Raw genomic sequence first — 230,686 nt, 5'->3', positions numbered from 1 at the left:
GGCTGATGGTCTGCCCGCCGCGGCGAAGGAAGCGGGGGAGCGGCTCGGCGTCGATCTGGACCGGTTGCTCGAGGTGCAGCAGGAGGCCGGCTTCAGTGCGTCGGCCGGTTCGACGGTGGCCTACCCGCTGCTGTCCGGCGAGGTCAGCGAGGTGCTGCTGGTCGGCGCCGGTGACGCCGGCTCGACGGACCTGCGGCACGCCGGCGCGGCGATCGCCCGGTTCGGCCGCGGCAAGGACGAGCTCACCACCGTGGTTGCCGAGGGCATCGACGACCAGGCGCTGCAGGCCTTCGCCGAGGGCGTCGTGCTCGGATCGTTCAGCTACACCCTGAAGACGGTCGACAAGGGCAAGCCGGTGGTCGCCCGGGTGACGCTCACCGACGGCTCCGCCGCCGAGCGGCAGGCCGTCATCGACCGCGGCATCGTGATCGGGCGGACGGGCTGGCTGGCCCGGCAGTTCGCGATCACCCCCTCGAACGAGAAGGACCCGGCCTGGCTGGCCGCCCGCGCCACCGAGCTCGGCGCGTCCACCGGCCTCGAGGTGACGGTCTGGGACGAGAAGCAGCTGGCCGCCGACGGGTTCGGCGGCATCCTCGCGGTCGGCCAGGGCTCGACCCGCCCGCCCCGACTCATCCGGATGGACTACGTCCCGGACGGCGCCACCGACAAGACGCCGTACGTCGTACTGGTCGGCAAGGGCATCACCTACGACACCGGCGGCCTGTCGCTGAAGCCGCGCGAGGGCATGGTGTCGATGAAGCGCGACATGACCGGCGGCGGTTCGGTGATCGCGACCCTGTCGGCGCTGCGCGAGCTGGGCGCGAAGGTCCGCGTCACCGGCCTGATCTGCTCGGCCGAGAACATGCCGTCAGGTTCGGCGTACCGGCCCGACGACGTCATCCGTCACTTCGGCGGCCGCACCACCGAGGTGAAGAACACCGACGCCGAGGGCCGCCTGGTGATGGCCGACGGCCTCGCGTACGCCGTCCAGGAGCTGAAGCCGGATGTCGTCGTCGACATCTCGACCCTGACCGGCGCGATCAAGGTCTCGCTCGGCTCCATGCTGTACGGCGGCCTGTTCGCCACCGACGACGCCCTCGCAGACAACCTCACCGACGCCGGCCGTGTCAGCGGCGAAGAGCTCTGGCGGATGCCCCTGGCCGAGCAGTACCAGGACCTCATCTCCACCCCCATCGCCGACGCCGTCAACTCCTCCAAGGGCCCCGGCTCCATCACCGCCGCCCTCTTCCTCAAAGCCTTCACCGGCACCACCCCCTGGGCCCACCTGGACCTCTCCTCCATCGCCGAGTCCCCCGCCGACCGCCACGAATACTCCGCCGGCGCCACCGGCGCCGGCGCCCGCCTCCTCACCACCTGGCTGACCACCCCCACCCCCACCGCCGGCATCGCCTAACCCCACCCCACCCCACTCGCCTTCCCGTACCGCTCCGCCGATCCCCGGCCAATGCAATCTGATGGGTTCCCCCATGAGGTTGCGGGTTCCCGCCCATGCGAGTGCAGAACCCACAAGCGGACGGGTGAACCCATGAGATGACGGTACGGCGATGCGCGGTGGCAGCAGTGGGGCCGCGGGTCAGGGGGTCCAGGCGCGGATGATCTCTGGGTAGGCGGTCATGGCGGTGCCGAAGTGGTTTACGGGGCCCATGGAGTGGACGGTTATGTGGGCGCCTCGGGTGGTTAGGGACGTGGCGCAGGAGGTTGAGTTGGCGGGGACCACGTCGGTGTCCTTGGTGCCGCTGTAGAAGTGCACGGGGACGCGCGGGGTCCAGTTGTGGCAGATCTGGTCTGCTTCCTGGAGAGCTTGGCGGAAGCGGCCGGTGGGGTGCTTGAGGCGCTCGAGGAAGGGCTTGGTGAAGAGCTTCGCCGGGGAGTCGGGGAGGCCGGCGACGATCTCTTCCTCGGTGTGGGTGCCGTCGAGAAGGGACTCGACGGTGTCGGCGTACGGTGCGCGGAAGGCTTCGCGCGGGCTGTTGTAGAGGCCGACGGTGCGGTCCCAGGCGGTGGTGAAGTAGGCGAGGTACATGGTGGCCACGTGGGGCTCGACCTGGCCGGTGAAGACGGCGGGGAGCTCGGTGCCGAGCAGGTCGTAGGGGCCGGCGACGCCGCGGATCTCGCCCAGCCGGAAGGAGCCGGCCTCGCCGCGGCTGAGGGCTCGGCCGACGCCCAGGGTGGCGCGGCCGCCTTGCGAGAAGCCGGTGACCAGTACGTCGGGTTTCAGGGCGACGCCGTGCCGGGCGGCGAAGGTACGGGCCGCGAGCAACAAGTCGATCGACGCGCTGGTCTCGGTCTTGGTGTCGATGTAGGGGTGCTTGCCGGGTCCTAGCCCGAGGCCGAGGTAGTCGGGAGCGACGGCGGCCAGGCCGGAGCCGGCGAACAGGGCGGTGATCACCCGGTCGGTCGACGTGGCGTCCACGGACGCGGCGTAGGACTTGGTCGCGGTCGTCCCGTGGAGATGTTCGGCGACGGTCAGTGCGCCCCTCCGGCCATCGGGCAGGACGACGAGGCCGCTGGCTGTCGTCGGTCGCCCGGTCGGGTCGACAGTGCGGTAGATGAGCCGGTAGACGGTGACGTCGTACCGGGACTGCGGGGCGCCGACGAAGCCGGCGTCAGCGCCGAGCGCGTCGAGGTCGGCGGCTTTGTGTTTGGCGATCTCGACCGCGGAGACGACTGAGCCGCGTGGCGCGTGCACGGTCGCCTGGGCGACAGCGGCCTCGGCCAGCGACGGTTGGTTGATGGCGAAGGCGGACAGCGGCGCGGCAAGCAATGCGCCGATGGCAACGGCGGTGGGGATGATCCGGATCGCTCGTGAAGTCATGCTTCCAGCCAACCCGGGAACACCTGGCCGCCACCATCAGGCAGACCCCCCGAATGGGGGTAGGGATACCCCTACCCCAGCAGGCTGTTGTACAGCTCGACCGTGCGCTCGGCGACCGCGTCCCAACCGAACTCCGTCACCGCACGAGAGCGACCGGCCTTGCCCATCGCCTCGGCCTTGGCCGGGTTGGCGACCAGCTCGTTGATGCCGTCGGCGAGTTCGCGCTCGAACGTGTCGATGTCGTTCTCGTCGTACCGGACGAGGGTCCCGGTGACGCCGTCGTCGACGACCTCGGGGATCCCGCCGACCGCGCTCGCGACCACGGCCGTCTCGCACGCCATGGCTTCGAGGTTGACGATGCCGAGCGGCTCGTAGATCGACGGGCAGCAGAACGCGAGCGCGTGCGTCAGCACCTGCCGCACCTCTTCGCGCGGCAGCATCTCCGACACCACGAACACGCCGTCACGAGCCGCCTTCAGCTCATCGATCAGTACGTCGGTCTCCGCCTTCAGCTCGGCCGTGTCGGCCGCACCGGCCAGCAGCACCAGCTGCACCGACGGGTCCAGCCGCAGTCCGGCGCGGAGCAGGTGCGGGACACCCTTCTGCCGGGTGATGCGGCCGACGAACGTCACATACGGCCGGCTGAGGTCGACACCGAGCCGCTCCAGCACATGAGTCGCCGGGTCCGGGTGGTAGAAGTCGGCGTCGATCCCGTTCGAGATCACGTGCACCTTGGCCGGGTCGATCGACGGGTAGCAGTCCAGTACGTCGTCGCGCATCCCACGGCTGACCGCCACGACCGCGTCAGCTGCCTCGTACGCCGTTTGCTCGGCCCAGCTCGACAGCCGGTAGCCACCGCCGAGCTGCTCGGCCTTCCACGGCCGCCGTGGCTCCAGCGAATGGGCGGTCACCACGTGCGGGACGCCGTACAGGAGCTTGGCCCAGTGGCCGGCCATGTTCGCGTACCAGGTGTGCGAGTGCACGAGCTGCGCTTCGCCGACCGCCGCGGTCATGGTCAGGTCGGTGGACAGGATCCGCAGGGCCGCGTTCGCGTGCGGGATCCGCGGGTCGTCCTCGGAGTGGGCGGTCGCGCCGAGCCGTGGCTCACCCATGCAGTGCACGTCGACGTCGAGCAGCCGGCGCAACTCGCGCACCAGGAAGTCGACATGCACCCCCGCCCCGCCGTACACGTCCGGAGGAAACTCACGCGTCAGAATGGCGACCTTCATAAGCTCCGACGATAAGTCATCAGGACGTATGAGTCGCGACCCAGAACCGAAGCTTCCCGTGTCGCTCGTCCTCCAACTCGCCACCGGCCGCCTGGATCACCTTCCGCGACGCCACGTTCTCCGCGTCGCAGGTGACCAGCGCGGGGTCGATCCCGAGCTCGGCACAGATCGGCAGGGACTGGACGAGCATCTCGGTCGCGTAGCCCCGACGGCGGACGGACGGTCGGACGCAGTAGCCGATGTGGCCACCGATCTCCATCAGCTGCGGGCTCAGCACGTGCCGGATGGACAACCGGCCGAGCCACTCCGCGCCGTCGACGAACCACAGGATCGTGTAGGGCACGATGCCCGGCATCAGGACGGAGTCCGGGTCGGCAGCGCCCCGGATACCGTCGACGAGCCGCTCGAACTCGCCTGGGTCCGCTGCCTGCTCGCGGGTCCAGTTCTCCTCTTCGCCGCCGACGTACGTCTCCGCGCCCATCCAGCGCTCTTCCTCGGGCTGCAGCTCGTCCCAGGCGGCCAGGAACGACCGGTGTACGGCGACAGTGGGTTCGACGAGGGTTGGCATCCTCCCAGTCTTACGCACGGCCGGTAGCCACCCAGTAGCGCAGTTTGCCCTCGTACTCGTCCTGCAGCACGCCCCCAGCCGCCTCGATGGCCTTCCGCGACCCCGCGTTCGCCACCAGGCAGGTGACCCGAGCAGGGTCGATGCCGAGCGCCCCAGAGACCGGCAGGGACTCGCGTAGCATCGCCGTCGCGTACCCACGACGCCGGTACGACGGCCGCACGCCGTACGTGATGTGTCCGGCGACCTCACCGAAGGCCGGGGTGAGCCAGTGCCGGATCGAGAGGCGGCCGAGCCACTCCGCGCCGTCGACGTACCAGAGCACCGTTTGCGGGATCATCTCCGGAGCCAGCGTGGTCCCAGGAGAAGCCTCGCTCGCGATCGCCGCGACCATCCGGGCAAATTCAGCAGGGTCGGCGGCCTGTTCCCGCGTCCACTCCGGTACGCCGGACACGACCGACCGGGCGCCCATCCAGCGACTGTCGGCGCCGAACTCGTCCCAAGCGGTCAGGAACGAGTGGTGAACGGCAACGGTCGGCGGAGTGAGTGTCGGCATGCTTCCAGTCTCGCGACACTCGCAACTGCTTATGCGTCGCGGTTCGCAAGGCTAAGGTGCGGACATGGCAAAGGCGCCCAAAATTCTCGGAATCGTGCTGGCCGGTGGTGAGGGGAAGCGGCTGATGCCGCTGACGGCGGACCGGGCCAAACCGGCTGTGCCCTTCGGCGGCAGCTACCGCTTGATCGACTTCGTGCTGTCCAACCTGGTGAACGCGGGCATCCGCAGCCTGTGTGTGCTGACGCAGTACAAGTCGCACTCGCTGGACCGGCACGTCACGATCACCTGGCGGATGTCCACCTTCCTGGGCAACTACGTCACCTGTGTGCCGGCCCAGCAGCGGCTGGGCCCGCAGTGGTACCAGGGCAGCGCGGATGCGATCTACCAGTCGATGAACCTGATCAACGACGCCAAACCCGACATCATCGTGGTGTTCGGCGCGGACCACGTGTACCGGATGGACGCCTCCCAGATGGTGGCCGACCACATCGCCCGCGGCAACGGAGTCACCGTCGCGGGCATCCGGGTGCCGCGGTCCGAGGCGTCGGAGTTCGGCGTGATCAAGACCGCCGACGACGGTCACACGATCGCGGAGTTCCTGGAGAAGCCAGCGGACCCGCCAGGTCTGCCGGACTCGCCGGACGAGACCTTCGCGTCGATGGGCAACTACGTGTTCAGCGCCGATGTCCTGGTGGAGGCGCTGCGCAAGGACGCCGCCAATCCGGCGTCCCGGCACGACATGGGCGGCGACATCGTCCCGATGCTCGTTGCCGAGGGCAAGGCCGGGGTCTACGACTTCAAGGACAACGACGTGCCCGGTGCGCTCGACCGCGACCGCTCGTACTGGCGTGACGTCGGCTCGCTGGACTCGTACCACGAGGCCCACATGGACCTGGTCTCGATCCAGCCGGTCTTCAACCTGTACAACTCGGACTGGCCGATCTTCACCTCGCACCCGCAGCTGCCCGGCGCGAAGTTCACCGACAACGCGACCGTCAGCGAGTCGATCATCTGCCAGGGCTCGATCGTGTCCGGTGCGACCGTCGACCACTCCGTGCTCGGCTCCAACGTGAAGGTCGGGGCCGGTGCGCAGGTGGAGCGCGCGGTGATCATGGACAACTGCACGATCGGCGCCGGTGCGGTGCTGAAGAACGTCATCCTGGACAAGAACGTGGTGATCCCGCCGGGGGTCGAGATCGGGATCGACCCCGACTACGACCGGCAGCGCGGGTTCACCGTGTCCAAGGGCGGGGTGACGGTGCTCGGCAAGGGGCAGGTGGTCGACCCGCCCGCGGTGAAGGCAGTCGAGGAGCCCGAGGTCGCCGAGGCATGAGCCCGGAGGCGGAGGCACGCGCACTGGACGCCGCCGACCCGGGCTACCGCGAGCTGTTCGACATCCCGACAGCACCCGAGGGTCGCTATCGGGAGGTCGCGTACTTCGCCGGGAACTCGCTCGGACTGCGCCCGAAGGCCACGCGGTCCGAGCTGCTCGAGGACCTCGACTCCTGGGCTGCCCTGGGAGTCGAGGGACATCTCGAGGGCAAGCGGCCCTGGCTGCCCTATCACGAGCTGTTGACCGGACCGGCGGCCCGACTCGTCGGTGCGCTGCCCAGCGAGACCGTGGTGATGAACTCGCTCACGGTCAACCTGCATCTGCTGATGGTGTCGTTCTACCGGCCGACGGCGTCGCGCTACCGCATCCTCATCGAGGACTCGGCCTTCCCGTCGGACAGCTACGCAGTGCAGTCCCAGGCACGCTTCCACGGGTACGACGATGCTGTCGTCCGCCTGAAGCCCAGACCGGGCGAAGACTGCCTCCGTACGGCGGATGTGCTCGAACAGCTCGGTGATGAGGTCGCACTGGTCCTGCTGGGCGGTGTGAACTACCTGACCGGCGAGCTGATGGACATCCCCGCGATCACCAAGGCCGGTCAGGCAGCCGGTGCAGTAGTCGGCTGGGACCTCGCACATGCAGTGGGGAACGTGCCGCTCGAGTTGCACGAGTGGGGCGTGGACTTTGCCGCCTGGTGCTCGTACAAGTACCTCAACTCCGGCCCTGGTTCGTTGGCCGCTGCCTTCGTGCACGAGCGGCACCTGGGCGGTGACCGGCCGCGGTTCGAGGGCTGGTGGAGCACTGAGGCATCCACCCGGTTCGAGATGGCGCCGGAGTCCCGTCCGCCCGCGTCGGCGGATGCATGGCAGATTTCGAACCCGCCGATCTTCTCGATGAGCCCGGTCCGCACGTCGCTGGAGATCTTCGACCGGATAGGCATCAGCACGCTGCGCGAGCGCAGTCTGCGACTCACGGCGTACCTGGAGAAGCTGTTCGCGGAGGTGCCGCTCCAGGTGATCACCCCAACAGATCCGGTACGACGCGGTGCGCAGCTCTCACTGCGGATCGGCGGCCCGCTGACGGCGGGTGAGCTGTCCAAGCGGCTACGGTTCGAGTACGGCGTGATCGCGGACGCACGCGAACCAGATGTACTGCGACTGGCGCCGGTGCCGCTGTATTCGACCTACCACGACTGCTGGCGCGCAGCGGCAGCGCTGGCCGAGGTGATGGCGGGATGAAGGTTGCGATCGTCGGAGCCGGCCTGACCGGCAGTCTGCTCGCGTGCTACCTGGCTCGGCGCGGCCTGACCGTGACCCTGTACGAGCGTCGCGCGGATCCGCGCGTGGTGACGGCGGACCGCGGCCGGTCGATCAACCTGGCCATCTCCGAGCGCGGTCTGGACGCACTGCGGCGGATCGGCCTGGATGCGACGGTGATGGCGGATGCGTTGCCGATGAAGGGCCGGATGATCCATCCGGCCTCCGGAGACCTCGACTTCCACCAGTACTCGGCCAGTGGCGCCCGGGCGATCAACTCGATCAGCCGCGGCACACTGAACAACGCACTGCTGACAGCGGCCTCTGCAGCCAAAGGCGTGTCGGTGGAGTTCGAGCACCGGTTGTGCGAGCTGGACTCGGCCGCCGGCCGGATGGTGTTCCAGACGCCGTCGGGGAAGGTCTCCGCGACAGCTGACGTGATTCTGGGTGCAGATGGCGCCGGGTCCGCCGTACGCGAGCAGTTGCTTGCCGAAGGCATCGTCGCCGAGGACGTCGACTTCCTGGACTACGGCTACAAGGAGCTGTCGATTCCGGCGGCCGACGGTGAGTTCGCGCTCGACCCGGGCGCGCTGCACATCTGGCCGCGGGGGACGTCGATGATGATCGCCCTCCCGAACCCGGACCGCTCGTTCACCTGCACCCTGTTCTGGCCGGCCGGCTCGTTCGACGCACTCACTACGGACGCCGCGATCATCGCGTACTTCGGTGAGCACTACCCGGATGTGTTGCCGCTGGCGCCGGATCTGGTCGACGACTACCTGCACAACCCGGTCGGCGTGCTCGGCACTGTCCACACACTGCCGTGGCAGGCCCACGGCCGGACTGCCCTGATCGGCGACGCAGCGCACGCCATCGTCCCGTTCTACGGCCAGGGCGCGAACTGTGCGTTCGAGGACGTCGTCGAGCTGGACCGCTGCCTCGACGACACAGGTGGTTCGTGGGCCCGCGCACTGCCGCTCTTCGAGGCACGCCGTCGCGAGAACACCGAAGCGATCGCAGACATGGCTCTGACCAACTTCATCGAGATGCGCGACAAGGTCACCTCGCCGGTGTTCCGGTTGACCAAGCGGGTGGAGCACGCCCTCGAGCGACTCCTCCCGGGCCGCTACGTCTCCCGCTACGAGCTGGTGTCCTTCAGCACCACGCCGTACGCCGAGGTCCAGCGCCGGGTGCACCGCCAGCACCAGTACGTCGGTCTGGCGGCCGTCGGCATCGGACTGGTCGCACTGAGGTTGTTGAGGAGACGCCGATGACGCTGTGGACGCCTGAGCTGCTAACTGGTCAGCCCACGAAGGTCGGGCTCCTGCAGCACTACGTCGGCGGCTCCTTCGTCGACTCGCCAGGACGCTTCGCCAAGGTCAGTCCGGTGACGGGCGAACAGATCTTCGAGGTGTGCGAGGCAGACGAGTCCACCGTGGATGCGGCGGTGGAAGCGGCTCGCAACGCTCTCAAAGGCCCCTGGGGCCGGATGGGGGAGCAGGAGCGCGCGAACGTCCTCCGACGCGTAGCGGATGAGCTGGAGCGGCGGTTCGAGGACCTGGTGGCCGCTGAGGTCGGCGACACCGGCAAGTCGATCAGCCAGGCGCGCACGCTCGACATCCCCCGCGGTGCAGCCAACTTCCGCACCTTCGCGGACTTCGCGACCACCATCGCAACCGAGTCCTACACGACCACGCTGGCTGACGGACGCCGCGCGCTCAACTACGCGGTCCGCAAACCGGTCGGTGTCGTAGCGATCGTCGTACCCTGGAATCTCCCGCTCCTCCTGCTGACCTGGAAGGTCGCACCGGCGCTTGCCTGCGGCAACGCAGTGATCGTCAAGCCGTCCGAGGAGACCCCGTCCTCGGCGACCGTGCTCGCCGAGGTGATGGCGGCGGCCGGCGTACCGGATGGCGTCTTCAATCTCGTGCACGGCCTCGGTCCGTCGTCGGCCGGCGAGTTCCTGACCCGGCACCCCGGCATCGACGCGATCACCTTCACCGGCGAGTCCGCGACCGGGACGGCGATCGCCAAGGTGGCCGCGGAGCGGGTCAAGTCGGTCTCGTTCGAGCTCGGCGGCAAGAACGCCGGCGTGATCTTCGCCGACGCCGATCTGGACGCGGCCGTCGAGGGTTCGGTCCGCTCGACCTTCACCAACGGCGGTCAGGTCTGCCTCTGCACCGAACGCCTGTACGTCGAACGTCCCGTGTACGACGAGTTCTGCGCCCGGCTCGCGGCCCGTGCCGACGAACTCGCCTACGGCTGGCCGGCCGACGAGGCCACGGCGAACATGCCGCTGATCTCCAAGCAGCACCGCGACAAAGTCCTCTCGTACTACGATCTCGCGCGCTCCGAAGGTGCCGACGTCCTCGCGGGTGGCGGCGTACCGTCGTTCGGTGACGCGCGCGATGGTGGTTGCTATGTGCAACCGACAGTGGTGACCGGGCTCGCTGCGGATGCCCGGACCAACCGCGAGGAAGTGTTCGGCCCGATCTGCCACATCGCGCCGTTCGACACCGAGGACGAAGCCTTTGCCCTGGCCAACGACAGCGATTACGGGCTGGCGGCAACCGTTTGGACGCGCGACGTCGGCCGAGCCCACCGTGCCGGCGCGGCTCTGGACGTCGGCCTGGTCTGGGTCAACACCTGGTTCGTCCGCGACCTGCGCACGCCGTTCGGCGGCATGAAGCTCTCGGGCGTGGGACGTGAAGGCGGGCGGCATTCCTTCGACTTCTACTCCGAGCCGACCAACGTCTGCGTGGAGCTCACATGACAGTCGTGCCAGGCAAGGCGGTGCCGCGTGGGCGGTTCCCGCATGTGAAGGTGGCGGGCGGTTTCGCGTTCGTGTCCGGTACGTCGAGCCGGCGCCCCGACAACACGATCGCGGGGGCGGCGGTCGACGAGCTGGGGACGACGACGCTCGACATTCGGGAGCAGACGCGCGCCGTACTGGAGAACATCCGGGACATCCTGACGGCGGTCGGCGCCGGACTGGAAGATCTGGTCGGCGTCACGACCTACCTCGTGTCGATGAACGACTTCGGTGGGTACAACGAGGTCTACGGCGAGTACTTCGACGAGAACGGTCCTGCGCGCACAACCGTTGCTGTCCATCAGTTGCCACATCCTCAGCTGTTGATCGAGATTCAAGCCGTAGCGGCGATCCCGCAAAGGAGTGAATGACATGGCGAACCTGGAGTCCACGAACTTTCCGGAGTGGATCGAGGAGAACAAGCATCTGCTGAAGCCGCCGGTCGGCAACAAGCAGATGTTCCCGACCGGGGACGACTTCATCACGATGGTGGTCGGCGGGCCGAACCAGCGCACCGACTTCCACGTCGACCCGTACGAGGAGTTCTTCTACCAGATCAAGGGCGAGCTCCGGGTCAACCTGATGACCGAGGACGGTCCGGCGACCGTCGAGGTCAACGCGGGGGAGATGTGGGTGCTGCCGCGCAACATGCCGCACTCGCCGCAGCGTGGTCCGGACTCGATCGGTTTGGTGATCGAGCGGGTCCGGGAGAAGGGGACGCTGGAGAAGTTCCGCTGGTACTGCGGTGAGTGCAGCGCGGTCGTGCACGAGGTCGAGCTCCAGGTGACCGACATCGTCGCCGACCTGCCCCCGGTCTTCGCCGCCTTCTACGAAAGCACCGAAGCACGCACGTGTCCCGAGTGCGGGACCGTCCACCCAGGCAAGGCCTGAGTTGGCCGTAGACGTCCACACCCACCTGGTTCCCAAGGGCTGGCCGGATCTCGCGGCCGCCTGTGGGGGCGACGGGTGGCCGTGGTTGCGGGTGGACTCCGAGCGGGCCGCGATGATCATGGTCGGCGAGACCGAGTTCCGCCCGGTCGGCCCGCAGGCCTGGGACACCGCCGTACGGCGCGAAGATATGGATGCCGACGGCATCGATCTGCAGGTGGTGTCGCCGACGCCGGTCTTCTTCGGCTACGAACGCCCGGCCGAGCAGGCGGTCAAGCTGGCGGAGATCTTCAACGACCGGATGCTCGAGACGCTGGCCGGTGACGATCGGTTCGTGCCGTTCTGCCAGGTGCCGCTGCAGGATCCGGACGCGGCCTGCGAAGAACTGGACCGCTGCCTCCGCAACGGCCACGTCGGCGTCGAGATCGGTAACCATGTCGGCGACAAGGATCTCGACGACGCCGGGATCGTTGCCTTCCTCAAGCACTGCGCCGAGACCGGTACGCCGGTTCTCGTGCACCCGTGGGACATGCCGGGCGGCCCGCGGCTGGATCGCTGGATGGCGCGCTGGCTGACCGGGATGCCCGCCGAGACCCATCTGTCCATCCTCGCGATGATTCTGGGTGGCGCGTTCGACGCCCTGCCGGAGTCGCTGCGGATCTGTTTCGCCCACGGTGGTGGGAGTTTCGCGTTCTGGCTCGGCCGCCTCGAGAACGCCTGGAACCGGCGCGGCGACATCGTGCGTGGTTGCTCTGAGCATCCACCCACGTACTATCTGGATCGGTTTTTCGTCGACACGGTGGTGTTCGAATCAGAGCCTTTAAGGTTACTTGTCGATACCTTGGGAGAAGACCGGGTACTGGTCGGCAGTGACTATCCCTATCCACTGGGTGAGCGACCGGTCGGGGAGGTGGTGCGGAAAGCCGGCTTCCTGACCGTGGAGCAGCAGCAGAAGCTGTTGTCTACGAATGCTTTGCATTTTCTTGGAAGTCAGCACAGTCTCGGGAGGTCTGAATGAGCGAGGACCGATCGGTCTTGACCCGCTCCGCCCGTGAGCCCGACCAGGAGCTCCGGTACGGCGACCACGCGGATCACGTGATCGACTACTGGCAGGCGAAGAACCCGCGCCCCCTGGTCGTCTACATCCACGGTGGCTTCTGGCGCCCGGAGTACGACCGCATGCACGCCCGCCCTCTCGGCGCCGCACTGGCCGACCTCGGCTGGCCGGTCGCCTCCCTGGAGTACCGCCGGGTCCCCGGTGAGCCGGACACCACCACAACAGACATCCGTACGGCGCTTGACGCGCTCCCGGACCTGGTCGACGTGCAGGGCGGCTACGTGCTGGTCGGTCACTCTGCCGGTGGACAGCTAGCGCTGTGGGCCGCTGCGACGCACAACCCGGTCCGCCTGCGCGGTGTGGTCGCGCTGGCTCCGGTGGCCGACCTCCTGCTCGCCGACCAGCAGATGCTCGACGACGGCGCCGTACAAGCCTTCATCGGCAGCGGTGTCCGCAACGACCTGGACCCGGTCCACCTCCCGGCCCCGATCGCATCTGTGTCGATTCTGCACGGAGTCAACGACACCCGGGTTCCGATCCAGCTCTCTGAGTCCTACTTCACCGCCCACCCGACCGCCCGCCTCACCCGAGTCCCCGACTGCGGCCACTACGAACTCATAGACCCCCTGACCGACCCCTTCAACGACCTGACCACCGAACTCGCCCGCCTGACCACCTAGTTCCACCGGCGGATTCGGTTAGGCCATTTGAGTGGTGTCGAACGGCTGGAGCAACACGGTCACCCTCCGAAGACTGGCCTGACCGCTCCAACAAGGAGGATCCATGCGACGAATCATCGCCACTGCCGCTGGGGCTCTGCTCGCCATCAGCGTTCTCGCGACGGCGCCGGTGTACGCGACGACGACGGCTGTGAAGTGCATTGTGAACAAGGACGGCGCCCGGGTCGGTTGGGCAGGCGGCCAGTTCTGGACCGTCAAGCTCTTGGGTGAGACCTTCTACGTCAATGATCCGGCCGTCCAAGGGTGGACCCAGGGGTCGTCCACCAACCCCGGTGGCGGCACCATCGAGCAAATGCAACGCCAAGACCTCACCTGCCCCGGCGACTGACCTCGAACCACTGAATGCGCCGCCGGTCTCCCGGGCGGCCTCGTGGACGCCGTCGTGCTCGGCGGGTGGCGGCGCGTCGTCCAGCAGGACGACGATGCCGTCCTCGTCGCGCTGATCGAAGACCTCGGGGGCGATCTGGACGCACTGCCCGGAGGCCACGCACTTCGGTACATCTACTTCGACGTGCATCTGCTGTTCCCTTCTACCAGGTGACGGGGAGGAACGACGGCCCGTACGCCGCCGCGTGGGGTTTGTAGATCACTTCCTGGCCGTCCGCGATCCGGAGGCCCGGCAGCCGCCGGAAGACCTCGGGCAGCACGACCTGTAGCTCCATCCGGGCCAGCGACTGACCGAGGCACTGGTGGATGCCGTAGCCGAAGGCCACGTGCTGACGCGCGTTGGAGCGGGTCAGGTCCAGCTCGTCGGCCGTGCCGGCGAACATCGCCTCGTCGCGGTTGGCCGAGTTGAGCATGATGATCAGCCCGTCGCCGGCCCGGATGGTCGTGTCGCCCACAGCGAAGTCCTCGGTCGCCACTCGGGCCAGACCGGTCTGTGCGATGGTCAGATAGCGCAGCAACTCCTCGACTGCGGTCGCCAGCTCGGCCTTTCCGGCGTACAGGCGGGGGAGTTGGTCGGGGTGCTCGAAAAGCGCGAGTACGCCGAGTCCGATCATGTTGGCGGTGGTCTCGTGACCGGCGAACAACAGGAACGCGCCGACGTCTGCCGCGTCTCGGGCCGAGAACGTGCCCGCGTCGACCTGCTCGCCCAGCCGGGTGATGAGGTCGTCCCGCGGTTCCTTGCGGCGCTGCTCGACCAGCGTCTCCAGGTAGTCGCCCAGTGCGCCTTGTGCTGTTGCCTTCTGTGCACCTGTGACAGTGGTGTCGATGAGCACCTTGGAGTGCTCCTGGAAGAAGACATGATCCTCGTACGGCACGCCCAGCAGCTCGCTGATCACCAGCGACGGCAGCGGTAGCGCGATCGCGTCGACGAGGTCCGCCACCGGGCCGTGCGCGATTAGCTCGTCCATCAGCCCGGCGAAGATGCGCGTCGTCGGCTCTCTGAGCGCCTCGATCCGTTTGACCATGAACTCGCGCGTCAACACCTTGCGGAACAGGTCGTGCACCGGATTGTCCTGAAACAGGAAGAACCCGGGCGGCATGGTCATCGGAGTCCGCGTCGGGTAGCCCGGACGGCTCAGATCGGTGCTGGTGCTGGGATTCGCCAGTACGGCGCGCGCATCGTCCCACCGCGTCACCAGCCAGGCCGTGGGTGCACCCGGCCCGAGCGAGACCCGGGTGATCGGCGCCTCCCGCCGGAACCCGCCGTACTGGCGAGGCGGATCCAGTGGCGCGTCCGGCTCCCGCGTCATGGACAGAACCGGTACGTCGGGGCTCACCGCAGTGTCCGCTCGAAATGGTGAGCTGCCGTGTCCGATGCGATCTTCATCGGGGCAGGCTGGTCGTAGAAGTCGAACTGGGTGACGTCGTCGAGCCATAGCTCTTTGACCGGGCCAGCGACCTTGGCGATGAACTCCGGGATGCTCTCCGGGCTGGCAGCACTGGTGCTGTGGACGATCGACAGCGGCTGGGTGAGGCGAGCTGCTGACGCCTGTGCGTCGTACTCGAGCCAGGACAGCCAGGACATGGGGTTGAAGGTGTTGTCCCACTCGGGAATCTGGCCGCGGTCGGGGTTGCCGTAGTAGTCGCCGCCAGGGGGCTCGACGGCCGGGACCAGCTGTTCTCCACCGGCGGCTTCCGCCTCGTGAGCCATCGCCAGCAGTGCGTCGACGCCTGGTTGTCCGCCGAGGGTCGTCATGGTCGTCTCGCGGCTCGGCAGGGCCGGGGCGATGAGTGCGACGGACTTGATCAGGTCCGAGTGTGTCGCAGCGGTGGCCAGGTAGGCGCTTCCGGCGCAGATGCCGAGTCCGCCGATCGCGTCGGGGTCGATGTCGTTGCGGTCGGCAAGGAAGGCGGCGGCCGCGGCGATGTCCGCGGCCTTGGCCAGCGGGTCCTCCATCGATCGGGGGCTGCCGCCGCTCTCGCCCCAGCTGCGAAAGTCGAACGCGAGCGCCGCGAAGCCGCGAGCTGCCATCTCCCGGGCGTAGCCCGTGGCCATCTGCTCCTTCACCGTGCCCCAGGCTCCGGCCACGACGACCGCGGGCAACCGATCGGCGCGTGGTGACGCCGGGAGATGCAGTACGCCGGCCAGAGTCTCGCCGGCGGAGTCGAAGGTGACCTGCTCCGTTGTGAGGTTGTGCATGAGATCTCCAAATAAGAGAATGCTGTTCTGTTAATAAGAGAATAGCACTCTCTTATCGGGTACAGTGGGGGCATGACGAACTTCCAGCGGGCCCGCACCGAGGAACAGCGGACGGCTCGGCAGGCGGAGATCCTGGCGGCGGCCCGGGAGATGCTGACCGAGATGCCGCTCACCGAGATCACGCTCAACGGCCTCGGTCGTCGGGTCGGTCTCGCCACTTCCAACGTGCTGCGGTACTTCGAGTCGCGCGAAGCCGTCCTGCTCGAGCTCGTCCACACGGAGACCGCCGGCTGGCTCGACGAGCTCGATCCGTTGCTGCCGGCACCTGACGGCAGGGCCGGTGTCGATAGGCAGGTCGAGGCTGCCGCTGAGGCCTGGGCCCGCAGCCTGGCTGCGCACCCACTCTTCTGTGAGTTGATCAGTGCGCAGGCCGTGGTGCTCGAGCGGAAGATCAGCGCGGAGACGGCGATGGCGTTCAAGCGCGACTCGTTGACGAATCTCGCCCGGCTCACCGGCCTGCTGACTCGCGCCGTACCGAAGCTCGCGACCAAGGATGAGGTGGTCGTCGCTCAGTTCGCGAGCCGCGCAACCCTGCTGACCGGCGCGCTCTGGGCGCAGACCCGTGCCACCGAATCACTCCTGGCTGACGTCCGGATCCCGCCTGAGCTGACCGCCCTCCAGCAGCCCTTCACTGAGGCCGTTCGTGACGCCTTCCACACGATGCTCCTCGGCACCCTTCAGAGAACGGTCACCCCATGAAGCTCCCCGACCTGACCGGCCGGACCTACGCCGTGACCGGCGGCAATGCCGGAATCGGCTACTTCATCTCCGAGCAGCTCGCCGCCGCGGGCGCCGATGTGGTTCTGCTTGCTCGGAATGCTCAGCGAGCTGCGGCGGCTGCGGCCGCGATCCGCGGTCAGGTCGATCGTGAGGTGGCCGCGATCGTGCCGCTGGATCTCGCTGACCTCGACTCGGTTGCTACTGCGGCAGGCCGGTTGACCGGACTCGACCGGCTCGACGGGCTGATCCACAACGCCGGTATCAACGCCGGCAAGGAACGCCGTAGGACCAGGCATGGCTTTGAAGTTGCCTTCAGCACCAATCATCTCGGGCACTTCGCGCTCACCGTGCTGACGATGCCGATCCTGGCGGCGACGCCCGGGAGCCGGGTGGTTCCGGTGGGCAGCATCATGGCGAAGGCGGTCGGCTTCGATCCGGAGGATCTGCAGCTCGAGCGCGCCGCCTACTCGCAGTCGAAGGCCTACGCCCAGTCCCGGCATGCCGTGCTGCTGTTCGCTGCCGAGCTCGACCGGCGGCTGCGCGCTGCCGGGATGAACGTCCGAGCTGTCGCGGCCCATCCGGGTCTCAGCGTCGACGCCTTCAGTCCGCGCCGGCCGGGAGTCAATCGGCCGGCGCGGATCCGGCTCACCGCACCTGTTCAGGGCAAGGATCGCGGCGCATGGCCCGCCGTTCGGGCCGCGACCGATCCGCAGGCTCGCGGTGGTCAGTACTACGGCCCGAAGTACGGCACGTTCGGGCCTCCGGTCATCGCGGCACCGCCGCGAATCAGCGCCGATCCGGAGCTTGCCGCGAAGCTCTGGGTCGCGTCCGAAGAGCTGACCGGCATTCCCTTCAACCTTCCGGCAGGGCGCAGATGATCACTTCAGCAATCGACCGAATCGCGAAGAGCAGCAACGTCAGCCTGACGACGTTCCGCAAGAACGGCACGCCGGTGGCGACGCCGGTCGGCGGTGTGGTCAGCGATGGAAAGCTCTACATCCTGAGCTACTCGAACACCGGGAAACTCAAGCGCCTCCGTAACGACGCCCGCGTCGTCGTCGCCCCCTGCAACTCCGCCGGAACGATCCCCGCCGACGCGGACAGCCTCGAAGGCACGGCCCGAGTGCTCGACCGGGACGAGGCCAAAGTACGCCTACCGTCTGATGGCTCGCAAAACCCCGCTCGCCCGGCTGGCCCGAGCCTGGTACGTGATCCGCCGCAAGCCCGACCCCTGGGTAGGCATCGAGGTCACCTTCGTGGACCGCGTCTGACCTCCTGCGGTTTCGGCTCTGGGCGAAGCGCTTTTTCGAGACTTGTCGAATCGTTGGAGCGGCACCTGCGGTCTCTCGATGCTGGACGGGTCCGTTTAACTAGGAGGCAGCATGCGACGACTCATTGCCACTGCGGCGGTGGCGCTCTCAGCCACGGCCGTCCTCACCGCAGTCCCGGCCGCGGCCGTGGAGACCGATGCGCACCAGCCCACCCGCTTCACCTGCTACGTGAAGTACAACCGCACCCCGTACTACGTGAACGGCGTTCAGGCGGGTGTTGTGGACGCGGGCCAAGGTATCTGGGTCGACTTCACCGGCGGCGGTTACTACTACGGCCAGCTCTGGGGCGATCCGCCCAGTCGAGTTGCCGGCATCTTCGAACCCCACCTCAGCTGCCCCGTTTAGCAGCAGCGGCGCTGCCGACGCGTCACAGGCTTTCCTGTGGCGCGTTTGTCAGTTTGCGAGGCGTTTGGTGGCGGCGAGGAGGCCGTCGGAGGTGGGGAGGAGGGCGGAGACGAGGTCGTCGTCCTCGCGGACCGCGCGCAGGAGGTCGCGCAGGGCGGTGGTCTCGGGGTCGCGGTGGGCCGGGTCGGGGACGCGGCCGGCGGTGAGCAGGCCGGCGAACACGACGATGCCGCCGGGGCGCAGGAGGCGCAGGGCCTCGTGCAGGTAGGCGGTGTTCTCGCGGCGGTCGGCGTCGCAGAAGACCAGGTCGTAGTGGCCGTCGGTGAGCCGGGTGACGACGTCGAGGGCGGCGCCGGCGATCAGGCGGAACCGGTTCGACGTGATGCCGGCGTCCAGGTAGGTCTTGCGGGCCAGGCGCTGGTTCTCGGCGTCCAGGTCGACCGTGGTCAGGGTGCCGTCGGTGCGCATGCCGCGGAGCAGGGCCAGGCCGGAGACGCCGGTGCCGGTGCCGATCTCGACCACGGCCTTGGCGCCGACGGTGGCGGCCAGCAGGCTGAGCGCGGCGGCCGCGCCGGGCCCGATCGCAGCCACGCCGAAGTCGTCGGCGGTCGCCCGGGCACCGGTGACGACTTCGTCCTCACCGATGTAGTCCTCGGCGTACGCCCAGGAGCTCGGGTCGATGCCGGTGGCGATGATGCCCTCCCGTGGGTCTGCAGGGTTCTCTGCGGCTGCGCTGCTCATGCTGCCGAGAAGCCTAGCGGCACCGGGTCCCGTTTCCCCGCCTCCCGCGCGGAGATTGCGCAAACCTGCTCATTACAACCGGCCTGCAATCAGATATGATCGTAATACGAGGGCAGAGCTCACCCAGGGACGGGAGGTACGGCGAGATGCGACCGAAGCTGCGGCTAGGAGCGGATGACGTCGATGCCGGCTTCCTTGAAGATGGTCAGCTGACCTTCCTCGGCCTGGGCGTCGGTGACGAGGGTGTCGATCTCGCTCAGTTCGCAGATCCGGGCGAAGGCCCGCTGGCCCAGCTTGGAGGAGTCGGCGACCACGACGACCTTGGCGGCCCGGCTGACGATCAGCTGGTTGATGTTCGCCTCGCCCTCGTGGTGGGCGGTGGCGCCGGTCTCGTCGATCCCGTCGACACCGATGAAGGCGATGTCGAGGGACAGATCGGCCAGGATCCGGTGCGACAGCGGCCCGATCATCTCGTAGGACTGCGGCCGGGCCACGCCGCCGGTCAGCACCATCTTCACGTGCGGCCGGACGATCAGCTCGTTGGCGATGTTCAGCGCGTTGGTGACGAGGGTGAAGGCCGGCTCGCCGTGCTCGGCGGACAGCTCCGGCCGGGTCGCCAGCGTGCGGGCCACCTCGGAGATGGTGGTCCCGCCGTTCATCCCGATCACCATGCCGCGGCGCACCAGCGTGGCCGCCGCCTGCGCGATCCGCTGCTTCTCGGACGCGAAACGCGCAGTCTTGTAGCGCAGCGGCAGGTCGTACGACACAGCGTTGGCGACGGCGCCACCCCGGGTCCGGGTGAGGAGCTGCTGCTTGCCCAGGTGGTCCAGGTCACGCCGGATCGTCGCTGCGGAGACGTGCAACTGCTCGGCGAGCTCGTCGACGTCGATGGCGCCCTTCTCGGCGAGCGACTCGAGCAAGGTGTTGAGGCGTTCATAACGCTTCACCCGGGGCTCCTCCACATAAGAAAACACAGAACACAATCGGTCAGCCGGATGGCGGCCGGTTGGCACCATTCGATCATCTTTGAGCAATTTGATCACGTTCGAGCAGTTTCGACCATGAGAAGTGCGGAGACGACATGACCCAGACGCCCGATGAGAGCCCATTCGTGACCGCCGAGATCGCCACCCAGCCGGAGCTGTGGCGTCAGGTCGGCGCCGGTTTCGCGCAGTACGGTGACGGCTTGCCCAAGGCCGGCCAGCGTGTCGCGGCCGTCGGGTGCGGCACCTCCTGGTTCATGGCGATGGCGTACGCCGCCTTGCGCGAAGACCTCGGTCAGGGCGAGACGGACGCGTTCGCCGGCTCGGAGTTCCCCAAGGACCGTGCGTACGACGTCGTCGTCGTGATCAGCCGGTCCGGTACGACGACCGAGGTGCTCGACCTGATCCGGTCGACCGACCTGCCGACCGTCGCGATCACCGCGACCCCGGGGTCGCCGATCGTCGAGCTGGCCGATCACACGATCATGCTCGACTTCGCCGATGAGCAGTCGGTTGTTCAAACCCGCTTCGCGACCACCGTGCTGGCGCTCCTGCGCGCATCCCTCGGCCAGGATCTCGAGCAGGCCGCCGTCGATGCGCAGACCGCTCTGAGCATCGATGTGGACGAGCTGGCCAAGCTCGAGCAGGTCACGTACGTCGGCACCCGCTGGACCGTCGGACTGGCGCACGAGGCGGCGCTGAAGCAGCGCGAGGCCGCGTCGGCGTGGACCGAGGCCTACCCGGCGATGGACTACCGGCACGGCCCGATCGCGATCGCGCAGCCCGGCCGCGGGGTCTGGGTCTTCGGTGAGCCGCCGGTCGGCCTGCTCGACGATGTCGCCGCCACCGGCGCCACGATCGTCCACCACGCCGAGCTGGACCCGCTGGCCTCGCTGGTCGTCGCGCAGCGCGTCGCCGTCGCCAAGGCCCTGGCCCTCGGCCTGAACCCGGACCAGCCGCGCAGCCTGACCCGCTCGGTCATCCTGCCCTGAATCCTGCACGAGAGCGGCCTGCTTCTTGGTCCGACGTTGACGCAGGGTAGTCGGTTGACTACTTTGGCGCCGTGAGCCGCCGGACCACCGAGTAGGCCGGTGGTGGACAGGCGGTTCGCCCCGCCCGTTCCACCGAAGGAGTTGCCGTGCGCGCTTTCGCCCGACGTCCGCTGCAGATCTTCCTCGCAACGCTGTTCGCCGCCGCCGTGCTGACCCCAGCCACCGGCCAGGCCGCCCCGGTGGCCGCCAATCCGTACGAGCGCGGTCCGGCTCCGACGAACGCCAGTATCGAAGCACCGCAAGGCTCCTTCGCCACTGCGACGGTCACCGTCCCACCCTCTGGAGCGCGCGGTTTCGGTGGGGGGACCATCTACTACCCGACCAGTACGAGCGAAGGCACTTTCGGTGCGGTGGCGATCTCGCCCGGTTTCACCGCGACCCAGTCGAGCGTCGCCTGGCTGGGGCCAAGGCTGGCGTCGCAGGGCTTCGTGATCATCACGATCGACACGCTGTCGCGCTACGACTCACCGGCCAGCCGCGGTGACCAACTGCTGGCGGCGCTCGACTACCTCACCACCAGCAGCTCGGTCCGGTCCCGGATCGACGCGAGCCGGCTCGGTGCGATGGGGCACTCGATGGGCGGTGGCGGCTCGCTCGAGGCCGCCAAGGACCGGCCCGCACTCCGGGCGATCGTCCCGCTGGCCGGCTACAACACCACGAAGAACTGGTCGCAGGTCTCCGTGCCGACCCTGGTCGTGGGAGCTGAGAACGACACCGTCGCCCCGGTCAGCAGCCACTCCGAGCCGTTCTACACGAGCCTGCCGGCCGGCCTCGACAAGGCGTACCTCGAGTTGAACAACGCCACCCACTCCGCACCGACCTCACCGAACACGACGGTCGCGAAGTACAGCATTTCCTGGCTGAAGCGCTTCATCGACGACGACACCCGCTACGAGCAGTTCATCTGCCCCGGTCCGGGTGCGAGCACGACTGTCGAGGAGTACCGCTCGACCTGCCCGTTCTGAGCTGATCATTCGCAGTGGACTGCCGTGAACAGACCGATCACGGCAGTCGACGCGTCACCGCCCGGAAGCCGGGTGTAGGCCAGCGTCGAGTGGGTGGAGCCGGAGTGGGTCGAGTACGTCGTGTAGCCGAGGATCTCGCCGCTGTGTCCCTCGACCGTGGTCCCGCAGGGCAGGCGGAACCGCTGCAGGCCGAGCCCGTACTCGAACTGCTTGTCGGCCCGCACGTACTGACGCATCTCGGCGAGCGCGGCTCTGCTGGTGATCCGGGCGGCGAAGAGCGCGTCGAAGAAGCGGTTGAGGTCGGCCGTGGTGGAGATCATCTCGCCGGCCGCCCAGTCCAGCGAGGGGTTCATCAGCGTCGCATCGACCAGCTTGCCGTCGACCAAGGCGTAGCCGGGAGCATGCGGATCCGGCAGACCGGGGCGATCACCGGGCAGGCTCGTGTGGGTCAGGCGGAGCGGTTTGAGGATCCGCCGGTTGATCTCCGCGCCGTACGAGCGGCCGGTGACGCGCTCGATCAGCAGGCCGGCCACGATGTAGTTGGTGTTCGAGTAGTGCCAGTCGGCGCCGGGCGGGAAGTACGGAATGTGGCTGAAAGCAACGGCCAGTAGCTGCTCGGGCTCGTAGTGGCGGAAGCGCTCGTCGCCCCGCCAGCGGTTGGTGGACCATCCGGCGTCGTGGGCGTAGTCGTAGATCCCGCTGGTGTGGTTGAGGACCTGACGGACGGTGATCCGCTCACCGTCCGGCACGACGCCGGGCAGGTAACGCGCGATCGGATCATCCAGCCGGACCCTTCGCTCGTCGACGAGTTGCAGGATCACCGTCGCGACGAAGGTCTTGGTGACACTGCCGATCCGGAAGTAGGCATTCGGAGCGACCGGTCCGGCAGCGCCCGCCTGGGAACCGACCCGCAGCACGGCGGTGGCGGCACCGCCGGAATCGACGATCTGCTGCAGTTGAGCGGCGGGAAAAGTGGGGGAGACGGCCAGGACGGCGCCGGCGAGGAAGGCGGTGAAGTTCATGACCTGAACGCTATGAATTCGGGCGCTCCGGCGATATCCGGCCAACCCCCGAATCCCGGCGGGGGATAACCCCACCCCCGGCGCGGGCGACCGGGGCCTAGGATCGAAACGAACGCGATGCGGCGCCGACTCAACCGAAACGCCTCGCAGCGCGTCATGTTCGGTGAAGGCACTGTCCGGGAACTTCCGGCCGGAGCACCGCGTTGAGCCGTCGTACCAGCATCTCAGGGTCGAACCCGGGTGTTCCCGACGTGCGCAGAGGACGGTGACCGAGGCACCATGGCCTTCACGCTCATTGCCGAGAGGACCCAGGGAGGCGTTGCGGTGAAGCCGCTCGACACCTCGGTGGCGCCTACGCGTCAGCCGGTGCCGGAGACGCTCCCCTCGTGGGACGAGATCGTCCGCACACACTCCGCCCGGGTCTACCGGCTGGCCTACCGCCTGACCGGGAACAAGCACGACGCGGAGGACCTCACCCAGGAGGTCTTCGTCCGGGTCTTCCGGTCGCTGTCGTCCTACACGCCCGGCACCTTCGAGGGCTGGCTGTACCGGATCACCACGAACCTGTTCCTGGACGGCGCCCGCCGCAAGCAGCGGATCCGCTTCGACGGCCTGCCCGACGACGCGCACGACCGGCTGCCTTCCAAGGGCGAGGGCCCGGCCGAGAAGCTGAACTCGGAGCTGTTCGACCACGACGTGCAGGACGCCCTGGACTCGCTGCCGGAGGACTTCCGCGCCGCGGTGGTGCTCTGCGACATCGAGGGCATGACGTACGACGAGATCGCCGACGTGCTGGACGTGAAGCTCGGGACGGTCCGGAGCCGGATCCACCGCGGCCGGTCGATGCTGCGCAAGCACCTGGAGCACCGGGCCCCGCGGCCCGGCCAGACCCGGATCAGCGGTCCGTCGAAGGACGGTCTGCTGGGTGAGAGTTCCGGAGGTGAGTGGCGGTGACCCTTCAGCATCCGATGGACAAGCTCAGTGCCGTCGTCGACGGCCAACTCGACCATGACTCGCGGGACAAGGTCCTGAGTCACCTGGTCGGCTGTGACACCTGCCGCGCCGAGGTGGACGCGCAGCGTCGCCTGAAGGCCCGGATGGCTGCCCTCGAGGCGCCGGATCCCTCCACCGACCTGATGCAGCGCCTGATGGGCGTCTCGTCATTCGCCACCGAGCCGCGTGAAGAAGTCCGTCCGGTGCTCACACCGGCTCCGGGTCTCTTCCCGCAGCGCTCGGCCTTCCCAGCAGCCCGCACCGGCGCCAGTCGCCCGGGAGCACCCCGGACGACGCGCTCGCGCCGCCGTACTGGAGTGCTGGGTGCAGCCGGCTCCGCAGCGGCCGTCGCCTCCCTTTTGGGTACGGCGTTCGTCGTCGGGGATCCGGCTCGCTCGGAGCAGCCGCCCGCGCTGCAGCCGCCGATGACCAGCTTCTCGTCCGACCATGCGAGCACCACGGGCGGGACGCCGTTCGCGGATCCGGTCGCCGTGCTCAACTCGTACAACGGGTCCGGATACCTCGGGTTCAGCTCGACGCTGCAGCCGGTGGCCCTGACCGGGCGCTGACCGGTGAGCCTGAATCGGCTCGCCGTCCTGGTCAGCACCGCCCTGATCGGTATCGGCCTGCCCCTGCCTGCCAGCGCCGTCCCGGCGATCGACCGGGAAGACTCTCCGCAGGCCGTCACCTGGCTCGAACGCGCCGCCGCGGCGCCGAACCAGATCTCGTACCACGGCACCCAGATCATCACCGCCTGGGGACCGCAGGGCGCGAGCTCGGCGATGCTCGACATCGTGCACGCGGCTTCCCAGGGCTCCGAGATCAGCGTGGTCGGTTCCTCGGCCTCTCCGGGCGCCAAGGCGTTCGTGCAGCGCGCTACCAGCACCGACGCCTCGATCGACGGTGGTCCGCTCTCACTGCTGCAAGCGACGTACAAGCTGGTCTACAAGTGCTGCGCGGACCTGATCGGCCGGGAGGCCGTCCTGGTCGACGCGGTGCGCGACGACCAGACGCTCGCCGCGCGCTTCTGGATCGACAAGGCCACCGGACTGCTGCTGCAGCGACAGCTGTTCAGTGTGGACGGCAAGACGATGGTCCGGGCGACCGTGTTCACCGAGCTCGTCATCGAGGACTCGGACTTCATCGGGCACCTGCCGCCGATGACGCCGAACGGCGTGGAGCCGCTCGGCCTCGGCAAGATCGACGACCTGCGCTCCAAGGGCTGGATGTGTGCGCCTGAGCTGCCCGCGCTCCTCAAGCTGTACGACGTCCATCAGGACACCACCAACGGGTCGCTGCAGTTCTCGTATTCGGACGGCCTCTTCACCGCCTCACTGTTCGAGCAGCGCGGTGCCCTCGATCCAGCGGCGGTGGCCGGCTTCGGCCCGACCTCCACACCCGGCGTCTACGTCCGCTACGGCATGCCCTCGTACGTCGTCTGGTCGTCGGGCGGGATCGTCTACACGCTGATCGGTGACCTGCCACCGGACTCCCTCGGGAAGGTGGTCGACTCCTTCCCGCACGAGCAGCCGGTGGAGCTCAGCGCGGTCCAGCGGATCGGCAGCGGACTGGCCCGAATCGCGACCTGGCTCACTCCGATGGGTGCGCTGTCACCAAAGCTGGGATAATCGGAAGCGGATGGAACTCCCGGCTACTCTCGGGAGTGGCACCGGCCGACGTTCCCGACCACGAGTGAGGCGATCACATGAGCACCAACGACGCCGAACCGACATCCCCGGCGACCGGCGGCGCTCCGCTGACCGGGCTGACACCGCCCGCGCCCGGGACCGGGATCACCCCGCTGACCCCGCCGCGCAGCGACTCGGCGTACCGGCAGACGGCCAGCTCACCGCAGCCCGCGCTGCCGCAGCAGCCGCTCCAGCCGCCGACGCCCAACCAGCCGATGCCGAGCCGGCCCCCGCTGAGCCAGTCGCCGCTGAATCAACCGCCCGGTGGTCCGGTGCGGTCGGTGACCCAGCGCAGCTTCGGCGCGCAGGAGCCGACCTTCCGCCCGGTCTATCCGGGCCAGGCCTGGCCGACCGAGCGCCCCGGCTACCAGGGGCCAGTGCCTCCGCCGCCGCTGGACTGGCATCAGCAGCAGGCCCGCGCGTACACGCCGGGTGAGCCGCCCAAGAAGCCTGACAACCGCGTCATCCTGATCGCCGCGATCGTGGCGCTCGTCGTCGGTCTGCTGGCCGGTGGCGGTGCCGCCGTGACCGTGGTCGCGCTGGACGGCAACGGGCCGATCGCCGAGCAGCCGGACGTACCGGTCGGAAACGGTCCTGGTCCGGACCCGAAGTTCCGGGCCGGATCGGTCTCCGCCGTCGCCAGCGCGCTGCTGCCGAGTGTGGTCCAGCTCCGCGTCGACGGTTCGGACAACTCCGAGTCGACCGGTTCCGGGTTCGTCATCGACGGGTCCGGCCACATCCTGACCAACAACCACGTCGTCGCCGGTGCCGCCAAGGGCGGGTCGATCCAGATCATCACGACGAACGGCAAGTCCCAGACCGCTCGCCTGGTCGGCACCTCCCCGGCATACGACCTGGCTGTCGTGCAGGTGGTCGGGCTGAAGGTGCCGGCGGTCCAGTTCGGCCAGTCGGACGCGGCCGTCGTCGGGCAGGACGTGGTGGCGATCGGTTCGCCGCTCGGACTGGCCGGGACGGTCACCTCGGGCATCATCTCGGCGAAGAACCGCCCGGTGACGACCGGCGACGGTGAGGACCAGGCGTCGTACATGAACGCCCTGCAGACCGACGCGGCGATCAACCCGGGCAACTCGGGTGGACCGCTGGTCGACATGAACGCGCGGGTGATCGGGATCAACTCCGCGATCGCCGCCGTCCGCGGTTCGCAGGAAGGCCAGAGCGGCAACATCGGGCTCGGGTTCGCGATCCCGATCGACCAGGCCCGCCGGACGGCGCAGCAGTTGATCGCGAACGGCAAAGCGACGTACCCGGTGATCGGCGCGAGCATCGACCTGCGGTTCGAGGGCGGTGCCCGGGTGAGCGAGGTCAGCGCCGGCTCACCGGCCGCGCGGGCCGGGTTGCGGGTCGGCGATGTGGTCACCGAGATCAACAAGCAGTTGGTGGACACGGCCGAGGGCCTGATCGTGGCGATCCGCACGCATCAGCCCGGCGAAAGCGTCCGTCTGGTCTACGAACGCAGTGGCCGCCCGCGCGAGGCGACCGTGACGCTCGCCCCACAAGAAGGCTGACAACCGCTCGGGTACGCTGTGCCGGGGAACGAGAAGTGAGGTGAACGCATGTTCGGCATCGGGCCGCTCGAGCTGGTCGTGATCGCGATCGTCGCCGTACTTGTCTTCGGTCCGGACCGTCTGCCGGAGTTCGCGCGCACCGCGGGCAACCTGCTGCGCCAGGTCCGCCGGATGGTCAGCAACGCGCAGAACGACCTGCGCAGTGAGCTCGGCCCCGAGTTCGCCGATCTCGACCTGCAGGACCTGAACCCGCGTAACTTCGTCCGCAAGCACCTCCTCGAAGGTGCCGACGACTTCGACGACAAGCCCGTCTCGACGGACTTCTCCGAAGCGCCACAACGCCTGCCCGCAGGCGCCAAGCCGCCCTTCGACCCCGAGTCCACCTGATCGTTCAGGTGGACTCCGGCCGGGGTCAGCGACCGGCGGGGCTGAGGCCCAGCTGGCGGCCGAGGAGGCCTCGGGGCTTGCCGCCCAGCTTGACGGCGATGCCTTCGAGGATCTGGGCCGCGAGGGTGTCGGGGTTGGCGAGGGCCAGGGGGTGGCCGAGGTCGCCGCCGCTACGGAGGCGCTCGTCCAGCGGGATCTCGCCGAGCAGCGGGATCGGGTAGCCGAGGCGTGCGGACAGGGTCTCCGCGACGCGGCTGCCGCCGCCGGAGCCGAAGATCTCGATCCGGTGCTCGGGGCCGCAGTGCGGGCAGGGCAGGTAGGACATGTTCTCGATGACGCCCGCGACGCGCTGGTGCACCATCTGGGCCATCGTGCCGGCCCGCTCGGCCACCTCGGCGGCGGCCTCCTGCGGGGTGGTCACGACGATGACCTCGGCGCTGGTCAGCCGCTGGCCGACCGAGATCGCGATGTCACCGGTGCCCGGCGGCAGGTCGAGGAGCAGGACGTCGAGGTCACCCCAGTACACGTCGGCGAGCATCTGCACGAGGGCGCGGTCCAGGATCGGGCCGCGCCAGGCGACCACCTGGTCGCGCTTCGGCTTCAGCATGCCGATCGAGATCACCTTCACGCCGTGCGCGGGCACCGGCATGATCATGTCGTCGACCGCGGTCGGCCGCTCGTCGGCGACCCCGAACATGGCCGGGATCGAGTGGCCGTAGATGTCCGCGTCCAGGACGCCGACCGACAGCCCTTGGCGGGCCATCGAGACCGCCAGGTTCACCGTCACCGAGGACTTGCCGACGCCACCCTTGCCGGAGGCGATCGCGAACACCTTGGTCAGCGAGTCCGCCCGCGAGAACGGGATCTCCTTCTCGGCGACGCCACCGCGCAGCTGCGTCTGCAACGCGCTGCGCTGCTCGGCCGACATCACTCCGAGGTCGATCTCGACCCCGGTCACACCGTCGAGTTTGCTCACCGCGGCGGTCGTGTCGCGCCGCAACGTGTCCTTCATCGGACAGCCCGCGACGGTCAGCAGAATCCGGACCGCGACCACGCCGTCCTCGCGCACGACGACGGACTCGACCATCCCGAGTTCGGTGATCGGTTTCTTGATCTCGGGGTCGAGCACACCACCGAGAGCTGTGGTCACCTGATCAGCAGTGGGAGCCATACCCCCCAGGCTACGTGCTGACCGGAATCCGCCCGACCACGGTCCATGTGACGTAGCCCCCGCAAGGCGACCCTAAGTCGCGCCCGGTTCGATCCAGGCCGAAAGGCTGGCCGTGCCGATCCGGCCGGGGAACGATTCGGGGCATCCCCTCGAATCAGTCGGCGGGTCGGGAGAGGCGTGCGATGAAACCTTTCAAGCGAGTACGTCGTACGGCGACGACCCTCCTGGCGGTCGTCGCGGCCCTTTCCGGGACCGTCACCACGGTCCACGCGGCGTCGCCGCGGATCGGCACCAACGGCAACGGCAACGCGACCGATGTCGGCACCTGGTTCGTCACCTACAACAACGCGAGCATGTGGGCGGACAACTTCGGCAAGGGATTCCCGATCAAGTACCGCCCGCTCGATCAGAACGGCGGGACGTCGATCCCGGACAGCGGCAACCCGGCCCAGGTCGACTTCTATCTGGCCGAGCTCGCCGAGGCCGGCATCGACTTCGTCCTGCTCGACGAGACGAACGGCGGCTTCCCGGAGACCAACTACGGCACCGGTAACCGCTGGATCGTGGACAACGCCAAGCTCGTCGCCCAGCGAATCAGTGCCTGGAACACCAGCCACTCGTGGAAGCTCAAGTACGCGATGGCTGTCGGCATCCACGCCGCTCCGTGCAAGGACGAGGTAACCGGCCGTCAGGACGCCAAGGGGCTCTGCGCGGAGAACCACGCCCGCTCGGTCTGGAACAACTTCGCCCAGAACGACGACGACTACTACACCGTCGATGGCAAGCCCCTGCTCGTCCTGTACGACTTCGCCAGTGGTGACCCGTTGCAGGCGTGGGCCGGCTACACCGGCGACAAGACCAACGGGAACCACTTCACGGTTCGTGGTGCCGATGCGTCCAGCCCTGGCCAGTACGGCTGGCAGTCACCGAACGGCACCCAGCTCCATCCCGAGGTCGAGGTGGTCAGCCCCGGCTGGAACAACCACAACGGCAACGGCCCCGGTACGACGTACTCCCGGGCGAACGGCAACCGCTACCAGAGCGACTGGGACAAGGTGCTCACCAACCCCCGCCCGCGGATCGTGATGATCCAGGCCTTCAACGACTACAACGAGGACAGCGCGATCTGGACGGCCGACACGTCGGCGGTCGACCCGAACCACACCGAAGCGTGGCGTGGGGACGACGGTGCCCTGCACCCCTCGCAGTACTGGGATGCGACCGTCGCCGCGATCGCATCGCTGCGTGGTCGCGAGACCCCGGACCTGGCCGTCGGCGCGACCGGCCGCGCGAGCTCGCCGTACCAGGATTTCCCGGCCTCCAATCTCACCGACGGCAACCGGGCCAGCGTCTACTCCAGTACGCCGAGCGACACGGACCACACCGAATGGGCCGAAGTAGCCCTTCCGGCCCGGACCCGCTTCAACAAGGTCACCCTGATCAGCCGCGGCGACGGTCCGTACGGTTTCCCGCGCGACTTCCAGATCCAGGTCTGGAACGGCAGCGACTGGGTCACCCGCGTCACCAGAGCCGGCTTCCCGGCGCCTTCGGCCGGTACGGCGGTCTCGTTCACCTGGGATGTCGAGGACAAGACCAACCGGGTCCGCGTGCTCGCGACCGGTCTCGGGGTCGACGACAACAACCACCGGGTGCTCCAGCTCGGCGGCTTCGAGGTCACCCGGTTGCCGGGGGCAACAGCTCGGCCGCAGACCGTCCCGGCGCTGAGGGAGTGGACCGCGGCGGCCGGTGCGTACACCTTCGGCGCAGCCGCCCGGATCGTGCTCGACCCGGCCGCGCCGGCGCTCGCCGACGAGGGCGAGACCTTCGCCGCGGATCTCGCCGCGCTGACCGGCGTCACCGTCCCGGTCGTCCGCGACACCGCCGCCAACCTGCGCGCCGGCGACCTCTTCCTCGGACTCGGCTCCACCGACACGGCACTCGGTGACGAGGGCTACACGATGACGGTCGGCGCCGCCGTACAGATCAGGGCCCGGACCGACGCCGGTGCGTACTACGGAACGCGCAGCATCCTGCAGGTGCTGCGTCAGTCGGGCACCATCCCGGCCGGTACGGCGCGGGACTGGCCGACCAAGTCCGAACGCGGCCTGATGATCGACACCGGTCGCAAGTTCTTCACCGTGGACTGGATCAAGAACCACATCAAGGATCTTGGCTACCTCAAGCTGAACTACTTCCACCTGCACCTGTCGGACACGTTCGGCTTCCGGCTGGAGAGCAGTAGCCACCCCGAGGTTGTCTCGCCCGATCACTACACCAAGGCGCAGCTGGCCGAGCTGATCGCGCTGGGTGCTCGTCACCACGTCACGATCGTCCCGGAGGTCGACATGCCCGGGCACATGAACCAGGTGCTCGCCAATCACCCCGAGCTCCAGCTCGACAAGCCGGACGGCTCCCGCAACCCCTACTACCTGGACCTGTCCGAGCCAGGCGCCTACACGCTGGCGTCCGACCTGATCAACGAGTACCTGCCGCTGTTCCCCGCGAAGTACTGGCATCTCGGTGCGGACGAGTACATCGAGAACTACGGCGACTATCCGCAGCTGCTCGCGTATGCCCGGGCGAAGTACGGCCCGAACGCGACCGCGAAGGACACGTACTACGGCTTCATCAACTGGGCGAACGGCCTGGTCCGCTCCAAGGGCAAGACGATGCGGATGTGGAACGACGGCATCAAGGCGGGGGACGGCACCATCAACCCGGCGAGCGACATCATGGTCGAGTACTGGATCAACGTCGGGCTCACCCCGCAGCAACTGCTCGACCGCGGGCACACCATCTCGAACGAGTCGCTGACTCCGACCTACTACACGCTCGGAGCCTTCAGGCCCGACAGCACCTGGACCTACCAGGACTGGACACCGGACTGGTTCCAGGGCAACAACCTGATCAAGGCGCCGGCCCGCAACCTCGGCAGCAAGATGCACATCTGGGCCGACAACCCCGGCGCCGAGACCGAGGACCAGATCGCCGGCCGCCTCTTCCTGCACCTGCGCGTGCTCGCACAGCAGACCTGGGGCTCGCCGAAACTCACTTCCTCGTACGGCGAGTTCAGTCCGATCGCGGCGGCGATCAATCACGCACCGGGGTGGCCGGTGGTGAGCGATCCGGGCAACCGGGCGCTGCACCGGCCGGTCACCGTCTCCGCCAACGAGACGGCCGACTTCCCGGGCCAGCTGGCGGTGGACGGTGACCCGAACACGCGTTGGTCGGGTGGCCTCACCGATCCGTCCTGGATCCAGGTCGATCTGGGGGAGCGGCTGCCGATCAGCCGGGTGGCGATCAGGTGGGAGCAGGCCTATGCCCGCAAGTACCAGATCCAGGTCTCCGACGACGCGAGCAACTGGACCACCATCTACGCCACCGCGACCGGTGACGGCGCCAAGGACGACCTGACCGGCCTCGCCGGAGCCGGCCGGTACATCCGGCTGAAGGTCGACGAGCGCGCGACCACCTGGCTGTCACTGTGGGAGTTCGAGGTCTACAGCGCCGCACCGCAGGGGCTGTCCGGCACCTACCAACTCACTGCGGCAGGGAAGGCTCTGGACGACCCAGCCAGCTCCCTGGACCCCGGGAAGCCTCTGGAGGTGTGGGCTCCGCACGGTGGCCCGAACCAGCGCTGGACGCTGAGCCGGCGGCCGGACGGTGCCTACACGCTGGTCAACGGAGCCTCGGGTCTCTGTGCCGACGTCACCGGTTCCTCAGGAGCATCTGGTGCCGCAGTCGTGCAGTGGACCTGCACCGGCACCGACAACCAGGCCTGGCTCGTCCAGGCCTCCGGAAACACCTACAAGCTGATAGCGAAACACAGCGGTCTGTCACTGACCGGTGGCGCCACCGATGGCACCGCCGTGACCCAGCAGACCGACACTGCGTCAGCCAGCCAGCGCTGGGCTCTCACACCTGCCTAGAGACCGGGAGCGCCGTAGATCGGGAACCAGCGGGCCAGGTCCTGCTCGAGGCGTAGGTCGTTCGCGAGCAGGGACTTGATCTGGAGCTCGGTGGCGTTGTCGCGGCGGTCGGGGCCGACCGGGGCGAAGGGATACCAGGAGCCGCGTTTGTAGAGGTAGACCAGGCCGAGGGACTTGCTGCCGTTGGTGAAGTTCACTAGGGTGCACAGCAGGGCCGGGCCGAAGCCTGCGTCGACCAGTGAGGTGTTGACGCCGTGCAGGTCGGTGACGAGGCCCTCGACGTTGTCGGGGGTGGTCTCGCGGACCAGCCAGGTGAAGCCGTACGAGTCCGTCGTACTGGTGAACTTGCCGTCGTCGAGGGCGAGCAGCTTGTCGACCTCGGACCGCAAGGCCGAGAACCCGCCGCCCTCAGCGGCCTTGAAACAGACCGATCCGCTGCCGGTCGGGCGGTAGTCGGCCGCAGTCTCCAGCGTGATCGCGGCCGAGGGCAGCGAGAACAACTGGTCGAGGTTCGGCGGGACCGCCTTGCTGCGGCCAAGCAAGATATCGAGGAAACCCATAGGTCAAGGGTAGGTCTCGTGATCCCACGCCTACTGCGCTGCACTCGGCACGGCACCTCGCCGCACTGGTGCAAAGGCCACGATGGAAAAGCATCGAGGCCTTCGCCCCAGCACGCCGAGCTACCGCACCGAGCACATGCTCGCTACGGCGCGGAATCACGAGACCTACCCAGCTTGCTCGCCCAGCTCGCGGGACAGCACACCGAGCCGGTCCAGGCGTGTCTCCAGCGGCGGGTGGGTGGAGAACAGCGACGACAGCGAGACGCCCTTGCCCGAGATGGCCGGGGCGAAGAAGAACGCGTTGAACGCCTCCGCCTGGCGCAGGTCGCGCGAGGGTATTCGCGCGATGTCCCCGCTGATCTTCGTCAACGCCGACGCCAGCGCCGATGGTCGGCCGGTCAGCATCGCGCCGGCGCGGTCCGCGGCCAGCTCCCGGTAGCGCGACAGCGCGCGCGTCAGGAGGAACGAGATCGCGTACACCGCCGCCGACACCGCGACGATGGTCAGCACGATGACGGCCGTGTTCTGGTCACGCCGTCCGCCGAGCCCGCTGTAGAGCCCGAAGCGGGTGATCAAGCCGGCCAGTACGCCGAGGAACGAGGCGATCGTCATCACCGCCACATCGCGGTGCGCGACGTGCGACAGCTCGTGCGAGAGCACGCCCTCGAGCTCGTCGGCGTCCAGTCGTCGCATGATCCCGGTCGTCACGCAGACGACGGCGTTCTTCGGGTTCCGTCCGGTGGCGAACGCGTTCGGCAGGTCGACGTCGGCGATCGCGATCCGCGGCTTCGGCATGTCCGCCAGCGCGCAGAGCCGGTCGATCGCGCCGTGCAGCTGTGGCGCCTCTTCCGGGGTGACGATGCGCCCGCCCATCGCGTAGAGCGCGATCTTGTCGGAGAAGAAGTACTGGACGAACAGCGCCCCGCCGGCGATCACGATCGCGAGCACCGCGCTCTTGGTCACCGCGATCAGCGCCGCGATGAACCCGACGTACAGCAGCCCCAGCAGGAAGCTCGTCACGAGCATCCGCCTGTTCAGTCCCCGATCGGGCGCGAACCTGCTCTTCATCGTGACCTCCTTCCGTTGCTTGTCACCGAGATTAGCGCGGCCCCAAAGGGCTCTCCCGATCCAGCTCGGCCAGCAGCGACTTCAGCTCGGAGCGCAGGAAGTCGCGGGTGGCGACCTCGCCGACGGCCATCCGCAGCGACGCCATCTCGCGGGCCAGGAACTCCATGTCCGCCCGGGTCCGGGTGTCGATGTCGCGGTCCCGCTCGTACTGGACGCGGTCCCGTGCCTCCTGCCGGTTCTGTGCGAGCAGGATCAGCGGAGCGGCGTACGACGCCTGCAGGCTGAGCGCGAGGGTGAGGAAGATGAACGGGTACGTGTCGAACCGGACGCTCTCCGGCGCGAAGATGTTCCAGACCACCCAGAACACGATCGTCGCGGTCATGTAGACCAGGAACTTGCCGGTCCCGAGGAACCGGGCGATCCGCTCCGAGAGCCGCCCGAACGCGTCGGCGTCGTACGCGGACCGGATGGCGATGGTCCGGCGCAGCTCGCGCGGGATGTCCAGGCGGTTGGTGCTGTGTGAGCGCCGGTCGTCGCTACTGCGGTCGTCACGAGCCATCGTGGTCCACCTCCTGCGGTTGGTCGGATTCGCGCCAGTCGGCAGGCAGCAGATGGTCCAGTACGTCGTCCACGGTGACCGCGCCGAGCAACCGGCCCTCGTCGTCGAGCACTGGCGCCGCCACCAGGTTGTAGGTCGCCAGGTACTTGCTGACCGCCGTGAGGCTGTCATCAGGCCGCAGGCCATCCAGGTCGGTGTCCAAGGCGGCAGACACGAGCTCTGACGGCGGTTCGCGGAGCAGGCGCTGGATGTGGCCGACTCCGATGAACCGTCCGGTCGGAGTCTCCAGCGGCGGTCGGCAGACGTAGATCATCGCGGCCAGTGCCGGACTGAGCTCGGCGTTGCGGACATGGGCGAGCGCATCGGCCACGGTCGCGTCCACGGGCAGGATGACCGGCTCGGACGTCATCAGACCACCAGCAGTGCGCTCCTCGTACGTGAGCAGACGGCGCACGTCCTCAGCCTCGTCCGGCTCCATCAGCGTCAGCAGCCGCTCCGCCGTCTCGGTCGGCAGCTCCGCGATCAGGTCGGCCGCATCGTCCGGTGACATCTCTTCCAGTACGTCGGCAGCCCGCTCGGTGTCGAGAGCGGCCAGGATCTCCACCTGGTCGTCTTCCGGCAGTTCCTCGAGCACATCGGCCAGACGCTCGTCGTTCAGCGCCGCAGCGATCTCCTTGCGTCGCTTGGGCGACAGATCGTGCAGTACGGCGGCCAGGTCGGCTGCACGCATCGAGTCGAACGCGGCCAGGATGTGGGTGGCGCCCTGGCCCTCCTCGACCTGGGCGAACCCGCTCACGTCAGCCCAGTCGAGCACATGGGACTGACCGCGGCGCCGGAACCGCTTGCTGCCTTCGCGGACGGCTACCTTCGACAGCACCCAGTCCTTGGTTCGCCACTGCTCCATGGCCATGTCGAAGACCACACCGGTCGTCTCGGTCTCCCGAACGGTGACAGTGCGATCCAGCATCTCGCCCAGCACCAGGATCTCGGTCGTGCGCTGTTCGAAGCGCCGCATGTTCACCAGACCGGTCGTGATGACGTGGCCGACGTCAACCGACGTCACGCGGGTCATCGGCACGAAGATGCGCCGCCGGGCGAACACCTCGACCACCAGCCCGAGCACCCGCGGCGGTTGCGTCCCCTGCCGCAGCATCGCGACCACGTCACGCACCTTGCCGACCTGATCCCCGTTGGGGTCGTAAACAGGCAGACCAGCCAGCCGTGCGACATAAACGCGCGTCGGTCCACTCATGACCGAAGGCTAACCCGCAGGCACTCAGGTCAACTTGCGACGGCGGCGGACGCGCCGGTGCAGCGTGATCGGCTTCCGGCCTCGCGTGGTGGCCGGTGTCCCAGCAGGTGTCTCGTACGGCGATGCGCCGTCGAAGCCGGTGATCTCACCAGTCGGCTCCAGAACCAGGATGTCGGCCTCAGACCGCCACCGGTCGAGCTGAGTGTCCAGTCCGGCCGCGTTGAGCCGCTCCGTCCGCAGCACGAGCGCAGCAGCCGTCCACTCCTCGGTTCCCGGCGCCAACCGCCGTACTGTCGCCTTCCAGCTCGCCAGCCGCGTGGTGGCCGGCTTAGCCGGTACGACGACCTCCGCGGACCCCGCCGTGGCCAGACCGGCCAGCGGCTGCTCCGCACTACCGTCCGCATCCGCCAGTACGACGTACTGGCCGTCGACCGTGGCGAACCAGGCCGGTGCCGGTCGGTGGCCGTCCCACGAGATCCAGACCAGTCCGGCCTTCTTCATCACCCCGGCGATCTCGGCTGCTGCGTCCACGGCCCAAGACTGTCACAACTGGACCCGCAGACGAGTACGTTCCGGTCGTGGACATTCGGGGTGGCAGGCTCGAGGATTTCGACCAGCTGGTGGCTTTGACCACCGCTGTCCGGCCGTACGCGGTCGGTGCGCGCACCGGGGTCCGCGCTGGTCTCGAGGCCGCGACCAACGGCGAGGGCGTCGGCTATGCGGCCGAGGTCGACGGGCACCTGGTCGGCTGGAGCGCGCTACGCCCTGCCGCCTGGCTGAACGCAGACGATGCGTATGCCCTACAGGTGATCGTCCACCCGGACTACCGTCGCCAGGGCATCGGGACGCAGCTGCTGCGTGCCTGCGACGAATGGCTCGGGGCACTGCCCTCTTGGTCCGTGCAGAGCATCGCGGACGAGCACGGCACCGCGTTCGCGCTCCGGGCAGGTTTCACCGTCGGTGCGGAGCTCACCTACGCCGGTGTCGATCTCACTGACGCGGTTCCGACCATGACGGTCCCGGACGGCCTCGCGCTCGTCCCGCTCGCGCAACTGACGCCGCAGGACGTCTTCCCGGCGTACCGCGAGACAGCTGCTGACATCCCGGGTGGTTCAGCCGTCGACGCGGCGTTCGACTGGTTCGAGGCGCACGTGTGGGCCGGGCCTCTGTTCGACAGCGAACTGAGCGTCGCGATCGTCGATCGTGACGTGGTTGTCGCGTTCACCATCGCCTTCCGCGAGGACAACAAGCTGTGGACCGACATGACCGGGACTGTGCGCAGTCATCGGGGCAGGGGGCTTGCCGGTGCCGTGAAGGCGGCCTCACTCGCCGCTGCGAAGGACGCGGGGGTGACGGTGGCCTACACCGTGATGAACCTGGTCAACGAGCCGATGCTGACCGCCAACCGCCGCCTCGGCTACCGTCCGGTCGGTCTGCGCACCCAGCTCACCAAGAGCCACCGGCCGGGCTGATGAGAGTCCGGCCACATCGCACCGCGACGTGAGCCCGGTCACCGGACGCGGACGCGATTTCGCCGTACGCTGCCGGTGACCGGTGAGTAACCGACGCGGAGGTCCCGAAATGTCCGAGCAGGTCTTGCGGAGCAGAAGGTCGTGTCTGGCCACCCCGGGGTCGAACCCGCGGTTCCTGGCCAAGGCGAAGGGACTGGACGCCGACCAGGTGTTCCTCGACCTGGAGGACTCGGTCGCGCCGATCGCCAAGGTGGACGCCCGCAAGAACGTCGTGGCGGCGCTGAACGAGGGCGGCTGGGGCAAGAAGGTCCGCGTGGTCCGGGTGAACGACTGGACCACCGAGTGGACCTACGGCGACGTGATCGAGGTCGTCGGCGGCGCCGGGGCGAACCTGGACTGCATCATGCTGCCGAAGGTGCAGACCGCCGAGCAGGTGGTCGCGCTGGACCTGCTGATCACCCAGATCGAGAAGGTGCACGGCTACGAGCCGGGCCGGATCGGTATCGAGGCGCAGATCGAGAACGCCCTCGGCCTGACGAACGTGAACGCGATCGCGGCCGCCTCGCCGCGGGTCGAGACGATCATCTTCGGCCCCGCCGACTTCATGGCGTCGATCAACATGAAGTCGCTGGTGGTCGGCGAGCAGCCGCCCGGGTACGACGTCGGCGACGCCTACCACTACATCCTGATGCAGATCCTGATGGCGGCCCGCGCCTACGGCAAGCAGGCGATCGATGGCCCGTACCTGCAGATCAAGGACGTCGACGGCTTCCGCCGGGTGGCCGGCCGCTCGGCCGCGCTCGGCTTCGACGGCAAGTGGGTCCTGCACCCGGACCAGATCGCCGCCGCGAACGAGGTCTACTCGCCGCGCCAGGAGGACTACGACCACTCCGAGAACATCCTCGACGCCTACGACCACTTCACCTCGGCCGCCGGCGGCGCCCGCGGCGCGGTGATGCTCGGCGACGAGATGATCGACGAGGCCTCCCGCAAGATGGCCCTCGTCATCTCCGCCAAGGGCCGCGCGGCCGGCATGACCCGCAACGACCCCTGGCAAGCTCCTGCCGACTGACTACGCTGCCGCCATGACGGCGTACGAGGGGCACTGGGACGGCACCGATCCCGAGGAGTACCTGGCAGAACACGGCGACGGGCTCCAGGACGTCGCAGTTCCGGAGCAAGTCTGGGAGGTTCTGGTCGAGCGCAACGACGAGGGTCGGTGGGGACTCTACGTTCCCGATCAGCCGGTTGAGTTCAGCAGCCTTCCGGAGGCACAGGCGGCAGCAGAGGAACTGGCTAGCAGCTTCAGCCCGGACGACCCGTTCAGTCCGCGGTACCGGACCATCTACCGGACCGGGGACGGGCGCTACCTGGTGGCTCTGGAGGGTGCGCGGGAGACGTTCCACTTCACGGTGCAAGTGGCCGAGCGGATGGCCGTCGTGGAGTACTGACCGACGGCCACCGCGCTGCGGATCAGCCCAGCGACAGCACCTTCAGGATGCGGATGGGGCGGACCGGGGGGCCGTCCTGGTCGGGGTCGGCGATGCCGGCCTTGACCATCCGATCGAAGGTGGACATGCCGGCGATCACGTGGCCGAGGACGGTGTAGTTCGGCGGGATGTTGGCGAACGAGTGCACGACGAAGAACTCGCTGCCGTTCGTCCCGGGCCCCTGGTTGCCGTAGGCAACGGTTCCGCGCGGGTAGGTCTCCTTGCCGGTGACCTCGTCCGGGAACTTGTACCCCGGTCCGCCCTCCTCCTGCCGGTAGATGTCACCGCACTGCAGGACGCCGAGCCGGGCCGAGTTCGTCAGCCGGAAGCACTGTGTGGAGTCGTAGAACCGGCTCCGCACCAGGTGCACGAAGTTCGAGACGCCGCAGGGTGCGTTCGCCCGGTCCATCCGGACCACGAACGAGCCATAGTTGGTGAAGAAGACGACGTCGACGGTGCCGTGCGCCTTGGCCGTGGCGGACGGGACCCGGACCGGCTTGGCGGCCGGGTTCTCCGGCGTCGGGGTGAACTCACACCGAACAGTCGGCTTCGGCCGCTGCACCGGTACGGCGGACGCGGTGGCGGTCGTGAACGTCGTGGCGAGCAGGGTGGCCGCGATCACAGCGGCAAACGTTCGCTTCATGGGCACACGGTAATACCACGTGCGCTCCGCGCAGAGGTTTGCAAGGAAATGGCTCCGAACTCGATCTGATCGCCCAGGCCGCCTAAGGTAAGGCGGTCCGCTGCGGAAGGTGTTTGTTTGTGAACGGCGAGGTACTGGCAGGGCGCTACCGATTGCTCACCTTGTTGGGGCGAGGTGGTGCGGGTGAGGTCTGGCAGGCCGAGGACCTGCTGCTCGACCGGCAGGTGGCGGTCAAACTGCTCCGGAGCCTCGACGGCGACCCGATGGACGCGGTCGCCCGGTTCCAGGCCGAGGCACAGGCCGCTGCCCGGTTGATGCATCCGAACGTCGTCGCGACGTACGACGTAGGTGCCGAAGGCGATCGGGTCTTCCTGGTGATGGAGCTGGTCTCCGGACCGGACCTGGCCCAGCTGATGCGTACGGCGGGGCTGCCGAGCGCCAAGCTGGTCGAGGACATCGCCACTCAGGGCGCGCGGGCACTGGACGCGGCTCATGGAGCCGGCATCGTGCACCGCGACGTGAAGCCGGGCAACCTGCTGCTGGCGCCGGACGGCACGCTGAAGATGACCGACTTCGGCATCGCCAAGCGCGCCGGCAACGAGACCACCGCTCTGGGCGTCCTGCTCGGTACGGCGTCCTACGTGTCGCCGGAGCAGGTCCGTGGCGGCGCAGCCACGCCGGCCAGCGACTGGTACTCGCTCGGCTGCGTCCTCTACGAACTGCTCTCCGGTACGCCGCCCTTCACCGGAGCGACCGTGGAAGCGGTCATGCACCAGCATCTGCAGTCTGCGCCGGCCCCGATCATGCGCAACGACGTCACCCCGGCGCTGTCGGCGCTGGTGATGCGGTTGCTCGCCAAGAACCCCGCAGACCGCCCAGCGTCAGCTACTGAGGTCACGGCTCTGCTCAGCTCCACGGCAGACGAGAGCACTCAGGCAATCGCGCTCCCGCCGGTCAGCAACGCCACGCAGGTGCTGCAGATGCCTCCTCGGCAGGAAGAGGAGGCTGTCGCCACCCCGGAGCGCGAGGCACCCCGCCGTACGTTCCCGTTCGCCAAGGTCATTGCCGCCATGGCCGTCGTACTGGCTGCTGCGGTCGGTGTGGCGTTGCTGAAGGAGGGTGTGAAGGGTGACCCGGTCGCACAGGCCGGTGGGACGCCGTCTGCTCCGGTAGCGAAGGTGAAGACGACACCCAAGCCGAAGGCGACGCCGACTCCCACTCCGACGCCGAAGCCCACCAAGACCCCGACGAAGACGCCGACCAAGAAGCCGTCGAAGCCCGCTGATCAGTACCCGCAGGTGGTCGCGCAGCTGAAGGCTCTGGCCGGCAAGGTCCGCGAGAGCGGTCAGAACCAGCAGCAGTGGCCCGGTCAGCCCCAGCAGCGCAGCAACGCGCCGAAGCTGGCGGCCCGCGACCTGGAGCAGGCGGCGGCGCAGCTGGCCAAGGGTGAGACCGGTGAGGCGCGGAAGAACTACAACGAGGCCAAGCAGCGCCTGGTCGACGCCCAGCGTGAGCACCGCTGGCAGCCGACCGCCGAGGTCTACCTGGGGTTCGCCCAGCTCGACCGCTCGATGCCGGCCGGTGACGGCGGCGACAACGGCGACAGCGGGGACGGCGACGGCGACGAGTGAGGTAACCGACCCTCATCGGGTGGCCGGAGTCACAGCGGGTGTCGGCGCTGTCCCGGGATGCTGAAAGCCGCAATACTCACGAGTAGCGAGCTGAACCGCACCCGAGGAGAACCGGCGCAATGAGCAGACTGCAGCAGACCGAGGGGCTGACCGATATTCAGGAGGAGATCCTGAAGACGGTCCGCGCGTTCGTCGAGTCGGAGATCCTCCCGGTCGCCACCGAGCTCGAGCACAAGGACGAGTACCCGACCAAGATCGTCGAGGGGCTCAAGGAGCTCGGCCTGTTCGGGCTGATGATCCCCGAGGAGTACGGCGGTCTGGGCGAATCGCTGCTCACCTACGCGCTCTGCGTCGAGGAGATCGCCCGCGGCTGGATGAGCGTGTCCGGCATCGTCAACACGCACTTCATCGTCGCGTACATGCTGCTCCAGCACGGCACCGACGAGCAGAAGCAGAAGTACCTGCCGCGGATGGCCACCGGTGACGTGCGCGGCGCGTTCTCGATGTCCGAGCCGGGCTGCGGCTCCGATGTGGCCGCGATCAAGACCAAGGCCGTCCGCGACGGAGACCTGTACACGATCAACGGCCAGAAGATGTGGCTGACCAACGGTGGCTCGAGCAACCTCGTCGCCGTCCTGGTGAAGACCGACGAGGGTCAGGAATCGGTCTACAAGAACATGACCACGTTCCTGGTCGAGAAGGAGCCGGGCTTCGGCGAGGTCGACAAGGGCCTGACGGTGCCGGGCAAGATCGAGAAGATGGGCTACAAGGGCGTCGACACGACCGAGCTGATCTTCGACGGCTACTCCATCGGCGCGGACCAGATCCTGGGCGGCGTTCCTGGTAAGGGTTTCTACCAGATGATGGACGGTGTCGAGGTAGGCCGCGTGAACGTCGCCGCGCGTGGCTGTGGCGTGGCCCGGCGGGCGTTCGAGCTCGGCATCTCCTACGCGCAGCAGCGGGAGACATTCGGCAAGAAGATCGCCGACCACCAGGCCGTGCTGTTCCGGCTGGCCGACATGGCGGTCAAGGTCGAGGCTGCGCACGAGCTGATGGTGAAGGCGGCCCGCAAGAAGGACAGTGGGTCCCGCAACGACTTCGAGGCCGGTGTGGCGAAGTATCTGGCCAGTGAGTACTGCTCACAGGTGGTGGAGGACTCCTTCCGCATCCACGGCGGCTATGGCTTCTCCAAGGAGTACGAGATCGAGCGGCTCTACCGGGAGGCGCCGATGCTGCTGATCGGCGAGGGCACGGCCGACATCCAGCGGATGATCATCGGCCGCCGCCTCCTGGAGGACTACAAGCTTTAGTTCAAACGCTCCGGGTCCTGGATGAAGCCGCCGGTGAGGACTGCCTTGCCGAGCAGGGTCAGGTCGTGCTGGACGGCCTGTCCGGCCCGGCGGGTGGTGATCAGGCCGGCGTCGCGCAGGATGGCGGCCTGACGGCTCGCTCCGGCCAGTGAGATCCGGCAGCGCTCGGCCAGCACGGTTGTGGTGCAGCCGCCCGCGACCGCCTCCAGTGCGGCAGCCCGCGTCGTACCGAGTAGGGCTGCCAGCGGTTGGGAGCGGTTCTCTGCGGACATGCGGCGGAGGAGCCCAGGAGCGTGCTGCACCGGGTAGACGAGGACCGGTGGCAGTTCTGGGTCGTGCAGTTTGGTCGGAGTCAGCCAGCAGAAGACCGCAGGTTGCAGCCGCAGGCCGCGGCCGTCCAGATAGACGTCCTTGTCGGAGAAGCCCGGAATCTCCAGCACTGGCGAGTTCCAGCGCACTGACGGGTGCAGACGGCCCAGCAGTTGATCCACACCGGCCCCCGACATCTGACTGGCCTGCCGCTGGTGGTCCGCTCGGACCAGTGCACGGATCGAACTCCAGTACGGCGCGATCGCCTGCTGGTGGTAGGTCCGCAGCGCCTGTCCGAGCCCATGCACGACCTCGGCGCGACCGGATGCCAGGTCCCGAGTCCAGGGCGTCCGGGGCCGGCGTACTGCGAGCAGCTCAAGCTCTTGCTGCAGACGGGCCCGTGAGGTGGACATGACCCGCTCGAGACCGGTGTCGAAGTCGGAGGTCTGTTTGGCCGGGGTCAGGAAGTCGGGGGAGTAGCCGTGCGGAGGCGCCAGTTGAAGCAGCCGGACCGCGGACCGCGGTAGCAGTCTGCGGGCACGCTCCCGCCAGTTGCCGTAGTGGGCCATGCCGTCGCGTCCCTGCAGCTGGTGCAGGCTGAGCAGGACCTCCCACATCGGATCCGGTTCCTCGGCGAGCGTCGTGCGCGCCAGGTCCTGTCCGGTGAAGTGAATGCGCAACAAGGCGATCGCCTCCCCTCTCTACAACGCCTCATGGTGCAGAGAGCCCCCTGTCACGACCCTGTCAGCAGGCGAACTGTCCCCTCCCGGCGGTACGGTTTGACCACCTGGGGGTGGAGGCAGATGACTGAGCGTGCTCGCGTGGAGGTCCGGCTGCTCGGCAGCGTGTCCGTGCGGATCGCCGGTCAGCCTGTAGAGCTGGGCGGTGACCGGGTCCGGGCGCTGCTGGCCGTGCTGGCGCTGGCCCGGGGCGAGGCGGTCACCACGCCGGTTCTGGCCGATCGGATCTGGGGAGACGAGCCGCCGGCCAACATCGGTCCGAGCCTGCACACGCTGATGACCCGGTTGCGTCGTGCGATCGGGGCCGAGCTGGTCTCCACCGGTCCGGCCGGCTACAGCCTGCTGCTGGACGCCGAGCAGGTCGACGTGCACCGATTCACCTGCCTGCTGCACAGAGCGGTCGAGACCGACGACCCCACCGCCGAGTACGACGCTGTTGTGGCCGCGCTCGCGCTTTGGGGCGGCAGACCGTTCGATGGCGCCCGGTCCGGCTGGTTGGAGGTCTCCGAGGCGCCGCGCCTCACCGAGCAGTATCTGAACGCCGTAGAGCGCCGGGTCGACCTACGTGTCGAGGACCGGCACTACGGCGAGGTCCTGGCCCACCTGCGTGAGCTGACGGCGGCCTATCCGCTGCGCGAGTCGCTCTGGACGCGTCTGCTCCGGCTCCTGGCCAGAGCAGGCCGCACAGCCGAGGCCCTTGAGCTCTACGAGTCCGTCCGGGTCAGGATCGCCGACGAGCTCGGTGTGGATCCAGGAGCCGAGCTGCGGGCCCTGTACGCCGACCTCCTCGCCGGAACACCAGGAACGCCCGACGAACCGCCCCGCATCGTGGTGCCGCGCCAACTCCCAGCAGATCTGCCGACCTTCACCGGCAGACGAAGCTCATTGGCCTTCCTGGACGACGTCTTGGCGTCCGGCCGGTCCGAGCAGTCCGCGGTCATCGTCGCGATCGACGGGACCGGAGGCGCGGGAAAGACCGCACTGGCGGTGCATTGGTCCCACCAGGTCCGAACACACTTCCCGGACGGCCAGCTGTACGTGAACCTGCGTGGCTACAGCGCAGGAGGCCTGGTCGAGCCGCTCGACGCACTGCAGTCGCTCCTGCTCGGCCTCGGCGTGCCGAACGACCAGATCCCCGGAGCTCTCGAGGCCCGGTCGGCCATGCTGCGCACGGAGCTCGCCGAGAAGCAGTTGCTGCTCGTTCTCGACAACGCGCGCAACGCAGCTCAGGTCCGTCCATTGCTGCCCGGCGCCGGCGGCTTCGTCATCGTCACCAGCCGCAACCAGCTCCGCGGTCTGGTCGCGCGTGAGGGTGCTCGCCGCCTCAGCCTCGGTCAGATGAGCTCGGCAGAGTCCACCGAGCTCCTGGCCCGCGTCGTCTCCGGTCGCCCGTACGACGTCGCCCAGCTGGCCGGCTTCGCTGAGCTCTGCGGGCGGTTGCCACTGGCGCTGGTGGTCGGCGCGGAGCGGGCGAGCCGTAGCCGGAGCGCTGACATCACCAAGCAGCTGGCCGAGGCCGGTGATCGGTTGAGCGCGCTGGAGATCGGTGACGACGAGCTGAGCAGTGTGCGAGCTGTGCTGTCCTGGTCGTACCAAGCGTTGCCGTCGGACGCGGCTCGGCTGTTCCGCATGCTCGGCGGCTATCCAACAGCCGTTTTCGAGCCACCCGCGGTGGCCGCGCTGGCCGGACTCGACGAGGTGGAGGTCGACCACCTGCTCGACGTACTGGTCGAGGCGAATCTCCTGGAGCAGGCGTCCACTTCGTCGTACCAGCTGCACGACTTGGTCAGGCTGTACGCCGCTGGTCTCGAAGAGCCGGCCGAAAGCCAGCAGGCGCTGGCTCGGCTGCTGGACTGGCTGGCTCAGACCGCGCAGGCCGCCAAGCTGGCGCGGGGCGGCCGGCTGCGATTCCACCTGCTGCGCAAACCGCTGGATGGCGTGCGGCCACTCACGTTCGGCTCGGATGCCGAGGCGTTGGCCTGGTTCCGTCGGCAGTGGGGGACTCTGGTCGCCGGAGTCGTTCAGGGGGCCGAGCGCGGACACCACTGGCTCGCGGCCGTGCTGGCGACCGAGCTGTGGGACTACCTGGAGCAGCAGCGCTCACCAACACCCGCACTGCTGTACGCACACGAGATCGCAGTGCGCTCCGCACGAGCCGTCGGCGAGCCCCTGCTGGAGGCGGTGGTGGGCAACCAGTTGGCGGTCAGCTACGGCCTGCTGGGCCGGATCGACGACTCGTTGGCCCAGTTCCTCCCCGCGCTCGAGCTGATGGAGTCAGTCGGGAACCGGTCCGGGATGAGCATGCTGCACAGCAACATCGGGATGACCTACCGCCGGATGGGTGAGCTGGAGCTGGCGCTGCGGCACCTCGAGCAGGCGCTGGAGTGCAGCGACGAGGACCGTTCGTACGGCGCGGTCCTGAACAACCTGTCCCACACGCTCAGCGACCTCGGGCGGGATGCGGAAGCCATCGAGAGCGCGCTCGCAGCGGTTGAACGGCATCGCAGGGATGGCTACCAGCGCGGTGTCGCCTACGCCCTCGACACAGCCGGGCTCGCGTACCGGCGGGCCGGTGAGTACGAGCAGGCGATCGACTGTCTCGCCGAGGCGGCGCGGCTGTGCCGCGAGCTGGAGCTGGGTGCGGCCGAGGTGCCGACGCTGATCAGCTTGGGGGAGGCCTACCAGGCCGCCGGCCGCGACGAGGAGGCTCGGGAGGCGTGGCAGCTCGCGCTGACTGTGGCGGACCGGCAGGGGCCGTCCCAGCACTACGACCGCACCCGGATCTTCGACCTGCTGGAACCAGTCCAGCAGCCGGCACCCTAGAAAAGCCTGCACCAGCGGCACACGCTGGGTCGACGGGCGGGGCGGTGCCAGTCGGCCCAGCGCGCGGCGCGGGCAGGCGGTGGGTGGCTAGGCGGTCAGCCGGGGCACTGCTTGCGGGTGAGCGTGCCGGGTGTTGCCGGAGCCGTAGCCGGACAGCAGCCAGATCCCCAGCTGGGTGATCTCGTGCCGCACCGATGCACCGGCACGGCGGGTGGTGATCAGGCCTGCCTCACGCAGCACGGTCGCCTGGTGGCTGGCCGCGGCCGGAGAGATCTTGCAGCGCTTGGCCAGCTCGGTCGTCGTGCAGCCCGCCACTGCCGCCTCCAGAGCGGCAGCCCGGGTCGAGCCGAGCAGTGAGCCCAGTGGGTCGCTGGCGGCGTTCTGGTCCAGCGAGCCTTGCCGCAGGATGCCCGGCGCGTGCTGGATCGGATACACCAGGATCGGCTTCAGCTCAGGGTCGCGCAGCTTGGTCGGCACCTGCCAGCAGAACGCCGACGGCTGCAGCTCGATGCCACGGCCGTCCAGGTAGAGGTCGCGGTCGTTCATGTCGAGCACCTGCAGCACCGGCGCGACCCAGCGCACCCGTGGGTGCAGCGAGGAGAGGAGCCGGTCCACCCCGTGCCGGGCCAGTGCCTCACCACGATGCGCGTGGTCGGCCGAGATGTGCGTCCCGATCGACTTCCAGTACGGCGCGATCGCCGCCGCGTGGTAGGTCCGCAGCGCCCGGCCGAGCTTGTGCAGCGACCCACGGTCGCCCTGGGCGAGCTCCCGGGTCCACGGCGAGGCCGGACGGTACTTGGAGAGCAGGTCGAGCTGGCCGCGGATCAGCTGACTCGGAGTCGACAGCGCGATGTCGAGCGCGCCTTCGAAGTCCGGTGCGGACTCGGCCGGGGTGAGGAAGTCAGGTGAGTACCCCTTCGGCGGGGTGAGCTCCAGCAGCAGCCGCATCTGATCCGGTGCGACCGACGTCCGGACGTGCCGGCGCCAGTCCTCGAAGATCAGCCGGCCGTCGGAGTGCTGGAGCATGTGGAGGCTGAGGAGCACCTCCCACAACGGTGCCGGTCGGGTCGCGACCGTGACGCGCGTCAGATCGCGCGGCGTGAAGTGGATTCTGAGCACTGCGACGCCCTCCCAGCGGCAAACCGTCACGACATCCCCCGATGCCGTCGGTCGCAGGCTGTGGCGAACTGGCGACCGAACGCGATGACGGCAGTTAATCAAGACCGCCAATCGCTGCACAACCGTTTGATCCATCCAACCGGCCGTGAATCCCGGCCATGGCAGAAGCCTGCCATCTCTGGCCGGATCCGCCCGGATCGTGGTATTAGGGGTATTTGATCAAAGCCAGTGGTTGCGCTTGAACAATCGGTGAAGACCTACGCACGCCACCAGCATCACGCCGAGCACCACGAAGTAGGCGTACCGGAGGCGCAGCTCCGGCATGTAGTCGAAGTTCATCCCGTAGATCCCGGCGATCATCGTCGGTACGGCGAGGATCGCGACCCAGGACGAGATCCGCCGCATGTCCTCGTTCTCGGCCACCTGCACCTGGGCCAGTCCGGCCTGCAGGATCGAGCTGAGCAGCTCGTCGAAGGAGACCACCTGCTCCTTCACCCGCATCAAGTGGTCGTCGACGTCGCGGAAGTAGTTCCGCGTCTCGTCCGCGATCAACGGATGCCGCAGTGTGGAGAGAGCGCGCATCGGGCCGGTCAGCGGAGCCACAGCCCGCTTCAGCTCCAGCACTTCCCGCTTGAGCTGGTAGACCCGGTCGATGTTGCGCCAGCCGCGCGGTGTGAACATCTCGGACTCGATCAGGTCCATATCGGCCTGTACGGCGTCCGCGACCTCCAGGTAGCGGTCGACCACGTGGTCGGCGATCGCGTGCAGCACGACGCCCGGCCCGACTGCCAGCCGCTCCGGCTGGTCCTCCAGCTCCTGTCGCAGACCAGTCAGCTCACTGTGCTCACCGTGCCGGACGGTGACCACGAAGCCCGGCCCGCAGAACACCATGACCTCACCGGTCGCCACCACTTCACTGGTCGCGGTCAGGTCCTTGTGCGGGACGTAGCTGACTGTCTTGAGCACAGCGAACAGAGTGTCCTCGTACCGCTCGAGCTTCGGCCGCTGGTGTGCCTCCGACGCGTCTTCGAGGGCCAGAGCGTGCAGGCCGAACTCGCGGCCGATGATCGCGAGCTGGTGGTCGGTCGGCTGGAACAGGCCGATCCAGACGAACCCCTGGCCGCGCTTGGCCCGCCCGAGCGCCTCCGTGTAGGAGTTGATCCGCTGGTCGCGCCGACCGTCGCGGTAGAAGGCCCAGTCGACCAGTGCGCCGTCGAGTTTGCCGCTGGCGACCGGGTCCGGACGCATCGGCCCGTCATCCATCGGCCGACGGGCGAACAGCTGTCCCATCCGGCGTGTCGCGCCCAGGTCCCAGCGTCGTCCGGCCATCACCGGCGAGGCTATCAAGACGCGGTAACCAGCCGTCGGCAATGATGGGGGTGGAAGCACGTGGAGAGGAACGACGATGACGCAAGGCATGCCCTTGACGGACCCGCGGCCGAGCGGTCTGACGATCGGGACGTATGACACCTACCGGGAGGCGCAGCGCGCTGTCGACTACCTCTCGGACGAGAAGTTCCCGGTCGAGCACACGACCATCGTCGGCAACAACCTGCGCCAGGTGGAGAAGATCACCGGCCGGTTGACCTGGGGACGGGCGCTGACCGCCGGTCTGGCCAGCGGTGCCTGGTTCGGCCTGTTCGTCGGTGTCCTGCTGGGTGCGGTCACGAATGCGAACTGGCTGGCCGCCCTGCTCACCGGTGTGGTGCTGGGCGCCTTCTTCGGGCTGGTGTTCGGTGGCCTGAGCTACGCCCAGTCGGCCGGCCGCCGCGACTTCACCTCGCGGACCGCGGTGGTGGCGACGACGTACGACGTCCTGTGCGACTTCAAGTTCGCCGAGGAGGCCCGTAACCACCTGGCCAAGCTGGCGCTGAAGGGTGAGGTCAGCCCGCGGCTGCCCGACCACCCCCTGCAGCAGCCGAGCCAGCAGGCCGGCCAGCAGCCGCCGCAGAGCTAGCACTGTCCCGGGCGGAGTGACGCAGGTCTCTCCGCCCGGTGAGAGCCAGACCACGGCCGCCGGTGGTCCGATCCGCCAGCATGGGTTGTCCAACCCCGAGGAGGAGCCGGTATGCAGTTCGGGCGTAGTTACGAGGAGTTCGAGGTCGGTGCGGTCTACAAGCACTGGCCCGGCAAGACGGTGACCGAGTACGACGACCACCTGTTCTGCCTGCTGACCATGAACCACCACCCGCTGCACCTGGACACGCACTACGCCGCGGAGTCCACCCAGTTCGGCCAGAACGTTGTGGTGGGCAACTACATCTACTCGATCCTGCTCGGGATGTCGGTCCCCGACGTCAGCGGCAAGGCGATCGCCAACCTCGAGATCGAGTCCCTGCGGCACGTCGCCCCGACCTTCCACGGCGACACCATCTACGGCGAGACCGTCGTACTGGACAAGTGGGAGTCGAAGTCCAAGGACGACCGCGGCGTCGTCTACGTGGAGACGAAGGGCTACAAGCAGGACGGCACCGTCGTCTGCCTGTTCCGCCGCAAGGTGATGGTCCCGAAGAACTCCTACCTCGAGGCCCGTGGCGGCGAGCAGCCGGGACGCCCGGTTCCCACCTCGTAAATCGATGACCGTAGCGCGCCGGGAAGTAGCCGGTCCCGACTGAGCCGAAGAGCGACAGCATCTGTCCGCACGCTAAGTGAACCCTTTCAAGGGCGGCTGAATAGTGCGCTGGAATGCGTATTCCACTTCGGCTGTGGTCGAATACGTTGTCGCCGATCGATCCCGCCCGGACAGTGATCCCTCCGACTAAGGGGAGGTTCGATGTCCACAGGGGTCATTCGGCGCGCCTGGGCCGTCATACTCGGCGCAGCGCTGATCGCGTGTCTGCATCCGCCGGGTGCGGTCGCGGGACCGGAGCAGCAGGAAAAAGAAGAGCGAACGGTCAAGGGAACCAAGCTGAAGCCGGTTCCCGGCGCCGACTACAAGGTCAAGCCGAGGACGCCGGATCTCGATGTCGACCTCGTGAAGACGCCGGCCGTCCAGTGGCCGACCGCCGGGTCGGCGGCCGTGGCGCTGCCGGCTGTCGGCTGGACCGCGCAGATGTCCGGCGTACTGCCGAAGAAGGCCGCCGGTGTGCTGCCGGTCGCGATCGGACCGGCGGCCGCCGCGGGCACGGCTCCGAGCGACGTCAAGGTCGATCTGCTCGGGAAGCGGGACTCCCGCATCCTGGTCAAGCTCACCGACACCGGCAAGACCAAGTCGAACGGCAAGGTCCGGCTCGAGCTGGACTACCAGGCCTTCCGGTACGCGTACGGCGGTGACTGGGCGACCCGGCTGCGACTGGTGCAGCTGCCCGCGTGTGCGGAGAAGGCGCCACTGTCGGCGACCTGTGCCGGCGTGCCGCTCAAGTCCAGCAACGACGGCGCGGGCAAGGTCAGCGCCGACGTCCCCGCGAACGGCCTGTTCGCGATGGAGGCCGCGGCCGCGGGCAATGCCGGTGACTACGGCAACACCTCGCTGTCCCCGACCGCGTCCTGGTCGGTCGGTGGCTCGTCCGGCGACTTCAACTGGCAGTACCCGTTCCGGGCGCCACCAGGGACCGGTGGGCCGACCCCGAAGATCAGCCTGGGCTACTCGTCCGGCAGCGTCGACGGACGGACCTCAGGCACCAACAACCAGACCTCGTGGGCTGGTGAAGGGTTCGAACTGTCGCCTGGTGGTTCGATCGAACGCCGCTACGCCTCGTGCTCGTCGAAGAACGAGAAGACCGGGAACAACGGCAACCGGCCGGTCGGCGACCTCTGCTTCGCGACCGACAACGCGACCTTCAGCCTGAACGGCTCCGGCGGCGAGCTCGTCCGGGACGACGCCACCGGGCAGTGGCGCCCGAAGGGCGACGACGGAACCAAGGTCGAGCGCCTGTCCGGCGCCGCCAACGGTGACGAGGGCACTCCGGGCAAGCCGCAGGAGCAGGGCGAGTACTGGATCATCACCACCAAGGACGGCACCAAGTACCACTTCGGCCTGAACAAGCTCCCCGGTGCGACCACCGAGACGACCAACTCCGCGCTCACGGTCCCGGTCGCCGGTAACCACGCGGGTGAGCAGTGCAACAAGGCCGCTTTCGCGGACTCGTTCTGTCAGCAGGCCTACCGCTGGCAGCTCGACTACGTCGTCGACCCGCACGGCAACACGATGTCGTTGTTCTACGACGTAGAGAAGAACAACTACGCCTACAACGGCACCGAGACCACGGTGAAGAGTTACGACCGCGCGAGCAACATCAAGCGGATCGACTACGGCCAGACCGACGGCCAGGTCTTCGCCGAGAAGCCGGTGGCGCGCGTCCACTTCGACACGCTCGAGCGCTGCAACGCGGGCATCAACTGTGCCCCGGCCGACTACTTCGACACTCCGCTCGACCAGGAGTGCGGCACAGCGAGCTGCAAGCAGACCGGTCCGAGCTTCTGGACCAAGAAGAAGCTCGGCAAGATCCGCACGGAGGTCTGGCGCGGTACGGCGTTCGACGCCGTCGACACGTGGACCCTGCGGCACTCGTTCCCGAACCCCGGTGACAACACGAGCGCCCGGCTGTGGCTGGAAGCGATCGTGCACACCGGCGAGGCCGGGCCGGGCTCGGTGTCCATCCCCGAGATCAACTTCGACAAGATGCAGCTCGACAACCGGGTCGCCGACGGCAGCGCGAGGCCGTTGCTGCAGTGGTTCCGCATCCGCGGCATCCACTACGGCACCGGTGGCGAGCTGGCGGTCACGTACTCGTCCAAGGACTGCACTCTGCCCGGCAACGTGCCGCCGGTGGACCGCAACGACCGCCGGTGCCACCCGCTGAAGTGGACTCCGCCTGGTGAGGTCAACGAGCGTGAGGACTGGTTCCACAAGTACGTCGTCACGGCCGTCACCGAGTCCGACCGCGTCAGCGGCATGGTCCCGGTGCAGACCACCGTCAGCTACCCGGGCAAGCCGGCCTGGCGGCACGACGACGAGGACGGTCTGGTCGAGATCGGCCGCAAGACCTGGTCCCAGTGGCGCGGTTACGACCGGGTCATTGTCACGAAGGGCCACCCCGACGGTCCGCAGTCGGTGACCGAGAGCCGCTACTTCCAGGGCATGGACGGCGACAAGCTGGCCGACGGCACCGTCAAGGACGTCAAGCTGACCGACTCGACCGGCGCCCAGACCGAGGACGTCAACGCGCTGTCCGGTCAGGTCCGGGAGAGCAGCAAGCTGGTCAACGGTGCGATCGTCGAGCGGACGATCAACGACACCTGGGTTTCGGGTGCCACCTCGACCCGAGTCCGGGACTGGGGCACCACCCAGGCCTTCAAGGTCGAGCAGGGGGCTTCCAAGCAGTGGGAGGCCAAGCAGGGCGGCGGGTTCCGGCAGTCCGGGGCCAGCCACGTCTACTCGCCGACCGGCGTGTTGCTGGCCGCGTCGAACGCCAACGACCTGGCCACGACGGCTGACGACACCTGCGTGCGGTACGAGTACGCGAGCAACCCCGCCAAGGGCATCGTCGAGCTGCCGGTCCGGACGCAGACGGTGGCCAAGGCCTGCGACCAGCCGTGGACGAAGGACGACGTCCTGTCCGACACCAAGCAGTCGTACGCCGGTGGCGCGGCCCCGGTGAACGCCAAGCCGATCTCGGTGCAGCGGCTGAGCGGATTCGACAGTGCCGGTGAGCCGACGTACCAGACCGTCGGGACGACGGCCTACGACGACCACGGCCGGAAGAAGACCGAGACCGACCCGAAGAACAACTCCACCACGTACGGCTACTTCCCGGCGGACGGTCCGGTCACCAAGACGACCGTGTCGTTGTCGAACGGTCACACCACGAGCACCGAGCTCGACCCGGCGTGGGGCCAGACGACCAAGGTCACCGATGTCGGTGGCCGGACGACGACCTCCGAGCGGGACCCGCTCGGTCGCATCAGCAAGGTCTGGCTGCCGGACCGCGCGCAGACCCAGACCGCGAACGTCGAGCATGTCTACACCGCGGGCATCGACCAGCCGGGCGTCGTCCAGACGAAGTCCCTGCAGGCGGACGGGACAGTGGCGACCAGCTACGAGATCCTCGACGGTCTGCAGCGCAAGCGGCAGGTCCAGCGGGCGTCGGCCGACGGCATCGGCCGGGTGATCGAGGACTTCGAGTACGACTCACGGGTCTGCAGATCATCCAGAACAACCCCTACTACAACGACGCTCCGCCCGGACCGCAGGTCTTCGACGCGGTGGAGGAGGAGATCCCGGCCCGGAAGGCGACGGCGTACGACCAGCTCGAGCGTCCGATGACCGAGTCGCTCTGGTCGAAGAACGAGGTGAAGTGGGTCACCACGCACAGCCACCAGCCCGGTGTGCAGACCGTGGACCCGCCGAACGGTGAGCAGGCCTCGACCCGGATCAGCGACGTACAGGGCCGGATGACCGAGCTGCGCACCTACAACACCCCGGGTGTCAGCACGAGCTTCGACAAGACGACCTACACCTACAACAAGGCCGGGCAGATCTCGTCGATGACGGACGCGGCCGGCAACCAGTGGCGTTACGAGTACGACCTGCGGGGCCGGCGGACCAAGGCCGTCGAACCCGATCGCGGGGTGACGACCTACACCCACACCGATCTGGACCAGGTCGCCACGATGACCGACGCGCTCGGCAAGACGCTGTTCTACAGCTACGACACCATCGGCCGGCAGACGTCCGTCCGTGAGGGCGCGGCCGACGGACCGCTGCTCATCGAGCGGACCTACGACAACCTGGTCAACGGATCGCCCAGTACGGCGACCCGCTACGTGAACGGCGAGGCCTACAAGACCGAGGTGACCGGCTACGACTCCACCGGACACGCACTCGGGACCAAGGTCACGCTGCCGGCTTCCGAAGGCGGCCTGGCCAGGACGTACACGACGGAAAGCACCTACACCGCCAGCGGTCAGCTCGCGACCCTCAAGGTCCCGGGCGTCGGCGGACTGCCGGCGGAGACGCTGACCACCACGTACGACAGCAACGACCTGCCGAAGACGATGTCCAGCGACACCTCGACCTACGTCACGGACTCGCAGTTCAACTCCTTCGGTGACCTCACATATCTGGAGGTGAAGCCGACCGGCGGGAAGTACCTGCGGCACAACTACGTGTACGACGATTCGACGCGCCGGTTGACGCGGGCGTTCAGCCAGCGGCAGACGACCGGTCCGCAGCGGGTGCTGGACCAGAGCTACGACTACGACCTCGCCGGGAACGTCACCAAGATCACCGACTCCCCGGCGAGTGGCAGCGCGGATCCGAAGGACGTGCAGTGCTTCGGGTACGACGAATCGCGCCGGCTGACCCAGGCGTGGACCCCAGGGGACGAGAACTGTGCGGCCCAGCCGACCAGTGCGAGTCAGCTGGGCGGACCGGCGCCGTACTGGCACCAGTGGACGTTCGACCAGATCGGCAACCGCAAGACCGAGAAGCGCAACACCGTTGCCGGGGCCACGACGAGCACCTACGAGTACCCGGCTGCGGGTGAGGCCCGGCCGCACGCCGTGCAGAAGATCACCACGACCGGCACCGACGGCACGACGAAGGTCAACGAGTACGGCTACGACGCGGTCGGGAACCAGACGACGCGCAAGGTCGCGGGCGTCGGTGAGACCTTCACCTGGGACACCGAGGGCAAGCTGGCCAAGGTCAAGAAGGGCAACCAGGAGACCGGCTACATCTACGATGCCGACGGCAACCGCTTGCTCCGCAAGGACAACACCGGCACCACGCTGTACCTGGGTGACACCGAGGTGCTGCTGATGCCGGACGGCTCCGAGCTCGGAACGCGGTACTACAAGTTCGGCCAGCAGACCATCGGCGTCCGGGTCGGCACCAAGCTGACCTGGCTCGGCTCGGACCACCACGGTTCGGCGACGCTGACGGTCGACGCGCAGACGCAGGCCTTCCAGCGCAAGCGGATCACGCCGTACGGCGAGGCCCGCGGACCGATCCCGACCGCGTGGCCGGGGCAGAAGGACTTCGTCGGCGGCACCCGGGACGACTCCACCGGGCTGGTGCACCTGGGAGCGCGTGAGTACGACCCGACGACCGGCAGGTTCGTCTCGGTGGACCCGGTCATCGACGGCACGGATCCACAGCAGCTCAACGGGTACGCGTACGCGAACAACAGCCCGGCGAGTTTCGTCGACGCGGACGGCAAGCGCTACCGCGTCCAGACGATCACGATCAGCGAGACGAAGAGGACTGTCCGCGAGCACGTGAGACGGATCAAGGAGATTCAGAAAGAGGTCATCACGATCTACGCGAAGATCGTGATCTTCACCTTCTTCGCGAAGATCGCGACCGCCTTCGGGATGCACGAATTCGCTCGGCAGCTCACCGCCGAGGTGGCCGTACAGGTGATCCACTTCAAGGAAGTGATCAAGACGATCAGGTACCACACGTCGGAAATCATCCGGATCGTCACCACGAAACGCGTCTACATCCCGGAGCTGGAACAGGCGCTGAAGCTGGCCAAACAGACCGACAACAGCGTGTCCACGATGGACAAACAGGTCGACGGGATGGCCGACATCGCGGCCAAGCTCGCGGAGCGCGCGAAGGCGAGTCTGGACGCGATCCAGAAGGCCACCGCCATCGCCGACGAGCAGAAGCGCAAGGATGCCGAGCAGGCGAACCGGAAGGAGTGCGGGGTCTGCGGGAAGGATCCGGACGACGATCCGATCGACAAGATCGCGTGGAACGCCGTCGGTGGAGCCGCGGTCGGAGTCGGGATCTGTGTTCTCGGCGCCATCTTCACCGCCGGTGGCTCGTGTGCTGTCGGTGCCGCGGTCGGCGCGGGCATCGCGGGTGCTGGTGCGACGGCCGCCTACCAGCTGGGCTGGAACTGCTACAACGGGCCGAAGAACTCCTGTCTGAAGCGCGACCCCTACAAGCCGCCGCCAATGACCTACCAGGAGCGCTCGGACCTCTGCCATACGCCGGGCGCCCAGGAGGCGTGCAAGTACGCCACGCCGGGGCGGTGACCGGAGCGATGACGAAACACCGGAGTTCACGGCGGCTGGCTGCTGCCTTGTCGGCAGGGATGCTGGCGTTGCCGTTGACTGCGGTAGCTGGTGCGGGTACGGCGGTTTCCGCCGTACCCGCCCCGGCGGGGCCGCAGCAGCGGGTGGAGCTCGAGCACCTGAAGAACGAGACCACGCAGGTGTTCCGGGAACCCTCGGGCCTGCACACGATGGAACAGTTCGCGTACCCGGTCCGGGCCCGGAAGGGCTCGGGCTGGGCGCCCATCGACACGAAGCTGAGCGTCCGGCCGGACGGTTCGGTCCAGCCGGGGGCGATCGTCACCGACCTCCGGCTGTCCGGCGGTGGCGACGACCAGCTCGTTGCCCTCGGCAAGGACGACAAACAGGTCCGGATGGGGTGGAAGGGGAAGCTGCCGAAGCCGGTGCTGGCCGGCGACACCGCGACCTACCCGGAGGTGCTGCCCGGAGTCGATCTGCGGGTGCGGGTCGAGGCCACCGGGTTCCAGCATCTGCTGGTGGTCAAGGACCGGGCTGCCGCGAGCAACCCGGCGCTCAAGCAGCTCCGGTTCCCGGTCACCGGCACCGGGCTGAAGCTGGCCACCAAGGCCGACGGTACGACGGTCGCGGCCGACGCGACCGGCAAGACGTTGTTCACGGCCGGCAAGGCGGTGATGTGGGACAGTCCGACGACCGCGAAGACCGCAGGCGCCGAGCCGAGGTCACAGCACGCCAGTATCCCGACCACCCGGTCGGGGAGCGAGCTGGTGATCACGCCGGACCAGAAGCTGCTCACGGCGGCCACGACGCGCTACCCGGTGACGATCGACCCGTCCTGGGCGGTCAACAACTACCTGTGGACGCATGTCAGCCTGGAGCATCCGGGGCAGTCCTACTGGGACTACGACCGGGCCGAGGGCGCCAAGGTCGGCAGGTCGTACGACAACGTCATCACCTACCGCTCGTTCTTCCAGTTCGGCACCGGCGACATCCGCGGTGCGAAGGTCACCAGTGCCCGGTTCGAGATCATGCTCGACCACAGCTCGTCCGGCGAGGCGAAGCCGGTCGACCTGTACTGGACGCACCCCATCAACCGGGACCAGGACGTCACCTGGGACAACACCGCCAACCACTGGCGGCAGTACCTGGGGACGGCGTACGGCAATGCCCGGACCAACGGTGGCCAGCCGGACATGCAGATGAACTGGGCGGGTGCCGCCAAGGACGGTGCGGCTCTGGTCACTCCGTTCCAGACCGCGGCGAACAACAACGACGGCACGGTCACCTTCGGGCTGCGGGCGCCGAACGAGTGGGACACCTTGCAGTGGAAGAGGTTCCACGGCGGCTCCGCGAGGATCGTTGTCTCTTACAACAACGCGCCGTACGCACCGGAGCGGGTGAATTTCAGCCGGGAGCGGCCGTGTGGGACGGCGGCGCGGCCGACGGTGGTCAGCTGGCCGTTGTCGGGCTACTCGTTCTCGGCGAAGGCGACCGACAAGGACGGTGACAACCTGGTCACCCGGCTGTCGATCAACCGAGCGTCGGACAACGCCTTGGTGCACCAGGTGGACTCCGCGTCGACGACCTCCGGGTCGGCCTTCGCGTGGCCCGCGATCGACCGGGCGAAGTTCGAGGACGGGCAGACCTACTACTACTCGGCCAAGAGCGATGACGGCGTCACCGATGACGACGTCGCGTACGGCGCGGCCACCCCGCCCTGCTACTTCAAGGTCGACGCGAAGAAGCCGGGGAAGGCGGTGCTGTCGTCGACCGACTTCCCGGACGGTGAAGCCGGCGTCCCGGCGCGGACGGTCGGTACCGTCACGCTGAAGCCGGCCGCGGGTGACACCGACGTGGCCGAGTACCTGTACGGCTTCCAGCCGGAGCGCGTGGTCAGCCGGATCAAGGCCGGGGCCGACGGGTCGGTGCAGATCCCGATGAGCGTGTTCCAGAAGGCTCCCGGCGTGGAGCCGGAGTCGAAGATCCTTTATGTGAAGGCGGTCGACGGCGCGAACAACGTCAGCGACGTCTCGTCGGTCTGGCAGCTCAGTGCCGAGCAACGCGACGAGTTGCCGGCCAAGAGCCGCAACGATGTGAACGGCGACGGCCGGGCCGACCTGTCCACCGTCCTCGACCAGGGCGACGGACGGACCGCGATCTGGAATGTCGTGACCAAACCGGACGGATCGACACACACCGGCCAGATGGCCTGGGACTCCGGTGCCAACGGCGGCTTTGCGATGTACCGGACCCGTCCGGTCCGTGGTGACTTCGACGGTGACGGCCGGACCGACGCCGTACTGTTCCGTGAGGAAGCAGGTCGCCGGATCGGCATGTACCGAGGCCTGTCCGCCGGTGAACGGTACAACTTCGAATCCGCACCGGTCTGGTACAGCGGTGCGAACGGCTGGCCGCTCAGTACGGCCCGGATCGTCTCGGGAGACGTGAACGGCGACGGCAAGAGCGACATCGTCGCCCAGCTGAACGTATCGGGGACAAGTTGGCGCACGCTGACCTTCCTCGGTCCCGCGCTCAGCACTCCGGTCGAGTGGCTGCAGACCGGCAGTCAGTGGTCCGGCAGCGCTCCGCTGCTGGCCGACGTCGACGGGGACAAGAAGGCCGACCTGGTGGACATGCAGAACCTCAACGGTTGCCGCACGGTGACGAGGTACTTCAAGTCCAGCGGTACGGCGTTCAGCGCGACTCCGGTCACCCTGCACGACTCGGGTGCCGGTGGGTACTGCTGGGAGCGCAGCAAGCCGCAGGTCGCGGACGTGAACGGTGACGGCAAGGACGACATCGTCGCGCTGTACGAGAACAGCGGCACGGACGCTTCGTTGAAGGTGTTCCGTTCGACCGGTACGGCGTACGCGCTGGCCGAATGGTGGCGCGATGCCACCGCGTTCGACCCGGCCAAGACCGCGCTGTCCATCGGTGACTTCACCGGTGACGGCAAGGAGGACGTCGGACTGTTCTACTCGACCGAAGGCGGTGGGCGGGAGACCTACACGCTCGCGTCGACCGGTACGTCGTTCGGGCCGGCGGTCGGCCGCTGGAAGGAGCCGCGGGTCGGTGCGAGCACCGGACCGAGCTTCGACATCGAGGAACGCACGTACGAGCTGGTGAACCGCAACAGCAGCCAGTGTCTGGACGTCTGGAACAACAGCCAGGTCGATGCCGAGCGGCTGGTCCAGCACGAGTGTCACGGTGGAATCAACCAGCGGTTCCGGGTGGCCCGGATCGCGGGCACGGACCAGTTCGAGATCCGGACGGCGCACTTCCAGGGCAACGTCAACGACGGACGCCCACGCTGTCTCGACGTCGAGAACATGCTGCAGGACGACGAGCGCAAGGTCCTGCAATGGCCGTGCATGGGAACGTCGAACCAGCAGTTGCTGATCGAGTACCTCGAAGGGAGCAGTTACGACACAGTGGTCCGGCTGAAGTTCGCGCACAGTGCGAAGTGCGCGTCGCCGTCGCAGGGCAGCACGACGCAGGACACCACGATCGTCCAGCGCACGTGTACGGCGGAGGCCAGCCAGCAGTGGATCCTGCGGGCCGGCTTCAACCCGGCACAGCCGACAGGCAAGCACCACATCCAGGCGTCGAACACCGCATTGGTGCTGGACGTCGAGAACTGCCTGCCGGACGCCAGGATGCGGATGTGGAACGTAGTGGCTGCCAGTCCGTGCCAGGGCTGGCAGCTGAAGCCCCTCGGTGACGACGTGTACAAGATCATCGAGCCGAGCACAGGCGAGGCGGTCGATGTGCCGGGCTGTACCGATGCCTTGGCGCAGACAGTCGTGACGATGCCGGAGAGCGACAGTACCTGTCAGCGCTGGCGGATCGAACCGGCCGTCAACGGGACCTGGTCGATCACCAGGGAGGCGAACGGTCTCTCCATGGACGTCGCCGGCTGCAGCACTGCAGCGGACGCCGGCCTGATCACCTGGCGGTACTGGAACGGTCCCTGTCAGCGCTGGAAGCTCAACCCGCTCTGACCCGTCAGGGGGCCGGTACGTCGTACCGGCCCCCTTGGCGTTGTCAGCTTCAGTTGAGGAAGAGCTCGATCACCGGGACGAGAACGTCCGGCTTCTGGGTGGGGAGGTCGAGGGTGAGGACGTCGGAGGCTGTGCCACCCATAGTTGTGTTCTGAGCCTGCTGCGCTGGATCATGGACGATGCGGGGGATTTCCGAGGCGTCGTTGAGCAGCTGGGCGTAATTGACCTTGCCGGACAGGCCGGGGAGGTGCACATGGCCCATCGGCCAGGAGAAGAAGTGCAGGTAGAGGCGGTCGCCGTTCTGCGTGTAGCGGCAGTCCGCCGGAGCCGTGTACTCAGACGGGCGTGCACCGCGGAAGGAGCGCTCGTGCAGCCGGGTCCACTCACCGATGGACGCCAGTGTGGCCAGTGCGCGCGGGTCGAACTCGCCACGAGCGGTGGGGCCGACGTTCAGCAGCAGGTTGCCGTCCTTGGAGACGGAGTCCACCAGCATCTTCACCAGGAGCTCCGGTGACTTCCAGTCCAGGTTGTCGCGGTCGTAGCCCCAGCTGCCGTTCAGAGTCTGACAGGCCTCCCAGAGCACCGGTACGCCGTCGCGCTCCATCGGTCCGTCCGGCTGGTACTGCTCCGGCGTGACGAAGTCACCAGGGATGTCCAGGCGGTCGTTGATCAGGATGCCGGGCTGCAGCTCGCGGACCATTGCCATCAGCTCGACCGAACGCCAGTCGTCGCGCCCCTTGCCGTGACCGTCCCGGCCGTCGTCGTAGTCGCGGCCCGGGTAGGAGAAGTCGAACCACATCAGGTCGATGTCGCCGTAGTTCGTCAGCAGCTCACGGGTCTGCGCGTGCAGGTAGTCGGCGTACACCTGGACGTCGCGGCCGGCCGCCTTCGCGATCGCCTCCTCGTCGTCCCGCTGCGGGTGCATCAGGTCGATCGGGAACTCAGGGTGATGCCAGTCGATCAGCGAGTGGTAGAAACCGACCCCGAGCCCCTCCTCCCGGCAGGCCTCGACGAACTGCTTCACCAGGTCCTTCCCGGCGCCCCAGGCCGTGTGCGCGACCGTGTAGTCCGACACCGCCGAGTCCCACAGGCAGAAGCCCTCATGGTGCTTGGTCGTCAGTACGGCGTACCGCATGCCGGCCTCGCGCGCCGCCCGGGCCCACTTCCGCGGGTCGTACAGGTCGGGCTCGAAGTGGTCGAAGTACGGCTGGTAGTCCTCGTCGGTCAGCCGCTCCCGGTTCTTCACCCACTCGTGGCGGGCGGGCAGGGCGTACAGGCCCCAGTGGACGAACAGGCCGAACCGCCAGGCGCGGAACCTCTCGATCGAGGCTGCGGGTGGACCATCGGGCATGTCAAAGCTCCTCAGGAAGTCGCGGTCATCCGATCTATAGTCGATCGTTTGGCCGCGACCCGCCAGAGTTTGTTATTAATTCACACCATTAAGTCCTAAAGATCCGATCTGTTGGGGTGAGCTCGATCAGCACGGCGTAGGGCATCGGCAGCGTCACCTCGACCGCGGACCCGGTCAGCTCCAGCGGCGTAGTGATCATCCGACTGCGCTCGGCGAGGTCGGTCAGCTGTGCGTCCGTCGGCCACTCGGTGATCCCGAGCTCGGCGGTCGCAGTGGCCAGATCGCCGGCGCCGACACCCAGAGTGGTCGCCGTGACCTGCCAGGACGGATCCACGCCGGGCAGCTCCACGTGGACCGTCCTGGTCAGTTCTGGGGCGCCGTCCGCCTTGGTCTGGTCCAGTGTGAGGTTCCAGAGCAGTACGGCGATCCTGTCGCGGTCCCGCGAGGCCCATGCCTCGATCAGACTGCCTCCGCCATCACCGCGCAGGGTCACGGGGAGTTCGACCGGGCCTAGCCGGCTCAGCAAGCTCAGTGCGTGGTAGCGCGGTTTCGGCAGGCCTCCGACAGTCCGCAGGCCGAATCCGCCGTGCAGGAAGCGCGGTGGTCGGCCCAGCTCCTCGAAATGGTCAGATGCGACCCAGTAGGCCAGTGCATCCACCCGCCCGGCTGCCGACCGCATGCCACGCAGCAAGAACACCCCGGCGAACACCGAGTCGTTGACCGGGTTGAAGTGCCGCGGCGTCACGCCCCACTCGGTCCAGAGGATCCGCGCGTCGCCGTACCCATGCCGTTCGAGTGACGCCCGTACGTCGAGCGGCGGCGAACCGTAGGTGTGCGTCGACACGAAATCGACCGGGGTGCCGTTGGCCCGGGCGTGCGCCAGCAGGTCGTCCACCCAACCAGCGGCCGCCGATGAGGGGCCGCCGACCTGGATCCGGTCGTCGACTGCTTTCACGGCCGCGGCGGTGACGTCGTACAGGTGGAGCCATTCGGCCTTGGTGCCGGACCAGAAGACCTCGAGGTTCGCCTCGTTCCACACCTCGAAGTCCCAGCCGAGTACCTCGTCGAGGCCGTAGCGGTCGACCAGGTGCGCGACGAGAGCGTGGATCAGGTCGTACCAGCGCTCGTACGACGCCGGCGGCGAGATGATCGCGCCGTACTCGAAGACGGTTTTGGTGGGGTCGCTCGCGAGTTCGCGCGGCATGAAGCCGAGCTCGACCACCGGCCGCAGCCCGATCGCGAGCAGCTTGTCGTAGATCGCGTCGACCACGGAGAAGTCGTACGACGCCCCGTCGATCACGTGCGTGTCGTCGTGGAAGATCGCATGGGCGCGGACCGTGCGGACCCCGAGCTCGTCGTGCATCCGGCGCAGCGCGTCCTCGAGCTCGACGCCGATCTCGTGACCGCCGGTGGTGTCGGTGCAGAGCAGCTGGCTGAGCCGCTCGCTGCCGATCATCGGTACCCACGGCCGCTGCAGCTCGATGCCCTCAGCAACCGTATCGACCGTCACCTCGACCCGTGGAACCGTGTCGTCGGCAACCAACGGCACGGCCCCGACGCTGTGACTCGGTCGGCCGTGCACGGTCACCTCCGGCGCGCTCGCAACCGCATAGTGATACGGAGTCCCCGGCGTACAGGTGGTGTCGACGTATGGCGGACCCGGAACCGACAGCACGTCACCACTGTGATGATCCACCGGCTCAGGCGGTCCGTGATCCCCGGTGGAACGGAGGATGAGGTAGCCGACCGCGCCCTCCACGGGCGACCAGTCGATCGTCACCTGGCCCACCCCGCCGGCCGCCGACACCTCCTTCGGCGGATCGAGGTCGGGGAAGGCGAACCCGCGCTCCTCGTCGCTGCGCACCGCGATCCGCGCGTCCCAGTCCGCTCTCACGTCGTCCTGCATCAGCTCTCCCACTCTTCGTAACGTCCGAAGAACCGAAGAGCGTGGTCTCCGGATCTTCGGACGTTAGCGGCTTTCGGATGATTCGAGGCCGGATTCGAAGCGTTCCTGGCCGATGACGGGGCGGATGCCGCGTTCGGCGCGGCGGTCGGCGAAGCTGCGGCGGATCAGGTCGTTGCCGAAGACGTTGCCAATGGCACCCATCACCATCGCCTGGTCCAGGGACAGGTAGCGCTTGGCGATCAGCCCGGACTTGACCGCGACCGCGTCGTAGAAGCCGCCGGCGCCGTACGCGTGTAGCTTCGTCTCGATCTTGTGCAGGTTCTCGATCGCCTGCCGCGGGGCGTACGACATCGCCAGGAAGGCGGCGTGCGGGGTCACGACACCATCGCCGTACGTCGGGGTCGGGTTGGTGCCTTCGCGGCAGCCCTCGAACCCCGCGTCGAAGTTCGTCCCCTCGAGGTCCGACGGGTAGCCGCCGGGATCCATGCCGATCGCCTCGACGCCGTACACGGAGTAGCCGCCCTTGGGGTTCGAGGCGGGGGAGAAGCCCCAGTACCCGTACTTCGCCTCGTCCAGGCCGTGCTCGATGTGCGCGCGGACCGTGAGCGGGTGGTTGATGCCCCAGCTCCGCGGCGCCCAGGTCGACTCCGGCACGAACAGGTCGGGCATCAGCGACTCGAACATGTCGCCGCCCCACGACGGCACGAGCCGCATCCCGCGGTATTCGTAGGTGCCCTCGAAGACGTCGAGGCCGAGATAGGTGCGGTGGACACCCTTCGGCTTCTGCTCGACCCAGGACCAGTCGCACGAGTCCGGGAAGGTCCGGTACGTCGCGAAGTACTGGGTGGCCGGGACCTGGCCGAGCGCGAACCCGACGTACCCGGCGATGCGTGCCTCGGTGTTGCAGGTGTCGTAGTGGAACTTGCGGTAGTACACGTCCGGGCCGCTGCCGGTGTGGTTGCCCTTCTCGGTCTCCTCGTCCGGAGGCGAGGTCTCGAAGAAGCCGCCGCGCATGAGACCGCCGGGGCGGGCTGCCGGGTTGTAGTAATAGGCGAAATTCATCTTGTCCAGCAGTTCGTCGGCAAGCCGCCGGGCGCGCGGCTCGGCGTTCCGGACGACCATCAGCGCACAGGCGAACCAGCCGTTGTCGACACTCGACACGAACGGCGTGATCGGCTTCGTGCCGTCCGGGTCGACGTGAAGGACCTCGCCCGTTGCCTCGTCGTACCAGTTGAAGAACATGCCGCTGGGCTGGTGATGGACGACGTTCTTCATGGTCGTCAGGGTCTGCGTGATCCGGCGCAGCGACTCCTGCGGCGAGATGATCCCGAGGTGCCTGGCAACCACCGTGCTCCACAGGTAGCCGCCGATGTTGGTAGGCGACGTGTACTTGCTCCGCACCGGGCTGGTGATCGACGCCCCGATGTTGTCCGCAGGCAACCCGGTCCGCTCATCCGTCATCGCCACGATGCTGCGCCAAGTATCCCGGGCCCACCGCCCCACAAGCGCCTTGTCAGCCCGGCTCGGACGCCAGCCGCCCCGCAGAAGCTCAGCAGGGGAAGCCCCGTTGGCGCCCACCCCTCCGTAGGCTCGGGCAGTACTCCCGAGCAATGCGGCGGATCCGGCGGCGGTCAGCAACGTGCGACGGTTGATGGTGGCGGTCATCAGCTTGCCTCCTACTTGAGTCCAGTGATGGCGATGCCCTTGGTGACGTGGCGCTGGAAGACCAGGAAGATCACCAGCACCGGTACGACGACCACGACCGCGCCGGCCATCAGCAGGCCGAAGTTCTGCGCGTTCTGGCCGGTCGAGTACAGCGCCAGGGCAACGGGAAGGGTGTACTTGTCCTCGGTCTGCGCGATCACCAGCGGCCAGAGGAAGTTGTTCCAGGAACCGAGGAACGTCAGGATGCCGAGCGTGGCCAGCGCCGGCCGGGTCAGCGGCACCATGATCCGGGTGAAGATCCCCAGCTCACCGGCACCGTCCACGCGCCCGGCATCCATCAGGTCGTCCGGCAGCCCGAGGAAGAACTGCCGCATCAGGAACACGCCGAACGGCGAGACCAGGAACGGCAGGATCAGACCGGGATAGCTGTTGGCCAGCCCGGCGTTGGTGACGAGCACGAACAGCGGCACGAACGTGACCATGCCCGGGACCATCAGCGTCGCCATCACCAGGACGAACAACGCGTTCCGGCCCTTGAAGCGCAGCTTGGCCAGCGCATAGCCGATCATCGAGCAGAACGTCAGGTTGCCGGCCGTCACAACCAGCGCGACCAGGCCCGAGTTCAGGAAGTAGCGCGGGAAGTGCGCCTTGCTGAACAGGGCTTCGTAGTTCTCGGTCGTCGCGTCCGCGGGCAACCAGGTCGGTGGGACGCGGAGCAGTTCACCCTGCGTCTTGAAACTGCCGAGCACCATCCACAGGAACGGCGCCGCGACCGCGATCAGCCCGAGTACGCCGATCAGGTAGATCCACCAGGTACGGCGCATCACTTCTCCCTCAGCAGCCGGAACTGGATGAACGTGACCACCGCGATGACGACGAACAGGAGATACGCCATCGACGTCGCGAGACCGTAGTTGCCGAAGCCGAACTGCTGGTACGTGTACATGGACACCGACATCGTGCTGTTCAGCGGACCACCCTGGGTCATCACGAACGGCTCCTCGAAGAACTGCAGATAGCCGATCCCGGTGGTCACGCTGGTGAACAGGATGGTTGGCCGGAGCAACGGAATGATCAGGTACCGGAACCGTTGCCACGAGCCCGCACCATCGAGCTGACCGGCCTCCTCGACCGACTGCGGAATCCCCTGCAGCCCGGCCAGGAAGATGATCATCGCCGACCCGAAGTTCCGCCAGACCGCCATCGCGATCAGTGACGGCATCGCCCAGGTCTTCGAGCCCAGCCAGTTCGGGCCGTCGATGCCGAACCACCCGAGGACCGTGTTCAGCAAGCCCGCATCCGGCGCCAGGACGAACCGCCAGATGACCGCGATCGCCACGATCGACGTGACCACCGGCAGGTAGTAGCCGACCTTGAACAACGCCTGGAACCGCTTCACCCCACGATCCAGCAGGACGGCGGCGGCCAGCGCGGCGACCAGGGTGAACGGCACCCCGATCACCACGAAGTACGCCGTGTTGAACGCCGCCTTGCGGAACGTCTCGTCCTGCAAGGCCTTCAGGTAGTTGCCGAAGCCAACGCCTTCCACCGCGAACGGCGTACGGAGATCGCGTTGCCGGATGTCGGTGAAGCTCATCCCGAGCGACCCGAGCACCGGTCCTGCCGTGAATGCCAGGAACAGCACCACAAAGGGCAGCACCAGCACCCAGGCGGCTGCGGTTTGCCTGCGCAGCATCAGCTACCGCCGGTGCCGATCTGGCTGGCCTTCGTCTGGATGGCCTTGGCCGTGTCGGCGGGGGACTGGTTGGCCTTCACCATCTTCTCGACCTCGGTGTCGAAGGCGACCGCGACCTGCTCCCAGTTGACGATGGCGGGCGGGGCCTTGGCGTCCTCGAGCTGCTTACCGAAGACGGGGAGCAGCGGGTCGTTCGCGATACTCGGGTCCTGCCAGGCGCTCTTCACGGCCGGCAGATCGGTGGAGATCTTGAACCAGGAGGCCTGCGTCTTCTCCTCGGACAGCCACTTGACCAGCTTCCAGGCGCTGTCCTTGTTCTTCGAGTTCTTGAAGACCACGAAGTTCGACCCACCGACGAACGAGGTGGAGGTCTTGTTCTTCGGTAGCTCGAAGACACCGATGTTGGGCTTGATCGCCGCACCACCGGCCTTCGCCACCGAGCCCGCCATCCACGGTCCGGAGATGAACATCGGCGCCGTACCGTTCACGAACTGCGCCTCGGTCTGGTTCGGCGGCAGGTCGGTGCCGGCGATCTTGTCGGTGAAGAAGCTCTGGAAGTACTGCAGCCCCTCCTGCATGGCGGGTGTGTCCAGCGTGAACGACTTCTGGTCGTCCCCGGTGATCTCGGCCCCGGCCGACCAGGCGAACGGCATCACCGTCTGCCAGGACCCGGTGCCGCCCGGCTGCAGATTGATCCCGTACTTCGCTCCGGCCTTGTCCTGCATGGCCTTCGCCATCGCCTTCAGCCCGGCCCAGTCGGTCGGCGGCGTGGTGATCCCGGCCTTCGCGGCCAGGTCCTTGCGGTAGTAGACCAGCCGCGTCTCGACGTACCAGGGCACGCCGTACTGGACGTTCTTGACCTTGGTGGTGTCGAGCGCACCGTCGAAGAACTTCGAGTTGTCGAAGCCCTGCGGCGTCGGATCGAGCGCGCCGAGATCGGCGAACTCACCCATCCACGTGCTCCCGACCATCGCGGCATCCGGCAGGCTCTGCGCGGTGATCGCGGTGGTGAACTTGTTGTGCGCGGCGTCCCAGGGGATCGGCGTGACCGTCACCTTGGCGCCGGGATTCGCCTGCTGGAACTGCTCCATCAGCTTGGGCAGGTTCTCGCCCTCGGTGCCCATCGCCCAGACGGTCAGGTCTCCGGTGGCGGGTCCGTCGCTCACGGTCGTGGTCGCCTGACCGCCCGCCTCAGGGGTGTCGGCCGACCGCCCGCATGCGGCCAGTGTCAGCGCGAGTGCGCAGCCGATCACCAGTCGGCGGCGAATGCTGTGGGTGAACATGGATTTGTCTCCTCACTCGGTACTACTGAATTGCCCCCGAGGTGCCGCAGCTGTCCCGTAGGACGAGCTCTGTGGCCAGTACGTCGTTCCGTGCGCGGGTCCGCTCCCCGGTCACCCGCTCGTGCAACCGCTGCGCCGCCAACCGCCCGAGCTCGGCCATCGGCTGCCGCACGGTGCTCAACCCCGGCGACACATACCGAGCCGCCATCACGTCGTCCCACCCCGTCACCACAACATCGCCTGGTACGTCGATTCCGGCGGCCCGCAAGGTGGTCAGCACCGCGAGCGCGAGCTCATCGTTCGCGCACACCAGCCCGTCCGGCGGCTGGTTGAGCACTCCCGCGGCGACCTCGCGCCCGGCCTCTTCCGTCAGTGGTACGCGCAACGGCTCCGGCGCCACCTCGCCCCGAACCTCGTGCGCCTTCGCGAATCCGGCGTACCGCTCCGAAACGTCGTACGAGCTGGCCGGATCACCGACGAAGGTGAGGCTTGTGCGACCGTGCTCCAGCAATCTGGTGGTCAGTTTTTGAGCGCTCGACGCACTCTCGGTGCGGACCGAATCGCACCCGGTCACCGGCGGATGCGCGACGAGCACCAGCGGTACGCCGGCCTTGCGCAGCTGCTGGATCGTGGGCAGCTCGAGAGCGTTGCCGTGGACAACGATCCCGTCGACCCGGCCGGCCAGGTCCCGCACTGTCCGGCGCGGATCCGCGTTGCCGTGCGTCACGGTCAGTACGACGCTTTGGCCGTGCTCGCCGGCCCAGCGCTCGTACCCCATCAGCAGATCACCGTAGAATGGACCGCTGAGATCGGGCAGCACCAGCCCGTGTGCCTCATGTCGTTGCACCGCAAGACTTCGCGCGGCCCGGAGCGGCACGTAGTTGAGCTCGGCCGCGGCCCGTCCCACCTGGTCCCGGGCCTTCTCCGAAACCGGTCCGGTCCCTTGCAGCACGCGCGAAACCGTCGCGATCGACAGCTTCGCGAGCGCCGCGACATCGTAGATCGTCGCGGGCCTGCCGGTCGCCATGGAACCTCCAGTGGAAGCGCTTACAGTTTCGATACCCTGCCGTGGATCGTTCAAACGGTCAAGGGCTCAGAGGCGGTCTGGCAGGATGAACACGTGACCACTGCGGAACGTAAGGACCGGCTCTTCCTGGTACGGCACGGAGAGACCGAATGGAGCAAGAACGGCAAGCACACCTCCGTCACCGACCTCCCGCTGACGCCCGAGGGTGAACGGATCGCCACCTCGCTCCGGGACCGGTTGGCCGGAGAGGACTTCGACCTCGTCCTCACCTCACCGCGCCAACGCGCCCGCCGTACCGCCGAACTTGCCGGCTTCCCGCAGGCCGAGGTCGACGAGGACCTCGCCGAGTGGAACTACGGCGACTACGAAGGCGTCACCACCGCGGACATCCGCAAAACTGTCCCTGGCTGGACGGTCTGGGCCAACCCCGTACCCAATGGCGAAACGGCCGCGCAGGTCGCCACCCGTCTGGACCACGTCGTAGCCCGCATCGCCGCCACCGACGGTGACACGCTCGTATTCGGCCACTCCCACGCGCTGCGAGCCCTCACCGCCCGCTGGCTGGAGCTGGACGTCACCGAAGGCCGCCATTTCGTGCTCGACACTGCCACCGTCTCGACCCTCGGCTGGGACCGCGGTTCCCCCGCGATCCTGCACTGGAACAGCTGATCCGGCTCCCCGCTCCGACCCCTTCCCAGCAATATCACTGTGTGTCACTCTGAGCCTGTGGTCACCCGTGATCACTTTCCTGTGGGGGGAACGAGATGGGCCTTTTCACGCGCAAGATCAAGCAGGGCAGCAATCTGACCGGGATGCCGACCGATCGGTTGCTGCGGGAGTACGCCGAGACCGCCGGTGGGACCGCGTTCGTCGCCGAGCAGAACGCCAAGGCGGAGTTCGCGACGCCGGAGAATCCGGTGGTGATGAACGCCGAACACTTCGCCTGGGCGATCAACGCGATGGTCATCCACCAGGAGATCGGCGCGGAGCTGGAGCGACGCGGTCTCAAGCCGCAGTAGCGGCAGCGATGACCGGACACTGGCTCGCCGATCCCGGGTACCAGCCCGAGACGCCGGGTGCGATGAGGTTCTTCCTCCAGCCGCAGGCCGCGCCGGGGGAGTTCGCCCAGGTCGGAGTGCTGCGGCGGCGTGAGCTGGCGGGGTACAGCGAGCTCGAGTACGAGTTCGCTGTCGGCGGCGGTTCCGTGGTCGGCGTCCTGTACTGGATCCCGGAGCACAGCTTGGTCGCGACGAGCTTCGGCACGACTCTGCAACCCGTCCGCCGGCTGATCTTCGGCCCGATGACCGATCGGGGCCGGGAGCAACTTGTCGCCGAGTTCGACCAGTCGCGGCCGACGTTCATGACGGCGATCAGGAACGGGCTGAATCTCGCCTTCCAGCTGGGTGGCTTCTACACCTATGACGACAAGGCCGACGCGTCGCGCAAGGTCCTGCTCGCTTTCCGGCTGCCGGATCCGGAGTCGGCCGAGTTGCTGGCCGGCCGGAATGCCGACGCCTGCGCAGAGCTTCTCGCCGCGAGCCTGCGGATCTGGTTCGAGGTGCAGCAGCCGATCAATTCCGCGGCCTTCGTCCAGAGCGGCCCGGAGTGGGAGTGGGACGAGATCGCGCGCAGCGTCGGCAAGAGTGCCAAGTGGGTCGTCGAGAACGTCGACAACATCAAGACGGTCCTGCAGTTCGTCCGTTCGGTGACCGGCTAGCTGTACTGGCGCTGTCCTAGCCCGTCACCAGGCGGACGAGGTGGGCGATGCGGTCGGAACGCTGCGCCGGCCGCAATCTGCGGTCCTGGTTGAGGGTCGCTTGACCGTGCAGGGCGCTCCAGAAGACCTCGGTCCGCGTCTCCGCGTCGCCGTCCGCGTAGGGCTCCACGGCGGCGCGCAGTTCGCCGAAGGTTGCCTTCAGGATCTCCGGGCTTTCCTCTGAGCCGAAGACGAGGTCGGTCCGGCGTGTGAAGATCGCCGCATAGACGGCCGGGTGGGCTTCGGCGTACCCGAGATAGGCCTCGGCGAGCCCGCGCAATCCGTCCGCCTCCCGGGCTTTTCGCAGTACGGCGGCCAGCTCGGCGATCCCGTCGAGCGCCACGGCCGTGACGATCGCCTGCATGTTCGTGAAGTGGCTGTAGAGCACCGGCTGGCTGTACTCGACCGCTTCGGACAGCCGCCGCGTGGTGACGGCGTCCCAGCCGTCGGCCTCGGCAAGCTCACGCGCGGCGCGCACGATCAGCGCACCCCGCTCCGCACGGGCCCGTTCACGACGATCCTGGGTTGGCATGGGCTCATCGTAGCAATGCTAGACAGTCTAGCGGCGCTAGACAATCTAGCAACCGCAATGTTAGCGTCGCTAGGAAAGTTAGCAACGCTAGAAACTGGAGACCACGATGCGCCGCTTCACCACCGTCCTGACCATCCTGCTCGGCCTCTTCCCGCTCACCTTCGGCACCCGCTTCCTCTTCGACGGCACCGGCGCCGCCGCAGGCTTCGGCATCACCGCGGCCGCCGGCGGCTTCTTTCCGGTCAAAGGCATCCGCGACATCGCCCTGGGCCTCGTGGTCCTGGCCCTCTTCGCCCTAGGCCAGCGCCGCCCGACGGGCATCATCCTGGCCGTCATCGCCATCGTCCCCATCACCGACGCCATCGTCGTAGCCACCCACGGCGGCTCCCTGGCCACCGCCCTCCTGATCCACGCCCTAACCGCCGCCGTAATGCTCTTCGACGCCACCCTCCTCCTCCGCGAACCCCACGCCACCCCCGAAACCGCAGCTTTGCGGGGTTCTGCTGTCTCTCCGTGACCGCAGGTCCCCGCAAAGCTCAGCGGACCGGGCACGAGGGCCCGCAGGGGCGGGCCTTGAGGGTCGGGGTGCGGTGGCGTAGGGACCGGACGACTTGGACGGCGGCCGCGCACGGCCTGCTCGTGATGTCGAACCAGCCGTAGCGCAGCGTCGCTTCGCCCCGCATCGTCGCCCGGTTGTCCCGATCCAGGTCTCGCCACCGCTGCTGCGGCACCAGGTGTAACCGCCCGTCCAGCTCGACGCTCAGCCCGTCATAGAACACATCGGTGTACTCGCCATCCACCGCCCGCTGTCGCACCCCGGTCGGCAGTCGATGCCGTCGTTCGACATTGTTCAGATAGCGCAGTTCCAGTAACGAATGCGTACCCGCCGCCACGTCCGCGATGATCGGCCGCAGTTCCCGCCGATGGCGCAATCGCGGCCGGTCCTCCAGGCCGACCAGTAGATCGGCGGCGGTCACCCGTCCGCTCTGGCACGCCTCGGCGATGATCGCGGCCGCCTGATCCAGCGTTCGGGAGCTGCCCACCACATCGAGCACAGCATGCGCCGCCGTACGTCGAGGTGGGACTGCTCTCGCGAGGCGATCGGCCCAATGCCTGTCCCGGTGGACCACGAGCCCAGGTCGCGACGCGATCTGCTGGCGCTCCGGAACCGTCACATGCACGGGCCGGCCATCAGCCGGCTTGATCAGCCCGAGCTGTTCCGCTGCCGTGTGGTGACTCCATGCAGCAGCCGGCCCCGCGTAAAGCAACGCCGCGAGCAGGAGTCCGTCATGCCCGACGGGACCGGTATGGGCGACGTAGACCGCGGGATGCACGACCTGCCAGCGCCGTGCGCGCAGCGGCTGCCGGATCCGCGCCTCGGACCACCCCGCCGCGAACAGTTGCGCCCGCGACACGATCCGGTCCTGCTCATGGATCAGCACGTCCAGTCCTTCGTCGGCAAGCTGCCGTTCCCACCACCAGTCCACCCATCCAGCCTGACCGATCTCCGCCCACCGCGTCAGAAGCCCTGTGGATAACTGCTTTGCGGGGATCTACTGCCTGTCAGAGGCAGTAGATCCCCGCTGATCGAGCTCGTAGAGGTTGATGGTGCAGTGGGGGCGGAAGCCTAGGGAGGTGTAGACGGAGAGTCCGGCGGGAGAGGAGCCGAGTACGGCGTACTCGGTGTCGGTGCGGGTCAGGGCTTCGTGGGTGAGGGCGGCGCCGATGCCGCGGCGGCGGGCTTCGGGGACGGTCATGACGAAGTAGACGCCGGCTACGGAGGCGGCCAGGAAGACGGTGATCGTGCCTACCGGGGTGCCGTTGAGGGTGGCCAGGTAGTGGCGCCAGGGGTCGGCGTAGCCGAGGGTGCGGTAGACCGAGGCGACCCAGCGGGCCTCCTTCTCGCCTTCGCCGAAGCCTCGACCGAGGGTGTGCTCCCAGACGGCCAGTCCGGCGTCGTCGGTGATCCGCTCGAGCGACAACCCCGGTACGGCGGTTGGCGCGACCAGCTCGGTCCGGGCGACCGCCATACCGGGTTCGCTGCCGCCGTCGGTGAAGCCGGCGGCGAGCAGACGATCGCCGAGGTCAGGGGTTCGCAGGGACGGCCCGACGTGCCAGCAGCCGGGCACGCCGTACCGGCGGAGCTCGGCCACTGATTCAGGGATCGCCCGGTCCAGGTCCCCGGCCGCGACGACCGCGTTGTGGTAGTCGAGCGGCGACCCGCCGATCGTCCACCGGGCCGTCGCGTCGTCGCGCTGCGAACCGCCTCCGGCCGCGCCCATCGTCATCAGCAGTTCGGCGAGGTTCTCCTCGATCGCTCGTACGACGTCCATCGGCCCAGTCTGCTTGATCAGGAGAACAATTCGCGATGGGTTTCCAGCCACCCGCGGAAGCTGCCGGCCGGCCGGCCGAGCACCCGCTCGACATCGGTCGTGAGGGTCCGCTCCCCGCCGGACCGAATCAGCTCCGACCCGTTCACCATCGTGGAGACGATCAGCTCATCGACACCAGCCGCCCGCATCTGCTCCGCGGCAACCTCGATCGGTACGTCGACCACCGCGACCGTCCGCCCGATCACCTCCGACAGCTGTGCCACCTGGTCCGGCACACTCAGGAACTCCGGGCCGGACAAGGTATAGACCTGCCCGTCGTGGTCCGAAGACAGCAACGCCTCGGCCGCGACCGCGGCGACGTCGCGCGGGTCGACGAAGGCATGCCGCCCGGATCCGGTCAGGTTCGGGACCGGCTGACCGGCCTGGATCATGGGCGCCCACCGCAGTGCGTTCGATGCGAACCCGGTCGGCCGCAGCAGCGTCCACGCCACCCCACTCGCGCGAACCGCCGCCTCACCCGCCTGGTGCCACTCGGCGGCCGCACCTCCGACCCCGATCGCCGACAGCTTGACCACCTTCCGTACGCCGTCGATCGCCCGCAGCATGGCCAGATCATGCTCAGGCACCGACCCACCCGGCGCGCTCAGCAGGAAGACGGCATCCACTCCAGCAGTTGCCTTCCGCAACGAGTCGGCATCCTCGAAATCACCTTGTACGACGTCGACTCCGGCGACTGGTTGCATCCGGCCCGGATCCCGGGTCATCGCCCGGACCGGTACGCCCCGAGCAGTCAGTTGCCGGACGAGCTCACTTCCGATGGTGCCGGTGGCACCCGAGATCAGGATCATGCGCTCACCCTGCGCGGTACGCCGTACTCCGGGATAGGAAGTTTCGGTACTACGCCCGCCCGTCATCACCTGGCTACGCTGGACCGGTGCGCACCCTCGAGCCCTGGCTGGACGGCATCAGCCGGCAGCAGACCAACGAACCGGTCACAGTGCTCCCGCCCGATCCGGCGACCACGCTGCTGTGGCGAGTGACGGCAGCCGGGGCGAGCGACGTACTGGTGATCGGTCCGCGGACCAAAGCGTCGTACCCGACGCCCAAGTCCCTCCCGGTCTGCGTGCGGTTGCGGATCCGGCCCGGCCGCGCGACCGCGTTGCTGGGGGTGGCTGCCGATGAGCTGGCTGACCAGGTGATCCCACTGGCCGACCTGATCGGTCCCTCCGCGGATCGGCTCGGCGAGCGGCTCGGGCTGCTGCGGGACGAACCCCAGCGGGGCATCGACGTACTGGGCGACTATCTGCTCGCCAGACTCCCGGAGCGCTTACCGACCAGGTATGAGCTGGTCGGTGCCGCGGTGCAGGAGTTGGCTGGTGGGACCAGCACCGCTGCGACAGCGGATCACCTCGGAGTGAGTGAGCGCTATCTGCGCCGAGTCTTCCGGCAGGCGGTCGGGGTGTCGCCCAAGCACTTCGCCCGGATCAGCCGGGTGCGGGACGTCATCGGGCGGCAGCGGTCGTCCTGGTCCGTCACCGCGGCAGAGACCGGGTACGCCGATCAGTCGCATCTGATCGCGGATTTCCGCTCGCTGATGGGCGTCACGCCCACTGCCTTCGCCGCGGGCCGGGTCCCGGTCACCGCCTGCTGATCAGCTGGGAAGCGCGTTCCACTGGTCCAACGTGGAAATGAGCAGGGTGGTGGTGGGGAGGGCGAGGAGTTCGGAGCGGGTGACGAAGCGCGCGTCGGTGGCGTCGTCGCCGGGGGTGAGGGTGCCGGCGACGGGTGTGGCCTCGTAGTCGCGGATGACGTAGAGACGGCCTTGTGGGGCTGCGCGTTCGACCTCGCCGACCAGCGTGCCGACCTCGACCGTGAGCCCGGTCTCCTCGGCCACCTCGCGAGCCACCGCGGTGGGATCGTCCTCACCCGGTTCGACGCGACCGCCGGGCGGGGCCCACAGGCCGCGGCCGGGTTCGTTGGCGCGGCGGACGACGAGCAGGCGGCGTTGCTCGTCGTACACGAGTGCTCCCACACAGTCGATGCGGTCCGGATCCATGGCAGGCAGAGTAGGCGGTGTTAGCCACAATCGGCAGATCCGGGGGTGATCGGCGGATAGCATCCCTACTGACAGATGTCCATGTCAGGCACGTCGAAGGGATCCCAACCGCTCGTGCGCATCGATCTGCACACCCATTCGAACCGCTCGGACGGTACCGATCCGGTGGACGACCTGATCACCCATGCCCAGCAGGCGGGGCTCGATGTGATCGCGCTCACCGATCACGACACCGCCGACGGCTGGACGGAGGGGCGGCTGGCGGCGGAGCGGCTCGGGGTCGGGTTCGTGCCGGGGATCGAGATCTCCTGCAAGCTCGACGGAATCAGCGTGCATCTGCTCGGCTACCTGCTGGATCCGTCGTCGGAGCAGTTGGCCGCGGAGCTCCGGACGGTCCGCGGCGGCCGGACCGACAGGATCCCGGCGATTGTTGCCCGGCTCAACAGCATCGGTGTCGCGGTGACCGTCGGCGAGGTGCTCGCCCAAGCGACCGGTACGCCGTCGGTCGGGCGGCCGCACGTCGCCGACGCATTGGTTGCCAACGGCACGGTTGCGAACCGGACCGAGGCCTTCGACCGGTTCCTGGCCGACGGCCGGGCCGGTCACGTCTCGCACTACGCGATCGAGCCCGGGCACGCGATCGACCTGGTCCGTGAGGCCGGCGGGGTGCCGGTGATCGCGCATCCGTGGGGCCGGTCCAGCTACAAGGTGATGACCGAGGACATGATCGCGCGGCTGGTCGGCGAGCACGGCCTGGCCGGGATCGAGGTCGAGCACCAGGACCACTCGCCGCAGTCCCGGGCCGCGCTGACCCGGATCGCGGATGACCTCGGCATCATCCGGACCGGTTCGAGCGACCACCACGGCGCCGGGAAGATCGACCACGATCTCGGGGTGAACACGACCGACCCCGAGCAGTTCGAGCGGCTTCTCGAGGTCGCGAAGGCGAATGCGGCCGCCGCGGTCGGCGTACAGGTTCCCGAGGCGTTCCTGCCGTGAGCAGCATCATCAACTTCGGGCTGCTCAGTGAGGTCGTGGTCACGCTCTTCGTGATCATGGACCCGCCGGGTACCGTCCCGGTCTTCATCTCGCTGACCGCCGGGCAGTCCCGTGCGGTGCGCAAACGCGCTGCCTGGCAGGCGGTGCTGGTCGCGTTCGGCGTGATCGTGGTGTTCGCGGCGTTCGGTCAGCAGATCCTGCACCACCTCGGGATCACGCTCCCGGCCCTGCAGTGCGCGGGCGGTCTGCTGCTTCTGCTGATCGCGTTGCAGTTGCTGACCGACACCGCCGAGGACCCGGTCCAGACCAAGAACGTCAACATCGCCTTCGTCCCATTGGGTACGCCGTTGCTGGCCGGCCCGGGTGCGATCGTCGCCACCATGGTGTTCGTGCAGCGCGCCGACGGGGCGCTGCCGGATGTGGTCGCGATCTCGGTCGGCATCATCGCGATCCACCTGATCATGTGGCTGACGCTCCGGTTCTCCGGGCTGATCATGCGCCTGCTCGGTGAGAACGGCGTCCTGCTGGTGACGCGGATCGCCGGTCTGCTGCTGAGTGCGATCGCGGTCCAGTTGGTCGCGGACGCGGTGAGCGACTTCATCAAGGCCGGGTGACGTGCTTCCGGACATGCCGACGCGGTTGTTCACCGCGACACCGACCAAGCTGATGACGTTCGCGGACTGCAAACGCAAATACCGCTACACGTATCTCGAGCGGCCGCGCCCGCCGAAGGGTCCGCCCTGGGCGCACAACACGGTCGGCGGCATCGTTCACGAGGTGCTCGCGGACTTCTTCGGCCGCTGGCCGGCTGCCCGCCGTACGCCGGACGAGGTCGTCACCCGCATCCGGGAAGGCTGGCGGAACGAGGGTTTCCGGGACGAGGCCCAGTCGCTGGAGTGGCGTGATCGCGCGACCGAGATGGTGCTCGGCTACCTGCGGGACTCCGACCCGTACTACGAACCACGCGGCGTGGAACGCACAGTCGCCTTCACCACCTCGCGGGCCTCCCTGCGCGGCCGGATCGACCGCATCGACGAACGCCCGGCCCGTTCCGGCGACGGGACTGAGCTGGCCATCGTCGACTACAAGACCGGCCGCCGCCCCCTCACCTCGACCGACGCCCGCTCGTCCCTCGCCATGGCGCTCTACGTCCTCGGCGCCCGCCGCGTCCTGCACCGCCCCTGCACCCGCGTCGAGCTGCACCACCTCCCCACCAACACCATCGTCGCCGCCGACCACGACGAAGACTCCCTCGCCCGCCACCAACGCCGCGCCGAGTCCATCGTCGATGACGCCTCCGCCGCCGAATCCCGCTGGGCCGAGGGCCTCACCCCCGCCGAAGCCGACGAAGCCTTCCCACCCGAACCCTCTCCCCTCTGCGGCTGGTGCGACTTCGCCCGCATCTGCCCCCAAGGCCGCCGAGTAGCCCCACCCCGAGACCCCTGGTCCGCCCTGGAAGACCTCTCACCCACCGAAGACCCCGACTAACCCCGCCGTACCAGCCCTCCGCCCTCCCCGCCCTTTCGCAACGTCCGAAGATCCGGAGACGGAGCCTTCCGATCGTTCGGACGTTAACCGCGGGTCTTCGTAACGTCCGAAGATCCGGAGACGGGGCTTGCCGATCGTTCGGACGTTGTGGGATTGGGGCGTGCCAGCGGGGTGTGCGTGGCGTGCCAGCGGGTGGGGGGAGGGTGGGGGCAACGAGCGGAGAGGGGTTGGGTGCGATGGGTACCAAGACGGTGAACAAGCTGGCTGTGCCGGGCGCGACGCTGCACTACGAGGTGACTGGTTCGGGGCCGGTGCTGTTGCTGATCGCCGGTGGTGGGACGGACGCCGGGATCTTCGACGGGATCGTCGGCCGGCTCGCCGCGGACTACACGGTCGTCGCGTACGACCCGCGGGGTTGCTCGCGCAGTTTGTACGACGGCGGCGCGGCCGACGAGCGAGTTGACCAGTCAGCCGAGGACGCGCTGGCCCTGATCGATGCAGTCGGCGGGACCGAACCGGCGTACGTGTTCGGGAGTAGTTCGGGTGCGATCACCGGCCTCGAACTGATCACCCGGCACCCCGACCGGGTGCGGCTGCTGATCGCGCACGAACCCCCGGCCGTCGAGGTGCTGCCCGACGCGGCCGACCACCGGGCGTTCTTCGAGCAGGTCCACGACACCTACCGGACCGACGGCGTCCAGGCCGCCGACGTCCTGTTCAGCCGCGGCATCGGCACCGACGAGGACGAGCCGCCGAAACCGGAGGACCTGTTCCCGGAGGTGCTGGAGATGTTCCTGCGCTTCCAGGCCAACGCGGCCAACTTCTACGAGCACAAACTGCTCCCGTTCACCCGCTACCGGCCCGACCTGGTCGCGCTCAAGGCGGTTGCCGCCCGCATCGTCCCCGCCGCCGGCGCCGAGTCGATCGAGCACCTCCCGGCCCGCCCGATCCAGCAGATCGCCGAGGACCTCGGCTGGCCCGTCGTCACCTTCCCCGGCCACCACGCCGGATATATCGAGCACCCCGAGCAGTTCGCCACCCTCCTCGCCCGCGTCCTCGAGTCCGACTGATCCCCCGGCCGGCCGGAGTCTGAGGGGTCTCCGGCCGGCCCGGTTCGTCGGTAAGAACACGTACTACTGCCTCGATCCGCCGTGCCGGGACGACCGGAAACGATTCCGGCCGGACCACTCCGTGTCGTTCCCGACGCAAACCCAGTTGACGCCCACGCCGCGGCCGTCGTACGGTCGGCATCTTTCCTTGACAAAATGGCGTGGGATCACCCACGCCTGCCACAGTGGTGTCCGAACCCCCGGGTCCTGACGGATCCGGGGTAGTTCTGCGTGCTGCTGTGACATTCAGGGGCTGTCGGACACCGCTCTTGAGGTTTTGAGAGGAGGTTGCCGTGGGCGTCTATTGGGCGATCGCCATCCGGTCGTTCCGACGCTTCTCGACGTACCGGATCGCGACTGTGTCCGGCGCGTTCACCAATTCCGTGTTCGGATTCATCCTCTGCGGGGTGTATCTGACGTTGTGGCACGAACGACCCGGACTCGGCGGGTACGACGTCAATGACGCGCTGACGTTCGTGTGGCTCCAGCAGGGTTTGCTGCTGCCGATCGGGATCTTCGGCGCGAGTACGACGATCGAGCTCGGGGAACGGGTCCGGAGCGGCGAGATCGCGGTCGATCTGTACCGGCCGACCCATCTGCTGGTGTGGTGGTTGTCGATGGACCTCGGCCGGGCGATGTTCCAGCTGATCGTGCGGGGCGGGCTCCCGTTGCTGGTCGGGGCCCTGGTCTTCGATCTGCGCTTTCCGTCCGGCGTGGTGGCGTGGCTGGCCGTTGCCGTCGGCCTCGTGTTCGCGATCCTGGTCAGCTTCGGGATCCGCTACCTGGTCGCGTTGTCGGCGTTCTGGATCACCGACTCCCGCGGGATGGAGGCGGCCGCGATGATGGTGTCGCTGTTCTTCTCCGGCACGATCCTGCCGCTGGTCGTGTTCCCGGGCTGGTTCGGAGAGCTGGCGCGGGCGACGCCGTGGGCCGGCACGCTGCAGGTGCCGATCGACATCTGGCTCGGCCGGAACCCGAACGGTATCGGCGGCGCGCTGCTCTTCCAGCTCGGCTGGATCCTGGTGCTGTTCCTGGCCGGCCAGTTGCTCACCCAGTTGGCGATGCGCAAGGTGGTGGTCCAGGGTGGTTGAGCGAATCATGCAGGCTCCGGGACAGTTCTGGATGCTCGCGGTGATGTGGATCCGGTCGACGCTCGCCTATCCGGCGTCGTTCGCGCTGATGATGGTCACCGGGATCCTGATCACGATCACGGACTTCGTCGCGGTGCTGCTGATGTTCAGTCATATCAACGCCTTCGGCGGCTTCTCGCTGGCGGAGATGGCGTTGCTCTACGCAACTTCCTCGCTGACGATGGGGATCGCCGACCTGGTCGTCGGGAAGACCGAGCAGGTCGGGCGGCGGATCCGCAGCGGTTCGCTGGACTCCTACCTGGTGCGCCCGGTGCCGGCGATCATCCAGACGGCGGCCGACGAGTTCCGGCTGGACAAGATCGGGCGGGTGCTGCAGGCACTGGTCGTGCTGGTGATCGCGCTGGCTCACATCGACGTCGACTGGAATGTTGCCAAAGGCATCATGCTGGTCGTGGGCACGCTCTCCGGCGCGCTGATCTTCGGCTCGTTCTTCGTGCTCGGCGCGGCCTTCCAGTTCATCGCGATCGACTCCGCCGAGCTGGCCAACTCGTTCACGTACGGCGGGCGGACGCTGACGCAGTACCCGTTGACCGCCTTCGGGAAGGACATCGTCCGGGCCGTCACGTTCGTCGTACCTCTTGCCTTCGTCAACTTCTATCCGGTCCTCTATGTGCTGGGCAAACAGGCCCCGCTGGGTCTGCCCTCGTGGATCGGTCTGCTGTCCCCGCTCGCCGCTGTGGTGATGGTCGCGTTCGCGGCCCTCGGCTGGCGCGGCGGTCTTCGTCGCTATCGCAGTACAGGGAGCTGAATCGTGCCAGTCATCGAACTAGAAGACGTGTCGCGGGCCTTCACCGTCACGTCCCGGAACGGATTGCGCCGGACCAAGCGCGAGGTGCGCGCGGTCGACGGTCTGTCGTTCAGCGTCGAGCCGGGCGAGGTCGTCGGCTACATCGGCCCGAACGGCGCCGGGAAGTCCACCACGATCAAGATGCTCACCGGCATCCTGGTCCCGAGCAGCGGCGCGATCCGGGTCGCCGGCGTCGACCCGTCCAAGCATCGGCTCAAGCTGGCCAAGCGGATCGGCGTCGTCTTCGGCCAGCGCACCACATTGTGGTGGGACCTCCCGCTGAAGGACTCCTTCGCGGTCCTGCAGAAGATGTACGGCGTCCCGATCGCCCGGCACCGCGAGAACCTGGCCACCTTCGTGGAACTGCTCGACCTCGGCGACCTGCTCGACGTACCGGTCCGTCAGCTCTCACTGGGCCAGCGCATGCGCGGCGACATCGCGGCAGCGCTCCTGCACGACCCCGAGATCGTCTATCTCGACGAGCCCACCATCGGGCTGGATGTCATCAGCAAGGCTCGTCTGCGCGAGTTCCTTGCCGAGGTCAACGCGGAACGCAAGATCACCGTCATCCTCACCACTCACGACCTGGATGACATCGAGGCCCTCTGCACCCGCGTCATGGTCATCGACCACGGCCGCCAGATCTTCGACGGAACCCTCCCGACCCTCCGAGCCAGCCAGTCCGCCCCCAGAACCCTGGTCGTGGACCTGGCCACCTCTCTCCCACCCATCGAGGTCCCCGGCGCGACCGTCACCAAGGTCGACGGCCCCCGCCAGCACCTGACCTTCCCCCCGACAACCAGCGCGGCTCCGTTGGTGGCTCACCTGGCCGCCAACTACCCCCTGGCCGACCTGACCATCGCCGAACCCACGATCGAATCCATCATCACCCAGCTCTACACCCCGACCTCCTGACCTCAGGCGAGGTCGGCCACCAGCGAGGCGAACACCACCTCGGGGTGCATCGCGCTCTCGTCCGCGCGCCAGCGCGCGAGCGAGTCCGCGAGCTCGACCTCGTCCACCTGCCCCACCCCGCTCCGGATCGCCCGCTCCGCCTCCGCGATCCCGATGTCGACGTACTGCAGCTCGTTCAGGAAGAAGTAGTCGTGCCGGGCCCCGTCGTTGCGATGAAACTTCCCCGTGTTCCCGACATAGGTCCAGACATCCTCATCCACCAACGCGCCCACCCACAGCACGTCCGCCCCGTCCTTGATGAAGAACAAGCGAGTCATCGGGTGATCCCTTCCTGTCGCTGCAGGCTCGGCTGCCGCGGCCGTGGTGCGTCGCTGGTCGGCGTGCGCTCGCCGCACGCGGCCCGGGCGGCTTGCCCACCGTAACCAAGGGCGCGGACCGGGACTCCGCCCAGCTCGCTGAGATCGCCGATCCCGGTGGGCTGGGTCATCGCGCTGGACAGCTCGATGCATTCGCGCCGGGCGGCGGCGCGGACCTCGGGAGGTTGGCTGGTGTCCCGCTCGATCTCGTACAGCGAGGTGGTCTGCTCCTTGATGTCGATCGACTCGGCCGAATGCATCTGCAGCTCATAGCGCTGGTCATAGCTCTGCAGGAAGGCGTGCAGACCCTTGTAGCGGCTCCCATCGACGTACGAGTGCCGGGCGCCGGCTACCTCGGCCTGCTGAGCCTTCAGCCGGTCGATGGTCCGGACGGCCGCGGCCGTGAGCTGATCGGGTCGGGCGACGGCAGCTGTGTAGCGAAGGACGTCCTCAGGAGACCTGCCGGTCCGCTGGTAGAGGTCGTGGTACCTGACGAGCTTGCGGGCCAGCGACTGCGGCGACTTCAGCCGGTTCTTCAGCTGGTACGGCGTTGCCTCGGTCCCGATCGCGGTGAGCACGGCGCGGGTGATCCGTGGTTCGGCCTCAGCCGCCTTGGCGAGCAGCCGCAGACTCTCCGCCGCGGCTCCTTCGCCGTACTGTGCTGCGAGCTCGGCCTTGCTCGGCATCCGGTCGCCCCAGTCGAGTCGGCCATGGGCCGCGCTGACCCAGGCATGCAGGTCGGCCGGCTCCGGCAAATCCCTCACCCCGGACATCGTTTCCCTTCGGCTCGAACGGTTCGTCCTTCGACGGTAGGGAGTTCGGCGGGGGCTGTGGGGTGGGATTCGGGATCTGTGGATAACTCGGGGTGGTTACGAAGGGTCGGGTGCGGGTGACTTGGGGGTGACGGTGTCGTTGAAATGTGGGTTGGGACCCAACCGAAGTGGGATTCGAGGGGTAGAACAGGTATGCCGACGTTGACGGGTGAAGCCTTGGTGGCCGCGGGGCCGCCGGGGGATGGGCCCGGCTTTGTCGAGTGGGTGCGGCCGCATGTGGGGGCGATGGCTCGGTTGGCGGGCCGGTTGGGCCTGGGCGCCGACCGGGACGACATCGTGCAGGAGGCCTTGGCGCGAGCCTGGGCCAAGCGCGGCCAGTACGACGGGAGCCGGGGGACCGCCTCGGCGTGGTTGCTGGCGATCACGGCTGACCAGGCGCGGAAGGCCGCGAAGCGCGTGCGGCCGGCCGGGGTGCTCGAGGAGTACGACGGGCCGGGGGTGCGGCCTGATGTCGAGGGGCGGATCGATGTCGGTCAGGCGCTGGCGGAGTTGCCGGCGCGGCAGCGGCTGGCGGTCGACTGTTTCTACTTCGCGGATCTGTCGGTCGCCGACACGGCCGCGGTCATGGGGTGTTCCGAGGGCACCGTGAAGTCCACGTTGTCCGATGCGCGGGCCCGCCTGCGCACATTGCTGGAGGTCAGCGAATGAATCCGATCGACGAGGTCGACGACCTGCTGGTGCGGTCCGGGGCGCAGTGGCGTTCCGAGCAGCCGTCGGCACCCGAGCCGGATCTGGAGCGGATCACCGGCGCGCGGCCGCGGCGCTGGGTGCCGGCGCTGGCCGCGGCCAGCATCGTCGCGGTGGCGGCGGTCACGCTGACCGTGCTCCCGGGCAAAGGCAACGCACCGGCCGCCGCTCCGCAACCCGGCCCGGCGACGCTTCCGGCAGCCGCAGCGACCCCCGAGATCGCCCAGTCGTTTGCCGACGGCAACCAACGCACCGGTTCGGGCGACGACCTGCTGGTCCGCGACGGCAGCAAGGTGCGGGTGAGCGGCGAGGTGATCGCGGCGCCCAACACCGCGCCGGTCTTCTGCCCGTCACGCCCGGTCCCGATGATCGGCTACCGGCCAGGCAAGGCCCCGGCCCCCACTTGTCCGGAGGGACTCAAAGTCACGCTGAAGGGCGTGGACGTGAGCCGCCTGACCGACCTCGTGACCATCCACGGCGTCCAGACCGGCCGCGCCGCGCTCACCGGCATCTGGACCGGCCGGACGATCGCCGTTCAGGTGCAGACCGCGCCGATCCCGGACCGCGACCTCGTGACCCCGCCGCTCCCGTGCCCGCCGCCGAAGGGCGGTTGGCCGGCGAAGCCGAGCAATGTGCAGGACCCCAAGGTCGCGCAGTTCCTCGACAAGCACCGTGACCAGGCCTTCGGTCCCGCCGTCTACCACCCGTACGGCGAGGGCCGGACCAAGCCGGTCGTCGTCTTCGTGGGAGTCGCGCACGGCGACCGCGCGGCGTTCCGGACGGCGTTCGAGCAGGTCTACGACGGCAACCTCTGCGTGGCCCCGGTCCGGTTGAGCCAAGGGGACGCCGACCGGCTCTCCACCAAGGTGGCCGGCCTGATGAACCGCAACGACCTCGGCATCACCGCGTCGTACACGCAGATGGACGGTGCCAGCGAGAACGTCCGGCTACTGGTCTACACGGATTCGGTGAAGTCGGCGCTGGCCCCGGTCGGCCTGGAGAACCTGCGGATCGAGCCCGCCGTGCAGCCCGTCCCCTGACGGCCTGCTGAAAGTGGTCTTCGAGCAGGATCGAAACACCGGACGGGCCCGTCCTCGCCGTGTCATCGTGTGCGCATCGACACGATGGGTGAGGTTGGTGACGCATGGCCAGAGTGCTGTCCGGGCTCGTAGTAGGGGCATCGCTGGTGCTCTCGGCGTTCTTGCCGATCACCAGCGACGCGGCTCCGGCGCCGACGCCACAGTCGCGGGCCCAGGCGCCGGCCGACGTCCTGCCGGCCCGCCCGAACACGGTCCGCAATCCGATCCGGGAGAACGCCGCCGACCCCTGGATGGTCTTTGCCGAGGGCAACTACCACCTGCTCTACACGCACGGCGACAAGCTGGTCGGCGTTTCGGCCCCGTCGGTCGCGGGTCTTGCGACCGCCGCCCAGCAGACCCTCTGGCAGCCGCCGCCGCGGCCTGATCAGGCCTGCTGCAACCTGTGGGCGCCGGAGATCCATCAGCTCGACGGCAAGTGGTACCTCTACTACACCGCCGACAACGGCACCGACTCCCAGCACCGGATGTTCGTCCTCGAGGCCGATCATCCGATGGGACCGTACACGTTCAAGGCCAAGCTGGACACCGGCGACTTCCACTCGATCGACGGCAGCGTCATGAAGCTGCCCGACGGCCGCCTGTTCCATCTCTGGTCGAGCGGCCGCGCCAACGGCCAGAACCTCTACATCGCCCCGATGAGCAACCCGTGGACCATCAGCGGCCCGCCGGCGTTGCTCACGACCCCGGACCAGTCCTGGGAGCAGAACGGCCGCAAGGTCACCGAGGGCCCGGTCTCGCTGATCCACAACGGCAAGGTCTACATCTACTACTCCGCGAGCGCCTGCGAGTCGCCCGACTACTCGCTCGGCGCCCTGGAGCTGACCGGCTCCGATGTCCTCAGTCAGTCCTCGTGGACCAAGTCGACCGGCCCGGTCTTCAAGCGCAACGACGCCGGTTGGGTCTTCGGCACCGGTCACCACGGCTTCTTCACCTCGCCTGATGGCAAGGAGACCTGGATCGTCTACCACGGCGTCACCAGCTCGAACGGTTCGCCGGTCGGCAGTTGCAGCGCGGGTCGCGCCGTACGGATCGGCAAGGTCTCGTACGACGCCGCCGGGCGACCGCAGCTCGGCGTACCGAAGGCTGCGTGGGAGTCGGTCACCCTGCCGAGCGGCGACCCGGGGGCCGACATCCTTGCCGATGGCACCTACAAGCTGTCGCCGAAGAACAACCCGCAGAACCTGCTCGAGGTCGCTTCCTGCTCGACGGCCGACGCGGCGAACGTGCAGGTCTGGACCGCCGGCGGCGCCGCCTGCCAGCAATGGAAGATCAGCTACAACGGCGACGGGTCGTACAAGGTGCTCGCCAATCACAGCGGGAAGGCGCTCGACGTCGCCGGGTGCTCGGCCGCCAACCACGCCGACGTGATCCAGTGGCCGTACTGGGGTGGTGACTGTCAGGAGTGGTACTTCGATGCTCTCGGCAACGGGTACTACAAGGTGACCTCGAAGATCGGCGGCAAGACGCTGGAGGTGGATGCCTGCTCGACCGCGGCCGGGGCTGACGTCCGGGTTTGGCCGTACTGGCAAGGCGCCTGCCAGCAGTGGAAGCTGGAGAAGGTCGGGTGAAGCGCTGGGTGGCGCTGATCGCGGCGGTCGCGCTCGCAGTCGGTGGGCAGCAGGCCATGGCTAAGCCGGGGTTGCAGCTCCCGGATGTGAAGACCCGGACGAAGGGCATCATCCCGCCCGGCGGCGTACTGACCTCGAAGACCGGTGGGAACACCGTCGACGCGGAGACTCGCGAGACCAAGCCGCGCGCCGACGGCCGGTACCACTACGACTCGCCCAAGCTGATCCAGCGACTGCAGGCGATGAACGTGAACACGTACCTGTTCGGGATCTGGGAGTCGCCGACGGACTGGGACGACCTGCGCAGCGAGTTCGCGCCGCTCGCCCGGGCGGCCGGGATCGACGTCTGGGTGGACCTGGTTCCGCCGTCGGAGTGCCAGGCGGACCGCGCCGAGGGTCCGTATCTGGAGGGCTATTGCTCGCGTCCTTTCAAGCTCGACTTCATCGCTTGGGCGCGCAACATCGCGACGCTCTCGCTGCAGTACCCGAACATCAAGGCCTGGCAGATCGACGACTTCCTGGTCGGTGACAACAGCAAGCTGTTCACGACCGCGTACCTCGGGCAGATCAAGGCGACCCAGGACGCGATCAACCCGAACCTGGGCTTCCTGACCACGATGTACCGATGGGACTACACCGACGAGCACCTGGACAAACTCGCGCCGTACATCGACGGGGTCCTGTTCCCGTATCTCGGTGGTGCCCAGAGCACCACGGATCCGCGCTTCGTCGCCACCCAGATGGACGAACTGATCGCGAAGCTGAACCCGCGGCACCTCGACCTGATCCTGCTGCTCTACACCGACCGCTTCCTGGATGCGGCGCTACCACCGAGCCCCGAGTACGTCGCGGAGTCGCTCAAGCAGGCGATGCCGTATGCCGCGGACGGGCGGATCGGCGGGATCGTTGCCTATGGCGCCCCGGTCAACCACGACCGCCGGCAGACCGTTGCCTCGAACAACCTCGCCCAGACGGGTGACGGGCGGTTGAGCTTTGCCCAGGGCAACTACACGACCGCGGATCCTGGTGGGTTCAGTGAGGCGTACCAGCAGGTCACCGTCGATCCGTCGGCGACGAGCTATAGCTTGCGCTTTGCGACCTACGACCAGATCAGCCGGACGCCGGCGAAGTCGGGCAAGCTCTACAAGGAAGTGCTGATCGACGACCAGGTGGTCTGGCGATCGGATGTCGCCGACGAGTTCAGGTTCACCTGGGCGCCCGCCTCGGTCGACCTGACCGCCGCCTTGCGCGGCAAGACCAGCGCGAAGCTGAGCCTGAAGCTCTACGTCCAGAATGCGGCCAACTTCCCGATCGACGTCGGCTTCGACAGTCTCGTCCCGACCGGCTTCACAGTGCCGAACTTCGGTTTCGAGGACGTGAACCCGGCCACCCGCGGCTGGCAGTTCAAGCAGCAGAGCCCGGTCATCTACGGCGCGATCGAGAAGGTCACACCGCAGCAAGCCAAGGACGTGTACGACGTGATCGCGGCCGCGTTCGGTGGCCAGCAGCGGCCTGCGGTGCCGACCACCCCGTCCACGCCGATCCCGGGTGACCTGCCGACGACAGGTACGGCGTACCAGCCTGGTGGTGTGGGGACGATCCGCAACAGCGCGATGTACGGCAAGGGCCGGCTCAGCCTGTTCGTGCCGGAGCGGACGGCGACCGGGACGGGCGCCTGTATCTGGGCCGAGCAGCGGATGGCCGTCGACCCGAACGCGCCGCGGTACGAGATCTCCTGGTGGGACTACGACGGACTGTCGGCGGACCTCAAGGGCTACCACCTGAAGCAGGTGACGATCGTGACGTCGAAGGGCAAGAAGCTGCTCAGCAATCTCGACGCGGCCGAGGCGCCGAAGCTGTGGATGAACGGCCAGGGCAACTGGGGCGCGATCGACGTCAGCGAGTTCGCCCGCGGGGAGTCGTCCGTGGTGCTGCAGTTCGCGTTGTGCGAGCAGCAGGGCGTCGGCGACTACCTGATCGACGTCGGGTACGACGAGATCGAGGCCGTCGGGCTCACCGTCACCAACGGCGGGTTCGAGCAAGGAACTACCGGGTGGACCATCGTCAGCCCGCATCCGGGCATGAAAGCCCAAGTTCTCACCGCCAACTGAGAGGACCACCAGTGATTGCGAAGCTCGCCGCGGCAGCATTAGCCCTGTCCGCACTGACCGTCCCGGCCCACGCCGCGACCACAGGCTGCACGCTGAACGTCTTGCAGCCTGCTCCGGAGACACCGGCCAACGGAACCGCCTGGGTGACCGCAGGCGACGACACCGGGCGCTATCTGCTCGGTGAAAGCACGCTCAAGGACCACTCCGCGATGCGGCCGGTCCTGTGGGATGACGGCGTGCCGAAGTGGCTCGACAAGCAGCCCGAGTTCCACAGCCAGGCGGTGGACGTCAACAACGACGGCATGGTGGTCGGGTACACCGGGGACGCGACCGGTGGCAGTCACCCCTGGACGTGGTCCGGCGGCTCCTACAAGGACCTTGCTGGACCGGCCGGTGTGGAGGACCTGACTGTCAGCGCGATCAACAACCGAGGCGACATCGCCGGGTACGGCTGGGACCCGGTGACGTTCAGCTTCGTCGGAGTGGTCTGGCCGAAGGGTGCTGATCCTGTCCGCCTGGATTCCAAGTGGTCGACCGTCGTGACCGACATCAGCGAGAAGGGCGTAGTGGTCGGCAACGTGCAGACGCCGACCGGGAACGCCGGTTGGGTCTGGAAGGACTGGCGGCTGTCCGGAAGCGAATTGCCGGTCAAGCAAGGCGAGTCGACCCGGGTGCAGGAGGTTCGCGGTGACTGGATCGGGGGCAAGGAGCAGCTCGCCGACGGCAGCTGGACCGGGCTGGTGTGGAATCTCGCCACGCTGGCCGTCGAGACGCGTGAGCGGCCGGTGAACTCGATCAACGCGAACGGCGACGTCGCGATCGAGCCGTCGCTGAACGAGGGATCCGTGATCATCAAGGCGGACGGCACGCGCATCGAGCTGCCGGAGTGGAGCAACATCAGCCACCTGCTCGACCGCGGCCGGATGGTGTCGGCGGGCGGGTACGACGGGCTCGGGCCGAGTCCGCGGGCAATCTCCTGGAGCGGCTGCTTCCCGCCCGACCACACCTGATTCCGGGCGTGCCCATTCGACCGACGTCGTCGCGCCGGCCGCCGCGGCGCGCCCTCTTGCTGCGGCGGCCGCTGTGGGGAAGGGCGCGGTTGGGTGGGACACGCTCCGGCAGCTCGACCGGCTGCCGTATCTCCGGGTAGGAGGTCTACGGAGTTCTGCTGCCGCTGGGAGCCTGTTGCGATTTGGCCGGCGGCGTCCTCCCCAAACTGGTTTGGGGAGGATTTGGGACCGATTCGGGGGGTGGATGCTCCCCGGTCCGCTCTCCGGGAGGAGGAGACTCTCCCCGAACCGATTTGGGGAGCGGGATCGCGACGGGTGATCGGTCGCTGTAGCTGAGGGCTTTGTCTGGCCAGGAACCCCGCCGTCCCGGATGTGCTCGTCCCGTCCCGCCGCTCGGATTCGGCCGGCGGCGTTCGCGGTGGCTGGTCGCCGCTGCGGCCGGATTTACTGAGACGGGTGGCTTGGGCTGGTCTGTGGCTGGGCCGGATGGTGCGGCCGGTGACCGAGGTTCCCCGTCGCCTGTGGCTGACGGGTTGTGGTTGCTCCCGACGATCAGGAGGCTTGCTAGCTGACCCGTCGGGGTGGTTGCTCCCGACGATGAGGAGGCCTGTCAGCTGACTCGCCGCCGCGGTTGACCACTGCGGTTCGGGTCACCTGCCTCGCCTGCCTGGCCTGCCTGGCCTGCGGAAATTTGGCTGGATATCTGTTCAAGTTGGCCCTTCTCTGCTCAAAATTTGAGGGGAGAACCAGCAACTTGCGGGGAGATCCCCTCGTTTTTCGGACCGCAACCGAAGCCCGGAAGCTCAAGCAGCGGGCGCGCGGTCACCGGCCTCGCCGTCCCCCTCAGCCACAGACCACGCCCGCTTAGCGCTTCAGTAAATCCGGCCGCGGCGGCGGCCAGCCACCGTGTGCGTGTCCGGCCTGTCCGGTACGGCGCGAATCGGGGCACTCCAACCCCGCAAAGGCGCGATGTGGGGCGCGTCCGCAGGTCCACGGAGTTCTACTGTCACGGAGCGGCAGTGATCATCCGTGAATCGTGCATCGCAGTGGCGAGTGCCTGGCGCCCAGCCGAGGCGGCGAGATGGGCGGCGCGTTCCCGCCCGATCCCTCGCTCCGGGGCACGCCCGCTCCTGCGTCGCGTGCTCCGCCCGCCCCTTTGTTGAGCAGCACTGCGGCGCAGGGGGCGCGGGTTTAGACCATGTTGGTGAACTGGGCTTGGTCGTGGAAGAAGTCGACCAGGAGGCGGGCGGTGGTGGCTGGTTGTTCGATGGCGGGGGAGTGGCCGGCGTCAGGGACCATTTGGGGCTGGATGCCTAGGCGTTCGGCTACGTCGTTCTGGACGGGGAGCGGCCAGCCGTCGTCGGTTTCGCCGTAGACGAGTTGGGTGCGGACGCCGGACTTCGCGAGTTGGTCGGTTTTGTCCACTGCTGTGGTCAGGTGGCGGGTGATCGCGGCCAGGCCGGCGGGGGTGTTGCTGATGAACCGTTTGCGGACGAACGCCGCGATCTCTTCCGGCGGGTCGACGTACCCGGGGTTCTTCGCGTCGTGCTCGAGCTTCAGGTCGTAGACCTGCTCGATCGGCAGGTTGTCCAGGCCGAACGCGAGCATCTGGAGCCCCTGCACGGTTTCCTCGTTGGTGAAACCGGCCGGTCCGGTGCAGAGCAGCGTGAGGGTGGAGAACACCGACGGATCGATGAGCACCGCCTCCCGTGCGACCAGTCCGCCGAACGAGTGCCCCACCAGTTGGCTGTAGCCGCCGAGGGCCTCGCTCATGGCTACTACGTCCGCGCCGAACTCCTCAAGCGTGTACGCCGAGGCCTCGCTCGGACCGGGAGTCTCGAACTGACCGCGCTGGTCAACAGCCACCGCAATCCAGCCATAGCGCGCCAGGTGGTCGAGCAGTGGAGTGAAGTCCTCCTTGCTGCCGGTCCACCCGGGGACGAGCAGTACGGTGCCGAGCGGCGTACCGATCTCGGGCTCTGCTCGCAGCGTCGCGAAGGAGCCACGGGCGGTCTCCAGAGTGGCTGGATGAACCCCGTCCGGCAGCGTCATGGTGCGTGGCGTACTCACAAGTCAAGAGAGTAGCCGTTCAACGTCGCAGTATTCGTCCGGACAGACACGGGCAAATGCACCGGGCGTTCCGTGGTGCGGCACAATGGCCGGGTGCCTCCTCGCACTCTCGCGGTTGCCAACCAGAAAGGCGGCGTGGCCAAGACGACCACCGTCGCCACGCTCGGTGCTGCCCTGACCGAGCTCGGGCAGCGGGTGCTGCTGGTGGACCTCGATCCGCAGGCGTGCCTGACGTTCTCGATCGGCATCGACCCCGAGGACCTGGACAAGTCGATCCACCACGTGCTGCTCGGCGGCGTGCAGGCGCGCGATGTGCTGATCGAGTTCGAGGAAGGGCCGGACTTGTTGCCGGCGACGATCGAGCTTGCTGCCGCCGAGGTGCAGCTGGCCCGCGAGAGCGGCCCGGAGCAGGTGCTGCGGACGGCCTTGCGATCGATGCGTTCGTCGTACGACTGGATCATCGTGGACTGCCCGCCGACCCTCGGCCTGCTGACGGTGAACGGGCTGTCCGCGGCGACCGAGGTGCTGATTCCCTTGCAGTGCGAGACATTGGCGCATCGTGGCGTCGGCCAGCTGCTCGACACCATCCACGATGTCCAGCAGTTGACCAACCCAGGACTCCAGGTGCTCGGCGTGCTTCCGACGCTGTACGACGGCCGCACGACCCATGCCCGCGCGGTCCTCGACACGATCGCCGAGACCTACTCGCTCGACGTGCTCGCCCCGGCGATCCCGAAGTCGATCCGGTTCGCCGAGGCGCCCGCGGTCGGCGAGACCATCCTCACCACCGCGCCGACCTCCCCCGGCGCCAAGGCCTACCGAGCCCTCGCCGCCTCCCTGCTCTAACCGGGGCTAGGCGGGGTTGGGGTCGGCCGGGGGCGGGGTGGTGGGAGCTGCCGGGCGGCGGAGGCGGCGACGGAACCACAGGATCGGTACGCCGATCAGCGCGAGCAGGATGGCGAACGGGAGAACGGCGCCCAGCGCGGTCGCCAGCGCGGAGAACGTGGCGGTGAACGCGTGCCACCCGCCCTTGAGACCGCCGAGGAAACCGCGATCCGGGTTGGTCACGACCGGTGGGGTGTCTTTGCTGGTCAGCGTCAGATTCAGAGTGGCCAGCTCGGTCTGGAGCGCGAGGTTCTTCTGCTTCGCGAGCAGTGCTTCGAGGTCTGCCTCGCGGCGCGTCAGCTCGGACTCCACCGAGACGATCTCGCCGATGGTGTTCGCCTTGGCGAGCAGTGCGCGCATCCGGTCCAGGCTCGCGCGCTGGGTACGGATCCGGCTGTCCACGTCGACGACCTGCTCGGTGACGTCGGTGGACTCCTGGTGGATCTGCAGCCGCTTCCCGAGGCCGGAAAGGCGCTCAACAGCGGTGTCGTACGACGTACTCGGCACCTTCAGCACGAGATTCGCCGTACTGACCCGGCCGCTCGGGTCGTCGCCGGTGTTCTCCGAGGCGATCTGGCCCTTGAGGCCGGTGATCACCGTGATGGCTTCCTGGCGACGCTTGTTGACGTCGTCGGCCTCGACAGTCAGTGAACCGGTCCTGATGATCGCGCGTGTCACGGTCGGCTGATCCGCGACCGGAGCCTTCGGCTGCGCCTGACCGCCTACTGCTTTGCCGCCGCTGTTGCCGACGGCACTCTCCGGCTGCTGCGCCGTGTCACCCCTGCTGCCACTGCCGTCACTCGCACTGTCACTGCCGCTCGCGCCGCAACCGGCCAGCAGCACCAGTCCAACGGCGGCCAGCACAGCTATCCCACCCTTGCGCCTCATCACCCAGCCCCTCTCGTGTGGTTACGTCCAAGGACGCACCACGAGGGGCTGGGTGTTGCAGCGCGAAGTCACCATTCGGCCACGCTTACGCGACGGTCAGGTCACTCCACCAGCTGAGGACTACCTCGCCGCCCGCTTGGCCGGCGTCTTCTTGGCCGCAACCTTGGCGGGTGCCTTCTTGGCGACCACCTTGGCGGGTGCCTTCTTGGCGACAGCCTTGGCGGGTGCCTTCTTCGCACCGACCTTGGCGGGTGCCTTCTTGGCAACAGCCTTGGCAGGTGCCTTCTTGGCCACGGCCTTCGCCGGTGCCTTCTTCGCAACCGCCTTGGCCGGAGCCTTCTTCGCCACCGTCTTCGCCGGCGCCGCCTTCTTGGTCGGTGCAGCCTTCTTCGCAACGGCCTTGGCGGGCGCGGCCTTCTTGGCGACAGCCTTCTTAGCCGGAGCTGCAGTCTTGCCAGCAGCAACCTTCTTGGCCGGTGCTGCCTTCTTGGCAACGGCCTTGGCGGGCGCTGCCTTCTTGGCAACGGCCTTCACGGGCGCGGCCTTCTTGGCGACAGCCTTCTTAGCCGGAGCCGCGGTCTTGCTCGCAGCAACCTTCTTGGCCGGTGCAGCCTTCTTGGCAACGGCCTTCACAGGCGCGGCCTTCTTGGCGACAGCCTTCTTAGCCGGAGCTGCAGTCTTGCCAGCAGCAACCTTCTTGGCCGGTGCAGCCTTCTTCGCAACAGCCTTGACCGGAGCGACCTTCTTGGCCGGAGCGGCAGCCTTGACCGGTGCGGCCTTCTTGACCGGAGCCTTCTTGGCCGGCGTCGCAACCACCGCGGTCTTCTTGGCGGTGGCCTTCTTCACCGGAGCCGGCGCAGCAGTGGCCTTCTTGGCAGCAGCCTTGACCGGAGCAGCCGTCTTCTTGGCAGCAGCGGTCTTGGCCGGAGCCGGAGCGACCGCGGTCTTCTTGGCGGCAGCCTTCTTGGCCGGTGCCGGAGCAGCCGCGACCTTCTTGGCCGGAGCCTCGACCGCAGCCTTCTTCGCGGGTGCCTTGGTGGTCGCCGCAGGCGCCTGGAACAGCGGAGCCTTCTTGGCCGGCGCCTTCTGCACAGGTGCCTTCTCAGCAGGTGCCTTCTGGGCCGGTGCCTTCTCGGCAACAGCAGGCGCCTTCTCCGCAACGGCCGGAGCCTTGGCAGCCTCAGGCGCCGCAGCCGCAGCAACCTCGGCTACCGGTGCTCCACCAGACGACCGACGCGAACGCTTCCGCCGCGACGGCCGCTCAGCACCATCCGCCACCGAAGCAGCAGAGCCCGAAGCAGCATTGCCACCCGAAGCAGCAGCCGGGGCAGTCGCCTGCACCGACTCAGCAGCTGCCGGAGCAGCGTCCTGGACCGGAGCAGCCGCCGTACCAGCTGAAGTTGCGTCGGTGGCTACTGTGCCCTCGACCGGACGATCCGTGCGGCGCTTGCGGTTGCGATTGCGCTTCCGCTTACGCTCACGCGGCACCTCGGTCGAGGTCGAGCCCGAGCCCGAAGTCGAGGTCGAGGTCGCCGTCACTGCCGCGGCCGCGGCCGGAGCCTCGCCGGCCTCGACGGCCGCCGGGACGTGGGTCTTGGTGGTGACGTCGGCGCTCTCCTCGACCGGCTGACCCTGACGGGTCCGCTTGCGCGTCCGGTTCCGCTTGCGGTCCCGGTCCTTGTCGCGGTCCCGCCCGTGCCCGTGGCCGTGACCGGACTCGGCCCCGTCCTCGGTACGGCGGTGCTTGTCGCGCGCCGGGCGCTCCGCACGGGGCTCGCGCTCCTCGCGGTCGGCGGCGGGCTTGATCCGGCCCTTCGCCTCGGTCGGGATGCCGAGGTCGTGGAAGAGCTCGGGCGACGTCGAGTAGATCTCCTGCGGGTCCTCGTACGGCAGGTCGAGGGCCTTGTTGATCGTCTTCCAGCGCACGATGTCCGCCCAGTCGACGAACGTCACCGCGATCCCGCTCGCACCGGCGCGGCCGGTCCGGCCGATCCGGTGGATGTAGGCCTTCTCGTCCTCGGGGCAGGTGTTGTTGATGACGTGCGTGACGCCCTCGACGTCGATCCCGCGGGCGGCGACGTCGGTGCAGATCAGCACGTCGATCTTGTCGCCGCGGAACCGGGTCAGCGCCCGCTCGCGGGCCTGCTGGTTCAGGTCGCCGTGGATCGCGGCGGCCTTGAAGCCGCGGTCGATCAGGTCGTCGGTCAGCCGGCCGGCCTCGCGCTTGGTCCGGCAGAAGATCATCACCCGGCCGCGGTCGTCGGCCTGCAGGATCCGGGCCACCACCTCGGGCTTGTCCAGATCGTGCGCCCGGTAGACGAACTGCGCCGTCGTCGGGACCATCTGGGTGTCCTCGTGGGACTCGGCCCGGATGTTCAGCGGGTGCCGCATGTGGGTGCGGGCCAGGCCGATCACGGCCGACGGCATCGTTGCCGAGAACAACATTGTCTGCCGCAGCTCGGGCGTCTTGCGCAGAATGCGTTCCACGTCGGGCAGGAAGCCGAGGTCGAGCATCTCGTCGGCCTCGTCGAGCACCAGGACCTTGATGTGGCTGAGGTCCAGGACACCGCGGTTGGCCAGGTCCAGCAGGCGTCCCGGCGTACCGACGACGACGTCGACGCCGGTCTTCAGCGCGTCGAGCTGGGGCTCGTAGGCCACCCCGCCGTAGATGGTCAGGATCCGCACCGTGCGGACGGTGGACGCGGTGACCAGGTCCTTGGCGACCTGGATGGTCAGCTCACGCGTCGGTGTGACGACCAGGGCCTGCGGCTTGCCCGGGGCGGCGAGCTCGGTGTAGTCGGCCTCGCCGGGGGAGATCGTGCGCTGGAGCAACGGAATACCGAAGCCGAGCGTCTTGCCGGTCCCGGTGCGGGCCTGGCCGATCAGGTCGGTGCCCATCAGGGCTACGGGGAGCGTCATTTCCTGGATCGGGAACGGCTCCACGATGTTGACGCGGTCGAGCGCGTCGCAGATCTCGGGCAGCACGCCGAGCTCTCGGAAGGTGGTCAGGCTGATCGCCTCTCACATGCTTGAACGGACAGTGGCCGGGCGCCAGAGGCGTGTGAAGCCTCGTCAGAAGAGGCGCGGGGACACTGTGCAAGCACCTCGCACCAGCGTGCCCATGTGGGCGCGTCACCGGCGAATCGCTCACCAGTGTAACCGCAACTTGCGTCATCGCCGTTCCGTGTGGTTTGTGCCACGGCACGCATCGGACCCCGGCAGCCGTTCTGGCGGCCCGCGAACACAGATAAGGTGCCGGGCATGGAACAGACGGCCTTCGACGATCCCGCCTACCGGGCCGCGGCGGTGGACCTGCTGGGAGTTCTCGCGTACGGCGAGCTGACCGCCTTCGAGCGGATGGCCGAGGACGCCAAGCTGGCCCCGACCCTCAACGACAAGGCGGAGCTCGCCGCACTGGCGACCACCGAGTTCGGGCATTTCCAGCAGCTGCGCGACCGCCTCGTGATCCTCGAGGTGGATCCGATGGCGGCGATGCAGCCGTTCGTCACGCCGCTGGACGCCTTCCACGACCACACCGCCCCGTCGGACTGGCTCGAAGGTCTGGTCAAGGCGTACGTCGGGGACGGCCTGGCCAACGACTTCTACCGCGAGATCGCGTCGTTCGTGGACGCGGAGACCCGGGCCCTGGTGCTCGAGGTGTTCGCCGACTCCGGGCAGGCCGAGTTCATCGTGGACCGGGTCCGGGCCGCGATCGAGGTCGACCCGAAGCTCGGCGGCCGGCTGGCTCTCTGGGGCCGCCGGCTGGTCGGTGAGGCGCTCAGCCAGGCACAGCGGATCGCCGCCGACCGGGACTCACTGGCGGCGTTGCTGGCCGGCAGCGTCGACCGCCCCGGGCTCGATTTGGCTGCCATTGGCCGGATGTTCACCCGACTGACCGAGGCGCACACGGCAAGGATGACTGCGCTCGGCCTGCAAGCCTGATTGGATGGCTGGCGTTCGTTGTTGACGGGGGTCGACGCCGGAGAGCCTGCCTGCATGACACTGTCCTACCGCCCGGTCCGCCTGGGCATCTACTCCGACACCCTGGTTCCGCGGGCCGACGGCGTGGCCGTCTCGCTGGAGGCCGCCGGCCGAGCCCTGTGTGAGCTCGGCGTCCAGCTCGAGGTGGTCGCGCCGTACGGCGCGAAGAGCCACCAGAGCAGGCTGCCGATCCGGTCAGTGCCGGGCACCGAGACCTGGGGCCGGGACTACCGCCTGGGCATGCTCCGGCCGACCCGGAACAAGCCGGAGTACGACGTGGTCCACGTGCACACGCTCGGGCCGATCGGCGTGTCGGGCCTGTACTCCGCGTGGCGCCGGCAGCTCCCGGTCGTTCTGACCTGGCACACGGACCTCGAGATCTACCGTGAGCACTACGCGGAGATCCGGCTGGCGATGTGGCTCGCGGGCAAGGCGTGGCGGGTCGGTCTCGGCGCACCGCGCGGCTACCAGCGCGAATGCACCGAGGTGCAGAACCTGCTGCGGGCCGTCGACCTGGTCGTCGCGCCGACAGCCAAGGTGCAGCAGCAGCTGGACGACCTCGGCTGTGAGGCGCCGACAGTGGTGCTGCCGAGCCCGACGCTCCCGATGCCCGCACCGACGCTGTCCGCCGCGGAGATCCGGCAGCAGCTCGACCTCGGTGCACAGGACCCGATCGTGCTGTCGGTCGGCCGGTTGAGCGGTGAGAAGAACGACGAGCTGCTGCTGCGGTCGTTCGCCGAGCTCCTGCGGATCCGGCCGGACGCCTGCCTGGTCATGGTCGGCGGGTACGCCGATCGGCGCCGGGTCACCGAGCTGGTGGACGGGCTCGGTATCGGCCCGCGGGTGCGGATGGCCGGCGTACTGCCACGGGCCGAGCTCGCCGGCTACTACCTAGCTGCGGACGCCGTGGTGATCGCCTCGGTTTCCGAGACCCAGTCCCTGGTCGCGCACGAGGCCGAGGCGGCCGGTTGCCCGCTGGTGGTAGTGGATCCGTGGCTGTTCCGCGGCCACGAGCGGACCCGGACGTTCGCCCCGGCTGAGCCGGCTGCGTTGGCCGCGGTGGTCGGCCAGGTCCTGCGCGCCCCGGACGCCACCCGTCCCTGGGCGCCGCGGTACCGGCCGGCGCCGCGTGAGCACGCCGAGAAGCTGCTGGCGCTCTACGAAGGCCTGGCATCACAACGGCCGCCTGCCCCGGGTGGGGTGGCGGCCGTCGGGTGATGCTGCTGAGGTCAGATTGTCAGGCTGACTTCGGTTTGCGGGCTGCGATGATGTAGATGACGATCGCGGCACAGACGATCTGGATCACGTACTGGAGAATGTCCGGTCCGTCGGTGTCCTTGATGTCGAGGAAGTAGGCGATCAGACCACCGATGAAGGCGCCGATACCGCCGCCGAGGATGGTCCAGCCGAGGCTGATGTTCTGCTTGCCCGGAAGCACGAGCCGCGCCAGCGGGCCGAAGATGACGCCTGCGAGCAGGCTGACGATGATCATCCAGATCCAGTAACCCACGGTTCCTCCTAGTGAGGGGTGACGGACCTGCGTCTGGGCGGCGCCCCGTAGCTACCAGACCACTACGACGCAGGTCTCACCGCACATGGTGCCCACCGAACCGGAATCCGGAACCCGGACACGCAGAGACGTGTCCGGAACGGGATCAGATCGCGCCGAAACCGACCTTACGGATCGAGACCTCACCGATCTCGACGTACGCCAGCCGGTCGGCCGGGATCAGGATCCGCCGGCCCTTGTCGTCGGTCAGCTCCAGCAGGTTGCTCTTGCCGCTGAGCGCGTTCGACACCTGCTCCTGTACCTCGTCCGGGCTCTGCTCACTCTCGAGCACCAACTCGCGATTGACGTGTTGCACGCCGATCTTGACCTCCACGAAACCCTCCGGGCACGCTCCGACCGGCGGCTCTCGCCGGTGACACTTCGAGCCTATCCGCTGCCGACCCCGAGCTCTCACCCGTCCGCCCAGAGCAGAACCTCGAGCCGGTACGGCGTGGGCGCGGATTCAGCCGTCAGTTCTGGGGAAACCGCGGATGCCGCGCCAGGCGAGTGAGGCAACCATGTCGGCGGCCTGCTCCTGCCCGAGCAACGTCTGGTCGGCCGAGGCCAGCCAGTAGCGCGCACTGACCTGGGCCATGCCGACCATGCTGACGGCCAGCACCATGGACTGCTCACGGTTCAGACCGGCGTCCGCACTGATCACCTCGGACACCGCCTCGGCGCAGGCGTGCGTGACGCGGTCGACCCGCTCGCGCACGGCAGGCTCGTTGGTCAGGTCCGACTCGAAGACGAGCCGGAAGGCGCCCTGCGCGTTGGCCACGTAGTCGTAGAACGCATGCACGGTCGCCGCGACCCGGAGCTTGTTGTCGTCCGTCGACTTCAGTGCGTCGTGCACCGAGGCCACGATCGCTTCGCAGGAGGTATCCAGCAGCGCCAGATACAGCTCCAGCTTGCCGGGGAAGTGCTGGTACAGGACCGGCTTGGAGACACCGGCGCGCTCGGCGATGTCGTCCATCGCGGCGGCGTGGTACCCGTTCGCGACGAAGACCTCCTGGGCCGCCTCGAGCAGTTGCGCGCGGCGCGCGAGCCGGGGCAGGCGGCTGCCGCGTTTCGGTGCGGTCTCCGGTGTCGTCGACACGTCGGCTCCTTCGGTGGTGCGGCACCGGCGGCAGGTCGCGCCGCCGGGTCGTAGCCGAATCCTACCCACCGGTGCTCCCAGCCAGTAGCTTCCCTGCCCGATGGCACCCTTCAGGACGGCAGCGGGCGCGGGTCGTCGTACAGCTCGGCCAGGACGTCGCCGTACTCCTCGATCCGGGCCAGGACCTCGTGCGGGAGGAACTTGAGCTCCTCCGGTCTGGTGGTCGAGGCCACCTCGTCCCAGTCGATCGGAGTGGAGACCCGGGGCTCGTCGGAGCCGCGCAGCGAGTACGGCGCCAGCGTGGTCTTCGCGCTGGCGTTCTGGCTCCAGTCGATGAAGACCTTGTTCGGCCGGAGCGCCTTGGTCATGTTCGCCGTCACGTCCTCCGGCAGAGCCTCCGCCAGCTGCTCGGCCAGCTGCTTCGCGAACGCACTTGTACGTCGCGACGACGCCGGCTCGATCGGCACATACAGGTGCATGCCCTTGTTGCCTGAGGTCTTCGGCCAGCCCTCGAGCCCGTAGTGGCCGAGCAGCTCCCGCAGCGCCAGTGCGACATCGCAGCACTCCACGATGGTCGCCCCGGGGCCAGGGTCGAGGTCGAACACGATCAGATCGGCCTGTGGGTCGCTGCCGTGCTCCGACAGCCCGATGCGCCACTGCGGCACGTGCAGCTCGAGCGCGGCGAGGTTCGCGAGCCACACCACGGTCTGGACGTCGTCTGCGACCACGAAGTCCGCCTCGTCCCGTCCGGTCGAGCTCCCGGGGGTCGGTAGCGTCTCGGTCCGCACCCAGGACGGCGTACCGCGTGGTGCGTTCTTTTCGAAGAAGTACGACGCGTCTGTCCCGTCCGGCCACCGCTTCCGGGTCAGTGGGCGGTCGGACAGGTGCGGCAGCAGGAGAGAGGCCACCTGGTGGTAGTAGTCGATCACCTCGGCCTTGGTGAAGCCGGTCTGCGGATACAGCACCTTGCCGAGGTTCGTGAGCTTCAAAGTCTGCCCGTCGACCTCGGTGGTCACCTGCTGCGACGCTGCTGCCATAACTCCCAGTGTCCACCCAGCCGGCGCCTATTCAGGGGCGGTACTCGCACTGGACGCCCAGACCGCGGCCCGGGAGGGAGTCCTCGCTCTTGGCCAGGTGGCCGTCCACCCAGATCTCACACCGGACGTCGCCGAGGTCGTCGTCCAGGGGGAAGCCATGGACCGACAGCTCCTGGTCTTTGCCGGTGGTGGTGAGATGCGGGCTCGCCCATGGCTGCGGGGAGCCCCACAGAAGCTCGAAGCCCTTGTGACCGTCCTGGTTGTAGCCGATGTTGATCTGCTTCGCCGTGCCGCTGAGCTTGTAGACGACCTCGTGGGTGTTCAGGTAGGCGCCGAACCTGCGCAGGAGGTCGATGCCGACGGCCCCGTAGCCGATCAGCATCACCGCGAGCACCAGAACCAGCGGCTTGGGCAGTTTCACGAGGCGAATTGCGAGCAGTGCGCGCCGAAGCCGGCGAAGAGGGACTCCTTGCTTTCGATGAGCTTGCCGTCCACCCAGATCTCACACCGCACCGAGCCCTTGTCGTCGACCTGCGGGTCCGTGCTGACCGACAGCAGCTGGTTCCTGCCCTTGATCTTGAGCGTTCCGCTGTCCCAGGGCACCGAGGCGTGCTTCAGCTCCACGGGGTCCTTGTCGCCGCCGTTGTAGCTGATCGACGGCAGGTCCGCCGTACCGGTGACCTTGTAGACGACCTCATGGGTCTCCTGGCTTGCGATCAGCATCCGGATGCCGGTGTAGCCGAAGAGGAACACCTGGAAGGCCGGGTAGGCGAGGACCACCACGAGGAGGACGATCAGTAGCGGTTTGGGGACTCTGCGCTTCATAAGTCGCAAGTGTTCCGGCCGACAGGGTCCTACCATGGGAATCGTGGAGAGTTACGGGGCAGTAACCGGCACTGATGTGCCGCTGGCGACACAGGAATGGCCGGCCCGACAGGTGCCGGTCGCAGGCGTGGACCTGCTGGTCAGAGACGTGCCGGACGCGGCGGCGGAGCTTCCGCCCGCGCTCTACGTGCACGGCCTGGGCGGCTCGTCGTTGAACTGGACCGCGCTCGGACTGCTGCTGAACGACACCGTGCGCGGGATCGCACCGGACCTACCCGGCTTCGGCCGTACGCCGTTGTCCGGTCCGGCCGGCATCTCCGAGCAGGCGGACGTGCTGGTGACACTGCTGGAGGGTGCGTACGACCAGCCGGCGCATGTCTTCGGCAACTCGATGGGCGGGGCTGCTGCCGTGGCTCTGGCGGCCCAGCGGCCGGATCTGGTGGCGTCACTCACGCTGGTGTCCCCGGCACTGCCGCATCCGAGAGTGTCGGCCAGTGCACTGTGGTTCGCGGCGCTGGCGACGCCAAGACTCGGACCGGTCGTTCTGCAGCGCACTCAGCGGCTCCCGTTCGATCGCCGCTTCCAGGCGTCGCTGGCGATGGTCTTCGGAGACCCACGCGCACTGTCGGCCGAGGTGCGCGCCAACTACGAGGCGGAGCTGCACCGGCGGGACACCGACCCGTGGAACATGCAGGCGACCACAGATGCCGCCAAGAGCATCCTGCGCTCGTCACTGACACCGCCGCGCCGGTCGCTGTGGGCAGACGCCGCGAGCGTGCAATGCCCTGTCCTGCTGGTGTACGGCGGCCGCGACCGGCTGGTCGACGCTCGGATCCGGACCAAGGCGCAGCGTACGTTCCCGGATGCGCGGCTGCTGTACCTGCCGAAGTCCGGTCATGTGGCCCAGATGGAGCACCCGGAGCAGGTGGCGGCGGCCTTCCGCGACCTGATCAGCTGAGCGTGCTGAAACTGCAGCACGGTTGAAATCGAACCGAATGCGCCAGATCAGTCAACCTTTCGTCCGCACGGGCTATCTCATGGAGAGCTGGTTCGTCGACGAGAGGAAGACCGTGCGCGTTCTGGGCACAATCACCCTGGGCATGGCAGCGTTGCTGGCAGTCGCTCCACTGACCGCACAGGCGGCGATCCCTGAGGCCCCGTCCGTTGCGAAGGGCAAACAGTGGGACGTCCGCGCGGTGCCTACCGGCTACCGCGTCACGCTGCGGCTGGACGCGCCGGTGCCGGTACGCGCGTCAATGCCCCTGCTGGCCGTGAACGGGACGCCGATGGGCGTGGCCAAGCAGTCGGCGGACGGGCGGACGCTGACCCTGATCACCACCGACAAGGCTGCTGCCGACGCGCACGACGTACAGCTCGTCTGGCCAGGTGACCTCGGTAACGCGAGTGCTCGCGCAACGGCCGTCGGACCGACCGATGCCTATTGGCTGGACGCCCGGAAGGGCCCACTGCTCAAGGACGACCCCGGCAAGGCCGGCAAGTACAAGGTCGAGACAGCGGAGTACAACCTCGGTGACGAAGCGGTCCTGCTGCCCGGACTCGGACAGAAGTCAGAGCTGCTCGGCAAGGTCTACGCACCGGTCGGAGCGGTCGGTAAGCGTCCGCTGGTGGTCTTCCTGCACGGCCGGCACGAGTCCTGCTACGGCGACGGTGTCGGCGACAAGCCGTGGCCCTGCCCGAAGGGAGCCAAGTCGGTCCCGAGCTACCGCGGGTACGACGGCCCGGCCAAGGCGCTCGCGAGCAGTGGCTACCAAGTGGTGTCGATCAGCTCCAACGCGATCAACGCCTACGACTTCGACGCGTACGACGGCGGTGCGCAGGCGCGGGCCGAGCTGGTTCTCGACCACCTCGCCCTGTGGAAGAAGTGGTCGACCGTCGGCGGTGGACCGTTCGGAGCCAAGTACGTCGGCAAGGTCGACCTACAGAACGTCGGTCTGATGGGGCACTCCCGTGGCGGTGAGGGAGTGACGCGGGCAGCCGTCGTGAACGCCGACCGCGGTGGCCAGTACGGCATCCGCGCCGTACTGCCGCTCGCTCCGGTCGACTTCACCCGCAATGCGGTCCCAGGTGTGGCGATGAGCGTCCTGCTCCCGTACTGCGACGGTGACGTCTCCGACCTGCAGGGCCAGAAGTACTACGACGACACCAGAAACTCCATCACTGGTGACGGCGCTGCTCGCTCCACGGTCACGGTGCTCGGCGCGAACCACAACTTCTTCAACACCGAGTGGACCCCCGGGCTGTCAGTGGCGCCGTCCAGTGACGACTGGGGTGGCGAGGGCAACGGTGCGCCTTGCGACGCCAAGTACGCCGGCCGGTTGAAGGCGAAGGAGCAGCAGGCGGTCGGTACGGCGTACGTGGCCGGGTTCTTCCGGTTGCAGCTGGGACACGAGAAGCAGTTCCTGCCGCTGTTCGATGGTTCGGACGCGCGTGCTGCCACTGCTGGCAAGGCTGTCGTGCGAGTGGTCGCCCAGGCGCCCCTGGCATCGCGGCGTGACGTGGCTGCCTTCGACAAGGCCCTGCCGAAGGGTGCGGTGACCGGCAAGGCCACCGCAGCAGTCTGTGTCGGTGAGACGGGCAAGGGTGCGTGTCTGACCACCGATGGCATGGGGGACGCACCGCACTGGGACCCAGCTGCGTTCGCCTCGCATGCACCGACCCTTGCGGTCACCAAGCTGTCCTGGACCGACAAGACCGGAGTGCTGCGGCTCAACCTCCCGACTGTGCAGCGTGACGTGCACAAGTACGCCGCACTGTCCTTCCGGGCCGCTCCGAACCCCGCCAGTACGCCGACCACCGACCTGACCGTTCGCGTCGTCGACGGTCGGGGCCGGGCGGCCGCCGTACCGGTGTCGACTGTGAGCGACGCGCTGGTGCGGATGCCGGGCAACAAGTCGTCCGGACTGCCGAAGAACCTGCTGCGTACTGTGCGGATCCCACTGTCGTCTCTCAAGGGCGTCGACCTGCGGGACGTGCGGGCGATCGAGCTGCGGACGGATCGGGTCGCCAAGGGTTCGGCGTACCTCAGTGACCTGTCCTTCTCGTCACCTGGTCTCGGAGTCTCGGCTCCGGTGGTGGCCGCGCCGAAGGTGTCGGTGACGGACGTCACTACCAAGGAAGGCGACAAGGGGACGACGTACGCGAACTTCGTGGTGCGGCTGTCCCGGCCGACCATCCGGACGGTCGTCGTGTACGCCGAGACCAGCCTGCCGTTCGCAGAGGTGATGCCGGTGGGTGATGTGGCGCAGGCGGTGGTCTTCAAGCCCGGACAGGTCCGGCAGACGGTCCGAGTGCCGATCAAGGCGAACACCCGCGACAGCTACGACATCAAGTTCGACGTGGAGTTGGCCGCGCCGCGCGAGGCGTTGCTGACCAAGTCGTTCGGGCACGGTGTGGTCCTCGACGACGACCCGTCACCGAAGTTCACGGTCGGCAATCTGACCACCGCCGAGGGCAAGGGTGAGGTCACGTTCCCGGTGAGACTGTCGGCCCTCAGTGACAAACACATCGGTTTCGGCGGCCTCTGGAAGGACGGCACGGCCGTCCTCGGCAAGGACTACCACGGTCAGTACGACCCGCCGGAGCACACCCTCACCGGTGGTATCGAGGTCGCGAAGCTCGACGGCGAACTGACCGTCACGGTGACCGACGACAAGGTCAAGGAACCGACCGAGACCTTCACCGCGTACATCGACACGGTGGACGGGATCGACGGGATCAAGCTGCCGATCACCGCGACCGGGACGATCCTCGACAACGACTGAGGCAACGACTGAGTCGAAGCTGTCGCAGGACTGAGATGTGATCGAGCGGCTGGTCGGGTCAACTTTCCTGGCGCCCACGAAGTCATTCGTTGTGGTCTGTTTCGTCGATTCGAGAGGACAACTGTGCGAGAGATCGGCAGATTGAGGCACCTGTCGCTGGGGATGGTCGCACTACTGGGGTTGGGGTTGACGACGGCGCCGTTCGCGTCCGCCGCGCCACCGGCGCCGCCGGAGCCAACCATTGCTCAAGGCAACAATTGGGACGTGCGTGCGGTGGCCGGCGGCTACCAGGTCACGCTCCGGCTGGGAGCGCCGGCGCCGATGCGTTCGGCACTGCCGCTGCTGGCCGTCGACGGCGAGCCGGTCGGGGTGGCCAAGCAGTCACCTGACCAGCGCACGCTGACCATGGTCACCACCGACCCGTCCGTTCTGAAGGCCAAGGACGTCAAGCTGGTCTGGTCCGGCGACGTCGACCAGGACGGCAAGAAGGCCGAGGCCCGTGGCAAGGCCGTGGGCGGCCCGAACGACGCCTACTGGCTGAAGCCGCGGTTGGGCGCGCTGCTCAAGGACGACCCGGCCAAGGCGGGCAAGTTCAAGGTCGAGACGTCGGAGTACAACCTCGGTGACGAGGCGGTCTTCCTGCCCGGACTGGGGCAGAAGTCCGAGGTCGTCGGCAAGGTCTACACACCGGTCGGTGCGAAGGGGAAGCGGCCGTTCGTGCTCTTCCTGCACGGCCGCCATCAGTACTGCTACGGCGACGCGACGACGCCGCAGGAGAAGCCCTGGCCGTGCGCCAAGGGCGAGAAGCCGGTGCCGAGCTACCGCGGGTACGACGGCGCGGCGCAGGCGCTGGCGAGCAACGGCTACCAGGTCGTCTCGATCAGCTCGAACGCGGTCAACGCGTACGACGGCGACGCGTACGACGCCGGTGCGCAGGCGCGGGCCGAGCTGGTCCTGCACCACCTGGAGCTGTGGAAGAAGTGGTCGACGACCGGCGGCGAGCCGTTCGGCACCAAGTACGTCGGCAAGGTCGACCTGCAGAACGTGGGCCTGATGGGCCACTCGCGCGGCGGTGAGGGTGTCGCCCGCGCAGCCATTGTGAACGCCGACCGTGGCGGCCAGTTCGGGATCCGTGCGGTGCTGCCGCTGGCTCCCGTGGACTTCGCTCGTTCGACGGTGCCGGGAGTCGCGATGAGCGTCATCCTGCCGACCTGTGACGGCGATGTGTCCGACCTGCAGGGGCAGAAGTTCTACGACGACACCCGCTACTCGGTCACCGGGGACGCAGCCACGCGGTCGACGGTGACGGTGCTCGGCGCGAACCACAACTTCTTCAACACCGAGTGGACCCCGGGCCAGTCCGAGGCGCCGTCCAACGACGACTGGGGCGGCGACGCGAAGGCCTCCCCGTGCGGTGAGAAGTACGCCGGGCGGCTGAAGGCCAAGGAGCAGCAGGCCGTCGGGACGGCGTACCTGTCCGGCTTCTTCCGGCTGCACCTGGGCAACGAGAAGCAGTTCCTGCCGATGTTCGACGGTTCTGACGCCCGTGCGGCGTCGGCCGGCCGGGCTGTGGTGCGGGTCGTCGCGCAGGCGCCGCTGGCATCGCGCCGCGACGTGAACCGTTTCGACCAGGCGCTGCCCGAGGGCGCAGTGTCCGGCAAGGCGTCCAGTGTGGTCTGCGCTGGTGCGCGTCGGCAGCCGTCCGGCCGGGCTGCCGGGTTTGTGCCGTGTCTGACGACCGATGGTTCTGGTGACGCACCTCACTGGGATCCTGCGGCCTTCGCCGCCCGTACGCCGACTCTGTCGGCAACGCGGTTCTCGTGGCGGGACAAGACCGGCGTACTGCACCTGAACCTGCCGGCTGCACAGCGCGACGTCAGCAAGTACGCCGTGCTGGGCTTCCGGACTGCTCCGGACCCGGCTGGTACGCCGACGACCGATCTGAGCGTCCGGGTCATCGACGGCAAGGGCCATACGGTCTCCGTGGCGGTGTCGAAGGTCAGTGACGCACTGATGCGGATGCCTGGCCCGAAGGAGTCCGGTCTGCCGAAGAACCTGCTGCGCAGCGTCCAGATCCCGCTGTCGTCGCTGAAGGGGCTCAACCTCAAGGACGTCCGTGCGATCGAGCTGCGGAGCGACAAGGTCGCCAAGGGCACGGTCTACCTGAGCGACCTGGCCTTCTCGTCGCCTGGCGTCGGAGTCTCCGCCCCGGCGGTGAAACTGGTGCGGGTGTCGGCGTCGGACATCAAGGTCAAGGAAGGCGACAAGGGGACGCAGAACCTCAACTTCGTCGTCCGGTTGAACCGGGCGAGCGCCCGGCCGGTCAAGGTGTATGCCGAGACCAGTGGTGAACATGGGGCCACTGTGGGTGACGTGGCAACGACGGTCGTCTTCAAGCCCGGACAGGTCAGGCGGACAGTCAGTGTGCCGGTGGAGGCGAACACTCGGGACAGCTACGACCTGAAGCTCGACCTGGTGCTGTCGGTGCCGCAGGACGCGCTGCTGGACAAGTCCTTCGGCCACGGTGAGGTCGTCGACGACGACCCGACACCGACGCTGACGGTGGGCAACCTGACCACCGCCGAGAAGAACGGCGAGGCGGGCTTCCCACTGAAGCTGTCGGCGCCCAGCGACAAGTACGTCAGTGTGACCGGTTCGCTGAAGGACGGCACCGCGGTGCTGAAGCAGGACTTCGTGAGCACCTACGAGGAGTGGGAGCCCGGCTCGCGGACGATCGACGGCTCCGTCGAGCCGGGCCAGACCACCGGGACGGCGATCGTGAACATCGTCGACGACAAGGTGAAGGAGCCGACCGAGACCTTCTCGGCGGTCTTCGACCAGGTCGACGGCGGTGAGATCAAGCTGCCGGTCACAGTGACCGGGACGATCACCGACAACGACTGATTGCTCCACCAGGTGAGACCCCAGTCCCGGGATTCGGACCAGGACTGGGGTCTCCGGCATTGTGCGGGAACATGGAGAGCAGGCTGATGGTTGAAATGCTGACAGCCTGATTGGATCCCCACACCCCAGGAGCCGACACGTGTCACTGCCACCGCTGGTCGAACCGGCCGCCGAGCTGACCATCGACGAGGTCCGCCGGTACTCGCGGCACCTGATCATTCCCGAGGTCGGGATGGCCGGCCAGAAGCGGCTGAAGAACGCCAAGGTCCTGGTCATCGGGGCCGGCGGTCTGGGCAGCCCGGCGCTGCTCTACCTGGCCGCGGCCGGCGTCGGCACGCTCGGCATCGTCGAGTTCGACACCGTCGACGAGTCGAACCTGCAGCGCCAGATCATCCACGGCCAGTCCGACGTCGGTAAGTCCAAGGCGCAGTCGGCCAAGGAGTCGATCCTCGAGACCAACCCGAACACCAACGTCGTGCTGCACGAGGTGCGTCTCGACAACGACAACGTGTTCGAGATCTTCGAGCAGTACGACCTGATCGTCGACGGCACCGACAACTTCGCCACCCGGTACCTGGTGAACGACGCCGCGGTGCTGCTCGGCAAGCCGTACGTCTGGGGCTCGATCTTCCGCTTCGACGGTCAGATCAGCGTCTTCTGGGCCGAGCACGGCCCCTGCTACCGCTGCCTCTACCCGGAGCCGCCGCCTCCCGGCATGGTCCCGTCCTGCGCCGAGGGCGGCGTACTGGGAGTGCTCTGCGCATCCGTCGGCGCGGCCCAGGTCACCGAGGCGATCAAGCTGCTCACCGGGATCGGCGACCCGTCGCTCGGCCGGCTGAACATCTACGAGGCCCTCGACCTGAACTGGCGCGCCCTGAAGGTCCGCAAGGACCCGAACTGCGCCATCTGCGGCGAGAACCCGACGGTCACCGAGCTGATCGACTACGAGAACTTCTGCGGCGCGATCACCGAAGAGGCTGCGGATGCAGCCGTCGGTTCGACCATCTCGGTCAAGCAGCTCAGCGAGTGGATCAAGCTCAAGGACAACGGCGAGAAGGACTTCGTCCTGATCGACGTCCGCGAACCGAACGAGTACGAGATCAACCGGATCCCGGGCTCGGTGCTGATCCCGAAGGCCGACTTCCAGACCGGTGTCGCCCTCGAGAAGCTTCCGCAGGACAAGCAGCTGGTCTTCCACTGCAAGTCCGGCGTCCGCTCCGCCGAGGTGCTGGCCATCGTGAAGGGCGCCGGCTTCTCCGACGCCGTCCACGTGGGCGGCGGCGTGGTGGCCTGGGTCGACCAGATCGACCCGAGCCAGCCTGCCTACTAAAAGGGCATACGGCACCCGGCGGCTGCTTCCACAGCCGCCGGGTCGCCGGACACCACCGGCGCGTCGTCGCGGCCGGACAGTGTGCGCATGTAGCTGACGGCGTCGACGGCGGCGTGACCGACCGGCTCGCCCCTCCCCAGTCGGTAGGTCCCACCTCCCTGGCCGGTGAGTTCCAGGTCGACCGCCGGACGATCGCCCCAGAACGGTCCGTCGATCAGATCGCGCATCACCTGCGCGATCAGCTCCGCGCCGTACGGGCCGGGGTCGAACGGCCGGCCGAGGGCCTGGCAGATGTCGTCGCGGTGCATCCAGAGGTCGCGCGGGAGCAGGATGTCCTGGATGTAGCCGAGGTTCAGCGAGAAGTCCGGGAACTCGTCCGTCGCCATGCTGATCCGGCGGATCAGTGCCGGGTTGCGAGAGATCGTGCGGGTGGCCTTGCCCCACACCCGATCGAAGGTGCTGCGCAGTAGGTCGGGTGGCGTGCCGCGGTGTTCGTCGGCCTGCACCATCATGTGTGCGTCGAACTTCGGGGCGGTCGGGTAGACCCGCTTGCCCTTGCGGAAACGCCGCGGGAACGACAGCGGCCGGATGACGTCCTCGGCCTGGCCGATCAGGTGCCCGGCGATATCGGCGACATCCCACGCGTCGCAGACGGTACGGCGCTGCCAGTCGCTCCCGTCGATCGACGCCAGCAGGTCGTGCCAGGCCTGGAGCTCGGAGTCCCGGTGCTGTGCACATCGGCTCCGGTCGGCCCGGCCGATATCTGTTGCTAGTACTGCAGTCATGGCTACCCCCTGGGTGGTGCGTAGTACTGGTAGAACATGTCGAGCACTGTGGGCAGCAGACGCACGTAGCGGCCGTCCTCGAAGGAGGCATCCGGCTCGTTGGCCATCTGCTGCGAGACCAGACCGGCCGTGATCGACGTGTAGAGGGCGAGGCCCTCCTCGGTCGCGGCCTCTGGCCGTAGCTGTCCCCGGTCGACGCCGTTCTGCAGGTGCTGCCGCAGGTCGTCGAGCGCATCCTGTGCCGGGGCGAACGCTTCCGGGCTCGGCTCGAACCCCGGGACGGTCCGCCAGAACAGCAACTGCGAGTAGACCGGGTTTTCCAGGCACCAGCGGCTGAACGCCTTCACCGCGATCAGGTCGAGCTCGCGGATGTCGTCGGTGTCCGCGGCCGCGCACGCCTCCAGGCGGGAGTTTCGGAAGAACTCCGCCCCGCGGTGGAAGAGTGCGTCGTAGATCGCCATCTTGGATGGGAAGTACTGGTAGATCGACGGTGGCTGGATGCCGAGCTTCCGCGCCACCGCGGACAGACTGAGGGAGGCGACGCCCTCGGCCTCCATCAGCTCGATGGCGGCCGTGAGAATCTCTTCGATCGTCTCCTGCCGGCGACGTGCCCGGCGGTCCAGTCCCGTGGTGCTCATGGTTTGAGGAAACCCGAATACCATTAGGGAAGTCAATACCCCGTAGTTTTTCTGCCTGATTGTCCCCGGCGCGACGTAGTGTCGGAGCATGTGCCGAAATATCACAGTGCTCCGGGGACTGGAGCCCGCCGCGACCTCTGAGGAGATCTACGCGGCCGCGCTGCAATACGTACGCAAGGTGACCGGCGTCGGTTCGCTCAGTGCGACCACGCGGGGGCCCATCGAGCGCGCGGCCACCGAGGTCGCCCGCATCACCGAAGAGCTGCTGGCGGAGATGCCCGACCGCCGCGTCCCGCCGCAGACGGTGCCGCCGCTACGTCGGCCCGAGGTGCGCGCACGCCTCGGACTCGACTAAGGGCTACTACTTCGGACCGGCCACCGGTCGGGATGCTGAAGGAACTGCTCGAACGCGTTGCTCACCGCGGTCCCGTCCGACCCGGCGACTTCGAGCGTTCCCGTGGCGGATCCCCAGCACCCCGACCCCTCTTCGTTGCCGTTCCTGTACTCAGTGTCGCGAGACCTGGAACGCGTCGCCTCCGCTGGTCGGCGCGGCGGAGTAATGTCCCTGCCGGAAGGCGCATACCGCGAAGAAAGGTCACTCATGCGATTCGCTGTCAAGACCAGGCCGGAACACACCACGTGGCAGCAGATGCGTGATGTGTGGGTCGCCGCGGACCAGTTGGAGATCTTCGAGTCCGCGTGGCACTGGGACCACTTCTACCCGCTCAGCGGCGACATGGCCGGGCCGAACCTCGAGGCCTGGACGACGCTGGCCGCGCTGGCGCAGGCAACGTCGCGGATCCGGGTCGGCTGCCAGGTCACCGGCATGATCTACCGGCACCCGGCAGTGCTGGCCAACATGGCGGCCACGACCGACATCATCTCCGGCGGCCGGCTCGAGCTCGGCATCGGCGCGGGCTGGAACGAGATGGAGACCGCCGCCTACGGCATCGAGCTGTATCCGTTGAAGGAACGGTTCGACCGCTTCGACGAGGGCGTGCAGGCGATCATCGCGCTGCTCACCGAGAAGTCGGCGAACTTCGACGGGCAGTACATCAAGCTCACCGACGCGTACTGCGAGCCGAAGGCCGTGCAGACGCCGCACCCGCCGATCGCCATCGGCGGCAAGGGCCCGAAGCGCACCCTGCGAGCCGTGGCGAAGTGGGCCCAGCACTGGAACGTCATCGTCGCGGATCCGGAGGAGTGGAAGCCGCTCAAGGAGATCCTCGTGCAGCGCTGCGAGGAGGTCGGCCGGGACGTCAACGAGATCACCTGCTCGGTCAACGTGCGGATCGATCCCGACCAGCCACTCGACGTCGCGGTCGCCGCAGCGGCGGCGTACGCCGAAGCAGGTGTCGACCTCGCGGTGATGAACCTGCCGCTCGACGCCTCGCCTTCCGTCCTCGAGCCGCTCGCGAAGGCCCTGGCCCCGCTGGCTTAGGTTGACGCCTGTGGACAGAGAGGAATACGTCGAGGCGGTGCTGCGGGCGGTGGAGTCGATTCCGCCGGGCAGCGTCGCGACGTACGGAGACATCGCCGAGTACGTCGGCCAGGGTGGACCGCGTCAGGTCGGAGCGATCATGCGCGAGTACGGCGGCGGTGTGCCGTGGTGGCGGGTGATCCGAGCCTCCGGCGTACCGGCTGATGAGGTGGGTGACGAGCAGTTGCACAACCTGCGGTCCGATGGCGTGCGTGTGACGAACGGGCGAGTGAATCTGCGCGACGTCCGCTGGCAGCCGAAGCTGTGACACCGGCGGCGCGCAGCTCCGCCCCGAGCGCGCGCCGCCGGTGCCGGGCGGCCGGACCAGTCGTTGGGGTGACCAGCCCGGCCGCGTCCGGAAACCGTTGTTCACAACGATGATGCGACCGTAACCCGGAAAGTTGTGGTGTCCGCTTTTCGGGGAACGAACGGCGGATCGGGGTGCCCGAACGGGAACTGTCGGTGGGGTCTGGTGGGATGGGGCGATGGTCAGCAGACAGGGTTCCCGGTATCGGCTCGTTCGGGCCGAGGGACGCGCTGCGCAGGCGCCGGTCCTGGACGCCGACCAGCAGGCCGTGGTCGATCATCCGGGTGGGCCGCTGCTGGTGCTCGCCGGGCCGGGCACCGGGAAGACGACCACCTTGGTGGAGGCCGTCGTCGACCGGGTGCGGAACCGTGGACTGAGTCCGGACGAGGTGCTCGTGCTGACCTTCGGGCGGAAGGCGGCCACTGAGCTCCGGGACCGGATCACCGGGCGGCTCGGCAAGACCACTCGGGTGATGCCGTCGATGACGTTCCATTCCTTCTGTTATGCGTTACTGCGCCGGTTCACGCCGGCCGACGCGTTCGACGTGCCGCTGCGGTTGCCGTCAGGTCCGGAGCAGTCGCTTCGGTTGAGCGAGGCGTTGTCCGGGAGCCGTGAGGTCGGCGCGGTGCACTGGCCGCGCAGTCTGCATCCGGCGCTGAAGACGCGTGGGTTCACCGACGAGGTGCAGGCCGTGATCGGCAAGGCGCGGCAGCTCGGGCTCGACCCGGAGGACCTGACCGCGATCGGGCGGGCGGCCGAGCGGTCCGAGTGGGTCGCGGTCGGAGACTTCTTCGAGGAGTATCTGCAGATCCTCGACCACGAGCAGGTGCTCGACTACTCCGAGCTGATCCATCGTGCGGTGATTCTGGCGCAGCAGCCGGCGGTCCAGGACAAGCTGCGTGCGGAGTTCAAAGCGGTCTTCGTCGATGAGTATCAGGACACCGATCCCGGCCAGACGATGTTGTTGCAGGCGATCGCCGGCGGCGGACGCGACCTGGTCGTGGTGGGAGATCCCGATCAGTCGATCTACACCTTCCGCGGTGCCGAGGTGCGGGGCTTGCTGCGGTTCACCGAGGAGTTCCCGACGGCATCGGGTGCGGAGGCGGCGCAGATCGCGCTCGCGACCACCCGCCGTTTCGGTACGACGCTGCAGCGGGTGTCGCGCAATGTCGTGAACCGGCTCGGTGTGCCGGGGACACTGGACCGCGAGACGTTCGACCGGTTCCGCAATCCAGACGCTTCATCGTGTGTCTACGGCGCAGGGAAGGTCGAGGCGAATCTCTACTCGACCAGTGGTGCCGAGCTGGAGCACATCGCCGATCTGCTCCGTCGGGCGCATGTGCAGGACGGTGTCGGGTGGCATGAGATGGCGGTGCTGGTCCGGTCCGGCAGCCGGTCGATCCCACCGCTGCGACGGGCATTGGCCGCTGCCGGGATCCCGGTTGATGTGGCTGGTGACGAGCTTCCGCTCTCGCGTGAGCCTGCTGTTCGGCCGATGCTGCTGGCGCTGCGCGCAGTTGCCGACCCCGTCACGCTGACGGTCGACGTCGTGCGGGCGCTGGCGTTGTCGCCGTTGGGTGCGATGGATGCGGGGCAGCTGCGACGACTGGCGCGGGTGCTGCGGAAGCGCGATCGCGAGGCGGCGGATGGTCAGCGGTTGCCGCGATCGTCGGACGAGCTGCTGCGGGACGCATTGCTGAATCCGTTGCTGCTCGACGAGCAGGCGTCTCCGGCCGAGGCGCGGTTCGCGGCGCTGGGCGAGAGGTTGCTCAAGGCAAGAAATATTGTGAACGCCGGGGCGGCGCCGGACGAGGTGATGTGGTCGCTGTGGTCGGAGTCGCCGTGGCTGCGACGGCTGCGCGGCCAGGCGCACTCCGGTGGCGAGACCGCCCGGGCGGCGAACCGGGATCTGGATTCGTTGTGCGCGCTGTTCGACGCGGCCGGGCGGGCCGAGGAGCAGATCGGGTTCAAGGGCGTCTCGGCGTTCCTGAGTGAGCTCGAGTCGCTGGACATCGCGGGGGACAACCGGTTCGACGGGACGTATCGCGAGGCCGGCGTGCAGCTGATGACCGCGCACCGGTCGAAGGGGCTGCAGTGGCGGCTTGTCGTGGTGGCGGGTGTGCAGGAGGGGCAGTGGCCGGATCTGCGTCGCCGCGGCTCGTTGCTGCAGCCGGATCGGCTCGGGCGGGACGGGCTGGTGGAGCCGCTGTCTGCCGGCGCGTTGCTGGCTGAGGAACGCAGGCTGTTCTACGTCGCGATCACGCGAGCGCGGGAGCGGTTGATCGTGACCGCTGTGCAGGCGCCGGAGGCAGACGGGGATCAACCGTCGCGGTTCCTGGCCGAGCTGGACATTCCTTTGAAGCTGGTGGCGGGGCGGCCGCGGCGGCCGTTGTCGCTGCCTGGTCTGGTCGCGGATCTGCGTTGTGTGCTGGCTGATCCGGCATCGTCCCCTGCGTTGAAGCGGGTGGCGGCGGATCGGCTCGCGCAGTTGGCCGACGCGGTCGACGACCGTGAGTATGCGTTGGTGCCGACGGCTGATCCGGGGCGCTGGTGGGGTGTGCGCGAGCGGACCAAGTCGGAGCGCCCGATCGCCGACCCGGAGCTGCCGGTGCCGTTGTCGGGCAGCGCGCTGACCACGATCGTGGACTGTCCGCTGCGCTGGTTCCTGACCCGGCGCGCCGGTGGTGAAACACCGAGTACGTCGGCGATCGGGTTCGGTCAGGTATTGCACACACTGGCCGATGCGGTCGCGACCGGGACGCTGCCGCCGTCGATCGACGAGCTGAACGGCTGGCTCGACAAGGTCTGGACGCAGCTCGACTTCGAGTCGGCCTGGATCTCCGATCGGGAGCGCGTCGAGGCCGAGCAGGCCCTGCGCCGGTTCGTCGCCTGGCATCAAGGTCGCCCGGAGCGGACGCTCGTCGGCACGGAGGTCGAGTTCGATGTCCTGCTGCCGGATCCGGAGCAACCCGCCGTACGGGTCAAAGGCCGGATGGACCGCGTGGAGAAGGACGGCGAAGGGACCATCCGGGTCGTCGACCTCAAGACCGGGCGCAACCTTCCCACCAAACCTGCGCTGGCCCGCCACGTTCAGCTGGCCATCTACCAACGTGCCATTGCCTCCCGTCAGGTCGCCGCGGCCGGCGACGATGCGGTTGCCGGTGGTGCCGAGCTCGTCCAGCTTCGCCACGACGACAGCGGCTTTCCCAAGGTCCAGCACCAAGGTCCGCTCGAGCCTGGCGACGACGGCAAGACCTGGCTCGACGAAGCCGTCGAGGATGCCGAGACCATGGTCCGCACCGAAGACTTCACCGCTCAGCGCAACGACGGCTGCGGCCGCTGCGAAGCCCGCGCGCTCTGCCCCATCCAGCCCGAAGGCCGAGAGATCGTCTGATGACCGCCGTGAAACTGCAGACGACTGCTGAGCTCTGCGATCTGCTCGGGATCCCGTTCAGCGACCAGCAACTGGCGGCGATCACCGCGCCTCTTGCTCCCGGCGTGATTGTGGCGGGCGCCGGGTCGGGGAAGACGACGGCGATGGCGGCCCGGGTGGTCTGGCTGATCTGCACGGGGCAGGTGAAGCCGGAGGAAGTGCTGGGGCTGACGTTCACGAAGAAGGCCGCCAACGAGCTCGATGTGCGGATCCGCGACGACCTGACCAAGGCCGGCGTGCTCGGGTCGACGCTGCCGCCGGATCAGCATCCGATTCTGGCCGCGCACCTGCGCAGCAACGTGCCGAACTGGGAGCCCGAGGAGCCGGGCGAGCCGGTGGTGTCGACGTACCACGCGTTCGCGGGCACGTTGATCGCTGAGCATGGGCTACGGCTTGGGCTGGAGCCGGATGCCCGGGTGCTCGCCGACGCGACCAGGTTCCAGCTTGCGGGCCGGGTTGTCCGGCGGTCCGCCGGGCCGATCCGGTTCGCCTCGCATCACGTGCCGACGCTGGTCAACAGCCTGCTCTCGCTCGACGGTGAGCTGGCCGATCACCTGCTGCGCGCGGACGTCGTACGGGATCATGACGAGGCTGTTCGGCAGGAGGTTGCGGCTGCGCGCAAGCAGACGGTCGAGGTGAAGAAGCTTGCCGAGACCGCGTTGAAGCGTGGCGAGATCCTGCAGCTGGTCGAGGAGTACCAGGCCTACAAGGGCGAACGTGGAGTGGTCGACTTCGCCGATCAGATGGCGCTGGGTGCACGACTGGCCGAGGAGTGCCCGGAGGTCGCCGTCGCCGAACGCGCGCGGTACAAGGTCGTCCTGCTCGACGAGTATCAGGACACCTCGGTGTCGCAGCGCCGGATGCTCACCGCGCTGTTCGCCGGTCCGGGCGGCCGCGGTCACCCTGTCACCGCGGTCGGCGATCCCTGCCAGGCGATCTATGGGTGGCGTGGTGCCTCGGTTGCGAACCTGGACGAGTTCCCCGAACACTTCCCGAACGGCGACGGCACGCCGGCCCACCGGTATGTGCTGAGTGTGAACCGCCGCTGCGGCAGCCGCATCCTCGCCGCGGCCAACCAGCATGCCGCCGAGCTGTATGAGCAGCACCCTGGTGTCATCCCGCTCGAGGCCCCGGCCGATGCGCCCGAGGGTGCGATCACCGTTGGTCTGTTCGAGACTCGCTCGCAGGAGATCGAGTGGGTCGCCGATGCGATCGTCGCCGCGCACCGGACGCCGAACCGGCGCTGGAAAGACATCGGCATCCTGATGCGGACGAACGTCGACCTGAGCGCCGTTCACGAGGCTTTGATCTCGCGCAAGGTCCCGGTCGAGGTGGTCGGCCTTGGCGGTCTGCTGGCGCTGCCCGAGGTCGTTGACGTGGTTGCCACCCTGCAGGCCGTCAACGACCTCACGGCGAACGCCGCCATGCTCCGCATCCTCACCGGACCGCGGTATCGGATCGGGCACCGCGACCTTGCCCTGCTCGCGAATCGGTCCCGCTCGCTCGCCGACACCGGTGCGCGCCCGGCCGCCGACGACCTGGTCGCCGCGCTCGACGCGGCGGTCGCCGGGATGGATTCGACCGAGGTCATCTCGCTCGCCGAAGCGGTCGACGATCCTGGGACGGAGGCGTGGGGGTATTCGGCCGAGGCGCTGGTCCGGTTCAAGGAGCTGTCGACCGAGCTGCGTGAGCTCCGGGCCCACGGGGCAGAGCCGTTGCTCGACCTGGTCCGCCGGGTGATCGCCACCATCGGCCTGGACGTCGAGCTGACCGCGACCCCGGATCACGTCGACTCCGGTCGCCGCGACCACCTGGCCGCGTTCCTCGATGCCGTCGGCAACTTTGTCTCGACCGAGTCGGACGGTTCGCTCGACGGTCTGCTCGCCTACCTCGCCGCCGAGGAGGAGTACGCCGCCGGCCTGGACCTCGCCGTACCGAGCGAAGCGGACTCGGTGAAGCTGCTCACGACGCACCGGTCCAAGGGTCTGGAGTGGCCGATCGTCTTCGTGCCGGCGCTGGTGCAGAAGGTGTTCCCCTCCGATCGCGGTCGCGACAAATGGACGACGAACGCGAAGGTCCTCCCGTGGCCGTTGCGCGGTGACGCCGACACCCTGCCCACTTTCCACGACCTCTCGAACGCCGGGCTGAAGGCGTTCGCGGACGAGTGCAAGCAGGTGAACTCGCTGGAGGAGCGCCGGCTCGGATACGTCGCGTTCACCCGGGCGAAGGAGATCCTGGTCGCCACCGGGCACTGGTGGGGTCCCACGCAGAAACGCCCGCGCGGCCCCTCGTCGTACCTGGAGACCTTGAAGAAGCACGCCGGCGAACGCGTGGTCGCCTGGGCCGAGCAGCCGGACCTCGAGGAAGAGAACCCCGAGCTCGCCGAGGCGACGACAGCTGCCTGGCCGGCGGCGTACGACGCCGAGGCCTATCGGCTGCGGCTGGAGGCGGCCGGGCTGGTGCAACTGTCGCGGGCCGAGGGACCGTCGCAGGACGCTGAGGATTCGCTGCTGCTCGACGAGCAGGCGCTGGTCGCGCGCTGGGATTCCGAGATCGAGAGATTGTTGTCAGAGGCAAGGGAAAGCCGGAGCCGCAAGGCGTACGACGTGACGCTGCCGACCGCGCTGTCCGCGACGCAGGTGATGCGCCTGGCCAAGGACCCCGACGGTCTCGCCTCCGAGCTCGCCCGCCCGATGCCACGCAAACCCAACCGCGCCGCCCGCTTCGGCACCCGCTTCCACGCCTGGGTCGAGTCCTACTTCGGCCAGCAACTCCTGATCGACCCCGACGACCTCCCCGGCGCGGCCGACGAGGACATCGTCGACGACACCGACCTCACCGACCTGATGGAAGCCTTCCGCACCGGCCCCTACGGCGAAACCTCCCCCTACGAGATCGAAGCCCCCTTCGCCCTCGCCCTGGGCGGCCGCACCATCCGCGGCCGCATCGACGCCGTCTACCAGGTGGTCCGCCCCGACGGCTCCCGCGGCTACGACGTGGTCGACTGGAAGACCAGCCGCTCCGAATCCGCCGACCCCCTCCAGCTAGCCATCTACCGAGTCGCCTGGTCAGAGCTGATGAACATCCCCCTGGCCGCAGTAGGAGCAGCCTTCTACTACGTCCGAACCGCCGACATCATCCGCCCCGAATCCCTCCCCGACAAACAAGAACTCATCGACCTACTGAACGGCTGACTCCCGCACATCTGTTCGGGGCGTGAACAGGAAACCGTGGCCTTGAACAAGGCATAACTTGTTCAAGGCCCCCACAAGGAGTGCCAACCCCCGACACCTGCCGATCGGGGTGCGGTCATCGGCGCCGGCCGACGCCGTGCGGTGGTTGATGGCGCTGTAAACCGTTCGGTGTCACCCGCGAACCACGGTTCCCGCGCGCTGCGCTGCGGCCGGTGAGGTCGGCGGCTGGTCGCTGCTGCGGCCGATGAACTGAAGGATGAGTGGCTGGGGTTGCTTGTGGTTGGGCGGGATGGTGCGGTCGGTGACCGAGGTTCCACGTTGTCTGGGGCTGACGGGCTATGGCTGAGGTGGATGGAATGCCGTCGGCGACCGAGGTGCAGGTTGCGTGTGGTTCCGCGCTGTTGCTCAGGTCAGTGGACTCGGATCGTCCGGCAGGCGGCTGGGTTCTCGCGCCACCACTGGTGTGGCGTGAGACACCTTGTGGCGGCTGGAGACCTGTTGCCATAGGTCTCCGGCCCCGGCTTGTTGTCTCCGGCCGCCACTGGTGGCGCGGGCCAGCCGGGGAATCGCACTGCATCGTGGCCGCGGTCGCCTCGCGGATGCGCAGAGCGAGATCATGGGGATGCTCAGCGAGGACGGTGCCGAGCAGATGCGGGACGGCTCGATCGAGCACACCCTCGACCCGTCCAAGCCGTACCGCTACACCGCCGAGGTCACTGACCTCTGGGGTGAGACCGTCCTGATCATCCGGATCATCCCCGTAGCGTCCGAAGAATCGCCGACGAGCGCCCGCTGTTGAGTCTCGTCAGATAGTTCATGGGTGTGTCGCGGGACATCGGTGACACTTTGGTCGGCTCGCAGGCTTGAGTTTTGGTTCATGGCCAGGGGTCGCGGCTGCGGCCGATTTGCTGCACGGGAAGGTTGAGGGGATCTCCGCTCAAGTTGCTGGTTCTCCCCTCGTTTTTTGACCAGAGAAGGGTCAACTTGAACGGATAGCCCACCAAAATTTGCTGAGGTCCAGGCAACGGGAAGCTCGGCCGCCAACGGGCACCGACCCCGTCGGCGCGCCTTTGCGTGGTTCTGCTGCCTCTCAGAGGCAGCAGAACCACGCTGATCGACAACTCCCGCAGATCCGGGGCCGGCGCCCGCATTCCGCAACAGGCTCACAACCGCCAGCCCAACACCGCCAGCCCAACACCGCCAGGCCGGCTCGACCGCAGCCATAACTGCCATCTATGTCCGGAGACAGCAATTGGTACCGACGTCCCGAGACATGACAGCCGACGAGCGCCCGCGAGTCTTCGGACGTTGCGGGGGCCTCGCCGGACTTCCTGACCGAGGTCGCCGCCGCGCTGGGGGAGCCGGTGGTGGTCAACGGACACCACTACTGAAGGTGGACCTGGCGGGTAGTCCGCGTGGCGGATGTGGGCCAACCAACCGGTTGCTTACGTTAAGAGCATGCTGATTGCCGAAGACCTGCTGCTGCTGATGTACGACGACGAGACCGGTAAGCCGATCGTCGGGTCGCCGAAACTGGACTACGCGCTCGGTGGCGCGCTCCTGATCGAGCTGACCACGCTCGGGAAGGTGGACATCACCACCGGCGGTGACGGTGAGAAGGCCGGGCGGCTGAAGGTGCTGGACACCTCGTCGACCGGGGACCCGATCCTGGACGACCGCCTCGCGTACGTTGTCGGCAAGGCCGGGAAGAAGCCGAAGGACGTCCTGAGCGGCCTCTCGAAGAAGGTGCGCGACCAGCTGCTGGTCCGGCTGGCCGAGCGCGGCGTCCTCGAGGCGGACCAGGGCAAGGTGCTCGGCCTGTTCCCGGTCACCCGGTGGCCGGCGAAGGACGCGCAGCACGAGGGTGAGGTGCGGGCCGCGCTGGAGAGCGTGTTGAAGGTCGGCACCACGCCGGACCAGCGGACCGGTGCCCTGATCGCCCTGCTGAGCGCGCTGGACGTCGTACCGAAGGTGATCACCGATGCGGTCGACAAGCGGCAGCTACGGGCTCGTGCGAAGGTCATCGCGGACTCCGACTGGGCAGCGGCCGCGGTGAAGAAGGCCGTCGCTGAGATGCAGGCCGCCATCACCGCAGCCATCGTGGTGTCGGCGACCGCTGGTGGCGCGTCCAGCAGCTGACTAGTGGAGGCGGGCCTTGATGTCCGGCTTCAGGACCTTGCCGACCTTCGAGCGCGGCAGGTCCGCCCAGATCAGTACTTCCTTGGGTGCTTTGACACTGCCGATCCGTGCCTTCGCGAACGCGATCAGCTCGGCCGGATCGGCGGTCGCACCTGCCTGGAGCTGGACGACGGCGACAACGCGTTCGCCCCACTTCTCGTCCGGGCGGCCGATCACCGCGCAGTCCTGGACCGCGTCGTGCGCCATCAGCGCCTGCTCGACCTCCGTCGAGTACACGTTGAAGCCGCCGGTGATGATCATGTCCTTGGCCCGGTCGACGATGTACAGGTAGTTGTCCGCGTCGAGGTACCCGATGTCGCCGGTGTGGTGCCACCCGTACGCCGATGCTGTCGCCGTCGCCTCGGCATCGCGGTAGTAGCCGCGCATCACCAGCGAGCCCCGGACCACGATCTCGCCGCGCTCGCCGACCGGAAGCAACTGCCCGTCCGGCGCCATGATCGCCGTGGTGACCAGCGCGGACGGCCGCCCGGCCGATGCCAGCCGCTCGTGCGCGATGTTGCCGGAGGCATCGAAATGGTCGGCCGGTGGCAGGATCGAGATCATCATCGGCGCCTCGGTCTGACCGAACAGCTGCGCCATCACGGGACCGATCCGCCGCAGCGCCTCTTCGAGCCGGGATACCGACATCGGTGCGGCGCCGTACCAGAAGCACTGCAGTGAGGAGAGGTCCGTGCTGTCGAGCTCCTCGGCCGCGAGCACCATGTAGATCAGTGTCGGCGGCAGGAACGTGTGGGTCACCCCGTGCTGTGGGATGAGCTTGAGAAACGCATGTACGTCGGGGGCGCGCATGATGACGATTTCGCCACCGGACGCGAGCACCGGGAAGCAGAGCACACCTGCGGCGTGGGTGAGCGGTGCGAGCGCCAGATAGACCGGTCGGACGCCAAAGGGGTAGCCCATCAGCGTGAGGGCCGTCATGGTCTCCAGATTGGTGTCGGTGAGCATGACCCCCTTGGGCTGACCAGTAGTGCCACCCGTGCCGACGATCAGCGCCAGCTCTTCTGGGTCAGCGAAGTCAGGGGCCGGCTGGGACACGCCCCCGCAGAACGTGTCCCAGCCGACGGTCCGGTCACCGTGGGGGCCGGTGCCGGAGGATTGACCGGAATCCAGGCACACGAAGGTGTGGACCTTCGGTAGCGCATCCCGGATCCGGTCCACCAGTGGCGCGAACGCCGACTGGTAGATCAGTACTTCACAGTCGAACCGGTCGAGCAGCTCCCGGTTCTCGGCTGCCTCGTTGCGCGGATTGATCGGGCACCAGACCGCACCGGCCCGGCTGATCCCGAACACGCAACTGAACGCGATCGGGTCGTTGGCGGACAGGATCGCCACCTTGCCGCCGGGCCGTACGCCGGTTGCCACCAAGCCGCTCGCGATCCGGTACGACAGGTCCTGGACATCGGCATACGTCAGCGTCTCGCCGTCAGTGGTCAGGCAGGGCCCGTCCGGTCCGAGTGAGGCGCCTTTGTCCAGGTAGTCGACCAGTCGCATCGGGCTGCTCCTCTCAATGCACCACGGTCAGCTGTGGCTCGGCGACCAGGCCGAAGCTGCGCAGTACGCCGAGCAGCTCCCGGTGACCGAAGGCCTGACAAGCACTGGCGAACCCGACTCGCTTCGGTGGCGTCTGCAGCAGTGAGTACGCCGCATAGGCCTGCAGAAGACCGGTCTGCTGGTAGTTGCTGTTGCCGTGGATCACACAATGCGCCCGGCCGAGCGGACCGGAGGCGTGCACCGAGTCGAGGGACTTGTTGACGCGCGGGTTCTCCCGCGGCGGCATCGAGTCCATCACCTGCCGTGCGGTCGCAGTGAGCGCAGCATCGCGGTCGTCCGGAGCCATGTCCTTCGTGGCCTCCAGTGCGGCCGCGACAATCTGCGGTACGCCGTTCATCAGCGCTGCGTTGAAGACGCCACCCTGCGCCTTGACGTTGGCAACCCGTGGGTCACGCTTGAACCAGACCGGGTGTGACGTGCCACCCCACGGCAGTGACAGCGCCAGCTCGTGCTGCCCCGGTACGACGAGTGAAACCAGCCCCTGCTCGGGGAACTCGACGTACTGGTTCTGCTCCAGGAAGTGTGCCTTCGACGTCGCAGCGTTCACCAGAATCGTGCGTGTCGAGGCGATGGTCGGGCTGCCGCCCCAGAACACCGCGATGTCCAAGGTGTCGAGCCCTGGCTGCTCCAAACAGAGCTGTGCGGCGATCTCACCGGTCGTGTACATCTGCGCGATGCCAGGGGCCAGCAGCAGACCGGCCTCGGCGAACTGAGCGCCGTACTTCTCGTCGCAGGTGATCAGCCAGTCCTGCTCACCGGTGGTGTCGGTGTAGTGCGCACCTGCCGCGAGAGCCGCCTCTACGGCCGCAGGCCCGAGCTCACTGAACGGTCCGACGGTGTTGAGCACCACGGACGCGCCTTTGAACAGATCGGTCAGTGCGGCCACGTCATGGTCGACAGTGGCGATCTCGTAGTCGGCTGTCTCGATGCCGGCCACGTTCGAGCTCATCGATGCCTTGAGCTTGTCCTCGCTGCGGCCTGCGGCCACGAACGGGACGTTGTACTGGCGCAGGTACTCACAGACCAGCCGGCCGGTGTAGCCGGAAGCGCCGTAGACGACGACAGGTTTCGCAGTCATGGGTCACATCCCCATTCCGCCGTCGACCGGCAGACCGATGCCGGTGATGAAGCGGGCCTCGTTCGACGCCAGGAAGACGACCGCATCGGCCATGTCGGTGACCTCACCGAGCCGTCCGGCCGGGGTGAGCCCGATGACCGCGCCGACCGCCTCTTCCGGGGAGCCGAACAGTCCGAGCTCGGCGACGTCGTTCGCCAGGCCGGCGCCCATCGCGGTGGGGACGAGTCCGGGGTAGATGCAGTTCACGCGGACGCCGTACCCGAGCTTGCCGGACTCCATCGCGGCGACCCGGGTGAGCCGGTCGACCGCGGACTTGGTGGCCGAGTAGATCGCGATCCCGGGGAAGGCGATGGTTGCGGCGACCGAGGAGATGTTGATGATCGCGCCGCCCTGCCCGGCCAGGCCGTCGGGGCGCATCGTGCGCAGGCCGTACTTGATGCCCAGCGCGGTGCCGAGGATGTTCACGTCGAGCATCTTGCGGATCTGGTCCGCGGTGACCTCGGTGAGCAGGCTGGTGATCTCGATCCCGGCGTTGTTCACCAGGATGTCCAGGCCGCCGAGAACGTCGTTGGCCGCGACGACGGCGTTCTCCCAGCTGCCTTCGTCGGTGACGTCGTGGGCGACGAACCCGTTGCCGGCGCCGAACTCGGCGTCGAGCGCGTCGGCGACCGCGGCGCCGGCGTCCTTCTGCAGGTCGGCGACGACGACCTTCGCGCCGGCCGCGGCGAGTGCCTTGGCCATTCCTTCGCCCAGTCCCTGGGCCCCGCCGGTGACAAGGGCCTTACGCCCGGAGAGATCGAGTCCGCCCATCGGGGAGCTCCTTTGCTCGAGTGGCTGCGGAGGGTGATTGGGGCACAACTCTGGCCCGTTCTTTGACACTCGTCAAGACTTTGCTGGACACTTGTCAAGAAGTCTCCCCGCCGCGGGTCGCGCCTGGTCCGCGGCGGGTAGGCTGACGCATCACCATCGGCGACGACAGGAGTGGCGATGAGCTCGGCAACAGACGTCACGCCCTCGGACCGGCCCGCCCGGGTCTCCGGGATCGACAAGATCGAGCGCCGCCGGATCGCGCTGGCCGAGTCCGCGCTGAAGACGCTCGGTGAGCTCGGCTACGCCCGCACCAGCCTGCGCGAGATCGCGAACAACTCCGAGTTCACGCACGGCGTCGTGCACTACTACTTCCGCGACAAGATCGACCTGATCAGCTACTGCGTGCGCTACTACAAGACCAAGTGCGCCCAGCGGTACGACGAGGTCGTGGAGACCGCGACCACCGCCGACGAGCTCGGTGTGGGCTTCCTGGCGAAGATGACGCAGACCCTGGTCGAAGAGACCCCGATGCACCGCCTCTGGTACGACCTGCGCGCCCAGAGCATGTTCGAGGAGCAACTGCGCCCGGACGTGGTGGCGATCGACCAGCTGCTGGAAGCGATGATCTGGCGGATCCTGACCCGGTACGCCGAGCTGGTCGGAGGCGAAGTCTCAGTCGACCCGCCGACGGCGTACGCGCTGGTCGACGGTCTCTTCGAGCAGGCCGTGGTGGCCTACGCCGACGACCCCGACGGTGTGCCGGAGCGCTTGGCAGGACGCGTTCAGAGCGTCCTGCCGAAGCTCATCCAGTAGTGACTACTCCGCCTGACAGGCGGTCTTGCAGAGCTTGTCGGTGACGGTCAGGTGCACACCTGGCTCCTCGGTGTCCGACTCGGCCGCGTAGTTCACCAGCCAGTCGCCTGCGGTCATGTCGGCCGCCGGCTTGCCCTTCTGTGCGTCGAACCAGGAGGCGATGTCCTGCGGCTGGCTGATGTGGGCGACCTCGAGCACCTTGGGCAGGACCTTGGCGATCGCGGCAGCCGCGGTGTCGGCCGGGCCGCTGGCGTTCACCGACACCACCGGTGGCCGGGGGTGGTCGCCGTTCAGGATCGACACCGACGCGGCACCCGACGTACAGAGGGCGTAGGCCTCGTCCGTGCCGCACTTGAAGCCGGCCTGGGTCAGTCCGGCGACCAGTGCGGTCGCTGTGACCGGAGTCAACGCTTCTGGAGCCGATGAAGAGGTGCTTGAGGACGGCGGGTTGCCCGGGCTCTTGGCGGGCTCGTTCGAGGAGCAGGCGGTGAGCAGCAGGAGAGCGGCCATGGCGGTGGCGGCGCTCCTGATCCGGCTCAGACCGGCACCTCGATCGCAGCATCGAGGGCGATCGTGATCATCTCGGAGAACGTCGTCTGGCGCTCCTCGGCCGACGTGACCTCCTTGGTGATCAGGTGGTCCGACACCGTCATGATGCCGAGCGCGCGGCGACCGAACTTGGCGGCCAGCGTGTAGAGGGCCGAGGCCTCCATCTCGATCCCCAGGACGCCGTACTCCGCGGTCCGCGAGACCAGGTCCGCACGGTCGTTGTAGAACAGGTCACCGGAGAACACCTGGCCGACGTGCACGTTCAGCCCGGCCGCCTCGGCGGCGTCCACCGCGGCGCGCAGCAGCTTGTAGTCGGCGGTCGGCGCGTAGTCGATGCCGTGGAAGCGCAGGCGGTTCATCTGCGAGTCGGTGCTGGCGGACATCGCGATGATCACGTCCCGGACCCGCACGTCCTCGGTCAGCGCACCGCACGTCCCGACCCGGATCAGGGTCTGTACTTCGTACTCCGCGAACAGCTCGTTCGCGTAGATGGAGGCGGACGCCTGGCCCATGCCGGAGCCCTGGACGGAGATCCGCTCACCCTTGTAGGTGCCGGTGAACCCGAACATGTTCCGGACCTCGGTGTAGCAGGTCACGTCGGACAGGTAGGTCTCCGCGATCCACTTGGCCCGGAGCGGATCACCGGGGAACAGCACCCGTGGTGCGATCTGCCCGGGTTCGGCGGCGATGTGAATACTCATGCCGGGATGCTCTCATGCGACCGGGATATGTTGAGTTACGTGGCCTACTCGATAGCTCCTGGTTCGCTGACCCTGTCCCGCTCCGTTCTCGACCGCGCTGCCGACCGGCGGCGCGATGACGACTGGCTGGAGAAGGCGTGGGCCGCTCCGGACACGCAAGTGGCCGTAGCGGTCGGCGACAAGCTGCAGGCGACCGCTGATCGGAGCGGACTGCAGCTGGTGACCCCGGCCGAGGCCCCGGAGGGCATCCGGGTCTTCATGGGGATCGACCGCGAGTCAGGAGCCGGTCAGACCGCCGACGGCCGCGCAGTGTTCGCCGTGCTGGTCGCAGGGGAGGCAGACGAGTCGTATGCCGGCCTGCGGGAGCTGGGCCTCGTCCTGGGCGACCGTGAGGCCGGTATCGCCGTCCATGCGATCGGACTGGCGCATTGGCACGCCGTGAACACACACTGCGCGAACTGTGGTGAGCACACGGTGGTGGTGGAGGCCGGACACGTCCGCGACTGCCCCAACTGCGGCATGCACCACTTCCCGCGGACCGATGCCGCCATCATCGTTCTGGTCACCGACGACGAGGACCGGGCCCTGCTCGGCCGCAACGGCGCCTGGCCCGAGGGCCGGTACTCGACACTGGCCGGGTTCGTCGAGCCAGGCGAGTCGCTGGAGGCCGCCGTACGGCGTGAGGTCTTCGAAGAGTCCGGTGTGGTCGTCGGGTCCGAGGTCCTGTACGCCGGGAGCCAGCCATGGCCGTTCCCGTCGAGCCTGATGCTCGGCTTCTACGCCAAGGCGATCGGCACCGAGATCGAGGTGGACGGCGACGAGATCTCGGATGCCAAGTGGTTCACCCGGGAGGACCTCCGTGCGCTGGTCGAAGCCGGCACGATGGCCCTCCCTGGCAACATCTCGATCTCCCGTCGCCTGATCGAGGGCTGGTACGGCGAGGAGCTCAGCGGAAGCTGGTGAGCCTCACCGGCCGCCCACCTTGGAGACTGCGGCGGCGACCCGGATCAGGACGCCTTCCCAGTACTCCACCTGGCCGGAGCGCTCGAGTGTCCGGAGCTTCCGGTCCACTGCGAGCACGTAGGCCGCGTGGTTCGGCCACTCTGCCTTGGCACTCGGCAGTACGTCGGTGAGTGTGCAGCCGTACTCCAGATTGCGGTTCACCACGTGGCTGTTGACGTTGCCGGTCCACACGTTGGCGCGGAGGTCCGACTTGGGACATGCGTCGGCCGGCGGCTTGTACGACGCCAGGTTGGTCGGAATGGTCCAGCCGTCCAGGCGCAGCAGCGAGTAGTACGTGCCGTCCGGTCCTTGCGTGAGCCGGTTGAGGCCGTGGTCGCGGAGGATGGTCGACGTCCCGCTCAGACTGTCCAGGACGAACAGTCGGCCGCCGGAGACGCCGTACAGGTAGCCGTCGCGCCAGGAGAGCGCTCCGTCGTGTCCGGTGATGCGTCCGGGGAAGACAGGGTAGGTGCGAAGGATCGCACCGGTGGTCTTGTTGGCCACGAACACGTTGCCGTCGGCCAGACCCCAGATGTTGCCGTCCGGTCCGATGGTCAGCTCGTTGATGCTGGCCGCGCCTGGCACCGGTACGACGTCCGCTGTGACAGTTCCCGTGGCTGGGTCGACCTTGACCAGGTGCGCTTCAGTCGCTCGGGGCTCGGTGCCCTGACCGCCTTCGATGGCCGATCCGGCCCACACACTGCCGCCGATCGGTAGCAGGGATGCGATCGACTGGTCGGTCACCAGGTTCCGGTAGACCTTGAACGTGTTGGACGGTACGTCGTACACGGTGATCGCACCGCCGTATTCGCCGTACCCGGGAGTCGTGCCGACGTACACGCTGTTGCCTGATGGCACGACGTCGAACGGGCGGTTCTGCAGGTCGCTGTCGACCAGACTGAACAGGATCTTCGGATTGGTCGGGCTCTCCGCCAGAGCGGTGTCCCAGAGCTGTAGACGGCCGTAGGGGTAGATGCCGACCCACATCTTGCTGCCGGTGCCCCATGCCCAGCCCTCGACCTGGCCCTGGCGTGCGGTGACCGTGTACTTGCCGGTGGCGGGGTCGTAGTACGACGTGGAGCCGTTGAGGTAGGCGTTGATATACACCCGGCCGGTGGCTGGGTCAGCGATCGCGTGTTGCAGCGCTACGGGGACGGGCTTGAACGGCGAGGTCCACTGCGCGAGGGTTCGGGCCACTGGGTCGTAGCGGAACGTTCCACCGGAGTAGTTGCCAGTGAGGCCGTAGAGGATCTGCTGGCCGTTCTCAGTCACCCAGCCGTAGCCGATCGCGGCACCACGAGTCATCCGGGTCGGCGGGGTTGTCACGGTGCTGACGGTGTTGGCGTCGAGGTCGTAGCGCATCAGATTGAGCGTGGTCGTCGTGGTGAAGTACACGCCACCTGGACCAGCTCCGGAGACCCCACGGGCGGCGAGTGGATAGGTCAGCACGAGACTGCCGGTCGCGGTGTCAGTGAACTTGACCTGCTCGAAAGTGACCGCGTCGACGACGGCCAGCTTGCTGCTGGCGTTGGCGAACACCCGTCCGCCCGCATAGTCGAGGTCGATGATCTCCGTCGCGACCAGACTCGGCGGAGTGACGTTCCGGACCGCTCCGGTAGCCAGGTCGATGCGGAGCAGCTTGCCGGCCGGTGTGGAGATGCCGACGAACAGTGCGTTGTGGTCGGGGTCGTAGACAGTCGACCGCGCGTACTGCTCCACCGGGTCGAGCGAGCCGTAGTCGGTGACCTTCCCGCTGCCCGCGTCGTACTTGAAGGCGTGGGTGTTCGGATAGGTACCGCCGTAGACGTTGCCGTTGCGGTCCGCGGTGAGGCCGTAGATGAACGACTCACCGGCGATGGGCCGGCCGAGGTCGGTGACCACAGCCGTCACCGGGTCGAAGCGATAGAGGTGTGCGTTCGGGTAGGTGCCGACGTACAGGCGGCCGTCGCTCGCGACGACGATGCCCCACGCTCCCGCCGCGCCCGGTAGCGGGACTGCGTTCAGCAGCTGGCGGCTGTGCACGTCGACGACGTTCAGGTTGGCGTTCTCGCCGGCCGGTACGGCGTACACGACGTCGCGACCGTCGGGAGTGCGGCCGACCGTGCCCTCCATGACGGTGAGCGAGCTGATCGGAGCGCCGAGGTCGGTGACCGGATCCGGTGTGAGGGTGCGGCCGATGACATCAGGGCGTTCCGGTCCTACCTCGGACGGGAACGGATCCGGTCTCCCGGTGGGTAGTGGTGGAGCGGCGGTGGCCGTGGCTGTGAACAAACAGCTGATTACGGCCAGGACCGCTAAAACGAGGGCAAGGCGGAAGGAACGACGCGGAATCATGGCGGATCTCCCTGCGGCGTGGTTCCCTCGAAGGTAAAACGGCCATGACCGTAAGTCCATGGCTCGAGAACATCCGGCCCGCAGGGGCCGACAACAGACCGCGGCGCCTACCCCAAAGGGCAGGCGCCGCGGGTGCGGGCTACGGCCAGGTCAGACGATGAGCTTCTCCGCGACCTGGGCCACCGACGGGTTGGTCAGCGCGGTGCCGTCGGCGAAGACCACCGTCGGGACCGTCTGGTTCCCCTTGTTGATCTTCTCGACCAACTTCGCGGCCTCCGGGACCTGCTCGATGTCGACCTCGGTGAACTCGATCCCGGCCCGCTTCAGCTGGCCCTTGAGGCGATGGCAGTAGCCACACCAGGGTGTCGAGTACATCGTCACTGCCGCCATCGGCCGTCTCCTTCTAGATCTGTCCGGAGAGCCGTCTAGGGTGGCTCTCGAACTGTCCCAACCACGCCGTAGGCGGTGCTGTTCCCGACATGACCCAGTCCGTGAGTGACCTCACACGCTCCGGCCCGCCTGTCCGGGGCGGCGGGGCGGGGAAAGTATTAAACGCAGACGACCTGCTGGCGGCGCTCGATCCGGAGCAGCGCGCGGTCGCGTCCACCCTGCACGGGCCGGTCGTGGTGCTGGCCGGGGCGGGGACCGGGAAGACGCGGGCGGTCACCCACCGGATCGCGTACGGAGTGCGGACGGGGACGTTCGACCCGGTCCGGGTGCTCGCGGTGACCTTCACCCAGCGGGCGGCCGGCGAGATGCGGGGCCGGCTCGCGCAGCTCGGGGTCGAGGGTGTGCAGGCGCGGACGTTCCACTCCGCGGCGCTGCGCCAGGCCCGCTGGTTCTGGCCCAAGGTGTACGGCGGTGAGCTGCCTCCGATCGCGGACCGGAAGTTCCCGCTGCTGACCGAGGCCGCCTCGCGCTGCCGGATCCGGGTCGACACCCCGGCCCTGCGCGACCTGGCCGGTGAGGTCGAGTGGGCCAAGGTCAGCAACGTGCGGCCCGACGACTACGCGCGGCTGGCGCCGAAGTCCGGCCGGGCGCTGGCTGCCTTCGACCCGGCCACGATCGGCAAGATCTTCGCGTCGTACGAGGATGTGAAGCTGGAGCGCGGGCGGATCGACCTGGAGGACGTGCTGCTCTGCGCGGTCGCCCTGCTCGCCGAGGACGAGCGGGTCGCGGCCGAGATCCGCCGGCAGTACCGGACCTTCGTGGTCGACGAGTATCAGGACGTCAGCCCGCTGCAGCAGAGCCTGCTCGACCTGTGGCTCGGTGGCCGCGAGGACGTCTGCGTGGTCGGCGACCCGGCCCAGACCATCTACTCGTGGGCCGGCGCCGAGCCGGAGAACCTCGTTCGCTTCGCCTCGCGGCATCCGAACGCGACGGTGATCAAGCTGGTCCGCGACTATCGGTCCACCCCGCAGATCGTCGACGTGGCGAACAAGATCCTCGACGCGGCCGGTCCGGCCGGGCTGCCCGGGCGGGTGACCCTGCGGTCCCAGCTCGAGCCTGGTCCGGCGCCGGTCTACCGCGAGTACTCCGACGAGGTGGCCGAGGCGGATGCGGTCGCGCGGGCGGTGACGCGGCTGAAGGACGAGGGCGTGCAGCTGCGGGACATCGCCGTACTGTTCCGGACCAACGCCCAGTCGGAGAACTTCGAGCAGGCGCTCGCGGAGCGGAAGATCCCGACCGTGCTGAAGGGTGCGGAGCGGTTCTTCGAGCGACCGGAGATTCGGAAGGCAGCCGTGCTGCTGCGTGGTCAGGCCAAGGCCGGTGACCTGTCCGACGACCTGCTCGAGACGGTGACCGGCGTGCTGGGCGGAGCTGGGTGGACGCCCGAGGCGCCAAGTGGAGTGGGCGCGGTTCGGGATCGCTGGGAGTCACTGAGCGCGCTGGTCACGATGGCGTCCGACTTCGCCGCGGCGAATCCGGAGGCCGGGCTGAACGAGCTGATGGGCGAGCTGGACCGGCGAGCTGCCATCCAGCACGCGCCCGTCGCCGAGGGCGTCACGCTGGCGACCTTGCATGCCGCCAAGGGCCTGGAGTGGGAGTGCGTCTTCATCGTCGGCGCCCACGAGGGGACGCTGCCGATCACCTACGCCCAGACGCCGAAGCAGATCGAGGAAGAGCGCCGGCTGTTCTACGTCGGGGTGACGCGGGCCAAGCAGCAGCTGTTCGTCAGCTGGTCGACCTCGCGGTCGCCCGGTGGCCGGGGGACCCGTGGTCCGACCCGGTTCCTGGATGCGATCGGCGTGCGGACGGCTCGGCAGCCCGCCTGGGAGCCGACGACCGACCGGGCCGAGCGTGCTGAGCGGGCCGCCCGGGCCGGACGCCCGATCCCGAAGTGCCGGGTCTGCGGCCGCGGTCTGATCGACCCGGGCGCGCGCAAGCTCGGTCGCTGCGAGACCTGCCCGTCCAACATCGACCAGGACCTGTACGACGCGCTGTTCGCCTGGCGCACGGAGCAGGCCGAGTCCGAGAAGATGCCGGCCTTCGTCATCCTCACCGACGCGACCCTGACCGCGATCGCCGAGACCCGTCCCTCCGACGAGCTGGCCCTCCGCAAGATCCCCGGCATCGGCCACACCAAACTCACCAAGTACGGCGAGCAGATCCTGGTCATCTGCACCCGCACCTAGTGTCCTGACTCAGGACACTAGGCCAGTACGGCGTCCTGGCTGGGCGGAACGCCGTACTGGCGCCGGTACTCGCGGCTGAACTGGGAGGCGCTGTCGTAGCCGACGCGATGGGCGACGGTCGCGATGTCGCGCGGATGTGATGCGAGCAGCAGCCGCGCCTCCTGCAGGCGGACCTGCTTCTGGAACTGGATCGGGCTCAGCGCCGTGACGGTCTGGAAGTGCCGGTAGAAACCGGACGGGCTCATCCCGCTGAGCTTGGCCAGGTCCTCGACCCGGAACTGCTCGGAGTAGTTGTCTCGGATCCACCGCGCGGCCCGGGTGATGTGGTTCATGCTGCTGTCGGCCAGGCCGAGCTGCCGGACAGCCGGTCCCTGGTCGCCAGTGATGAGGTGCCAGTGGATCTCGCGCTTGAGCATCGGCGCCAGCACCGCCTGGTCCCGGGGTCGCTCGATCAGGCGGACGATCCGGATCAGGCTGTCCAGCAGTTCGTCAGTGAGCTTGCCGACGGCGATACCCGGCACCGGTCCGGTCTGCGGGCGGGGGAGATCGCCCGGACCGGCGTGCAGGAGCAGCTCGGCGATCAGCGCCGGGTCGAGAACGAGCGCCATCCCGAGCGCCGGCTCCTGGATGGTCGCGTCGACGAAGTGGCCGCTGACCGGCAGATCGACCGAAGCCACCAGATAGTCGCCCGGTCGGTACAGATGCACGCGTTCGCCGACCGTGAGCCGTTTGGCGCCCTCGACCAGCACGGCCAGCACCACTCCGGACATCGACGGGGACGGCGGTCCCGAGCGCTCGATCTTCGCGATGTGCAGACCGTCGATCGCGGTCGTCTCGTCCGGCCGGACATGGCGGCGGAGCAGTGCCCGGAGCTCATCCATGCATCGATTCCACCTCAGTTTGGAGGATCGTGCAAGGAATGTGCAGATTCTCCCTAGGGATGTCGAGGTTTCGACGATCGAATAAGAGCATGACATCAATCGCGAACTACGGCTTCACCTCCACCGTCACGGCCAGGCCCGGACTGGGCGACGAGCTCGTCAAGGTGCTGCTGGGTGCCCTCGAGGAGGGCTACCCCGCCTCGACCGAGTACTGCGTGACCTTCCTGATCTCGCAGTCGGCGGCGAACCCCGATCTGATCCACGTCGCCGAGGGCTGGACCTCCGAAGAGGACCATCACCGGGTCTTCGCCGGACCCGCGGCCCAGGCGATCGTTGCCCGGACGCAGGCGCTGGCCGCGGACGCGACGCCGTACACCGACTTCGTCCCGCGCGGCGGCAAAGCCGACCTCACGCACTGAAAGGTGACTCCGATGCTCGATCCCGAACTGCAAGAACTCCTCAGTGCCTTCCCGCTTGTCACCGAGGTCACGGCGGAGATGCTCCCGATCATGCGGGAGCAGTCGGCGATGCCGGTCGAGCCGCTGCTGGCCGGCCGCGCGATCTCCCGGCGTGAGGTGACGGCTACCGCGTCCGACGGGACCGAGATCCCGCTGACTGTCCTCAGTCCGGCGGATCCGGTGCCTGGCGCCGCGTGCGTCTACTGGCTGCACGGCGGCGGGATGATCCTCGGCGACCGCTTCTCCCAGCTCGACATTCCGCTGGAGTGGGTGGAGAGCCTCGGGGTTGTCGTGGTCACCGCCGACTACCGCCTCGCGCCCGAGGTGAGCGGCACGACTCCGGTTGACGATGCCTACCAGGGGCTGCTCTGGGTCGCCGAGCACGCCGCCGAGCTCGGCATCGATTCCGGCCGGCTCGTCGTGGCCGGAATCTCCGCCGGGGGTGGCCTCGCGGCCGGCGTGACACTGATGGCCCGCGACCTCGGCGGGCCCGCGATCGCCGCCCAGTTGCTGATCTGCCCGATGCTCGACCATCGCAACGACACGGCCTCGAGCCTCCAGTACGCCGGTCAGCCCGGCATCTGGACGCATGAGACCAATCGGTTCGCGTGGAACGCCGTACTGGGGGATCTGCCCGCTGAACTCGTCCCGGCGTACGTGTCCCCGGCGTTGGCCGCGGACCTTACTGGTCTACCGACGACGTACGTCGATGCCGGGAGTGCCGAGGTGTTCCGGGACGAGGACGTCGCCTACGCGAGCCGGATCTGGGCGGCCGGCGGCCAGGCCGAACTGCGCGTGTGGGCTGGTGGATTCCACGGATTCGACGCGGTCTTCCCGACGGCGGCGCTCGCCGTCGCGGCGCGGTCGGCCCGGACCCGCTGGCTGGGCGGGGTCCTCGGCAGCTGATTGCCTGTTCGTGCAATCTGCCGGAATTGTGTTGCCACGCTGGTCCGCCGGGGCGCATGGTTGAGCTTGTATGTCGCGGTCTGCTGCTGGCAGCCGAGGCATATAGGTGACAGAGGCAACGATCTCGGAGCGTGCATTCGGCGCCCCGGAGCGTGGAGGAAGCCTGTCGCGGGAGCCGGATCCGGCCGCCGCAACGGCAACTTCCGGCCAACTTCGCGAACATGCCAATAAATAGTTTGCGGGCTCCGAGGACGACAGCGTACTGTTCTTTCTGCGGTCGAAGTCTGGCCGAAAACTTCAAACAACCATAGCGATCGAGCCAACCGCCCGCTTCGCGCAACGAGAGGAGGTGTCTGGGAAATGTCGAACATCAACAAGAAGCCGTTCAGCAACGCTGCCGCGCTGCCGTGCGCCCTGATCCCGGGCGCCTCGCCGCGCATGCACGGCCTCTCCGTTGTGCTGATGGCTGTCAGCGATGTCCAGATCACGGGCGGAGCTGTCGGTGATGTGAAGTACGGCGAGTCGGGTTCTCGAGCATGGAGTCCACCGGTCTGACAGACGAGTCAGACCCGGCACCTCCAGGCCGCGGAACCCACCAAAGGGTCCCGCGGCCCTTTTGTTTGTCCAGGAGCGTCATTGAGAAACCAAGTTTGGCGGCCAGCACCCGCTGACCGTCTCCGACGACAAAAGATCAGCACCGAAAGTCACTGGGAGGTGACCGGAATGAGCGTGAGCTTCCTCGACGTGTTCAACGAGGTGGCATCGTCGCAGGACCTGCCCTGTCGGTCCTACGCGCCAGAACTCTTCTTCGCCGAATCGCCGGCGGATGTCGAGTACGCGAAGTCGCTGTGTTCCACCTGCCCGCTCCAGGCCGAGTGCCTGGCCGGAGCGCTCGAGCGCTCCGAGCCTTGGGGTGTGTGGGGTGGCCAGCTCTTCGTCCAGGGTGTGGTGGTTGCCCGCAAGCGGCCCCGTGGACGTCCCCGCAAGAGCGACACCACGACCGCCGCCTGACAACCCGATCCAGATCCGAATCGAGACAACCAGACCATGAAGAACCAGATTTCGCACAGGAGCCTTGAAATGCATTTACTTCACGAAGATCTCGCGCGTGCTCATCAACAGTCGACGCTGCACGACGCGGAGCAGAACCGGCGCTTCCGCCTGGCTCAGAAGATCGAGCGGGCGCAGAAGACTGCCGAGCGGGCCAGCCTGCGAGCTGAGAGGGCCAGCGCACGCGCGCGCCTCGCACTCGCTCGCCTCGTCTGAAACACAACCACTGAAAGCCGGCCCGGCCGGTCCGTAGGGAGGACCGGCTCGGCAGGCAGCACCACAGCCTGACCAGCTGAACGATCGGAGGGCGGCAACCCCGGACGGGGGGCCGCCCTCCGGCACGTCTAGGCGTGGTTCAGGCGCTGCAGCAGGGCCTGCTGCAGGCCGACCAGGCTGATCCCGCTGACGATCTCGCCGTTCGCGATCATCGCCGGTACGTCGGCCAGCGGGATCCACTCGATCCGGTCCGACTCGTTGCGCTCGGTCGGCTCGCCGATCCGGGTGGCCGTGGTCGCGCGGAAGACGTGGTGGACGGCGTCCATGATCCCGGCGCCCGGCTGGGAGCGGATCAGGTCGGTGAGCGGTCCGGGGCACCAGCCGGTCTCCTCCTCGACCTCGCGGGCCGCGGCGTCGATCGGCGCCTCACCGGCCTCGACGATGCCCATCGGGAGTTCCCAGGCCCAGGTGTCGGTGAGGAAGCGGTGCCGCCACATCAGCAGCACCCGGTCCTCGGCGTCCGTGACCACCGCCGCAGCGACGTCTGCGAGCCGGACGGCGTGGTAGTCGACCCGGCGTCCGTCGGGCTGCTCCACATCGAGTCGCCGCACGCTCAGCCAGGGATTGGCCCAGACTTCTTGTTCCTCGTGGATCCGCCAGCGCACGGGGTGCACACTACTGCCATGGCTAGTGCTACCTGTGCGCTCTGCGGCCGGCAGGCCGACTCCGAAGACGTCCCGCTGACCTGGGCCACCTCGATGGAGAACGGCCGCCAACTCCTGTACTGCGAGGTCTGCGCCCGCGAGAACGTCCGCGGCATCGAGGGGAAGCTCGACTCCGTCTACTGGTGATCCGTGAAGCCTGGCAGCAGTTCCTCGAGGACCGAACGGAACGGTGCCTCCGCCTCCAGCTGGGACAGCACCGCCATGCCGCCGATCCAGACCCGGTGGATCAGTAGGTACGACGGCGGCAGGTTGAGCTTGAAGGCCAGCGTCGCGTTGGGGGAGCGGAAGTCGCTGGTCCGGTTCGCCTGCGCGCGCATCCAGGCCCGGTTGAACTGGAAGCTGTCCTCTCGGGCCGGCTCCGCGAACGGCGCCAGGTAGTCCATCAGCTGCTCGGGATCGATCTCCATCCGCGGCTTGATGAAGCCCTCGGCGACGAGCCCGTCATGGATCGCCGGCCCGTCGCCGGTCAGCGAGATCCGCAGCAACCGCCCGATCGCCGGGGGCAGTCCCTCGGGCAGGCGGGCACACAGCCCGAAGTCGACCACGCCGAGCCGTCCGTCGGCCAGCACCCGGAAGTTGCCGGGATGCGGGTCCGAGTGCAGCAGACCGGCGTACTTGGGGCCGCTGAACAGGAAGCGTGCGTACTTCAGCCCGATCTCGTCGCGCTCCTGCTTGGTGCCGTCGGCGATGAACGACGACAGCGGCCGGCCCTCGATCCACTCCGACACGATGACGGTCGGGGAGTGCTTGATGACCCGCGGTACGACGAACTCGGCGTGGTCCTTGAAGGCATCGGCGTACTGCTGCTGGGCCTGGGACTCGCGGTCGTAGTCGAGCTCCTCGCCGATCCGCTCCTGCAGCTCCGCGACCAACGGCTTCATGTCCATGCCGGGGACCAGCGTGCCGAAGGTGCGGGCGAAGCGGCCGAGCTGCTTCAGGTCGGCGCGCAGCGCCTCGGCGGCGCCCGGATACTGCAGCTTGATCGCGACCTCGCGGCCGTCCTTCAGCGTGCCCCGGTGCACCTGGCCGATCGACGCGGCGGCGGCCGGTTTGTCGTTGAACTCCGTGAACCGATCGCGCCAGCGTTTGCCGAGCTCGCGGGACAGGATCGTGTCCACGGTCGACATCGGCATCGGGGGAGCGGAGTCCTGCAGCTTGGTCAACGTCGCCCGGTACGGCGCCGCGAGCTCCTCGGGCATGGCCGCTTCCATCAGGCTCAGCATCTGCCCGAACTTCATCGCGCCGCCCTTGAGCTCACCCAGGACGGAGAACAGTTGCTCGGCGGTCCGGCGCTGGAACTCGGCGAGCACGGCCTCGGCCGGCGCACCGCCGATCCGCTTGCCCAGGCCGACCGTGGCCCGGCCCGCGGCGCCCAGCGGAAGGCTGGCGAGTTTCGCGGTCCGGCTCAGCGCTTTGCGGGGGAGGTCCGACACACCCCCATTCTGTCGGGTCGCCCAAGTCGCGGGTCCCCCGGGGCCGCTCGGGACGATTGCAGGTCGTCATCGAACGGCGTCGGGGCGGTGACGGACCGTGTCCGGCCAGTCACCGCCCCGCAGGTGGTACGTCAGGCCTTGCCGAGGATCCGGTTCAGGTTCGTACCGCACTCGGGGCACTTGGCCTTCGCCATGCGCGTGCCCTTGTCGTTGACCTTGACCTCGCCGTCGGCGGTGCGCTTGGCCTTGCACTTGACGCAGTAGAACTCGCCGCTCCAGGTCTCTGCCATGAGGGCCCTCTCCTTGGTTCTGAAATCAGCCCGGGGTTGTCACCGAGCCGGTCGTGGATGCTAACGGCAGACCTTCCTGCCGTAGGCCGTTCGGCCCAATCGGGATTCACCATACGGCCTTCTGAGCCGTGCTCAAGCCCACTTCGCCGCCGGAGCCCCGCTCAGGGCCGCCTGGGAAACCCCTTTCCGGGATTCTCGGGGATACGGAACAGGCCCCCGGGAGTCCTCCTCCGAAACCGCTCGGCTTCCCCTCCGGGCGGCTCCGGAGGAGGTCCGGGAGCCTGTTGAGGACGACGCTAGGAGATGCCCGCCGTCAGGACAAGCCCGCGTTGTCCACCCCTGTGGATAACTCTGTGAGCAAGCTGTGGGACGCGCCGTCCGATGCTGTGGACGGGTGGGGGAACAAGGTGTGAACAACCGACATCGGTGGTCCCCACAACAGGCGTCTGACCTGCGAAAACGTCTGTGCACAGGATGTGGACCGAAGAAAGTTGTCGGAATCTGCGGGTAGCTTTTGACCTATGGCCGACTCCCCGCCGCGTCCGATCCCGCCGTTCGTGGACATCCGCCGCAGCAAGCGACGCAAACGGACCGTCAGTGCCTACCGGGACGGCGAGCGGGTGATCGTGCTGATGCCGGACCGGCTCTCCGCCGTCGAGGAGGCGCGCTGGGTGGAGACCATGCTCGCGCGGCTCGACAAGCAGCGCAGCCGGTCCCGCGTGTCGGACGAAAAATTGTTGGCCAGAGCACACGAACTCGCGTGTCGCCACCTCCCCGAAGTGCCCGAACCTGCGTCCGTGAGGTGGGTTTCGAACCAAAACAGACGATGGGGATCGTGCACGCCGGCCGACCTATCGATCCGGTTGTCGACCCGTTTGCAGTCGATGCCGGCCTGGGTGGTCGACTACGTGCTGGTCCACGAGCTGGCCCATCTGATCGAGCCGTCGCACGATGCCGCCTTCTGGAAGCTGGTGCACCGCTACCCCAAGGCCGAGCGTGCCGAGGGCTATCTCGAAGGCGTCTCCGCTGCCTCGTCGCTCGACCTCGAGGACTTCTGAGCGGCGTCACCGGCGAGCTGTTTGCTGTAATCGTCCAATCACTCTCTGTAGTCAAATCCGTCTCTTCGGGTTAGCCCCAGGGGGCGAGGTGGGGTTTTCCTCAGGGTCGGTTCGGTGGCTACCTGCATATCGCCGAGGCTCCCCAGCGACCAGGCTTTAGCCCGTAGCCGGCGCCCGTCAGGTGCGCTGCGTGGGGGCGCCTGAGGGGCGCGGAGGGTGAGGACGGTATGGCCAGGGGACAGATCACGGTGCGGGCCGCGCGGTGGAGCGCGACCCACCCGTGGCGGGCGATCGCGATGTGGGTGGCGGTGGTGATCGCCTGTTTCGCGATCGGTTCGGTGACCGGCACCAAGAAGGCCGAGGGGAACGGCGACATCGGTGAGGTGAGCCGGTCCGAGCAGATCGTCAAGGACGGCAACTTCGCCGATCCGGACGTGGAGAGCGTGCTGATCACGGCACCCTCGGGAACACTCGACCAGGCCGAGGCGGCGAAGGCGGCCGGCGTGGTGGCCCAGCGGATGCGCGCCCTCGGTGGGGTCGCGGACGTCTCGCAGCCGATGCCCTCGCCGAACAAGGACGCGCTGATCGTCCGGGTGACGCTCAAGGACGGCGACGACGACACGCGGGTCAAACCGTTGCTCGACACCACGGCGCAGATCCAGCAGCAGTATCCACAGCTCCGGATCGAGGAGGTCGGCGGTCTGTCCATCGGGCAGGCGTTGCAGGAGACCCTCGGCAAGGACTTCAAGCGCGCCGAGATCTTCAGTCTGCCGGTGACACTGGCGATCCTGCTGGTCGCCTTCGGCGCCCTGATCGCCGCGTCGGTGCCGCTCGTGCTGGCGCTGTCGGCGGTGATCGCAGCGATCGGGCTCTCCGCGGCGGCCTCGCAACTGGTGCCTGCGGTCGAGGCGGCCAACAGCGTGATCCTGCTGATCGGGATGGCGGTCGGCGTCGACTACTCGTTGTTCTACCTACGCCGCGAGCGTGAGGAGCGGGCGAAGGGCCGCGGTCACGTCGACGCGGTCGAGATCGCCGCCGCGACGTCGGGGCACGCAGTCGTCGTCTCCGGTACGGCGGTGATCATCTCGATGGCCGGGTTGTTCCTGGCGCGGGACGCGGTGTTCTCGTCGTTCGCGGTCGGCTCGATCCTGGTAGTGGCGGTTGCCGTCATCGGTTCGCTCACCGTGCTGCCCGCCGTGCTGGCGAAGCTCGGCCGTTGGGTGGACAAGCCGCGGATCCCGCTGCTGTGGCGGTTGACGGCTAACAAGGCCCAGCCGCGGTTCTGGCCGACCGTGCTCAAGCCGGCGCTGAAGCACCCGGTGGCCACACTGCTCGTCGCGGTGACCGCGCTGCTCGCCGTGGCGTCGCCGGCGCTGGGGATGACGCTGAAGTTCCCCGGCACCGAGGACCTGCCGCGGACGACTCCGGTGATGAAGGCGTACGACCGGCTGACGGCCGCGTTCCCGAGCACGGGGACCAGCCATGAGGTCGCGATCAAGGCACCGGCCAACCAGGCACCCGCGGTCAAGGCCGCGCTGGCCGATCTGGTGCAGCGCACGAAGAGCGACCGGCTGTTCGCGCAGGACGGCCTGGAGGAGCCGCGAGTCTCCAAGGACGGCACGGTCACGGTGCTCGAGGTCGCCGCACCGTTCGAGGGTGGCAGTCAGCAGGCGCGTGACTCCTTGACCAAGCTGCGTCAGGAGCTGATGCCGCAGACGGTCGGCAAGGTGCCAGGGGTGGAGTATGCGGTTGGTGGTTTCGTGGCCGCCGATGTCGACTATGCCGCGCACACCAAGGCGAAACTGCCGCTGGTGATCGGGTTCGTGCTGCTGCTGACGATGATCGTGATGATGGTGACGTTCCGGTCGGTGGTGGTCGCGGTGACCGCCATCGGACTGAACCTGCTGAGCGCGGGCGCGGCGTACGGGGTGGTCACCGCGGTCTTCCAGAACACCTGGGCAGAAGGGATTCTCGCCTTCCGGTCGAACGGCGCGGTGGTGTCGTGGCTGCCACTGTTCCTCTTCGTGGTGCTGTTCGGGCTGTCGATGGACTACCACGTGTTCGTGGTCAGCCGGATCCGCGAAGCGGTCCTGCGCGGGGTGCCGACCAAACAGGCCGTTGCCGAAGGCATCACCGGTTCGGCCGGTGTGGTCACCAGTGCCGCAGCCGTGATGATCGGGGTCTTCGCAGTCTTCGCAACGCTCAGCACCCTGGACATGAAGCAGCTCGGCGTCGGCCTCGCGGTGGCGATCCTGATCGACGCGACGATCATCCGCGCGGTCGTCCTGCCGAGCATCATGATCCTGCTCGGCGACGCCAACTGGTGGGCCCCGCGCTGGCTCCGCCCCCGCGCCAAACACGCCGCTCCGCCTGCCTCGGAGCCCGAGCGCGAACTAACCCCCGTCGGCTGATCCCTGGTTGTCCAAGGGCCAGACCGCGTACAGGACGTGGGAGCTGGGACGCCTGGTCAGGTGTTCCAGCTCCCCAGCAGCTGTCCGCAGCCGATAGGACTCCACCCACCTCAAGCCATATCCCGTCCGCCCTCAGGCAAGGTGCACCTCGGTCGCCGACCGCACCATGCCGCCCAGCCACAAGCAATCCCAGCCACCCTGCGTTCAGTAAATCCGGCCGCAGCGGCGAGTGCCCGTGCCGAGTCAGCCAGCCGGCCGCATCGCAGCGCGCGGAAGCTCGCCTTTGTGGAGTGCTACTGCCACCCAGCGGCAGTAGGACTCCACAAAGATGCAACGAGGCGGCTGGTCGCGGTTAGTGCGTGTTCGCGGGGTGTTGGTGTGCCCCCGATTCGCGCCGCACCGGACAGGCCGGACACGTAGCCGGTGGTTGGTCGCCGCGGCGGCCGATCTACTGAAGCGCTAGGTGGGCGTGGTCTGTGGCTGAGGGGGATGGCGAGGCCGGTGACCGCCTGCCCGTCGCCTGAGCTTCCGGGCTTCGGTTGCGGTCCCGGAAAACGCGGGGATCTCCCCGCAAGTTGACGGTTCTCCCCTCAATATTTGAGCAGAGAAGGGCCAACTTGAACGGATATCCAGCCAAATTTCCGCACGCCAGGCAGGCGAGGCAGACGACCCCAACCGCAGTGGCCAACCACGGCGGCGAGTCAGCTGACAGGCCTCCTGATCGTCGGGAGCAACCACCGCGACGGGGCAGCTAGCAGGCCTCCTCACCGTCGGGAGCAACCACCGCGACGGGGCAGCTACCAGGCCTCCTGATCGTCGGGAGCAACCACGGCGGCGGGCCAGCTACCAGGCCTCCTGATCGTCGGGAGCAACCACAGCCCGTCAGCCACAGGCGACGGGGAACCTCGGTCACCGGCCTCGCCATCCGGCCCAGCCACAGACCCGCCCAGCCACCCGTCTCAGTCAATCCGGCCGCAGCGGCGACCAGCCACCGTGTACGCCGCCGGCCGAATCCGAGCGGCCGGACGGGACGAGCACATTCAGGAAGGCGGGGTTCCTGGCCAGCCAAAGCCCTCAGCTACAGCGACCGATCACCCGTCGCGATCCCGCTCCCCAAATCGGTCCGCCGAGAGTCTCCTCCCCCCGGAGGGCGGACCGGGGAGCATTCACCCCCCGAATCGGTCCCAAATCCTCCCCAAACCAGTTTGGGGAGGACGCCGCCCGCCAGATCGCAACAGGTTCCCAGCGGCAGCAGATCCCCGCAGAGGCGCACGAACGGCGCGGGCAGGAGATTCACGGACTTTCTACTGTCACGGAGCGGCAGTCATCTTCCGTGGATCGGCCGTTGAGAGCTCCCGGCGCTTAACGTCCGAAAACACGCCGACCAGGCCCTTCGGATCCTCGGACGTTAACTGGCGCCGGCAACAGCGCTTGCTGGGCGGCACACTGGTGGGGTGGCGTCCAGTGAGCTTCTGTCCGAACTTGCCGACCTTGTCCTCGCTGTCGAGCGGCCGCATCCGGTGCGGGTGGTGATCGACGGTCCGTCTGCGGCCGGCAAGACCACGCTGGCCGACGAGCTGGCCGTCGTACTGGGGGAGCGGACCGATCGGGAGGTGATCCGGGTCGGCCTCGACTACTTCAAGAAGGATCCGGCGCTGCGGACCGCGTACCCGATCGAGTCGCCGGAGAGTTACTACTACGACACGTGGGACCTCGACGCGATTCTCTCGAAGCTGCTGCTGCCGCTCGGGCCAGGTGGCGATCGCCGATTTGTCTCGGGCATGCGGCCGACGCATGCGCGGACGGCACTCGCAGCTGCCATCGAGACAGCAGCCGTCGATGCGGTGCTTGTCGTTGACGGCTGCTTCTCGATGCGACCGGAGCTCGTTGACCATTGGGACCTGCGCATCTACCTGCACGTCGACTTCGACGTCGTACTGCGCCGGGGGACCGAGCGGGACCAGGCCTGGATGGAGTCCGCCGCTGCAGCGGCGGAGCGCTACCGCACCAGGTACATCCCCGGTGAACGCCTGTACGTCGATCAGGTGGTGCCGCAGTCGCTCGCGGACGTGGTGGTGGACCACACGGACTTCGACCACCCGGTACTGCGTCAGGGCAGGTCGTAGTGCATGTCGTAGTTCGGGATGATCACGCCGCTGCGGGTCTGGTTGGTGGGGTTCTCGCGGTCGACGACGAATCCGAATGACTCGAAGGCTGGGCGGGCGGTGCGGCTCGCATGCGTGATCAGCCGGGTCAGACCGCGCTTGCCTGCTTCGTCCTGCACCTTCTCGACCAGCAGCCGGGCGATGCCTCGGCCTGAGTGATCCGGGTGCACGAAGAGCATGTCCAGCAGCCCGTCGTCGGTGAAGTCACTGAAGCCGACGACGACGTCGTCGACGCAGACCACGTAGGTGTGCGCGGCCGCCCGGCGATCCGCCCAGGCCTGGGCATCCACCTCTGATTCGTCCGGAGCCCAGGCGCGCACCTGCTCCTCGGTGTAGTCGCGAATGGCCGTCCGCCGGACTGCGGCGTAGTAGACCCGCCAGGTCGGGACGGCATCGGCCGGAACGTAGGCGCGCAGTGTGGTCGGCATGACTCAGAACTTAGGCGGCGATCAGGTCGCCTGCCGGGCTCGGTGGGCCGCGGCCTTCACCCGGCTCTGGCATTGGGGCGAGCAGAAGCGTCGCTGACCGTTCTTCGAGGTGTCGACGAAGACCCGGTCGCACTGCGGTGCGGCGCAGACGCCGAGGCGACCGGCCAGATCACTGCCGACCGCGAGCGCGAGACCGGCCGCGCAGCCGGCGGCCCAGCCGTTGACGAGGGTGTCGTCGGGGCCGTGGAAATGCAGGCCCCAGCCCTTCTCACGGCGGTCGAGCTTCGGGCGCGCGTTCGTGTCGACCAGTAGCGCGTTGATCTCGTCCGCCGCCCGGTCGAGGTCGCCGGTGTGCGCCGCCTCGAAGACGATGCGCATCCGTCGGGCCAGCTCGGTCAGGCGCCGCGCATCCTCCGGGCGCACATGCGGCTGCGGGTAGCCGATCGCCACCAGCGAATCCGCGACCGCCTGTGCCTGGTCGACAGGACCGGCGTACGGCGAACCACCGGAGAAGCCAGGGGTCAGCCGGTTCACGTACTCGACCGATGCCGCCAGCACGCTCCGGGCATGACTATCAAAAGACACTTGACCAGTCACGACTCTCCTCCGTACGCTCGACCATGCGTGACCGATCATAACCACTTAGACAGTCATGGAGGCGGTAATGAGTGCTGTCGGGACCCTGATCGCTCCGTGGCGCGGCCTGCCCACCACGGTCTGGGTGCTCGTTGCTGCCCGCGCCGTCAACCGGATCGGTGCGTTCTCGCTGTCGTTCCTGGCGATCGTGCTGACCGTCGAGTTCGGCGCGTCGCTGAGCCGGACCGGCCTCGTGGTCGCGCTCTTCGGACTCGCCACGATCCCGTCCCGCCTGCTCGGGGGTCTGCTGGCCGACCGGATCGGCCGTCGGCGCACGATTGTCCTCGGCCTGATCGGTTGCGCCGGGGCACAGCTGTGGATCGCCGCGAGTACGACGCTCGGGTCCGCGATGGTGGCGGCCGTCGTACTCGGCCTGGCGTTCGAGATCTACGAACCGCCCAGCCAGGCGACCATTGCTGACGTCACCGAGCCTGCCGACCGCCCAGCGGCGTACGGGCTGCATGGCTCGGCAATGGCAGTCGCCGGTGTCCTGGCCGGACTACTGGCCGCGGCGGTCAGTCACTGGGACCTGCGCTGGCTCTTCGTCGCCGACGCGATCACCTGTGTGGCCTGCGCGGTTCTGGTTGGTCTCGCGCTCCCTCGTGACGTACGGCGGGAACGGGTGCGAGCTGGTGGAGTCTCGGCGTGGCGCGATCACCGGTTGCTGCTGTTGCTCGCCAGTGGCACCGTGTTCGCGACGATCTACATGCAGCTGATCGTCGGCGTACCGCTCACTCTGCTTGAGCAGGGCCTGCCGGCCTCGCACGTCGGCATCATCCTGGCGGTCTCCGCGGTGACGATGATCCTCGCGCAGCGGCTCCTGCGGGTGCAGCTCGACGACTTCCAAGCGATGCGCGCCGGCTACGTGTTGCTGGCCGCCGGTCTGGTCGTCTGTGCGTTCGCCAGCAGCCTGCCGGCCTTCTTGCTCGCCACCGCGTTCTGGAGTGTCGGGGTGGCGTTCCTGCAGACCCGCTACCTGACGCAAGCCGCAGGTCTCGCGCCAGACGACGGACGCGCTCGCTACCTCGCTGTTTTCGGCCTCTGCTGGGGTGTGGCCACCACCGTCGCGCCACTGATCGTGACGCACCTCCTGGAGACCGCAGGTCCCGAAGGACTGTGGTTGGTCAACGCTGCGGCGGCCATGGCGCTGGCCGCCGCGCAGCCGTTGCTCAGGAGGCGGCTGGCTCGAGCCTGACCGTCAGGCCCTTCGCCACCGGTGTGTTGCTGCCCTTGGCCAGGTCGTCGGCCGACATCAGCACATTCGTCTCCGGGTAGTACGCCGCGACGCAGCCGCGGGCGGTCGGGTACGAGACCAGGCGGAAGCCGGACGCACGCCGTTCGACCCCTTGGAACTCGCTGACGATGTCGACGTACGCGCCGTCGGTCAGCCCGAGCTCGGTGAGGTCCTCCGGGTTCACGAAGATCACCTCGCGGCCGCCGTGGATGCCGCGGTAGCGGTCCTCGAGGCCGTAGATGGTGGTGTTGAACTGGTCGTGGCTGCGCAAGGTCTGCAGCAGCAGCTTGCCCGGTGCCGTCGGCAACCAACTCAGGTCGTTCGCGGTGAACTGTGCCTTCGCGTCCGACGTCTTGAACTCGCGCTTGTCCCGTGCCGCATGGGCCAGCAGGAAGCCGCCCTCGTTCGCCCGGAGCCGGTCCTCGAAGTCCTCGTACCCGTCGGCGACCCGGCCGATCCGCTGCCGGATCAGGCTGTAGTCGTCGGCGAAGTCCGCCCACGGGATCTGCCCGACATCCGCCACGACGGCTTGCGCGATCCCGGCGACGATCCCGATCTCGGACTTCATCTCGGGCCCGGGCGGAGTCAGGTTGCCGGTGGAGAGGTGTACGGCGCCCTGTGAGTCCTCGACGGTCACCGACTGCGGACCGTTCGCGGTCCGATCGTGGTCGGTCCGGCCGAGCGTCGGCAGGATCAGCGCCTCGCGGCCGGTGACCGTGTGGGAGCGGTTCAGCTTGGTGGAGACGTGCACGGTCAGGTCGCACTCGCGCAGCCCGCGGTGCACGACCTCGGTGTCGGGCGTCGCCGAGGCGAAGTTGCCGCCCATGGCGAAGAAGACCCGGACGGATCCGTCGCGCAGCCGCTTCACTGTGTCCGCCGCGTCGATGCCGTGCGCACGCGGCGACGTGAACGCGAACTCGGCATCCAGCTTGTCCAGGAACGCGTCCGGCATCTTCTCCCAGATGCCCATGCTGCGGTCGCCCTGGACGTTGGAGTGCCCGCGGACCGGGCACGGGCCGGCGCCCGGCTTGCCGATGTTGCCCTGCAGGAGCAGCACGTTGACGATCTCGCTGATCGTCGCGACCGCCTCGCGGTGCTGGGTCAGACCCATCGCCCAGCAGATCACAGTCGCCTTGGACTTGAGGAACCGCTGGGCGAGCTCCTCGATCTCGGCCCGGTGCAGGCCGGTGGCGAGCTCGACGGCGTCCCAGTCCAGCTCCGCGTTGTGCTTGGAGTAGAGCTCGAAGCCGCTGGTGTAGGTCTCGACGAAGGACTTGTCCAGCACGGTGCCTGGGTTGTCCGCCTCGGCCTGGAGCAAGAGGTGGCCGATGGCAAGGAACAGTGCCTGGTCGCCGCCGATCCGGATCTGCAGGTGCTGGTCGGCGAGCGCCGTCCCCTTGCCGATCCAGCCGCTCACCTTCTGCGGGTTCTTGAAGTTCATCAGGCCGGGCTCGGGCAGCGGGTTCACCGAGACGATGTCGCCGCCGTTGCGCTTGGCGATCTCGAGGTGGCTGAGCATCCGGGGCGCGTTGGTGCCCGGGTTCTGGCCGACGACCACGATCAGCTCGGCCTCCTCGAGCATCTCCAGCGTGACCGCGCCCTTGCCGCTGCCGATCACCCGGTTGAGCGCCGTACCGGACGACTCGTGGCACATGTTCGAGCAGTCGGGCAGGTTGTTGGTGCCGTAGGCGCGGACGAACAACTGGTAGAGGAACGCGGCCTCGTTGCTGGTCCGGCCGGAGGTGTAGAAGACGGCGTCGTCGGGGTCGGGCAGCGCCTTCAGGTGCCGGGCGACGACCTGGAACGCCTCGTCCCAGCCGACCGGCTCGTAGTGCGTGGCGCCGGACCGGAGCAGCATCGGCTCGGTGATCCGGCCGAGCTTGCCCAGGTCGAACTCCGAGATCTCGTGGATCTGCTCGACCGAGTTCTCCGCGAAGAAGGCCCGCGGCACCCGTTTGCGGGTCGCCTCCCAGGCCACCGCCTTGGCGCCGTTCTCGCAGAACTCGGCCGCGTGCTTACGTTTGTGGTCGGGATCCGGCCAGGCGCAGGACGGGCAGTCGAAGCCGCCGTCCTGGTTCATCTTCAAGAACACCTTGCCGGTCCGGGCCGGGCCCATCTCACGGAAGCCGAACTTGAACGACGACAGCACCGCGGGGACTCCCGCGGCCTTTTTCTTCGGCTGCTCGATATCGACCATGTCTCCACGATAGATCCACCTATCAGCGCAGGCAGGATTGATAGCCGAACTCGTACCCAAGTGGCGCCGGAAACCATGCTCCGAGCCTCGGCTGTGTGCTCGCATCCCATAGTGCGGAACGGCTGGGATTCCTACAGTCGTCCGCCATGGAGACCCGCCGCGCCCTCGTCACCGGAGCTGCCTCCGGCATCGGTGCCGCCTGTGTCGAACGTCTCGTCGCGGACGGCGTCCAGGTGGTGGCGGTCGACCGTGTCTCGGTCCCCGCCTCCGCGGGCGTGGAGTCGCTAGTAGCGGACCTGTCCGACCTGGACAGCCTGGCTGCGTTGCCTACCGACGTGGACATCCTGGTGAACAACGCCGGGGTCCAGCACGTCGCACCGATCGAGGAGTTCCCGCCCGAGCGGTTCAGCTATCTGCTGCGGCTCATGGTCGAGGCACCGTTCCGCCTGATCCGTCAGACCCTTCCGCACATGTATGCCGCGGGCTGGGGACGCGTGGTGAACATCAGCTCGGTCCACGGGCTCCGGGCCAGTGCCTACAAGTCGGCGTACGTCGCTGCGAAGCACGGTCTCGAAGGACTCAGCAAAGTCGTCGCACTGGAAGGCGCGGCGCGCGGTGTGACCAGCAACTGCGTCAACCCTGCCTACGTCCGTACGCCGCTCGTCACGGCTCAGCTCGCGGACCAGGCGAGGGCACACGGGCTGACCGAGCCTGAGGTGCTCAACAACGTCATGCTCGAACCAGTCGCGGTGAAACGACTGATCGAGCCGGCTGAGGTCGCGGAGTTGGTCGCACTGCTGTGCGGACCGGCCTCCGCCTCCATCACGGGGAGCTCATTCGTACTCGACGGCGGCTGGACCGCCCACTAGGTCTTGGAGGGCCCCATGACAGCAGCAGACCCGGTCCGTACTCGTCCATCCATCGTCCGCGTCGTCGGTGCGAGCCTCGTCGGTACGACGGTGGAGTGGTACGACTTCTTCCTGTACGGCGTCGCCGCGTCGGTGGTGTTCGGCGATCTGTTCTTTCCCAAGGGTGAACAGCTGACCGGGACCCTGCTGAGCTTCGCCACCTTCGCAGTGGGCTTCTTCGCGCGTCCGATCGGCGGAGTGGTCTTCGGGCACTTCGGCGACCGGTTGGGACGCAAGAACCTGCTGGTGCTGTCCCTGCTGATGATGGGGGTCGCCACCTTCGCCATCGGCCTGCTGCCGACGTACGCACAGGTGGGAGCCCTCGCACCGATCCTGCTGACCGTGCTGCGGCTCATCCAGGGCTTCGCGCTCGGCGGTGAGTGGGGCGGCGCCGTACTGATCGTGTCGGAGCATGGTGATCCGGCACGGCGTGGTTTCTGGGCGTCCTGGCCGCAGGCGGGTGCTCCTGCTGGACAGCTGATCGCCAACGGCGTATTGGCCGGGCTGGCGGCTTTTCAGTCGGAGTCCGCGTTCAACTCGTGGGGCTGGCGGATTCCGTTCCTGCTCTCCGCAGTGCTCGTTCTGGTTGGGCTCTGGGTGCGGCTGAAGATCGAGGAGTCTCCGGTGTTCGTCTCCGCACGTGCACGGCACGAACCGGCGGACCGGATGCCGCTGGTCGAGGTGCTGACCCAGTACCCGCGTGAGGTGCTCACAGCGATGGGTGCACGGATGGCGGAGAACGTCAGCTACTACATCTTCACCATCGTCATCGCGACCTATGCGAAGGAGCATCTCGGTCTGGGCAAGTCCTTCGCGCTGAACGCCGTTCTGATCGCCGCAGCCATCCACTTCTGTGCCATCCCGCTCTGGGGCGCGCTGTCGGACCGCATCGGTCGCAAACCCGTCTATCTGATCGGTGCGGTCGGAGTGGGCGTCTGGGGCTTCGTTTTCATCGCACTGGTGGACACGAAGAACTTCGGCCTGGCCACGCTCGCTGTGACGATCGGACTGGTGCTGCACGGTGCCATGTACGGACCACAGGCGTCGTTCTTCACCGAACTCTTCGGGACCCGCGTGCGCTACTCAGGTGTGTCCGTCGGCTACCAGTTGGCGTCGATCATCGCCGGCGGTCTGGCGCCGTTCATCGCGATCGCACTCCTGAAGACCTATGACTCCGGCTACGCGATCTCGGTGTACGTCGCGGTCTGTGCGGTGATCTCGATCCTGGCGGTCACCTTGTACTCCGAAACCCGTGAGCGGGACCTTACAGCTCTGTAGGTGGCATCATCGCGAGGATGAGGGAGCTTCTGCGGCTACTGGCCGAGGATGCGTCCGGTAGCGAGCTGGCCCGGGTGGCAGGTGAGGATGCGGTCGCCCGGGACCTCGCTCTGCGCATCCGGGCCGGTATCGACGCCAGCAAGAAGCGCGAGACTGAGCTGACCGCGCTGGTCGAGGTGGCTCGCGAGCTGGCCTCTGCGAGCGACCCGAGCGGCGTACTGGACACCATCGTGCACAGGGCCCGCACGCTGGTCGGTGCGGACGTCTCCTACCTGACCTTGTACGACGAGGCTCGTGGTGACACGTACATGCGAGCAACCGACGGATCGCTGTCGGCTGCGTTTCAACAGCTCAGAGTGCCGCTGGGCGCCGGGCTGGGCGGACTGGTCGCGTCAACCCGCAGGCCGTACTGGACGACCGACTATCCGTCCGATCAGCGCTTCCATCACACCGGTCCGATTGACCATGCCGTCGGTGACGAGGGGCTGGTCGCCATCTGCGGTACGCCGCTGATCGTGGACGAGGCCTTTGTCGGAGTGCTGTTCGCGTCGAACCGGACCGCGCGCCCGTTCAGCCGGGAGGAGGTGCTGCTGCTCGGCTCCTTGGCAGCGCTGGCGGCCGTCACGATCGTGCAGGTCCGTGCGGCTGCCGAGACCGCAGCGGCGCTCGATGCGGTCTCGCTGGCCCATGCGGGGGTTGAGCACGCTGCAGCTGCCCATGATCGGTTCGCCGACATCGTGCTCTCGGGTGGCGATGTGGACGCGGTCGCTGCCGCGCTGGCCGAGCTGCTCGGCGTCTGGGTCGTTCTGGTCGATGCCGTCGGCAACGAACTCGCCGTAGCCGGTTGTCACGCCGGTACGGCGGTGCCGTGGCGGGAGTCGTTGTCCGGCCGGCTGGCCCGAGCTGGTGATTGCTGGGTCGTCGCGGTAACAGCCAAGGGCGAACGGCTTGGAGCGTTGGTCATTGGCGGTGTCGACGACCTGTCCGCTGCAGACCAGCGGATCGTCGAGCGTGCGGCTGTTGTCACCGCACTTGTCCTGCTGTTCCGCCGTCAGGCCGCAGAGCAGTCGCAACGGGCACAGGCTGATCTGCTGACCGATGTGCTTAGTGGGAGCGGTGACGTACCTGCCCTGACCGAGCGGCTCCGGTTGCTGGCACCTGGCCGAGTCCACGACCACTTCGTGGTGGCCGTCTGCCGCGGCGACCACAGCGCCGTACGGGCTCGGCTGTCAGCCCCGGTCGCGGACAAGCTGGTGCTGTCCGGTTCGTACGCCGGTGATCTGGTGCTGCTGCTCGCTCGGACCGACGCGGTTGCGGCGGCTCGGGACCTGGTCGAGGTAGCCAAGCGTGCCGCGGTCACCATCGCGGTGGTGGGTCCCGCTCGGTGGGGCGAGGCGCTCGTGGATGCACACCGGCAAGCGACTCGGCTGGTGACGACGATGGTGCGCCTCGGCCGGTGCAACGAATCCGCGACGCCGGACGACCTGGGTGTAGCGGGGCTGGTCGGTGCGTCGGAGATCGACGTACAGGCTCATGTTCAGCACGTTCTCGGGGCAGTGATCGAGTACGACGCGCAGCGGGGCACCGATCTGGTCGGAACACTGCACGCCTACTTCGCAGCCGGCCAGAGTCCGACCAGAGCAGCCACCGAGCTCCACATCCATCCCAACACCGTGCAGCAGCGGCTGGAGCGAGTCGGAGCCCTGCTTGGCGCTGAGTGGCAGTCGCCGGAGCGCAGCCTGAACCTCCAGGTCGCACTCCAGCTCCACCAGGCCGTCAGGGGATGAGCACCAGCCGCCCGCGCACGCCGCCCTTCGCAAGCCGCTTGTACGCCGTCGCTGCGTCCGCCAGCGGATAGGTGCCGGCCACCCGGGTCGAGATCACCCCTGCCGCAGCCAGCTCGGCCAACCGCGCGAGCTCGGCTCCATCGGCCTGGATGAGGATCTGGTGCATCGTGATCCCGCGCATCGGCGGTGGTGTCGGACCGGAGTGGAAATGCGCGTGCTGACCGCCACTGCGGACGGCCTCCTGTGCTGCTATCTCCAGGTCGGCCGCATCCACTAGAGCGTCCACTCCGGCCGGAGCGATCGCATGGACAGCGGTAATCAGGTCCTCTGCTCGAGAGACGAAGTGGTCGGCGCCGAGACTCCGGACGTACTCCTCGTCCTGCTCACCGGCGGTGGCGATCACCGTCAGGCCGGAGTGCTTCGCCAGCTCAACCGCGTAGCCGCCCACGCCACCGGCCGCGCCAGTGACCAGCACTGTTCCAGCAGACAGCTGGAACAGCGTGATCGCTCGCAGCGCGGTCAGGGCGTTCAGGGGGATGGTTGCCGCGTGCACGAGCTCCATGTCCTTCGGTGCGGGCGTCACCGCGGTCACATCCAGTACGACGTACTCCGCGTGTGTCTTGAGCGGTCTGCCCAGTCGATCGGCCAGTCCGATCACCGCCGTACCCACTGCGAGGTCAGCGCCTGGTCCGCTCGCGTCGACGACGCCAGCGACGTCCCAGCCGATGCCGAACTGCTCCCGCGGTGCAGTCAGACCGACCTGCACCGCCACACCCGTGGCGACGATCAGGTCGATCGGATTGATCGCGGCTCCGGCCACCTTGATCCGAACCTGGCCATGGCCAGGTTCGGGCAGCGGAGCCTCGATCAGCTCCAGTGAGTCCGGTCCCTCGAGCCGCCGGGCCACCAGTGCGCGCATGTTCATGTTCTCCCTCGTCCAGAGTCTGTTGGTAGCTCCACTTTCGGAGAGTTACTCTCTCTTGGTAAGTACGTACTTCGGAGTGCGTACCGCACGACGAGGAGAGCCATGCCGACGCGTACTGCCGCTCAACTTCGGGAGGCGGCTGCTCGCGACTACGACGCCTTCATGGCGGAGTGCCCGGCCCGGCATCTGTTGGACCGGATCGGGAACAAGTGGGTGTCGCTCATCCTGCTCGGCCTCGCTGGTGGACCGCAGCGGTACTCCGATCTGTCCCGCCGGATCGCAGGGGTCAGTCAGAAGATGCTGACCCAGACGCTGCGCAGTCTGGAGCGTGACGGCCTGATTACTCGCACCGTCACGCCCTCGGTGCCGGTGCGAGTCGACTACGAGCTCACTCCGCTCGGTGCGAGCCTGCTCCCGCTCGTGGAGGCGATCCAGGACTGGGCGTCGGCCAACATGCCCAAGGTCGAGGCCGCCCGGGACCGGTACGACGCGATCTGAGCAGCCGTTACGCTCTACCTCCATGGCGTCTGGCCGCTCCACCTCGTCCAACGACCGCCGCGTCGTCGTACTGGTGGTTCCCGCCACTCCCACCTGGGCACCGCCCGGCCGCACGCTCACTGCGTGGCACCACGCCCTCACCGAAGACACCTACGAACTCCTGGCCGATCTGGCCCAGGTAGACGTCGCTGTTGGGGTGGCGGGCGCTGACGAGTCTTCGCTGGCTGCGATCCGCGACCTGACCTGGCCCGGTACGCCGGTCTATCCGGTCTCGGCGGCGAATCCCGTGCTCGAGGCGATCGAGCTCGCCGGCCCCGCAGCGGCAGTTGTGGCCGTGAGCCACGACGTACCGGACCTTCCGGGGTTGCTGATCGGCAAGCTGTTCCGCGCTCTCGGCTCGGCCGACATCGCGGTCACGCCGGCGACCGATGGTTCGCTGGCTGCGATCGGCGTGAATCTCCCGATCGCTTCCTGGGTTCGGGACACCGCCCCGACCTTCGACACCAGCCTCGCCGAACTCGAAGCAGTGAAGCCTCGCCGCCATGCTGTTGCGGTCGGCCCCGGTTGGCACCGGCTGCGATCGGCTGCTGACCTAGCGCAACTGGATCCCGGCCTCGAGGGCTGGGATGCGACAAGATCTCTACTTCGTCGTCCCTGACCCGTCACCTTCGCCGTGGTGGCTCGTTCACCATGCAGCGGGAGCTTCGGGGGAAGCTTGCACCGACCGCCGATGCCGTTCAGGGGCGGAGATCGGCAACTGGTGCAGCCCGCCGCGACAGGCCCGCTCGGGGGAGCGGGCCCGCACCTGAGGCCAGCCCTGGATCGGCCGACGGCGCACCGGACACGGGGAATCACGGGGGAACAACCGGGGGGATCCACGGGGGATCGCAGTACACGGGGAAATCGCAGTACGCACGGGGAACGCAGTACAGCGGGGGAAACGCAGTACGGCGGGGATCGCGGTACCAGTGGGGGAACGCGGTACAGCGGGGATGCACGGGGGAAGCGGGGGGAACGCAGTACAGGGGGGACAGGGGGATTGTGGGGCAGTAGTGAGGCACCACAGACGCAACGCCGGGGTGAACACATCAGGTAGGTGTTCACCCCGGCGCCGCCGAAGCCCAGTCAGGTAAGGGGTTCGCCGTCCCGGAAGAAGGCGCCGGACGGACCGCCGGCCGGCAAGGTCGCGGCCCAGACGACGCCTCGCGCACTTTCGGCGGCGGAGCGGTCGTCAGCATCGTCACCGCGTTCGGGGTGCGTGGCTGTCTCGCCGGGATCGACGGCGTTCACGAGGATCGGCGTGTCCGCCAGCGCATGCGCGAGGACCTCGGTCAGGACGTTCAGAACGTCCTTGGCGAACGAGTAGGCCGGCGCGCGCAGACTGGCCTTCAGATCGAGGCCGGTAGCGATCTGCAGCGCCGAACGGCTGGAGACGTTGACGATCCGAGCCGCGGGAGCCGCCAGCAGCAGCGGCAACATCGTCTGCACCAACTGCCACGGCCCGAGTACGTCGATATCCAGCGCCGACCGGACAGCGCCGATATCCGCCTCGAGTGCGGAGAGCACGGTGAAGTCGACAGGTGCGCTCGCATTGTTGATCAGTACGTCGAGTTGTCCGAACGACTGCTTGAGGTGCTCGGCGGCAGCGGCCATGTCGGCCGGTGTGGTCAGATCCAGCCGGAGTGCCGTCGCCGCGTAGCCGGCGTCGCGGAGCTGTGCGGCGAGCGGTTCGGCCTGCGTGACATCGCGGGCCGTGAGGACAACGTGATAGCCCTGCTCGGCCAGTAGCTGGGCGACCGCGAACCCGAGTCCGCGCGGGCGACTGGTTCCGGTGATCAGGGCGGTCTTCGTCATCGCGGTATCTGCTTTCGATCGGTCGTAGTAGCGGTTCAGTGGCCGGCTTGCTGGGACTGCTTGGGCAGCAGCCAGACGAGCGCCAGCGCGAGAAGGTAGAGCGCGGCGCAGATGGCCATCACTAGTTGGGCGGCGGCGAAGTAGGAGTGCGTGGAGGGCTGGCCGACTCGGCTGAAGAACACCGTGCCGAGGGCCGCGACACCGATAGCTCCGGCGAACTGCTGGGCAGCGTTGAGCACACCGGCGCCGGAACCGACCTCGGCCGGAGTGGCATCGCCGAGGATGAAGTCGAACAGCGGGATGAACAGCAGACCCGCGCCGACGCCGGTCAGGAACAGCGCCGGGGTCAACTTCCAGATGGTGATCGAGTCACCGAGGTGGGCGGTGGTCCACCAGAGGCCGAGCAGGCCGACCACGGCGATGGCCAGTCCGAGCTGGAGGTTGGCGCGGCCGAGCTTCTCGGCCAGCACCGCACCCGAGACCAAGGTGGCGATCGCCGTACCGGCTGCCCAGGGAATCAAGGCGAAACCGGTCTGCAGCGGCGTCCAGCCTATGCCGGACTGCAGCAGCAGGTTGACGATCAGCACGAAGGCGCTGAGTGAGGCGTAGAAACCACCGGTGATCAGCAGGCCGACGACGAAGCTGCGCTTGCCGAACAGCGACGGCGTGATGACCGGATGGCGGCTGCGACGCTCGGAGCCGACGAACAGCGCGAAGGCGACGACGGCACCGGCGAGCATCGCGTAGGTCCACGCGGGCCAGCCGAGGTCGCGGCCCTGGATGAGCGGCACGATCAGCAACGCCGAAGCGGCGGTCAGCAGACCCACGCCGACGAGGTCGAGCCGGGTGCTGCGGTCCTCGCCGCTGTAGCGCGGCAGCACGCGCCAGCCGATCGCCAGCGACAGGATGCCGAACGGGATGTTGATCAGGAAGATCGAGCGCCACTGGCTGCCGAACAGGTCGAGGTGCAGCAGCCAGCCGGCCAGGATCGGGCCGGCGACGGTCGCCAGGCCCATGATCGGACCCATCGGCATCAGCGCCTTACGCAGGTGCTGGGGCGGGAAGACGATCTTGATCAGGGCGATGCCCTGCGGGATCATCACCGATCCGAACAGGCCCTGGAAGACCCGGGCGACGATGAGGAACGCGGGGCTGGGCGCGAGGCCGCAGGCCAGTGACGCGAGCGTGAAGCCGATCATGCCGAGCAGGAACAGCCGGCGGCGGCCGAGCAGGTCACCGAGCCGGCCGGAGGTGATCAGGCCGAGCGCGAAGGCGGCGGTGTAGGCCGACAGGACCCACTGCAGGGTCATCGGGCCACCGCCGAGGTCGGCGCGGATCGACGGGCCGGCGAGGTTGGCGACGCTGGTGTCGATGAGGTCCATCAGTTCGGCGATGACCACGACGACGAGGACGAGCCACGCCTGGCGAAGGGGGAGTGGCGCCACCGTTGCGGGCGGCGTCTCGGTCTGGTTTGACGAACTTTGTTCGGTGCTCACGAACAATGTTCTACTCTTCGAACTAAGTTCGTGTCAAGCTATAGTCATGACCATGCCCGCCGACCCCAGACAGCGCCGCGCCGCCCGCCACGCGCCGCCCGCCACGGACACAGCACCGGCCAAGCCGCGGAAGGCACCGATCACCGCGGAGCGGATCACGGATGCCGCCTTGCAGGTGATCGCCACCGAGGGCTACGACGCCCTGACCGTCCGCCGGGTCTCCGCGGTGCTCGGCACCGGCCCGTCCTCGCTGTACGCGCACATCGTGAACAAGGAAGACCTCGACGACCTGCTGATCGCCCGCCTGTACGCCGCGATCGTGCTGCCCGAACCCGATCCGGACGCATGGCGTCAGCAGCTGATCGAGGTGTACTCGCAGCTGCGCGACGAGTACCTGAAGTACCCCGGACTGTCCCGGGCCGCGCTGGCCACGGTCTCTACGCACCTCGAGGCGCTACGAGTGGGCGAGGGGATTCTGTCGATCCTGCTCGCCGGTGGGATCGATGCGAAGACGGCTGCCTGGGTCCGCGATGCACTGACCCTCTACGTGAACGCCTATGCGCTCGAACGCGCTCTTGTGCAGCAGCGCCAGCAGAACCAGTCCGACGAATGGGTGCTCAGCCGCGAGGAGATCATCGGCCGGTTCAGCGCGCTCCCCGAGGACCAGTTCCCCAACACCCGGCGCTACGCGGCCGAGCTGACCTCCGGCTCGGGCCACGACCGGTTCGACTTCACCATCAACCTCATGCTGGACAACCTCAGCGCACGCCGCTAGCGACCAGCTGCCGGACCGAGTCGTCCAGACCCGCCGGCAGCTCGTCCACCGGGAACCACGCGAGGTCGTGCGACTCCTCGCTCACCACGTACGCCGTACTCGCGGCCGCCGTCACCAGGAACTGAACGTCCAGGTGGTACACGCCGGCACACCCACCCGCCAGGATCTCGTGCCGCGAAAGCCGCACCGGCATCGGCGCGATCGAGAGCCCGGTCAACCCGGACTCCTCACTCGCCTCCCGAAGCGCAGCCCCTGCCAGCGTGGTGTCGTCCGGCTCGCAATGCCCGCCCAGCTGCAACCAAAGCCCGATCGTCCGATGCAACGTCAGCAGAACCCGCTCACCCGCCCCGTCCACCACCAACGCACTAGCCGTCACATGCGCCGACCGGCAACTCCGCCACATCCCATCCGCATGTGCTCCCAGATGCCGCAAATACGCCTGCCGCAACTCCTCCTGCTCCCCATCCGGCGCATCCCACCCCGTCAAAACCCGCACCGCATCCTCAAGAAGCACCCACCCAGTCTCCCAACCCACCCCGCCAACCGCCGAATCCCCGTCCCCCAGCCCCCAAAGATCCCCACCCAACGCAAGCCCCGGCGCCGCGGAGCGCCGCAGCTAACGTCCGATGATCCGGAGACGAGGTGTGCGGTTCTTTCGGACGTTGTGTGAGTGGGGCAGTTAACGTCCGATGATCCGGAGACCAGGTGTGCGGTTCTTTCGGACGTTGACGCGGTTGCTGCTGGGGCTAGCGCTCGAGGAGTTCGGAGGGCGCGATCCGCACCGGAAACGGGCGTGGGCAGTGGGGCGCTCGGCGGGTTGGGGGCGGAGTCTGCTTGCCCGCGCCCCATGCCCGCGCCCCGTGCCTGTGCCCCGTGCCCGCGCCCCATGCCTGTGCCCCGTGCCCGCGCCCCATGCCTGTGCCCCATGCCTGTGCCCCGTGCCTGTGCCCCGTGCCCGCGTCCCGTGCCCGCGCCTGTGCCCCGTGCCCGCGTCCCGTGCCCGCGCCTGAGCCCCGTGCCCCGTCTCCGTGCCCGCGCCTGAGCGGTGTGCGGATCGGGGTGGGATGTTGCTTATTTGGGGTTGGGGGTGTCTTCGTCGTTGGGGGGTGGGTTGTCCAGGAAGTCGGTGATGTCGATGTCGGAGAGTTCGCCGGCGTGCTGGGCGAAGCCGATGGGGTCGTCCAGGTCGGCGGTGCTGGGGAGGAGGTCGGGGTGCGACCAGAGGTTGTCGCGGCCGTCGACGCCGCGAGCGTCGCGGACGGCGGCCCAGAGGTTCGCGGCGTCGCGGAGGCGGCGGGGGCGCAGTTGCAGGCCGACCAGCGTGGCGAACGTCTGCTCCGCGGGACCACCGGCGGCGCGACGTCGGCGTACCGTCTCGGCTAGCTGGATGGCGGCCGGCATCCGGTCCTTGGTCGCTTGCCGGACGACGTCGTCCACCCAGCCTTCGACGAGGGCGAGCGCGGTCTCGAGCCGGGCGAGTGCCACCTTCTGCTGCTCGGAGTCCTCGGGCTCGAACAGCCCGCCGGCGAGCGCCTCTTGCATGGCTTCCGGGTTCTGCGGGTCGATGTCGGCCATCGCACGCTCGATCTTGCCCCGGTCGACCTCGATCCCGGCCGCATAGTCCGCCACCGCGGCGAACAGGTGCTGCCGCAACCACGGCACACCTGCGAACAGCCGCTGGTGCGCGACCTCGCGCAGCGCGAGGTACAGCCGGACGTCCTCGTCCGCGAGCTCGAGCCCCTCGGAGAACTTCACGATGTTGTCCGGCAGCAGAACCGCCTGACCCGTCGGGCCGAGCGGCAGCCCGATGTCGGACGAGCTCACCACTTCACCCGCCAGCTCGCCGAGCGCCTGACCGACCTGAGCACCGAAGATCGAACCACCGAGCTGACGCAGCATCCCCGCCATCGGCCCCGCGAGCTGCTGGGCCTCGGCCGGCAGTGCGCCACCCATCGCCCCGGCGACGTGCTCGGCGACCGGGTCGACGACCGTCTGCCACACGGGCAGGGTGTTCTCGACCCACTCGGCGCGGCTCCAGGCCGCGGATGTCGTGGAGACCTCGGGGAGCGTGGTCGCCTCGTCCAGCCAGTGCTCGGCCAGCCGGACCGCGTCGGCGACCCGGTCGCTGTCGGTCGAGGTGATCGACCGGTCACCGGCGGCCGAGACAGTCTTGCGGGCGATGTCCTTGGCCAGGTCCCAGTTCACCGGCCTGCCGTCGGTCGAACCGCTCAGCAACTGCTGGACCTGCGCGAAGATCGCGTTCAGGTCCGGCGTGCCGCCCGCGCCGGCCGCACCGGAGAACTGCTGGAACATGGCCTCGAACGGAGTTCCCTTGAACGGGTTGTCCGGTTCGTCGCTCATCGGAGTGGCCTTCCTGTGCGGGTACGGCGTACAACTCCAACGTACTGGTTCCACCGGTCGGTTCCGCCCCCGGCGAACGGGGTGTGGTGAAGAGGTGTGGTGAACCAAGGGAGAATAGGGACATGAGCGACCCGATCAGGCTCCTGGACATCCGCGCGGAAGCGCTGTCCAGCGACGAGGTACTGGCCGCTGTGTCCGACCCCACAGCGGGCGGAACGGCGCTCTTCATCGGGACTGTGCGCAACCACGACCAGTCCAAGCCCGTGGATCGGCTCAGCTACGAGGCCCACCCGGACGCGCTGAAGCAGCTGCGACTGGTGGCCGAGCGGATCTGTGCGGACCCGGCGGTGACAGCTCTGGCCGCCGTTCATCGGATCGGCGACCTGCAGATCGGGGACGCCGCGGTTGTCGTGGCGGTCGCCGCCGCGCACCGGGACGTCGCGTTCGCCGCATGCCGGCAGCTGATCGACGAGCTCAAGGCCGAGGTCCCGATTTGGAAACACCAGCACTTCGCCGACGGTGCCAGCGAGTGGGTCGGCGCACACTGACCCGTACGCTGGGCGCATGAAGGTGGCCGGATGAAGGTTTTGGCGTGGCTGGCGTTCCCGCTGGCCGCCACAGTCCTGGCCATGGGCTGGGCCGCGTGGCGTGGGCGCAGCCGTGGTCCGCGCCGCTCCGGCGGGGCCTTCGCCTCGGTCGAGGACTTCCGCCGCTTCAGTGACGCCCTGGCCGCTCCCGGCCCGCAGGCCACTCCGCGCCGCCGCTCCTTCGCGGCCCGGCTGCTGGGCCGCGACGCGCGAGGCAACGCTTCGGACACGGCGGGGACGGTTGGTCCGGCACGGTCGTTGAGCTCGGCAGAGGGGCACGTCGGCAAGAAGCTCGGTTCGGCCGAGACGTTGGATTCCACCAAGACCGCAGGGCAGGGTTCGTGACACGTCGTACCGCAACGCTGGTCACCTCGATCGTCGTGCTCGTCATCTCGCTCGGACTGCTGACCGCCTTCCCCGTGCCGTTCGTGTCCTTCAGCCCGGGCCCGGTCAAGGACACCCTGGGGACGGCGAAGAACAAGCCTGTCGTCGAGGTCACCGGCTACGAGACGTTCCCGACCACCGGCCAGCTCGACCTGACCACGGTCTCGGTCACCTCGCCGAACCGGGAGCTCACGCTGCCGCAGGCGATGCGGAACTGGCTCGACCCGCACAACGACCTGTTCCCGCGCGACATCATCTATCCGCCGGACCAGAGCGCCGACGAGGTCGAGGAACAGAACACCGCCGAGATGACCGGCTCGCAGGACAGCGCGGTCGCCGCGGCGTTGCAGGCCGCGAAGGTGCCGTTCCACACGAAGGTCGCGACGGTCTCCAAGGGATCGCCGGCCGACGGCAAGCTGAAGCCCGGCGACGTCGTGCTGCAGGTCGACGGGCAGCCGATGACCCAGATCCCGCAGGTCGGCGACGCCGTCCGCAAGCACAAGGTCGGCGAGACCGTCACCTTCCTGATCCGCCGGGACAAGAAGGAACAGACCGTCCAGCTGAAGACCGCGGCCACCCCGGGCGAAGAGACCCGGCCGATGGTGGGCATCAGCATCGGCGTCGACTCCCAGGTCAAGGTGACCGTCAACCTCGGGCAGGACATCGGCGGCCCCAGCGCGGGGACGGCCTTCGCTCTGGCCATCTACGACAAGCTGACCCCCGGTCCGCTGCTGGCGGGCAAGCACGTCGCCGGCACCGGCACCATCGACGCGGTCGGTCAGGTCGGCGCGATCGGCGGCATCCAGCAGAAGATCGCCGGAGCCAAGGAGGACGGCGCCACGATCTTCCTGGTGCCCGCGCCGAACTGTGCGGCCGCGCTGCATGCCGATGTGAAGGGCATCCAGCTGGTCAAGATCAGCACGCTGGACGACGCGATCGCCGCCCTGACGGCGGTCAGCAGCGGGAAGGGCAATGCTCCCGGATGCACGTCCTGAGTGATCGAGAAGAATCTGCCGGCCGAAGGAGAGATCTGGCGGTATGGAATCCGTAGGCATGCTGCCCTCTGACGCGCTCAGCCGAGCGGTGATCGAGATCGAGAAGCACGTGAGCGGCGCGGGCTGGGACCAGCCCGCGCAGCTGTTCGCGCTGGTCCCCACCGAGGAGCTGCTCCGGGCCGAGCCCCAGCTGGCCGCCGAGCTGGGGGCCGACGACATGTCGCAGCCGCTGACTCCGGTGGCCCAGGGCGAGCTGCCCGGTGCACTCGAGGACGAGCATCTGGCCGACGCGCTGGCCCGGATCGAGTGGCCCGACGGCGTCAGCGGTTGTGCGCTCGCGATCGAGCGCATCGTTCTCCCGGCGGCCGCCGAGGCCGGACTGTCGAGCGCCGATGCCGACGCCGAGCTCGCCCGGATGGCAGGCAGTGATCCACGCCGCCACGAGGTCCGGATGGTCGCGGCCGTCCTGCGCGAAGGCGACCGCTTCGGCGCGGTCCGGCTGCGCTCCCACGACGAGGACAGCGCCGTACTGACCGGCACCGACTTGGTCCCCACGCTGTGCGAAGTACTGTCATTGACATTCGAACCCTCTCCCGGTGGTTTCGCGGGCGCGGGTCCTGGGGTCGGCGGCAGCAGTGACGACGAGGAGAATCGACCATGAGCGACGGCGTCTACGACATGCCGGACGAGCCGCGCCGGGCGCGAACACCGGGGCGGCGCCCCCGGGCGTTGCTCCCGACGATCGCGACCCTGATCGTGCTGCTGATCCTGTTCAGCGTCTTCACCGACGTCTGGACCACCCGCCTGTGGTATCGCTCGGTGGATCTCGGTTCGGTGTTCAGCACCGTCCTGGGCACCCGTGTGCTGCTGTTCGTCGCGGTCGGTGTGCTGATGGCGGCCGCGGTCGTCGCGAACGTGGTGGTCGCGTTCCGGACCCGGCCGCGGGTCGCGCTCGCACCGTCGCCGAGCCCCGGCTTCGAGCGCTACGGCGACCTGCTCCAGCAGCGCGGCAAGATCGCGATCGGAGTGGTCGCGGCGCTGATGCTGGTCTTCGGCGGTTCGGCCGCCTCGGGTGAGTGGAAAATCTTCCTGGCCTGGCGGAACCGGACCCCGTTCGGTGTCACCGACCAGCACTTCAACAAGGACATCGCGTTCTTCGTCTTCGACTACCCGTGGCTGCGCGTCCTGCTCGGCTTCGGCTACTCGATCGTGCTGCTCTCGCTGGTCGCCGCCATCATCACCCACTACCTGTACGGCGGCTTCCGCCCGTCCGCGAAGGGCCAGAAGGCCTCGGGTGCGGCGCAGGTGCAGTTCTCGGTTTTGCTGGGTCTGCTGGTCCTGCTGAAGGCCTTCAGCTACTGGCTCGACCGCTACGGCCTGACCACCGGCAAGACCCGGCTGTTCACCGGTATCTCCTACACCGGCGACAACGCAGTCCTGCCCAGTAAGGAGATCCTGGCCGTCATAGCGGTGCTGTGCGCCGGCCTGTTCTTCGCGAACGTCGTCCGCAAGACGTGGCTGCTGCCCGGGGTGGGCACGGTCGTGCTGATCCTGTCGGCGATCCTTCTCGGTGCACTCTGGCCGGCCGCGCTGCAGCAGTTGCGCGTCCGCCCGAGCGAGCCGGTCAAGGAAGCGCAGTACATCGACAAGAACATCGCCGCGACCCGGCAGGCCTACGGCCTCGAGGGCACCGAGGTGACCAACTACGAGGCGAAGACGACGGCGACGCCGTCGGAGCTGACTCAGGACGCCGAGGTGCTGCCCGGTATCCGTCTGATCGACCCGAGTGTTGTCGGCCCGACCTTCGAGCAGTTGCAGCAGGTGCGTGGTTTCTACTCGTTCCCGACCGATCTGGACGTCGACCGCTACAAGATCGGCAACAAGACCGCCGACACCGTGATCGCGGTCCGCGAGGTGCAGATCGACCGGCTGCCCGCCGGTCAGCGCAACTGGAACAACGACCACACCGTCTACACCCACGGCTACGGCGTGGTGGCTGCCAACGGCAACCAGCGCGCCGCCGACGGAACGCCGGTCTGGTCGGAGAAGGACCTGCCGCCGGTCGGTCAGCTCGGTGACTACGAGCCGCGGATCTACTTCGGCGAGCAGTCGCCGGACTACTCGATCGTCGGTGGCCCGAAGGGCGGTCAGGCGGTCGAGCTGGACACGCCGGAAGGCAAGGTCGGCGGCGACCCGACGCTGAACACGTATGAGGGCAAGGGCGGCGTCAGCATCGGCAGCTTCGGCAACCGGTTGCTCTACGCCACCAAGTTCCGCGACGCGAACCTGTTGCTGTCCAGCCGGGTGAACCCCGACTCGAAGATCCTCTACGACCGCACGCCGCGTCAGCGCGTCGAGAAGGCTGCCCCGTGGCTGACGCCGGACGGTGACCCGTACCCGGCGATCGTCGACGGTCAGGTCGTCTGGATCGTCGACGGCTACACCACCTCGGCGAACTATCCCTACGCGCAGAAGGTGGCGCTCGACGCCAGCACCCGGGACACCACCACCGGCCGGGGCACGATCGCGCAGCAGCCGAGCGAGGACATCAACTACATCCGGAACTCGGTCAAGGCGGTCGTCAACGCCTACGACGGCTCGGTCGAGCTGTATGCCTGGGACGAGAGCGACCCGGTGCTGAAGACCTGGATGAAGGCCTTCCCGAACACCGTCAAGCCACGCTCCGACATCTCGCCGGACCTGATGTCCCACCTGCGCTACCCGGAGGACATGTTCAAGGTCCAGCGCGACCTGCTGGCCAAGTACCACGTGACGGACTCGACCACCTGGTACCAGAACAGCGACCTGTGGCGCGTCCCGGCGGACCCGACGGCGGTCTCGACGAGCAGTGACTCGAGTGTTCAAAGCAACCAGCCTCCGTTCTATCTGTCGCTGCGGATGCCCGACCAGCCGGAACCGAAGTTCTCGCTGACATCGGTGTACGTGCCGAACGCGGAGCGGGAGAACCTCACCGCGTTCATGGCGGTCGATGCCGAGGCGACCTCGAAGGACTACGGAAAGTTCCGGATCCTCCGATTGCCCGGCAACGTGCAGATCCCCGGTCCTGGACAGGTCTTCAACAAGTTCCAGACCGACGAGGGGATCAGAACGGCGCTGCTCCCGCTCAACCAGCCGAACAGTGGTGCGCGAGCACAGTTCGGAAACCTGCTCACGCTGCCGCTCGGTGGTGGTCTGCTCTACGTGCAGCCCGTCTACTCGGTGCGGACCAGCGGTCCGGGTAGCTATCCGGTACTGCGCTACGTCCTGGTCTCCTTCGGTGATCGGGTCGCCTACGGATCGACTCTGCAAGAGGCGCTGACCAAGGTGTTCAACACCACCGTCGACACCGGTGAGGACCCGGGCGGCAAGCCGCCCACGAACCAGCCGCCGGCCAACCAGACGATCAAGCAGGCACTGGCCGAGGCCCAGGCGGCGTACACCGCCGCACAGGCCGCGCTGAAGGCCGGTGATCTGGCCGGCTACGCGCGGGAGATCGACAAGATGAAGGCAGCGGTCGACCGGGCCGCGGCCGCCGGTTCTGCCCCGACGCCGACACCGACGCCGACACCCTCGGCAACGCCGTCGAGCACACCGACCAGTCCGCCGACGTCACCCACAGGCTGACCTTCGCGCGGTAAGGCTCACGAGGGCGGTGACACCGGCTACGGCCGGGGTCGCCGCCCTTTTAGTTGCCTACGACACCGATCCGTCGTTGCCCAAGGCGCCGGATCAGCTCTCCGGGTGGAAGCCCGTGGCCGTCCCGATCAGGTCGTCCTCGGTGAACCGGGCGCGGTCGAGCGAGACCTCCGCGGCCAGCCCGGGGGAGACGAAGTAGAACACCTCGTCCGCCGCGGCGAGGCCGTCGTACTCGCCGATCTTGACCGGCCGCAGCTCCCAGGCGACTGGATCCTTCTCCTCGTACTCGACGAGGAAGGTCTTCAGCGCCTCGAGATCGGTGAGCTTCGCACCGCGCAGGGTCTTGACGGTCAGGTCGACCTTGAACGCGCCCTCGGGATCCGGTCCGGTCTCCCAGACCCGGCTGTGGAAGACCACGTCCTCCCACTCGTACTCGAAGTCGCTCGGCGTCCCGATGCCGCCGGGGAGATGCTCGATCACGAAGCCGTCCACGGTGCGTGCCCTTTGCTCGATCGATGGTGGGGCCGCGGTGTGCGGCGCCGAGGATCCGACGGCCGCCGCGGTGGCGGTCGTCCAGACACCCAAGGATGCGAGGACCACCGCAGTCCCGCTCACAATACGGCTCAGCTGTGGCACGACTCGGGAACGAACCGACGATCGCAACATGATTGCCTCCTGGGTCACCTCGGCGCCGCACTCCTTCGCGTGGCGCCTCTTGCCCAAGAAGATGCACTGCTCGCGGTCCATCGCGACCGCCGATTCCAGATCTGTGGACAACTCGGCGGGATCAGTACCCGATCAGGCGGTGCAAACGGTGGAAGGTCCGCTCGAAGCCGAGCGCCGGCCAGGCCCGCGACGACAGCAGGTTCGTCACCCGCCAGTCGGTCACGACCGACACGTAGCCGACCTCGGCCGACCAGTTCAGCACAGCTTCGCCCAAGGCCCGCCCGGCGCCCAGGCCGCGGGCCTCGGGAAACACCGAGGCGAACGAGAGGAAGCCTGCGTTGTCCGGCTGCGACAGACCGCTGTGCGTGCTGCCCTTCTCGATCGACGTACCCACCGACGATCCGATCACCTGACCGTTGCTCTCGGCCACAAAAGTGACGTAGTCCGGATCGTCGAAGTCCTCTTCCCACTCGTCCAGAGCCTCCTGCAGTGTCGGGAGCGTGCCGGCGGAGAACACCGGCGACAGACCTTGATGCTGCGGCAACGCGAGCTCCAGCCGCGCGAGAGCGGGGAGATCATCACGAACAGCACGCCGTACGGTCAACCCGGAAGGCGCCGGAATCGGTGTCTCGGGAACGGGCCGGATCGCGTGTGCCTGCTGCGACCCGAAGGCGAGCCGGAACCACGCGTCGAGCAGTTCGGCGTCGTCCGGAACGAGCGTGTAGTGCGCGATCCGTCCGTCCTCGACCCACTTGGTCGCGGCCGCGCCGTACAGGTCTCTGATGTGCTCAGCCTGCCGCACCGCATGCCCGGCCGCCTCCACCCAGATGTTCGGCCCCCACACCGGTGACTTCTTCGGGGCCCCGAGCAGGTAGCCGGTCACCTCGGCGCCGTCACGCAGCACAGCGCCCGATGCGCCGTCGGATTCCCAGATGGCCGTCACCTCGGCGAGCGCGCGCTGCGGATCCTCGTAGCGCGCCGACAGCAAGGGCTGCCGCTTGCGATGATCTCGATGCCGCTCCGCCAAGAGGCCTGCCGCTGCCTGCAGATCCGTTGCTTCGAACGGTCGGATGTCGAGTCGGTACATGCCTGGACGGTACGCCGAGCAGCCGCCCGCGCGACACGGCTTTTCGGGCAACCAATAACTGATTTGGTTGCGCACCGGCCTTCCCCTAGACTTCTACTTGTAAGGAAGCGGCGCGGGGTGGAGCAGCTCGGTAGCTCGCTGGGCTCATAACCCAGAGGTCGCAGGTTCAAATCCTGCCCCCGCTACTTTCACGAAGGCCCTCTCATCAGGAAGTGCTGATGAGAGGGCCTTCTGCTTTCCCGAGGTTCAGTTCGGGAGGTCGCTGCGAAGAATGCTGTACGAGACCATGTCGTGGTAAGTGCCGCTGCGGAACTGGGCGCCTCTGAGGATTCCTTCACGGACGAACCCGGCTTTCTCCAGGGCGCGCTGCTCGGCGATGTTCAGGATGTTGGTCTGAGCATCGATCCGATGCACCTCGGTATGGTCGAACAGGTACTCGACCAGGAGTCGCTGGGCGCGGGTGCCGATCCCCATGCCCTGTACTTCGGGCGCCAGGCCGATGCCGATGTTCCAGCCGCGGTTCAGCGGGCCGAAGGGTGTCGAGCGCCAGCTGACAAATCCTACGGACTCCTCGCCCCGTAGGACCATCAGCCTGCCCGAATCCGCGCTGAGCAGTCCGTCCTGTGCCCACTGGCGCTGGGTCCGGGCGGGATCGGTGAACCCGAACCATTCGAAGGCGGAGCCGGTCGCGGGCCAGGTGTTGTGCAGACGCGCAAGGAGCGCGAGGTCGGCTGCTGTTACCGGATGCAGCCGAATGTCGTTCTGCCTACCAGGCGCCTCAGCAGGTTGTGCGTCCGTCACTGCGTCCTCAGCTCATTCCGAATTGTCGTGAATCGGGCCCAGCCGCGATCTTACGGACGTAAGGCTATTTGCTGGTGCAAGCCCGGTTCAGTTCAGCTTGTCGATCAGCAGGGTGAGCCCGACGACCAGGCCGAAGTACGCGAGGACGGCGAGGAGGTTGACGACAAGCATCAACCAGCCGGTGACGAGCCCGGCCAAGGCCATCCACCGGCCCCGGCCGTCGAGGCGTTGAGCCCGGCGGCGGCCGAGGTGGCCGGCGACGATGGCCACCAGGGCGCAGCAGGCGCTCAGCAACCCGGCGGCGGGTAGATAGAGGTAGTTGACAACCGTCACCACACCGAAGAACGCGGCAAACCCACTCACCTCCGATGGGCGGTTCCGTCGACCTTCGGTAGCGGCCAACGGAGTCATCTGCTCGCTCACGTGCACTCCAGACAGTTCGGCGACCAGCAAGGATCCCATGAGGTCTCGACAGGGGCCGAGATGGTTGCGCACCGGCCTTCCCCTAGACTTCTACTTGTAAGGAAGCGGCGCGGGGTGGAGCAGCTCGGTAGCTCGCTGGGCTCATAACCCAGAGGTCGCAGGTTCAAATCCTGCCCCCGCTACTAGAAGGAGCCCCCGATCAGATGAAGATCTGGTCGGGGGCTTCGTCATGCGTGGCGGCTCGAGCCGGTGGCTTGAGCTTGTCGGGACACGGGATACTCAAGGCCACGGCGGGGGAGGGCTTCGCCAGGTCAGGAGAACCGATGGGCGAGCTGCCGCCGTACACCTCGCTCGTCGGCGTGACGCCGGCAACGCTCTTCGGGCTGCTCGCCTCCGGCGCCGATGAGGCGCTGAATGCCACCTACGAGTTCGCCTGGCAGAAGGACCATGCGCTGCTCGACGTGATCGACCGGGCGCTGGCGGCGGTCGCCGCCGGTAGCAGCGCCGCCGGCGCTTCGAAGCCGCGGTGGCTGGATGGGCTGGTCACCCGAGAGTTGCGCGAGGCATCCACAACGTCCTGGTCACGCGAGCGCTTCCTGCGAGTTCGTCTGCTGGAGCGGCTCGGGCTGGTCCAACCCGATGTGGACGAGACCTATGTGCTGGCCATGGTCAGCGGGCTCGGCTCAGACAAGCCCGACAAGCTGCGCGCCGACCCTGACCTGGTCGAGCGCGCCCTGTGGCGGGTTTTCGAGGTCGAAGGCGGCGGGGAAGTCAGCCTGACCAACGTCGATCGCTTCGGCAGAGACGACTGGCGTAAGACCTTTCTGGAGCTGACCTCGGACCGAACTCTCGACCGTGCCCAAGTCATCGCCGCCTGTCTACATGCCCTGGGCAGGGACTTCGCCATCTACCGGGCGAGTTGGTATTCGGCCACTTACCTGGCGTTGGAGCCCACCGCCGAGGAGACTGCCGGCTCGCAGACGGATCTGCGTCGATTGCTCAGCTCCGCTGCTCCATCCACAGTCGCGTTCGCCCTCAAGCAACTGGCCCGAGTCCAGAAGGCGGGCCTTCTCGACATCGAGGCAACCCTCGAGGCTCTACCGCCCGTCACTCTTGTGAAGGCCAAGGGGACAGCGGTTGCTGCCCTCGCACTGGCCCGCGTCGGACGAGCCGAATTCTCCGGCTCGGTTGGCGTGGTGGCGCGCGCTGCGCTTGGACACCCGCATTCTGACGTCCAGCGAGCAGCCGCCAAGCTCCTCGCCGACCTCGGCGAAGCCGACGGGGTACTGGCTGCCGTGGAAGATCTCACCCCAAGTGTGCGGCACGAGCTCGGACTGCAGGCCGAGGCCGGACAGGAGAACGAGGTTCCACATGCTCAGAGCCTGGCGCCAGTACCGGCGCCCGTCTCGACAACCGACTTGGCCGAGCGTGCGGCTGCACTGCTGGAGGATGCGTCGGACGCAGGTGAACTCGAAGCGGTCCTGGCCTGCCTAGCCACAGGCGGAGCCGAGGACGTACTCGAACCTTTGAGAAAGCGGGCCAAGGCCGTCGTCGCGCGAGGCCCACGAACAGACCTCGGCGACTCGTGGTTGCCCGGCCAAGTGGCACGACTCGTCCTGGACGTCCTTGGCGACCCGGCCCCGCCCGCGGTCCCGGACCACCCGGCCCAGCGATTCGTCGCGCGACGGATATCCGAAGTCCGCACCTCCGGCGCCCCGTTGCTGGCTACCCCCGACCTTCCGGGTGGCTGGGTCAGGCCCATGGCTTTCGTCGAACGCCTGACTCAGAACCCCAACCCGCGGCACCATGACCTCATCGCAGGGCTGCTCCGCCTCGCCCTCGACGGACGCGAAGCGGCCGCTCGCGCCGCCGGCAGTCTGCCGGCCGCGGTCCGCTTCGCACTGGATGGTGTGGAACCGACCCGGCGGGAGGGACCCGCAGCATGGTGGATCGCCGCCGAACGCTCTCGGATGCCCTACCGCGCCGATGCTCCGCAACTGAGTGGTGAGATCAAAACGCACACCTGGCAGGAGAACGGACGCGACCGCCGGTCTTGGTACGCCAGGTTCGCCATCACCACCGCAAACACCGACCGGCCCACCGACGACCAGCCGACCGAGCTGAAGGCCCAACCCTCCGACCGGAGGGGCGGCGCCGCCGGCCGGTTTCTCGGCGACTGGATCCCGACCCTGGCGGCCATCTGGCCTCACGACGCCGAACACTTTCTGTCCCTTACCTGCCTGCCCGTCCTGGAGTCCCCGAATTGGACCGAGACCACCCACGACGTGCCACGAACCCTCGATGCCCTGGCACGACACTCCGGCCGCATGGGAGAGCTGGCAGCAGCCACACTCGCGGCCGGCATCTCGGCAACACAGCGAGACCACCGGCTCCACGCCGTCGACGCCTTCCTCGACCTGGTGGTGTCCGGTCGCATCCCAGTTGATGAGGTGGCCTCGGTCATGGCGCGCTACGCCGAGGCATGGCCGGCCAACCGATGGGTGGAGTCTCTGGCATCTGTGGCCCGGGCGCCCGGAGGCGCTGCCGTGACGGTGGACCTGCTGACCCATCTCCTGCCGCATCTGTCCGCCGACCATCACGGCCTCAACAAGCTTCTCGACCTGCTCCGGGACGAACTGATCCGTCTGGACCGTCGGGTTACCGATCCGGCGTTGGCGCAGTGGCTCGGCGGTTTCGCGGGGAGTTCGGCTGCAGCCAAGACCGCGCGGCTCCTGCTCGGATAGGTTTCGACCATGGCCGCAACCACCGAGGAGCAGACGTACAGCTATGTCCGCCCTTCGACGCTGACCTTCGGTGACGGACGGGCCGACATGATGCTCGCCACCAGCGGGGGCCGCACCGCAACCGGCCACGCCGCGCACCCTGTCTTCTTCGATGGCTTCCTCGGACACCCCGAGCAATCCGCAGCCGCGTTGCTCGCGGTGGCCAAGGTCGCTCGCACCCGCTTCTACACGCCACCCGGGATGGTCGCCGCGATCCTGCGAGCGGCTGACCCGGTCGTCACCAGCAACGGCGATCGGCTCCGGTTCGAGAGCTTCTCGGCGTGTTGTGGTGTCTACGCCCGGTACGACGCGCTGCCAGGAAGCCTCGACGGCGCGCTGCTCGACACCGGGACGACCAACGTCGACTTCAACCCGCCGATGCGCGACGCACTCGCCCGCGTCGGTGACCTCGAACCGCTCCACCTCCAAGTCGGTGAGGACGTCATCGTCCGCACCCTCGACGCAGAGGTCGTGGAGAAGAGGGTCCCGCTTCCCGAGCGCTGGCTCAAGGGCTTCGCCGAGGTTCAGCTCGCCGTCGCCACGGTCACCCCGGCCTTCGACGTCGCTGCCTCCGAAGCCAGACGATTCATCCGAAGCCTGCCGAGTGCCGGCAGCCGCAAGGCGGTCTGGGTGGTCCCGGCGGGCCGCGGCCTGCGCATCACCACGCGCCCGGCACCCGACGCCGTATCACTGTCAGGGCCCGAGCGTCTCAAGCCACTCGAACCGCTGCTCAGGTTCGCCCGATCCCTCCGTGCGTACGCCGCTCCACACGACCCGCAAGGCGCGACCGGAGTCTGGGAACTCCAGCTCGACGACGCTCGACTCGTGCTCGCCCTCAGCCCCGAATCCAGCAGAGGCTTCTCCGGCGAAGGGGGAGTGCTCTGGGACCTGGCCGACGAGCAATCGGCCGACGATGCGGACCTCGTCTCGGCCATGCTGGCTTTCGAACCACGGATCGACATTCCACGACTCTCCGCCGAATCGGGCCTCGCGGCGGAGCGCGTCACGCGCGCGCTCGGACGCCTCGGCGCAGCCGGCAGAGTCGGGTACGACGCGGCCGAGGGCGCCTACTTCCACCGCGAACTGCCCTATGACGCGGAGCGCCTTGCCACCATGCACCCCCGCCTGCGCGATGCGACCGCCTTGGTCGACGCGGGCGCCGTACGCCTCGAAGGCGACACCGCCTACGTTCGCAGCGGCGACACCGAGCACGTCGTGCGCCGCACGGCCGACGGCGACCGGTGCACCTGCCCCTGGTACGGCAAACACAAGGGCAGTCGAGGTCCTTGCAAACATGTCCTCGCAGCCGACCTGATGAGGCGCGGTTCATGACGGGCTTCGTCGTTCGGATCGCCGTCAGGACCGGATTTGGTTGCGCACCGGGCATCGCCTAGACTTACGAACGTAAGGAAGCGGCGCGGGGTGGAGCAGCTCGGTAGCTCGCTGGGCTCATAACCCAGAGGTCGCAGGTTCAAATCCTGCCCCCGCTACTTTCACGAAAGCCCGGACCATCAGGTCCGGGCTTTCGTCTTTTCCCCGTGGCGGCAGTGGGCCAGAACACGTCCTCCAATTTAGGCAAGGCTAAGCTAAGGGTCGCCGGTTGGGTGTTGGAGGGGGATGTGGACATGCGCGGTCCGGACGTTGTGGTGGTGGGCGGCGGGAACGCTGGTTACTGCGCGGCCCATGCGGCGGCCGAGCGTGGGCGGCGCGTTGTGTTGCTGGAGAAGGCGCCGCGGGCGCACGCCGGTGGGAACAGCTATTACACGCTGGGTTCGACTCGGATGGTGCACGACGGGCTCGATGACCTGATCGAGGTGCTCGAGCCTGATGAGCGGCACGCGCGGACCGAGGTCCCGCCGTACTCGGCGGTCGAGTTCCTGGCTGATCTGGAGCGGGTCACCGAAGGGCGCGGTGACAAGGAGCTTGCCGAGGCTGTCGTCGAAGGCTCTCGTGACGCTGTCCGTTGGCTGCATGCCTTGGGACTGCGATTCCAGTTGATGTACGAGCGGCAAGCTCACGAGGGACCCGATGGGACCTTCTTGTTCTGGGGTGGATCGCATGTGAGCAACGTCGATGGCGGGCCCGGGCTGATGTCGGTCCATGAGCAGGTCGCGGCACGACTCGGAGTCGAGGTGCGTTACGACTGCTCGGTCACTGGGCTGATGACTGAAGGTGGTTCGGTCGTTGGCGTTCGAATAGGTAACGAGGATCTGCCGGCGGAGTCGGTGGTGATCGCCAGTGGCGGGTTCGAGGCGAATGCGGAATGGCGTCAGCGTTACCTGGGAGACGGTTGGCAGCACGCGAAGGTGCGTGGCACGCCGTACAACACTGGTGACCTGATCAGTGCGGCGCTGGAGATCGGTGCGGATCGTGGCGGCGACTGGTCGACCTGCCACAGTGTTCCGTGGGACGGGTCGTTTCCCGAGAACGAGAGCAATCGTGCCTTGACGAACCGGCTCAGCCGGTACGGGTATCCGCTCGGCATCGTGGTCAATCGCCGGGGGGAACGCTTCCTCGACGAAGGTGCGGACTTTCGCAACTACACGTACGCGAAGTACGGCAAGGTGATCCTCGAACAGCCGGGTTCGGTGGCGTTCCAGGTCTTCGATGCGAAGTCGCGCTCGATGCTGGGGGCGTACGAGTACGAGATGCCCGGGATCATCCCGCTGGTCGCCGACAGTCTCGAAGAGCTTGCCGCGGCCATGGGCGTCGACGTCGATGGATTCGTGCAGACGGTCCGGGAGTTCAACTCCTCGATCGACACCAGTCGTCCGCTCGATCCGACGATCAAGGACGGCCGCAGCGCGTCGGTGGATCCCGTCAAGAGCAACTGGGCCTCGGCGATCGAGGGGCCGCCGTACTACGCGTATCCGGTGACCTGTGGCATCAGCTTCACCTTCGGTGGTCTTCGCGGTGACGTTGACGGCCGGGTGCTTGATCGGTCGGGGGAGCTCATCCCTGGGCTTTTTGCGTGCGGTGAAACGCTCGGCGGGCTCTTCAGCGGGAACTACCCGACAGGTGCCGGCCTGACCGCGGGCATGGTGATCGGGCGGCGCGCGGGCTCGCTCGCCTGAGTGGCGATCGGCCCGCCGAGACTTAAGTGAGGCTTGCCTAAGTTGGTGCTATCGTCCCTGCTGTCCGCGCCGCGGGGATCCAGGAACAGCGAGGAGCAGTACTGATGGCCCAGAACCCGTTCGACGACGACAACGGTTCGTTCTACGCGCTGGTCAATGGCGAGGAGCAGCACTCGTTGTGGCCGACGTTCAAGCCGGTCCCGGCCGGTTGGAGCATCGCGTACGGCGAATCCGGCGGCAGGCCGCGCCAGGAAGTGCTCGACTGGATCGACCGGCACTGGACCGATATCCGGCCGAAGTCACTCCGCGATCACATCGCGCGGTACGAGACGCACAACTGAATCCCGCAGCACCCACGCCATCCAACATCTAAGGAGCCGGACATGCTTCGCGAGGTCCTGGGCGGAAAGATCCACCGCGCCACTGTCACCCAGGCGGACCTGCACTACGTGGGTTCGCTGACGCTCGATGTAGATCTCGCGCGGGCCGCGGGCCTGATCGAGGGCGAGAAGGTGCAGGTTGTCGACATCACCAACGGGGCCCGTCTCGAGACCTACATCATCAACGGGCCCGCCGGCGGCGGTGAGATCTGCATCAACGGTGCGGCGGCCCATCTGATCCACCCCGGCGACCTGGTGATCATCATGTCGTTCCTGCTGGCCGAGGACGCCGAACTGGTCGGCTACGAGCCCAAGGTCGTCCACGTCGACGGCCGCAACCGCATTATTGCCTTGGGCAACGACCTCGCCGAGCCGGTGCCCGGGGCGGACGATCAGCTGTCTTCGCGCCTGGCCTGAGCCGGCCTGGTGAGATCCAGGACACTGGAACCGGGCGACGAAGTTAGGTTAGGCTATCCATATGAGTCGAATTGCTGTGGTGGGGGCGCGCGGGCGCATGGGTGTGGCGTCGGTCCGCGCGATCGAGGCCAGCTCCGATCTGACCGTGGTCGCCGAGATCGACATCGACGACGACGTGCAGGACATCGTCGACCAGAACGCCGATGTCGTGCTCGTGTTCTCGCCGCCGGATGTCGCCCACGAGCAGGTCCAGTGGTGCATCAAGCAAGGGCTTCACGTGGTGGTGGGGACGTCCGGCTTCGACGAGCGGGCGGTGGATCAGATCCGCGACGCGCTGGTCGACCATGACGACGTCAGCGTGTTCGTCGTGCCGAACTTCTCGGTCAGTGCGGTGCTGATGACCAAGTTCGCCACCCAGGCCGCCCCGTTCTTCGAGTCCGTCGAGATCATCGAGATGCACCACCCCGGCAAGGTGGACGCGCCCTCGGGAACGGCGCAGCACACGGCCGAGCTGATCGGTCGCGCTCGCGCCGAAGCGGGCTGCGCCCCGTCACCCGATGCCACCTACCTCGACCCGCATGGGGTGCGCGGCGGGCGGATCGAGGGAGTCAGTGTGCACGCGGTCCGGGTCCGCGGGTTCATGTCGTCGCAAGAGGTGCTGTTCGGTGTCGACGGCGAAATCCTCAGGCTGCGCTACGACTCGGTCACCCGCGAGTCCCTGATGCCGGGTGTGCTCACCTCGCTTCGCGCCGTACCGACTCTCACCGGAGTGACGGTCGGCCTCGAAGCCGTACTGAACCTGGGCTGACCCGAAGCAACGACAGGCATCAGCCTGCTGTGAAGAGAGAGTGCTGATGCCTGTACTCGCGGTCGGCGACCTGGATCTGCGGTACGACGTGGTCGGCGTCGGCGAGCTCGTCGTACTCGTGATGGGCACCGGCGCGAAGGGCAACGTGTGGACCTTGCGCCAGGTCCCGGCGCTGGTCGCCGCCGGATACCGGGTGGTGACCTTCGACGCCCGCGGGATCAGCCCGCTGCCTCGGCAGGCGGGCACTGACTTTCCTCAGCTGACGATGGACGAGCTGGTCGACGACGTCGCGCAACTGATCGAGCACCTCGGTGGACCCGCGCACGTCGTCGGAACGTCATTGGGCGCACGCGTCGTACAGGAGTTGGCGCTGAGTCGCCCGGAGCTCGTGCGGCGAGTAGTGGCGATGGCGGGGCACGGGCGCCTCGACGAGGTGACCCGGCGCCTGACCGCCGGCAAGCGACAGCTGTTCGACGCATCCGTGGCGTTGCCGGCCGAGTACAAGGCCGCGATCGACGCGATCGTGAACCTGTCGCCCGCGACCTTGAGCGATACCGCCAAGGCGCGGGACTGGCTCGACGTACTGGCCTACTCGGCGGGACCGATGGATCCCGGTGAGCGCGGTCAGCTCGAGGTGTCCGCCCAGCTCGAGAACCGGCTCGCGGCGTACGGCGCGATCGCGAGGCCACTGCTCGTTGTGGGCTTCGCCGACGACCGGGTGGTCCCGGCCTACCTGTGCCGTGAGGTTGCCGATGCGGTGCCGGGCGCGCAGTACGTCGAGATTCCCGACGCCGGCCACTTCGGCTACCTCGAGCAGCCGGAGAAGGTCAACCAGTTGATCCTCGACTTCCTCGCCGAGCGGTCCGCACGCACTCACCCCTCGAAAGGGAAACAAATGAGCATCGAACCGCTGGCTCTTGACGGGGTCGTCCCGTTTCCGCCGGAGACGGTAGCCAAGTACCTCGCCGAGGGACACTGGCGCGATCAGACGCTTCCCGAGCTGCTGTTCGCCACCGCGGAGCGCTTTCCCGACAAGCTCGCTGTCATCGACCGCAAGGCCGAGTTGAGCTATGCGCAGCTCACGGACGAGGTCCTGCGCCTCGCGGCCGGCCTGCAGGACCTCGGGCTGAATCGTGGCGACCGGGTGGTCGTCCATCTGCCCAACATCTACGAGTACATCGTCTTCGTCTTCGCCTTGTGGGAGCTCGGGGCGGTTCCCGTCGTCGCTCCCATCGCGCACCGCCGTGCCGAGATCGAGCACTTCATCGAGATCGCCGAGGCGCGGGCCTACATCACGGTCGCGTCGGACAGTGGCACCGATCTCGCGGCGATGGCTGCCGAGCTGAAGCAGCGCTGGCCTCAGCTGGAGCACACCGTCGTACTCGAACGTGACGGCGGCGGTGCTGAGTACGAGGCGTTGCAGTCGAAGGGATCGCTCGAGCACGCGCGCCGGTGCAGCCCGCAGGACGTCGCGTTGTTGCAGATGTCAGGCGGTACGACGGGTGTTCCGAAGCTGATGCCGCATACGCATCAGACGTACGGCTACGCGCTGCGGAGAAGCGTGGGGGAACGAGGCATCACCGAGCGCACCGTGCATCTGCTGGTGATCCCGATCTGCCACAGCATGTCGACGCGTTCGCCCGGATTCCTCGGTGCGTTCAGCGTGGGCGCCACCATCGTGATCGCACCGAACGGCAGCCCCGATACGGCGTTCCCGCTGATCGAGAAGCACGGGGTCACCCGCGTTTCGCTGGTCCCGCCGATCCTGCTGGCCTGGCTGAACTCTTCGCTCCGCAAGTCCTATGACCTGTCCAGCCTGAAGGTCCTCATGTGCGGCGGCGCGAAATTGGTGGAAGCAGTGGCGAGCCGGGTCGAACCGGAGTTCGGCGTGCAGTTGTCGCAGAGCTTCGGGATGGGTGAGGGCCTGGTCGTCAGCAATCCTGCGGACGTCGATCGGGCCACCAGCGTGCGGTACCAGGGCCGGCCGGCCTCGGCGGCCGACGAGTGCCAGGTCATCGATGACGAGGGGAACGACGTGCCACCCGGCGCACCCGGTCACCTGCTGACGCGCGGACCGTCGGTGATTCGCGGCTACTACCGCAACCCTGAGCAGAACGCGCTGGCGTTCACCAGCGACGGTTTCTACCGCACCGGTGACATCGTCGAGCGGGACGAGCGCGGGTTCATGCGAGTCGTCGGCCGGTCGAAGGACCAGATCAACCGCGGCGGCGAGAAGATCGCGCCCGAGGAGCTGGAGAACGCGCTGCTCACGCATGCCGGCGTCCACAACGTCTCCGTCGTCGGCATCGATGACGACGTTCTCGGCGAACGGGTCAAGGCGTACCTGATTCCCCGGACGCCGGAGAGCGCGACCGAGCTGACCTTGGGCAAGCTGCGCCAGTTCCTGCGCGACAAGGGCCTCGCCACGTTCAAACTCCCCGATGTCGTGGAGGTCGTCGACGAGTTCCCGTACACCGCGGTCGGCAAGGTCAGCAAGCGCCTGCAGCGCGAGCTGAGCTAGGCGCATGTCGACCGAGGACACCCGGGTTGTCATCGTGGGCGCCGGCCCCGTCGGAATGGTCTGCGCGCTGGCGCTGAACCGGCAAGGTGTTCCGGTGACCGTTCTCGAGTCGGAGCCGGCACCGGTGCGGGATCAGCGCGCGGCGACCATCCATCCGAGCACGCTCGAGATGCTCGACGAGCTGGGCATCACCGAGAAGATCCGGCCGCACAGCCTGCCCTCGAGCACCTACCGCTTCCACGACCGGCCGACCGGAGAGGTGGTGGCGGAGTTCGATCTCGGTCGGCTCGAGGACGAAATCCGGTTCCCGTACGTCCTGCAGTACGAGCAGTACAAGCTGACTGCTGCCATCGCTGCGGAGTACGCGAACGAGTCCGACTTCGACGTACGGTTCTCGCACACGCTGACCGGTCTGACCGAAACCGCGAGTGGCATCGAGGTGGAGTACACGTCACCGGGCGGCACCGAACGCCTGTCGGCGGCCTATGTCGTCGGCTGTGACGGCGGCCGATCGACGGTGCGCAAGTTCGCCGGGATCGAGTTCGAGGGATTCACCTATCAGGAGCGGTTCATCAAGATCGCTACCAGCTTCGACCTCAGGACCATCAAGCCGGAGCTGTCGTTCCGCAACTACTTCTCGGATCCCAATGAGTGGGCGAACGTCTTCAAGGTGCGCGGAGAATCGCCCGAGGGGCTCTGGCGGGTGATCCTGCCGATCGGCCACGACGAGGACGACACCACCGCGTTGTCGCCGGCGCGGGTCGAGCAGCGGCTGCAGAAGTTCCTCCCGAAGACCGGGCCGTACCACGTCGAATACATCAACGTGTACGGCGTCAATCAGCGGGTGGCCGCGACCTTCCGGAAGGGCCGTATCCTGCTCGCCGGCGACAGCGCGCACGTCAACAACCCGATCGGCGGCATGGGGATGAACGGCGGCATCCACGACGCCATCAACCTGACGGAGAAGCTCACGAAGGTGATCGCCGGTACCGCAGGCGACGACCTGCTCGACCTCTACAGCCGCCAGCGTCGCCATGCCGCCGTGAACTATGTGCAGGCCCAGACGATCGCCAACAAACGGCTGCTGGAGGAACGCGACCCCGAGGTACGGCGCCAGAACTTCGATGCCTTGCGCCGCACCGCCGAGAATCTCGACACGGCCCGCGCCTACATGCGCCGCGCGGCCCTGTTCGACAGCCTCCAAGACGCCGCCGCCATCACCTGAGGACGCCTGTGGGCCCTCTCCACGCCAAAAGGTGAGCCGCCGACGCCTTGTGCACGCGCCGCATCTTTGTGCACCCACCAACCGTTTCGGAGGGGTCCCAGTGGTTGGTGGGTGCACAAAGTCGCGGCCGGTGCTCAAAGTCGTGGTTAGTGCCCAAAGGTGGGTTGGCGTGTCTTTGGGCGCGTAGGACGTCTTTGGGTAGCCACCGACTGTTTCGGAGGGGTCCGAGTGGTTGGTGGGTGCACAAAGACGTGGCTGATGCGCAAGGACACGGCTGCCCCGCCCGATTGGGAGCCGGACGCGCCAGGTCGCGTCGGGGGCCCACCCGAAGGATGGCCAACAGGCCCAGCGAACGGGGAGCAGACCGGCATCGCGGCCATGCCGTGCCACCCATGGACAGGTCAGAAGAGCCAGAAACCTCGCTACTCCTCAGCGGCAGCTGATTCCTTGGCCAACAGGTTCGTCAGTCGCGGGCCCCATTTCGAGAGACCGGAACGGGGCTTGACGATGGAGTGATGGTCTTCGTCTTCGGCAACAAGGTACGAAGTGCTGGTCAGGCAGCTGTCCCATCCCAGTGCGTCCTCACGGCCCAGCCTCGCCACTCGGGCCTCATGAGTTGCGCCCGACGCGATCACGAGCGCCTTGAGGTCGAGACTGCCTCGCGTCAGCGCGGACATCATGACATCACAACGAAGTCCAGCCGTCTCGACAGCCTTCAGTTGCTTGCCGTCAGCAACCAACTCGTTGAACGCCTCCGCGCCGAAGGCTTTCAGCATGTCTTCGCGGATCGACTCGTCCGAGGTCTGCCGTTCGTTCTCCGTGACAGGCATCGCATCCACGAAGACAAGGGTTTCGACGCGCTCCCCGCGCGCGACGAGCCGGCGCGCCACGGCGAACATGATGTGTGCGCCGTACGACCAGCCCAGCAGTTCGTACGGTCCGGTCGGCTGCAGCCCCTGGATGACGTCGGCGTAGGTCGAGGAGAGGTCCTCCAGGTCCTTGAACTCGGTGTCCAGGCCGACGACCGCCGGATCGTCGATTCCGACCAGCCCGACACCGTGCGGGAGGTACTTCGACAGTTCCGAGTACACGGATGAGACGCCGAACTGCGCGTGCGCGCAGAACAGATTGCGGCCGTTCAGGGACTGCACGAATCGGTGCGCGATCGCGGCGATGCCGAGGTCCGGATCTGCGTCCTGCTGCGTCTTCTGATCGACCACCGAGCTCAGTTCACCGATCGTCGAAGCGGTGATCACGTCCCGCATCGCGATGTTCACGGGGAACGCGCGGTTCATCTTCGAGGCAAGGCGCATGGCCGCGAGCGAATGCCCGCCCAGCCGGAAGAAGTCGTTCCCGGCACCCAGCTCCAGTTCCTCGCCGAGGTCGAGCACCTCACGGAAGATCGCGGCCAACGCCAACTCCGTGGCCGACTCGAGGGCCCGGCCCGTGGCGGCTCCGGACGCGGCGACGTCGGCCGCCGGCAACGCTCGGCGATCCAGCTTTCCGGTCGGGGTGAGGGGGAAGGAATCCACCACGACCAGGGCTGCCGGGACCATGTAGTCAGGCAGATACTTGGCCAGATGGTTGCGCAACGACTCACTGATGTCGTGGTCCGCGGTGGTGCTGTAGTAGGCAGCCAGTTGCAGCCCCGTGGAATGCTCGAAGGCGACCACTTCGGCGCGCGTCACCTCGGCGAACTCCTGGACGACGTCCCGGATCTCGTCCGGTTCGATGCGATAGCCGCGAATCTTGATCTGCTCGTCGGCCCGACCGAGGAAGCCGATCATCCCGTCGTCGTTCCACCGGGCGAGATCGCCGGTGCGATACATGCGTTCGGCCGGCTCCCACGGGCAGGCGACGAAACGTTCGGCGGTCAGCGCGGACTGGCCCCAGTACCCGCGCGCGGTTCCTTCACCGGCGAGGTAGAGCTCGCCCGCGACACCGGGAAGGGCAGGTTGCAGGTTCTCGTCGAGGATGTAGGCCCGCGTGTTGAAGATCGGCGTACCGACACTCGAGGTGGTGCTGTCGGCCAGATCGGCACCGAGGGCGTTGATCGTGTACTCGGTCGGTCCGTAGAGGTTGTACGACTCAACTCCGGGTGCGTCGCGCAACTGTTGCCACAACCGGTCCGGGACGGCCTCGCCGCCGAGGGAGACGAAGACGACCCCGGCCGCATCGGATGCCACGGACCGACCTGCTGGCCGGTCCCGCTCCAGAAGCCCTTCTTCGACCAGCAGTTGCCCGTACGACGGGGTCACGTCGAACCCGTCCATACACATCTCGTCGTAGTGAGCCAGCAGCCGCTGATGGTCGCGGCGCATCTCCTCGTCGATGACGTGGACCTCGTGCCCGTTCAGTAGCCAGAACAGCTGCTCCCAGGAGGCATCGAAGGAGAAGGACGTCGTGTGGGCGATCTTCATCCGGCGCCCGCGCTGGTGATCCACCACCCGATCGAAGATCTTCTCGACGTGGTTGACGTACATGTTCGTCAGTCCGCGGTAGCCGACGGCGACTCCCTTGGGCCGTCCGGTGGTTCCCGAGGTGAAGATGATGTAGGCGAGGTTGTCGAGCGAGATCTGCCCGCCTCGTTCCGCCGCCGTGATCGGATCCGTGGCAAGCTGCGCGAGGCGGTCCACCGTCGTTGCGGAGTCCAGGTTGATCACCTGGCCGATGGCGCCGGTGAGCCGATCCACGTCGCGGTCGGTCGACAGTGTGACGGTCGGTTCGGCGATCTCGACCATGTAGTTGATGCGTTCGTCCGGCAACTCACTGTCCACCGGGACGTAGGCAGCTCCGATGGCGAACACGGCGAACATCGCGATGACCGTGCGCTCGTCGCGCGGCAGCAGCAGCGCGACCCGATGCTCCGGGCGCACGCCCGCTTCCAGGAGCAGGCGGGCGTACCGATTCACTTCGGCAAAGAACTCCGCGAAGGTGAACTGCCGGTCGCCGGCGACCAGTGCCGTCTCCGATCCGGACAGCAGCACCTGCCGGTGCAGCAACTCGGCGACCGTGACCGGCTCGATCTCGCGGACGAGATCAGCGGCGATCCCCGTGTGCGGTGTGGTCTCGTCCGGCAACAGAGCGGACAGCAGACCAACGGGCTCGTCAAGCCGGCGGGTGAGAGCAACGAGCACCTGGACGTAGCGCTTGAGCAACAGCTCCGCGGCCGGGGCGTCGAAAACGTCCTGACGGTAGGATAGGCGCACGTGCACGGTCGCCGCTCCGTCGCGTTCTTCGGGGTCGATCGCGAACGTCACCGGGTAGTGCGTCGCGTCATCGACCTTGGCACCCACGACCTGCAACCCGGTGGTGTCAGGCCCGTCCGCCTTGCCGAGTGGCACGTTCTGCACCACGAACAACGTGTCGAACAGAACCGGTACGCCGGCATTGGTCTGGATCTGCGTCAGCGTGGCTTGCGGATGATCGATGACGAGCAGCTGGTCGGCCTGAACCCTGGCCAGGAGCTGCCGATTCGTTGCGAACGGGGGCAGTTGCACCCGCATCGGCACGGTGTTGAACAGCAGCCCGATGATTCGGTCGGCGTCGGGCAACAACGGCGGCCGGCCGGAAACGGTGTTGCCGAAGACCACGTCGTTGCTGCCGGTGAGCCGGCTGAGCGCGATTCCCCAGGCGGCCTGCAGCAAGGTGCCCACGGTGACCTTGGCATCGCGTGCGGTGCCGAACACCATCGCTGCCTCTGCCGGGCTGAGGTCGAGGTGAAGTTCACCGGTCTTGCCCTGTGCGTCCCCGGCGTCGACGAAGTCCGGGCACAGCAACGTCGGACCGGTCAGTTCCGCGAGGTAGCCGTCCCAGGCGCGATAAGCGGCGTCGGGATCCTGGTCGTCGACCCAGTCCAGGTAGGAGCGGAACGACGCCGGCCGCACCCGATCGACGTACCCGTCATCGGCGTAGATGCTGAGGATCTCCGCGAGGATCGCGTTGATGGACCAGCCGTCCAGCAGGATGTGCTCGAAACTCATGACCAACGTCCACGCCCGGTGGTCGTGTTCGAGCAGTGTGAATCGGATCAGCGGCGGGGTCTGGAAGTCGAAGGGCTCACCTCGCTCGGCCGCCAGGAACTGCTCCACATCGATCCCGCGGCCGTCCCACTCGTCCAATCGGATGACCCGCACCGGGACTTCGACGCCGGACGGAATCACCTGTACGTCGCCGGGCGGGATGAAGGCCGCTGTGAGGTTGGGGTGCCGCTCCATCGCACTGGCGATCGAAGCCGTCATCCGCTCGGGATCGAGATCTCCCGCGATCTGCCGGGTGATCTGCGAGACGTAGGTGTTGTGGTCGTCGGATTCCTGGGACCGCAGCAGGTGATAGAACAATCCGCGTTGCAGCGGGGCCAGCGGAAGGATCTGGGCGTCGTGCCCGTAGCGGGCCCGGATGGATTCTTCTTCAGCGGCCGTCAAGGTGACCCGGTCGGCGCGACGCAGGGTGAAGGCCTCTCGACGCTCGTGGCCGGGGGCCGGGATTCCAGCTCCACCGATCTCTTCGGTGATGGCGTCGGCCAGCGCCTTCGGGTCGATCTCAACAGTCGGCGCCGACTCCACCCGGACACGGACTGCGCTACCCGCGACGAGGACATGGATGTCCAGTCCGTCTGTTGGCGGCTCGGTGATCAACTCCGCTTGGCTGCGGAACACGCCGACGCGGATCGTCGGAATGGGAACATCATCGAAGAAGCGGCTGAAGCGGGGGTGTCCGGCCAGCGCGGCATACTCGGCCGCCCGCTCCTGGCTCAGTCCGGTGCCAGGAAGCAACACCGGGAACTTACGCGTCAACAGGGGACCGTCGGACTCGTGGAGCTCCACAAGCAGGTCGACCTCACCCAAGGCTTTGGCCACGGCCGTCAGCACAACGGACCGCAGGGAGGTTTCGTCTGCAGCGGAAGCCGCTTCTCCGGCCGTGACACCAGCGAGCTGATCGACCCAGTCCTCCCAGAACGAGTCGTCAAGGACAGCCGTCAATTCGTCGTCACTGTATTCAGCCGTGGCCTGAGCGGACGGTACGACGACCATCGGAATGTTCGCCTGATAGGCGGTGACGAGTTCGGTGAGCTTGTCCCGGACCGCATCCAGCAGCTCAGGGTTGTTGGTCTCGGCAACCAGTTCACCGGCGCCGTCGTCGCGGATCGCCAAGCCCAGGGCGAGGCCTACATGGTCGATCGCCGCTCGCCAGAGCGGAGCCGCACCGATGTCGAAACCCTCGAGCGGCAAACGGAAGCGGCGAGTGTCGGGGACGTTGACGGCCCCGTCGCCGGCCCGGACCATCTGGACGAGTTGCTTGACCGTGAGATCCTGGTGCCGCGCACCGAGCACCAGGAAGCGCGCTGTGTTCCGCAACAAGCGCGAAGTGGTCTCCGCCGAGAACGACTCGCGGGCCGCGTTCAGATTCATTCCGAACGCCCCGCTGTCGAGTCTTTCGATACTCGACACGAGATCGAACAGCGCAGGCTGAGCTGCCAGCGGGCCATCCGCAGTCGTCGAGGTGTAGTTGGTGAGCGGCGGCGGCGCCGTACCCGCATCTCCACCGCGATCGACGTAGGCGGCCATCACCTGGAACAGCGGACTGATCCCGACCCGCCGCGGCGGGTTCACCGCCTCGACGACCTGCTCGAACGGAACGAGCTTGTGGTCGGCAGCTTCGAGCATGCGATTGCGGCAACGCAGCAGCGTCTGCGCGAACCCGGCCTCGGCGTCGATGTCGGCGCGCACCACGACGGTGTTCACGAAGTAGCCGATCAGGTCCTGCAACTCGGGCTGGTCGCGCAAACTCGCCGGCGTGCCGATGGGGACAGTGCCACCGGCCCCTTCATCCCAGAGCGCCAAGGAGAATGCCGCAATCAGCGCCTGCAGCGGTGTGGCCTTGTGCACGACCAGGAGCTCGTCGATCTCGGCCGTCTCAGCACTGGTGAGGGCTGTGGTGGCAGGCCGGATGGTTCGTTCGTCGGATCCGTCGCGTGGCTGGTCGAGGGGGAGGACGGTTTCCGTCGGGAGATCCGACAGCACGTCCTGCCAGTACTGCAGATCCGATTGGTAGCGGGACCCTGGATCTTTCCGGCTGCCCAGCATCTGCCGCTGCCAGACCGCGAAGTCGGCGTACTGCGTCGGCAGGGGAGCGACCGCAGCGGCAGTGCCAGTGGCTGCTTCGAGATAGAACTCGTTCAGCTCACGAATAAGGGTCCCGAAGGAATCCGCATCGGTCACTATGTGATGCCCGTACGCCACCAGCACATCGCCATCGAAATGGCGCAACAGGTGAAACTTCAGCCCGAACTCGACAGTGAAGTCGAGGGGTAGTGCGGCAACCTCGGCGATCTTGTCCTCGAGTGAGCCCGCACCGACGTGTTCGACCGTCAGCACCTTGGCGTCCTGGTCGGGTTCCGGACAGATGACCTGGCGCAGCGATGAGGTCTCCTCGTCCGGCACGAGGATCGTCCGCAAGATCTCATGGCGAGCGACGACCCGGCGTACCGCCGTTGCCAACGCATCCAGATCGAGCCGCGCCTCTGCTTGCAGCACGACTTCGGTCCGATAGATCTGACGCCCGGCGATCTGCTCGGTGAACCAGAGTGCCTGTTGTCCATAGGAGACGGGGAGTACGGCGGGGCGTGGCAGCTCGCCGATTCGGGTCGCGGGTGACGCCGGCGTGCTGCTTGCGGTGTTGTCGGCGACGTGGGCGAGTTCGCTGATGCGGGGATGGTCGAAGACATCGCGCAGTGTCAGCGCGGTGCCGAGTTGTGCATTGGCTCGTGCGGCCACTCGTGCGGCGAGTAGTGAGTGCCCACCGAGACGGAAGAAGTCGCTGTCGACGCCGAGGTCGCTGTCGAGGTTCAGTACGTCGCGGAAGATGGCGGCGAGGGCGATTTCGCTGTCGGTTTCTGGTGAACGGCCATCGGTTGTGTCTGCGGCCAGGTCCAGTTGCGGCAGCGCGCGGCGGTCGAGTTTCCCGTTGGCTGTAACAGGGAATCGGTCCAGACGTGTGAACGTCGTGGGGACCATGTAGTCCGGCAAAGCCTGGGCGAGGTGATCGCGCAGTACGTCGAACAACGCGGCGTCCTCGGCGTCCGTGGTGATGTAGGCGGCGAGGTATTTTCCACCGGCTGGGTGATCGAAGGCGGCGATGGCTGCACCCGTGACCCGCGGGTGTTGTTCGAGAACTGCGCGGACTTCGGCGGGCTCGATCCGGTATCCGCGGATTTTCATCTGGTCGTCGCTGCGGCCGAGGTAGTCCAGCTGGCCTTGGGCGTTCCACCGCACGACATCGCCGGTGCGGTAGAGCCGTACGCCATCGTCGCTGAACGGGTCGGCGACGAAGCGGTCGGCAGTCAGACCCGCGCGAGCGACGTACCCGTCCGCGAGTTGCGCCCCGCCGAGGTAGAGCTCACCTGCGACACCGACCGGCACCGGACGCAACCAGGCATCGAGAACACGCGCGGTCGTATTCGCTACCGGGACACCGATCGGGGTGTTCTTGGTGTCGGTGATGGTAGCTGTCGTGCCGTCGCCGGTGACTTCGGTGGAGCCGTAGAAGTTGTGCAGTTCTGCTTGTGGTGCAGCGGTTTGCATGGTGTTCGCAGTGCTCTGACTGAGTGCTTCACCGGAAGAGATCCAGTACCGGACCGAGGCCAGCGCTGCGACTGCGTCGTCGTGGCGGACGAGAACGTCGGCCAGGCTGGGCACGGTCAGCAAGTGGGTGACGCGGTAGCGGGCGATGGTGTCGAGCAGAGCGGCCGGGTCTTGCGCGGTCGCTGCGGGCACGACCACGGTCCGGGCTCCGGCGATCATCGGCCCGAACAGCTCGGTCGCAGCATCGACAAAGCCCACGCCGCTCTTCGACAACGCGACGCTGTCCGGTCGGTAGTCCAGGACGCGTTGGCCCCAGGCGAGGCGGTTCACCAGCGCGCGATGCGAAAGTACGACGCCCTTCGGGTGACCTGTCGTTCCCGACGTGAAGATCACTACGGCAGCGTCGAGGTCGTTCAACGGCCGCGCCAGAACCGGTGCGGTTTTTGCACCCTTCAGTTGCTGCACCTCGGTGATCACCACGGTGGGTGCGGCGTTGTCGAGGATGTGTTTGATGCGTTCTGCGGGGTAGGCCGGATCGATGGGCACGTAGGCCGCGCCTGCCCGCAGGACTCCGGCAAGTGCCACTACCAGGTCGACCGAGCGTGTCATGGTGACGGCGACCCGATCCCCAACCTTCACGCCCTGGTCGATGAGGTGGTGGGCGAAGGCGTTGACTCGGGCATCGAACTGGTCGTAGGTGAGTTCAGTTCCGTCAGTGGAGACGAGTGCGATCGTGTCGGCGGTCTGCCGGCGTAATAGCTGGTCAATAGTCGCGCTGGGGACATCGAGCGTCTCACCTTGCAGCGACGAGGCCTCGGGGGTGAATCCGGCACTCAGTTCGTGCAGGGTCTGCCCGTCCAGTGCAGCGGTGAGGAAGCGGCTGAACTGTTCGGCGTGCAGGTGCGGATCTTTGCTGGTGGAGCCTGCGGAGAGCTCGAGCCGGAGCCCGGATTCTGGGCTGCGGTAGACGGCGAGGTCGAGCGCTCCGACCGGGCCGGTGCTGATCGTTTCCAGCTCGCCCAGGCGCGGCGTTGATTCGAAGAGCCTGATGTTGATCGTCGGGAGTGTCAGGTACGACGCTTGGCCGCTCGGCCAGGAACGAGCGATCTGGTGGTCCTCGACGGTGGTGTGGCGTCGCGAGGTCTTCAACTGGTCCGCGACGACCGCAAGGACATGCGCGAAGGTTTGGTACGGGCTGATCTCGGTGACAACCGGGATTGCTCGCGAGAGCGCGCTGGGTGTTGTGAGCGATTCGCGGTCGTCCCGCAGCATCAAGGGGACCCGGACCGCTACGTAGTCGCGACTGTCGATCAGAGCGGTGTAGACGCCCCACAAGGCGATCAGAGAGTCGGTCCAGGAAACCCTTGTGGTGCGGGCGAACTGCTGAACCTTCGAGTACGTGTCGTCGGGTATCGGCACCACGACTGGTCGGCTTGAGGAGACGAAGACTTCGGAGAGGTCTTCGACCTTCTCGTGGCCGGCGCTTTCGATCCCGAGGATGCCGCTCCAGTAGGTGTCGTCTTCTTCGGCGTTGGTGCCCAGGATGTTTTGGAGGCTCCCGAACCAACGCTCCGGGACCGGATCGCCTGTCTGGGTTGCCGTGTAGAGCTCGGCGACGCGGCGAATGAACAGGGAGATGCTGTAGCCGTCGACCAGGAGAATGTTGGTGACGAGGATCCAGGCCCAGGATCCGTCCTCGCGACGGACCAGGGTTGACGATGTGGTCGGTTCTGCGGCCGGGGTGAGTTGTTCGCGGGCGATGCCGCGGATCTGATCGTCGCCGTGGCCCGCATCGACGATCTCGGTCGACAGCGTGATCGCGGTGTCGACGTACTGGAAAGGGACACCGTCGTTGTCGCCGAAACGGACCTGTAGGGCATCGGTTTCGGAGAAGGCGGCACTGACTGAGGATGCGAAGGCGGCTGGGTCGATCGGGCCGTCCAGCCAGATCAGTTGGCCCGCGCAGAACACCGAGGACTCGGGGGCAAGGCTCCGTGCCACCCAGTTGCCCCGCTGGCTCGCAGTCAACTCCACATGATCAAAAGCCGTCAACGGAGGCACACCCACTTCTCTTGAGACCAGTCGAGCCACACTAATGAAGGTTAGGCTAACCTTGCAACGTGCCGCCGCCCATCTCACCCAACCGCCTGGACTCCGACCCACCCGACGTCCAGCCGTTCGAGGCCGGCGCGGGGACTACGGCCGGTCGATTTCTGCTGCGCGTGATCTTCTCCGTACGCCGGATCACCGTTCCTGCGGCGCTGGCAGCGACCGTCTGGCAGGTGGGCGAGGCGGCGGTTCCAGTGGTGATGGGTCTCGCGATCGACCGGGCGTTGGCAACCGGGGATGCGGGGCAGTTGGTGCTGTGGATCGGCGCACTAGTGGCCTTGTACGTCGGGTTGACCGTGGCAGCGAAGTTTGCCACCCAACTGACCGCGTATGCGGTGCAACTGCTGCAGCACCGCATCCGGAGCACCCTCTCGACCGTCGTACTGCATCCGGTCGGCGGCGGCGCCCACGCGCCGGACGGTGGCGTCGTCTCGGTGATGACCAACGACGTCGGCCGCCTGGCCAACGGGGTTCAGCTCGTGATCATGCCGATCGCGCGGATCGTCACCATCAGCTTCATCGCCGTATCCCTGCTGACGACGCACTGGCTGCTCGGGCTTGCGGTGTTGGTGGGGGCACCGTTGGCGGTGTGGTTGATGGGCCTGCTCAGCGAGCGGCTGTCTCGGGACACCCGCAAGTACCAGGGGCTTCTGGCCACCACCGTCGGACTGGCCACGGATGTCGTGGCCGGATACCGGGTGGTCAAGGGGATCCGCGCTGAGACCGAGGCGACCAGAAGATACCGGCAGGCAAGCCAAGAGACGCTGGTCGGTGCCAAGCGTAATGCGGGATTGCTGGGAAGGTTTCTGATGGGCTCCGGTGTGGTCACCGGCATCTTCGTTGCCGCGGTGATGGGACTGGCGGGCTGGTTCGCCGTTGACGGGCAGCTGAGCATCGGCGAGCTGATTGCCGCCGTCGGTCTCGCTCAGGCGCTGCTGCCGCAGATCCAGTCGATCGCGAACGATTCCATCCCCAACCTCGCCGGAGCTCGCGCCTCGTCCGCGCGCGTCCTCGACGTACTGAAGACCGACAACGCCGGGGCGCCCGAGCCTGACGAAGCGACCCGGCCGGAGATTCCGCAGCTACCGGTGCTGGAGGTGTCCACGCCCAGCGCGACGATCCGGGTGGAGCCCGGTGAGCTCGTGGGAGTGCGCGCCGACGACCTGACTGCTGCCCGCCTCGCGGACGCGCTGCTGGATCCGAGCGGGCCTGGCGGCGAGGTCGCAGTGCGACTGAACGGGATCGCTGCCGGGGAGTTGACTGCCCAGGAGTACCGCTCCCGGGTCACCTTCACGCCGCACCGGGTCATGCTGTTCAGCGGAACGATCCGCGACAATCTCATCGCCACCGGCGGCTCACCCGAGCTGGTGACAGCTGCGGTGCGAGCTGCGGCATGCGGCGATTTCGCCGCCGATCTCGACCTCCCGGTCGGCGAGGACGGCAATCGCCTCTCCGGCGGCCAGCTCCAGCGACTTGCGCTTGCCCGCGCCCTGGCGAGCAACGCGCCGGTGCTCGTATTGCACGACCCGACCACGGCGGTCGACTCGGTCACCGAGCACACGATCGCGGAGCGGTTGCGCGATATCCGCACGGGCCGTTCGACGTTGCTGATCACGTCGTCTCCCGCGTTGCTGGCCAGCTGCGACCGCGTAGTCGACTTGGTCGAGCACGCACTGGCGCCCGCAAGGACAACGCGGTGAGCGGGACAACACTGCCGGTCGCGGGCGGCAGGGAGACGGCCAGAGAGGTATGGCGCTTCAGTCGCGGGCATCGGCTCCGGCTCGCCCTGGTCGGAGCACTGGGAATCGTCAGCACCGGCGCCAATGTGATCCCGCCGCTGATCGTCGGATTCCTCGTCGACCGGGTGCGGGCAGGCACCGCCGACCTCGGCACCGTCCTGACGGTCACGGGCGTCATGGCGCTCTCGGCAGCTCTCGGCGCGGCCGGCACCGCGGTGACGATCGTGCTTGCCACTCGCGTCTACCACACCATCCTCGCCGCGTTGCGCGAACAGCTCGTGGGTCGTGCCATGACGCTTCCGCAGCATCTCGTCGAACGCGCCGGGACCGGCGACCTGATCTCCCGGACCAGCGACGACGTCACTGCGGTCGCTGATGCCGCCCCTGCGGTGATACCTGCGCTCACCGTCACCGGGTTCACCATCGTCGTGTCGCTGGGCGGGCTTGCTGCGCTGGAATGGCCGTACGCCGCCGCGTTCGCCGTCGTACTGCCGGTCTACGTACTCGTCATGCGCTGGTACCTCCGGATCGGCCCGCGGGTGTACGGCGCCGAACGCGCGGCGATGAGTGCCCGGGCGCAGCAGATCCTCGAGTCCCAGCGCGGCTACGCCACCGTCCTCGGGCTCGGACTCACCGAGCAGCGGCATCGCACCGTGATGGCTGCGTCCTGGGGCGTCGCGGTGTGGACGCTTCGCGCGCGGGCCGTGCAGGTCTTGCTCAGCATCCGCCTGAACCTCGGCGAATGTCTGAGCCTGGCCACCGTCCTCGTCGTCGGCTTCTTCCTGATCGAGGCGGACGCATCCACTGTCGGCGGTGCCACCGCCGCGATGCTGCTTGTCCTGCGTCTGCTCGGCCCGATCAACCAGCTGGTGTTCGTCGTCGACGACCTGCAGTCGGCCCTGGCCTCGCTCAGCCGCATGATCGGGGTCGCCACCATCCCGGAGGAAGCGGGCGAGCCGGCAGCGACCGCGGGCACGGACACCGCCGTACGGCTGCACGAGGTCGGATTCAGCTACGGCGACGGCCCTCGCCTGTTCGACAACCTCACTCTCGACATTCCCATCGGTCAGCGCATCGCTGTGGTCGGTGCGTCCGGGGCCGGAAAGACGACGCTGGCCGCCGTTATCGCCGGCATCCATCTACCCGACGCCGGGACGGTGGCACAGCCCGGCCGGACGACGTTGATCACCCAAGAGACGCACGTGTTCGCCGGCACCCTGCGGGACAACCTCACGCTTGCGGCCCCCAGCGCCACCGACGACGACATCCACGCGGCGCTGGACGCCACCGGGGCAGCCGGTCTGCTCGACCTGCTGCCGGACGGTCTCAACACGATGATCGGCACCGGCGGACATTCGCTCACCGACGCACAGGCTCAACAGCTCGCCCTCGCCCGGCTACTGCTCGCCGACCCGGAACTGGCGATCCTCGACGAGGCGACCGCCGAGGCGGGCTCCACCCATGCGGGGTTGCTGGACAGCGCCGCCGAGGCTGCTTTGCGTGGGCGCACCGGGTTGGTGATCGCGCATCGCCTCTCCCAAGCCGCGACCTGCGACCGGGTCGTCGTCATGGAGCACGGCCGGATCATCGAGAGCGGAACACATGACGAACTGGTCGCCGCCGGCGGCGTGTACGGCGGGCTGTGGCGAGCGTGGGAGGCCGGACGGAGCATGAACAACAAGCTAGGAAGGACTGGCTCATGACGGGAACGCCGGACAACACGGCGGTACGGACCGCATTGTGGCGCGCCTTGCACACACAGGTGGACGAGCCGCCGTACGTCCTCGAGGACGAGGTGGGTGCTCGGCTGGCGGGCGAGGACGGCTGGCGCGAGCGCGGAGACATGGTGCCGGACGCCTCCCGCGGAAAGCGGGCCACGGTTGTCGGGCGGGCGCGGTTGACCGAGGACCTGGTGGCCGAGGCCGCGAGCCGCGGCGTGGATCAGTACGTGATTCTGGGCGCGGGCTTGGACTCGTACGCTCAGCGTCATTGCGATGCGGGCTCCACCGTGACCGTTTTCGAGATCGACCAGCCGGAGACGCAGGCCTGGAAGCGGAGCCGGTTGCTCGAGCTCGGCCTCGACATCCCGGAGCGGTTGCGCTTGGTACCGGTCGATTTCGAAGCGAGTGACGACTGGTGGGAGCGACTGCAGGCAGCGGGATTCGATACCTCGCGCCCCGCGGTGGTGTCCTGGCTGGGCGTCACCATGTACCTGACCGAAGAGGCCACGGCGGCGACCCTCAAGCAGGTGGCGAGTCTGCCGGCCGGCTCCTCGCTGATTCTCACGTTCTTCCGTCACCTCGAGGATCTGTTGCCCGAGGACGTACAGATTCGGCGAGCCTCACGAGAGGGTGCCCGGCGGGCCGGTACGCCGTTCATCAGCTTCTACACCCCGGAACAGATCAGCGAACTGGTGCGGCAAGCAGGCTTCGCTGACGCCGAGTACGTCTCGGCAGCAGGCCTGGCCGATCGCTACTTCGCGGACCGGACCGACGGCCTACGGCCGTACAGCGGCGAAGAAGTGCTGATCGCAGGCGTCTGACAGCGAACTGGAACTATCAACAAGCAATGAACGAGGAGTTCTGATGAGTCTCACCACCGAGCAGTTGATCGCCGATGTCGCCGATGTGCTGTACATCCAGCCCACGGAGATCGACTACGAACTGAGCCTTCGCGACCAAGGGATGGACTCGGTGCGGCTGATGGATCTGGTGGAGCGGTGGCGTACCGCGGGAGTGGACCGGATCGACTTCATCACCCTGGCCGAGGACTCGAGACTCGGGCATTGGGTCGAGGTCATCGAGAAGCTGCAAGCCGGTGAAGAAGTGGCTTCCTGACACTGCGGTAGGTGTGTGGTGCGGTCGAAGACCGCACCACACACCAGCGTCGTCAGGTCAGGGGTGCCAGTACTCGCAACGTATTGCCCCACCCCACGAGTGACTTCGCGATCACGATCAATCCAGCGCCGGCAATGACTGCCTGGAGTTCGTCCTCGGTGCGGTACCCAGATCCATGAAGCGCCAACTGCAGGATGTCGCGCTCTGCGTCGTGTTCGTCCAGCTCGGCGGGATCGAAGGTGTCCTCCACCAACAGCACCCGGCCACCGGGGCTCAGGCTCGCTGCGGCCCGCTGAAGAATGAGCCTCGCCTCCGCGTCCCGATGCTGCCCGAGCGTGTCGAGGATCAGTACGGCGTCCGCAGGCTCGGTCTTCTCGAACACCGACTGCTCGACGATCCGGATCCGGCCACGTCTCGTCGCATCCGCGATGCTGAGCGGAAGGTCCCGGCGGAACCAGTCCGCCGCGGTCGGGAGCGCCACGATGGTCACCCGCGCTTCCGGATGCGCCGCAGTGAGGTAGTCGGCGTGGACCCCGGCACCAGGTGCGTGGAGGACTACCGAGCCGACGCCCTCGAGCACGGGTGCCTTCGCGAGCGGGTCGGCGAGGACCTGCGCGAACCGGGACTTGTTCTCCAAACGCTTGTGCTCAAAGGTCGCATCGCCGCGGAGGGCGTCCCAATCTGTGCCGGTCACCGACTCCAGCACCGGACGATCGTCGCGGACCGCCGCTTCAACGCCGTAGAAGGCCTGTGTCATGCGGAAGTCGACCCCGCTGGAGACCAGATGATCGAGCACGGACTCGTCGGTCAGAAACTCGCCGGTCTCGCTGAGCTTGTATTCGTCGCCAACCTGTTCCAGGAGTGCGAGCGCCTGGAGGTATCGCAAGAACTTCGCCAGCGAGCGTTCGTTCGCGCCGGTGTGCTGGGCGAGCGCGGGGAGGGTGCGCGCTCCGCGGCTGATGCAGTCGGCGATCCCGAGATTCGCGGCCGCCCGAATGGCGAGCGGCGGAAGCAACTCGGACATCTCGTGGAATTTCTCGAAGGCCTCGCCGTTGCGCTCGAGGTCCGGCATGGCGGGGTCGTCGTCCGACGCCACCACCTCTGCACGCCGCCAGTAGCCGGTGAAGTCGATGTCGGACTTGTCGACACCGCGCTCTTCAATGAGGTGCCGCCGCAGATCACGGACGACGGCCTGTTCCCCGGCGAGCCAGGCGAACATCGAGCCCTCGGGCCGGCCGGCCTCGCGGACTGCCTGCAGCAGCAACGGCGTCGTACCGGGTGCTTGTCCCTGCCGCACGACCCAGGTCACCTCGACACCGGGGCGTTCCGGGAGCTCGATCCGGTGCGACTCCTCAGCCACCTCGATGTAGATCTCGGCCTGTGCTTCGGCAGGCAGCTCCTCGAGCAACCGGTCGATCGCCGGGATGGCCGTGTCGTCACCGGCAATGAGATACCGGTCGTACCCCTCAGGCCACCCGGTCGAGACCGACGGTCCCCCGACGTGGAGGCGATCGCCGGGATTCGTCCGGTACGCCCACGTGGTCGCGACGCCCACACCATGCTTCACGAAGTCGATGTCGAGCTCGCGAGCCTGCGCGTCGTACCGTCGCACCGTGTAGACCCGCCACAGCGCCGGCGGGTCGGACGGCCACCTGTACTTGCCGTCCTTGTAGACCGGGAGCACGGGTTCGCTCTCGCCGGGGTGCGGGAAGATCAACCGGACACTGTCGTCGAAACCGCGGCTGACGAACGCGGGGAACGCAGTACCGTCGCTGTCGGTGAACGATCCCAGCTGATCACCGGTCAGCGTCACCCGGCGCAACCCGGGAGTGACATCGACAACCCGCGCCACCTCCAGCTCCCGCAGGACAATGCTGTGTACGACGGTGGGGCGGGCGCGGCGCGGCATGTCAAAACCTTAGCATTGCCTAACCTAACGAAGCTCGGCTGTCAGAGCCTCTCGGAGCTCGGTCACCACGTTGTCCGCGAAGCCGAGGAACGTGATGGTCGTCGTGTCCGGGGCAAGGTGATATCGGATCACCGCGCGATACAGCTGCTCGGTGCCTTCTGGGGCTGACGACCCGCCGTCCGGCCCATAGATCCGCGTGAGGATCACCGCGGGGGAGGGCGCCCGCCGCAAGGCCCTGCGTCCGGCCTTGTTGTGATAGCGCAGCAGCGCCAGCTCGGCGGTTCTGGCCGGCTCAGCTTCGTCGAGAGCGATGGCGGATGTTGCGGTCAACGGGCCGACTGCCATCGTGTCGGCAGTCAGCGGGACCTCCTCGTCGAGCACGCCGCCGATCAGTCGTGCGATTCCGGTTGAGCGGAGCGCGCTGCGGATGGCCTTGCTGACGACGTCCTCGGTCAGGGAGCTCTCCCAGCGGAACCTGGAGACGTTGCCAGAGGCAAAGGTCGGTTCGTCGGTCGTCTGCGCTTGGGCGAGCAGGTTCTTCCAGCGATCGAGGCTGTCCGTGGCGACCGAGTCGCCGGCTGCTTCGATGGCTTCGAGCGCAGGGACGAGCGGTAGGCGGGACACCTCTACTCCGCCGGACAGCGCCTCGGCCAGACGATGCAGCGAGGCGCGGTCGACGGTTCCCGCGTGGACGGCGAGCACTGCAGCCGTCTGTGTATAGGCGAGAGCAGCCGGGCGGCCGGCCGAGATGTCAATGAGGTCAACGGCGGCCGACCTGAGGTTGGTCTCGGCCGTCAACTCCACAGTCTGGGGCTGGACTGTCTCTGCCGGCAGGAGATAGGTAAACCAGAGCCGTCGGCTGGTGGCGTCAACTGATAGGCGAAGCGCGTCCGTGGTGGCGACGAGTGAGCGGAAGGACGAGACGACCGATTCGCTCGTCGACTGCGCGGGCAAGCTGATGAGCTCAGTAAAGACGTACTCGTCGGGTGCGGTGTCCGCCTCGCGTAAGCGCTCGAGGGCAGCAGAGGTCGGAACAAGAACCGGCTCGGCCGAACTGGCGCCGGGCGTCGACGGCGCAAGCAGCGCAGCGAGGGCGCCGATAGTGCGCTGCACGAACACATCAGGCAGTCTGAACGTCAGGTCGTGCTCACGGCCGTAGGCAACGAGTCGTGCCGCGGAAATGCTGTCGCCACCGATGCGGAAGAAGTCGCTGTCCACGCCGAGGTCGGTGTCGCCGCCGAGCTGAAGGACGTCGCGGAAGATGCCGGCGAGGGCGATCTCGGTGTCGGTTTCCGGTGGCCGGCCGTCGGCCGCAGCTGCCGCCAGGTCCGGTTGCGGCAACGCGCGGCGATCCAGCTTCCCGTTAGCCGTAACGGGGAATCGGTCCAGACGGATGAACGTGGCGGGCACCATGTAGTCCGGCAGCGACTGTGCGAGGTGCTCGCGTAGTGCGTCGAAGAGCACTGCGTCCCCGGCGTCCGCGGTGCTGGTGACGTAGGCCGCGAGGTACTGTCCGCCGGCCGAGTGGTCCAAGGTGACGACCGCCGCACCCGAGACGTCTGGATGCTGCTCGAGGACCGCGCGGATTTCGCCGAGCTCGATCCGGTAGCCGCGGATCTTCACCTGATCGTCGCTACGGCCGAGGTACTCCAACTGTCCCTGGGCGTTCCACTGCACCACATCACCCGTGCGATACAACCGTGCGCCGGCGGCACTGAACGGATCGGCCACAAAGCGGCTAGCGGTCAGGCCCGCGCGAGCTACATATCCATCTGCGAGTTGCACGCCGCCCAGATAGAGCTCACCTGCCACGCCGACCGGCACCGGACGCAACCAGGCATCAAGAACACGCGTCGTCGTATTCGCCACCGGCACTCCGATCGGCACTCCCGCCGCATCGACAAGCTCGGCCTGAACCACCGGGTGAGCGGTCACATCCACGGCCGCTTCCGTCGGCCCATAGAGGTTGTGCAGCTCGGCGTTCCCGAACAGCGCAACGGCACCGGCCGCCGGTGCCACGGGCAATGCCTCGCCGGAGCAGAACACACGCCGTACCGAAGCCACCGACGTCCGGTCGGGGTTCGAGGTGAGGAAGGCCTGCAGCATCGACGGCACGAAGTGGGTGATCGTCACCGCGCGACGGTCAATCACCTCGAGCAGATATTGGGGATCCTTGTGGCCGCCGTCCTGCGCCACGACCACCGCTGCGCCGGTCACCAGCGGCAAGAAGAACTCCCACACCGACACGTCGAACGTGAACGGGGTCTTCAACAGCACCCGATCCGCTGCACCGATCCGGTAGTCGTCACGCATCCACCACAGGCGATTGACGATCGCCTGGTGGTTGATCTGCACGCCTTTGGGACGTCCGGTGGTGCCGGAGGTGAAGATCACGTACGCCGCGTCCGTCGGAAGCAGCGGACGGGAGTACTGCGGTGGCTCGATCACGCCGGCATCGAGGCGTTGCTGCACGAATTCGTCGTCGATGAGCAGGATGCGTACCGGATGCTCGGTGAGCACGTGCACCTCGGCGGTACGCCGGTCTGCGATCACCGCACGTGGTTCGGCGTCCGCGAGGATGTGCTTGACGCGTTCAGCGGGATAGTCGGGGTCGATCGGCACATACGCCGCCCCGGCACGGATCACCGCGGCCAAGGCGACCACCAAGTCGGCCGAGCGAGGCAGTGCGACCGCGACCCGATCTCCGACCTGCACGCCCTCCGCAACGAGGAGGTGGGCGAGGGCGTTGACCCGCGCGTCGAAGCCGCCGTAGGTCAGTTCACTGCCGTCATCAGCGATGACGGCGACCACGTCCGGGCTCGCCGCCGCCTGCCGGCGTACGAGTTCATCAAGCGTCGTCTCGGGAACATCAAGCGTCTCACCACAAGACCACGCATCGAGTTGCTGCAACTCCGGTGCGAGCAACAGGTCCAGATCACCGACCCGCGCCTCCGGACCAGCAGCGATTGCCTCCAGCACCGACTTGAAGACGGCAATAAACCGCTCAGCCGTAACGCTTTCGAACAGGTCGGTCGCGTAAGCGAGTTTCCCGCTCAGCTCGGTGAGCGAATCGAAGATGTCGAGGTCGAGATCGGTCTTGACCGCGCCGACCGCCGCGGGAGTCACCGTCGTCTCGACATTCCCGATCTGCAGGCCTCCGCGGCGGCTGTCGATGACGCGGTGGGTGAGCATCAGCTGGAAGAGGGGGTTACGGCCGACGGATCGCTCGGTGCCCAGCGCACGGGTGATCTCTTCGAAGGGCGCGGCCTGATGCTCGAACCCGCCGAGGATCGTTCGTTTGGTGTTCTGCAGTACGTCGGCGATCGAGTCACTGGCGTGGAACCGATGGCGGATCGGCAGTGTGTTCACGAAGTATCCGACCAGGTCTTCCAGGCCGTCCTCGGTCCGTCCGCCGACCGGTGAACCGATCACCACGTCCGCGCCGGCGCCCAGCGCCGAGACGGTCAACGCGGTAGCGGCCTGAAGCGTCATGAACATGGACACGCCCTGCTCATCGGCTGCCTGTCGCAGGCCGGTCGCCACCTGTGGATCGATGGTGAACCGTAGATCCGCACCGCGGTGGGTCGGCGCCACCGGTCGGGCCCGGTCCGGAGTGATCGTGGACTCCGCGGGCGCATCCGCGAGGACGTCACGCCAATAGGCCAGATGCTGGGAAAGCAGTGACTCCGGATCCGACGCCGTACCCAGGACGTCGCGTTGCCAGATCGCGTAGTCCGCATACTGCGCCCGCAACGGCTGCCAGCCAGGCTCCTGCCCCGCGGCTCGCGCCTGATATGCGGTCGACAGGTCGCCCAGCAGCGACGGGAACGACCATTCATCCACTGCGTGGTGATGTACCGCGACAACGAGCACCCAGTCGTCAGCGCGGAGCAGCGCGACCCGGATCGGGAGATCGACGGCGAGATCGAACCCGGCCTGCACCACCGCGCGCACCCGCGCATCCACGCCGGCCGCATCCACCTCCTCAACGAGAAGCGAGAGCCGGTCGGCCGCTTCCTTGGCCTGTACGACGACCTGGCGGAGCGTGCCGTCTTTCTCCACCAAGAGGGTGCGCAGTGCCTCGTGACGCGAAACGACATCCCGGACCGCCATGAGCAGAGCGTCGGGATCGAGCTCCCCGGACAAACGCAGTACGACCGGCACCACATACCGGCCACCGGGCCCACCCAACTGATCGATCAGCCAGAGTGCTTGTTGTCCGTAGGAGACGGGGAGTACGTCGGGGCGCGGTAGGTCGCCGACCCGGGTCCCGGTGGTTGCGGTGGTGTTGTCGGCGAGGTGAGCCAGTTGATGGATGCGGGGGTGGTCGAAGACATCGCGCAGTGTCAATACGGTGCCGACTTGTGCGTTGGCGCGTGCGACGACTCGTGTTGCCAGTAAGGAGTGTCCGCCGAGGTGGAAGAAGTCGCTGTCGACGCCGAGGTCGCTGTCGAGGTTCAGTACGTCGCGGAAGATGGCGGCGAGGGCGATCTCGGTGGCGGTTTCGGGGGGTCGGCCATCGGTTGCGCCTGCGGTCAGGTCTGGTTGCGGCAGAGCGCGGCGGTCGAGTTTCCCGTTGGCTGTCACGGGGAATCGGTCCAGCTGGGTGAATGTCGTGGGGACCATATAGTCCGGCAGCGACTTGACGAGGTGCTCGCGCAGTACGTCGAACAGCGTCGGATCCTCGGTGCTGGTCGTGGTGACGTAGGCCGCGAGGTATTTGCCGCCGGCCGGGTGGTCCAGAGCGGCGATTGCCGCACCCGATACCGCTGGATGCTGCTCGAGGACTGCGCGGATTTCGCCGGGTTCGATCCGGTAGCCGCGGATTTTGACTTGGTCGTCGCTGCGGCCGAGGTACTCCAATTGCCCTTGGGCGTTCTGCCGCACCACGTCGCCGGTGCGATACAGCCGTGCGCCGTCGTCGCCGAACGGGTCGGCGACGAAGCGGTCGGCGGTCAGGCCGGGGCGTGCGACGTACCCGTCGGCGAGTTGTACTCCGCCGAGGTAGAGCTCTCCTGTCGCTCCGGCCGGCACTGGGCGCAGCCACGCGTCAAGAACGCGCGCAGTCGTATTCGCCACCGGTGCACCGATCGGGGTGTTCTTGGTGTCGGTGATGCTGGCCGCGGTTGCGTCGCCGGTGACCTCGGTAGAGCCGTAGAAGTTGAGCAGTTCTGCTTGTGGTGCGGCGATTCGCATCGTGTTCGCCGTGCTCTGGGTTAGCGGTTCACCAGAAGAGATCCAGTACCGGACCGAGGCCAGCGTTGCTGCGGCGTCGTCGTGCCGAACGAGGACGTCGGCCAGGCTGGGGACAGTCAGTAGATGGGTGACGCGATGTCGGGCGATCGTGTCGAGCAGGCCGGTCGGGTCTTGTGCGGTTTCCGTGGGCACGACCACGATGCGGGTGCCGGCGATCATCGGCCCGAACAGTTCGGTCATGGCGTCGACGAAGCCGATGCCGCTTTTCGACAGCGCTACATCGCCTGGTTTGTAGTCCAGTACTCGTTGTCCCCAGGCGAGGCGGTTCGCGACTGCGCGGTGGGTGAGGACGACGCCCTTCGGGTTTCCCGTCGTACCGGATGTGAAGATCACGACGGCAGCGTCGAGGTCGTTCAACTGCCGCGCTAGAACGGGGGCTGTTTTCTCCCCGGTGGCAAGGCGTTCCTGTACTTCGGTGATGTATCGGTCCGTGATGACCACGCTGGGTGTGGCGTCGCCGAGGATGTGGTTGATGCGTTCGGTGGGGTAGGCCGGATCGATTGGTACGTAGGCCGCGCCGGACCGCAGTACTGCGGCAAGTGCTACCACCAGGTCGATCGAGCGTGTCATGGCGACTGCGACTCGGTCGCCGACCTGCACGCCCTGTTCGATGAGGAGGTGGGCGAGGGCGTTGACTCGTGCGTCGAACTGGCCGTAGGTGAGTTCGGTGCCGTCGTCGGCGGCGACCGCGGCTACATCCGGGCTGGCTGCCACCTGCCGACGTACTAGCTCATCAACAGTCGCGCCGGGAACATCAAGCGTCTCGCCTTGCAGCCATGACGGATCGGGCGTGAATCCCGTACTCAACTCGTGCAGGGTCTGGGCGGGGGACCCGTCAAGGACGGTGTTGAGGAAGTGGCTGAACTGCTGGGCGTGCAGGTTCGGGTCGTTGGTGGTGGAGCCTGCGGAGAGCTCTAGGCGGAGTCCGGTTTCCGGGCTGCGGTAGATGGCGAGGTCGAGTGATCCGACGGGGCCGGTGCTGATCGTTTCGCTGTTGCCGAGGAGCGGCGTTGATTCGAAGAGCCTGATGTTGATGGTGGGGAGTGCGAGGTACGACGCTTGGCCGCTCGGCCAGGAACGCGCGATCTGGTGGTCTTCGACGGTGGTGTGACGTCGCGAAGTCTTCAGCTGGTCCGCGACGACCTTAATGACATCCACGAGGGTCTGGTAAGGGCTGATCTCGGTGGCGACCGGGAGCGCTCTTGAGAGCGCGCTGGGTGTTTTCAGTGCTTCGCGGTCGTCGCGCAGCATGAGGGGGACGCGGATTGCCAGGTAGTCGCGGCGGTCGACCAGAGCGGTGTAGACGCCCCAGAGGGCGATCAGGGAGTCGGTCCAGGAAACCCTTGCGGTGCGTGCGAACTGCTGAACCTTGGAATAGGTGTCGTCAGGTGTCGGAACAACGACTGGTTGGCTTGAGGAGACGAAGACCTCGGAAAGGTTCTCCGCGTGGCCGGCGGTCTCGATTCCGAGGATGCCGCTCCAGTATGAGTCGTCGTTTTCTTCGGTGTTGGTGCTCAGGAGGTTTTGCAGGTTGCCGAACCAGCGGTCCGGGACTGGATCGCCGGAGTAGAGCTCGGCGACGCGGCGGATGAAGAGAGAGATGCTGTAGCCGTCGACGAGGAGGATGTTAGTGACGAGGATCCAGGCCCAGGTACCGTCCTCGCGACGGACCAGGGTTGACGATGTGGTCGGTTCCGCGGCTGCGACGAGTTGTTCGCGGGCGACGCCGCGGATCTGATCGTCGCCGTGGCCCGCATCGACGATCTGGGTCGACAGTGTGGTGGCATTGTCGACGTACTGGAAAGGGATGCTGTCGTTGTCGCCGAAGCGGACCCGCAGTGCATCGGTTTCCGAGAAGGCAGTACTGACTGAGGATGCGAATGCGGCCGGGTCGATCTGTCCGTCCAGCCAGATCAGTTGGCCTGCGCTGAAGACCGAGGACTCGGGTGCAAGGCTCCGTGCCACCCAGTTGCCTCGCTGGCTCGCCGTCAACTCCACGCGCACACTCACTTCTCTCGAGTTATTTCGGGTCGGTGGTGGGCGCCGCCCGTGGGCGTTCGCGGCCCAGAGGCACGACAGACGGCGTACCGGCGACCGGATCGGGCACGACGAGGCAGCGGAGTCCGAAGACCTCGTGCACGAGGTCGGCGGTCACGATCTCGGCCGGCGGGCCTTCGGCGACGACATGGCCGTCTTTCATGGCGATCAGGTGGGTGCCGTAGCGGGCGGCATGGTTCAGATCGTGCAGCACGGCGACCAGAGTGTGGCCGACGTGGTGCAGGTCGGTGAACAGCTCCATCAGCTCGATCTGATGAGTGATGTCGAGGAAGGTGGTCGGTTCGTCGAGCAGCATGATGTCGGTGTGCTGCGCGAGCGCCATGGCCACCCACACCCGCTGGCGCTGACCACCCGACAGCTCGTCCACCAGCCGGCCGGACAGGTCGGTGACCGTCGTTTGGTCCATCGCCCGCAGTACGGCCTGCTCGTCGGCCTCGGTCCACTGCCGGGCGAACCCTTGATGCGGATACCGGCCCCGGGCCACCAGGTCGGCCACGGTGATGCCGTCGGGGGCGATGGAGCTCTGCGGTAGCAGTCCGACCCGCCGGGCCACCTCCTTGGTCTTGAAGGAGTTGATGTCGGCGCCATCGAGAACGACCTGCCCGGCCGACGGCTTCAACAGCCGGGACAGCCCGCGCAGCAGGGTGGACTTGCCGCACGCGTTCGGACCCACGATCACTGTGAACGACTGGTCGGGGATCGCCACCGACAGTTCCCGGGAGATGACGCGCTTGTCGTAGCCGATCGTCGCCGACTCCACATGGAGTCGGGAGCCGCTGGGGGAGGGTGCGTCTCCCGTTGCCGTCAGACCGTTGGTGCTGGTGTGGATGGTCACAGGCGTCTCCTGGCTTCGGTGATCAGCAGCCAGCCGAGGTAGCCACCGCCGAGCATGACGGTGATGATGCCGACCGGCAACGGGGTTGGTGCGACGTGCTGGGCGAGGTAGTCCGCTGCCAGACAGAGCAGCGCGCCGACCAGGGCGGCGGGAGCGAGGGTGATCCCTGCGCTCCGGGTGAGCCGGCGTCCGATCTGCGGCGCGACCAGGGAGATGAACGCGATCGGGCCCGACGCGGCGGTGACCGTCGCCGTCAACGCGACCCCCAGCACGATCAGGGCGAGACGAACCGCTGAGACCCGCACTCCGTGGGCGGCGGCCGCATCGTCACCCAGCTCCAGCTGCCGCATCGGCCGGCTCGACATCGCCGCCAGCAGCAGGAGTACGGCGATGCAGGCGCCACCGACGGCGACCTGGGGCCAGGCGACGCCGTTGAGCGTTCCGGCACCCCACGTCGCGGCGGCCATCGCCTGGTCCAGGTCGGCCTTGAGGATCAGCCAGGTGTTGATCGAGCCGAGCATCGCGGAGATGCCGATGCCGACGATGATCAGGCGGAACCCTTGCACGCCTCGCCGGTAGGCGAGCAGGTACACGGCGATAGCTGTGGCGATTCCGCCGACCAGCGCTCCGCCGACCAGCTGCCAGTAGGTGCCGTTCACGACGAGGATCACGATCAGGGCCCCGGTGTAGGAGCCCTGGGAGAAGCCGATGATGCCGGGGTCCGCGAGCGGGTTGCGCAGCGTCGACTGAAAGATCGCCCCGCTCACTCCCAGCGCGGCGCCGAACACCAGCGCCGCTGCCACGCGCGGCAGCCGCCACTCGACCACGATGTTGTGGACAAGCCCGGTCGTCCCACCAGTCAGTGAGGAGACCACCTGTCCTGGACTGAGTTGGTACGAGCCGGTCATCAGAGCGAGCACAGCCATGCAGGCGATCGCCAGGGTGAGGACCGAGCAGATGATGACCGAGCGCCACTCGAGCCGTACGGCGATTCTCCGACGCCGCAGCACCAGCACCCGCCGCCCGAAGTGCACGCGACGTGTCCCCGGCGACCAGGCGGTCCGGGAGGAATCAGTGTGCGGATCGAGTCCGCTGGGCGCGCTCATAGCCCGCTCGCTTTCTTCTGCCGCACCAGCGCGATGAGCACGGGGGCGCCGACGAAGGCGGTGACGATGCCGACGGGGATCTCGCCGGGCCGCATCACGACCCGCCCGAGAATGTCGGAGGCCAGCAGCAGACTCGGGGCCAGCACCACGCTGTAGGCGAAGATCCAGCGCTGGTGCGGGCCGACGATCCAGCGCGCGACGTGCGGGACCATCAGCCCGACGAAGCCGATCGGCCCGGCGATCGCCGTACCGCCGCCGGCGAGCAGGGTCAGCGCGATGATCGCGAGGATCCTGGTGCGTACCAGCCGGACGCCTTGGGCGACGGCCAGCTCGTCACCCAGCGCCATGGCGTTGAGCGGGCCGGACACCGCGAAGGCCAGGACGAGCGCGATCGCGAAGAACGGCAGGAGCGGCCACACCAGGTCGAGCGGGCGGCTCACGATCGAACCGGCGTTCCAGGATCGCATCGCGTCGAACGCGTCCGGGTTGGTCAGCTCGAGTGCCGAGCCGGCACCACCGAGCACCGCGCCGACGCAGACCCCGGCGAGAACCATCATCACCGGCGATTGGCCGCGCCGGGTCGATCCGAGGGCGAGCACCATCAGGGTGACGATCAGCGCGCCGCCGAAGGCGAACCACATGTAGCCCTGAATGTTGCGGACTCCGAGCAGCCCGACGGCGACTGTCACCGCGAAGGAGGCACCGGCGTTTACTCCGAGGATGCCCGGATCGGCCAGCGGATTGCGGGTCAGCGCCTGGATCAACGCGCCGCCGACCCCCAGCGCCGTACCGACGACCAGTCCGACGACGGTGCGCGGCAGCCGGAAGTCCCGGATCGCGAACTGATCGATGTCGTTCGACGGATGGAACAGGGCCTTCCACACCACGGCGGGCGAGATGGCGGTCGACCCGATCAGCACGCTCGCCACCAGTAACACCAGGAGCACCACGAGCGCGATGACCAGGCCGATCGGACGACGCCGCGATCCGGACCCCTTTACGGTGCCCGGATCGGCGGGTCGTCGCAGGTCGAGAGCTGTCACTTCTTGGGTGGCAGGGTCGCCAGCGCCTTGTCGAGCGAGCCCAGGTACCGCAGGACGGCGCCGTACGAGTTGTTGCCGGGGCAGAAGACGCCGAGCGCACGACCCGACGTCACGGTCGGCAGCGCCTTCCAGGTGTTGGTCTCGACCACCGGCGCGAAGAGCTCGGTCGGCTGGCCCTTGTCGTCGGCGGGGTAGGTGATCACGTCGTACGTGGACAGCTTGGAGAGCTGCTCGAAAGGCAGGTTCTCGTAGGCCAAGGGGTCCTTGCCGGCGGCCGCCTTGGGGAAGTTCAGGCCGACGTCGTCCTGGGCGATCTCGACGCACCCGATGTCCCCGATGACGTACGTCCCGGGATCGGAGCTCGCGTAGCGGTCCAGATTGACGAACTTGGTGGTCTTGATGAGGTCCGCGTACGTCTGCTTCAGCTTGGCGACGCTGCCCTCGAAGTCCGCCTTCTGCCGGGTGAGCGAATCCTTCACGTTGCCGGCCTCGGCGAGCCCCTCGGCGAGTGCCTTCCACTCGGTGTCGAGCCCCCAGAAGGCGGTCGGGGCGATCGTCGCGAGCTGCTTCTCCATCTTCTTGAACTCGGCATCGGGAATCTGGACCAGGATCAGGTCCGGCTTGAGGCCGGCGACCTTCTCGAGGTCCACCTCGTCACCGAGGTTCGTGGCGTTCTTGAACGTGGCGCGCTGGTCCTCCGGCAGCAGGTTGAGCTCGGAGTCGGCCACCCCGGTGACGCCCACCGGCTTGCCACCCATGTCGATGAACGGCAGGTCCGTGTTGCCGATCGTGACGACCCGCTGCGGGTTGGTGGGGACCGCGATGTCGCCGTTGCCGGCCTTGACGGTGCGGGTCGCGGCGGCTTTGTCGCCGGTCGTGCCGCCGGCCTTGTCATCGCCGCCGCCGCAGGCCGTGAGGACGAGCGCGAGGCTCAGGACCGCGGCGGTCAGGGCTGCGCCGCGCCGGCTCAGGGGTGTCGTGCTCATGGGTGTGCTTTCCGATCTTCTGCAGGGGTGATCAGGCCGCGCTCCGTCGAGGCAGGGACCTTCGCGCAATATTAGGTAACCCTTACCTTAAAAGCCAGCTCTAGTGACGTAGCCCCGAGACGTCAGAAGGCCCGGACCATCAGGGTCCGGGCCTTCGTCGTACCTCAGGTCACTTGGCGGCGAGGCGCAGCCCCAGGGTGAAGTAGAGGCCGTTCGGCGTACCGAGGCCGGTCATCGTGTCGTAGCCCTTCGCGGTGACCAGATTCGTGCCAGGTCCCTGGTAGTCGAAGAACTCCAGGCTCGGGGTGTAGTCACTGGTGGCCGGTGTGTAGGCGACCCGGTTCTGCTGCGGTGTCTTGGCTGTCTGCGGAAGGACGTCGCGGATCGCCGGAGTCCCGTGCAGGCGATAGAGGACGGGGTTGATGAAGCCGAAGGGCACTCGCCGCCCCTGCTGCGCGCCGGCGATGAGACCTGCGATCAGCGGAGTGGCCAGGCTGGTGCCCGCGGACGACTGGGTCTGGTAGCGGCCGTTGTCGTCCAGATGGCCGACCAGCATGCCGGTGCTGGGGTCGGCGAGGGCCGAGATGTCGGGCGCTGCGCGGTTGACCAGCGTCTTGCCGTGGACCCGGACGTGCGACATCGAGGCCGGTACGACGCCCTTCTGGTAAGCAGGCTGTGCGAAGTCGAGACTGGTCCCACCGCCGGCCGCGCTGCCGGCACCCAGGTCGTTCCACTTGCCGTCGTCGAGCGAGATGGTGTTGTTCGACCAGCCGGTTTCGAACACCCGCTCGTTGCGCGCGCCGAGGCCGAGGGTCGTGCCGCCGACGGCCGTTGCGAACGGCTGCTCCCCAACCGCGTCCAGAGTGGCTGCGTCGCCGGATGCGAAGTACAGGCCGACCCCTTCGGCTGCGGCTCGAAGCGTGAGCGCGTGCAGAGTCTTCCCCGTGTCACCGTCGCCCGGGATCCCCCACGAGTTGGAGACGATCGTGGCGCTCGGCCGGTGGCCGTCGCCCATCAGTACGCCGTGCACGGCGTTCAGCAGTCTTTCGTCCTCACCGCAACCGTTGCCGACGACCACCAACTGCTTCGCGTCCGGCGCCATCGCGTAGACGGCCTGCGAGTCCATCTCGGCCTCGTCGTCGTACCGATTCGCGCTGCGGGTGCTCGCGGTGGGGCACGGGCGCCCCGCCGTCTGCTCCCGGTACTGGCCGGGCTTCAGCGGTGGCAGGTCGTTCCGCTTCGCCCACTCCTGCATGGCCTTCTGCATCGAGGTTCCGAAACCGAGCTCGGTCAGGGCCACGGTCTGCCCCTTGCCGCTGAAGGCTCGCGAAGCGCCGTACGCGGTGCGCAGCTGCTTGGCGGAGTAGCCGCAGATCGGCAGCGGCGCCTTGGTCAGTCCCCGGTACGACGGCTTGAAGGTCTGCAGGTGCTCTGCCCAGTAGTGCGAACACGTCGGTGCTTTTGCCTTCGACGTCGAAGCGGCGATCACGCGCGAGGTGCTGCCCAATCCGGTCACCGCGAGAACGTCCGACCCGCGTTCGCTGAGCACAGACTGCAGTTTCGCCACCGGAGCGGTTGCCGACACGTGGTCCCGGCCATTACTGATCTGTACGTCGCTCAGCCCGCTCCTGCTCAGGTTGTCAGCGACTGCCTTGGCCGACGCAGCGGACGGTCCGAACCGAGCCGTGTACTCGTTCGGACTCAAGTAGCGATGGAACTGTGGACTCCCCGGAGTGGACACCGCCAAGGCGAACCGCGCGGCGCCCGCCAGATCCGGCTTCAGCCACACCTGGACGGTCCGCGTCTCCTCAGTACGCACCTCACTCCGCGCGGGCACACCCAGCGTCGCTCCGGCAACCACAACCGCCGAGCAACTCGCAAGGGTGACAGCAGTCCTGAGCACATTCCCTCCACTCTCCATGATCGACCAGCTACCGATCTATCACCCTAGGCTGCCACTCCCGCCTTCACGTCTTCTGCAGATAAAGGTCCCGAAGCAGACAGATCTCAGCCCCGTGGTGAATCACCTCGACGTTGATGTAGAGCATCAGCTTCGCGACCGGCGCCTCCGCGAACGCAGGCGGCGCACCCTGCGGCTCGGAGAGCCCCGCCATCCCCAACCCACGCACACCGGCAATCCACAGCGCGTACTCGTCGTCCAACTGCCGCAGCGCTTCCTGGGCACTACCTGCATACGGGTACGTCGGCGTCGTGGTTGCCGCACGCCCGAAATGCATGCTGCTGGTCGAGGCGAGCACATCGCACACATGCGCGAGCCGCCACGCAATGGTGGTCACCGGCTCCGGGGCCGGCTGCCAGAAGTACTCGTCATCGGTGAGTCCGTCCAACCGAGGCCGGAGCTGGTCCCGCCAGTGCGCCTCAAGCTGATCGACTACCTCGGCACCCCAGTCAACATCCATCCCGCGACCGTAGCTCTAGAGCGTGACGCGCGCCTGCAGGCCTAAGTGGTCGGTCAGGTAGTCGGGGCCGCCTGGCATGGGGAGTTGGGCGGTGAAGGTCAGTTGGGCGGAGTTGACGGTGATTGCGGGGGTGGAGAGGAGCATGAAGTCGATGCAGTGGGCTGTCTGGTTGGAATGGAGATACAACGCGTGAAAGGTGGGCGGGCAGTCGTTGCCGAAGGCGTCGCGCAGGCCCGTGTCGCGGAGGAAGTTCCGGTAGAGGCGGCTGTCGCGGGCGATGTTGAAGTCGCCGGAGATGACGGCAGGCTCGGTGACGGCTGCTACAACGCGACCGAGCGTCGACAGCTGTTCGTGCTGGAGCCGGTAGTAGCGGTTGGTCTCGGACCAGTCGCCGTCGAAGTTGGCCAGCAGGTGGGTGTTGACCACCGCGACGCCTGAGAGGCTCGTGACCAGCACACCCTTCAGCCGCGCCTTTCGCCGTGACAGCCGCGGCAATCCGACCGCACTCGCCACGGCCGGTAGTGGGAAACGCGCGTAGTCGGTGCGGGCGATCGCCGTACGGGACAGGGTCAGCAGTCCGCCCGCCGGCCCGGCCAGTGACCTGCGGAAGCTGACGAACCGGTATGACGGCATCGCGCGCAGTAGCTGCCGGAGGTGGTAGTAGGTGAGCACCTCCTGGAAGTTCACGACGTCCACCTCCGACGCCTCGAACACCCCGCCGATCGCGGCGTACCGCTCACCAAGCCGCGAACCGCGCAGCGGCATCCCGCGCGTGTTGAGCGAGGCGACAGTCAGCTGAACCACTGGTTACCTCCACCGTGTCTAACGTGTGTGCATGACTGATCCGAAGGCGATGCTGCAGGAGTACCTTCGTGAAGCGCGTGGTGCGTTGGTGTGGAAGCTCGACGGGCTCACGGAGTACCAGATCCGCCGGCCGCTGACGCCCACTGGCACCAATCTGCTGGGGCTGATCAAGCACCTCTCGATCGTCGAGGCCCGCTACTTCGGTGACACCTTCGGCCGGCCGTTCCCGGAGCACCTGCCGTGGTGGGACGACGAGGCCGAGCCCAACGACGACAGTTGGGCCACCGAACACGAGTCCCGTGCGGAGGTCGTGGATCGCTACCACCGCGTCTGCGCCCACGCTGACGCGACCATAGCCGCGCTACGCCTCGACGCGCCCGGGCACGTGTCCTGGTGGGGCAGCCCCGATGTGACTCTCCACTCGATCCTCGTCCACGTCCTTGCCGAGACCAGCCGCCATGCAGGCCACGCCGACATCCTTCGGGAAGGCTTGGACGGGGCCACCGGCATGCTGCCGGGGAACTCGAACCTGCCCGACCACGACGCGGCCTGGTGGGAGGCCAACTACGCGCGTATCGAGGACGCCGCGGCTAAGGCCGGCGCGTAGCGACGATCGTGGACAGGTCCGGCGCGACGCGGATCTCAGTTGCGAGTAAGCCCGGGTGGGTCAGCCAGGCGAGCCGTTCGGCGTCGACGGCACCGTCGTGGACCGGCGGCCACTGGGTGATCGGAGTGAAGTCGTCGTTCACCACGGTGCCTCCGGGGTGCACCAGGAGGGACGGATCGATGCCGGAGTCGTCCGTCAGGCTTCCGCCGCCGTCCAGCACCAGCAGGTCGTACGGCGCTTGCTCGGTGACCAGGGTCCAGTCGCCAGTCAGCACCTCGACATCGGGTATGTCTGCGAACAACCGCCGTACCCGGTCCGCCCGTTCTGCGTCGCGTTCGATGCTGACGATGCGCACACCGGGGCGTCGACCGCACACCAGCCACGCAAGGCCGACTCCGCACCCAGTGCCGGTCTCACCGATCACATTGGTCGCTCCGGACGCCAGCGCGGTCAGCAGTCGCCCCTGCTCAAGGCGGCAGGACGAAGTGAACCCGAGCTCGACCGCGAGGTTCACTGCAGCGGTGACGAGCTCGGGGACGTCGGCTCCTGCGTAGCTCTGGGTGCCTGAGATCGACACGAGCTACTTGACGGCGAGTTCGCCGAGCTCGGACCAGTCGTCCTGCGGCACCTTGAAGTTGACGATGCGCGGAGTCTCGACCAGGTGCGGCGGCAGGTCGCGCTGTGCGGCCTTGAAGTGGTCCGAGGTGACGTGGGCCGTGGCGGCCTCGTCGTCGGCGAAGGCCTCGACCAGGACGTACTCGTTCGAGTCGTCCAGCGAGCGGGACCAGTCGTACCAGAGGCAGCCGGGCTCGGCGCGGGTGGCGGCGGTGAACTCGGCGGCGATGGACGGCCAGTCCTCGGCGAACTCGGGCTTCACACGGAACTTCGCGGTGATGAAGATCATGGGACTGACGTTAGCGCAGCGTGAAGCCCGTGCCGAGGGGGTCGTGCGGGTCGAGCGTGAAGGTCGCGGTACCGGTGCGGTACGCCAGACCGGAGACCTCGGTCAGGATCCCCGCGGGACCGTCGGACACGATGCGGCCGCGGAACGTCGTACCGACGATCGACTCGTGGAGTAGCGACTCGCCTGGCGACACGCGGCCGTCCGCGTGCAGGAGAGCGAGCCGGGCGGACGTGCCGGAGCCGCAGGGGGAGCGGTCGACCTGGCCGTCGGCGAAGACGGCAACGTTCCGCTGGTGCAGTGCGCCGAGGTCGTCGTACAGGATGGTGCCGTAGATGCCGTTCAATCGCGGATCGGTCGGATGGACGGCGACGTCGTTCAGGGCCCACTTGATCTGGCGGCCGATCGCGATCAGCTCGGCGTAGTGCTCCGGTGTGACGGTCAGACCGACGGATGCTGCCGGCAGTGAGGCATAGAAGGCGCCGCCGAAGCTGATGTCCGCGACGACACCCGCTACCGGCACAGAGCGAGCCAGCACGAACGACGGCACGTTCTGGAACGCCACGTCGACGACCCTGCCGCCGGTGCACGTCACGCGCGCCACCACTCGCCCGGACGGTACGTCGATGACCACATCGGTCTCGCCATCCGGCGCTGCGGGGACTAGGCCGCTCTCAACTGCCCACGCGCCCAGTGCGATCGTTCCGTGGCCACAGGCGGTCGAGTAGCCGTCCTTGTGCCAGAACAGCACTCCGAAATGCGCACCCGCGTCATCAGGCGGTACGACGAAGCACCCGTACATGTCTGCATGCCCACGCGGCTCATTCACCAGCAACTGCCGTACGGCGTCGATCGCGGGCGTGGACTGTGCTGTCAGTCGTCGCTCGGCCACAGTGGCGCCCGGAACAGTCGGACCGCCGTCAGTGACGATGCGGAAAGGCTCTCCCGCGGTTTGATAGTCGACAACACTCACAGGCTCCACATGGGCAGCCTAAGCTGCGCGCCGCGCCGCCAGCAGTGCGCACCGGAGCTTGGACTTGTCCGGGTAGCCGGCTGCGCAGCCGATCTCGTAGACGTCGTGACTGCGCATGTTCACCATCGCTGCGACGAACCAGACCGGGTTTCCCTCGGCCAGCATGGTGATGATCATGGTGGTGGTGGCGTTCATCCTGACCCTCTCCTCTGGTTGCTCTTACTGATACGTCGGATCAGGAACGCCGAATTCGACATTGCGCCAGCATGCAATTCCTCCCCGCCGCACCGGGCGGTCGGTAGCTTGGGGACGGTGACGATCGACACCTCCGACCCGTACGCCGCCTACGCCGCACTCCGCACCGCCGGACCGGTACACCGCATTGAGGGACCGGACGGAAGCCCGTCCTGGCTCGTCACCCGGTACGACGACGTTCGCCGCGCGCTCGCGGACCCGCGGCTGTCCGTGGACAAGCGCAACGCTCTCCCCGGCAACTACCGCGGTCTGAGCCTCCCGCCGGCGCTAGACGCAAACCTGCTCAACATGGATCCGCCCGACCACACCCGGATCCGGACTCTGGTCGCCAAGGCGTTCACAGCGGGCCGGGTCGACGCGCTGCGCGATCCCATTCGCCGTACGGCGGATGCGCTGCTGGAACCGATCACTGCGCACGGTGCGGCCGACCTGATCCCCGAGTACGCCGCACCGCTGCCGATCACGGTCATCTGCGACCTGCTCGGCGTACCGGTCGATGTGCGGCCCGACTTCCGGTCCTGGACCGACACCATGCTGGCACCGCCCGGACCGGACGAAGCGCGAGCCGCTATCGGCGCCATGCTGCGGTTCTTCGCCGGACTGCTCGAAGCGAAGCGCTCCGCGCCCGGTGACGACCTCACCAGCGATCTGATCGCCGCACGCGACCAGGAGGACCGACTGAGCGACGACGAGCTGACGTCGTTGATCTTCCTGATCCTGTTCGCGGGCTACGAGAACGTGGTGCATCTGATCGGCAACACCACGCTGACGCTGCTGGACGACCGCAGTCGCTGGGAGCAGGTCCGTGCGGACCGCTCACTCATCCCGGCCGCGATCGACGAGGTGATGCGGTACGACGGCCCGGTGCCGCTTGCCATTCGTCGCTTCCCGCTCGAGGACTTCGACATCGGCGGCGTGGTCATCCCGGCCGGGGAGACTGTGCTGCTCGGTCTCGCCTCGGCCAACCGCGACGCTGAGCGCTTCCCGGACGCGGACCGGTTCGACCTCGACCGGGCGGCCGGTGGACAGCTCGGACTCGGTCACGGCATCCACTACTGTCTCGGCGCACCACTCGCTCGGTTGGAGGTAGCCATCGCGCTGGATGCACTCCTCGACCACGCCCCGGACCTGACACTCGCCGTACCGCGGTCAGAGCTGCGCTGGCGCGACACCATCCGGACTCGTGGGCTGACAGGCCTCCCGGTGAAGACCGGCTGACGACTGTGCCGGTTGGCTGAAGACTGTGAAGGTTGGGTAAAACGAAGCGCCCCGGTCAATGACCGGGGCGCTTGTCCGTGTGGGTCCCGGGGGGAGTGGGACCTCCACACGTTGGGGGGACTTGGACATTAACAATCTCGCGGGGTCATGTCCGAACTATTTCGCTTCCCGCCGAAAGACTGTCCGCTGAGCGGTGCGTTTCGTGCGCTCAACGGCGGGTCCGCTTCCGGTACAGCGAAGTGGCCAGCAGCACCGAGAACACGAGGAGACCACAGCACCATTCGAGTGCGCGGATGCCGTTGTTTCCAACCGGTGCGCCGGTCAGAAACCCACGTACCGTTTCGATCACCGGAGTGATCGGCTGGTGCTTGCTGATCGGCTGCAACCACGTCGGCATCGTCTCCGCCGGCACGAACGCACTACTGAGGTAGGGCAGGAACAGCATGAAGAAACTCATCGTGCTGGCGGACTCCACCGACCGCGCGATCACTCCGAGTCCAGCGGCCAGCCATGACAGCGCAACGACGTACAGAAGCAGTAGTCCGATCGCAGCGAGCCACTCACCGACGTTGGCGTTCGGCCGGAAGCCCATGGCGAGTGCGGCCAGTACGACGATCGCTGTCGACAACGCGTTGCGCGCGACGCTCGCTGCGACGTGGCCGGTGAGCACGGAGATGCTGCGGATCGGCAGTGAGCGCAAGCGATCGATCATGCCGCTGTTCATGTCATCCGCGACCGCCATCGCGGTCGACGCGGCGCCGTACCCGGTGGTGAGGAGGAGGATGCCCGGTACGACGTAGTTCACGTACTGCGTGCCGGTGCTGATCGCACCGCCGAACACGTACACGAACAACGCCATCATCAGCAGCGGGAGCAGGATCGCAGCGAACAGTGTGTCCAGGTTGCGGCGTGCCAGCCGCACACTGCGGTCGATCATCGTCGCCGTGTCCGACAGTGCGGCGGCGACACCTTGGTGTGACATGTGAACTCCTAGGCGGTCAGTGCGAGGAAGACGTCGTCGAGTGTCGGGCGGTGTGCAGAGACGCGCTCCGGAGAGAGGCCGTTGTCGCGCAGCAGGTCCAGCAGTTGATGCAGGTGCGTCGCACTGCCGTCTGACGGAACGCTCAGCACCGCACCGGCGTGCACTGCGCTCAGTACGGCGGACGCCTTCAGTAGCTCCGGCTCAGTGGCGAACCGCAGCTCGATCCGCTCACCTCCCACCCGTGCCTTCAGCGAATCGGCCGTACCCGCGGCGACAATCCGGCCGTGGTCGAGCAGCACGATCCGGTCGGCCAGACGGTCGGCCTCTTCGAGGTACTGCGTGGTGAGCAGGATCGTGGTCCCGTCCCGGACCAGCTCTCCGATCGCGTCCCACATCGTCGAGCGGCTGCCCGGGTCGAGTCCGGTGGTCGGCTCGTCGAGGAAGATCACCCGCGGCCGCGCGACCAGACTCATCGCGAGGTCGAGTCGCCGGCGCATGCCACCGGAGTACGTCTTCACGCGCCGGTCCATCGCGTCCGTGAGCCCGAACTGCTCCAGTAGTTCGCTGGTACGGCGATGTGCTCCGCTCCGGCCGAGGTGCATCAGCCGGCCGACCATGGCCAGGTTCTCCCGGCCGGTCTGGTTCTCGTCGACTGCGGCGTACTGACCGGTCAGGCTGATCACGCCGCGAACCGCGCTCGCCTGCCGGACGACGTCGTACCCGGCGACGGTCGCGCTGCCCGCGTCGGGGCGGATCAGCGTGCTCAGGATCCGCACGATGGTGGTCTTGCCGGCGCCGTTCGGGCCGAGCAGGGCGAGCACGGAGCCCTCCGGCACGCCCAGGTCGATCCCGTTCAGTACCTCGGTCGTGCCGTACGACTTCCGTACCGCGGTGGCCTCGATGATCATGATCTCCTCCTTACTGCGTATTGAATACGCTAATTAGCGTAGCAGATACGCAGTAGTGGTGGGTAAGCCCTAGACTGAGGTGGTGGACGAACTGCCGGCCGACGTGGCCCTGATGTGGAGACTGCGGGAGACCCCGCGGCGCGGGCCGAAGCCGACGCTGACCCTCGACGACATCGTCCGGGCCGCGATCGAGATCGCCGACGAGGAGAACGACCTGGCCGCGGTCTCGATGGCGCGGGTCGCCGAGCGGCTGGGCAACTCGACGATGGCGCTCTACCGGCACGTGAAGAGCAAGGACGAGCTCCTCGTGCTGATGTCGGACGCGGCGCTCGAGCGGCCCGAACCGCTACCGGCCGACGTCGACTGGCGGACCGGGCTGACGCTCTGGGCCGCCGCCGTGATGACCGCCGTCCGCAAACACCCCTGGTACGCGCGGCTCCCGATCTCCGGACCGCCCGCCGGGCCGAACAATCTCGCCTGGCTGGACTCCGGTCTCGGTGCGATGTCGGGCACCGGTCTCAGGGAGGAGGTGAAGGTCGGGATCGTGATGGGCCTGATGACGTACGTCCAGGGCGAGATCCGGATGTCGCTGGAGCTCGCCGCGGGGTTCGCCAACGACCCGGATGCCTTCCGCCAGTACGGCGCGACGCTGGCGCGGGTGATCGACCCGCGGCAACTGCCGGCGCTGGCGCGGGTGCTGGACGCGGGGGTCTTCGACCACGTCGGCGACTTCGAGCAGAGCAGCGAGCAGGACTTCGACTTCGGTCTGCAGCTCTACCTCGACGGCGTCGCCGCCTTCATCAAGCGAGTCAGCTGAGCTCGACGATCGCGTCGGCGGCTTTGGCGGTCGCGGCGATCAGTTGCGCGTTCCGTTCGTCGCTGCCGAAGGTGCGCTCGTGCGCCTCCTCCTGGCTGCGGCCGAACTGTATGTGCCGCGCCTCGAGCCGCCGATGCCGCAGCTCCTCGGACACCTCGACGTACCAGCACTGATCGAGCACGGTCCGGACTGTTGCCCACGGCATCTCATCGAGCAGCAGATAGTTGCCCTCGGTCACGACCAAGCTGACCTCCGGCGCGACTCCGATGCTCGCGGCAATCGAATCCTCCAGCCCGCGGTCGAAACGCGGCGCCCAGATCTGCTCGGTAGGGGCCTCCTTCAACCTCTTGAGCAAGGCAACGAACCCAAGACCGTCGAACGTGTGCGGCGCACCCTTCACCGACGCCAGCCCCAGCTCCTCCAGCACGGACTGCGCCAGGTGGTACCCGTCCATCGGCACCAACGCCACCTGGTGCCCCGCCTTGGTCAGCCGCTCCGCGAGCTGCTCCGCGAACGTCGACTTACCGGCCGCCGGCGCTCCACAGATCCCGAGGATCCGCCGTTCACCGCTGGTCGCCAGCTCAACCGCCAGCTCGAACGCGGCATCCGAATCAAGTGTGCGCACCCGCCGATCCTAGAACGCCCTGGCTCGCAGCCGCCCGCTTTGCGCATGGAGCGGACCGCCAACACTGACCAACCTGCTCGGCCGGGCGATTCCCAGGCTCAGCTGAGCCTGGCGTAGAGGTATCTGACAGGGTTAGTGAGTGGCTGGGGTCCGCCCGAGGTCGCTCTCGTGCTGCTGATCGACCAGTCGGCGCGCGATGGACCCGCACTCCTCCAGTTGCAGGGTGTGCGGTGCTTCAGGGAGGCGATGGCCGAGGGCGGTCACGGTGTCGACGCAGCGGTTCTGCCCGAGGATCGCCCAGCCGGTGCGGTTCTCCGGGCTGAGGTCGAGGTCCTCGGCCAGCAACAGCTCCGCCCCGATCCACGCGCGGGTCTGCGTACGCAACGTGCCGCCGACCTCGCCGTACCGGCCGAGGACGAGCGACTCGCGGATCTCGGCCGTGCACCCCGACTCCAGGCGCACGGTCGTCGAGCGGGTGACATCCGCGTCCGCGGCGACCACGAACGGTTCGCCGTACCACTGCAGGCTCGCGCCACCGGTCAGCTCGATCGCCACGTCCCACCGCGCCGACCCGCCGCGCATGGCGTACGCGACCGTCCCCGCCGTCTCGACGATCTCAAGGCGGATCGGGCCGGACACCACAACCTCGATCCGCACCTGATCCCCGGCCAGCAGCAATGCACCGGCCGCCACCAGGGCAACCCGTACGACGCCTGCCGACCCGGGGAGCCGACGTGGCGACAAGTGGTCGGTGATCAGCACACAGCGGTCGCGAACCGGGTCGGCGACGACCTCAATGCGAGTGGGCATGGGTGTGCGAAATCATGACGCCGTTCTCGTCGAGGTGCGAATGCGGTGCCATCGGGCCGGGGTCGACCGGGGTGTGGTTGCCGTCCCGGACGATCTTGGTCATCGCCAGCACCCAGTCCTTGAGCGCGGCCACCGACTCCGGGTCGTGCCGCGAGAGCGCGAGCACCGGCTTACCGTTGCGCGCCGCCTCGGCATCCTTGACCATCTGCGGTACGTCGACGCCGACGTACTGGGCGAGGTCGGTCTTGTTGACGACGAGCAGGTCCGCGCGGGCGATGCCGGGCCCGCCCTTGCGAGCGACGTCGCCACCGCCGGCCACATCGAGGACGAAGATCTGTGCGTCGACCAGCGCGGGGGAGAACGTCGCGGTCAGGTTGTCGCCGCCGGACTCGACCAGTACGACGTCGAGCGGGGCGAAGTCGCGTTCGAGATCCTCGACGGCGATCAGGTTCGGGGTGACGTCGTCGCGGATCGCGGTGTGCGGGCAGGCCCCGGTCTCGACGGCGCGGATCCGCTCCGGGTCGAGGACGCCGGCCGAACGCAACAGGCGGGCGTCCTCGTCGGTGTAGATGTCGTTGGTGATCACGCCGAGCCGGAGTTCGGCGGCGAGCTCGCGGCAGACCGTCGCGATCAGCGAACTCTTCCCCGTACCGACCGGTCCGGCGACGCCGAGCCGGAACGACCGTGTCGTGGTGTCAGGCTGTGTCGTTTCAGGCATGGAACAACCTCATTCTCTCGATGGCGTGCTGCTCGGCGAACTGGTCGATCAGTGGTGCGCCGCCGGCGGGAATCTTCTCGAGGTCGGTCAGCGGCGCGACGTCGTTGACGAGCCGTTCGATGTCGTCGTGCGACGCCGCCAGCCACGTGACCGCTTCCGCCGGATCGACCGGCAGCAACTTCAGCGAAGCGGCGACCACCGTCTGCGCATCGTCGTACGCGACCAATCGCGCAACCTGTGCCGCGGACAGGCCGGTTACCGCGCCGATCACCCCGATCACGACCGGGCGCGCGATCTCGCCATCCCTTGGCAGGTGCTGCAGTACGCCGGGCCAAACCCGCTCGGCCAACCGCAGATACGCCCGCCCCTGGCGTCGTGACGCGGTCCGCAACGCCCGGCTCGGCGTGCGCGCGGCCCACGCCGCCTCGAGTTGTACGAACCTGGGGGCCATCACAATTGCCTTCGGCCCGTTGTCCGCCGACTGCCGCGACTCTGCATCGTCAGATGTGATGGCCTGGCGATCCGGGTGCGCGTAGTGACGAGCGAGTACGGCGACCGCCGCCTCGATCCGGGTCACCGTCCGCAGCCGATCACGCGCATACGCGCCGACCTCCGCCAACTGCTTGCCCTCGGCCCCCAACCCGGCCCGTACGGCGGGCTCCAGCCCTGCCGACTGCGTATGCCCGCCAGTCGGCAACCGCCCATCCGCCAACATCAACGCAACAACCTCAGCCGAACTCACCCAACCACCCCGCGGAGTGCACGGCCGGCATTCGGCCGGTTCACGCGCTGCTGCATCCCACCGGACGCGCCGCCAGCGCCTGACCGCCCCACGCGCGCCTCCGTTGTGCGGATGCTTCCGCTCGGACCGGGACAGAACTCGCCGACCCGAGCGCCGCGCCGACCGTGATCTGCGGCCGGTCCACACGACGCGCGCCCGCGCAGGCGAGTCGGCCGACCGATCCCGCCGTACCAGCGTCTCTTCTCGCGCAGGATCCCCAATCGGCGGCTGGTTGCCACCCATTCGAGGGATCGCTCGTCAGCCGGTGATTTTTCGTCGGATAGCACCCAAAAAACACCGGCTGACGCGAGCACGTGAAGCGTGTACATCAGAACATCGCGTAGAGCTGGGCGAGGGGGAGGACGGTGGCGGGGGAGGGCTCGATGGGTTCGCCGTTGACGGCGATGGCGAACGTCTCGGGGTCGATGTCGATCGTCGGAAGGGCCGAGTTGTTCTTCATGTCGGCCTTCCCGATCGCTCGCGTCGGCCGGACGCCAAGCAGCCGCCGCCGCAACCCGAGCCGTCCGGCCAATCCGTCGTCCAACGCGGCCGGCGACACGAACGTCACGGACAGGTCCGCACCGATCGCATCCCCGAACGACGGCCGCATCAGCACCGGCTGCGGAGTCGGAATCGACGCGTTCGGATCGCCCAGCGCCGCCCACGCGATCGCGCCGCCCTTGATCACCAGGCGCGGCCGGACCCCGAAGTACTGGGGATCCCACAGCACCAGATCCGCCAGCTTCCCCACCTCCACCGAACCGATCTCGTGATCGATGCCGTGGGCAATCGCCGGGTTGATCGTGTACTTCGCGATGTACCGCCGAGCCCGTTCGTTGTCGGCCGGCAAGCCTCCGTCGAGCGCACCCCGCCGGTGCTTCATCACGTGCGCGACCTGCCAGGTCCGCGCGATCACCTCGCCGATCCGGCCCATCGCCTGCGCGTCCGACGACGTGACCGACAGTGCGCCCAGGTCGTGCAGGATGTCCTCGGCCGCGATCGTGGTCGCCCGGATCCGCGACTCGGCGAACGCGAGATCCTCCGGTACGTCGGGACTCAGGTGATGGCAGACCATCAGCATGTCGAGGTGTTCGGCGACCGTGTTCACCGTGTGCGGGAGCGTCGGGTTGGTCGAACCCGGGATGACATGCGGGTACGACGCGATCGACAGAATGTCCGGCGCGTGTCCACCGCCCGCGCCCTCGACGTGGAACGCGTGGATCGACCGGCCCGCGATCGCGCCGAGCGTCGACTCGACGAACCCGGCCTCGTTCAAACTGTCCGCGTGCAGGGCAACCTGCAACCCCCAGTCGTCGGCCGCCCGCAACGCGGTGTCGATCGCGGCCGGTGTCGAACCCCAGTCCTCATGAACCTTGAACCCGGCCGCGCCCGCCAACGCCTGCTCGGCCAACGCCTCCGCGCTGACCGTGTTCCCCTTGCCCAGCAGGAGAATGTTGAGTGGGAACGCATCCAGACTCCGATGCATCTTCTCGAGATGCCACGCGCCCGGCGTCACGGTCGTCGCCTTCGAACCCTCGCTGGGCCCGGTCCCACCGCCCGCCACGGTCGTGATCCCGGTCGCGAGAGCCTCGTGCAGTTGCGAGGGCGACAACAGGTGCACGTGGGAGTCGATCGCGCCGGCGGTCAGGATCCGCCCCTCGCCAGCGATCACATCCGTCGACGGCCCGATCCGCAGCGCCGGGTGCACCCCATCCGCGATATCCGGATTCCCCGCCCGACCCAACGCGACGATCCGCCCGTCCCGAATCCCCACATCGGCCCGAACGATCCCCCACCAGTCCAGCACCACCACGTTGGTGATCACCGTGTCCGGCGCCCCATCCGCCCGAGTAGCCGTCCCCTGAGCCATCGACTCACGGATCGACTTCCCGCCCCCGAACACAGCCTCCTCACCCCCAACAGTCCGGTCCTCCTCCACCTCGATCCAGAGATCGGTGTCAGCCAACCGAACCTGATCCCCCACCGTAGGCCCGTACAAAGCCGCATAAGCCGCCCGAGAAATCTCAACCATGGCGCTTCACCTGGATGCCTGGTACGAGGCGGTTGCCTTTGAGGGCTACGAGGTTTACCTCTCGGGAGGCTCCGGGTTCGAAGCGTTGCGACGTACCGGAGGGGATGTCGAGGCGGAAGCCGGCGGCTGCCTCGCGGTCGAAGGCTAGGGCGGTGTTGGCGTCGGGGAGGTGCAGGTGCGAGCCGATCTGGACCGGGCGGTCGCCGGTGTTCACGATCACCAGTCGCAAACGCTCCTCGGGGGTGCGATCGGCGTTGAGCACGATCGTGCCCGGCTGGGTGCGGATCGCCCCTGGTGCAGCGGCATCGCCGGGGGCGGCGGCTGCTGTGTGCGTCCCCTGCTCTTCCTGACCAAGTCTACTCGGCTCTGCCATCGGGGCCGCCTTAAATGATGGGGTTGTGGATAGTGACGAGTTTGCGGCCGTCGGGGAAGGTCGCTTCGATCTGGACGTCGTGGAGTAGCTCGGCGACGCCGGGCATGACCTGGTCGCGGGTGAGCACCTCGCGGCCGGAATGCATGAGGTCGGCGACGAGTGCGCCTTCGCGGGCTCGTTCGATGACCCAGGTACTCAGGAGCGCCACCGCTTCGGGGTGGTTGAGCAGCACTCCCCGGGCCAGCCGGTCGCGAGCGACCATGCCGGCCACGGAGAGCAGCAGCTTCTCTACATCGGAGGGACTGAAGTTCACGAATGCACCGTAGCTGGCAGGACGTGGTCGGCGACCTTGTCCGTGCTCAAACACAGCGAGCAGACTGCCGCGTCGTGGGTCTGGCAGGCGGCCATGTCGGGGCGCTCGTAGTCCTGGCGACACACGTGACACGTCAGTACGTCGCCTGACGGGTTGCCGTGCTCGTCGTACATCGGCAGGTCAAGCCCGTCGTCGGTACGGCGCAGGTAGTACTTCCCGCGGGTCACGACAGCAAGCACCGGCGGCAGAACGAGCGCGAGCCCGATCGCGACCAGTGGCGAGTACGGCCGGATCCCCTCACCGAGTCCGCCGAAGAACACCAGGATCGACACCCCGGCCGCGACCCCCATCGACACGAAGCCGACCGGGTTGACGGCGTACAGCATGCCGCGGCGGAACTCGGGGTGCAGCGGCGACAGCTTCAGCAGGTACTTGTTGAAGACGATGTCAGAGGCAACGACCACGATCCACGCCATCCCGCAGTTCGCGTAGAACCCGAGGATGGTGTTGAGGAAGTCGAACATGTTCGCCTCCATCAGCACCAGCGCGATCAACAGGTTGACCGCCAGGAACACCAGCCGCCCGGGGTAGTGCCGGGTCAGCCGCGTGTACGAGTTCGTCCAGGCCAGCGAACCCGAGTACGCGTTCGTCACGTTGATCTTCACCTGGCTGATCACGACCAGTACGACGGCCAGCGTCATCGCGAGCCACCCCGGCAGGAACCCGCGGTAGATCTCCAGGAACTGGTGCACCGGCTGGTTCGCGATCGCGGCCCCATCGTCGACCTGCGCGATGACGTAGACCGCCAAGAACAGACCGACGACCTGCTTCAGCGCACCGAAGATCACCCAGCCCGGACCAGCGAGCAGCATGGCGGTCCACCAGCGACGTGAGTTCTCGGGCGTCTTCGGCGGCATGAAGCGCAGGTAGTCGATCTGCTCAGCGATCTGGGCGATCAGCGACAGGCAGACCCCGGCCGCGAGGAGCATCGAACCGAAGTTCGCGTCCGGACCGTAGTCGAGGAACGTCGAGACCGAATCCGGGTGTGAGACCACCAGATAGACGAACGGCAGCACCATCAGGATCAGCCAGAGCGGTGTGGTCCAGACCTGCAGCGTGGACAGCACCTTCATCCCGTAGATCACCAGCGGGAAGATCACCAGCGTGGACACGGCATACCCGAGCCACAGTGGAACCCCCAGCCCGAGCTGCAACCCCTGCGCCATGATCGAGCCTTCGAGCGCGAAGAAGATGAACGTGAACGACGCGAAGATCACGTTCGTGACGACCGACCCGTAGTACCCGAAGCCGCTGCCGCGGGTGATCAGGTCGAGGTCGATGTTGTACCGGGCGGCGTAGTACGCGAGCGGCAGGCCGGACGCGAAGATCACCACCGCGAAGATGCCGATCCCCCACAACGCGTTGGTGGTCCCGTAGGCGATGCCGATGTTCGCGCCGATCGCGAAATCGGCCAGGTAGGCGATCCCGCCGAGCGCCGAGACGGCGACGACGCCGGTCGACCAGCGGCGGTAGCTGCGCGGCGCGAACCGGAGCGTGTAGTCCTCGAGGGTCTCGCGGGTGGCGGCGGACTGCGCCGGTTCCGCGGTGCTGCGATGGTCGAGCGAGGGTTCAACAGACATGGCGGAACTCCTGGCGGCACCTTCGGGCGAGTGGTGCTCCGGCGGGCCGGCGACGCTGCCGGCGGGCGATGCACCCGAATGGAAGGAACCTAGGAAGCGCGTGTTACCGCCGTGTTGCCGATCCGCTACGTTCGTGTATTTCCATCTGGAAGTAATCCGCCAGGTCGGCCTCGAGCTCCCGCTGGACGGCGCTCACCCGCGTCGCGACCGTGGATCCGACCGGTGACAGCGCCGCCACGATCCGCCGTTTGTCGGCCGGATGCACCCGGCGCAGGATCATTCCGCGCTCCACGAGCTTGTCCACGTGCCGCGTCAGACTGGCAGCCGGCAGTACGGCGGCCTCGGCCAGCACGGACATCGGCTGGCCCGGCTCTTCGTGCAGCGCGGCCATGATCCGCCACTGCTCGATGGTCAGCTCGAACTCGTCGAGCAGCTCCTGCAGACCGAGCTCGATCCGGCGCTCGGCGCGCTTGAGCTGCAGCAACAGACTGGTCGGCACGGCACCCCCTCGGTCTACCTGGTGGGAAATATAGCCTCCTCCTCGAAGATCCGCCTCCGATTCGGCGACACTGGTCGGACCCGGCCGGAGGAGGCGACTGTGCGACGTACCGACGTCGTCTCGATCGCCTTCGTCGTGCCGCAGCAAGGACCGACCGGCCTCTACGGACCCTCGTGCCTCGCCTGCGGCCAGCTCGCCGTCGAGCAACTCAACGCGGCCAACGGCATCGCCGGACGACGGATCGAGCTCGTGTACGTCGATGCCGGCCGACCCGCTGAGGTGGTTGCGGACGAGGTCGGTCGGCTGGTGGACGGCGGTCGGGTCGACGCGGTCGCGGGCTGGCACATCTCGGCGGTCCGGGTCGCGCTCGCGCGGCGGATCGGTGGGCGGGTCGTCTATGCGTTCGCTGCGATGCACGAAGGCGGTGACGATACGCCGGGAGTGTTCCTGCTGGGGGAGCGCCCGGTGAACCAGTTGCTCCCGGCAGCAGCCTGGTTGCGCGAGCATCACGGCGCACGCCGCTGGGTTGTCGTGGGCAACGATTATGTCTATCCCCGCGTGACCGGTGCGGTGGCCCAGGAAGCCTTACGGGACAAGGGTTCCGAGATCATTCACTCGGCCTACGTCCCACTCGGCACGTCGGACTTCCGCGACGTACTGGATGAGCTGCGAACGACGCCGGCCGACGGCGTGATCATGCTGTTGATGGGGCAGGACGCGGTCCACTTCAACCGGCAGTTCGCGCGGGCCGGTTTGAGCGAGCGGATGCTCCGGCTCAGCCCGGCGATCGAGGAGAACACGCTCCTCGGTGCCGGGGCTGGTGCCAATGACGGTTTGTTCGCGGCGGCGGCGTACTTCGACGGGCCGCACACGGTCGAGAGCGGTGAGTTCGCGCGGACCTACTACGGCCGGTTCGGACCGTTCGCGCCGGCGCTGAACGCGGTGGGCGAATCCTGCTACGAGGCAATTCGCTTCCTGGCTCGCCTCGGGGAGGTCGCGGGCTCGATCGACATCGGATCGGTCTCCGCGCTCCCCAGCGGTCATTTCTACGACAGTCCCCGCGGCCTGATGCGGCTCGACGGCAACCTCGTCGACCAGGACGTCTACCTCGCCGCCGCCGACGGCCTCCAGTTCACCATCCAGGAGCAGATCGCCCACATCGGCTGACGCTAACGACATGTAGTAGATGCCTGCGTACATAGGTCAGCGGGCGTGGGGTGGTCGGATCTCGGCCGATCTGGCGGACCACCTCATGTCCTTAGCGACGCGATCAGGCGAGGTAGCCGTCGGGGCGGATGAGGATTTCGTCGCCGTCGGTTGCGTGGTAGGCGGCGAAGGCGCTGGGGGAGGTGCCGGGGCTCAGATCCACGGTGTGGGGGTGGGTGGACGGGGTGGTGGGGGAGAAGCGGAGGAGGGTCTCGTGGGGGCCGCGGAAGAGGTCGAACAGGCGCAGGTGGTTGCCGTCAGCATCGATCAGGACGGCGTCGGGGGCGCGGTCGCCGGAGGTGATCGGACGGGTGTCGGCGCGGTCGCGGTAGGAGATGTCGAGCTGCCGGGTGTTCTCGCCGCGGTCGAGCGCGGACTCGTCGCCGTCGAGGTGCTTCTGCATCAGGTCTCCGCTGATGCCGAGCACGCGGGCCGCGTTGGTCCGGCGTTCGGTCTCGTAGGTGGCCAGGATCTCCTCGCGGCCGTCGGCGAGTTTCCAGCCGAGGTTGTAGGCGTCCTGGATCCCGGTGTTCAGGCCCTGACCACCGGTCGGCGGGTGTACGTGGGCGGCGTCGCCGGCGATGAACACGCGGCCGACGCGGAAGCGTTCGGCGAGCCGGACGTTCGGGCGCCAGACGGTGACCCAGGTCAGGTCGCGGAGCTTGGCGACACCAGGACCGGCGTACTGGTCCATCAGGTCCTGGAGCACCTCGAGAGTCGGCTCCCGGTGCTCCTCCACGATCGGTGAAGCGAGCTGGAACTGGTCGCCGCCGGACAGTGGTGTCAGCACGATCCCAGTCATCGGGTTCTCCGGAGTGGCGAACCAGTAGCCCTTCTCGTGGTCGAGACCGTCGGCCGCGACATCGCCGATCAGCACCTTGATGGTGTCGTCGGTGGTCCCCTCGAACGCGATCCCGAGGTGCTTGCGGACGAAGCTCGCGCCGCCGTCCGCGCCGACCAGGTACGCCGCGTGGACGGTCTCGCCGGTGGAGAGTTCGGCGATGACGCCGGTCTCGTCCTGGGTGAACCCGACGATCGCGGTGTCCAGTTCGACGCTGACGCCGTACTCGGCGAGCTTGTCGCGGAGGATGCCCTCGGTGCGGGACTGGCCGAGCATCCTGCCGTTCGGGTACGGGACGGCGGGGGTCGGCTCCTCGATCTCGGCCATCCGGCGTTCGCCGACCTTGGTGCCGCCGAGGTAGATGTCCATGGTCACGAAGGCGAGGCTCTGGCGCAGGACCTCGTCGATGACACCGAGGTCGTCGAACACCTCGAGGGTGCGCGGCTGCAGGCCGTCGCCGCGGGATCCCTCGAAGAACACGGTCGCCTTGTCGATGATGCGGACGGCGAGGCCGCGGCGGGCGAGGTCGATCGCCAGGGTCAGTCCGGTCGGGCCGGCGCCTGCGATGAGTACGGTCATACTGGTCTCCTTGGGTGAATTGTGATTCACTGAATCTGGATTCACTATGAACCTGGTTAGGGTTCGGTGTCAAGGAGCGGGTGTCGAGGAGGTGGGTGTGACGGAGACCGCGAGCCGCCGGGAACGCGCGGCGGGGACCGAGGCGGCGCTGAAGCAGGCCGCCCGGGAGGTGTTCGCCGCGCGCGGATACCTGAACACGAAGATCACCGACATCACCGCGGCGGCCGGCCGGGCGACGGGGTCGTTCTACAACCACTTCGCCGGTAAGGAAGAGCTGCTCGAGGCGCTCCTGAGGGACATGCTCGCGGCTGCTGATCAGCAGGTGCTGGATCTCTCCGGGCACGACGAGGACTTCAGCAAACGGTCAGCGATCCGCTGGCACGTCGCGATGTACTGGCAGTTCTACCAGGACCATCTGCCGGAGATGGTCGCGGTGAAACAGGCGGCCATGCTCGACCCGGACCTCGGCCGCCGCCTGCAGGCGATCATGACCGACGACGACGCCCACATGATCATCCACCTGGCCCACCTGCCGAACCCGCCGGCCGACCCAGCCGCCGCGATCACCGCGATGAACGCCCTGCTCGAGGGCTTCGCCTACACCTGGCTCGTCGTCAACCCGGCCAACGGCCAAACCATCGACCCGGAGGTCGCCATCGACCTCCTCACCGACCTCCTCCACCACGGCTTCGCGGGTTAGTCGCCGCGGCCGGAGTGGTGGCCGGAGTGGTGGCCGGAGACAGGCAACAGTTGCCGGAGACCCCGCACCACAGGTCTCCGGCCCTGAGAACCTGTCTCCGCCGCCAGCCGTCGGGGGCGTCGACACCGCAGGGTGGGCTTGAACAAGTTATGACCT

197 protein-coding genes, 3 tRNA genes and 2 pseudogenes (1 of these 202 only partly in view) are annotated in these 230,686 nt (G+C 67.7%); 108 read left to right on the top strand and 94 right to left on the bottom strand.

What is annotated here, in order from left to right:
- A protein-coding gene (locus tag OG474_RS06845) for a leucyl aminopeptidase family protein (RefSeq protein WP_405061354.1) crosses the window boundary here: on the top strand, window positions 1-1,414 show its 3' portion. The gene continues 104 nt to the left of window position 1, outside the view; only the last 1,414 of its 1,518 coding nucleotides appear in the window; its start codon lies beyond the left edge, outside the window; the stop codon is at window positions 1,412-1,414.
- Between the two features lie 180 nt (window positions 1,415-1,594).
- Here the strand turns inward: OG474_RS06845 and OG474_RS06840 are convergent, their stop codons facing one another.
- The 4 genes from OG474_RS06840 to OG474_RS06825 all read right to left on the bottom strand — a co-directional run bounded on the left by OG474_RS06840 (window position 1,595) and on the right by OG474_RS06825 (window position 5,186).
- Window positions 1,595-2,836: a hypothetical protein gene (locus tag OG474_RS06840; protein ID WP_405061353.1), complete on the bottom strand. Its 1,242-nt coding sequence runs from the start codon at window positions 2,834-2,836 to the stop codon at window positions 1,595-1,597.
- Between the two features lie 71 nt (window positions 2,837-2,907).
- Window positions 2,908-4,065, bottom strand: a complete 1,158-nt coding sequence (gene glgA, locus OG474_RS06835) for a glycogen synthase (protein WP_405061352.1) — start codon at window positions 4,063-4,065, stop codon at window positions 2,908-2,910.
- 19 nt (window positions 4,066-4,084) lie between these two features.
- Window positions 4,085-4,633 carry a GNAT family N-acetyltransferase gene (locus OG474_RS06830; RefSeq protein WP_405061351.1) on the bottom strand — a complete coding sequence of 183 codons (549 nt, stop codon included), beginning with the start codon at window positions 4,631-4,633 and terminating at the stop codon, window positions 4,085-4,087.
- Between the two features lie 10 nt (window positions 4,634-4,643).
- The gene (locus OG474_RS06825) at window positions 4,644-5,186 is read right to left on the bottom strand and encodes a GNAT family N-acetyltransferase (protein ID WP_405061350.1); all 543 of its coding nucleotides are present in this window, start codon (window positions 5,184-5,186) and stop codon (window positions 4,644-4,646) included.
- Between the two features lie 64 nt (window positions 5,187-5,250).
- On the opposite strand from OG474_RS06825, the gene glgC reads away from it, so the two are divergent.
- The 9 genes from glgC to OG474_RS06780 all read left to right on the top strand — a co-directional run bounded on the left by glgC (window position 5,251) and on the right by OG474_RS06780 (window position 13,600).
- On the top strand, window positions 5,251-6,519 hold the full coding sequence (gene glgC, locus OG474_RS06820) for a glucose-1-phosphate adenylyltransferase (protein WP_405061349.1): 1,269 nt from the start codon (window positions 5,251-5,253) through the stop codon (window positions 6,517-6,519).
- Entirely contained in the window at window positions 6,516-7,757 is a 1,242-nt protein-coding gene (gene kynU / locus OG474_RS06815; protein ID WP_405061348.1) for a kynureninase, read from the top strand. Before glgC ends, kynU begins: the two co-directional genes overlap by 4 nt.
- On the top strand, window positions 7,754-9,049 hold the full coding sequence (locus OG474_RS06810) for an FAD-dependent oxidoreductase (protein WP_405061347.1): 1,296 nt from the start codon (window positions 7,754-7,756) through the stop codon (window positions 9,047-9,049). The genes kynU and OG474_RS06810 overlap by 4 nt, the downstream gene beginning before the upstream one ends.
- Window positions 9,046-10,548: a 2-hydroxymuconic semialdehyde dehydrogenase gene (locus tag OG474_RS06805; RefSeq protein WP_405061346.1), complete on the top strand. Its 1,503-nt coding sequence runs from the start codon at window positions 9,046-9,048 to the stop codon at window positions 10,546-10,548. The genes OG474_RS06810 and OG474_RS06805 overlap by 4 nt, the downstream gene beginning before the upstream one ends.
- Window positions 10,545-10,958: a RidA family protein gene (locus OG474_RS06800; RefSeq protein WP_405061345.1), complete on the top strand. Its 414-nt coding sequence runs from the start codon at window positions 10,545-10,547 to the stop codon at window positions 10,956-10,958. Before OG474_RS06805 ends, OG474_RS06800 begins: the two co-directional genes overlap by 4 nt.
- A 1-nt stretch (window position 10,959) precedes the next feature.
- A complete protein-coding gene (locus OG474_RS06795; protein WP_405061344.1) occupies window positions 10,960-11,478 on the top strand; it encodes a 3-hydroxyanthranilate 3,4-dioxygenase in 519 nt (172 codons plus the stop codon).
- A 1-nt stretch (window position 11,479) separates the two neighbouring features.
- Entirely contained in the window at window positions 11,480-12,493 is a 1,014-nt protein-coding gene (locus OG474_RS06790; protein WP_405061343.1) for an amidohydrolase family protein, read from the top strand.
- The gene (locus OG474_RS06785; RefSeq protein ID WP_405061342.1) at window positions 12,490-13,212 is read left to right on the top strand and encodes an alpha/beta hydrolase family protein; all 723 of its coding nucleotides are present in this window, start codon (window positions 12,490-12,492) and stop codon (window positions 13,210-13,212) included. Before OG474_RS06790 ends, OG474_RS06785 begins: the two co-directional genes overlap by 4 nt.
- 103 nt (window positions 13,213-13,315) lie before the next feature.
- Entirely contained in the window at window positions 13,316-13,600 is a 285-nt protein-coding gene (locus OG474_RS06780; RefSeq protein WP_405064694.1) for a hypothetical protein, read from the top strand.
- Between the two features lie 93 nt (window positions 13,601-13,693).
- Here OG474_RS06780 and OG474_RS06775 read toward each other — a convergent pair.
- The 3 genes and pseudogenes from OG474_RS06775 to OG474_RS06765 all read right to left on the bottom strand — a co-directional run.
- Window positions 13,694-13,789: pseudogene (locus OG474_RS06775) on the bottom strand (ferredoxin); the annotation flags it as partial.
- A 13-nt stretch (window positions 13,790-13,802) separates the two neighbouring features.
- Window positions 13,803-14,969 (bottom strand): cytochrome P450, encoded by a 1,167-nt coding sequence (locus OG474_RS06770; RefSeq protein WP_405061341.1) that lies wholly within the window; start codon window positions 14,967-14,969, stop codon window positions 13,803-13,805.
- Between the two features lie 23 nt (window positions 14,970-14,992).
- Window positions 14,993-15,859, bottom strand: coding sequence for an alpha/beta hydrolase (locus OG474_RS06765; RefSeq protein ID WP_405061340.1), 867 nt, complete (start codon window positions 15,857-15,859; stop codon window positions 14,993-14,995).
- A gap of 72 nt (window positions 15,860-15,931) precedes the next feature.
- On the opposite strand from OG474_RS06765, the gene OG474_RS06760 reads away from it, so the two are divergent.
- The 4 genes and pseudogenes from OG474_RS06760 to OG474_RS06745 all read left to right on the top strand — a co-directional run bounded on the left by OG474_RS06760 (window position 15,932) and on the right by OG474_RS06745 (window position 18,315).
- A complete protein-coding gene (locus OG474_RS06760; protein WP_405061339.1) occupies window positions 15,932-16,618 on the top strand; it encodes a TetR/AcrR family transcriptional regulator in 687 nt (228 codons plus the stop codon).
- Entirely contained in the window at window positions 16,615-17,517 is a 903-nt protein-coding gene (locus OG474_RS06755; RefSeq protein ID WP_405061338.1) for an SDR family NAD(P)-dependent oxidoreductase, read from the top strand. Before OG474_RS06760 ends, OG474_RS06755 begins: the two co-directional genes overlap by 4 nt.
- Window positions 17,514-17,768: pseudogene (locus OG474_RS06750) on the top strand (pyridoxamine 5'-phosphate oxidase family protein); the annotation flags it as partial. The gene OG474_RS06755 and the pseudogene OG474_RS06750, both read left to right, overlap by 4 nt.
- A gap of 253 nt (window positions 17,769-18,021) precedes the next feature.
- The gene (locus tag OG474_RS06745) at window positions 18,022-18,315 is read left to right on the top strand and encodes a hypothetical protein (protein ID WP_405061337.1); all 294 of its coding nucleotides are present in this window, start codon (window positions 18,022-18,024) and stop codon (window positions 18,313-18,315) included.
- A gap of 48 nt (window positions 18,316-18,363) precedes the next feature.
- Here OG474_RS06745 and OG474_RS06740 read toward each other — a convergent pair whose 3' ends face one another.
- Window positions 18,364-19,056 carry an O-methyltransferase gene (locus tag OG474_RS06740; RefSeq protein WP_405061336.1) on the bottom strand — a complete coding sequence of 231 codons (693 nt, stop codon included), beginning with the start codon at window positions 19,054-19,056 and terminating at the stop codon, window positions 18,364-18,366.
- Between the two features lie 164 nt (window positions 19,057-19,220).
- A complete protein-coding gene (locus tag OG474_RS06735; protein ID WP_405061335.1) occupies window positions 19,221-20,003 on the bottom strand; it encodes a DeoR/GlpR family DNA-binding transcription regulator in 783 nt (260 codons plus the stop codon).
- A gap of 134 nt (window positions 20,004-20,137) precedes the next feature.
- On the opposite strand from OG474_RS06735, the gene OG474_RS06730 reads away from it, so the two are divergent.
- A complete protein-coding gene (locus tag OG474_RS06730) occupies window positions 20,138-21,031 on the top strand; it encodes an SIS domain-containing protein (RefSeq protein WP_405061334.1) in 894 nt (297 codons plus the stop codon).
- 146 nt (window positions 21,032-21,177) lie between these two features.
- Window positions 21,178-22,056 carry an alpha/beta hydrolase gene (locus OG474_RS06725; protein ID WP_405061333.1) on the top strand — a complete coding sequence of 293 codons (879 nt, stop codon included), beginning with the start codon at window positions 21,178-21,180 and terminating at the stop codon, window positions 22,054-22,056.
- Between the two features lie 5 nt (window positions 22,057-22,061).
- Here OG474_RS06725 and OG474_RS06720 read toward each other — a convergent pair whose 3' ends face one another.
- Complete coding sequence (locus tag OG474_RS06720) at window positions 22,062-23,078, bottom strand: serine hydrolase domain-containing protein (RefSeq protein ID WP_405061332.1); 1,017 nt, start codon at window positions 23,076-23,078, stop codon at window positions 22,062-22,064.
- Between the two features lie 279 nt (window positions 23,079-23,357).
- Between OG474_RS06720 and sigE the strand changes: the two genes are divergently transcribed.
- The 5 genes from sigE to OG474_RS06695 all read left to right on the top strand — a co-directional run bounded on the left by sigE (window position 23,358) and on the right by OG474_RS06695 (window position 27,672).
- A complete protein-coding gene (gene sigE / locus OG474_RS06715; RefSeq protein WP_405061331.1) occupies window positions 23,358-24,032 on the top strand; it encodes an RNA polymerase sigma factor SigE in 675 nt (224 codons plus the stop codon).
- Window positions 24,029-24,640, top strand: coding sequence for an anti-sigma factor family protein (locus OG474_RS06710; RefSeq protein ID WP_405061330.1), 612 nt, complete (start codon window positions 24,029-24,031; stop codon window positions 24,638-24,640). The genes sigE and OG474_RS06710 overlap by 4 nt, the downstream gene beginning before the upstream one ends.
- A gap of 3 nt (window positions 24,641-24,643) precedes the next feature.
- A complete protein-coding gene (locus OG474_RS06705; RefSeq protein ID WP_405061329.1) occupies window positions 24,644-25,699 on the top strand; it encodes a transcriptional regulator in 1,056 nt (351 codons plus the stop codon).
- Between the two features lie 77 nt (window positions 25,700-25,776).
- Window positions 25,777-27,285, top strand: a complete 1,509-nt coding sequence (locus OG474_RS06700; RefSeq protein WP_405061328.1) for a trypsin-like peptidase domain-containing protein — start codon at window positions 25,777-25,779, stop codon at window positions 27,283-27,285.
- Window positions 27,286-27,333: 48 nt separating this feature from the next.
- Window positions 27,334-27,672 (top strand): sec-independent translocase, encoded by a 339-nt coding sequence (locus tag OG474_RS06695; protein WP_405061327.1) that lies wholly within the window; start codon window positions 27,334-27,336, stop codon window positions 27,670-27,672.
- Window positions 27,673-27,697: 25 nt separating this feature from the next.
- Here OG474_RS06695 and OG474_RS06690 read toward each other — a convergent pair whose 3' ends face one another.
- The gene (locus OG474_RS06690) at window positions 27,698-28,843 is read right to left on the bottom strand and encodes an Mrp/NBP35 family ATP-binding protein (protein WP_405061326.1); all 1,146 of its coding nucleotides are present in this window, start codon (window positions 28,841-28,843) and stop codon (window positions 27,698-27,700) included.
- A 182-nt stretch (window positions 28,844-29,025) separates the two neighbouring features.
- Here OG474_RS06690 and OG474_RS06685 point away from each other — a divergent pair, with 182 nt between their 5' ends.
- The gene (locus tag OG474_RS06685) at window positions 29,026-32,772 is read left to right on the top strand and encodes a family 20 glycosylhydrolase (protein WP_405061325.1); all 3,747 of its coding nucleotides are present in this window, start codon (window positions 29,026-29,028) and stop codon (window positions 32,770-32,772) included.
- Here OG474_RS06685 and OG474_RS06680 read toward each other — a convergent pair.
- From OG474_RS06680 to OG474_RS06660, 5 genes are all read right to left on the bottom strand, one after another.
- On the bottom strand, window positions 32,769-33,332 hold the full coding sequence (locus tag OG474_RS06680) for a hypothetical protein (RefSeq protein ID WP_405061324.1): 564 nt from the start codon (window positions 33,330-33,332) through the stop codon (window positions 32,769-32,771). The genes OG474_RS06685 and OG474_RS06680 overlap by 4 nt on opposite strands.
- Before the next feature lie 165 nt (window positions 33,333-33,497).
- Window positions 33,498-34,400: a zinc metalloprotease HtpX gene (gene htpX, locus OG474_RS06675; RefSeq protein ID WP_405061323.1), complete on the bottom strand. Its 903-nt coding sequence runs from the start codon at window positions 34,398-34,400 to the stop codon at window positions 33,498-33,500.
- Between the two features lie 31 nt (window positions 34,401-34,431).
- Complete coding sequence (locus OG474_RS06670; protein WP_405061322.1) at window positions 34,432-34,959, bottom strand: DUF1003 domain-containing protein; 528 nt, start codon at window positions 34,957-34,959, stop codon at window positions 34,432-34,434.
- On the bottom strand, window positions 34,949-36,211 hold the full coding sequence (locus OG474_RS06665; protein ID WP_405061321.1) for a magnesium transporter MgtE N-terminal domain-containing protein: 1,263 nt from the start codon (window positions 36,209-36,211) through the stop codon (window positions 34,949-34,951). Before OG474_RS06665 ends, OG474_RS06670 begins: the two co-directional genes overlap by 11 nt.
- 24 nt (window positions 36,212-36,235) lie before the next feature.
- On the bottom strand, window positions 36,236-36,742 hold the full coding sequence (locus OG474_RS06660) for a hypothetical protein (protein ID WP_405061320.1): 507 nt from the start codon (window positions 36,740-36,742) through the stop codon (window positions 36,236-36,238).
- 47 nt (window positions 36,743-36,789) lie between these two features.
- On the opposite strand from OG474_RS06660, the gene OG474_RS06655 reads away from it, so the two are divergent.
- The 3 genes from OG474_RS06655 to OG474_RS06645 all read left to right on the top strand — a co-directional run bounded on the left by OG474_RS06655 (window position 36,790) and on the right by OG474_RS06645 (window position 39,134).
- Complete coding sequence (locus tag OG474_RS06655; protein ID WP_405061319.1) at window positions 36,790-37,683, top strand: GNAT family N-acetyltransferase; 894 nt, start codon at window positions 36,790-36,792, stop codon at window positions 37,681-37,683.
- Between the two features lie 109 nt (window positions 37,684-37,792).
- Complete coding sequence (locus OG474_RS06650; protein WP_405061318.1) at window positions 37,793-38,755, top strand: HpcH/HpaI aldolase/citrate lyase family protein; 963 nt, start codon at window positions 37,793-37,795, stop codon at window positions 38,753-38,755.
- Between the two features lie 13 nt (window positions 38,756-38,768).
- Window positions 38,769-39,134 carry a hypothetical protein gene (locus OG474_RS06645; protein WP_405061317.1) on the top strand — a complete coding sequence of 122 codons (366 nt, stop codon included), beginning with the start codon at window positions 38,769-38,771 and terminating at the stop codon, window positions 39,132-39,134.
- Window positions 39,135-39,156: 22 nt separating this feature from the next.
- On the opposite strand, the gene OG474_RS06640 is transcribed toward OG474_RS06645, so the two are convergent.
- Window positions 39,157-39,816 (bottom strand): peptidylprolyl isomerase, encoded by a 660-nt coding sequence (locus OG474_RS06640; RefSeq protein ID WP_405061316.1) that lies wholly within the window; start codon window positions 39,814-39,816, stop codon window positions 39,157-39,159.
- A gap of 119 nt (window positions 39,817-39,935) precedes the next feature.
- Between OG474_RS06640 and OG474_RS06635 the strand changes: the two genes are divergently transcribed.
- Both OG474_RS06635 and OG474_RS06630 read left to right on the top strand, forming a co-directional pair.
- On the top strand, window positions 39,936-41,447 hold the full coding sequence (locus OG474_RS06635; RefSeq protein WP_405061315.1) for a serine/threonine-protein kinase: 1,512 nt from the start codon (window positions 39,936-39,938) through the stop codon (window positions 41,445-41,447).
- Between the two features lie 119 nt (window positions 41,448-41,566).
- A complete protein-coding gene (locus OG474_RS06630) occupies window positions 41,567-42,757 on the top strand; it encodes an acyl-CoA dehydrogenase family protein (RefSeq protein WP_405061314.1) in 1,191 nt (396 codons plus the stop codon).
- Here OG474_RS06630 and OG474_RS06625 read toward each other — a convergent pair.
- Window positions 42,754-43,749 (bottom strand): ArsR/SmtB family transcription factor, encoded by a 996-nt coding sequence (locus tag OG474_RS06625; protein ID WP_405061313.1) that lies wholly within the window; start codon window positions 43,747-43,749, stop codon window positions 42,754-42,756. The two genes, OG474_RS06630 and OG474_RS06625, sit on opposite strands and share 4 nt — an antisense overlap.
- A gap of 120 nt (window positions 43,750-43,869) precedes the next feature.
- On the opposite strand from OG474_RS06625, the gene OG474_RS06620 reads away from it, so the two are divergent.
- Window positions 43,870-46,629 (top strand): BTAD domain-containing putative transcriptional regulator, encoded by a 2,760-nt coding sequence (locus OG474_RS06620; protein WP_405061312.1) that lies wholly within the window; start codon window positions 43,870-43,872, stop codon window positions 46,627-46,629.
- An 87-nt stretch (window positions 46,630-46,716) separates the two neighbouring features.
- Here OG474_RS06620 and OG474_RS06615 read toward each other — a convergent pair whose 3' ends face one another.
- Window positions 46,717-47,748: a winged helix-turn-helix domain-containing protein gene (locus tag OG474_RS06615; protein WP_405061311.1), complete on the bottom strand. Its 1,032-nt coding sequence runs from the start codon at window positions 47,746-47,748 to the stop codon at window positions 46,717-46,719.
- Window positions 47,749-47,967: 219 nt separating this feature from the next.
- Window positions 47,968-49,077 carry a magnesium and cobalt transport protein CorA gene (locus OG474_RS06610; protein ID WP_405061310.1) on the bottom strand — a complete coding sequence of 370 codons (1,110 nt, stop codon included), beginning with the start codon at window positions 49,075-49,077 and terminating at the stop codon, window positions 47,968-47,970.
- A gap of 76 nt (window positions 49,078-49,153) precedes the next feature.
- On the opposite strand from OG474_RS06610, the gene OG474_RS06605 reads away from it, so the two are divergent.
- The 5 genes from OG474_RS06605 to OG474_RS06585 all read left to right on the top strand — a co-directional run bounded on the left by OG474_RS06605 (window position 49,154) and on the right by OG474_RS06585 (window position 60,734).
- Entirely contained in the window at window positions 49,154-49,705 is a 552-nt protein-coding gene (locus tag OG474_RS06605) for a general stress protein (protein ID WP_405061309.1), read from the top strand.
- A gap of 111 nt (window positions 49,706-49,816) precedes the next feature.
- Window positions 49,817-50,320, top strand: coding sequence for a MaoC family dehydratase (locus tag OG474_RS06600; RefSeq protein ID WP_405061308.1), 504 nt, complete (start codon window positions 49,817-49,819; stop codon window positions 50,318-50,320).
- A 201-nt stretch (window positions 50,321-50,521) separates the two neighbouring features.
- On the top strand, window positions 50,522-54,013 hold the full coding sequence (locus OG474_RS06595; protein WP_405061307.1) for a hypothetical protein: 3,492 nt from the start codon (window positions 50,522-50,524) through the stop codon (window positions 54,011-54,013).
- Window positions 53,953-56,736 carry an RHS repeat domain-containing protein gene (locus OG474_RS06590; protein WP_405061306.1) on the top strand — a complete coding sequence of 928 codons (2,784 nt, stop codon included), beginning with the start codon at window positions 53,953-53,955 and terminating at the stop codon, window positions 56,734-56,736. The genes OG474_RS06595 and OG474_RS06590 overlap by 61 nt, the downstream gene beginning before the upstream one ends.
- Window positions 56,737-56,744: 8 nt before the next feature.
- Entirely contained in the window at window positions 56,745-60,734 is a 3,990-nt protein-coding gene (locus OG474_RS06585; protein ID WP_405061305.1) for an RICIN domain-containing protein, read from the top strand.
- A 49-nt stretch (window positions 60,735-60,783) separates the two neighbouring features.
- On the opposite strand, the gene OG474_RS06580 is transcribed toward OG474_RS06585, so the two are convergent.
- The 7 genes from OG474_RS06580 to OG474_RS06550 all read right to left on the bottom strand — a co-directional run bounded on the left by OG474_RS06580 (window position 60,784) and on the right by OG474_RS06550 (window position 69,662).
- Window positions 60,784-62,085 carry an alpha-L-fucosidase gene (locus OG474_RS06580; protein WP_405061304.1) on the bottom strand — a complete coding sequence of 434 codons (1,302 nt, stop codon included), beginning with the start codon at window positions 62,083-62,085 and terminating at the stop codon, window positions 60,784-60,786.
- An 88-nt stretch (window positions 62,086-62,173) separates the two neighbouring features.
- Window positions 62,174-63,991 (bottom strand): GH39 family glycosyl hydrolase, encoded by a 1,818-nt coding sequence (locus OG474_RS06575; protein WP_405061303.1) that lies wholly within the window; start codon window positions 63,989-63,991, stop codon window positions 62,174-62,176.
- A gap of 63 nt (window positions 63,992-64,054) precedes the next feature.
- Window positions 64,055-65,656 (bottom strand): glucoamylase family protein, encoded by a 1,602-nt coding sequence (locus tag OG474_RS06570; RefSeq protein WP_405061302.1) that lies wholly within the window; start codon window positions 65,654-65,656, stop codon window positions 64,055-64,057.
- 11 nt (window positions 65,657-65,667) lie between these two features.
- Window positions 65,668-66,480, bottom strand: a complete 813-nt coding sequence (locus tag OG474_RS06565) for a carbohydrate ABC transporter permease (protein ID WP_405061301.1) — start codon at window positions 66,478-66,480, stop codon at window positions 65,668-65,670.
- Window positions 66,480-67,352 carry a carbohydrate ABC transporter permease gene (locus OG474_RS06560; protein WP_405061300.1) on the bottom strand — a complete coding sequence of 291 codons (873 nt, stop codon included), beginning with the start codon at window positions 67,350-67,352 and terminating at the stop codon, window positions 66,480-66,482. The genes OG474_RS06565 and OG474_RS06560 overlap by 1 nt, the downstream gene beginning before the upstream one ends.
- Window positions 67,352-68,635 carry a sugar ABC transporter substrate-binding protein gene (locus tag OG474_RS06555; protein ID WP_405061299.1) on the bottom strand — a complete coding sequence of 428 codons (1,284 nt, stop codon included), beginning with the start codon at window positions 68,633-68,635 and terminating at the stop codon, window positions 67,352-67,354. Before OG474_RS06555 ends, OG474_RS06560 begins: the two co-directional genes overlap by 1 nt.
- Window positions 68,636-68,657: 22 nt before the next feature.
- Entirely contained in the window at window positions 68,658-69,662 is a 1,005-nt protein-coding gene (locus OG474_RS06550) for a LacI family DNA-binding transcriptional regulator (RefSeq protein ID WP_405061298.1), read from the bottom strand.
- 93 nt (window positions 69,663-69,755) lie between these two features.
- On the opposite strand from OG474_RS06550, the gene OG474_RS06545 reads away from it, so the two are divergent.
- The 3 genes from OG474_RS06545 to OG474_RS06535 all read left to right on the top strand — a co-directional run bounded on the left by OG474_RS06545 (window position 69,756) and on the right by OG474_RS06535 (window position 71,379).
- Entirely contained in the window at window positions 69,756-70,331 is a 576-nt protein-coding gene (locus OG474_RS06545) for a histidine phosphatase family protein (protein WP_405061297.1), read from the top strand.
- 95 nt (window positions 70,332-70,426) lie between these two features.
- A complete protein-coding gene (locus tag OG474_RS06540; protein ID WP_405061296.1) occupies window positions 70,427-70,681 on the top strand; it encodes a hypothetical protein in 255 nt (84 codons plus the stop codon).
- 8 nt (window positions 70,682-70,689) lie between these two features.
- Entirely contained in the window at window positions 70,690-71,379 is a 690-nt protein-coding gene (locus OG474_RS06535) for a hypothetical protein (RefSeq protein ID WP_405061295.1), read from the top strand.
- Window positions 71,380-71,395: 16 nt separating this feature from the next.
- Here the strand turns inward: OG474_RS06535 and OG474_RS06530 are convergent, their stop codons facing one another.
- Window positions 71,396-71,950, bottom strand: a complete 555-nt coding sequence (locus tag OG474_RS06530; RefSeq protein WP_405061294.1) for a TetR/AcrR family transcriptional regulator — start codon at window positions 71,948-71,950, stop codon at window positions 71,396-71,398.
- Window positions 71,951-72,056: 106 nt separating this feature from the next.
- Between OG474_RS06530 and OG474_RS06525 the strand changes: the two genes are divergently transcribed.
- On the top strand, window positions 72,057-72,467 hold the full coding sequence (locus OG474_RS06525) for a DUF4267 domain-containing protein (protein ID WP_405061293.1): 411 nt from the start codon (window positions 72,057-72,059) through the stop codon (window positions 72,465-72,467).
- Between the two features lie 19 nt (window positions 72,468-72,486).
- Here OG474_RS06525 and OG474_RS06520 read toward each other — a convergent pair whose 3' ends face one another.
- The 3 genes from OG474_RS06520 to OG474_RS06510 form a co-directional block, all read right to left on the bottom strand.
- The gene (locus tag OG474_RS06520) at window positions 72,487-73,437 is read right to left on the bottom strand and encodes a hypothetical protein (protein ID WP_405061292.1); all 951 of its coding nucleotides are present in this window, start codon (window positions 73,435-73,437) and stop codon (window positions 72,487-72,489) included.
- 66 nt (window positions 73,438-73,503) lie between these two features.
- The gene (locus tag OG474_RS06515) at window positions 73,504-74,283 is read right to left on the bottom strand and encodes a GNAT family N-acetyltransferase (RefSeq protein WP_405061291.1); all 780 of its coding nucleotides are present in this window, start codon (window positions 74,281-74,283) and stop codon (window positions 73,504-73,506) included.
- Window positions 74,284-74,300: 17 nt separating this feature from the next.
- Window positions 74,301-75,131, bottom strand: a complete 831-nt coding sequence (locus OG474_RS06510) for an NAD(P)H-binding protein (protein ID WP_405061290.1) — start codon at window positions 75,129-75,131, stop codon at window positions 74,301-74,303.
- An 86-nt stretch (window positions 75,132-75,217) separates the two neighbouring features.
- Here OG474_RS06510 and OG474_RS06505 point away from each other — a divergent pair, with 86 nt between their 5' ends.
- Window positions 75,218-75,934, top strand: coding sequence for a helix-turn-helix domain-containing protein (locus OG474_RS06505; RefSeq protein WP_405061289.1), 717 nt, complete (start codon window positions 75,218-75,220; stop codon window positions 75,932-75,934).
- Here the strand turns inward: OG474_RS06505 and OG474_RS06500 are convergent, their stop codons facing one another.
- On the bottom strand, window positions 75,935-76,339 hold the full coding sequence (locus OG474_RS06500; RefSeq protein WP_405061288.1) for an NUDIX domain-containing protein: 405 nt from the start codon (window positions 76,337-76,339) through the stop codon (window positions 75,935-75,937).
- 114 nt (window positions 76,340-76,453) lie between these two features.
- On the opposite strand from OG474_RS06500, the gene OG474_RS06495 reads away from it, so the two are divergent.
- From OG474_RS06495 to OG474_RS06465, 7 genes are all read left to right on the top strand, one after another.
- Window positions 76,454-77,338 carry a PHP domain-containing protein gene (locus tag OG474_RS06495; RefSeq protein ID WP_405061287.1) on the top strand — a complete coding sequence of 295 codons (885 nt, stop codon included), beginning with the start codon at window positions 76,454-76,456 and terminating at the stop codon, window positions 77,336-77,338.
- 5 nt (window positions 77,339-77,343) lie between these two features.
- On the top strand, window positions 77,344-77,952 hold the full coding sequence (locus OG474_RS06490; RefSeq protein ID WP_405064547.1) for a MarC family protein: 609 nt from the start codon (window positions 77,344-77,346) through the stop codon (window positions 77,950-77,952).
- 13 nt (window positions 77,953-77,965) lie between these two features.
- A complete protein-coding gene (locus tag OG474_RS06485; protein ID WP_405061286.1) occupies window positions 77,966-78,826 on the top strand; it encodes a RecB family exonuclease in 861 nt (286 codons plus the stop codon).
- Between the two features lie 236 nt (window positions 78,827-79,062).
- On the top strand, window positions 79,063-79,896 hold the full coding sequence (locus OG474_RS06480) for an alpha/beta fold hydrolase (RefSeq protein WP_405061285.1): 834 nt from the start codon (window positions 79,063-79,065) through the stop codon (window positions 79,894-79,896).
- A 332-nt stretch (window positions 79,897-80,228) separates the two neighbouring features.
- Window positions 80,229-81,026 (top strand): ABC transporter permease, encoded by a 798-nt coding sequence (locus OG474_RS06475; protein ID WP_405061284.1) that lies wholly within the window; start codon window positions 80,229-80,231, stop codon window positions 81,024-81,026.
- Window positions 81,019-81,834, top strand: a complete 816-nt coding sequence (locus OG474_RS06470) for an ABC transporter permease (RefSeq protein ID WP_405061283.1) — start codon at window positions 81,019-81,021, stop codon at window positions 81,832-81,834. Before OG474_RS06475 ends, OG474_RS06470 begins: the two co-directional genes overlap by 8 nt.
- Before the next feature lie 3 nt (window positions 81,835-81,837).
- Window positions 81,838-82,788, top strand: a complete 951-nt coding sequence (locus OG474_RS06465) for an ATP-binding cassette domain-containing protein (protein ID WP_405061282.1) — start codon at window positions 81,838-81,840, stop codon at window positions 82,786-82,788.
- Window positions 82,789-82,790: 2 nt separating this feature from the next.
- On the opposite strand, the gene OG474_RS06460 is transcribed toward OG474_RS06465, so the two are convergent.
- Both OG474_RS06460 and OG474_RS06455 read right to left on the bottom strand, forming a co-directional pair.
- Complete coding sequence (locus OG474_RS06460) at window positions 82,791-83,105, bottom strand: hypothetical protein (protein WP_405061281.1); 315 nt, start codon at window positions 83,103-83,105, stop codon at window positions 82,791-82,793.
- Window positions 83,102-83,908, bottom strand: a complete 807-nt coding sequence (locus OG474_RS06455; protein ID WP_405061280.1) for a hypothetical protein — start codon at window positions 83,906-83,908, stop codon at window positions 83,102-83,104. Before OG474_RS06455 ends, OG474_RS06460 begins: the two co-directional genes overlap by 4 nt.
- Before the next feature lie 201 nt (window positions 83,909-84,109).
- On the opposite strand from OG474_RS06455, the gene OG474_RS06450 reads away from it, so the two are divergent.
- The 5 genes from OG474_RS06450 (at window position 84,110) to OG474_RS06430 (ending at window position 90,453) form a co-directional block, all read left to right on the top strand.
- Window positions 84,110-84,625 (top strand): RNA polymerase sigma factor, encoded by a 516-nt coding sequence (locus OG474_RS06450; RefSeq protein WP_405061279.1) that lies wholly within the window; start codon window positions 84,110-84,112, stop codon window positions 84,623-84,625.
- Entirely contained in the window at window positions 84,622-85,704 is a 1,083-nt protein-coding gene (locus OG474_RS06445) for a hypothetical protein (RefSeq protein ID WP_405061278.1), read from the top strand. The genes OG474_RS06450 and OG474_RS06445 overlap by 4 nt, the downstream gene beginning before the upstream one ends.
- A 104-nt stretch (window positions 85,705-85,808) precedes the next feature.
- Window positions 85,809-87,332, top strand: a complete 1,524-nt coding sequence (locus OG474_RS06440; protein WP_405061277.1) for a family 43 glycosylhydrolase — start codon at window positions 85,809-85,811, stop codon at window positions 87,330-87,332.
- Complete coding sequence (locus OG474_RS06435) at window positions 87,329-89,443, top strand: hypothetical protein (protein WP_405061276.1); 2,115 nt, start codon at window positions 87,329-87,331, stop codon at window positions 89,441-89,443. The genes OG474_RS06440 and OG474_RS06435 overlap by 4 nt, the downstream gene beginning before the upstream one ends.
- Before the next feature lie 11 nt (window positions 89,444-89,454).
- Window positions 89,455-90,453, top strand: a complete 999-nt coding sequence (locus tag OG474_RS06430; RefSeq protein ID WP_405061275.1) for a hypothetical protein — start codon at window positions 89,455-89,457, stop codon at window positions 90,451-90,453.
- Window positions 90,454-91,644: 1,191 nt separating this feature from the next.
- On the opposite strand, the gene OG474_RS06425 is transcribed toward OG474_RS06430, so the two are convergent.
- Window positions 91,645-92,523 carry an alpha/beta fold hydrolase gene (locus OG474_RS06425; protein WP_405061274.1) on the bottom strand — a complete coding sequence of 293 codons (879 nt, stop codon included), beginning with the start codon at window positions 92,521-92,523 and terminating at the stop codon, window positions 91,645-91,647.
- A gap of 93 nt (window positions 92,524-92,616) precedes the next feature.
- Between OG474_RS06425 and OG474_RS06420 the strand changes: the two genes are divergently transcribed.
- Entirely contained in the window at window positions 92,617-93,369 is a 753-nt protein-coding gene (locus tag OG474_RS06420; protein ID WP_405061273.1) for a ParA family protein, read from the top strand.
- 6 nt (window positions 93,370-93,375) lie between these two features.
- Here the strand turns inward: OG474_RS06420 and OG474_RS06415 are convergent, their stop codons facing one another.
- Both OG474_RS06415 and OG474_RS06410 read right to left on the bottom strand, forming a co-directional pair.
- On the bottom strand, window positions 93,376-94,296 hold the full coding sequence (locus OG474_RS06415) for a DUF4349 domain-containing protein (protein ID WP_405061272.1): 921 nt from the start codon (window positions 94,294-94,296) through the stop codon (window positions 93,376-93,378).
- A 120-nt stretch (window positions 94,297-94,416) separates the two neighbouring features.
- Window positions 94,417-97,281, bottom strand: coding sequence for a DEAD/DEAH box helicase (locus OG474_RS06410; RefSeq protein WP_405061271.1), 2,865 nt, complete (start codon window positions 97,279-97,281; stop codon window positions 94,417-94,419).
- 276 nt (window positions 97,282-97,557) lie between these two features.
- Here OG474_RS06410 and OG474_RS06405 point away from each other — a divergent pair, with 276 nt between their 5' ends.
- Both OG474_RS06405 and OG474_RS06400 read left to right on the top strand, forming a co-directional pair.
- Window positions 97,558-98,238 (top strand): ferritin-like fold-containing protein, encoded by a 681-nt coding sequence (locus OG474_RS06405; protein WP_405061270.1) that lies wholly within the window; start codon window positions 97,558-97,560, stop codon window positions 98,236-98,238.
- A gap of 54 nt (window positions 98,239-98,292) precedes the next feature.
- Window positions 98,293-99,495, top strand: a complete 1,203-nt coding sequence (locus tag OG474_RS06400) for a glycosyltransferase (protein WP_405061269.1) — start codon at window positions 98,293-98,295, stop codon at window positions 99,493-99,495.
- Window positions 99,496-99,514: 19 nt separating this feature from the next.
- On the opposite strand, the gene OG474_RS06395 is transcribed toward OG474_RS06400, so the two are convergent.
- The 6 genes from OG474_RS06395 to OG474_RS06370 all read right to left on the bottom strand — a co-directional run bounded on the left by OG474_RS06395 (window position 99,515) and on the right by OG474_RS06370 (window position 102,784).
- Window positions 99,515-99,787 carry a GlsB/YeaQ/YmgE family stress response membrane protein gene (locus tag OG474_RS06395; RefSeq protein WP_405061268.1) on the bottom strand — a complete coding sequence of 91 codons (273 nt, stop codon included), beginning with the start codon at window positions 99,785-99,787 and terminating at the stop codon, window positions 99,515-99,517.
- A gap of 145 nt (window positions 99,788-99,932) precedes the next feature.
- Window positions 99,933-100,160 carry a DUF3107 domain-containing protein gene (locus tag OG474_RS06390; RefSeq protein WP_405061267.1) on the bottom strand — a complete coding sequence of 76 codons (228 nt, stop codon included), beginning with the start codon at window positions 100,158-100,160 and terminating at the stop codon, window positions 99,933-99,935.
- 129 nt (window positions 100,161-100,289) lie between these two features.
- Complete coding sequence (locus OG474_RS06385; protein WP_405061266.1) at window positions 100,290-100,922, bottom strand: TetR/AcrR family transcriptional regulator; 633 nt, start codon at window positions 100,920-100,922, stop codon at window positions 100,290-100,292.
- Between the two features lie 110 nt (window positions 100,923-101,032).
- Window positions 101,033-101,959 (bottom strand): non-homologous end-joining DNA ligase, encoded by a 927-nt coding sequence (gene ligD, locus OG474_RS06380; RefSeq protein WP_405061265.1) that lies wholly within the window; start codon window positions 101,957-101,959, stop codon window positions 101,033-101,035.
- 31 nt (window positions 101,960-101,990) lie between these two features.
- Window positions 101,991-102,380 (bottom strand): hypothetical protein, encoded by a 390-nt coding sequence (locus OG474_RS06375; RefSeq protein ID WP_405061264.1) that lies wholly within the window; start codon window positions 102,378-102,380, stop codon window positions 101,991-101,993.
- Window positions 102,377-102,784, bottom strand: coding sequence for an MmpS family transport accessory protein (locus OG474_RS06370; RefSeq protein ID WP_405061263.1), 408 nt, complete (start codon window positions 102,782-102,784; stop codon window positions 102,377-102,379). The genes OG474_RS06375 and OG474_RS06370 overlap by 4 nt, the downstream gene beginning before the upstream one ends.
- 43 nt (window positions 102,785-102,827) lie before the next feature.
- Between OG474_RS06370 and OG474_RS06365 the strand changes: the two genes are divergently transcribed.
- The 4 genes from OG474_RS06365 to moeZ all read left to right on the top strand — a co-directional run bounded on the left by OG474_RS06365 (window position 102,828) and on the right by moeZ (window position 110,800).
- On the top strand, window positions 102,828-103,742 hold the full coding sequence (locus OG474_RS06365) for an alpha/beta fold hydrolase (RefSeq protein WP_405061262.1): 915 nt from the start codon (window positions 102,828-102,830) through the stop codon (window positions 103,740-103,742).
- 79 nt (window positions 103,743-103,821) lie between these two features.
- Window positions 103,822-106,566, top strand: a complete 2,745-nt coding sequence (locus OG474_RS06360; RefSeq protein WP_405061261.1) for a Calx-beta domain-containing protein — start codon at window positions 103,822-103,824, stop codon at window positions 106,564-106,566.
- Window positions 106,567-106,707: 141 nt separating this feature from the next.
- Window positions 106,708-109,470 carry a hypothetical protein gene (locus OG474_RS06355; protein WP_405061260.1) on the top strand — a complete coding sequence of 921 codons (2,763 nt, stop codon included), beginning with the start codon at window positions 106,708-106,710 and terminating at the stop codon, window positions 109,468-109,470.
- A gap of 139 nt (window positions 109,471-109,609) precedes the next feature.
- Entirely contained in the window at window positions 109,610-110,800 is a 1,191-nt protein-coding gene (gene moeZ, locus OG474_RS06350) for an adenylyltransferase/sulfurtransferase MoeZ (RefSeq protein WP_405061259.1), read from the top strand.
- On the opposite strand, the gene OG474_RS06345 is transcribed toward moeZ, so the two are convergent.
- On the bottom strand, window positions 110,797-111,585 hold the full coding sequence (locus tag OG474_RS06345; protein ID WP_405061258.1) for a maleylpyruvate isomerase family mycothiol-dependent enzyme: 789 nt from the start codon (window positions 111,583-111,585) through the stop codon (window positions 110,797-110,799). The two genes, moeZ and OG474_RS06345, sit on opposite strands and share 4 nt — an antisense overlap.
- Window positions 111,586-111,587: 2 nt before the next feature.
- Window positions 111,588-112,223, bottom strand: a complete 636-nt coding sequence (locus OG474_RS06340; protein ID WP_405061257.1) for a TetR/AcrR family transcriptional regulator — start codon at window positions 112,221-112,223, stop codon at window positions 111,588-111,590.
- A gap of 88 nt (window positions 112,224-112,311) precedes the next feature.
- Between OG474_RS06340 and OG474_RS06335 the strand changes: the two genes are divergently transcribed.
- The 7 genes from OG474_RS06335 (at window position 112,312) to OG474_RS06305 (ending at window position 122,776) form a co-directional block, all read left to right on the top strand.
- Entirely contained in the window at window positions 112,312-112,578 is a 267-nt protein-coding gene (locus OG474_RS06335; RefSeq protein WP_355457548.1) for a DUF2277 domain-containing protein, read from the top strand.
- A 246-nt stretch (window positions 112,579-112,824) separates the two neighbouring features.
- Window positions 112,825-113,664, top strand: a complete 840-nt coding sequence (locus tag OG474_RS06330) for a TIGR03560 family F420-dependent LLM class oxidoreductase (protein WP_405061256.1) — start codon at window positions 112,825-112,827, stop codon at window positions 113,662-113,664.
- A gap of 10 nt (window positions 113,665-113,674) precedes the next feature.
- Entirely contained in the window at window positions 113,675-113,971 is a 297-nt protein-coding gene (locus tag OG474_RS06325) for an MGMT family protein (RefSeq protein WP_405061255.1), read from the top strand.
- 217 nt (window positions 113,972-114,188) lie between these two features.
- Window positions 114,189-117,404, top strand: a complete 3,216-nt coding sequence (locus OG474_RS06320; RefSeq protein ID WP_405061254.1) for an ATP-dependent helicase — start codon at window positions 114,189-114,191, stop codon at window positions 117,402-117,404.
- On the top strand, window positions 117,404-120,637 hold the full coding sequence (locus OG474_RS06315) for a UvrD-helicase domain-containing protein (RefSeq protein WP_405061253.1): 3,234 nt from the start codon (window positions 117,404-117,406) through the stop codon (window positions 120,635-120,637). The genes OG474_RS06320 and OG474_RS06315 overlap by 1 nt, the downstream gene beginning before the upstream one ends.
- A gap of 544 nt (window positions 120,638-121,181) precedes the next feature.
- Window positions 121,182-121,436, top strand: a complete 255-nt coding sequence (locus OG474_RS06310) for a hypothetical protein (protein WP_405061252.1) — start codon at window positions 121,182-121,184, stop codon at window positions 121,434-121,436.
- Between the two features lie 659 nt (window positions 121,437-122,095).
- Window positions 122,096-122,776, top strand: a complete 681-nt coding sequence (locus OG474_RS06305) for a GPP34 family phosphoprotein (RefSeq protein ID WP_405061251.1) — start codon at window positions 122,096-122,098, stop codon at window positions 122,774-122,776.
- On the opposite strand, the gene OG474_RS06300 is transcribed toward OG474_RS06305, so the two are convergent.
- The 3 genes from OG474_RS06300 to OG474_RS06290 are packed head-to-tail and all read right to left on the bottom strand — an operon-like array spanning window position 122,777 to window position 126,275.
- Window positions 122,777-124,327: an AMP-binding protein gene (locus OG474_RS06300; RefSeq protein ID WP_405061250.1), complete on the bottom strand. Its 1,551-nt coding sequence runs from the start codon at window positions 124,325-124,327 to the stop codon at window positions 122,777-122,779.
- Window positions 124,328-124,340: 13 nt separating this feature from the next.
- Window positions 124,341-125,465 (bottom strand): DUF5938 domain-containing protein, encoded by a 1,125-nt coding sequence (locus OG474_RS06295; RefSeq protein WP_405061249.1) that lies wholly within the window; start codon window positions 125,463-125,465, stop codon window positions 124,341-124,343.
- Window positions 125,466-125,468: 3 nt separating this feature from the next.
- Window positions 125,469-126,275: an SDR family NAD(P)-dependent oxidoreductase gene (locus tag OG474_RS06290; protein ID WP_405061248.1), complete on the bottom strand. Its 807-nt coding sequence runs from the start codon at window positions 126,273-126,275 to the stop codon at window positions 125,469-125,471.
- A 177-nt stretch (window positions 126,276-126,452) separates the two neighbouring features.
- On the opposite strand from OG474_RS06290, the gene OG474_RS06285 reads away from it, so the two are divergent.
- Entirely contained in the window at window positions 126,453-127,088 is a 636-nt protein-coding gene (locus OG474_RS06285) for a TetR/AcrR family transcriptional regulator (protein WP_405061247.1), read from the top strand.
- 3 nt (window positions 127,089-127,091) lie between these two features.
- Here OG474_RS06285 and OG474_RS06280 read toward each other — a convergent pair whose 3' ends face one another.
- The gene (locus OG474_RS06280) at window positions 127,092-127,598 is read right to left on the bottom strand and encodes a hypothetical protein (RefSeq protein WP_405061246.1); all 507 of its coding nucleotides are present in this window, start codon (window positions 127,596-127,598) and stop codon (window positions 127,092-127,094) included.
- A 26-nt stretch (window positions 127,599-127,624) separates the two neighbouring features.
- Entirely contained in the window at window positions 127,625-128,338 is a 714-nt protein-coding gene (gene deoD / locus OG474_RS06275) for a purine-nucleoside phosphorylase (RefSeq protein WP_405061245.1), read from the bottom strand.
- 39 nt (window positions 128,339-128,377) lie between these two features.
- Between deoD and nudC the strand changes: the two genes are divergently transcribed.
- Window positions 128,378-129,301 (top strand): NAD(+) diphosphatase, encoded by a 924-nt coding sequence (gene nudC, locus OG474_RS06270; RefSeq protein ID WP_405061244.1) that lies wholly within the window; start codon window positions 128,378-128,380, stop codon window positions 129,299-129,301.
- A gap of 3 nt (window positions 129,302-129,304) precedes the next feature.
- Here nudC and OG474_RS06265 read toward each other — a convergent pair whose 3' ends face one another.
- Both OG474_RS06265 and OG474_RS06260 read right to left on the bottom strand, forming a co-directional pair.
- Window positions 129,305-131,674, bottom strand: a complete 2,370-nt coding sequence (locus OG474_RS06265; protein ID WP_405061243.1) for a hypothetical protein — start codon at window positions 131,672-131,674, stop codon at window positions 129,305-129,307.
- A 150-nt stretch (window positions 131,675-131,824) separates the two neighbouring features.
- Window positions 131,825-132,064, bottom strand: a complete 240-nt coding sequence (locus OG474_RS06260; protein ID WP_391547608.1) for a mycoredoxin — start codon at window positions 132,062-132,064, stop codon at window positions 131,825-131,827.
- Between the two features lie 89 nt (window positions 132,065-132,153).
- Here OG474_RS06260 and OG474_RS06255 point away from each other — a divergent pair, with 89 nt between their 5' ends.
- The gene (locus OG474_RS06255) at window positions 132,154-134,310 is read left to right on the top strand and encodes an ATP-dependent DNA helicase UvrD2 (protein ID WP_405061242.1); all 2,157 of its coding nucleotides are present in this window, start codon (window positions 132,154-132,156) and stop codon (window positions 134,308-134,310) included.
- Window positions 134,311-134,327: 17 nt separating this feature from the next.
- Here OG474_RS06255 and OG474_RS06250 read toward each other — a convergent pair whose 3' ends face one another.
- Window positions 134,328-135,191, bottom strand: a complete 864-nt coding sequence (locus OG474_RS06250; protein ID WP_405061241.1) for an AraC family transcriptional regulator N-terminal domain-containing protein — start codon at window positions 135,189-135,191, stop codon at window positions 134,328-134,330.
- Window positions 135,192-135,280: 89 nt separating this feature from the next.
- Between OG474_RS06250 and OG474_RS06245 the strand changes: the two genes are divergently transcribed.
- The 5 genes from OG474_RS06245 to OG474_RS06225 all read left to right on the top strand — a co-directional run bounded on the left by OG474_RS06245 (window position 135,281) and on the right by OG474_RS06225 (window position 137,821).
- Window positions 135,281-135,610: a putative quinol monooxygenase gene (locus OG474_RS06245; protein ID WP_405061240.1), complete on the top strand. Its 330-nt coding sequence runs from the start codon at window positions 135,281-135,283 to the stop codon at window positions 135,608-135,610.
- Between the two features lie 12 nt (window positions 135,611-135,622).
- Window positions 135,623-136,555 carry an alpha/beta hydrolase gene (locus OG474_RS06240; protein WP_405061239.1) on the top strand — a complete coding sequence of 311 codons (933 nt, stop codon included), beginning with the start codon at window positions 135,623-135,625 and terminating at the stop codon, window positions 136,553-136,555.
- Window positions 136,556-136,915: 360 nt separating this feature from the next.
- Entirely contained in the window at window positions 136,916-137,110 is a 195-nt protein-coding gene (locus OG474_RS06235; RefSeq protein WP_405061238.1) for a hypothetical protein, read from the top strand.
- 168 nt (window positions 137,111-137,278) lie between these two features.
- Window positions 137,279-137,566 carry a WhiB family transcriptional regulator gene (locus OG474_RS06230; protein WP_405061237.1) on the top strand — a complete coding sequence of 96 codons (288 nt, stop codon included), beginning with the start codon at window positions 137,279-137,281 and terminating at the stop codon, window positions 137,564-137,566.
- Window positions 137,567-137,602: 36 nt separating this feature from the next.
- A complete protein-coding gene (locus tag OG474_RS06225; RefSeq protein ID WP_405061236.1) occupies window positions 137,603-137,821 on the top strand; it encodes a hypothetical protein in 219 nt (72 codons plus the stop codon).
- Between the two features lie 128 nt (window positions 137,822-137,949).
- Here OG474_RS06225 and OG474_RS06220 read toward each other — a convergent pair whose 3' ends face one another.
- The gene (locus OG474_RS06220; RefSeq protein ID WP_405061235.1) at window positions 137,950-138,486 is read right to left on the bottom strand and encodes an NUDIX hydrolase; all 537 of its coding nucleotides are present in this window, start codon (window positions 138,484-138,486) and stop codon (window positions 137,950-137,952) included.
- Between the two features lie 18 nt (window positions 138,487-138,504).
- Here OG474_RS06220 and OG474_RS06215 point away from each other — a divergent pair, with 18 nt between their 5' ends.
- Window positions 138,505-138,672, top strand: a complete 168-nt coding sequence (locus OG474_RS06215) for a hypothetical protein (protein ID WP_405061234.1) — start codon at window positions 138,505-138,507, stop codon at window positions 138,670-138,672.
- Here the strand turns inward: OG474_RS06215 and OG474_RS06210 are convergent.
- Both OG474_RS06210 and OG474_RS06205 read right to left on the bottom strand, forming a co-directional pair.
- On the bottom strand, window positions 138,663-139,979 hold the full coding sequence (locus OG474_RS06210) for an ABC1 kinase family protein (RefSeq protein ID WP_405061233.1): 1,317 nt from the start codon (window positions 139,977-139,979) through the stop codon (window positions 138,663-138,665). The genes OG474_RS06215 and OG474_RS06210 overlap by 10 nt on opposite strands.
- A gap of 131 nt (window positions 139,980-140,110) precedes the next feature.
- Window positions 140,111-140,269, bottom strand: a complete 159-nt coding sequence (locus OG474_RS06205) for a DUF5679 domain-containing protein (protein ID WP_012922897.1) — start codon at window positions 140,267-140,269, stop codon at window positions 140,111-140,113.
- A gap of 521 nt (window positions 140,270-140,790) precedes the next feature.
- Here OG474_RS06205 and OG474_RS06200 point away from each other — a divergent pair.
- From OG474_RS06200 to OG474_RS06190, 3 genes are all read left to right on the top strand, one after another.
- Window positions 140,791-141,327, top strand: coding sequence for a YgjP-like metallopeptidase domain-containing protein (locus OG474_RS06200; RefSeq protein WP_405061232.1), 537 nt, complete (start codon window positions 140,791-140,793; stop codon window positions 141,325-141,327).
- Window positions 141,328-141,554: 227 nt separating this feature from the next.
- Window positions 141,555-143,738, top strand: coding sequence for an MMPL family transporter (locus OG474_RS06195; RefSeq protein ID WP_405061231.1), 2,184 nt, complete (start codon window positions 141,555-141,557; stop codon window positions 143,736-143,738).
- A 1,454-nt stretch (window positions 143,739-145,192) separates the two neighbouring features.
- Window positions 145,193-145,864 carry a uridine kinase gene (locus tag OG474_RS06190; protein WP_405061230.1) on the top strand — a complete coding sequence of 224 codons (672 nt, stop codon included), beginning with the start codon at window positions 145,193-145,195 and terminating at the stop codon, window positions 145,862-145,864.
- On the opposite strand, the gene OG474_RS06185 is transcribed toward OG474_RS06190, so the two are convergent.
- A complete protein-coding gene (locus OG474_RS06185; protein ID WP_405061229.1) occupies window positions 145,849-146,331 on the bottom strand; it encodes a GNAT family N-acetyltransferase in 483 nt (160 codons plus the stop codon). The genes OG474_RS06190 and OG474_RS06185 overlap by 16 nt on opposite strands.
- 21 nt (window positions 146,332-146,352) lie before the next feature.
- Window positions 146,353-146,928, bottom strand: coding sequence for a CGNR zinc finger domain-containing protein (locus OG474_RS06180; RefSeq protein ID WP_405061228.1), 576 nt, complete (start codon window positions 146,926-146,928; stop codon window positions 146,353-146,355).
- Window positions 146,929-146,995: 67 nt separating this feature from the next.
- On the opposite strand from OG474_RS06180, the gene OG474_RS06175 reads away from it, so the two are divergent.
- A complete protein-coding gene (locus tag OG474_RS06175) occupies window positions 146,996-148,162 on the top strand; it encodes an MFS transporter (protein ID WP_405061227.1) in 1,167 nt (388 codons plus the stop codon).
- Here the strand turns inward: OG474_RS06175 and OG474_RS06170 are convergent.
- Window positions 148,137-150,398 (bottom strand): FdhF/YdeP family oxidoreductase, encoded by a 2,262-nt coding sequence (locus OG474_RS06170; protein WP_405061226.1) that lies wholly within the window; start codon window positions 150,396-150,398, stop codon window positions 148,137-148,139. The genes OG474_RS06175 and OG474_RS06170 overlap by 26 nt on opposite strands.
- 146 nt (window positions 150,399-150,544) lie before the next feature.
- Between OG474_RS06170 and OG474_RS06165 the strand changes: the two genes are divergently transcribed.
- Genes OG474_RS06165 through OG474_RS06155 form a run of 3 tightly spaced genes read left to right on the top strand, consistent with a single transcriptional unit; the run spans window position 150,545 to window position 154,371 of the window.
- A complete protein-coding gene (locus tag OG474_RS06165; RefSeq protein WP_405061225.1) occupies window positions 150,545-151,267 on the top strand; it encodes an SDR family NAD(P)-dependent oxidoreductase in 723 nt (240 codons plus the stop codon).
- A 15-nt stretch (window positions 151,268-151,282) separates the two neighbouring features.
- Window positions 151,283-152,584, top strand: coding sequence for an MFS transporter (locus tag OG474_RS06160; protein WP_405061224.1), 1,302 nt, complete (start codon window positions 151,283-151,285; stop codon window positions 152,582-152,584).
- Window positions 152,585-152,601: 17 nt separating this feature from the next.
- A complete protein-coding gene (locus tag OG474_RS06155) occupies window positions 152,602-154,371 on the top strand; it encodes a helix-turn-helix domain-containing protein (RefSeq protein ID WP_405061223.1) in 1,770 nt (589 codons plus the stop codon).
- On the opposite strand, the gene OG474_RS06150 is transcribed toward OG474_RS06155, so the two are convergent.
- Complete coding sequence (locus OG474_RS06150; protein WP_405061222.1) at window positions 154,361-155,290, bottom strand: NADP-dependent oxidoreductase; 930 nt, start codon at window positions 155,288-155,290, stop codon at window positions 154,361-154,363. The genes OG474_RS06155 and OG474_RS06150 overlap by 11 nt on opposite strands.
- A gap of 108 nt (window positions 155,291-155,398) precedes the next feature.
- Between OG474_RS06150 and OG474_RS06145 the strand changes: the two genes are divergently transcribed.
- Window positions 155,399-155,794 (top strand): winged helix-turn-helix transcriptional regulator, encoded by a 396-nt coding sequence (locus tag OG474_RS06145; protein WP_405061221.1) that lies wholly within the window; start codon window positions 155,399-155,401, stop codon window positions 155,792-155,794.
- Between the two features lie 22 nt (window positions 155,795-155,816).
- The gene (locus OG474_RS06140) at window positions 155,817-156,452 is read left to right on the top strand and encodes a hypothetical protein (RefSeq protein WP_405061220.1); all 636 of its coding nucleotides are present in this window, start codon (window positions 155,817-155,819) and stop codon (window positions 156,450-156,452) included.
- A gap of 467 nt (window positions 156,453-156,919) precedes the next feature.
- Here OG474_RS06140 and OG474_RS06135 read toward each other — a convergent pair whose 3' ends face one another.
- Together OG474_RS06135 and OG474_RS06130 are read right to left on the bottom strand one after the other, a co-directional pair.
- Entirely contained in the window at window positions 156,920-157,648 is a 729-nt protein-coding gene (locus OG474_RS06135; RefSeq protein WP_405061219.1) for an SDR family NAD(P)-dependent oxidoreductase, read from the bottom strand.
- A gap of 35 nt (window positions 157,649-157,683) precedes the next feature.
- A complete protein-coding gene (locus OG474_RS06130) occupies window positions 157,684-159,144 on the bottom strand; it encodes a DHA2 family efflux MFS transporter permease subunit (protein ID WP_405061218.1) in 1,461 nt (486 codons plus the stop codon).
- A gap of 52 nt (window positions 159,145-159,196) precedes the next feature.
- Between OG474_RS06130 and OG474_RS06125 the strand changes: the two genes are divergently transcribed.
- Window positions 159,197-159,919: a TetR/AcrR family transcriptional regulator gene (locus OG474_RS06125; protein ID WP_405061217.1), complete on the top strand. Its 723-nt coding sequence runs from the start codon at window positions 159,197-159,199 to the stop codon at window positions 159,917-159,919.
- On the opposite strand, the gene OG474_RS06120 is transcribed toward OG474_RS06125, so the two are convergent.
- Entirely contained in the window at window positions 159,903-160,433 is a 531-nt protein-coding gene (locus OG474_RS06120; protein ID WP_405061216.1) for an NUDIX hydrolase, read from the bottom strand. The genes OG474_RS06125 and OG474_RS06120 overlap by 17 nt on opposite strands.
- A gap of 557 nt (window positions 160,434-160,990) precedes the next feature.
- Entirely contained in the window at window positions 160,991-162,280 is a 1,290-nt protein-coding gene (locus OG474_RS06115; RefSeq protein WP_405061215.1) for a zinc-dependent metalloprotease, read from the bottom strand.
- A 122-nt stretch (window positions 162,281-162,402) separates the two neighbouring features.
- On the opposite strand from OG474_RS06115, the gene OG474_RS06110 reads away from it, so the two are divergent.
- The 5 genes from OG474_RS06110 to OG474_RS06090 are packed head-to-tail and all read left to right on the top strand — an operon-like array spanning window position 162,403 to window position 167,870.
- Window positions 162,403-162,828, top strand: a complete 426-nt coding sequence (locus tag OG474_RS06110; protein ID WP_405061214.1) for a molybdenum cofactor biosynthesis protein MoaE — start codon at window positions 162,403-162,405, stop codon at window positions 162,826-162,828.
- Between the two features lie 30 nt (window positions 162,829-162,858).
- Entirely contained in the window at window positions 162,859-163,212 is a 354-nt protein-coding gene (locus OG474_RS06105) for a hypothetical protein (RefSeq protein WP_405061213.1), read from the top strand.
- Window positions 163,209-164,246 (top strand): PDZ domain-containing protein, encoded by a 1,038-nt coding sequence (locus OG474_RS06100; RefSeq protein ID WP_405061212.1) that lies wholly within the window; start codon window positions 163,209-163,211, stop codon window positions 164,244-164,246. Before OG474_RS06105 ends, OG474_RS06100 begins: the two co-directional genes overlap by 4 nt.
- Window positions 164,247-164,289: 43 nt before the next feature.
- Window positions 164,290-164,907: a PPA1309 family protein gene (locus OG474_RS06095; RefSeq protein ID WP_405061211.1), complete on the top strand. Its 618-nt coding sequence runs from the start codon at window positions 164,290-164,292 to the stop codon at window positions 164,905-164,907.
- Window positions 164,904-167,870, top strand: coding sequence for a UPF0182 family protein (locus OG474_RS06090; RefSeq protein WP_405061210.1), 2,967 nt, complete (start codon window positions 164,904-164,906; stop codon window positions 167,868-167,870). The genes OG474_RS06095 and OG474_RS06090 overlap by 4 nt, the downstream gene beginning before the upstream one ends.
- Before the next feature lie 105 nt (window positions 167,871-167,975).
- On the opposite strand, the gene OG474_RS06085 is transcribed toward OG474_RS06090, so the two are convergent.
- Both OG474_RS06085 and OG474_RS06080 read right to left on the bottom strand, forming a co-directional pair.
- Complete coding sequence (locus OG474_RS06085; RefSeq protein ID WP_405061209.1) at window positions 167,976-168,548, bottom strand: hypothetical protein; 573 nt, start codon at window positions 168,546-168,548, stop codon at window positions 167,976-167,978.
- Window positions 168,549-168,669: 121 nt separating this feature from the next.
- Complete coding sequence (locus OG474_RS06080) at window positions 168,670-169,635, bottom strand: GNAT family N-acetyltransferase (protein WP_405061208.1); 966 nt, start codon at window positions 169,633-169,635, stop codon at window positions 168,670-168,672.
- A gap of 111 nt (window positions 169,636-169,746) precedes the next feature.
- Between OG474_RS06080 and OG474_RS06075 the strand changes: the two genes are divergently transcribed.
- A tRNA-Met gene (locus OG474_RS06075) sits at window positions 169,747-169,820 on the top strand.
- Between the two features lie 61 nt (window positions 169,821-169,881).
- Here OG474_RS06075 and OG474_RS06070 read toward each other — a convergent pair.
- Together OG474_RS06070 and OG474_RS06065 are read right to left on the bottom strand one after the other, a co-directional pair.
- Window positions 169,882-170,436 carry a GNAT family N-acetyltransferase gene (locus tag OG474_RS06070; RefSeq protein ID WP_405061207.1) on the bottom strand — a complete coding sequence of 185 codons (555 nt, stop codon included), beginning with the start codon at window positions 170,434-170,436 and terminating at the stop codon, window positions 169,882-169,884.
- Window positions 170,437-170,523: 87 nt separating this feature from the next.
- Window positions 170,524-170,898: a DUF4190 domain-containing protein gene (locus OG474_RS06065; RefSeq protein WP_405061206.1), complete on the bottom strand. Its 375-nt coding sequence runs from the start codon at window positions 170,896-170,898 to the stop codon at window positions 170,524-170,526.
- A gap of 69 nt (window positions 170,899-170,967) precedes the next feature.
- Here OG474_RS06065 and OG474_RS06060 point away from each other — a divergent pair.
- The 10 genes from OG474_RS06060 (at window position 170,968) to OG474_RS06015 (ending at window position 182,067) form a co-directional block, all read left to right on the top strand.
- Window positions 170,968-171,041: transfer RNA gene (locus OG474_RS06060), tRNA-Met, on the top strand.
- Window positions 171,042-171,182: 141 nt separating this feature from the next.
- Window positions 171,183-173,603, top strand: a complete 2,421-nt coding sequence (locus OG474_RS06055; protein ID WP_405061205.1) for a DUF6493 family protein — start codon at window positions 171,183-171,185, stop codon at window positions 173,601-173,603.
- 9 nt (window positions 173,604-173,612) lie between these two features.
- The gene (locus OG474_RS06050; RefSeq protein WP_405061204.1) at window positions 173,613-174,974 is read left to right on the top strand and encodes an SWIM zinc finger family protein; all 1,362 of its coding nucleotides are present in this window, start codon (window positions 173,613-173,615) and stop codon (window positions 174,972-174,974) included.
- An 84-nt stretch (window positions 174,975-175,058) separates the two neighbouring features.
- Window positions 175,059-175,132, top strand: a tRNA-Met gene (locus OG474_RS06045).
- A gap of 135 nt (window positions 175,133-175,267) precedes the next feature.
- Window positions 175,268-176,716: an FAD-dependent tricarballylate dehydrogenase TcuA gene (gene tcuA, locus OG474_RS06040; protein ID WP_405061203.1), complete on the top strand. Its 1,449-nt coding sequence runs from the start codon at window positions 175,268-175,270 to the stop codon at window positions 176,714-176,716.
- A gap of 104 nt (window positions 176,717-176,820) precedes the next feature.
- A complete protein-coding gene (locus OG474_RS06035; protein WP_405061202.1) occupies window positions 176,821-177,057 on the top strand; it encodes an MbtH family protein in 237 nt (78 codons plus the stop codon).
- Between the two features lie 42 nt (window positions 177,058-177,099).
- Window positions 177,100-177,513 carry an aspartate 1-decarboxylase gene (gene panD / locus OG474_RS06030; RefSeq protein ID WP_405061201.1) on the top strand — a complete coding sequence of 138 codons (414 nt, stop codon included), beginning with the start codon at window positions 177,100-177,102 and terminating at the stop codon, window positions 177,511-177,513.
- 61 nt (window positions 177,514-177,574) lie between these two features.
- Window positions 177,575-178,321 (top strand): 4-hydroxy-tetrahydrodipicolinate reductase, encoded by a 747-nt coding sequence (dapB, locus tag OG474_RS06025; protein ID WP_405061199.1) that lies wholly within the window; start codon window positions 177,575-177,577, stop codon window positions 178,319-178,321.
- 46 nt (window positions 178,322-178,367) lie between these two features.
- On the top strand, window positions 178,368-180,842 hold the full coding sequence (locus OG474_RS06020) for an alpha/beta fold hydrolase (protein ID WP_405061198.1): 2,475 nt from the start codon (window positions 178,368-178,370) through the stop codon (window positions 180,840-180,842).
- 4 nt (window positions 180,843-180,846) lie between these two features.
- Window positions 180,847-182,067 (top strand): FAD-dependent oxidoreductase, encoded by a 1,221-nt coding sequence (locus OG474_RS06015; RefSeq protein ID WP_405061197.1) that lies wholly within the window; start codon window positions 180,847-180,849, stop codon window positions 182,065-182,067.
- A gap of 422 nt (window positions 182,068-182,489) precedes the next feature.
- On the opposite strand, the gene OG474_RS06010 is transcribed toward OG474_RS06015, so the two are convergent.
- A complete protein-coding gene (locus OG474_RS06010; RefSeq protein WP_405061196.1) occupies window positions 182,490-191,678 on the bottom strand; it encodes an amino acid adenylation domain-containing protein in 9,189 nt (3,062 codons plus the stop codon).
- A gap of 92 nt (window positions 191,679-191,770) precedes the next feature.
- On the opposite strand from OG474_RS06010, the gene OG474_RS06005 reads away from it, so the two are divergent.
- Genes OG474_RS06005 through OG474_RS05990 form a run of 4 tightly spaced genes read left to right on the top strand, consistent with a single transcriptional unit; the run spans window position 191,771 to window position 196,335 of the window.
- Entirely contained in the window at window positions 191,771-193,459 is a 1,689-nt protein-coding gene (locus OG474_RS06005; RefSeq protein WP_405061195.1) for an ABC transporter ATP-binding protein, read from the top strand.
- Window positions 193,456-195,201: an ABC transporter ATP-binding protein gene (locus OG474_RS06000; RefSeq protein WP_405061194.1), complete on the top strand. Its 1,746-nt coding sequence runs from the start codon at window positions 193,456-193,458 to the stop codon at window positions 195,199-195,201. Before OG474_RS06005 ends, OG474_RS06000 begins: the two co-directional genes overlap by 4 nt.
- Entirely contained in the window at window positions 195,198-196,040 is an 843-nt protein-coding gene (locus OG474_RS05995; protein WP_405061193.1) for a class I SAM-dependent methyltransferase, read from the top strand. Before OG474_RS06000 ends, OG474_RS05995 begins: the two co-directional genes overlap by 4 nt.
- Before the next feature lie 43 nt (window positions 196,041-196,083).
- The gene (locus OG474_RS05990) at window positions 196,084-196,335 is read left to right on the top strand and encodes a phosphopantetheine-binding protein (RefSeq protein ID WP_405061192.1); all 252 of its coding nucleotides are present in this window, start codon (window positions 196,084-196,086) and stop codon (window positions 196,333-196,335) included.
- Between the two features lie 52 nt (window positions 196,336-196,387).
- Here the strand turns inward: OG474_RS05990 and OG474_RS05985 are convergent, their stop codons facing one another.
- From OG474_RS05985 to OG474_RS05945, 9 genes are all read right to left on the bottom strand, one after another.
- Window positions 196,388-198,244, bottom strand: a complete 1,857-nt coding sequence (locus OG474_RS05985; protein ID WP_405061191.1) for an SIP domain-containing protein — start codon at window positions 198,242-198,244, stop codon at window positions 196,388-196,390.
- A gap of 24 nt (window positions 198,245-198,268) precedes the next feature.
- Window positions 198,269-205,498, bottom strand: a complete 7,230-nt coding sequence (locus OG474_RS05980; protein ID WP_405064546.1) for an amino acid adenylation domain-containing protein — start codon at window positions 205,496-205,498, stop codon at window positions 198,269-198,271.
- Between the two features lie 22 nt (window positions 205,499-205,520).
- Window positions 205,521-206,387 carry an ABC transporter ATP-binding protein gene (locus OG474_RS05975; RefSeq protein ID WP_405064545.1) on the bottom strand — a complete coding sequence of 289 codons (867 nt, stop codon included), beginning with the start codon at window positions 206,385-206,387 and terminating at the stop codon, window positions 205,521-205,523.
- Window positions 206,388-206,389: 2 nt separating this feature from the next.
- Window positions 206,390-207,499, bottom strand: a complete 1,110-nt coding sequence (locus OG474_RS05970) for a FecCD family ABC transporter permease (protein WP_405061190.1) — start codon at window positions 207,497-207,499, stop codon at window positions 206,390-206,392.
- Window positions 207,496-208,542 carry a FecCD family ABC transporter permease gene (locus tag OG474_RS05965; RefSeq protein ID WP_405061189.1) on the bottom strand — a complete coding sequence of 349 codons (1,047 nt, stop codon included), beginning with the start codon at window positions 208,540-208,542 and terminating at the stop codon, window positions 207,496-207,498. The genes OG474_RS05970 and OG474_RS05965 overlap by 4 nt, the downstream gene beginning before the upstream one ends.
- Window positions 208,539-209,528, bottom strand: a complete 990-nt coding sequence (locus tag OG474_RS05960; protein WP_405061188.1) for an ABC transporter substrate-binding protein — start codon at window positions 209,526-209,528, stop codon at window positions 208,539-208,541. Before OG474_RS05960 ends, OG474_RS05965 begins: the two co-directional genes overlap by 4 nt.
- A 169-nt stretch (window positions 209,529-209,697) precedes the next feature.
- Window positions 209,698-211,347, bottom strand: coding sequence for a protease pro-enzyme activation domain-containing protein (locus tag OG474_RS05955; protein WP_405061187.1), 1,650 nt, complete (start codon window positions 211,345-211,347; stop codon window positions 209,698-209,700).
- A gap of 148 nt (window positions 211,348-211,495) precedes the next feature.
- Window positions 211,496-211,948: a DinB family protein gene (locus tag OG474_RS05950; protein WP_405061186.1), complete on the bottom strand. Its 453-nt coding sequence runs from the start codon at window positions 211,946-211,948 to the stop codon at window positions 211,496-211,498.
- Between the two features lie 15 nt (window positions 211,949-211,963).
- Window positions 211,964-212,752, bottom strand: a complete 789-nt coding sequence (locus OG474_RS05945) for an endonuclease/exonuclease/phosphatase family protein (protein ID WP_405061185.1) — start codon at window positions 212,750-212,752, stop codon at window positions 211,964-211,966.
- Between the two features lie 31 nt (window positions 212,753-212,783).
- Between OG474_RS05945 and OG474_RS05940 the strand changes: the two genes are divergently transcribed.
- Complete coding sequence (locus OG474_RS05940) at window positions 212,784-213,359, top strand: DinB family protein (protein ID WP_405061184.1); 576 nt, start codon at window positions 212,784-212,786, stop codon at window positions 213,357-213,359.
- On the opposite strand, the gene OG474_RS05935 is transcribed toward OG474_RS05940, so the two are convergent.
- Genes OG474_RS05935 through OG474_RS05920 form a run of 4 tightly spaced genes read right to left on the bottom strand, consistent with a single transcriptional unit; the run spans window position 213,343 to window position 215,428 of the window.
- Window positions 213,343-213,936, bottom strand: a complete 594-nt coding sequence (locus OG474_RS05935; protein WP_405061183.1) for an O-methyltransferase — start codon at window positions 213,934-213,936, stop codon at window positions 213,343-213,345. The genes OG474_RS05940 and OG474_RS05935 overlap by 17 nt on opposite strands.
- Window positions 213,937-213,939: 3 nt before the next feature.
- Window positions 213,940-214,263, bottom strand: a complete 324-nt coding sequence (locus OG474_RS05930; RefSeq protein WP_405061182.1) for a putative quinol monooxygenase — start codon at window positions 214,261-214,263, stop codon at window positions 213,940-213,942.
- Between the two features lie 10 nt (window positions 214,264-214,273).
- Window positions 214,274-215,242, bottom strand: a complete 969-nt coding sequence (locus OG474_RS05925) for a proline racemase family protein (RefSeq protein ID WP_405061181.1) — start codon at window positions 215,240-215,242, stop codon at window positions 214,274-214,276.
- Window positions 215,243-215,251: 9 nt separating this feature from the next.
- The gene (locus tag OG474_RS05920; protein ID WP_405061180.1) at window positions 215,252-215,428 is read right to left on the bottom strand and encodes a hypothetical protein; all 177 of its coding nucleotides are present in this window, start codon (window positions 215,426-215,428) and stop codon (window positions 215,252-215,254) included.
- 117 nt (window positions 215,429-215,545) lie between these two features.
- On the opposite strand from OG474_RS05920, the gene OG474_RS05915 reads away from it, so the two are divergent.
- On the top strand, window positions 215,546-216,706 hold the full coding sequence (locus OG474_RS05915; RefSeq protein WP_405061179.1) for a cytochrome P450: 1,161 nt from the start codon (window positions 215,546-215,548) through the stop codon (window positions 216,704-216,706).
- A 208-nt stretch (window positions 216,707-216,914) separates the two neighbouring features.
- Here the strand turns inward: OG474_RS05915 and OG474_RS05910 are convergent, their stop codons facing one another.
- Complete coding sequence (locus OG474_RS05910; protein WP_405061178.1) at window positions 216,915-217,688, bottom strand: ABC transporter permease; 774 nt, start codon at window positions 217,686-217,688, stop codon at window positions 216,915-216,917.
- A gap of 8 nt (window positions 217,689-217,696) precedes the next feature.
- Window positions 217,697-218,596 (bottom strand): ATP-binding cassette domain-containing protein, encoded by a 900-nt coding sequence (locus OG474_RS05905; protein ID WP_405061177.1) that lies wholly within the window; start codon window positions 218,594-218,596, stop codon window positions 217,697-217,699.
- Window positions 218,597-218,678: 82 nt separating this feature from the next.
- Between OG474_RS05905 and OG474_RS05900 the strand changes: the two genes are divergently transcribed.
- Window positions 218,679-219,413: a TetR/AcrR family transcriptional regulator gene (locus OG474_RS05900; RefSeq protein WP_405061176.1), complete on the top strand. Its 735-nt coding sequence runs from the start codon at window positions 218,679-218,681 to the stop codon at window positions 219,411-219,413.
- On the opposite strand, the gene OG474_RS05895 is transcribed toward OG474_RS05900, so the two are convergent.
- The 9 genes from OG474_RS05895 to OG474_RS05855 all read right to left on the bottom strand — a co-directional run bounded on the left by OG474_RS05895 (window position 219,406) and on the right by OG474_RS05855 (window position 227,204).
- Window positions 219,406-220,038, bottom strand: a complete 633-nt coding sequence (locus tag OG474_RS05895) for a nucleoside/nucleotide kinase family protein (protein ID WP_405061175.1) — start codon at window positions 220,036-220,038, stop codon at window positions 219,406-219,408. The two genes, OG474_RS05900 and OG474_RS05895, sit on opposite strands and share 8 nt — an antisense overlap.
- A 132-nt stretch (window positions 220,039-220,170) precedes the next feature.
- Window positions 220,171-220,848: an urease accessory protein UreD gene (locus tag OG474_RS05890; protein ID WP_405061174.1), complete on the bottom strand. Its 678-nt coding sequence runs from the start codon at window positions 220,846-220,848 to the stop codon at window positions 220,171-220,173.
- Window positions 220,832-221,566 carry an urease accessory protein UreG gene (gene ureG / locus OG474_RS05885; protein ID WP_405061173.1) on the bottom strand — a complete coding sequence of 245 codons (735 nt, stop codon included), beginning with the start codon at window positions 221,564-221,566 and terminating at the stop codon, window positions 220,832-220,834. Before ureG ends, OG474_RS05890 begins: the two co-directional genes overlap by 17 nt.
- Window positions 221,559-222,308 (bottom strand): urease accessory protein UreF, encoded by a 750-nt coding sequence (locus OG474_RS05880; protein ID WP_405061172.1) that lies wholly within the window; start codon window positions 222,306-222,308, stop codon window positions 221,559-221,561. Before OG474_RS05880 ends, ureG begins: the two co-directional genes overlap by 8 nt.
- Window positions 222,309-222,675: 367 nt before the next feature.
- Window positions 222,676-224,379, bottom strand: a complete 1,704-nt coding sequence (locus OG474_RS05875; protein ID WP_405061171.1) for an urease subunit alpha — start codon at window positions 224,377-224,379, stop codon at window positions 222,676-222,678.
- Window positions 224,372-224,752: an urease subunit beta gene (gene ureB / locus OG474_RS05870; protein WP_405061170.1), complete on the bottom strand. Its 381-nt coding sequence runs from the start codon at window positions 224,750-224,752 to the stop codon at window positions 224,372-224,374. Before ureB ends, OG474_RS05875 begins: the two co-directional genes overlap by 8 nt.
- 10 nt (window positions 224,753-224,762) lie before the next feature.
- Window positions 224,763-225,065, bottom strand: a complete 303-nt coding sequence (locus OG474_RS05865) for an urease subunit gamma (protein ID WP_405061169.1) — start codon at window positions 225,063-225,065, stop codon at window positions 224,763-224,765.
- Window positions 225,062-226,705 carry a purine-cytosine permease family protein gene (locus OG474_RS05860; protein WP_405061168.1) on the bottom strand — a complete coding sequence of 548 codons (1,644 nt, stop codon included), beginning with the start codon at window positions 226,703-226,705 and terminating at the stop codon, window positions 225,062-225,064. Before OG474_RS05860 ends, OG474_RS05865 begins: the two co-directional genes overlap by 4 nt.
- 103 nt (window positions 226,706-226,808) lie before the next feature.
- A complete protein-coding gene (locus OG474_RS05855; RefSeq protein ID WP_405061167.1) occupies window positions 226,809-227,204 on the bottom strand; it encodes a MarR family winged helix-turn-helix transcriptional regulator in 396 nt (131 codons plus the stop codon).
- Between the two features lie 99 nt (window positions 227,205-227,303).
- On the opposite strand from OG474_RS05855, the gene OG474_RS05850 reads away from it, so the two are divergent.
- Window positions 227,304-228,371 (top strand): substrate-binding domain-containing protein, encoded by a 1,068-nt coding sequence (locus OG474_RS05850; RefSeq protein WP_405061166.1) that lies wholly within the window; start codon window positions 227,304-227,306, stop codon window positions 228,369-228,371.
- Window positions 228,372-228,474: 103 nt separating this feature from the next.
- Here the strand turns inward: OG474_RS05850 and OG474_RS05845 are convergent, their stop codons facing one another.
- Window positions 228,475-229,830, bottom strand: a complete 1,356-nt coding sequence (locus tag OG474_RS05845; protein WP_405061165.1) for an FAD-dependent monooxygenase — start codon at window positions 229,828-229,830, stop codon at window positions 228,475-228,477.
- Between the two features lie 97 nt (window positions 229,831-229,927).
- On the opposite strand from OG474_RS05845, the gene OG474_RS05840 reads away from it, so the two are divergent.
- Window positions 229,928-230,530: a TetR/AcrR family transcriptional regulator gene (locus OG474_RS05840; RefSeq protein ID WP_405061164.1), complete on the top strand. Its 603-nt coding sequence runs from the start codon at window positions 229,928-229,930 to the stop codon at window positions 230,528-230,530.
- The last annotated feature ends 156 nt before the right edge of the window (window positions 230,531-230,686 follow it).

This window comes from Kribbella sp. NBC_01505 (genome assembly GCF_045040285.1).
Classification (GTDB): Bacteria; Actinomycetota; Actinomycetes; order Propionibacteriales; family Kribbellaceae; genus Kribbella.
The sequence above is the reverse complement of the archived record's forward strand: the minus strand, read 5'-3'. Positions and strand labels throughout refer to the sequence as shown.

What these genes read in the sequence shown, in the direction of transcription:
- OG474_RS06840 (WP_405061353.1), bottom strand. Translation starts at nt 2,836, where the DNA reads ATGACTTCACGAGCGATCCGGATCATCCCCACCGCCGTTGCCATCGGC.
- glgA (WP_405061352.1), bottom strand. Translation starts at nt 4,065, where the DNA reads ATGAAGGTCGCCATTCTGACGCGTGAGTTTCCTCCGGACGTGTACGGC.
- OG474_RS06830 (WP_405061351.1), bottom strand. Translation starts at nt 4,633, where the DNA reads ATGCCAACCCTCGTCGAACCCACTGTCGCCGTACACCGGTCGTTCCTG.
- OG474_RS06825 (WP_405061350.1), bottom strand. Translation starts at nt 5,186, where the DNA reads ATGCCGACACTCACTCCGCCGACCGTTGCCGTTCACCACTCGTTCCTG.
- glgC (WP_405061349.1), top strand. Translation starts at nt 5,251, where the DNA reads ATGGCAAAGGCGCCCAAAATTCTCGGAATCGTGCTGGCCGGTGGTGAG.
- kynU (WP_405061348.1), top strand. Translation starts at nt 6,516, where the DNA reads ATGAGCCCGGAGGCGGAGGCACGCGCACTGGACGCCGCCGACCCGGGC.
- OG474_RS06810 (WP_405061347.1), top strand. Translation starts at nt 7,754, where the DNA reads ATGAAGGTTGCGATCGTCGGAGCCGGCCTGACCGGCAGTCTGCTCGCG.
- OG474_RS06805 (WP_405061346.1), top strand. Translation starts at nt 9,046, where the DNA reads ATGACGCTGTGGACGCCTGAGCTGCTAACTGGTCAGCCCACGAAGGTC.
- OG474_RS06800 (WP_405061345.1), top strand. Translation starts at nt 10,545, where the DNA reads ATGACAGTCGTGCCAGGCAAGGCGGTGCCGCGTGGGCGGTTCCCGCAT.
- OG474_RS06795 (WP_405061344.1), top strand. Translation starts at nt 10,960, where the DNA reads ATGGCGAACCTGGAGTCCACGAACTTTCCGGAGTGGATCGAGGAGAAC.
- OG474_RS06785 (WP_405061342.1), top strand. Translation starts at nt 12,490, where the DNA reads ATGAGCGAGGACCGATCGGTCTTGACCCGCTCCGCCCGTGAGCCCGAC.
- OG474_RS06780 (WP_405064694.1), top strand. Translation starts at nt 13,316, where the DNA reads ATGCGACGAATCATCGCCACTGCCGCTGGGGCTCTGCTCGCCATCAGC.
- OG474_RS06770 (WP_405061341.1), bottom strand. Translation starts at nt 14,969, where the DNA reads ATGACGCGGGAGCCGGACGCGCCACTGGATCCGCCTCGCCAGTACGGC.
- OG474_RS06765 (WP_405061340.1), bottom strand. Translation starts at nt 15,859, where the DNA reads ATGCACAACCTCACAACGGAGCAGGTCACCTTCGACTCCGCCGGCGAG.
- OG474_RS06760 (WP_405061339.1), top strand. Translation starts at nt 15,932, where the DNA reads ATGACGAACTTCCAGCGGGCCCGCACCGAGGAACAGCGGACGGCTCGG.
- OG474_RS06755 (WP_405061338.1), top strand. Translation starts at nt 16,615, where the DNA reads ATGAAGCTCCCCGACCTGACCGGCCGGACCTACGCCGTGACCGGCGGC.
- OG474_RS06745 (WP_405061337.1), top strand. Translation starts at nt 18,022, where the DNA reads ATGCGACGACTCATTGCCACTGCGGCGGTGGCGCTCTCAGCCACGGCC.
- OG474_RS06740 (WP_405061336.1), bottom strand. Translation starts at nt 19,056, where the DNA reads ATGAGCAGCGCAGCCGCAGAGAACCCTGCAGACCCACGGGAGGGCATC.
- OG474_RS06730 (WP_405061334.1), top strand. Translation starts at nt 20,138, where the DNA reads ATGACCCAGACGCCCGATGAGAGCCCATTCGTGACCGCCGAGATCGCC.
- OG474_RS06720 (WP_405061332.1), bottom strand. Translation starts at nt 23,078, where the DNA reads ATGAACTTCACCGCCTTCCTCGCCGGCGCCGTCCTGGCCGTCTCCCCC.
- sigE (WP_405061331.1), top strand. Translation starts at nt 23,358, where the DNA reads ATGGCCTTCACGCTCATTGCCGAGAGGACCCAGGGAGGCGTTGCGGTG.
- OG474_RS06700 (WP_405061328.1), top strand. Translation starts at nt 25,777, where the DNA reads ATGAGCACCAACGACGCCGAACCGACATCCCCGGCGACCGGCGGCGCT.
- OG474_RS06695 (WP_405061327.1), top strand. Translation starts at nt 27,334, where the DNA reads ATGTTCGGCATCGGGCCGCTCGAGCTGGTCGTGATCGCGATCGTCGCC.
- OG474_RS06690 (WP_405061326.1), bottom strand. Translation starts at nt 28,843, where the DNA reads ATGGCTCCCACTGCTGATCAGGTGACCACAGCTCTCGGTGGTGTGCTC.
- OG474_RS06685 (WP_405061325.1), top strand. Translation starts at nt 29,026, where the DNA reads ATGAAACCTTTCAAGCGAGTACGTCGTACGGCGACGACCCTCCTGGCG.
- OG474_RS06680 (WP_405061324.1), bottom strand. Translation starts at nt 33,332, where the DNA reads ATGGGTTTCCTCGATATCTTGCTTGGCCGCAGCAAGGCGGTCCCGCCG.
- htpX (WP_405061323.1), bottom strand. Translation starts at nt 34,400, where the DNA reads ATGAAGAGCAGGTTCGCGCCCGATCGGGGACTGAACAGGCGGATGCTC.
- OG474_RS06670 (WP_405061322.1), bottom strand. Translation starts at nt 34,959, where the DNA reads ATGGCTCGTGACGACCGCAGTAGCGACGACCGGCGCTCACACAGCACC.
- OG474_RS06665 (WP_405061321.1), bottom strand. Translation starts at nt 36,211, where the DNA reads ATGAGTGGACCGACGCGCGTTTATGTCGCACGGCTGGCTGGTCTGCCT.
- OG474_RS06650 (WP_405061318.1), top strand. Translation starts at nt 37,793, where the DNA reads ATGTCCGAGCAGGTCTTGCGGAGCAGAAGGTCGTGTCTGGCCACCCCG.
- OG474_RS06645 (WP_405061317.1), top strand. Translation starts at nt 38,769, where the DNA reads ATGACGGCGTACGAGGGGCACTGGGACGGCACCGATCCCGAGGAGTAC.
- OG474_RS06640 (WP_405061316.1), bottom strand. Translation starts at nt 39,816, where the DNA reads ATGAAGCGAACGTTTGCCGCTGTGATCGCGGCCACCCTGCTCGCCACG.
- OG474_RS06630 (WP_405061314.1), top strand. Translation starts at nt 41,567, where the DNA reads ATGAGCAGACTGCAGCAGACCGAGGGGCTGACCGATATTCAGGAGGAG.
- OG474_RS06620 (WP_405061312.1), top strand. Translation starts at nt 43,870, where the DNA reads ATGACTGAGCGTGCTCGCGTGGAGGTCCGGCTGCTCGGCAGCGTGTCC.
- OG474_RS06610 (WP_405061310.1), bottom strand. Translation starts at nt 49,077, where the DNA reads ATGGCCGGACGACGCTGGGACCTGGGCGCGACACGCCGGATGGGACAG.
- OG474_RS06605 (WP_405061309.1), top strand. Translation starts at nt 49,154, where the DNA reads ATGACGCAAGGCATGCCCTTGACGGACCCGCGGCCGAGCGGTCTGACG.
- OG474_RS06600 (WP_405061308.1), top strand. Translation starts at nt 49,817, where the DNA reads ATGCAGTTCGGGCGTAGTTACGAGGAGTTCGAGGTCGGTGCGGTCTAC.
- OG474_RS06595 (WP_405061307.1), top strand. Translation starts at nt 50,522, where the DNA reads ATGTCCACAGGGGTCATTCGGCGCGCCTGGGCCGTCATACTCGGCGCA.
- OG474_RS06585 (WP_405061305.1), top strand. Translation starts at nt 56,745, where the DNA reads ATGACGAAACACCGGAGTTCACGGCGGCTGGCTGCTGCCTTGTCGGCA.
- OG474_RS06580 (WP_405061304.1), bottom strand. Translation starts at nt 62,085, where the DNA reads ATGCCCGATGGTCCACCCGCAGCCTCGATCGAGAGGTTCCGCGCCTGG.
- OG474_RS06575 (WP_405061303.1), bottom strand. Translation starts at nt 63,991, where the DNA reads ATGCAGGACGACGTGAGAGCGGACTGGGACGCGCGGATCGCGGTGCGC.
- OG474_RS06570 (WP_405061302.1), bottom strand. Translation starts at nt 65,656, where the DNA reads ATGACCGCCACCATCAACCGTCGCACGTTGCTGACCGCCGCCGGATCC.
- OG474_RS06565 (WP_405061301.1), bottom strand. Translation starts at nt 66,480, where the DNA reads ATGCGCCGTACCTGGTGGATCTACCTGATCGGCGTACTCGGGCTGATC.
- OG474_RS06560 (WP_405061300.1), bottom strand. Translation starts at nt 67,352, where the DNA reads ATGCTGCGCAGGCAAACCGCAGCCGCCTGGGTGCTGGTGCTGCCCTTT.
- OG474_RS06555 (WP_405061299.1), bottom strand. Translation starts at nt 68,635, where the DNA reads ATGTTCACCCACAGCATTCGCCGCCGACTGGTGATCGGCTGCGCACTC.
- OG474_RS06550 (WP_405061298.1), bottom strand. Translation starts at nt 69,662, where the DNA reads ATGGCGACCGGCAGGCCCGCGACGATCTACGATGTCGCGGCGCTCGCG.
- OG474_RS06540 (WP_405061296.1), top strand. Translation starts at nt 70,427, where the DNA reads ATGGGCCTTTTCACGCGCAAGATCAAGCAGGGCAGCAATCTGACCGGG.
- OG474_RS06535 (WP_405061295.1), top strand. Translation starts at nt 70,690, where the DNA reads ATGACCGGACACTGGCTCGCCGATCCCGGGTACCAGCCCGAGACGCCG.
- OG474_RS06530 (WP_405061294.1), bottom strand. Translation starts at nt 71,950, where the DNA reads ATGCCAACCCAGGATCGTCGTGAACGGGCCCGTGCGGAGCGGGGTGCG.
- OG474_RS06525 (WP_405061293.1), top strand. Translation starts at nt 72,057, where the DNA reads ATGCGCCGCTTCACCACCGTCCTGACCATCCTGCTCGGCCTCTTCCCG.
- OG474_RS06515 (WP_405061291.1), bottom strand. Translation starts at nt 74,283, where the DNA reads ATGGACGTCGTACGAGCGATCGAGGAGAACCTCGCCGAACTGCTGATG.
- OG474_RS06510 (WP_405061290.1), bottom strand. Translation starts at nt 75,131, where the DNA reads ATGATCCTGATCTCGGGTGCCACCGGCACCATCGGAAGTGAGCTCGTC.
- OG474_RS06500 (WP_405061288.1), bottom strand. Translation starts at nt 76,339, where the DNA reads ATGGATCCGGACCGCATCGACTGTGTGGGAGCACTCGTGTACGACGAG.
- OG474_RS06485 (WP_405061286.1), top strand. Translation starts at nt 77,966, where the DNA reads ATGCCGACGCGGTTGTTCACCGCGACACCGACCAAGCTGATGACGTTC.
- OG474_RS06480 (WP_405061285.1), top strand. Translation starts at nt 79,063, where the DNA reads ATGGGTACCAAGACGGTGAACAAGCTGGCTGTGCCGGGCGCGACGCTG.
- OG474_RS06460 (WP_405061281.1), bottom strand. Translation starts at nt 83,105, where the DNA reads ATGACTCGCTTGTTCTTCATCAAGGACGGGGCGGACGTGCTGTGGGTG.
- OG474_RS06450 (WP_405061279.1), top strand. Translation starts at nt 84,110, where the DNA reads ATGCCGACGTTGACGGGTGAAGCCTTGGTGGCCGCGGGGCCGCCGGGG.
- OG474_RS06445 (WP_405061278.1), top strand. Translation starts at nt 84,622, where the DNA reads ATGAATCCGATCGACGAGGTCGACGACCTGCTGGTGCGGTCCGGGGCG.
- OG474_RS06440 (WP_405061277.1), top strand. Translation starts at nt 85,809, where the DNA reads ATGGCCAGAGTGCTGTCCGGGCTCGTAGTAGGGGCATCGCTGGTGCTC.
- OG474_RS06415 (WP_405061272.1), bottom strand. Translation starts at nt 94,296, where the DNA reads ATGAGGCGCAAGGGTGGGATAGCTGTGCTGGCCGCCGTTGGACTGGTG.
- OG474_RS06405 (WP_405061270.1), top strand. Translation starts at nt 97,558, where the DNA reads ATGGAACAGACGGCCTTCGACGATCCCGCCTACCGGGCCGCGGCGGTG.
- OG474_RS06400 (WP_405061269.1), top strand. Translation starts at nt 98,293, where the DNA reads ATGACACTGTCCTACCGCCCGGTCCGCCTGGGCATCTACTCCGACACC.
- ligD (WP_405061265.1), bottom strand. Translation starts at nt 101,959, where the DNA reads ATGGCAGCAGCGTCGCAGCAGGTGACCACCGAGGTCGACGGGCAGACT.
- OG474_RS06370 (WP_405061263.1), bottom strand. Translation starts at nt 102,784, where the DNA reads ATGAAGCGCAGAGTCCCCAAACCGCTACTGATCGTCCTCCTCGTGGTG.
- OG474_RS06360 (WP_405061261.1), top strand. Translation starts at nt 103,822, where the DNA reads ATGGAGAGCTGGTTCGTCGACGAGAGGAAGACCGTGCGCGTTCTGGGC.
- OG474_RS06345 (WP_405061258.1), bottom strand. Translation starts at nt 111,585, where the DNA reads ATGACTGCAGTACTAGCAACAGATATCGGCCGGGCCGACCGGAGCCGA.
- OG474_RS06340 (WP_405061257.1), bottom strand. Translation starts at nt 112,223, where the DNA reads ATGAGCACCACGGGACTGGACCGCCGGGCACGTCGCCGGCAGGAGACG.
- OG474_RS06335 (WP_355457548.1), top strand. Translation starts at nt 112,312, where the DNA reads ATGTGCCGAAATATCACAGTGCTCCGGGGACTGGAGCCCGCCGCGACC.
- OG474_RS06330 (WP_405061256.1), top strand. Translation starts at nt 112,825, where the DNA reads ATGCGATTCGCTGTCAAGACCAGGCCGGAACACACCACGTGGCAGCAG.
- OG474_RS06320 (WP_405061254.1), top strand. Translation starts at nt 114,189, where the DNA reads ATGGTCAGCAGACAGGGTTCCCGGTATCGGCTCGTTCGGGCCGAGGGA.
- OG474_RS06315 (WP_405061253.1), top strand. Translation starts at nt 117,404, where the DNA reads ATGACCGCCGTGAAACTGCAGACGACTGCTGAGCTCTGCGATCTGCTC.
- OG474_RS06305 (WP_405061251.1), top strand. Translation starts at nt 122,096, where the DNA reads ATGCTGATTGCCGAAGACCTGCTGCTGCTGATGTACGACGACGAGACC.
- OG474_RS06300 (WP_405061250.1), bottom strand. Translation starts at nt 124,327, where the DNA reads ATGCGACTGGTCGACTACCTGGACAAAGGCGCCTCACTCGGACCGGAC.
- OG474_RS06295 (WP_405061249.1), bottom strand. Translation starts at nt 125,465, where the DNA reads ATGACTGCGAAACCTGTCGTCGTCTACGGCGCTTCCGGCTACACCGGC.
- OG474_RS06290 (WP_405061248.1), bottom strand. Translation starts at nt 126,275, where the DNA reads ATGGGCGGACTCGATCTCTCCGGGCGTAAGGCCCTTGTCACCGGCGGG.
- OG474_RS06285 (WP_405061247.1), top strand. Translation starts at nt 126,453, where the DNA reads ATGAGCTCGGCAACAGACGTCACGCCCTCGGACCGGCCCGCCCGGGTC.
- OG474_RS06280 (WP_405061246.1), bottom strand. Translation starts at nt 127,598, where the DNA reads ATGGCCGCTCTCCTGCTGCTCACCGCCTGCTCCTCGAACGAGCCCGCC.
- deoD (WP_405061245.1), bottom strand. Translation starts at nt 128,338, where the DNA reads ATGAGTATTCACATCGCCGCCGAACCCGGGCAGATCGCACCACGGGTG.
- OG474_RS06265 (WP_405061243.1), bottom strand. Translation starts at nt 131,674, where the DNA reads ATGATTCCGCGTCGTTCCTTCCGCCTTGCCCTCGTTTTAGCGGTCCTG.
- OG474_RS06260 (WP_391547608.1), bottom strand. Translation starts at nt 132,064, where the DNA reads ATGGCGGCAGTGACGATGTACTCGACACCCTGGTGTGGCTACTGCCAT.
- OG474_RS06255 (WP_405061242.1), top strand. Translation starts at nt 132,154, where the DNA reads ATGACCCAGTCCGTGAGTGACCTCACACGCTCCGGCCCGCCTGTCCGG.
- OG474_RS06250 (WP_405061241.1), bottom strand. Translation starts at nt 135,191, where the DNA reads ATGGATGAGCTCCGGGCACTGCTCCGCCGCCATGTCCGGCCGGACGAG.
- OG474_RS06245 (WP_405061240.1), top strand. Translation starts at nt 135,281, where the DNA reads ATGACATCAATCGCGAACTACGGCTTCACCTCCACCGTCACGGCCAGG.
- OG474_RS06240 (WP_405061239.1), top strand. Translation starts at nt 135,623, where the DNA reads ATGCTCGATCCCGAACTGCAAGAACTCCTCAGTGCCTTCCCGCTTGTC.
- OG474_RS06235 (WP_405061238.1), top strand. Translation starts at nt 136,916, where the DNA reads ATGTCGAACATCAACAAGAAGCCGTTCAGCAACGCTGCCGCGCTGCCG.
- OG474_RS06230 (WP_405061237.1), top strand. Translation starts at nt 137,279, where the DNA reads ATGAGCGTGAGCTTCCTCGACGTGTTCAACGAGGTGGCATCGTCGCAG.
- OG474_RS06225 (WP_405061236.1), top strand. Translation starts at nt 137,603, where the DNA reads ATGAAGAACCAGATTTCGCACAGGAGCCTTGAAATGCATTTACTTCAC.
- OG474_RS06215 (WP_405061234.1), top strand. Translation starts at nt 138,505, where the DNA reads ATGGCTAGTGCTACCTGTGCGCTCTGCGGCCGGCAGGCCGACTCCGAA.
- OG474_RS06205 (WP_012922897.1), bottom strand. Translation starts at nt 140,269, where the DNA reads ATGGCAGAGACCTGGAGCGGCGAGTTCTACTGCGTCAAGTGCAAGGCC.
- OG474_RS06200 (WP_405061232.1), top strand. Translation starts at nt 140,791, where the DNA reads ATGGCCGACTCCCCGCCGCGTCCGATCCCGCCGTTCGTGGACATCCGC.
- OG474_RS06195 (WP_405061231.1), top strand. Translation starts at nt 141,555, where the DNA reads ATGGCCAGGGGACAGATCACGGTGCGGGCCGCGCGGTGGAGCGCGACC.
- OG474_RS06185 (WP_405061229.1), bottom strand. Translation starts at nt 146,331, where the DNA reads ATGCCGACCACACTGCGCGCCTACGTTCCGGCCGATGCCGTCCCGACC.
- OG474_RS06175 (WP_405061227.1), top strand. Translation starts at nt 146,996, where the DNA reads ATGAGTGCTGTCGGGACCCTGATCGCTCCGTGGCGCGGCCTGCCCACC.
- OG474_RS06170 (WP_405061226.1), bottom strand. Translation starts at nt 150,398, where the DNA reads ATGGTCGATATCGAGCAGCCGAAGAAAAAGGCCGCGGGAGTCCCCGCG.
- OG474_RS06165 (WP_405061225.1), top strand. Translation starts at nt 150,545, where the DNA reads ATGGAGACCCGCCGCGCCCTCGTCACCGGAGCTGCCTCCGGCATCGGT.
- OG474_RS06160 (WP_405061224.1), top strand. Translation starts at nt 151,283, where the DNA reads ATGACAGCAGCAGACCCGGTCCGTACTCGTCCATCCATCGTCCGCGTC.
- OG474_RS06155 (WP_405061223.1), top strand. Translation starts at nt 152,602, where the DNA reads ATGAGGGAGCTTCTGCGGCTACTGGCCGAGGATGCGTCCGGTAGCGAG.
- OG474_RS06150 (WP_405061222.1), bottom strand. Translation starts at nt 155,290, where the DNA reads ATGCGCGCACTGGTGGCCCGGCGGCTCGAGGGACCGGACTCACTGGAG.
- OG474_RS06145 (WP_405061221.1), top strand. Translation starts at nt 155,399, where the DNA reads ATGCCGACGCGTACTGCCGCTCAACTTCGGGAGGCGGCTGCTCGCGAC.
- OG474_RS06140 (WP_405061220.1), top strand. Translation starts at nt 155,817, where the DNA reads ATGGCGTCTGGCCGCTCCACCTCGTCCAACGACCGCCGCGTCGTCGTA.
- OG474_RS06135 (WP_405061219.1), bottom strand. Translation starts at nt 157,648, where the DNA reads ATGACGAAGACCGCCCTGATCACCGGAACCAGTCGCCCGCGCGGACTC.
- OG474_RS06125 (WP_405061217.1), top strand. Translation starts at nt 159,197, where the DNA reads ATGCCCGCCGACCCCAGACAGCGCCGCGCCGCCCGCCACGCGCCGCCC.
- OG474_RS06115 (WP_405061215.1), bottom strand. Translation starts at nt 162,280, where the DNA reads ATGAGCGACGAACCGGACAACCCGTTCAAGGGAACTCCGTTCGAGGCC.
- OG474_RS06110 (WP_405061214.1), top strand. Translation starts at nt 162,403, where the DNA reads ATGAGCGACCCGATCAGGCTCCTGGACATCCGCGCGGAAGCGCTGTCC.
- OG474_RS06105 (WP_405061213.1), top strand. Translation starts at nt 162,859, where the DNA reads ATGAAGGTTTTGGCGTGGCTGGCGTTCCCGCTGGCCGCCACAGTCCTG.
- OG474_RS06095 (WP_405061211.1), top strand. Translation starts at nt 164,290, where the DNA reads ATGGAATCCGTAGGCATGCTGCCCTCTGACGCGCTCAGCCGAGCGGTG.
- OG474_RS06090 (WP_405061210.1), top strand. Translation starts at nt 164,904, where the DNA reads ATGAGCGACGGCGTCTACGACATGCCGGACGAGCCGCGCCGGGCGCGA.
- OG474_RS06085 (WP_405061209.1), bottom strand. Translation starts at nt 168,548, where the DNA reads ATGTTGCGATCGTCGGTTCGTTCCCGAGTCGTGCCACAGCTGAGCCGT.
- OG474_RS06080 (WP_405061208.1), bottom strand. Translation starts at nt 169,635, where the DNA reads ATGTACCGACTCGACATCCGACCGTTCGAAGCAACGGATCTGCAGGCA.
- OG474_RS06065 (WP_405061206.1), bottom strand. Translation starts at nt 170,898, where the DNA reads ATGGGATCCTTGCTGGTCGCCGAACTGTCTGGAGTGCACGTGAGCGAG.
- OG474_RS06055 (WP_405061205.1), top strand. Translation starts at nt 171,183, where the DNA reads ATGGGCGAGCTGCCGCCGTACACCTCGCTCGTCGGCGTGACGCCGGCA.
- OG474_RS06050 (WP_405061204.1), top strand. Translation starts at nt 173,613, where the DNA reads ATGGCCGCAACCACCGAGGAGCAGACGTACAGCTATGTCCGCCCTTCG.
- tcuA (WP_405061203.1), top strand. Translation starts at nt 175,268, where the DNA reads ATGCGCGGTCCGGACGTTGTGGTGGTGGGCGGCGGGAACGCTGGTTAC.
- OG474_RS06035 (WP_405061202.1), top strand. Translation starts at nt 176,821, where the DNA reads ATGGCCCAGAACCCGTTCGACGACGACAACGGTTCGTTCTACGCGCTG.
- panD (WP_405061201.1), top strand. Translation starts at nt 177,100, where the DNA reads ATGCTTCGCGAGGTCCTGGGCGGAAAGATCCACCGCGCCACTGTCACC.
- dapB (WP_405061199.1), top strand. Translation starts at nt 177,575, where the DNA reads ATGAGTCGAATTGCTGTGGTGGGGGCGCGCGGGCGCATGGGTGTGGCG.
- OG474_RS06020 (WP_405061198.1), top strand. Translation starts at nt 178,368, where the DNA reads ATGCCTGTACTCGCGGTCGGCGACCTGGATCTGCGGTACGACGTGGTC.
- OG474_RS06015 (WP_405061197.1), top strand. Translation starts at nt 180,847, where the DNA reads ATGTCGACCGAGGACACCCGGGTTGTCATCGTGGGCGCCGGCCCCGTC.
- OG474_RS05995 (WP_405061193.1), top strand. Translation starts at nt 195,198, where the DNA reads ATGACGGGAACGCCGGACAACACGGCGGTACGGACCGCATTGTGGCGC.
- OG474_RS05990 (WP_405061192.1), top strand. Translation starts at nt 196,084, where the DNA reads ATGAGTCTCACCACCGAGCAGTTGATCGCCGATGTCGCCGATGTGCTG.
- OG474_RS05985 (WP_405061191.1), bottom strand. Translation starts at nt 198,244, where the DNA reads ATGCCGCGCCGCGCCCGCCCCACCGTCGTACACAGCATTGTCCTGCGG.
- OG474_RS05970 (WP_405061190.1), bottom strand. Translation starts at nt 207,499, where the DNA reads ATGAGCGCGCCCAGCGGACTCGATCCGCACACTGATTCCTCCCGGACC.
- OG474_RS05960 (WP_405061188.1), bottom strand. Translation starts at nt 209,528, where the DNA reads ATGAGCACGACACCCCTGAGCCGGCGCGGCGCAGCCCTGACCGCCGCG.
- OG474_RS05950 (WP_405061186.1), bottom strand. Translation starts at nt 211,948, where the DNA reads ATGGATGTTGACTGGGGTGCCGAGGTAGTCGATCAGCTTGAGGCGCAC.
- OG474_RS05940 (WP_405061184.1), top strand. Translation starts at nt 212,784, where the DNA reads ATGACTGATCCGAAGGCGATGCTGCAGGAGTACCTTCGTGAAGCGCGT.
- OG474_RS05930 (WP_405061182.1), bottom strand. Translation starts at nt 214,263, where the DNA reads ATGATCTTCATCACCGCGAAGTTCCGTGTGAAGCCCGAGTTCGCCGAG.
- OG474_RS05920 (WP_405061180.1), bottom strand. Translation starts at nt 215,428, where the DNA reads ATGAACGCCACCACCACCATGATCATCACCATGCTGGCCGAGGGAAAC.
- OG474_RS05910 (WP_405061178.1), bottom strand. Translation starts at nt 217,688, where the DNA reads ATGTCACACCAAGGTGTCGCCGCCGCACTGTCGGACACGGCGACGATG.
- OG474_RS05905 (WP_405061177.1), bottom strand. Translation starts at nt 218,596, where the DNA reads ATGATCATCGAGGCCACCGCGGTACGGAAGTCGTACGGCACGACCGAG.
- OG474_RS05890 (WP_405061174.1), bottom strand. Translation starts at nt 220,848, where the DNA reads ATGCCCACTCGCATTGAGGTCGTCGCCGACCCGGTTCGCGACCGCTGT.
- ureG (WP_405061173.1), bottom strand. Translation starts at nt 221,566, where the DNA reads ATGCCTGAAACGACACAGCCTGACACCACGACACGGTCGTTCCGGCTC.
- OG474_RS05875 (WP_405061171.1), bottom strand. Translation starts at nt 224,379, where the DNA reads ATGGTTGAGATTTCTCGGGCGGCTTATGCGGCTTTGTACGGGCCTACG.
- ureB (WP_405061170.1), bottom strand. Translation starts at nt 224,752, where the DNA reads ATGGCAGAGCCGAGTAGACTTGGTCAGGAAGAGCAGGGGACGCACACA.
- OG474_RS05860 (WP_405061168.1), bottom strand. Translation starts at nt 226,705, where the DNA reads ATGTCTGTTGAACCCTCGCTCGACCATCGCAGCACCGCGGAACCGGCG.
- OG474_RS05845 (WP_405061165.1), bottom strand. Translation starts at nt 229,830, where the DNA reads ATGACCGTACTCATCGCAGGCGCCGGCCCGACCGGACTGACCCTGGCG.